195 protein-coding genes, 3 tRNA genes, 1 other RNA gene and 1 pseudogene (1 of these 200 only partly in view) are annotated in these 230,686 nt (G+C 49.6%); 79 read left to right on the forward strand and 121 right to left on the reverse strand.

Going from position 1 to position 230,686, the window contains the following annotated elements:
- Positions 1-422 precede the first annotated feature (422 nt).
- Positions 423-644, reverse strand: coding sequence for a DUF3820 family protein (locus ACJJJB_RS13830; RefSeq protein ID WP_282952683.1), 222 nt, complete (start codon positions 642-644; stop codon positions 423-425).
- Positions 645-795: 151 nt separating this feature from the next.
- Between ACJJJB_RS13830 and ACJJJB_RS13835 the strand changes: the two genes are divergently transcribed.
- On the forward strand, positions 796-1,065 hold the full coding sequence (locus ACJJJB_RS13835) for a YMGG-like glycine zipper-containing protein (protein ID WP_020412670.1): 270 nt from the start codon (positions 796-798) through the stop codon (positions 1,063-1,065).
- Between the two features lie 177 nt (positions 1,066-1,242).
- Here ACJJJB_RS13835 and ACJJJB_RS13840 read toward each other — a convergent pair whose 3' ends face one another.
- From ACJJJB_RS13840 to dcd, 22 genes are all read right to left on the reverse strand, one after another.
- A complete protein-coding gene (locus tag ACJJJB_RS13840) occupies positions 1,243-1,428 on the reverse strand; it encodes a hypothetical protein (RefSeq protein WP_020412669.1) in 186 nt (61 codons plus the stop codon).
- Positions 1,429-2,580: 1,152 nt separating this feature from the next.
- The gene (locus tag ACJJJB_RS13845) at positions 2,581-2,955 is read right to left on the reverse strand and encodes a VOC family protein (RefSeq protein ID WP_445365057.1); all 375 of its coding nucleotides are present in this window, start codon (positions 2,953-2,955) and stop codon (positions 2,581-2,583) included.
- 226 nt (positions 2,956-3,181) lie between these two features.
- Positions 3,182-5,230 carry a TonB-dependent receptor gene (locus ACJJJB_RS13850; RefSeq protein ID WP_445365058.1) on the reverse strand — a complete coding sequence of 683 codons (2,049 nt, stop codon included), beginning with the start codon at positions 5,228-5,230 and terminating at the stop codon, positions 3,182-3,184.
- Positions 5,231-5,428: 198 nt separating this feature from the next.
- The gene (locus ACJJJB_RS13855) at positions 5,429-6,817 is read right to left on the reverse strand and encodes an aldehyde dehydrogenase family protein (protein WP_445365059.1); all 1,389 of its coding nucleotides are present in this window, start codon (positions 6,815-6,817) and stop codon (positions 5,429-5,431) included.
- Positions 6,817-7,875, reverse strand: coding sequence for a phenylacetate--CoA ligase family protein (locus ACJJJB_RS13860; RefSeq protein WP_445365060.1), 1,059 nt, complete (start codon positions 7,873-7,875; stop codon positions 6,817-6,819). Before ACJJJB_RS13860 ends, ACJJJB_RS13855 begins: the two co-directional genes overlap by 1 nt.
- 27 nt (positions 7,876-7,902) lie before the next feature.
- The gene (locus ACJJJB_RS13865) at positions 7,903-8,535 is read right to left on the reverse strand and encodes a pyridoxal 5'-phosphate synthase (RefSeq protein WP_445365061.1); all 633 of its coding nucleotides are present in this window, start codon (positions 8,533-8,535) and stop codon (positions 7,903-7,905) included.
- A 9-nt stretch (positions 8,536-8,544) separates the two neighbouring features.
- Entirely contained in the window at positions 8,545-9,387 is an 843-nt protein-coding gene (locus ACJJJB_RS13870; RefSeq protein WP_445365062.1) for a PhzF family protein, read from the reverse strand.
- Positions 9,388-9,648: 261 nt separating this feature from the next.
- Complete coding sequence (locus tag ACJJJB_RS13875) at positions 9,649-9,942, reverse strand: hypothetical protein (RefSeq protein ID WP_020412660.1); 294 nt, start codon at positions 9,940-9,942, stop codon at positions 9,649-9,651.
- Complete coding sequence (locus ACJJJB_RS13880) at positions 9,927-11,828, reverse strand: anthranilate synthase family protein (RefSeq protein WP_445365063.1); 1,902 nt, start codon at positions 11,826-11,828, stop codon at positions 9,927-9,929. The genes ACJJJB_RS13875 and ACJJJB_RS13880 overlap by 16 nt, the downstream gene beginning before the upstream one ends.
- The gene (locus ACJJJB_RS13885) at positions 11,825-12,445 is read right to left on the reverse strand and encodes an isochorismatase family protein (protein WP_353376056.1); all 621 of its coding nucleotides are present in this window, start codon (positions 12,443-12,445) and stop codon (positions 11,825-11,827) included. Before ACJJJB_RS13885 ends, ACJJJB_RS13880 begins: the two co-directional genes overlap by 4 nt.
- Positions 12,446-12,548: 103 nt before the next feature.
- The gene (locus tag ACJJJB_RS13890) at positions 12,549-13,007 is read right to left on the reverse strand and encodes a PhzA/PhzB family protein (protein WP_020412657.1); all 459 of its coding nucleotides are present in this window, start codon (positions 13,005-13,007) and stop codon (positions 12,549-12,551) included.
- Positions 13,008-13,064: 57 nt separating this feature from the next.
- Positions 13,065-14,663: an MBL fold metallo-hydrolase gene (locus tag ACJJJB_RS13895; protein WP_444946282.1), complete on the reverse strand. Its 1,599-nt coding sequence runs from the start codon at positions 14,661-14,663 to the stop codon at positions 13,065-13,067.
- Positions 14,664-14,694: 31 nt separating this feature from the next.
- Complete coding sequence (locus tag ACJJJB_RS13900; protein WP_444946281.1) at positions 14,695-15,729, reverse strand: 3-oxoacyl-[acyl-carrier-protein] synthase III C-terminal domain-containing protein; 1,035 nt, start codon at positions 15,727-15,729, stop codon at positions 14,695-14,697.
- Entirely contained in the window at positions 15,726-16,013 is a 288-nt protein-coding gene (locus ACJJJB_RS13905) for a phosphopantetheine-binding protein (protein WP_353376052.1), read from the reverse strand. Before ACJJJB_RS13905 ends, ACJJJB_RS13900 begins: the two co-directional genes overlap by 4 nt.
- A complete protein-coding gene (locus ACJJJB_RS13910) occupies positions 15,994-17,550 on the reverse strand; it encodes an AMP-binding protein (protein ID WP_444946280.1) in 1,557 nt (518 codons plus the stop codon). Before ACJJJB_RS13910 ends, ACJJJB_RS13905 begins: the two co-directional genes overlap by 20 nt.
- 148 nt (positions 17,551-17,698) lie before the next feature.
- Complete coding sequence (locus ACJJJB_RS13915; RefSeq protein WP_020412652.1) at positions 17,699-18,895, reverse strand: acyl-CoA dehydrogenase family protein; 1,197 nt, start codon at positions 18,893-18,895, stop codon at positions 17,699-17,701.
- Positions 18,885-19,679 (reverse strand): SDR family NAD(P)-dependent oxidoreductase, encoded by a 795-nt coding sequence (locus tag ACJJJB_RS13920; protein ID WP_444946278.1) that lies wholly within the window; start codon positions 19,677-19,679, stop codon positions 18,885-18,887. Before ACJJJB_RS13920 ends, ACJJJB_RS13915 begins: the two co-directional genes overlap by 11 nt.
- Positions 19,676-21,115 carry an MFS transporter gene (locus ACJJJB_RS13925; protein WP_444946277.1) on the reverse strand — a complete coding sequence of 480 codons (1,440 nt, stop codon included), beginning with the start codon at positions 21,113-21,115 and terminating at the stop codon, positions 19,676-19,678. The genes ACJJJB_RS13920 and ACJJJB_RS13925 overlap by 4 nt, the downstream gene beginning before the upstream one ends.
- 26 nt (positions 21,116-21,141) lie before the next feature.
- On the reverse strand, positions 21,142-21,816 hold the full coding sequence (locus ACJJJB_RS13930) for a class I SAM-dependent methyltransferase (protein WP_020412649.1): 675 nt from the start codon (positions 21,814-21,816) through the stop codon (positions 21,142-21,144).
- A gap of 207 nt (positions 21,817-22,023) precedes the next feature.
- Complete coding sequence (locus tag ACJJJB_RS13935; protein WP_020412648.1) at positions 22,024-23,091, reverse strand: 3-deoxy-7-phosphoheptulonate synthase; 1,068 nt, start codon at positions 23,089-23,091, stop codon at positions 22,024-22,026.
- Between the two features lie 2,028 nt (positions 23,092-25,119).
- Positions 25,120-26,328 carry a BaiN/RdsA family NAD(P)/FAD-dependent oxidoreductase gene (locus ACJJJB_RS13940; protein ID WP_020412647.1) on the reverse strand — a complete coding sequence of 403 codons (1,209 nt, stop codon included), beginning with the start codon at positions 26,326-26,328 and terminating at the stop codon, positions 25,120-25,122.
- Positions 26,329-26,365: 37 nt separating this feature from the next.
- A complete protein-coding gene (gene dcd / locus ACJJJB_RS13945; RefSeq protein ID WP_020412646.1) occupies positions 26,366-26,935 on the reverse strand; it encodes a dCTP deaminase in 570 nt (189 codons plus the stop codon).
- A gap of 207 nt (positions 26,936-27,142) precedes the next feature.
- Here dcd and imuA point away from each other — a divergent pair, with 207 nt between their 5' ends.
- The 3 genes from imuA to ACJJJB_RS13960 all read left to right on the forward strand — a co-directional run bounded on the left by imuA (position 27,143) and on the right by ACJJJB_RS13960 (position 32,609).
- A complete protein-coding gene (gene imuA, locus ACJJJB_RS13950; protein WP_445365064.1) occupies positions 27,143-27,850 on the forward strand; it encodes a translesion DNA synthesis-associated protein ImuA in 708 nt (235 codons plus the stop codon).
- A 22-nt stretch (positions 27,851-27,872) separates the two neighbouring features.
- The gene (locus tag ACJJJB_RS13955) at positions 27,873-29,384 is read left to right on the forward strand and encodes a Y-family DNA polymerase (protein WP_353376045.1); all 1,512 of its coding nucleotides are present in this window, start codon (positions 27,873-27,875) and stop codon (positions 29,382-29,384) included.
- A gap of 102 nt (positions 29,385-29,486) precedes the next feature.
- Positions 29,487-32,609: an error-prone DNA polymerase gene (locus ACJJJB_RS13960; RefSeq protein WP_444946276.1), complete on the forward strand. Its 3,123-nt coding sequence runs from the start codon at positions 29,487-29,489 to the stop codon at positions 32,607-32,609.
- A gap of 128 nt (positions 32,610-32,737) precedes the next feature.
- Here the strand turns inward: ACJJJB_RS13960 and ACJJJB_RS13965 are convergent, their stop codons facing one another.
- A complete protein-coding gene (locus tag ACJJJB_RS13965) occupies positions 32,738-34,177 on the reverse strand; it encodes an O-antigen ligase family protein (protein WP_444946275.1) in 1,440 nt (479 codons plus the stop codon).
- 131 nt (positions 34,178-34,308) lie between these two features.
- Positions 34,309-34,743, reverse strand: coding sequence for a pilin (locus ACJJJB_RS13970; protein WP_444946274.1), 435 nt, complete (start codon positions 34,741-34,743; stop codon positions 34,309-34,311).
- A gap of 389 nt (positions 34,744-35,132) precedes the next feature.
- Between ACJJJB_RS13970 and pilB the strand changes: the two genes are divergently transcribed.
- The 5 genes from pilB to yacG all read left to right on the forward strand — a co-directional run bounded on the left by pilB (position 35,133) and on the right by yacG (position 40,182).
- The gene (gene pilB, locus ACJJJB_RS13975; RefSeq protein ID WP_020412639.1) at positions 35,133-36,845 is read left to right on the forward strand and encodes a type IV-A pilus assembly ATPase PilB; all 1,713 of its coding nucleotides are present in this window, start codon (positions 35,133-35,135) and stop codon (positions 36,843-36,845) included.
- A 264-nt stretch (positions 36,846-37,109) separates the two neighbouring features.
- A complete protein-coding gene (locus ACJJJB_RS13980; RefSeq protein WP_020412638.1) occupies positions 37,110-38,324 on the forward strand; it encodes a type II secretion system F family protein in 1,215 nt (404 codons plus the stop codon).
- Between the two features lie 11 nt (positions 38,325-38,335).
- Complete coding sequence (locus ACJJJB_RS13985) at positions 38,336-39,220, forward strand: prepilin peptidase (RefSeq protein ID WP_444946273.1); 885 nt, start codon at positions 38,336-38,338, stop codon at positions 39,218-39,220.
- Positions 39,221-39,332: 112 nt separating this feature from the next.
- Complete coding sequence (gene coaE, locus ACJJJB_RS13990) at positions 39,333-39,941, forward strand: dephospho-CoA kinase (RefSeq protein ID WP_444946272.1); 609 nt, start codon at positions 39,333-39,335, stop codon at positions 39,939-39,941.
- A gap of 22 nt (positions 39,942-39,963) precedes the next feature.
- Entirely contained in the window at positions 39,964-40,182 is a 219-nt protein-coding gene (yacG, locus tag ACJJJB_RS13995) for a DNA gyrase inhibitor YacG (RefSeq protein ID WP_020412635.1), read from the forward strand.
- 42 nt (positions 40,183-40,224) lie between these two features.
- On the opposite strand, the gene mutT is transcribed toward yacG, so the two are convergent.
- From mutT to rsmI, 21 genes are all read right to left on the reverse strand, one after another.
- Positions 40,225-40,629 (reverse strand): 8-oxo-dGTP diphosphatase MutT, encoded by a 405-nt coding sequence (gene mutT, locus ACJJJB_RS14000; protein ID WP_353376037.1) that lies wholly within the window; start codon positions 40,627-40,629, stop codon positions 40,225-40,227.
- Between the two features lie 10 nt (positions 40,630-40,639).
- Complete coding sequence (gene argJ, locus ACJJJB_RS14005; protein WP_444946271.1) at positions 40,640-41,842, reverse strand: bifunctional glutamate N-acetyltransferase/amino-acid acetyltransferase ArgJ; 1,203 nt, start codon at positions 41,840-41,842, stop codon at positions 40,640-40,642.
- 234 nt (positions 41,843-42,076) lie between these two features.
- The gene (gene secA / locus ACJJJB_RS14010; RefSeq protein WP_020412632.1) at positions 42,077-44,821 is read right to left on the reverse strand and encodes a preprotein translocase subunit SecA; all 2,745 of its coding nucleotides are present in this window, start codon (positions 44,819-44,821) and stop codon (positions 42,077-42,079) included.
- Between the two features lie 163 nt (positions 44,822-44,984).
- Positions 44,985-45,920, reverse strand: a complete 936-nt coding sequence (locus ACJJJB_RS14015; RefSeq protein WP_020412631.1) for a M23 family metallopeptidase — start codon at positions 45,918-45,920, stop codon at positions 44,985-44,987.
- Between the two features lie 191 nt (positions 45,921-46,111).
- The gene (lpxC, locus tag ACJJJB_RS14020; protein ID WP_020412630.1) at positions 46,112-47,023 is read right to left on the reverse strand and encodes a UDP-3-O-acyl-N-acetylglucosamine deacetylase; all 912 of its coding nucleotides are present in this window, start codon (positions 47,021-47,023) and stop codon (positions 46,112-46,114) included.
- Positions 47,024-47,415: 392 nt separating this feature from the next.
- Complete coding sequence (gene ftsZ / locus ACJJJB_RS14025) at positions 47,416-48,645, reverse strand: cell division protein FtsZ (RefSeq protein WP_020412629.1); 1,230 nt, start codon at positions 48,643-48,645, stop codon at positions 47,416-47,418.
- Positions 48,646-48,733: 88 nt separating this feature from the next.
- Positions 48,734-49,969 (reverse strand): cell division protein FtsA, encoded by a 1,236-nt coding sequence (gene ftsA / locus ACJJJB_RS14030; RefSeq protein WP_020412628.1) that lies wholly within the window; start codon positions 49,967-49,969, stop codon positions 48,734-48,736.
- Between the two features lie 111 nt (positions 49,970-50,080).
- Positions 50,081-50,890 (reverse strand): cell division protein FtsQ/DivIB, encoded by an 810-nt coding sequence (locus ACJJJB_RS14035; protein ID WP_444946269.1) that lies wholly within the window; start codon positions 50,888-50,890, stop codon positions 50,081-50,083.
- A gap of 6 nt (positions 50,891-50,896) precedes the next feature.
- On the reverse strand, positions 50,897-52,360 hold the full coding sequence (murC, locus tag ACJJJB_RS14040) for a UDP-N-acetylmuramate--L-alanine ligase (RefSeq protein WP_445365065.1): 1,464 nt from the start codon (positions 52,358-52,360) through the stop codon (positions 50,897-50,899).
- Positions 52,361-52,390: 30 nt separating this feature from the next.
- Positions 52,391-53,488 (reverse strand): undecaprenyldiphospho-muramoylpentapeptide beta-N-acetylglucosaminyltransferase, encoded by a 1,098-nt coding sequence (murG, locus tag ACJJJB_RS14045; protein WP_444901092.1) that lies wholly within the window; start codon positions 53,486-53,488, stop codon positions 52,391-52,393.
- On the reverse strand, positions 53,488-54,711 hold the full coding sequence (ftsW, locus tag ACJJJB_RS14050; protein WP_444946268.1) for a putative lipid II flippase FtsW: 1,224 nt from the start codon (positions 54,709-54,711) through the stop codon (positions 53,488-53,490). Before ftsW ends, murG begins: the two co-directional genes overlap by 1 nt.
- Positions 54,708-56,087 (reverse strand): UDP-N-acetylmuramoyl-L-alanine--D-glutamate ligase, encoded by a 1,380-nt coding sequence (gene murD, locus ACJJJB_RS14055; RefSeq protein WP_020412623.1) that lies wholly within the window; start codon positions 56,085-56,087, stop codon positions 54,708-54,710. Before murD ends, ftsW begins: the two co-directional genes overlap by 4 nt.
- Before the next feature lie 6 nt (positions 56,088-56,093).
- Positions 56,094-57,179, reverse strand: coding sequence for a phospho-N-acetylmuramoyl-pentapeptide-transferase (gene mraY / locus ACJJJB_RS14060; RefSeq protein WP_444946267.1), 1,086 nt, complete (start codon positions 57,177-57,179; stop codon positions 56,094-56,096).
- Positions 57,179-58,558, reverse strand: a complete 1,380-nt coding sequence (locus ACJJJB_RS14065) for a UDP-N-acetylmuramoyl-tripeptide--D-alanyl-D-alanine ligase (protein ID WP_353376033.1) — start codon at positions 58,556-58,558, stop codon at positions 57,179-57,181. Before ACJJJB_RS14065 ends, mraY begins: the two co-directional genes overlap by 1 nt.
- A complete protein-coding gene (locus ACJJJB_RS14070; RefSeq protein ID WP_020412620.1) occupies positions 58,555-60,084 on the reverse strand; it encodes a UDP-N-acetylmuramoyl-L-alanyl-D-glutamate--2,6-diaminopimelate ligase in 1,530 nt (509 codons plus the stop codon). The genes ACJJJB_RS14065 and ACJJJB_RS14070 overlap by 4 nt, the downstream gene beginning before the upstream one ends.
- Positions 60,081-61,841: a peptidoglycan D,D-transpeptidase FtsI family protein gene (locus ACJJJB_RS14075; RefSeq protein WP_282952652.1), complete on the reverse strand. Its 1,761-nt coding sequence runs from the start codon at positions 61,839-61,841 to the stop codon at positions 60,081-60,083. The genes ACJJJB_RS14070 and ACJJJB_RS14075 overlap by 4 nt, the downstream gene beginning before the upstream one ends.
- Positions 61,842-62,020: 179 nt before the next feature.
- Positions 62,021-62,296, reverse strand: a complete 276-nt coding sequence (ftsL, locus tag ACJJJB_RS14080) for a cell division protein FtsL (protein ID WP_020412618.1) — start codon at positions 62,294-62,296, stop codon at positions 62,021-62,023.
- 5 nt (positions 62,297-62,301) lie between these two features.
- Entirely contained in the window at positions 62,302-63,234 is a 933-nt protein-coding gene (gene rsmH / locus ACJJJB_RS14085) for a 16S rRNA (cytosine(1402)-N(4))-methyltransferase RsmH (RefSeq protein WP_020412617.1), read from the reverse strand.
- A 12-nt stretch (positions 63,235-63,246) separates the two neighbouring features.
- Entirely contained in the window at positions 63,247-63,690 is a 444-nt protein-coding gene (mraZ, locus tag ACJJJB_RS14090) for a division/cell wall cluster transcriptional repressor MraZ (protein WP_282953554.1), read from the reverse strand.
- 462 nt (positions 63,691-64,152) lie between these two features.
- Positions 64,153-64,506, reverse strand: an RNA gene (gene rnpB, locus ACJJJB_RS14095) — RNase P RNA component class A.
- 70 nt (positions 64,507-64,576) lie between these two features.
- Positions 64,577-65,419: a 16S rRNA (cytidine(1402)-2'-O)-methyltransferase gene (gene rsmI, locus ACJJJB_RS14100; protein WP_020412615.1), complete on the reverse strand. Its 843-nt coding sequence runs from the start codon at positions 65,417-65,419 to the stop codon at positions 64,577-64,579.
- Positions 65,420-65,458: 39 nt separating this feature from the next.
- Between rsmI and ACJJJB_RS14105 the strand changes: the two genes are divergently transcribed.
- The 4 genes from ACJJJB_RS14105 to ACJJJB_RS14120 all read left to right on the forward strand — a co-directional run bounded on the left by ACJJJB_RS14105 (position 65,459) and on the right by ACJJJB_RS14120 (position 68,970).
- On the forward strand, positions 65,459-67,372 hold the full coding sequence (locus tag ACJJJB_RS14105; protein WP_445365066.1) for a penicillin-binding protein activator: 1,914 nt from the start codon (positions 65,459-65,461) through the stop codon (positions 67,370-67,372).
- On the forward strand, positions 67,359-67,721 hold the full coding sequence (locus ACJJJB_RS14110; RefSeq protein ID WP_020412613.1) for a YraN family protein: 363 nt from the start codon (positions 67,359-67,361) through the stop codon (positions 67,719-67,721). Before ACJJJB_RS14105 ends, ACJJJB_RS14110 begins: the two co-directional genes overlap by 14 nt.
- Positions 67,722-67,785: 64 nt before the next feature.
- On the forward strand, positions 67,786-68,376 hold the full coding sequence (locus tag ACJJJB_RS14115; protein WP_020412612.1) for an SIS domain-containing protein: 591 nt from the start codon (positions 67,786-67,788) through the stop codon (positions 68,374-68,376).
- A 3-nt stretch (positions 68,377-68,379) separates the two neighbouring features.
- Positions 68,380-68,970 carry a BON domain-containing protein gene (locus tag ACJJJB_RS14120; protein WP_282952649.1) on the forward strand — a complete coding sequence of 197 codons (591 nt, stop codon included), beginning with the start codon at positions 68,380-68,382 and terminating at the stop codon, positions 68,968-68,970.
- A gap of 94 nt (positions 68,971-69,064) precedes the next feature.
- On the opposite strand, the gene ACJJJB_RS14125 is transcribed toward ACJJJB_RS14120, so the two are convergent.
- Complete coding sequence (locus ACJJJB_RS14125; protein ID WP_445365067.1) at positions 69,065-70,255, reverse strand: acetyl-CoA C-acyltransferase; 1,191 nt, start codon at positions 70,253-70,255, stop codon at positions 69,065-69,067.
- Between the two features lie 182 nt (positions 70,256-70,437).
- On the opposite strand from ACJJJB_RS14125, the gene ACJJJB_RS14130 reads away from it, so the two are divergent.
- The gene (locus tag ACJJJB_RS14130; protein WP_353376029.1) at positions 70,438-71,034 is read left to right on the forward strand and encodes a LemA family protein; all 597 of its coding nucleotides are present in this window, start codon (positions 70,438-70,440) and stop codon (positions 71,032-71,034) included.
- A 3-nt stretch (positions 71,035-71,037) separates the two neighbouring features.
- Positions 71,038-72,936 (forward strand): M48 family metallopeptidase, encoded by a 1,899-nt coding sequence (locus ACJJJB_RS14135; protein WP_445365068.1) that lies wholly within the window; start codon positions 71,038-71,040, stop codon positions 72,934-72,936.
- 53 nt (positions 72,937-72,989) lie between these two features.
- On the opposite strand, the gene ACJJJB_RS14140 is transcribed toward ACJJJB_RS14135, so the two are convergent.
- From ACJJJB_RS14140 to zapE, 9 genes are all read right to left on the reverse strand, one after another.
- Entirely contained in the window at positions 72,990-73,610 is a 621-nt protein-coding gene (locus ACJJJB_RS14140; RefSeq protein ID WP_020412607.1) for a Yip1 family protein, read from the reverse strand.
- A 106-nt stretch (positions 73,611-73,716) separates the two neighbouring features.
- A complete protein-coding gene (locus ACJJJB_RS14145; protein WP_445365069.1) occupies positions 73,717-74,901 on the reverse strand; it encodes a GGDEF domain-containing protein in 1,185 nt (394 codons plus the stop codon).
- Between the two features lie 151 nt (positions 74,902-75,052).
- Positions 75,053-75,448, reverse strand: a complete 396-nt coding sequence (locus ACJJJB_RS14150; RefSeq protein ID WP_020412605.1) for a ClpXP protease specificity-enhancing factor — start codon at positions 75,446-75,448, stop codon at positions 75,053-75,055.
- Positions 75,449-75,473: 25 nt separating this feature from the next.
- The gene (locus tag ACJJJB_RS14155) at positions 75,474-76,100 is read right to left on the reverse strand and encodes a glutathione S-transferase N-terminal domain-containing protein (RefSeq protein WP_020412604.1); all 627 of its coding nucleotides are present in this window, start codon (positions 76,098-76,100) and stop codon (positions 75,474-75,476) included.
- Between the two features lie 106 nt (positions 76,101-76,206).
- Positions 76,207-78,408 carry a ubiquinol-cytochrome c reductase gene (locus ACJJJB_RS14160; protein WP_020412603.1) on the reverse strand — a complete coding sequence of 734 codons (2,202 nt, stop codon included), beginning with the start codon at positions 78,406-78,408 and terminating at the stop codon, positions 76,207-76,209.
- The gene (gene petA, locus ACJJJB_RS14165; protein ID WP_020412602.1) at positions 78,405-79,004 is read right to left on the reverse strand and encodes a ubiquinol-cytochrome c reductase iron-sulfur subunit; all 600 of its coding nucleotides are present in this window, start codon (positions 79,002-79,004) and stop codon (positions 78,405-78,407) included. The genes ACJJJB_RS14160 and petA overlap by 4 nt, the downstream gene beginning before the upstream one ends.
- Before the next feature lie 302 nt (positions 79,005-79,306).
- A complete protein-coding gene (rpsI, locus tag ACJJJB_RS14170) occupies positions 79,307-79,699 on the reverse strand; it encodes a 30S ribosomal protein S9 (protein ID WP_020412600.1) in 393 nt (130 codons plus the stop codon).
- Positions 79,700-79,714: 15 nt separating this feature from the next.
- Positions 79,715-80,143, reverse strand: coding sequence for a 50S ribosomal protein L13 (gene rplM, locus ACJJJB_RS14175; protein WP_020412599.1), 429 nt, complete (start codon positions 80,141-80,143; stop codon positions 79,715-79,717).
- Between the two features lie 117 nt (positions 80,144-80,260).
- Positions 80,261-81,385, reverse strand: coding sequence for a cell division protein ZapE (zapE, locus tag ACJJJB_RS14180; RefSeq protein WP_026305001.1), 1,125 nt, complete (start codon positions 81,383-81,385; stop codon positions 80,261-80,263).
- Between the two features lie 344 nt (positions 81,386-81,729).
- Here zapE and ACJJJB_RS14185 point away from each other — a divergent pair, with 344 nt between their 5' ends.
- Entirely contained in the window at positions 81,730-82,170 is a 441-nt protein-coding gene (locus ACJJJB_RS14185) for a Z-ring associated ZapG family protein (RefSeq protein WP_026305000.1), read from the forward strand.
- An 88-nt stretch (positions 82,171-82,258) separates the two neighbouring features.
- Here ACJJJB_RS14185 and sat read toward each other — a convergent pair whose 3' ends face one another.
- Positions 82,259-83,449, reverse strand: a complete 1,191-nt coding sequence (gene sat / locus ACJJJB_RS14190; protein ID WP_020412596.1) for a sulfate adenylyltransferase — start codon at positions 83,447-83,449, stop codon at positions 82,259-82,261.
- 791 nt (positions 83,450-84,240) lie between these two features.
- Between sat and ACJJJB_RS14195 the strand changes: the two genes are divergently transcribed.
- Together ACJJJB_RS14195 and ACJJJB_RS14200 are read left to right on the forward strand one after the other, a co-directional pair.
- The gene (locus ACJJJB_RS14195; protein WP_020412595.1) at positions 84,241-85,383 is read left to right on the forward strand and encodes a S1C family serine protease; all 1,143 of its coding nucleotides are present in this window, start codon (positions 84,241-84,243) and stop codon (positions 85,381-85,383) included.
- Between the two features lie 18 nt (positions 85,384-85,401).
- Positions 85,402-85,830 (forward strand): nuclear transport factor 2 family protein, encoded by a 429-nt coding sequence (locus ACJJJB_RS14200; RefSeq protein ID WP_282952645.1) that lies wholly within the window; start codon positions 85,402-85,404, stop codon positions 85,828-85,830.
- Between the two features lie 47 nt (positions 85,831-85,877).
- Here ACJJJB_RS14200 and ACJJJB_RS14205 read toward each other — a convergent pair whose 3' ends face one another.
- The 6 genes from ACJJJB_RS14205 to ACJJJB_RS14230 all read right to left on the reverse strand — a co-directional run bounded on the left by ACJJJB_RS14205 (position 85,878) and on the right by ACJJJB_RS14230 (position 91,385).
- Positions 85,878-87,041, reverse strand: a complete 1,164-nt coding sequence (locus ACJJJB_RS14205) for a hypothetical protein (protein ID WP_020412593.1) — start codon at positions 87,039-87,041, stop codon at positions 85,878-85,880.
- 47 nt (positions 87,042-87,088) lie between these two features.
- On the reverse strand, positions 87,089-88,396 hold the full coding sequence (gene hisD / locus ACJJJB_RS14210) for a histidinol dehydrogenase (RefSeq protein WP_445365070.1): 1,308 nt from the start codon (positions 88,394-88,396) through the stop codon (positions 87,089-87,091).
- A 21-nt stretch (positions 88,397-88,417) separates the two neighbouring features.
- Complete coding sequence (hisG, locus tag ACJJJB_RS14215; RefSeq protein ID WP_282952644.1) at positions 88,418-89,047, reverse strand: ATP phosphoribosyltransferase; 630 nt, start codon at positions 89,045-89,047, stop codon at positions 88,418-88,420.
- A gap of 58 nt (positions 89,048-89,105) precedes the next feature.
- A complete protein-coding gene (gene murA / locus ACJJJB_RS14220) occupies positions 89,106-90,368 on the reverse strand; it encodes a UDP-N-acetylglucosamine 1-carboxyvinyltransferase (protein WP_020412590.1) in 1,263 nt (420 codons plus the stop codon).
- A 42-nt stretch (positions 90,369-90,410) separates the two neighbouring features.
- Positions 90,411-90,644, reverse strand: a complete 234-nt coding sequence (locus ACJJJB_RS14225; RefSeq protein WP_020412589.1) for a BolA family protein — start codon at positions 90,642-90,644, stop codon at positions 90,411-90,413.
- A gap of 87 nt (positions 90,645-90,731) precedes the next feature.
- Positions 90,732-91,385, reverse strand: coding sequence for an MlaC/ttg2D family ABC transporter substrate-binding protein (locus ACJJJB_RS14230; protein ID WP_353376024.1), 654 nt, complete (start codon positions 91,383-91,385; stop codon positions 90,732-90,734).
- 390 nt (positions 91,386-91,775) lie between these two features.
- On the opposite strand from ACJJJB_RS14230, the gene ACJJJB_RS14235 reads away from it, so the two are divergent.
- The 12 genes from ACJJJB_RS14235 (at position 91,776) to yjgA (ending at position 101,217) form a co-directional block, all read left to right on the forward strand.
- Positions 91,776-92,747: a KpsF/GutQ family sugar-phosphate isomerase gene (locus ACJJJB_RS14235; protein WP_020412587.1), complete on the forward strand. Its 972-nt coding sequence runs from the start codon at positions 91,776-91,778 to the stop codon at positions 92,745-92,747.
- A 60-nt stretch (positions 92,748-92,807) separates the two neighbouring features.
- Complete coding sequence (locus ACJJJB_RS14240) at positions 92,808-93,347, forward strand: KdsC family phosphatase (RefSeq protein WP_020412586.1); 540 nt, start codon at positions 92,808-92,810, stop codon at positions 93,345-93,347.
- The gene (lptC, locus tag ACJJJB_RS14245; protein ID WP_020412585.1) at positions 93,347-93,913 is read left to right on the forward strand and encodes an LPS export ABC transporter periplasmic protein LptC; all 567 of its coding nucleotides are present in this window, start codon (positions 93,347-93,349) and stop codon (positions 93,911-93,913) included. The genes ACJJJB_RS14240 and lptC overlap by 1 nt, the downstream gene beginning before the upstream one ends.
- 58 nt (positions 93,914-93,971) lie before the next feature.
- Positions 93,972-94,448 (forward strand): lipopolysaccharide transport periplasmic protein LptA, encoded by a 477-nt coding sequence (gene lptA, locus ACJJJB_RS14250; protein WP_245556673.1) that lies wholly within the window; start codon positions 93,972-93,974, stop codon positions 94,446-94,448.
- A gap of 99 nt (positions 94,449-94,547) precedes the next feature.
- Positions 94,548-95,273 carry an LPS export ABC transporter ATP-binding protein gene (lptB, locus tag ACJJJB_RS14255; RefSeq protein ID WP_026304998.1) on the forward strand — a complete coding sequence of 242 codons (726 nt, stop codon included), beginning with the start codon at positions 94,548-94,550 and terminating at the stop codon, positions 95,271-95,273.
- A gap of 191 nt (positions 95,274-95,464) precedes the next feature.
- Positions 95,465-96,922: an RNA polymerase factor sigma-54 gene (locus tag ACJJJB_RS14260; RefSeq protein WP_445365071.1), complete on the forward strand. Its 1,458-nt coding sequence runs from the start codon at positions 95,465-95,467 to the stop codon at positions 96,920-96,922.
- 187 nt (positions 96,923-97,109) lie between these two features.
- Complete coding sequence (gene hpf / locus ACJJJB_RS14265) at positions 97,110-97,400, forward strand: ribosome hibernation-promoting factor, HPF/YfiA family (RefSeq protein ID WP_020412581.1); 291 nt, start codon at positions 97,110-97,112, stop codon at positions 97,398-97,400.
- A gap of 3 nt (positions 97,401-97,403) precedes the next feature.
- The gene (gene ptsN / locus ACJJJB_RS14270; RefSeq protein ID WP_020412580.1) at positions 97,404-97,865 is read left to right on the forward strand and encodes a PTS IIA-like nitrogen regulatory protein PtsN; all 462 of its coding nucleotides are present in this window, start codon (positions 97,404-97,406) and stop codon (positions 97,863-97,865) included.
- A 133-nt stretch (positions 97,866-97,998) separates the two neighbouring features.
- Positions 97,999-98,856, forward strand: a complete 858-nt coding sequence (rapZ, locus tag ACJJJB_RS14275) for an RNase adapter RapZ (RefSeq protein WP_020412579.1) — start codon at positions 97,999-98,001, stop codon at positions 98,854-98,856.
- Between the two features lie 24 nt (positions 98,857-98,880).
- Positions 98,881-99,150: an HPr family phosphocarrier protein gene (locus ACJJJB_RS14280; RefSeq protein ID WP_020412578.1), complete on the forward strand. Its 270-nt coding sequence runs from the start codon at positions 98,881-98,883 to the stop codon at positions 99,148-99,150.
- 107 nt (positions 99,151-99,257) lie between these two features.
- Positions 99,258-100,625, forward strand: coding sequence for a magnesium transporter (gene mgtE / locus ACJJJB_RS14285; protein WP_020412577.1), 1,368 nt, complete (start codon positions 99,258-99,260; stop codon positions 100,623-100,625).
- Positions 100,626-100,704: 79 nt separating this feature from the next.
- A complete protein-coding gene (gene yjgA / locus ACJJJB_RS14290; RefSeq protein ID WP_020412576.1) occupies positions 100,705-101,217 on the forward strand; it encodes a ribosome biogenesis factor YjgA in 513 nt (170 codons plus the stop codon).
- Between the two features lie 100 nt (positions 101,218-101,317).
- Here yjgA and msrB read toward each other — a convergent pair whose 3' ends face one another.
- The 7 genes from msrB to ACJJJB_RS14325 all read right to left on the reverse strand — a co-directional run bounded on the left by msrB (position 101,318) and on the right by ACJJJB_RS14325 (position 110,908).
- Complete coding sequence (gene msrB / locus ACJJJB_RS14295) at positions 101,318-101,851, reverse strand: peptide-methionine (R)-S-oxide reductase MsrB (protein WP_445365072.1); 534 nt, start codon at positions 101,849-101,851, stop codon at positions 101,318-101,320.
- An 86-nt stretch (positions 101,852-101,937) separates the two neighbouring features.
- On the reverse strand, positions 101,938-106,170 hold the full coding sequence (locus ACJJJB_RS14300; protein ID WP_445365073.1) for a YhdP family protein: 4,233 nt from the start codon (positions 106,168-106,170) through the stop codon (positions 101,938-101,940).
- 81 nt (positions 106,171-106,251) lie between these two features.
- Positions 106,252-107,739 (reverse strand): ribonuclease G, encoded by a 1,488-nt coding sequence (gene rng, locus ACJJJB_RS14305; RefSeq protein ID WP_020412573.1) that lies wholly within the window; start codon positions 107,737-107,739, stop codon positions 106,252-106,254.
- Positions 107,736-108,338 carry a Maf family protein gene (locus tag ACJJJB_RS14310; protein ID WP_020412572.1) on the reverse strand — a complete coding sequence of 201 codons (603 nt, stop codon included), beginning with the start codon at positions 108,336-108,338 and terminating at the stop codon, positions 107,736-107,738. The genes rng and ACJJJB_RS14310 overlap by 4 nt, the downstream gene beginning before the upstream one ends.
- 96 nt (positions 108,339-108,434) lie before the next feature.
- Positions 108,435-108,914 carry a rod shape-determining protein MreD gene (gene mreD / locus ACJJJB_RS14315; RefSeq protein ID WP_020412571.1) on the reverse strand — a complete coding sequence of 160 codons (480 nt, stop codon included), beginning with the start codon at positions 108,912-108,914 and terminating at the stop codon, positions 108,435-108,437.
- Positions 108,901-109,743 carry a rod shape-determining protein MreC gene (gene mreC / locus ACJJJB_RS14320; protein ID WP_020412570.1) on the reverse strand — a complete coding sequence of 281 codons (843 nt, stop codon included), beginning with the start codon at positions 109,741-109,743 and terminating at the stop codon, positions 108,901-108,903. The genes mreD and mreC overlap by 14 nt, the downstream gene beginning before the upstream one ends.
- A gap of 130 nt (positions 109,744-109,873) precedes the next feature.
- Positions 109,874-110,908, reverse strand: coding sequence for a rod shape-determining protein (locus ACJJJB_RS14325; RefSeq protein WP_020412569.1), 1,035 nt, complete (start codon positions 110,906-110,908; stop codon positions 109,874-109,876).
- Between the two features lie 355 nt (positions 110,909-111,263).
- On the opposite strand from ACJJJB_RS14325, the gene gatC reads away from it, so the two are divergent.
- The 5 genes from gatC to cysZ all read left to right on the forward strand — a co-directional run bounded on the left by gatC (position 111,264) and on the right by cysZ (position 115,795).
- Positions 111,264-111,551, forward strand: coding sequence for an Asp-tRNA(Asn)/Glu-tRNA(Gln) amidotransferase subunit GatC (gene gatC, locus ACJJJB_RS14330; RefSeq protein ID WP_020412568.1), 288 nt, complete (start codon positions 111,264-111,266; stop codon positions 111,549-111,551).
- Between the two features lie 72 nt (positions 111,552-111,623).
- Positions 111,624-113,069: an Asp-tRNA(Asn)/Glu-tRNA(Gln) amidotransferase subunit GatA gene (gene gatA, locus ACJJJB_RS14335; RefSeq protein WP_020412567.1), complete on the forward strand. Its 1,446-nt coding sequence runs from the start codon at positions 111,624-111,626 to the stop codon at positions 113,067-113,069.
- A gap of 11 nt (positions 113,070-113,080) precedes the next feature.
- A complete protein-coding gene (gene gatB / locus ACJJJB_RS14340; protein WP_445365074.1) occupies positions 113,081-114,532 on the forward strand; it encodes an Asp-tRNA(Asn)/Glu-tRNA(Gln) amidotransferase subunit GatB in 1,452 nt (483 codons plus the stop codon).
- A 67-nt stretch (positions 114,533-114,599) separates the two neighbouring features.
- On the forward strand, positions 114,600-114,899 hold the full coding sequence (locus ACJJJB_RS14345; protein ID WP_020412565.1) for a PA4642 family protein: 300 nt from the start codon (positions 114,600-114,602) through the stop codon (positions 114,897-114,899).
- 32 nt (positions 114,900-114,931) lie between these two features.
- Complete coding sequence (gene cysZ, locus ACJJJB_RS14350; RefSeq protein WP_445365075.1) at positions 114,932-115,795, forward strand: sulfate transporter CysZ; 864 nt, start codon at positions 114,932-114,934, stop codon at positions 115,793-115,795.
- 860 nt (positions 115,796-116,655) lie between these two features.
- On the opposite strand, the gene ACJJJB_RS14355 is transcribed toward cysZ, so the two are convergent.
- Genes ACJJJB_RS14355 through ACJJJB_RS14365 form a run of 3 tightly spaced genes read right to left on the reverse strand, consistent with a single transcriptional unit; the run spans position 116,656 to position 120,913 of the window.
- The gene (locus ACJJJB_RS14355) at positions 116,656-118,656 is read right to left on the reverse strand and encodes an acyltransferase family protein (RefSeq protein ID WP_444946253.1); all 2,001 of its coding nucleotides are present in this window, start codon (positions 118,654-118,656) and stop codon (positions 116,656-116,658) included.
- Between the two features lie 60 nt (positions 118,657-118,716).
- The gene (gene rhlB / locus ACJJJB_RS14360) at positions 118,717-120,234 is read right to left on the reverse strand and encodes an ATP-dependent RNA helicase RhlB (protein WP_157533416.1); all 1,518 of its coding nucleotides are present in this window, start codon (positions 120,232-120,234) and stop codon (positions 118,717-118,719) included.
- Between the two features lie 49 nt (positions 120,235-120,283).
- Positions 120,284-120,913, reverse strand: a complete 630-nt coding sequence (locus tag ACJJJB_RS14365; protein WP_020412561.1) for an HvfX family Cu-binding RiPP maturation protein — start codon at positions 120,911-120,913, stop codon at positions 120,284-120,286.
- A gap of 122 nt (positions 120,914-121,035) precedes the next feature.
- Here ACJJJB_RS14365 and ACJJJB_RS14370 point away from each other — a divergent pair, with 122 nt between their 5' ends.
- The 3 genes from ACJJJB_RS14370 (at position 121,036) to ACJJJB_RS14380 (ending at position 124,948) form a co-directional block, all read left to right on the forward strand.
- Entirely contained in the window at positions 121,036-121,749 is a 714-nt protein-coding gene (locus tag ACJJJB_RS14370; RefSeq protein ID WP_445365076.1) for an alpha/beta fold hydrolase, read from the forward strand.
- Between the two features lie 218 nt (positions 121,750-121,967).
- The gene (locus ACJJJB_RS14375; RefSeq protein ID WP_353376018.1) at positions 121,968-123,323 is read left to right on the forward strand and encodes an MATE family efflux transporter; all 1,356 of its coding nucleotides are present in this window, start codon (positions 121,968-121,970) and stop codon (positions 123,321-123,323) included.
- Positions 123,324-123,454: 131 nt separating this feature from the next.
- Positions 123,455-124,948, forward strand: a complete 1,494-nt coding sequence (locus ACJJJB_RS14380) for a succinylglutamate desuccinylase/aspartoacylase family protein (RefSeq protein WP_444946250.1) — start codon at positions 123,455-123,457, stop codon at positions 124,946-124,948.
- Here ACJJJB_RS14380 and ACJJJB_RS14385 read toward each other — a convergent pair.
- The 4 genes from ACJJJB_RS14385 to hemA are packed head-to-tail and all read right to left on the reverse strand — an operon-like array spanning position 124,945 to position 129,121.
- Positions 124,945-125,847: a cation diffusion facilitator family transporter gene (locus ACJJJB_RS14385; protein ID WP_020412557.1), complete on the reverse strand. Its 903-nt coding sequence runs from the start codon at positions 125,845-125,847 to the stop codon at positions 124,945-124,947. The genes ACJJJB_RS14380 and ACJJJB_RS14385 overlap by 4 nt on opposite strands.
- A 51-nt stretch (positions 125,848-125,898) precedes the next feature.
- Entirely contained in the window at positions 125,899-126,726 is an 828-nt protein-coding gene (gene prmC, locus ACJJJB_RS14390; RefSeq protein ID WP_020412556.1) for a peptide chain release factor N(5)-glutamine methyltransferase, read from the reverse strand.
- Positions 126,727-126,764: 38 nt separating this feature from the next.
- Positions 126,765-127,847 carry a peptide chain release factor 1 gene (gene prfA, locus ACJJJB_RS14395; RefSeq protein WP_020412555.1) on the reverse strand — a complete coding sequence of 361 codons (1,083 nt, stop codon included), beginning with the start codon at positions 127,845-127,847 and terminating at the stop codon, positions 126,765-126,767.
- Positions 127,844-129,121 carry a glutamyl-tRNA reductase gene (gene hemA, locus ACJJJB_RS14400; protein WP_020412554.1) on the reverse strand — a complete coding sequence of 426 codons (1,278 nt, stop codon included), beginning with the start codon at positions 129,119-129,121 and terminating at the stop codon, positions 127,844-127,846. Before hemA ends, prfA begins: the two co-directional genes overlap by 4 nt.
- Positions 129,122-129,357: 236 nt before the next feature.
- Here hemA and ACJJJB_RS14405 point away from each other — a divergent pair, with 236 nt between their 5' ends.
- The 11 genes from ACJJJB_RS14405 (at position 129,358) to ACJJJB_RS14455 (ending at position 138,148) form a co-directional block, all read left to right on the forward strand.
- Positions 129,358-131,154, forward strand: a complete 1,797-nt coding sequence (locus ACJJJB_RS14405) for a tetratricopeptide repeat protein (protein WP_020412553.1) — start codon at positions 129,358-129,360, stop codon at positions 131,152-131,154.
- Positions 131,138-131,779 carry a lipoprotein insertase outer membrane protein LolB gene (gene lolB / locus ACJJJB_RS14410; RefSeq protein ID WP_282952621.1) on the forward strand — a complete coding sequence of 214 codons (642 nt, stop codon included), beginning with the start codon at positions 131,138-131,140 and terminating at the stop codon, positions 131,777-131,779. The genes ACJJJB_RS14405 and lolB overlap by 17 nt, the downstream gene beginning before the upstream one ends.
- A 64-nt stretch (positions 131,780-131,843) precedes the next feature.
- Positions 131,844-132,746, forward strand: a complete 903-nt coding sequence (ispE, locus tag ACJJJB_RS14415) for a 4-(cytidine 5'-diphospho)-2-C-methyl-D-erythritol kinase (RefSeq protein ID WP_444946245.1) — start codon at positions 131,844-131,846, stop codon at positions 132,744-132,746.
- Between the two features lie 10 nt (positions 132,747-132,756).
- Positions 132,757-132,831 (forward strand) — tRNA-Gln (locus tag ACJJJB_RS14420).
- A gap of 363 nt (positions 132,832-133,194) precedes the next feature.
- Complete coding sequence (locus tag ACJJJB_RS14425) at positions 133,195-134,124, forward strand: ribose-phosphate pyrophosphokinase (protein ID WP_040628500.1); 930 nt, start codon at positions 133,195-133,197, stop codon at positions 134,122-134,124.
- 201 nt (positions 134,125-134,325) lie between these two features.
- Complete coding sequence (locus ACJJJB_RS14430; protein WP_020412549.1) at positions 134,326-134,952, forward strand: 50S ribosomal protein L25/general stress protein Ctc; 627 nt, start codon at positions 134,326-134,328, stop codon at positions 134,950-134,952.
- 5 nt (positions 134,953-134,957) lie between these two features.
- Positions 134,958-135,554, forward strand: a complete 597-nt coding sequence (gene pth / locus ACJJJB_RS14435) for an aminoacyl-tRNA hydrolase (RefSeq protein ID WP_282952619.1) — start codon at positions 134,958-134,960, stop codon at positions 135,552-135,554.
- A gap of 205 nt (positions 135,555-135,759) precedes the next feature.
- The gene (gene ychF, locus ACJJJB_RS14440; protein WP_020412547.1) at positions 135,760-136,851 is read left to right on the forward strand and encodes a redox-regulated ATPase YchF; all 1,092 of its coding nucleotides are present in this window, start codon (positions 135,760-135,762) and stop codon (positions 136,849-136,851) included.
- Positions 136,852-136,911: 60 nt separating this feature from the next.
- A complete protein-coding gene (locus ACJJJB_RS14445; RefSeq protein ID WP_020412546.1) occupies positions 136,912-137,865 on the forward strand; it encodes a DMT family transporter in 954 nt (317 codons plus the stop codon).
- 92 nt (positions 137,866-137,957) lie between these two features.
- Positions 137,958-138,034, forward strand: a tRNA-Met gene (locus ACJJJB_RS14450).
- Positions 138,035-138,073: 39 nt separating this feature from the next.
- Positions 138,074-138,148: transfer RNA gene (locus ACJJJB_RS14455), tRNA-Gln, on the forward strand.
- A gap of 106 nt (positions 138,149-138,254) precedes the next feature.
- Here ACJJJB_RS14455 and ACJJJB_RS14460 read toward each other — a convergent pair.
- The 5 genes from ACJJJB_RS14460 to ACJJJB_RS14480 form a co-directional block, all read right to left on the reverse strand.
- A complete protein-coding gene (locus ACJJJB_RS14460) occupies positions 138,255-139,328 on the reverse strand; it encodes a sulfite exporter TauE/SafE family protein (RefSeq protein ID WP_353376012.1) in 1,074 nt (357 codons plus the stop codon).
- A gap of 152 nt (positions 139,329-139,480) precedes the next feature.
- The gene (locus ACJJJB_RS14465; protein WP_020412544.1) at positions 139,481-140,188 is read right to left on the reverse strand and encodes a SapC family protein; all 708 of its coding nucleotides are present in this window, start codon (positions 140,186-140,188) and stop codon (positions 139,481-139,483) included.
- A gap of 418 nt (positions 140,189-140,606) precedes the next feature.
- Positions 140,607-141,983 carry a S41 family peptidase gene (locus ACJJJB_RS14470; RefSeq protein ID WP_020412543.1) on the reverse strand — a complete coding sequence of 459 codons (1,377 nt, stop codon included), beginning with the start codon at positions 141,981-141,983 and terminating at the stop codon, positions 140,607-140,609.
- 141 nt (positions 141,984-142,124) lie between these two features.
- Positions 142,125-142,931: an alpha/beta fold hydrolase gene (locus ACJJJB_RS14475; RefSeq protein WP_020412542.1), complete on the reverse strand. Its 807-nt coding sequence runs from the start codon at positions 142,929-142,931 to the stop codon at positions 142,125-142,127.
- A 50-nt stretch (positions 142,932-142,981) separates the two neighbouring features.
- Positions 142,982-144,163: an MFS transporter gene (locus tag ACJJJB_RS14480; RefSeq protein ID WP_444946243.1), complete on the reverse strand. Its 1,182-nt coding sequence runs from the start codon at positions 144,161-144,163 to the stop codon at positions 142,982-142,984.
- Between the two features lie 404 nt (positions 144,164-144,567).
- On the opposite strand from ACJJJB_RS14480, the gene ACJJJB_RS14485 reads away from it, so the two are divergent.
- On the forward strand, positions 144,568-145,587 hold the full coding sequence (locus ACJJJB_RS14485) for a Vgb family protein (RefSeq protein ID WP_444946242.1): 1,020 nt from the start codon (positions 144,568-144,570) through the stop codon (positions 145,585-145,587).
- A gap of 153 nt (positions 145,588-145,740) precedes the next feature.
- A complete protein-coding gene (locus ACJJJB_RS14490) occupies positions 145,741-146,220 on the forward strand; it encodes a hypothetical protein (protein ID WP_444946241.1) in 480 nt (159 codons plus the stop codon).
- Between the two features lie 218 nt (positions 146,221-146,438).
- Here the strand turns inward: ACJJJB_RS14490 and ACJJJB_RS14495 are convergent, their stop codons facing one another.
- Positions 146,439-146,837, reverse strand: a complete 399-nt coding sequence (locus ACJJJB_RS14495) for a hypothetical protein (RefSeq protein WP_444946240.1) — start codon at positions 146,835-146,837, stop codon at positions 146,439-146,441.
- A gap of 42 nt (positions 146,838-146,879) precedes the next feature.
- Entirely contained in the window at positions 146,880-147,629 is a 750-nt protein-coding gene (locus ACJJJB_RS14500; protein ID WP_282952610.1) for a zinc metalloprotease, read from the reverse strand.
- A gap of 28 nt (positions 147,630-147,657) precedes the next feature.
- Between ACJJJB_RS14500 and ACJJJB_RS14505 the strand changes: the two genes are divergently transcribed.
- Positions 147,658-147,828, forward strand: coding sequence for a hypothetical protein (locus tag ACJJJB_RS14505; protein WP_282952609.1), 171 nt, complete (start codon positions 147,658-147,660; stop codon positions 147,826-147,828).
- 1,542 nt (positions 147,829-149,370) lie between these two features.
- Positions 149,371-149,553: pseudogene (gene csrA, locus ACJJJB_RS14510) on the forward strand (carbon storage regulator CsrA); the annotation flags it as partial.
- Positions 149,554-150,907: 1,354 nt separating this feature from the next.
- Here csrA and ACJJJB_RS14515 read toward each other — a convergent pair.
- From ACJJJB_RS14515 to edd, 8 genes are all read right to left on the reverse strand, one after another.
- Positions 150,908-151,303 carry an SMI1/KNR4 family protein gene (locus ACJJJB_RS14515; protein ID WP_020412535.1) on the reverse strand — a complete coding sequence of 132 codons (396 nt, stop codon included), beginning with the start codon at positions 151,301-151,303 and terminating at the stop codon, positions 150,908-150,910.
- Complete coding sequence (locus tag ACJJJB_RS14520) at positions 151,300-156,219, reverse strand: RHS repeat-associated core domain-containing protein (RefSeq protein ID WP_445365077.1); 4,920 nt, start codon at positions 156,217-156,219, stop codon at positions 151,300-151,302. Before ACJJJB_RS14520 ends, ACJJJB_RS14515 begins: the two co-directional genes overlap by 4 nt.
- 847 nt (positions 156,220-157,066) lie before the next feature.
- On the reverse strand, positions 157,067-158,503 hold the full coding sequence (pyk, locus tag ACJJJB_RS14525; protein ID WP_020412533.1) for a pyruvate kinase: 1,437 nt from the start codon (positions 158,501-158,503) through the stop codon (positions 157,067-157,069).
- A gap of 152 nt (positions 158,504-158,655) precedes the next feature.
- Positions 158,656-159,690: a type I glyceraldehyde-3-phosphate dehydrogenase gene (gene gap / locus ACJJJB_RS14530; RefSeq protein ID WP_020412532.1), complete on the reverse strand. Its 1,035-nt coding sequence runs from the start codon at positions 159,688-159,690 to the stop codon at positions 158,656-158,658.
- A 187-nt stretch (positions 159,691-159,877) separates the two neighbouring features.
- Positions 159,878-160,507 (reverse strand): bifunctional 4-hydroxy-2-oxoglutarate aldolase/2-dehydro-3-deoxy-phosphogluconate aldolase, encoded by a 630-nt coding sequence (locus ACJJJB_RS14535; protein ID WP_020412531.1) that lies wholly within the window; start codon positions 160,505-160,507, stop codon positions 159,878-159,880.
- Between the two features lie 20 nt (positions 160,508-160,527).
- Positions 160,528-161,238, reverse strand: a complete 711-nt coding sequence (pgl, locus tag ACJJJB_RS14540; RefSeq protein WP_020412530.1) for a 6-phosphogluconolactonase — start codon at positions 161,236-161,238, stop codon at positions 160,528-160,530.
- A 60-nt stretch (positions 161,239-161,298) separates the two neighbouring features.
- Positions 161,299-162,759 (reverse strand): glucose-6-phosphate dehydrogenase, encoded by a 1,461-nt coding sequence (gene zwf / locus ACJJJB_RS14545; RefSeq protein WP_445365078.1) that lies wholly within the window; start codon positions 162,757-162,759, stop codon positions 161,299-161,301.
- A 51-nt stretch (positions 162,760-162,810) separates the two neighbouring features.
- Complete coding sequence (edd, locus tag ACJJJB_RS14550) at positions 162,811-164,628, reverse strand: phosphogluconate dehydratase (RefSeq protein WP_020412528.1); 1,818 nt, start codon at positions 164,626-164,628, stop codon at positions 162,811-162,813.
- 819 nt (positions 164,629-165,447) lie between these two features.
- Between edd and ACJJJB_RS14555 the strand changes: the two genes are divergently transcribed.
- A complete protein-coding gene (locus tag ACJJJB_RS14555; protein WP_445365079.1) occupies positions 165,448-166,533 on the forward strand; it encodes a LacI family DNA-binding transcriptional regulator in 1,086 nt (361 codons plus the stop codon).
- A gap of 27 nt (positions 166,534-166,560) precedes the next feature.
- On the opposite strand, the gene nagA is transcribed toward ACJJJB_RS14555, so the two are convergent.
- Together nagA and nagB-II are read right to left on the reverse strand one after the other, a co-directional pair.
- Entirely contained in the window at positions 166,561-167,688 is a 1,128-nt protein-coding gene (nagA, locus tag ACJJJB_RS14560) for an N-acetylglucosamine-6-phosphate deacetylase (RefSeq protein WP_445365080.1), read from the reverse strand.
- A gap of 48 nt (positions 167,689-167,736) precedes the next feature.
- On the reverse strand, positions 167,737-168,735 hold the full coding sequence (gene nagB-II / locus ACJJJB_RS14565; RefSeq protein ID WP_445365081.1) for a glucosamine-6-phosphate deaminase NagB-II: 999 nt from the start codon (positions 168,733-168,735) through the stop codon (positions 167,737-167,739).
- Between the two features lie 275 nt (positions 168,736-169,010).
- Between nagB-II and ACJJJB_RS14570 the strand changes: the two genes are divergently transcribed.
- Positions 169,011-169,877, forward strand: coding sequence for a DUF6279 family lipoprotein (locus ACJJJB_RS14570; protein ID WP_020412524.1), 867 nt, complete (start codon positions 169,011-169,013; stop codon positions 169,875-169,877).
- Between the two features lie 143 nt (positions 169,878-170,020).
- Positions 170,021-171,298 (forward strand): aspartate aminotransferase type Ic, encoded by a 1,278-nt coding sequence (locus tag ACJJJB_RS14575; protein WP_353376002.1) that lies wholly within the window; start codon positions 170,021-170,023, stop codon positions 171,296-171,298.
- A 75-nt stretch (positions 171,299-171,373) separates the two neighbouring features.
- Here ACJJJB_RS14575 and olsF read toward each other — a convergent pair whose 3' ends face one another.
- The 3 genes from olsF to ACJJJB_RS14590 form a co-directional block, all read right to left on the reverse strand.
- The gene (gene olsF, locus ACJJJB_RS14580) at positions 171,374-173,047 is read right to left on the reverse strand and encodes a bifunctional ornithine lipid synthase OlsF (RefSeq protein WP_353376001.1); all 1,674 of its coding nucleotides are present in this window, start codon (positions 173,045-173,047) and stop codon (positions 171,374-171,376) included.
- On the reverse strand, positions 173,044-173,835 hold the full coding sequence (locus ACJJJB_RS14585) for a UDP-2,3-diacylglucosamine diphosphatase (protein WP_040628410.1): 792 nt from the start codon (positions 173,833-173,835) through the stop codon (positions 173,044-173,046). The genes olsF and ACJJJB_RS14585 overlap by 4 nt, the downstream gene beginning before the upstream one ends.
- Before the next feature lie 301 nt (positions 173,836-174,136).
- Positions 174,137-174,469 (reverse strand): DUF1820 family protein, encoded by a 333-nt coding sequence (locus tag ACJJJB_RS14590; protein ID WP_211214910.1) that lies wholly within the window; start codon positions 174,467-174,469, stop codon positions 174,137-174,139.
- Positions 174,470-174,650: 181 nt separating this feature from the next.
- On the opposite strand from ACJJJB_RS14590, the gene miaB reads away from it, so the two are divergent.
- From miaB to ACJJJB_RS14620, 6 genes are all read left to right on the forward strand, one after another.
- Positions 174,651-176,018 (forward strand): tRNA (N6-isopentenyl adenosine(37)-C2)-methylthiotransferase MiaB, encoded by a 1,368-nt coding sequence (gene miaB, locus ACJJJB_RS14595; RefSeq protein WP_020412518.1) that lies wholly within the window; start codon positions 174,651-174,653, stop codon positions 176,016-176,018.
- 208 nt (positions 176,019-176,226) lie between these two features.
- Complete coding sequence (locus ACJJJB_RS14600; RefSeq protein WP_026304992.1) at positions 176,227-177,255, forward strand: PhoH family protein; 1,029 nt, start codon at positions 176,227-176,229, stop codon at positions 177,253-177,255.
- 17 nt (positions 177,256-177,272) lie between these two features.
- The gene (gene ybeY / locus ACJJJB_RS14605; RefSeq protein WP_020412516.1) at positions 177,273-177,743 is read left to right on the forward strand and encodes an rRNA maturation RNase YbeY; all 471 of its coding nucleotides are present in this window, start codon (positions 177,273-177,275) and stop codon (positions 177,741-177,743) included.
- A gap of 69 nt (positions 177,744-177,812) precedes the next feature.
- On the forward strand, positions 177,813-178,706 hold the full coding sequence (locus tag ACJJJB_RS14610) for a CorC family transporter (RefSeq protein WP_020412515.1): 894 nt from the start codon (positions 177,813-177,815) through the stop codon (positions 178,704-178,706).
- Positions 178,707-178,831: 125 nt separating this feature from the next.
- Positions 178,832-180,400 carry an apolipoprotein N-acyltransferase gene (gene lnt / locus ACJJJB_RS14615; protein WP_445365082.1) on the forward strand — a complete coding sequence of 523 codons (1,569 nt, stop codon included), beginning with the start codon at positions 178,832-178,834 and terminating at the stop codon, positions 180,398-180,400.
- A 138-nt stretch (positions 180,401-180,538) separates the two neighbouring features.
- Positions 180,539-181,456 carry a TIGR01777 family oxidoreductase gene (locus ACJJJB_RS14620; protein ID WP_020412513.1) on the forward strand — a complete coding sequence of 306 codons (918 nt, stop codon included), beginning with the start codon at positions 180,539-180,541 and terminating at the stop codon, positions 181,454-181,456.
- Positions 181,457-181,465: 9 nt separating this feature from the next.
- On the opposite strand, the gene ACJJJB_RS14625 is transcribed toward ACJJJB_RS14620, so the two are convergent.
- From ACJJJB_RS14625 to ACJJJB_RS14635, 3 genes are all read right to left on the reverse strand, one after another.
- Entirely contained in the window at positions 181,466-181,879 is a 414-nt protein-coding gene (locus ACJJJB_RS14625) for a hypothetical protein (protein ID WP_020412512.1), read from the reverse strand.
- 158 nt (positions 181,880-182,037) lie between these two features.
- The gene (locus ACJJJB_RS14630; RefSeq protein ID WP_445365083.1) at positions 182,038-182,820 is read right to left on the reverse strand and encodes a YdcF family protein; all 783 of its coding nucleotides are present in this window, start codon (positions 182,818-182,820) and stop codon (positions 182,038-182,040) included.
- Positions 182,817-183,266, reverse strand: a complete 450-nt coding sequence (locus ACJJJB_RS14635; RefSeq protein ID WP_020412510.1) for a zinc ribbon-containing protein — start codon at positions 183,264-183,266, stop codon at positions 182,817-182,819. Before ACJJJB_RS14635 ends, ACJJJB_RS14630 begins: the two co-directional genes overlap by 4 nt.
- A gap of 163 nt (positions 183,267-183,429) precedes the next feature.
- Between ACJJJB_RS14635 and leuS the strand changes: the two genes are divergently transcribed.
- The 3 genes from leuS to holA all read left to right on the forward strand — a co-directional run bounded on the left by leuS (position 183,430) and on the right by holA (position 187,660).
- Complete coding sequence (gene leuS, locus ACJJJB_RS14640) at positions 183,430-186,027, forward strand: leucine--tRNA ligase (protein ID WP_445365084.1); 2,598 nt, start codon at positions 183,430-183,432, stop codon at positions 186,025-186,027.
- An 86-nt stretch (positions 186,028-186,113) separates the two neighbouring features.
- Positions 186,114-186,638 carry an LPS-assembly lipoprotein LptE gene (locus tag ACJJJB_RS14645; RefSeq protein WP_282952582.1) on the forward strand — a complete coding sequence of 175 codons (525 nt, stop codon included), beginning with the start codon at positions 186,114-186,116 and terminating at the stop codon, positions 186,636-186,638.
- A gap of 14 nt (positions 186,639-186,652) precedes the next feature.
- On the forward strand, positions 186,653-187,660 hold the full coding sequence (gene holA, locus ACJJJB_RS14650; RefSeq protein WP_444946233.1) for a DNA polymerase III subunit delta: 1,008 nt from the start codon (positions 186,653-186,655) through the stop codon (positions 187,658-187,660).
- 93 nt (positions 187,661-187,753) lie between these two features.
- Here holA and ACJJJB_RS14655 read toward each other — a convergent pair whose 3' ends face one another.
- The 6 genes from ACJJJB_RS14655 to ACJJJB_RS14680 form a co-directional block, all read right to left on the reverse strand.
- Positions 187,754-188,932 (reverse strand): hypothetical protein, encoded by a 1,179-nt coding sequence (locus tag ACJJJB_RS14655; protein ID WP_444946232.1) that lies wholly within the window; start codon positions 188,930-188,932, stop codon positions 187,754-187,756.
- A 55-nt stretch (positions 188,933-188,987) separates the two neighbouring features.
- The gene (locus ACJJJB_RS14660) at positions 188,988-189,467 is read right to left on the reverse strand and encodes a hypothetical protein (RefSeq protein ID WP_020412505.1); all 480 of its coding nucleotides are present in this window, start codon (positions 189,465-189,467) and stop codon (positions 188,988-188,990) included.
- Positions 189,468-189,808: 341 nt separating this feature from the next.
- On the reverse strand, positions 189,809-190,657 hold the full coding sequence (locus ACJJJB_RS14665; protein WP_282952578.1) for a CsgG/HfaB family protein: 849 nt from the start codon (positions 190,655-190,657) through the stop codon (positions 189,809-189,811).
- A 51-nt stretch (positions 190,658-190,708) separates the two neighbouring features.
- Entirely contained in the window at positions 190,709-191,119 is a 411-nt protein-coding gene (locus tag ACJJJB_RS14670; RefSeq protein ID WP_020412503.1) for a curli assembly protein CsgF, read from the reverse strand.
- Complete coding sequence (locus ACJJJB_RS14675; RefSeq protein ID WP_282952577.1) at positions 191,119-191,553, reverse strand: CsgE family curli-type amyloid fiber assembly protein; 435 nt, start codon at positions 191,551-191,553, stop codon at positions 191,119-191,121. Before ACJJJB_RS14675 ends, ACJJJB_RS14670 begins: the two co-directional genes overlap by 1 nt.
- Before the next feature lies 1 nt (position 191,554).
- Positions 191,555-192,238, reverse strand: a complete 684-nt coding sequence (locus tag ACJJJB_RS14680; RefSeq protein WP_020412501.1) for a helix-turn-helix transcriptional regulator — start codon at positions 192,236-192,238, stop codon at positions 191,555-191,557.
- Between the two features lie 693 nt (positions 192,239-192,931).
- Between ACJJJB_RS14680 and ACJJJB_RS14685 the strand changes: the two genes are divergently transcribed.
- The gene (locus tag ACJJJB_RS14685) at positions 192,932-194,590 is read left to right on the forward strand and encodes an acyl-CoA dehydrogenase family protein (protein ID WP_444946231.1); all 1,659 of its coding nucleotides are present in this window, start codon (positions 192,932-192,934) and stop codon (positions 194,588-194,590) included.
- Positions 194,591-194,664: 74 nt separating this feature from the next.
- On the opposite strand, the gene ACJJJB_RS14690 is transcribed toward ACJJJB_RS14685, so the two are convergent.
- Positions 194,665-197,250, reverse strand: coding sequence for a TonB-dependent receptor (locus ACJJJB_RS14690; protein WP_444946230.1), 2,586 nt, complete (start codon positions 197,248-197,250; stop codon positions 194,665-194,667).
- A 253-nt stretch (positions 197,251-197,503) separates the two neighbouring features.
- On the opposite strand from ACJJJB_RS14690, the gene ACJJJB_RS14695 reads away from it, so the two are divergent.
- From ACJJJB_RS14695 to ACJJJB_RS14720, 6 genes are all read left to right on the forward strand, one after another.
- Entirely contained in the window at positions 197,504-198,847 is a 1,344-nt protein-coding gene (locus ACJJJB_RS14695; RefSeq protein ID WP_444946229.1) for a DUF5690 family protein, read from the forward strand.
- A 19-nt stretch (positions 198,848-198,866) separates the two neighbouring features.
- Entirely contained in the window at positions 198,867-200,051 is a 1,185-nt protein-coding gene (locus tag ACJJJB_RS14700; protein ID WP_444946228.1) for a TIGR03364 family FAD-dependent oxidoreductase, read from the forward strand.
- Positions 200,041-200,595, forward strand: a complete 555-nt coding sequence (locus tag ACJJJB_RS14705) for an HD domain-containing protein (RefSeq protein ID WP_020412496.1) — start codon at positions 200,041-200,043, stop codon at positions 200,593-200,595. The genes ACJJJB_RS14700 and ACJJJB_RS14705 overlap by 11 nt, the downstream gene beginning before the upstream one ends.
- Before the next feature lie 49 nt (positions 200,596-200,644).
- Positions 200,645-201,454 (forward strand): phosphonoacetaldehyde hydrolase, encoded by an 810-nt coding sequence (gene phnX / locus ACJJJB_RS14710; RefSeq protein WP_020412495.1) that lies wholly within the window; start codon positions 200,645-200,647, stop codon positions 201,452-201,454.
- An 80-nt stretch (positions 201,455-201,534) separates the two neighbouring features.
- Positions 201,535-202,236, forward strand: coding sequence for a UTRA domain-containing protein (locus ACJJJB_RS14715; RefSeq protein ID WP_353375990.1), 702 nt, complete (start codon positions 201,535-201,537; stop codon positions 202,234-202,236).
- A 200-nt stretch (positions 202,237-202,436) separates the two neighbouring features.
- Positions 202,437-204,197 carry a hemopexin repeat-containing protein gene (locus ACJJJB_RS14720; protein WP_445365085.1) on the forward strand — a complete coding sequence of 587 codons (1,761 nt, stop codon included), beginning with the start codon at positions 202,437-202,439 and terminating at the stop codon, positions 204,195-204,197.
- 4 nt (positions 204,198-204,201) lie between these two features.
- Here ACJJJB_RS14720 and ACJJJB_RS14725 read toward each other — a convergent pair whose 3' ends face one another.
- The 5 genes from ACJJJB_RS14725 to ACJJJB_RS14745 all read right to left on the reverse strand — a co-directional run bounded on the left by ACJJJB_RS14725 (position 204,202) and on the right by ACJJJB_RS14745 (position 209,838).
- Positions 204,202-204,942 carry an SDR family NAD(P)-dependent oxidoreductase gene (locus tag ACJJJB_RS14725; protein ID WP_444901051.1) on the reverse strand — a complete coding sequence of 247 codons (741 nt, stop codon included), beginning with the start codon at positions 204,940-204,942 and terminating at the stop codon, positions 204,202-204,204.
- A gap of 32 nt (positions 204,943-204,974) precedes the next feature.
- Positions 204,975-207,032, reverse strand: a complete 2,058-nt coding sequence (locus tag ACJJJB_RS14730) for an aminotransferase class I/II-fold pyridoxal phosphate-dependent enzyme (protein ID WP_245556670.1) — start codon at positions 207,030-207,032, stop codon at positions 204,975-204,977.
- A gap of 234 nt (positions 207,033-207,266) precedes the next feature.
- Positions 207,267-207,671 carry an NUDIX hydrolase gene (locus ACJJJB_RS14735; RefSeq protein ID WP_020412490.1) on the reverse strand — a complete coding sequence of 135 codons (405 nt, stop codon included), beginning with the start codon at positions 207,669-207,671 and terminating at the stop codon, positions 207,267-207,269.
- A 28-nt stretch (positions 207,672-207,699) separates the two neighbouring features.
- Entirely contained in the window at positions 207,700-208,803 is a 1,104-nt protein-coding gene (locus tag ACJJJB_RS14740; RefSeq protein ID WP_353375985.1) for a phospholipase A, read from the reverse strand.
- 309 nt (positions 208,804-209,112) lie between these two features.
- Positions 209,113-209,838 (reverse strand): hypothetical protein, encoded by a 726-nt coding sequence (locus tag ACJJJB_RS14745; protein WP_020412488.1) that lies wholly within the window; start codon positions 209,836-209,838, stop codon positions 209,113-209,115.
- A gap of 620 nt (positions 209,839-210,458) precedes the next feature.
- Between ACJJJB_RS14745 and ACJJJB_RS14750 the strand changes: the two genes are divergently transcribed.
- On the forward strand, positions 210,459-211,397 hold the full coding sequence (locus tag ACJJJB_RS14750) for a hypothetical protein (protein WP_020412487.1): 939 nt from the start codon (positions 210,459-210,461) through the stop codon (positions 211,395-211,397).
- Between the two features lie 104 nt (positions 211,398-211,501).
- Here the strand turns inward: ACJJJB_RS14750 and ACJJJB_RS14755 are convergent, their stop codons facing one another.
- The 4 genes from ACJJJB_RS14755 to ACJJJB_RS14770 are packed head-to-tail and all read right to left on the reverse strand — an operon-like array spanning position 211,502 to position 217,515.
- A complete protein-coding gene (locus ACJJJB_RS14755) occupies positions 211,502-212,815 on the reverse strand; it encodes a lysine N(6)-hydroxylase/L-ornithine N(5)-oxygenase family protein (protein ID WP_445365086.1) in 1,314 nt (437 codons plus the stop codon).
- Positions 212,816-212,817: 2 nt separating this feature from the next.
- Entirely contained in the window at positions 212,818-214,638 is a 1,821-nt protein-coding gene (locus ACJJJB_RS14760; protein ID WP_353375983.1) for an IucA/IucC family protein, read from the reverse strand.
- Positions 214,635-215,615: a GNAT family N-acetyltransferase gene (locus tag ACJJJB_RS14765; protein WP_353375982.1), complete on the reverse strand. Its 981-nt coding sequence runs from the start codon at positions 215,613-215,615 to the stop codon at positions 214,635-214,637. The genes ACJJJB_RS14760 and ACJJJB_RS14765 overlap by 4 nt, the downstream gene beginning before the upstream one ends.
- Positions 215,616-215,649: 34 nt before the next feature.
- Entirely contained in the window at positions 215,650-217,515 is a 1,866-nt protein-coding gene (locus ACJJJB_RS14770) for an IucA/IucC family protein (protein ID WP_445365087.1), read from the reverse strand.
- A gap of 173 nt (positions 217,516-217,688) precedes the next feature.
- Here ACJJJB_RS14770 and ACJJJB_RS14775 point away from each other — a divergent pair, with 173 nt between their 5' ends.
- The gene (locus ACJJJB_RS14775) at positions 217,689-218,888 is read left to right on the forward strand and encodes an MFS transporter (RefSeq protein ID WP_282952557.1); all 1,200 of its coding nucleotides are present in this window, start codon (positions 217,689-217,691) and stop codon (positions 218,886-218,888) included.
- A 109-nt stretch (positions 218,889-218,997) separates the two neighbouring features.
- Here ACJJJB_RS14775 and ACJJJB_RS14780 read toward each other — a convergent pair whose 3' ends face one another.
- Positions 218,998-219,507 (reverse strand): GNAT family N-acetyltransferase, encoded by a 510-nt coding sequence (locus tag ACJJJB_RS14780; protein ID WP_020412481.1) that lies wholly within the window; start codon positions 219,505-219,507, stop codon positions 218,998-219,000.
- A 184-nt stretch (positions 219,508-219,691) separates the two neighbouring features.
- Complete coding sequence (locus tag ACJJJB_RS14785) at positions 219,692-219,907, reverse strand: hypothetical protein (RefSeq protein WP_353375979.1); 216 nt, start codon at positions 219,905-219,907, stop codon at positions 219,692-219,694.
- 158 nt (positions 219,908-220,065) lie between these two features.
- Between ACJJJB_RS14785 and can the strand changes: the two genes are divergently transcribed.
- From can to ACJJJB_RS14805, 4 genes are all read left to right on the forward strand, one after another.
- On the forward strand, positions 220,066-220,722 hold the full coding sequence (gene can / locus ACJJJB_RS14790) for a carbonate dehydratase (RefSeq protein WP_020412479.1): 657 nt from the start codon (positions 220,066-220,068) through the stop codon (positions 220,720-220,722).
- Between the two features lie 99 nt (positions 220,723-220,821).
- On the forward strand, positions 220,822-222,444 hold the full coding sequence (locus ACJJJB_RS14795) for an FAD-dependent oxidoreductase (protein ID WP_444946221.1): 1,623 nt from the start codon (positions 220,822-220,824) through the stop codon (positions 222,442-222,444).
- Between the two features lie 99 nt (positions 222,445-222,543).
- Complete coding sequence (locus ACJJJB_RS14800) at positions 222,544-223,056, forward strand: flavin reductase family protein (protein ID WP_020412477.1); 513 nt, start codon at positions 222,544-222,546, stop codon at positions 223,054-223,056.
- A 192-nt stretch (positions 223,057-223,248) separates the two neighbouring features.
- Positions 223,249-223,980: a glycerophosphodiester phosphodiesterase gene (locus ACJJJB_RS14805; RefSeq protein WP_020412476.1), complete on the forward strand. Its 732-nt coding sequence runs from the start codon at positions 223,249-223,251 to the stop codon at positions 223,978-223,980.
- A 139-nt stretch (positions 223,981-224,119) separates the two neighbouring features.
- Here the strand turns inward: ACJJJB_RS14805 and ACJJJB_RS14810 are convergent, their stop codons facing one another.
- Entirely contained in the window at positions 224,120-226,741 is a 2,622-nt protein-coding gene (locus ACJJJB_RS14810) for a TonB-dependent receptor plug domain-containing protein (RefSeq protein ID WP_445365088.1), read from the reverse strand.
- Positions 226,742-227,123: 382 nt separating this feature from the next.
- Positions 227,124-228,686, reverse strand: a complete 1,563-nt coding sequence (locus ACJJJB_RS14815) for a M28 family peptidase (RefSeq protein WP_444901044.1) — start codon at positions 228,684-228,686, stop codon at positions 227,124-227,126.
- A 908-nt stretch (positions 228,687-229,594) separates the two neighbouring features.
- Here ACJJJB_RS14815 and ACJJJB_RS14820 point away from each other — a divergent pair.
- On the forward strand, positions 229,595-230,218 hold the full coding sequence (locus ACJJJB_RS14820) for a DUF2799 domain-containing protein (protein ID WP_020412473.1): 624 nt from the start codon (positions 229,595-229,597) through the stop codon (positions 230,216-230,218).
- Positions 230,219-230,250: 32 nt separating this feature from the next.
- Here the strand turns inward: ACJJJB_RS14820 and ACJJJB_RS14825 are convergent, their stop codons facing one another.
- Positions 230,251-230,686 carry the 3' portion of an HD domain-containing protein gene (locus ACJJJB_RS14825; RefSeq protein WP_444946218.1) on the reverse strand. 173 nt of this gene lie beyond the right edge of the window, so the window shows 436 of its 609 coding nt (coding positions 174-609); its start codon lies beyond the right edge, outside the window — the gene reads right to left on this strand; it ends in the stop codon at positions 230,251-230,253.

The following is a 230,686-nucleotide window of genomic DNA, read 5'->3' on the forward strand; positions in this document are numbered from 1 at the left end:
GTCAAGCCCTACTTTATTTCTGATTTTTCGCACAATCTCCAACCAATCAAATTTTTTAGGAAAACTAAGCACCTAACTCATAAGAGTTGGGCGAATTGAGCGCTTTCGCGGACCGAGATCAGCAACTTAAATTTGAGCTGCTTACAATTAATTAGCGGCCGAAATCATTTCGACCGCTCCCTCTTTCAATTGACTGGCTCTACTCCCGCTGCAACCTCGCTGAAATCATTCAGACCAGTGGTCACCCGCTGTGGGCCTATTTCCGGGTAAGTCCAGTCTCCATTACGGACCGCTTATTGTTTCACTTCGCTCCGCGAAGCACACCTAGGCATTAATATATTAGTCACCCAAAGAGGGATATCAAAGAAGATACATATTGCACTTAAGAATTTGGACAAATAGGAAAAACTTATAAAAGCTTTTCAAGTGTTACTTTGCTTTAATGGGGTGATAAGCCCCTGCAACCCTTCAACTTTGATTTCCAAAGTCAACGCCATCAGTTGCCCCAGTCTACCCTCGGGAAATCCTTTTTGGGAGAACCAGAGCAAATACTCTTCAGGAAGATCAATAAGCGCTCGCCCCGTATATTTGCCAAAAGGCATCGGCGTCCGCGCTACCTCTATTAGGTACTGTTTTTCAAACATATCAAAATCCGACAAAACTTCACTTTTGTGCTATAGCAAGCTCTCGCCCTGGAAATTTGTTGCTGCTTTCTGCCCACCTTACACTGGCTCCGAAATTGTTCGGCCTAATCCGCCGTTCCTATACCTCAGGCAATTACTAACAGAGGTGCCTATGCGTATTAAAGCTATTAAATATCTCAGCCTGGCAGCTGTGCTCAGCGCTAGCCTGGGAGGCCAAGGCTGTGCCAATATGAGTGATACCGACCGCCGAATAGGCACCGGGGTTGGCATTGGGGCCGTTACCGGCGCCCTGATTAGCGGCGGACGTCCAGGCGGTACCGCTGCAGGGGCAGTTATTGGGGCTGGAGCCGGCTATCTCTACGACAGGGAGCGCAAACGTAGAGACTACTATCGTTATCGCGGTCGCTACTATCGCTACTAATTTACTGCTATCGATCCAGGACAGGAACAGACAGTCAGTAGATAATGGTCTACGGGTGGGTGCAGCTTAAAGCCGCCCCCACCCTTAATGTTAAGAAAAGACGCTTCCCCAACCATTAAAGGAGCTGTCTAATCACATTGATTCAACCTGGACAGAAATTACCGGTGGGAAACATCCTTAGAGTAACCGGGTCTTATTTTTTCCACAGCGCTCACAACGATACTCAGTGACCAGCTTTCCCTGTTTAACATCAAACTTACGCTCGGTGATCACCTTCCATTTATGGAAACCCTCTCTACACAGGGTTTTCCCCTTGTGTTTCTGCCAGGCAGTTTTCTTTTTAAAAGGGATTACATCTCCCATATATTTTCACACATCATATTTTGAATTCTAACTATCATTTGGAATAATAAAAACTGAACTCCAGTTAAAAAACTAGCAAATGTATGCTTCCGGAGCGGAGCCTAGGCCACGCTAAAATGAGACGTACTATAACTATTCATCGTTAATCTTGGCAAGCATATACAAGCTTTTATCATATGACTAAGAATCAATTGACCGAACAGTCAACTTCTATTCTTTCTTTAAAGCTAAGAGCCCCATAAACATACAAAGCCTACTTAATCTTAATATTCTAAAGCTAGTTAAATCTCTTGAATGAGAGGCTTATGAGCGAAGCTGGCAGAGAGGTTAACCTTGACTCCACCTATCAACTGAAGCATCAATAGTAAAGACTCTAATTGGCAGTCAGAAGCTTTACGATTTAATGAATAGAGCCCACCGTAAAATCAACTGACATTTTGAATATTAATTTTTACCAAAATACCTGTTTTCAACTTCTTTCTTAAGTGTAAAATTTAAATACCGGTGCATTAATGTAATTCTCTCTATGCCTTGGTAATAGCCGAGAATTTTTACTGGAAAGACCTAATAAACTATAACGCCCTATATATGTAGATTCATCAACCTTATCAATATGGATTAAGATTTTAATTTTGGATAATTGTTTGAGGATAACGTTAATAAAAACTTGCTTAGTGGTGTTACGAATAAAATTAACTAGACTCCGGGTATTCGGTATGGGTCCCATACTACCCAGAAAAACTCTCAAAAAAATGAGTAGTCTAACTTAAGAACCGCAATATTGCCTCTAATATCAATCAGCTTAACGGTAATCAATTGCATTCAAATAGTCATTTTCCTACTTCACATCTCACAACCACTTTCTCTAAACTTGTGATCTTGATCTTATTCGGAAATTGATTTTTATCAATCGACAATTCCAGTATTCACAAGGGAATTATTTGCCTACGAGAATCCTTCTGGCTAGGAGGTTGGAGTTTCTACCCACGCAGCCAATCATATTTTACAAATGCACTGCAATGGACAATCAATTACTCCAACTGCAGTGCAACTTGATTAAATACACATGAAATCGCTAAAAACCAAGCACCTTGTGAGAACTTCAATTAGACGAAGAAAACACAAAACTCGTCACAGAATATTATCTAGTACTTAATCTACAGGACATACTCGAATTATATGGCCATCTGGATCTTCAACAAGAAAAGTACGGCCAAAGACCTCATTGTAAGGTTCTTTCGCAAACTTGATTTCGGTATTCTCTCGCCAATTCTCATAAAGAGAATCTACATCTTCACTAGAAGGCAACATAATACCAATCTCAGAGAAACGAGGGATATCAGCATTTGGCTCTGCTCCCCCTGTCCAAAGGGCAAATAATGCTTCGCCATCCGCTGCAAATGCCACATAACGAGGACTGGAAAATATCGGATCTGAATTGAAAAGCATTTTGTAAAAGCCCGTTGAACGTTCAATATCAGACACGTAGATAAGTTGAAGATTAGGTTTGGGGGATACTTTAATCATATAACTTCACTTCCCTAAAGCAGGTTAAAAAATCCTGTACCAAATTAATTATACAAGGCCTAAAAATCAGCAGCAAGAATAGTTTTATCGCTGGATGCTGATATCTATAGAAAATAAATAAATAAATTTTAATAGCGTACAATCAACCAAAATCAATATATTTTAAACACTAAGGTCGCTGCTTACATTGCACAGTCAAAAATTCGAGCATTGGAAAATTACAACTCTAAATATTAACAACAAACTCCGTGCCGAAAATTCGTCCCTTATTTAAAATTGTAAATGTCGATTCCTGGCTATAAATTGGCATACTGGTATTAAGGCCTTCCGTTACTTCATTAAGAAGATTACGGCCATAAAGCGAAAACTTCCAGCCACCATCAGCTGGTTCTATCGAAAGGTTCACTTCGAGCATATCTGCCGCGCTCAGCACACCGCGATTGTTATCGTCATAGAATTGTCTGTCCCGGTGATTGAAAGCAACACTGCCACTGAAAATGCCAATAGAGCCAATATCTTGGGAATAGATTACCGAGGCACCATAACTCCAAGGAGCTAAACGCGGCAGGCTCAGCTTCTTATCAAAACTATTAATTTCCCCATCTTCATTAAGATCATAAAATATATGTGTATATTTATCATCCATATATCCGATATGACCAGTAAATGAAATTTTGTTCGATAGGTATACTTGACTTTCTAACTCAACACCCAATATCTGTGCATCCGCAGCATTAGTTATTGTTTGAAAAGTAACATTATCCTGTCCTATAAAGGAAATTTCCCTCTGAAGATCGTGAATCTCGTTATAGAAAGCCGATAAATTAACTCGTGTGGTATTTGAGAAATCTTTTTTGACACCAACCTCATAGGCATCCTGTTTTTCTGGATCGAATGGGCCAGGAATTGTGGTATCGTTATTACGGAAATTGTAGCCACCACTGCGAAATCCGCGAGTCCAAAAAGCGTAAACCTGAGTATCATCATCTGGTACCCATTGAAACCCAAATTTTGGAGTATAGGCTTTCCACTCTTCATTGTCATTGAACGTCACATTACAAATTTGTCTCATGAGGCTGCACCCACTAGGCACAAGATCTGCAAGGGCCGCTTCTTTTTCTTCGTGGGTAAAGCGAATACCTGCATTTAATAGCCAATTTTCGGATAAGTGCCAATCTGTTGAAGCAAAAAAGCCTAAAGTTTTATAGGTCTGATCCCCACCACCAGTTAAACGTAACGCTCCAGTATTCACCAACCGGTCTTCGATATAGTCAATATTCTGAGTAAAGTAATAGATACCCGCGGTCACATCTACTAAGTTAAAAGTACCCGAGTAACGCAGCTCATTACTGAATTGCTCCTGGTCAGTCCATGTTTCAGCATGAGCACCTATAATTGGAGAAGAATCAATATCCGATAAGGTACCGGCTTCGTACTGACGCCAGGCAAAAACGTTGGTGAGAACACCATCTCCAAGTGCAATATTGATATTGCTCTCCGATACTGCGCTTTTCCAATCAACATCGGAATACCCGGGCTCATCAATTTGAATGTCGAATTCGCCCAATGCCGCAATGTCCCTGTTTTGGTTGGCAGGACCATCTCCCTCCATTTGACCCAACTCCAACTTTAGGATCATTTGTAGTCCATCCAGAGGGTAAGCATTTAATGCATGACGAATAATTTTGGTCTCAGAGCGACCATGCCGGTCACCGGTGTGTGTGTTTTCAAACCACCCAGAATCGTCGGAGTAATAGGCGGCAATCTTAGCATTTAAAAGATCGTTGATTACCGGTCCAGACAGCACTCCACTAGTGATCTTTTTTGTTCCACTTTCAAGAGCAAAACGCCCATTAGCTTGTAATTCATCACCTGGGACTGTTGTATTTAATAGAATTGCACCGCCAGTAACGTTTCTACCGAACAAAAGTCCCTGAGGGCCACGCAATATTTCTATGCTCTGTAGATCAAAGTTGTCAAAAAGCACACCACCACTAATGCCTAGATACATACCATCGACAAAAACACCAACTGTTGGATCAATAGAAGGTATAGAGCTATTGATACCAAGTCCACGTATGGAGAAATTTGCATATCCAGGAAAAGTACCAATATCATCAAGGGATACATTCGGCACACTGTATCCCAAGTCACCCAAAGAAGTTACATGCCTATTTTCTAGTTGAACATTGTCAAATGCGGTGACAGCTGTAGGAACATCTTGAATACTAATCGCCGTCGTTTTCTTCATTGCCGTAACTACTACTTCGTCCATGACTGAGTTCATGTTGGCTGTCGCGCTATTGGTTATGGTTAGGATTAAACTTGATATTCCAATTACTCGACAAATCAATAAATTGGTACTCGATTTTACTATCATATCTTTCATCCTGAAAAAGTTTTAATATTCCTTCATCATCCCAAATTTCATTACCACTTCACATACAAGCTGTTAAATTTGCTTTCTATTCTGCTAACTGGATTTTAACCATTGAGTGTGAACCCGAAGTCCCCGATTACACATTAAGAAATCAGCTAAATAGCCATCGTGAGGTACCCGATAATCCATCCAGGTAGTGGGAATAATGCCAATATAAACATTGGAAATGGAAACATCCGATAGTACTCGGTGAATTAGTTCTTTCTCGCGGGATAAAAGCGTAACAACAAGAGAGCCAGATAATGCACTAAAATCTTCCTGCCGATTAAAAGGTGCAACAGTTATACAGGGAAATGGCAGTTCACGCTGGACCTTGGCATCGGTAGCACTCTTTACTAGGGTAACATGGGGTTTTAAGGGGTACCCATTAGTGGAAGTGTGATCATATAGCCATGGATTTTCTTCAGCTTGCAATAGATTCATATATGCATCAACCTCCCGCCTTCTACCCAGGGTAAGGGGTTGCAGTTTCGCGCGAACTTCTAGTTCAAGCCTTAGCCGATGAGCAAAGCCATAGGGGTCATCCTCCACCAATACTGCACTGGCGCAGACGCAGGCCGCACCACCTCGTGATAAAACAGACTCAGCAACAACAGTGACAGCCTCTTCATGATCAACATCCCTACCTACAACCATTTTCGATCGTCCCGGACCTTGGACTAGAACTTTAGGATTGCTTCCATACCGCGTAGTAACCTCTGGGCCACCATAAACTATTGCCAGATCACTTAGCTCAATCAGGCTATCTACCCCCCTGTGATCAGTCGGGATCAAAGCAACGTATTGTTCCAACCCCGCCAACTCAAGGGCGCAAATAAGTCTCTGTGCAGTGAAGGGTTCGCGGGATGAAGGTCTGACCATGGTTCGGTATCCCATAGCAATAGCCTGGGGCCAAAGGCCATGGACACCCGGACCGTTACCTGCCGCGATAATTGAAACAACATCCCCTCGACGTGACAACAAGCTACAACCGTTACTGGCGGCGGAGTCTCGGTAATCCCAAACAGCGCCGGCTGGGGTAGCGGCCTGCATAATCCCGAGCATATTATTAAGACTATGAGAAATGTGAGTCATAGACTCGGCCACCAGGGATTTCTGCAACCCCGTTACATTAGCAACCATCGAAATATAGGCGTCCGGTTCCAGGCCTGCTAAATTTGCTTCCTTATATATCTGGCCAGCCTTTGCTAATCGCTCATAGCGTTGCGAAAGTGTTAGTGATTCCCCTTTCCGCATCTGTACGATTTTATCTTGTATATAAACGGTAGGGACGATCGCACTTTCACCAACGATGCGATCAGATACATCCATTATCGGCTGCCGTCGCCTGGTATGATGAGAAGCACCTAGGCAACGTGCTTCCACCTGTAGTACCTGTTGCTCAAAAGGGGTTTTCCGGACATCACTAGTGAGCGCTGCCATTAATACACTCCTTCAATCACTGCTTTACCGGAGACCTGCGCAACGGGTTTTACATCACTGACAGAAGAACCGGGACAATTCCCTAAAGTGGGAAGTCGCACTGCCGTATCACGCTCAAAGATATTGGGGAGAAATGCAAAGCGACTCAGGTGATTCATCACCACCTGTCCTCGCCCATTGTACTCAACGGGTTTTCCACTTTCTGGGTCGACCACCTCCAAAATGACATAAGGTGCGTAGCTGTCAAAGATAGGGGATCCGTTATAGTCATGATTAATCCGCGCTTTGGTCTCCGAAAGAATCATAGTGCTTCCATAACTCGCTGTTATAGGGACATCAGGGAATACCATCGTTTTCAAATAATCTAGTGTGTCTACATCCATATGAGTTCCTCCCCAAGTGATCATCTCAAGGGTACTGTTGAGAGTTTCAGCTAAGGAGCGGCGACGCGCTATCGCCTCTAACAAAGGCGGTGTTGCAATAAGATATTTAATAGCTTGTGTAGCAATGATGGGTTCCGCCTGGTCAATAAGATGATCGGAGTAGTCCCTGGCACCTTCCATATTTCCTGCCTGGATTAATTTTTTTACCCAACGGGGATCTAAATCTACAGTGAAGCACTGCCCACCAAAAGCTCTGGCTCGACGACGGTTGATGGCTCCTACGATATGAGGGCCCGTCGGTATAATTGCCAACGTATTTTTCGGAGTCTTATCTGTTGAGGTTTCAAATCCCTCCAAACGCCAACTAACTACCTGCTCAAGCCACTCCTCATAAGCAACAACCCGCTTGGCCGTCCCCGTTGTCCCGCCACTTTCAAATATCCCGGCAAGCCTATAATCGGCCAGTCCCTTAGGTTGCAGATCTTCAATCGCTATCTCACGAAGCAACTGGCTGATATCAGGAAATAAAGACAGATCGGCCAATGATCGGACATCCATAACTGGATCAAAATCAAATTGACTGCGCATTGATAACCAAAATGGAGAGCCGGTATCCGGCGAAAAATGCCAGTTCAAAATGTCAGCCAAATGACGTTGGAAGTCAGGTGATTCCATAGGAATGTTCCTCCGTTGAATAGGTGACTAAGGCTGAAGTCGTATATGCTTCCACTCCGTTTGATCCCGTTCGAATCGCAATCTCTTGTGAAGCCGATTAGAACTCGACGACCAAAACTCGATTGCTTGAGGCTCGAGAACATACACTGAAAACCTCTCGGGACAAGGCAATGCGCCTACACGATCAAGCTCTTGCGCAGCAGCTAGCAGTTGATCATAGGAATCCAAAGGCTCACTTTGACGAGAAACCGTCGACATCGCGTGCAGAGGTATTGGGCGAGCGTCCCACTCTCTGACTGCCCGCTCTCGATCGAGCTGCCTAATTTTCCCACTTACGGAGAGCTGGCGACCAAGCTCGCGCCAGTAAAAATGTCCACAAGCAAAGGGGGTCTCTTCGGTATCTTTTATTTTACGGCTACAGCTGTGTGTGGCGAAGATGATACCAATGGTCGCAAAATCCAATATAGCCATGACTCGCGATGACAGAGCACCTGAGAGGTTCGCTGTCGCCATTACCATCGCCCGAGGTTCACGAACCTTGTTATCGATAGCCTCCTGGAGCCATTGTCGTGCAAGAGACATGGGGTCACTAGGAGGGGTATCGTATTCAGAAAAGCTTTGATCCACTTTCCCTGTCATGCTTTCAAAAGTACTGCTCATAATTCCTTCCTAGATAAAATATTGACCAGTAGCTACCTGAAACCCATAGCCACCAACTTTGAGGAAAGGGGAGTCATTTTTTATATTGGCCATAGCATTCATACGAGAAGGTCTCCCCATTTCCACCCCCTGTGTGATCTTTATTTCTGCACCGAACTTTACCAATCCATAACGCGAAAGATGCAGTGCCAATGGCCCCGCTGCAGAACCTGTGGCCGCATCCTCTGCAACACCATAGGCTGGAGAAAACATACGAAGTCGCCAGCTGTCTCCTATATCCGGGCTAAAACAGAGCGCTGCCATATTGTGGAAATCTGATAGTCTCCTCAGGTCTGGACTGATTTGGGCAAGCTCATCCTTATTATCCACCCCGACAAAGACGTGTCTGGGTCCCACATCATACATATCTACCGGCAATGTACTTCGCCTCACTCCAAGCGACTCAAGTAATGCCTCTTGATAATCAAAGGATGAAATTACCGGGCAGGGCTGCTCCATTTGTATGTAAGCCGAGAAAGGATTTTCTTTAACGGGTTGTACTGCAAAGTTAAAAAGGCCTTTTTTGGTTTCGATCTTTAATTCCGTAAGATCAGTTGCTTTCGATAAAGCCAATGCGGTGCCCAACAGCGGGTGCCCCGCAAAATCCAGTTCATTGACAGGCGTAAAAATCCTGACATTGACATCGCCACCTTTGCTCGGGGTTCCAATAAACGTTGTTTCTGAAAGGTTAAGTTCAGCCGCAATTCTCTGCATACTATTGCTGTCCAGGTCATCGCAATCAAAGAAAACGGCTACGGGATTACCAGTAAATGGTTCTCTACCAAAGGCGTTTACAACAGTGTATCTATGCATTTTATTATTCCATTAATCGAATACTGAAAACTCTAACCAAATTAAGGAGCCTCTGAACGACTCCGTGATGCCTCTGGCTTGCAGAGTGGTTCAAAATTAAGGCGCGGCTTCGCAGGAATATCTAGACCTTTCAAGAAGTCGCGATGCGGGTTGTGAATCGCTCCGCAAGCCCCGAAGGGTGGGCCTTAAAGGTCACGGTTACTGCGTTGCAGCTCCTGCAAAGGGCTAATGCCATTCTTTGATGCTATGCCCTATGAATTTCTATCCAGCTGGTTTGCTTTCAAAGCACACATCAAAGGCTATTCGATGATCAGGCGGTCTGTTAATAATTTCTGCTGAGATATTAGGTGGCATATCAGAGAGATTAGGTTTATCTCCACACCAGATCATTAAAGCACCCCAGCGGGGGGTGTCCTCTGAGACAAGCCAAAGCTTCGTTATCATATTAGGCACAAGCTCCCATTCCTTGAGAACTTCATCGGTTAAACAGCCCTTAAGCTCATCGGGCGCGGGATCATTATCATCAAGATCCCACCAGGCTAGTTCAATACGCATTCAACCCTCATTGATAAAACGGCATCCCTCAGAATTCGGAAGCCATCCATTGTCAATACTGATTCAGGATGGAATTGCATCGAGCAAAAGTTGGGCCCTTGTAACCCGTGAACCTGGTTTGACCCCGGATCACGATAAATACGTACTTTACCCACTGGACTTTCGATATAATCCGAGTCAGATATCGCAGTAAATGTGTTGTAAAAGCCGACTGTCTCTGTTTTTCCAAAGATAGAAATCTGCTTCTGCAGCCCCTGATTAGGCTGTTCAAGTGGTTTTATCGGTAAACCTAGAAGCGAGCATAAAATCTGGTGACCAAAACAGATAGAAACAAAAGGTAGATTATTTTCCCAAGCTTCAGTCATCACACGTCGACTGGCAACAACCCGTGGATCGTTGTGATTACATGGATCACCAGGACCTGGCCCTACAATAATAAGTTCGGAATCTGTAACTGAATTAATTAAGGTGTGGGGCACGACCTTAACCTTTAAACCTGCAGCACGCAGTTGGTACTCCATCATTGAAGTGAATGCATCTTCATTATCAAGAATCGCAACTGTAAGCCTCTCATCCTGCTCAAAAGTAGGATCGTTCATACCTGAAGTCCCACTCAACCAAAAACTGGATAGGCGTTTATTTCTATTAAGTAGAGACTGGCCAATGCACTCCTTCTTTGCCAGGGAATCCATTGCACTGACACCCATGGCAGCTTGAAGTGCAGCAGCTTTCGCCGCTGTTTCTTTAGTTTCCGAGTGAGGGTCAGAATCGCGTACCAAAGTAGCACCTACTCCTACTCTCATATCTCCACTCTTTAATATCTCAGCGGTACGGATAAGAATTGCCGAGTCTAGCAAAGTCCCACAATCATTATTTTCGATCATCGCTGCAAAACCACTGTAGTAGGAACGCCCACTGGTTTCATAGCGGGCTATCACCCTGGTAGCATTTTCAAGAGGACTGCCGGTTACTGTTGGTGCAAACATCGACCGCTTCAATATTTCAGAAAGTGGCAAATCCGTGGAACCTTCAATTCGGTAACCAACATGAGCTAATTGGGACATCTGAATAAGATAGGGACCCTTTGCAATGACTTCGGAAGAACATATATGAGTCATCATTTTCAGTTCTTCATCAAGAACCATTGATAACTCATCTTCCTCCTTGCCATTATTCAGAAATTCCAAAAGTCCTTCCTGGGTCGGACCCAAGGAAGGAAATCGGTAGGTACCACTGATAGGCGTCATGGAAAGCGATTTCGAATTAAGTTTTATATGCATTTCCGGGGAGGCGCCTACTAAAGTAAGATCGCCCATTCTGATAAAAAATAGCCAGTAAGCTCCCTTTTCCTGCTTTAACAAGTTGCGGAAAATCGTCAACCCAACGTGATCCTTGTAATCAGCTAGCTCTCCAGTAAAAGTACGCTTGATTACAAAATTTGCTCCTTCTCCCGTTCCAATTTCCTGTTCGATCACTGCCCTTACTATATTTTCATAACTTGCATCATCGGGTATAAAGTGAGCATCTCTGAGATTGACGGGGACATCCGGTAATTCAGACAGGCCTGTTTCGAGCGGTATTGTTCTATATTGATCAACGTCAAGTGCCCGAAAAGGCACTTGATCATCGATAACTGTAAAACCACGTTCTTCAATCTGACGATATGGGGTAACAACAAGTGTTCCCCAACGACATGTATTTTTCTGCTCTTCCTGAATGAGTTCCAGTTCAGCCAGATTTTCCAGTATGCGCTCGGTTCCCGTCAAAACCTCAAGTGTCGGTTGTTTATATCGCTCGGGTCGGTAAACCAATGCATAGGCATCATAATGACCATCAATAACATTTTGTAAAACATTCGATGCATTGGCGGCGCCATCAAAGGTCATTGGCATACTTCCTCTGTTGGCAATACTTTAGCGCAACATTCCGCCGCATAATTTAATGTTTGCAAATGGTCCTGCTTGGAAAAGTCAGCAATAGAATCCTGAACGAGAAAGACCTCTATATCTCTTGAATAAGCATCGACAGCACTAGCGAGAACCCCAATATGAGCGAAAACACCACAAATAATAATTTGATCACGGTGTGTATTATGGAAAATATCATCAAGGGAAGTGGCATGGAACGCGCTATAACGCCACTTGGCCAGCACCGAGTCTTCTTCCCTAGGTGCAATTTCCTCAGTAATAGCGGTATGCTCAGGACTATTGCTCATCCCCTTTCCCCAAATATCAAAAAGAAGCCCCCGCTGTTTCTCCGACATATCTCCGCATTGCGCCGTATAAACCACTGGTATGTTATGTTTTCTTGCGTACAAAACCAGCGTCTGACAATTTTCAATCAGTGCTCTACGTAGAGGGTTCGGAAACATCTTCAGAAAATATTGCTGCATGTCATGAACCAGCAAAATACTGCGACTATTTACTTTGCTCCAATTAACAATATTGTCTGCACTTAAATCCGACGCTTGAAGTGTGTAATTCTCGATTCTTGGAATGCTCATGCCCCGCCCCAAATTGCCGTAATCTCTTAATTATATATTTTCAAGAAGAAAATAATTCTGGCTTAGCTGCAAAATAAGCTGCTCGCCCTTGAAACAATCTAAATCAAGCCGGTATGCCTGCCCTAACAATCTGAGGTACCGCAATACCCAATGCCTCGAACTGCTTGCAGGGGTTCATAAATTCACGTTGAATTTTTATTTTACCGTTCTCAAATTCAAAGCTATGGATAAAATGATTTTCATAGAAACCTTCTGGATACCCTTCGAAACAGATACGGCCTTTGCCATCACACTCTACCCAAAAGAAATCCGGGTTCTGGCCATCAAATATTTTAATGTTGAACCAAAGCCAGTCAGGAAAGCACTTGAGAGACCATACAGCATGCTCCGCTAAAAGTTTTTTGCTGCGTATCATAATGGGCTCACCAGTATCGGTGGTCCAAAGACCTCCGCAGCCATCTTCAGTAAACAGTTCATGGCGCTTTAATCGATCTTGTCCCTGGGTATTCATATACTTTTCAACAATACGACGATTGTGTTGTCTTTGCTCATCTTGAGTCATGTAGTCATCTCCTATGAAGTAGAACAAATTTACGAAGGGAACACCGTTGATGCTCTATCAGTAAAAAGTAACGTTTTTTCCTACCAGTCGCTGGCAAGCTACTCCTTTATCGCTGCATAGCTTAATCATCTTGTCAGATTCAATAATTTGCTCTGAATTATCTTTATAATCCAGACCCATAAAATATTTGTACCAGGGTTCTAATCCCATGGCATAAAGAAAAACCTGCCGGGCGTTGAAGGTTTCAACCATATGATATGCCTGCTCAGCATTTGAGCCGTTTAAGCGGCGTGAATGACTGATATCTTTACTCACAGGCTTAGTGTTAAGCGCACCATAAATCCATGTATAAGGCGCCCCAACACATTCCATGCCAATAGCCAGAACATCAACATCCCCAACCAACTTATGAACATGGCGATACATTACTGGATCGCTATTAGTGGCATCGGCGCCAAATAAGAATTTCTTACCCATAAGCTCAATATACCAAACGGTTTTTGAACGTATATTAAGATCGCCGTGCTCTCCCAAAAAAGGTATCGCCTTTATTTTTCCATCAGGAACTTCAACTTCTTCAATGTCGCCCACCTCTATCACCTTAAAGCCTAGCTGTTGGGCGATTAGTTTCATGGAGGGGTCAATTATTGTTCCACCATTATTAACGGGTAGAATCAATTTATCTGTTTTATGGCGTAACTGTAGTAAAGTTTCCAGATTGAAATGATCGTGATGATTATGGGTAATACAGATATAGTTAATTGTCTCAGGTAGCTCAGAGTAACTGATAACATCATCGGCATAATGTTCACCTCTAACAGGAATTACCGGATCTATTAAAATATTGATCGAACGGGTTTCCAGCATAAATGAGGCATGACCGAGAAAAGTTAATTTTACTCCGACATCAGATATTGGCTTATGACGTCTTGTCGGCGGTTGCGAGGTAAACAATTCATTGTAATGTAGTCCGCCACGCACTTCGGTTCTTGAAAATATAGCTTCAACTACTTCCCGCACTATTCCTTCTGTACGTGATTTAACAATTAAGTCTACTTCTGGCGTGCAGAAATCGACCATCCATTGCATATGATTCTCATCGGCCAGACGGGGGGTAGAGAAACAGAATGGTCTTTCCCCCACCCTGGAAAGCAAACCAAAGTAAACGCTTTGTAGTGATTTTCGATAGTGATTTGAATGATAGAGTAAAGGTTCTATTAAACGATAACCTGGATTGTGGTTGATGTCCTGTACAATCTCAATGAACCCCCTAAGAGGCTCTGGAATTTTTTTATACAGGTATTCAATCGATTTTCCGTCACTATGGGCACGGGTTAATTTATCCAGTTCTTCAACCGCTTCAGAAAGTTCTAGTACATCGGTAAGTTGATTTTCCAGTTCAAGCAACAGTGATTTAATATCTTCCAACTGGTCAGCTCGGGCATTAAGAAATTCTCCACCCGTAAGAGCAGGCACCTGTGCTGCCATAATGTGAACTCTGGCATTTTCAACAAAAGAAGACATAATCCTTTTGTGCGTAATGGCCATGTAACGTGCGGCCTGAACCGGCGGAATTAAATAAGACCATGCAAACCAGTGATTAACTAAAGGTTCGAAATAGGCTTCTTCTTTCAGGTATATCAAGTCACTAGACATCCAACATCCCTATTTTGATCTAGTCAGATTTTTATTTATTGGGGGTTTCACATTCCAGTAAAAAACATCCCCACTTCATGCCACTTGAAATTGCGCTCAGCACAATCCGATCACCTGGGTGGATCTTTCCCTGCTTCCGCTTGATATCGAGAGAAATTAATTGCTCAGCGCTGCCCATATGGCCGATTTCCGCCACTAGATCTGCGTTGGTTTTATCCAATGGTATCCCTAGCCTTGATGCCAGACTCTCCATACTTTGCCGACCTTCTAATGTATGTAAGAGGGTAAATTCAGATTTTAAACTCCACCCCGCTTCAGCCATACAGGATTCAATCATTTGAAGAGTATTGTCAGCACGTAGTTTCAGAAAACCTTCGAGATCACTACCGGAAAAACGATAGAGATCCATTACCCTTTCACGACCGAGTTGGTCCTCGCGACTGTCATGATTGGGCAGTAGTACCGGATTTAGACCTCCACCCCGCTCGATTCGCATCATATCCACGAAGCGGGTTTCAGAGATATCACGACCTCCCCTATAGTAAAAACTACACCCTTTCGTCGGCGAATCAGATTTGCTCACAATGGCAGCCACAGCACCATCTGTGAGAATCGCATTCATTAATCCGAACCGGTCAAGGTGAGGCTCACTAACGCGTTGGGCATGCACAATCACACCCACTTGCCCCACTTCCAAACTGTCTATCAGGGCGCTAGCACTAATCCAGGCACTGATACTGGAGCCACAGCCTTCCACCAGGTTTAGGGTTTTTACTTGTAGGCCTCCCAACTCAGCACCAATCTGGCATGCGAAGTCGATACCAATGAAATCTGGTACATTGGATTGGCCACCAACTATAAAACCAATATCATCGACGCTATATCCTGACTCATCTAAAGCTTTGACGACAGCCTGAGCGCCGAACTCTCGGACACTGCCATTGTGCACCCAATATTTGTCATATCCGGCGTGTCGAATTGCCCTCAGATGCATTTCATTAGGATGGTCCAAATCCTCCAATCGATGAGGTTTAGCCAGGACATGGCCAAGTCCAATCATTCTCATTCCACGACCTCCACAGTAGTTTCTCCACAGATCGTTTGAATAGATTGAGTTTTGTCACGTTCTACATCAGTCGTTATCAAAACGCATTCCAGGGTATTACCTAACAGCCGAGCCACATCAACCTCAATATTGTCCCTGTCCTTCAAATTGATCGCGAGCTGAAGTGCCAGGAATGAGTTCCCACCCAGTTCAATAAAATTATCAGTTGGCCGAACGTCCGTTTCATTTAGGAGCTGCTCTACCTCGCGAATTAGCGCTTTTTGATCAGTACTCTTCCTGTTCATACATACTCCTCCTTAACGACATTCTGTCGGTTTTTCCTCTTTCGTTAATCGGCCATTGTTTATCATCAAACAATCTATATCGACTGGGCCTTAAGTAAGGCGGTAGCTTTGAGCAGGCCAGTCGTAGCTCCCGCGTTGATAGTTCAACATCTCTGCATCCCCTAACACAGGCCAATAACAGATCTCCTTGATTGCTGGTATTCTCGACCCAAACCACAGCCTCATCTACTTTCTCATGGGACTGTAAATACTCCTCAATTTCGTATGGCTCTACACGAAAACCGTTAATTTTTTGGTAACCACTGGATCGGCCGATAAAAACAAATCTGCCCTGTTCGTCGAGCCGGCATATATCCCCAGATTGATATCCATCGGTTAGAGGCTCTCCACCTTCATAGCCCGCAAATACTTGTGCACCACAAATTTTAAGCTCGCCGAATTCCAAATCCTGAACGTCAGCTCCATTAAGCTCCAAATTTTCGGCTTCCAGATCATTAGAATTCAGCAATTCAAATTTAATGCCGGGAAAAGGCTTGCCGATAGGTATCGACTCCAGAGCCAGGTCACCTTTGGTGACAACATGAGTTGCGCAAAACACCGTTGTCTCCGAAGGTCCGTAGGCGTTAATTAGCCTCACCTTCGCTTTGTCTAACTGGTTAAAGAAGGGTGAAAAAGTACTGGTTGAGAGCTTCTCTCCTGCAAATAGGATTTCCGTTAAAGGGTAGTCCTCCCAATTTACAGATCCTGCTTCACTGGAGAACAGGTAGCGGAATTCAGAGGGCGTCACCGACAATACATTTATTCCCGCTTTAGCCATCAACCTTTGTGTAGATCTGGCGTCACGCTTTTTATTTTCATCCAGAACTACCAGACACCCGCAATGCACCAAGCACCCAAAGGTTTCCCATATCGCGTAGTCAAAAGAGAGATCGTGAGTCCACAACCATTTAGCATACAGGTCAATTTTCAATGCTTTTTGGGAATTTTCCAAAAAGGAGGAGAGCTGGCCACGCATAATAGGTACAATTTTGGGTTCACCTGTTGTACCAGAGGTTCTCACGCAATAGACTTCATCACCGGCGATATCACTTCTTACCAGACCCCGGTTTGATTCGGGTAACTTCCAGAAGGTCCCAATTCCTCTTAATGAAAGGCCACCATTAAGTGGTAATTCAGTATCTGTCAGGATACCCACACAATTTGCTCTTTTAGCTTCCTGAATCTGTTCGGATTTATCGAAGCCCCGGGGTAATGACATAAAGGATACGCCCGCGATCAAACAGCCAAGCATCAACTCATATAGCGCTATGGATCGAGGTATATCCAAAGCCAGGCGCTCACCCGGTAAGATAGCCATCTCTGTTAATTGGGTAGCAATATTTTGTGCGGACTCACAGAGTTGGCGATATGATCTCACCTTATCGTTATGTATTACAGCAGGAGCCTCCGGGTTCTCCTCCAGGGCTTTATTTAATGCCTCAACTACAGGTTGTAGCCCAAAACCCAGCTTCATCACCGTTTCTCTATACGCTTCCATACTCTTTCTTCTGCTTAAACAGTTGTACTGTCACGGCTAGGCTCTACAGAACAGGACGACCTCTGACCTAAACAGTATTCCCAAGTACCCACTTAAATACGCGATATTCGTAGGACGGATTTTTAACTAAAGTTAATGAATAAACGGGTTAAAACATTCGCGTAAGCTCTTTAGGATCACGCTCAACTCTTGATAGACCAATGGCTTCTTCTGGTACAAATTTGGAAAATCCACCATGGCGGGCTCCCACATTAACGTCCCTCCAGATTCGTTCCAGAGGGCTACCTTTATCCAGTCCCGAAGCTCCATATATCCAAAGCAGGTCTTGAACAATCGACAAACAACCACGCATGATCTGTGTCGCACGTCCACGAATAGCAACCCGATCTTCAGTCGTTAATGTTATTTCTGGCTTTCGCGCAGCATGGTCAATGGTGTCAGCATTAAATTCCGCTGCCCGCTGGTAGATATCAAAACTGCTCCAAAGTCGCCCTATTTCAGACCTGATAGCCCCCGAATCGCTCATTGATGTATAGGTACTACCAAGAACAGGGTGTTTTCCGGCAGCGGCTGCAACATACTCCAAACCTGCTTCTGTCGCGCCGAGCATAGAACCCACCAGGCAATTCATCAGTACACCAGTGAAAAGACCTGCGTAGGATGCATGTTCTTCCCTGCCAGCTAATGCATTTAACCTACGATTCTCACCGGAGAGAATATGAGAATAGTTCTCCACATTACTATTGGGGATCTCAATATCCCTAGCCCGCACTGTGAGACTTTGCGTACCTCGCAAGCCAGCTGAGTTCCAACTTGCAGCTACATCCAGCTGCTCTGCGGGAACAGCGACCACTTGAATATCTTGGGTATCCGCACCTTCAACGGTCGCCAGACAGAAAAAATAACTGGCATAGGTAGATCCTGATGCGTATCGCCATTCACCATTTAGAAGCCATTGATTCGATGTGGGATTTTTTTTCAGCGACCCTGGTCGTCCAAGTACCATGGCCAGAATTTTATTCCGCTCCATGGAGTAGGGCTGTGCCTCTAGCGAATGAAAACAACCACGCATAGTCCACGCTGAATTGGATACACCGGCAATCCATGCTAGAGATGCATCGGTCTTCCCGAGAATTCGGCAAACACGAAGAACTTCACGTAATGACCCCGGGCCAGAATCTCTGTTTTCATCCAGGATTTTTACGATGTCAGAGGAACCAAGCACTTCTATCAAACCACTCGACAGCTCTTCCCGATCCCCCTCAGAAAAAGTACTAACTACTCTCTCAATTTCAATATCGTTGTCAGTACTTGACAGTGGTAAAGCATTCAATTTAATCGACATGCGCGGATCTCCAATCTCTAATTTTTTCCTGTGCCTCTTTTATGGCAAAATCAACAAACTCAGGCGATGTCGCCATACGTTTAGGCATCACTGACGAATCAAACATTTTCCAAAAGAAGGGCAGACTCGCTGCCGGATCATTAATGGTGTAACCACATGAGGATCGACTGACAAGATCTTGTTTATTATATTCGGACCGGGTTTCCTGGCGGCGGGCGTAAGTCGTCGCCCACCCGGTTTTATGGGGTCCGGGTTCAATACAACCCACTTGAATTCCAAAATCCTGTAGTTCAAGACGCAAGGTATCGGCTATAGCTTCAATAGCATATTTACTAATTTGATATGCACCTAGAAGAGGCCAGCAGGCCACACCACTCATACTCGAAACCAGTAATATTCGTGATGCTTCGCCCTCACGCATCATTGGTATTAGTGGCCGAATTACATTAAGCGTACCCTCAACATTCGTTTTAAACTGCTCCCTGATTTGCTCGCTGGACAAGTCCTCCAGTGTTCCAAATTGTGCGAAACCGGCAGCAGTGACTACCCGCGTTGGTTTTCCAACTTCCTTAACCGCTTCATGTAATTTTTCGCTTAGCGTGAATGAATCTCTGACATCTGCAATACACGGCACAAAGAGATCTTTGTATTCCTCCAACATTGCTATAGCAGCATTATCAGAGCGAGTAATACCAATAACCGGTTCACCACGATCCCTAATGATCGAATCTGTCCAGCAACGACCCAGCCCACTTGAACATCCACTTAGCACCCAAATATTCATGTATTTAGAACCTCCCTTTGTACTGAATCCTGCCTACTGCTTCGAGACAGATAGGCCGCAACTGATAAGCCCAGAGCAATCAATAGGAAGCACACCAACGTTGCTAATCCCGTGATACCCGGAGACTCCCGGAGATTGGTAGCAGTTATCTCGAGATCAATTCCTAATTTCAGCCGTACAATCCAGTCAAAAAGAATTGCCACTATAACTGCCCCCATAGCACTCAACGCCTGACGTATAGAGTTAAAAAATGCTGCGGCCCGCCCCAGAGCCTCAAAGCTAACCCTGCTAAGTGCCAAGTTGGCGAGCGGTGCAAAGGCCAGGCCGGTACCCGCCCCTCCGATCATCATGACCAGGAAAAGCGCTATAAAAGTGACTGTTCCTCCCGGCATAAGAACACCAATAAAACCCAGTAACCCATTGGCAAGAGCAAATAGCATCAAACCACTTCTAACTATTCCTTCAGGTTTTATACGATCGGATAGATGGCCAGCGTAGGGGCCCACCAGGGCGTTGGACAGGGCGATTGTCATCATTAGTACACTGATAGCCACTGGACCAAAGTTCATGCATATATCCAGGAGGAAAGCTAATGGTAAATAGAAGCTAGCGACCCCTAATCCCAGTAATCCCGAAATAAAACAGATCCTGAAAAAAGTACCGTCAAACCACAACTCAGGGGATAAAATGTAAGCACTTTTATTCTTCACTTCTTTGCGAATCAAAATAGCAATGACTGCAGCTCCGATTAATATCAAAGCTATACCTACTCCCCGTAATATCCCCGCGACACTGATATAGTGAATACCTATAATTACACCAGCCAGACAGAGCCCATAAACTGCACTGGCAAAGGTTTCCGTTAGTCGGATACCACTACCGGGATCACCGGGCAAACACCGCAGGGCGATAACTAAAGCGGCCAGCACAAAAGGAATATTAATCCACATTACCCAACGCCAATCCGCAGTCGTTAATAGTAATTGTGTAATCACCGGACCGGTAGCAGTTGCAATTCCTGCAACTGCACCCCAAATCCCTAACGCTGTCCCCCGTCCCCCTTTAGCAAAGAGGATAGAAATGTAGGCCATGCTTTGAGATGTCAAAAAGCCAGCGCCAATTCCCATCAATGCACGCCCAACAATAACCTCTACAAAGGTTTGTCCTGCCCCACTAATCGCAGCCCCCAAGCCCAAAACCAGAAGTGCACCTATTAATACAATTTTTCTATCTGTCGAATCTCCGAGCCGCCCCCCCAAAAGAAGAGATGCAGCATAAGTGATAAGATAAATATTATTGACCCAGGCAACCCTGGCTGGACTGACCGTGAATTCATCCATCAGAGTTGTGTACATCAATGGCACAGTGGTCATATCCATCATGACAATAAAAAAACCAAGGCATAGCCCAACAAAAGAAATGTGCTTATATTTCACTCTTCTTTTTCCTTGTTGGTGAATTTCTATACGGAAGCTTGAAGGGTTAAATGCCATGCGGGTAGTCTTGTCCTGCCATGACTATCCTTTTCAATCCTTAACCCTTTCTTTCTCTGGAAGTCTTCAATAGCGGCAGCATTCCCTTTGTATTCAACTCTGTCCACACACTTTATGCTCCAGCCACTGGCCTCAACACTAGCTGCAATCTCAGATAGTTCGTTAGCCAGGGGCTTGGGCATTCCTAGTCTCGAGGGTGCGAAAGTAATCAAATGAAAAACCGTTTCTTTTGTGGCCAGTCGGCGCATTTCCTCTAAATAGGCGATGCGCTTATCTGCAGGTATCGCATGATAAACTGCCGAATCCAAAATGAAGTTGAACCCCGACTGCAAACCCGTATTGCAAGCATCACGTACCTCAAACGATATGCCGGAATCAGGATATACTTCCCGGCATTTCTCAATCGCTGTAGAAGAAGTATCTATTGCTATCACTTGATAACCTCGATCAGCAGCTGCTTTTGCGTTTCGACCAAGACCACAGCCGATATCCAACAGGCGACCGGGATGAGCTCTATCAAGAATTTCGCAAACCGCGGGTTGCGGTACTCCGATTTCCCAGGGAACGCTCGTTATTTCTGCACTCCCGATTAATGATTTGCCTTCATACACACCATTGAAATCAGCATGATCATATTCGCTCATAAAATATCCTTAAATTCTATTTGGCCCGATATATTTTGAATAGAATATTTAATCTATATCGAAATATTCCTGTCCTGGCATTCATTTAACTTCAACCGAACCAACCTCGTATAGAACATCCAAACTTTAAGGCCAAATGGATATCAGCCCAACAGGTTAGCTCCAAATACCGGCTAGAGTTCAACTTGAGATAAATGGAAATATTTTTTACTGGCGCTGGATAAAAACGTCATTAACCTGGGAAATGATATCTATTGTCTCATCCCAACCAATACAGCCGTCGGTGACTGAAACACCGTATTTCATTATATCCTTTGGTAAATGAATGGCTTGCTTACCTTCATTAAGGTTACTTTCCAACATTAATCCGACAATTGAGCTATTACTGTGTTTTAGTTGTTGAATAAGGTTATCGACAACCACCCTCTGCTGCCTGAAATCGTAATTGGAATTTGCATGGCTGCAGTCAATTACCAAATTACTGGGCAGCCTTGCTTCGGATAGAGTGCGAGCTACCTCTTCGACTGCTCGTTTCTCGTAGTTGGGATTCTCCCCACCTCTTAAAACAATATGAGTATTCAGGTTTCCCAGGCTGTTGATCACTGAAATTCTTCCATCTGAGTCGATTCCAAGAAAACTGTGTTTTCCAGACGCAGACTTCATGGCATTCATGGCTACCTGAATATTTCCATCGGTATTATTCTTAAATCCAACCGGCATAGATAACCCACTAACCATTTCACGATGGGTCTGTGACTCAGTGGTTCTGGCACCGATGGCCGCCCAGCTTATTAAATCTCCCAGATACTGAGGTGTTACCGGGTCCAATACTTCCGTTGCTACGGGAATTTCAAGCTCCGCCAGGTTGATCAATAGTTTTCTGGCGGCGGTTAGACCAGCTTCCACATCAAAGGAGCTATCTAACTTAGGATCATTGATAAATCCTTTCCAGCCAACTGTCGTCCTTGGTTTTTCAAAATAGACCCGCATAACAATTAGTAGATTTTCACTGTAATTGTCACTCAGGGACTTGAGGCGACTCGCATATTCCTTGGCGGCATCGATATCATGAATTGAACAAGGCCCCACAATTACTAAAAATCGCGGGTCTTTCCCATGTAAAATCTCGGTTATTGATTGCCTGGAGCGCTGAATAAAATCAGCCACATCAACGCTAACAGGATAGGCGGACCAGAGTTTTCTCGGGCTTACGATGCGATTAGCTGAAACAAAATTCAGGTTATTGGTTTGACTTGGCACAAGAACATCGAGCATATCAACAATCCTTATTCAACAATAGAAACCAACTTTACAATCTATTAAATACCTTTAACCACTATGTGAAATTTAAAATACAAAGGAATCCCTACCAGAATGAAAATTCCAGATCAACAAAAAAGGAATCCTGTCAGTACAAAAAATTAAATCTTACATAATGTACTCTTGATTTAAATCAATTCACAACTAGAGTGTTTTCTGCACGAGAGTCACAGACAAGCGACTAGTTCTTCTTTATAAGAAAACTATCAGTTTTCACAATAAGAATATGCATTACACTCTTCCGTTTTATAAAAATAATTTTATATGGCCGACACTTAAAGCCATATTGACATTATTACTATATACCAACTCAGGCTTGGTAAATTGCAACACTTTAATATTTCACAGCATCCTGCAATGAATCGATAATAACCTTATTACTTTATAAAGAAACTATGCTCTAGCTAACTCAGATGAAATTATCATTCAAAATATACAGTTTCATTACAAAACACCGTCATATACTTTTTTTTCTGTGGAGAAATTTCACCCTTAACTATAAAAAGCAGGCACACATAACTCACTTAACGGTTATCATTTTGAGCAACTGCTTCACCTTTCTAGATATTCATAGAATTAAATCTTATAACGAAACATTGGTGCGAATTTCAAATTCCACCATGGCAAATACCTCCACCTGGCAAATAACGTCTTGATCTTTCAGCCATCCCCTTCACTGAGCACCCTCAGATGAACAACAAATATAGCATTCCCTCTACAGTTAAAATCTCAACTCTCGGCACTCATGCTTTATTTAATTGAATTTATTAACCGATCATCTGCAAGGTGATGGAAACTCTTTACACCTACAATTTTACATCTTTGGACTTCAGAATTTTTTCAAGCAAACATAGCAGTCAACTTAAAAACAGAGATTACAGAGGTGAAAAAAAAATAAAAGCCGCCAATGCAAAAATAAAACTTTCACGGCCAAAATAGATGACCATGTCACATTTTTTCTCATATAATTTTAAATTTCAAATTTGGTATAACCAATCAACATCGCATTAAAGTATTAAATGCTTGTTATTTTTTACAAAAAATTAAACTTAAGTTTACAAAGCCCTTACAGGAATCATATTTCTAAAATTTTCACGCGGCCAATTTTTAGTTGGAGTTTTATCCCTCATAGATCATTAGAGGTTGCCTTAAGCTTTACCTACTTAAAACGATGGTGTCACTTATTTTTAATTTGACCAAAAAATATCGATAGCAATACTTTTAAAGCGCTCTTGAAGTAATTTATTCATCGAACATTACAATGCATATTGTTTTACCAACCAGAGATATGAATTGATAAAAATCAATTTTTATCCCCACTTACCAAACAGCGGCGAGCTTTTATTTACCATCCGTGACAATTGGCTAGTGCAGAGATCTCTTATAAGAGTTTAAAAATAATAGAAAACTGTGATTGGTAAAAATAAATTTCATGAAGTGCAATGGCTCGTATAAGTAAAAATAGCTGCCAACTTATGCCTGACTTGGCAATAATTTTGGTCTTATGCCGAATTTTAATCGACCAACTTCACAGCGTGTAACAGTGATGCCTACAAAAAAAGACAGTATTTATTTCCACTGAAAAGGAAGGGAGTTGGGAACCTTTAGTCGTCCGGGTGAGTTCATCGGATAGTCGGGCTTTTCCAAACTTTCCGCCGATCGCTGTTTTCATTTCCCTGAGAACTGCCACAAATAGTTCATAGTCAGATAGATATAGCTCACTTAACAGCCGTCACACGGTCCTAGAGACTGTTGAAGCACAGAGGACACAGAGCTGAACCACTACGTCATTGGGCGTGGAAGCTATACTTTGAAATCTATTTGACAAGCTTCAAGAGACTTGTAAATTTGAATAGGTGACGGCGGCATCAATTCAATAAAAGCTTTTATAAACCAGCGGGTTACAGCCTCTAAATAATTTCAGTCACTTATTCAAAGATTATAGTGCTAGGAGTGTATACTCTTTACTGTTCCCAGACGCCATTAGACAACCTCCCCTGCAGCATGACCTGAAGCCCAAGCCCATTGGAAGTTAAAACCTCCCAACCATCCGGTCACATCAAGCACTTCCCCAATAAAGAAGAGCCCCGCCTGGGTTTTACATTCCATTGTGCGCGAAGAAATCTGTTCAGTATTCACCCCACCCAAGGTAACTTCGGCAGTGCGATACCCCTCGGTGCCCGCGGGTACCAGCTTCCAGATTTGCAGCTTGCTACCCATATCGCGAAGTTCACCGTCCCCAAATTGCTTCAAGGGGCGGCTGGAGAGGTTTTCTCGTTGCAGGAAATACTGCACCAGCTTTTTACTCCAGATCTCGGCCAATACGCTATGTAAATGGCTTTCCGGATTCTGTTGGCGACGCTGCTGTAGCCAGTCAGGCAGACTATGGTTAGGGGCAAGATTAATTACAACTTCCTTGCCTTCACTCCAGTGACTGGAAGCCTGTAAAACTGCTGGGCCGCTCACCCCCCGGTGAGTAAATAGCATTTGCTCTAGGAAACTGCCCTCGCCACAGGAGGCAGAGACTTCAAGAGCACTACCCGGCAGAGTGCTTTGCCGTTCCAGCTGGCGTTTGTGTTGGGTAAAAGGTACCAACGCTGGACGAGTGGGAACCAAGTCCAGGCCAAACTGCCTGGCAATTTCATAGCCAAACCCTGTAGCCCCCATAGTGGGAATCGAAAGACCACCTGTAGCCACTACCAAGGACTCACAGGTAACGGTGCCCAAACTGGTTTTCACCTGATAGCCCGCGGCTTGCGCCTTTATCGTGGATACAGAACAACGAGTGCGAATCTGTGCTTTGGCTGCACGACACTCAGCTAGCAGCAGGTCGACGATATCCTTGGACTTGTTATCGCAGAATAGCTGGCCGAGAGTTTTCTCGTGATAGGGAATCCCATATTTTTCAACCAGTGCAATAAATTCCCACTGGCTATAACGTGCCAAGGCGGATTTACAAAAGTGGGGATTACGACTGTAAAAATTTTCAGCGCTGGTATAGAGATTGGTGAAATTACAGCGACCACCACCGGACATCAGAATTTTTTTACCGACCTTATTCGCATGGTCCAGTACCAGCACACTGCGACCACGCTGCCCAGCTGTGGCAGCACACATTAATCCCGCTGCCCCGGCACCGATAATCAATACATCGACGCACTCAGGCAACTGGCTATTGGATATTTCAGACATGGAAAGATAGCTTATGCAGCTCAATCGCCCTTGGCGATCAGGTCCGGGGCAGGGTTACACCACGCTGCCCCTGGTATTTACCACCTCGATCTGCATAAGACACATCACAGACCTCATCAGATTCGAAAAACAGCATCTGTGCCACGCCTTCGTTGGCATAGATCTTCGCCGGCAGATTAGTAGTATTTGAGAACTCAAGGGTCACGTGCCCTTCCCACTCGGGTTCCAACGGAGTGACATTGACGATAATCCCACAGCGCGCGTAAGTGGATTTACCCAAGCAAATAGTCAGCACCGAGCGGGGAATACGGAAATACTCCACCGTACGTGCCAGGGCAAAGGAATTCGGCGGAATAATACAGTACTCACCTTCGACATCGACAAAGCTGTTCTCATCGAATGTCTTGGGATCCACGGTAGCAGAGTGCACATTGGTGAAGATCTTAAATTCACGGGCACAGCGCACATCATAACCATAACTAGAAGTGCCATAGGAGATGAGTCTGTCGCCATCATTGCCATGACGTACCTGGCCCGGCTCAAAAGGCTCAATCATGCCGTGCTGCTCAGCCATCCGGCGAATCCACTTATCGGACTTGATACTCACTCCGTCCCCCTAAAAAGAATAATCAGTACTCAACAAAAGAGGCGGAATCATAGCCGGTTTAGGCTGTGCAAAAAAGTGCCGATCAACCCCTCCCTCTCTTGTTGCCCTTAATCATTTACTGTATAAATTAACAGTAATACTGTACAAGCATACAGCTCTTTGCCAGCTTCAGGTTGGTAGGAGGGCCTGAATGGAGTGGCGGAATCCGTGAATAGCGCAGAAAACTTCTTTCAAAACAAGCAGTTAAAGCATCAGTCTGAGCGCCGAAATCTAGAGCAGATACTGGCGAGAACGGACATTTGGCAGGCAGCCAATGAGCAGCGGCGCCCTCTCAGCGGTATCCCCACTGGTTTCAGAAGCCTGGATGCCGTTCTCAGAGGCCACGGTTGGCCTCGCAATGCCACTACTGAACTTCTGCTCAATCAAACCGGTATTGGCGAAATGACCTTATTACTGCCAACTCTGGCCCAGCTGACTCAAGCAGGACAAATGGTAATACTGGTCAGTCCGCCTTTTATTCCCTACGCTCCGGCACTGGCTCAAAGTGGCATTCAACTGGAAAATTTATTGCTTATACACCCCCGGGGACATAAGGATACTCTCTGGGCGGTGGAGCAATCTCTACAATCCGGAAGCTGTGGTGCCTTATTGAGCTGGCAAGGGAATCATACTTTAGAGGATAAGGAACTGCGGCGTCTGCAACTGGCAGCTCGCAATGGGGAGTGCCTGCACTTTCATTTCCGCCCTATATCTGAATCCCAAAACCCCTCTCCCGCCAGCCTGCGCCTGCAGCTAGGCAGTGATGGGGAACAACTGGCTGTGAATTTATTAAAGCAACGGGGAGGCACTGGCGGCCAGTCTTTGCACTTGGCCCGAGGCGCCAATTTGATTCGTCGTGACAGGCCAATACATTGACCATCGCCCCGAGGTCCAGCTCATGCTTTGGCTTTGCATCCAATTTCCCAAGCTTCCTCTTGAAGCCCTCATCCGCGCCCAGGGTCGAGATACACAGCCAGGCGTTCTCGCCGTGGTCGAGAAGCAACTTGTTGTTCAGAGCAGTAAAACAGCCACTGATCTCGGTATTGAGCCAGGCCTCAGTATCGCTACCGCCTGCGCACTGAGCGCAGACCTTCAACTGTTAGAGCGGGATATACAGAGAGAGCAACTGCAACTCGAACGGCTGGCCCAGTGGGGCTACAGCTTTACCCCAGTCGTCTCCCCCAAGGCTGCCAACACTGTAGAAAACGGAAGCAGTGACCCAGCCTGCTTGAATCTTGAGCTCAGCGGATGCCTGAAAGCGAATGGTGGCCTCAGGGCCTTTCTGGATCAGTTACAGAATGAGCTGGGCCAAATGGGGATTAGCAGTGTTATGGGACTCGGACACAGCCCCAGTGCCGCACGGATGCTAAGCCAACTGAGAGAACATCGCCAGTGGCTGGCAGAAACTCGTGTAGCCCCCAGCCCACAACAGTGGAAACAATGGATTAGTTTTTCCCCGAGCAAGCTACTCGACTGCGACAATAAAACCATTACCAAACTATATGCCTGTGGTATTAAGCGAGTAAGCCAATTGCTTGCCATTCCCCTATCCGAAGTGGGCTCCCGTTTTGGTCGTCATTTTGTAGATTATTTGGCACGTTTAAATGGTAGCCGTCAGGACCCCGTACCCAACTTTAACCCTCCCGCCCGGTTCGATAGCGAATTATTTTTTCCCGATCCACTGGATAACAGTGAACAGTTGCTCTTCCCCGCCGGCCGCCTGATTAGAGAGCTATGCCAGCAGCTACAACGCCGCCAGCTTTATACCCAGCAATTACACTGGCAGCTGGATTATGGGCAGGGAAAAAACAAGGAACTCATCGTGGAAGTCTCACACCCACTGCTAGACCCACAGCGCTTAATAGCGCTTACCAAGCTGCAGTTTGAAAGAGTATCCCTGGAGTGCCCGGTACAAACACTGCGCTTGAGTAGCAAGCAACTACAGCCGTTAGTGGAAGAAGAGTTCGGAGAGGACTTCTTTGATGCAGGCAACCAAGGCGAGCGCAGCTCTCAACTTTTGGACAAACTCAAGGCCCGTCTTGGACACCAAGCGATCTCCGGTATTGCCCTGAAAGAGAGCTACCTTCCCGAGCAGGCCTGGCAGAGCGCCGATAGCTTGCTAATAAAAACCAGCTCAAAGAAAAAAACTCACCAATTGACACCAATAAAAGCACCGCGCCCCTCCTGGTTGCTTCCCCGCCCTACCAAATTACTCAGCCGCAATCAAAAACTATTTCATCATAGTGAATTACAGCTGCTACAGGGCCCTGAACGTATTGATGGCTACTGGTGGCAGCATGGCCGCCATGGACGAGACTACTATATAGCTAAAGACCAGGACGGCAGTCTTTGTTGGATATTCCAGGATCTGACAACTGAAGAGTGGTTTTTACACGGCATATTCTCTTAATTATTGACAATTCATATCTAACAAATTTTCAGAAAAGAAACTTAACCTTTTTAAAAAAAGAAGCTGAACATTCTTCAAGTTTAAATATCAAAGAGCATCAGCATGAGGTACGCAGAACTCTTTTGCCAAAGCAACTTTTCTTTTTTGCAGGGTGCATCACATCCCTGGGAATTGATACAGGAGGCTTACAATCTAGGTTATTCAGCACTAGCAATAACTGATGAGTGCTCCCTCTCCGGTATAGTTCGCGCTTATAAGGAACTTGAAAACATCAATCTTTCCCAAGAGAATTCAAAAGACAGAAAAAAACGGGAAACGCCCTTCAAACTTATTTGTGGAAGTTATTTTCGCCTTCAAGATGGCGGAAAGGCCGTTCTACTTGCCCCAAACAAAAGTGCCTATAGTGAACTCTGCCAACTTATCTCCACTTCTCGATTAAGAGCAGAGAAAGGCCAGTATAAAATTTTTCAGGAAGACTTACTTAAAATCTGCAGCGAGACTATTGCAATCTGGTTGCCAGAACCTGAAAAAGTCAGCATACCCGAGCCTATCAAGCAACACTTTGATGGCCGGCTATATATTGCTTACAGCAACCTTTTAAATGCAGATAGTAATAAACTGGCACAGGATCTTGCCCAGCTATCAAAGCAAGAGAACATTCCCCTTGTCGCCACCAATGCCATTTTGATGCACTGTCGCAGCAGAAAGCCCTTACAGGATGTACTCAATGCCAATTTTCACAACTGCACCCTGAATGAACTCGGATACCAACTCCAACAGAATGCTGAGCGCTACTTACGCAGTCTTGAAGATATTGAAAGGCTTTACCCTGAAGAGGCTATCTATAGAACTATAGCTATCGTAGAGCGGTGCAGCTTCTGTCTCAGTGAACTCCGCTATCAATACCCCTCTGAAGTTATCCCAAAAGATAAATCTCCAGCCAGCTATTTACGGGAACTGGTAAAGCTGGGCCGAAAATTTCGCTGGCCTAAAGGACCGGAAGAACGTATTGATATATTGATCGAAAAAGAGCTATCCATGATCGCCGAACTGGAGTATGAGCACTACTTCCTCACAATTTACGATATTGTCCAGTTCGCAAGAGATAAGAATATCCTCTATCAGGGGCGAGGATCTGCCGCTAATTCAGTTGTTTGCTACTGCCTTTTTATTACTGAAATTGACCCACATAAAATCGGCCTTTTGTTTGAACGTTTTATCTCTCGTGAGCGCAATGAGCCACCAGATATCGATGTAGACTTCGAACACGAAAGACGCGAGGAAGTCATCCAGTATATTTACCAAAAATACGGTCGAGACAGGGCCGGTCTTGCCGCCAGTAAGATTACTTACCGTTTTAAAAGTGCCCTTAGGGATATTGGTAAAGCGCTTGGTATAGGTTCTGCCACCATAGAACAACTTATTGCGGAGCGTGCCTGGTGGGACTCACTCGATGAATTCCCAAAACAGATGCAAAAGGTCGGCATAGACCCAAACAGCACCACTGGTAAAAACCTACCTCTGCTATTGCAGCAGATATATGGATTCCCGAGACACCTTTCCCAACACGTAGGAGGCTTCGTTATTACCGAGCAGCCACTTTATCAGCTGGTTCCTATTGAAAATGCTGCAATGGAAGACCGCACCCTGGTGCAGTGGGATAAAGAGGATATTGAAGACTTAAAATTGATGAAGGTAGATGTGCTCGCGTTGGGTATGCTGACCGCCCTGCGCAAATCCCTGAGCTATATTTCCCTCTATGGCCCCAAACTACGTTTGCAGGATATCCCGGCTGAAGATCCGCAAGTGTACGAAATGATATGCCGCGCAGATACCGTCGGGGTTTTTCAAATAGAATCCCGCGCGCAAATGAGTATGTTACCCAGGCTACAACCCTGCAGCTTCTATGAACTCACCATTGAAATCGCCATAGTTCGCCCAGGACCAATCCAGGGTGGCATGGTACACCCCTACCTGAAACGTAAGCAGGGTCTGGAAGCCGTCAGCTACCCCCATGAAAGCTTACGACCAGTATTAGAGCGCACCCTCGGCGTACCGATCTTCCAGGAACAGGTTATCCAGCTCTCCATGGTTGCTGCAGGCTTCAGCGGGGGCGAGGCAGATGAATTGCGCCGCGCTATGGCCAGCTGGGGAAAAAATGGAGATCTCTATAAATTTAAAGACAAGTTGGTTAAAGGTATGCTGGAGAATGGCTATAGGGCTGACTTTGCCGAACAGCTGTTTAACCAAATGAAAGGCTTCGGATCTTATGGCTTCCCCGAGTCACATTCCGCCAGCTTTGCCCTCTTGGCTTATTTTTCTGCCTGGATTAAGTTTCATCACCCAGCTGCTTTTTATTGCGGCCTGCTCAATAGCCAGCCTATGGGGTTTTATGCACCGGCACAGCTTGTTTACGATGCGCAAAGGCATGGAGTAAAGGTGCTGCCTATTGATGTACTTTACAGCTACTGGGATCATCACCTGGAACCTCGAGAGCAATCGAAATTTTTTCATAATAAACCAGACATTATTCACCCATCCCTTCGTTTGGGGATGCGCTTGATTAAGGGCCTGAAGAAAACCGCGGCAAAAGCTATTATCAAGCTTAGGGGAAAGCAAAGGCTGCACTCAATAATTCAGCTTAAACAATGTTACGAACTGGATAATGAACAAATCACCTTTTTGGCAAAAGCCAATGCTTTCCAAAGTTTTGCACAAAATCGTTTTCAAGATAGCTGGCTATCCCTGGGAGATGTACAAGATACTCACCGGGACAATTACCAGACACACTATATAGTAAAAGATGCCACCGATAGCGACTATACCAGCACAGGGCTGAGTTTAAATGAACATCCGATTGCCCAACTGCGTCGGAAGAAGCAATTTGAACACTGTATTCGCGCAAAAGATCTTACCCTTTGTAAAAACGAACAATATATCACTATCGTTGGTATGGTTACCTGCCGACAACGACCGGGAAGTGCCACAGGTATCATTTTTTTAACCTTAGAGGACGAGACAGGAAGCGCCAATATAATTATCCACAAACAGCAACAGGTACTGTATAAAAGAGAGGTTACGCGCGGGAATATTTTAGTGGTAAGCGGGAGGTTACAATTGGTCAAAGACCCTGACAACTTAAACTACCAAACCACTCATCTGATTGGCTATAGGCTTACCTGTCTCAGCTATAAATCCAGCCAGAAAACAAGAAACTTTCACTAAACCCCATTCTTGTGTACATGAGCATTCATGTCTGTATGATTATGTTCTGGGCAAGCACTCAACACTTAAATGAATAATTCACCAAGATTACATGCTGCCGATAAAATAAGACTAACTAAAGTTAGATCCTAGTAGTCCGACAAAATCAGTGGTGCTCCATTCCCCCAAAATCTTGGGCCGCGGACTTGATCCTGTTGTCCCGCCTGCTGAACAAGGTATTTTCCTGCAAGCTCTACAAACACAATTAAGCAAATAGCGCACAAGAATCGCAGAGCAACGCTGACCGACTGATTTACTCTCAGAACTTTATGGCCTTCTAGATTAGCCCCTCCTAAGAGCAGCCCCATAAACAAAAAGAACAGTACCTGAGGTGCAGGCATCACAAAAACCCCACTGAAAAGGGAATAAAAAGATGCCGCACACAAGGCATAAAGTAAGGCTGCCTGAATATCTTTTTTTGTACCATCGCCATCACCCTTAAGCTGCTGATAAGAAGTCCAACACACCCAAAGTATGGCAGCCACCGCCGAAAGCGTAGCAATAGCCCCCCATTCATATAAAAACTGCAGAATGCTATTATGGGGATGCCCAAAAAAATAAACAAAGTCACGGAATGTGTAAGCGCCCACCCCATTACCGAAAAAGATATTCAAAGTTGAAAGTTTGCTTAACAACTCCCACCAAATAGCTAGGCGTCCGGAGGTACTGGTACGGAAAATATGACCCACACTACCCAGCCATTCCAAAATCAGGAAGTACGCCATATAAGCAAAAGCGCATACAATCAAACCATATAGAATTTGACGGCGCCAAGGCTTGAGAAAAACAAACGACAGCAACCCAGTTACAATAATCGACAACAGCAACCCTCTGGCACCGCTAGCAAAGGCCAACAAAAAATTAGCAAATAAGAATAAATACGCCAGACTATAAAACTTTGTTCTTGAAGCAAATATCAGCAGAAGCGGAATAATAAAAATCTGCACCTGATTAAAAAAACGGATATTACCAAAAGAAGAAAATATCATTCCCGCACGCAATGACTCACTTACAAAAACTTCAAACCCAAAATCAAGTAGGCCTTTAAAGACTACCATTCCATGGATGAGCAAATAAATACCCAAAAGCCTTTGAGTTAGACCTGCCTTGGCGATATAAATGCCAACAAAAAAAACCGAGGGCAACATCAACCAGTGGAGCCCCTCTAAAATAGAATGGTATTTATTATCAGAAAAGACTGCGGAGCCAAATATAAAAAAGCAGGAAGCCAGCCAGGGCAGAACCAACCCTCTAAGATTGAGATTCTTGGTGACTCCAACCCTGTACTCTCTAAAAAAAAATAATAGAGTCACGACCCCTATCAATACTATCTGCACAAACCTCTTAAAATTGTAATAACCCGAACCGAGATCCAGTATCAACAGATGGAGAGGATTAATGGTTAGAAAAAACCATAATGAACAAATGGCAATACAAAACCAACCATATTTACTCTCACGATAGAAATCAGTTCCATGCAAGGTAGAACCTGAATCACGAGCAGGTAATATTTTATAAAGCTGTGCCATTATTATTTTTAATGCTATCTGCTATTGCAGAGTAGCCAAGAGCAATAAATTTAGCATTAATAGTAATTTTAAATAAAGATGGGCCACCAAAGTGGCCCATCTTCAATAAAGCAGTCAATCTTTACTGTGTATTAAGATGCATTGCGGCACTCAGAGGGAACGTATTTATGATTATCCGCTTTAACACCGCCGCAGGCCCAAGCTACATTACTAGAACCTGCAGTGGAACTGGGGGTAAGTGTTAAGGCAACACTGTTTGCGGCACTGCCCATAGTTATCGTGATTGCGCCTGATGCATCAACACACTCTAACTTTTCTACATTAGCTGTTCCGCCCGTGAAGGTACGCACACCCGAGCAAAGGTTACCGCCCGTTGTTACACCTCCAGCATTAGCTATATTCTCAGAAACTGTTGCTTTAGCGGCAGATGCCAAGCCGAGGCCTTCAGAAACACGTGCACGCACAGTGTAATCCTGGTAAGCCGGCAGTGCTACCGCCGCCAAAATACCAATGATCGCTACTACGATCATCAATTCAATCAGTGTAAAACCCTGTTGCTTTTTCATTGTAACCGTCTCCATACAGACTTTTAAATAAGGTGAATCCCGTGAGGAAGTCCCGGAACAAGATACAAGGACTGTGCCAAGTTTGGCAAGCTGTAAGGAGAATTAAGAGTTGTCAGTGAGTAACCCATCACTTCCCACTAGATAGTGCGTAGTGCTATAGCATTACCGCTGACAGCAGCTGCCCAGTTATGACAAAATTTGTCATCTTCTGTATGTGTATGTACTTATCAAGGCCTTGCATGATATTCATAGTGATGTTTGGCTCGCGCCCGGTAATTCGCTATATTTTACCTTCCTTCTTTTTATACGCCTGGGTTTACACAGGGCGGGCTATAAACAGGCCCATTCTCAATACTTGGCCCAAGGTAATTTTAGCGGCAGCGTAATCAATGACAACTTCCTCCCTTAGCGGCCTGGCCAAACGTCTGGTCGCAGATCAGGTTCTCGACGAATCGACGGCAACCTCTGCCATAAAAGCCGCGCGCAGGGAAAACCAGACCTTTGCCCAGCATGCCGTGGAGGCCAAGCTGGTCAAGAGCCGCGAGCTGGCCAATATCGCCTCCCAGGCCTTTGGTACCCCCTTGTTTGACCTGGGTGGCTATAACTTCGACCTGATCCCCAAGGATGTTGTCGATGAGAAATTAATCAGCAAGCACTTCGCACTGCCTCTATACAAACGCGGCAATCGCCTGTTTATCGCCGTGGCAGACCCCACCAACCTGGCCGGCCTGGATGAGATAAACTTCAATACCGGCCTAAGCACCGACGCGGTATTGGTTGAGGCGGATAAACTGGCCAAGGCCATTGAAAACTATCTGTCCGACAGCGGTGATATGGGTGCCGGCCTGGAGGGTATGGACGATGAAGAGCTGGATGCTCTGGATGTTGGTGGAGATGAGAAAAGCGAGGCCGATGATAACGACCCCGGCGGAGATGAGGCCCCTGTTGTGCGTTTTGTCAACAAGGTACTGCTCGACGCAATACGATCGGGTGCTTCAGATATCCATTTCGAACCCTATGAAAAATCCTACCGGGTCCGGTTCCGTACTGATGGCGTACTCCACGAGGTAGCCAAACCTCCTATCCAGCTCGCACCCCGCCTCTCAGCCCGCCTGAAAGTAATGTCCAAAATGGATATTTCCGAGCGGCGTATTCCACAGGATGGCCGTATCAAAATGAAGCTGTCCAAAACCAAGGCGATCGATTTCCGGGTTAACAGTTTGCCTACGCTTTGGGGAGAAAAAATCGTTCTGCGTATTCTGGACCCCTCTTCTGCCAAACTGGGAATTGATGCGCTCGGCTATGAAGATGAGCAAAAGCAAATCTATATGGACGCCCTGGCCCAGCCTCAGGGAATGATCTTAGTAACCGGCCCCACAGGTTCAGGGAAGACCGTGTCCCTTTATACTGGCCTTAACATCCTAAATACCGCAGAGCGCAATATATCCACGGCGGAAGATCCAGTGGAGATTAATCTGGAGGGCATCAACCAGGTCAATGTACACCCCAAGGTAGGGCTTAACTTTGCCGAGGCATTGCGATCTTTCCTAAGGCAAGACCCAGATATTGTTATGGTGGGGGAGATTCGGGACTTGGAAACCGCGGAAATTGCAATCAAGGCTGCGCAAACCGGTCATTTGGTGCTCTCCACGCTACATACCAACTCAGCTCCTGAAACCTTGACACGCCTCATGAACATGGGGGTTCCCACTTTTAACATCGCCACTTCTGTCAGTGTAATTATTGCACAGCGATTGGCACGACGTCTGTGTAATGAGTGCAAGAAACCGGTGACATTGCCATCAGAGGTCTTGGAGGCGGAAGGTTTCGCTACGGTTACAATTCCTAAAAGTGAGTGGGCGATTTTCCAGCCCGTTGGTTGCGAGCATTGCTCCAAGGGCTACAAAGGACGCGTTGGCGTGTATGAAGTGGTTCGCATCACCGATGGCATCTCCAGAATTATAATGGAGGGCGGCAATTCGATTCAGATTGCGGACCAGGCCCGCGAAGAGGGCTTTAATAATCTGAGGATATCGGCACTGCGCAAAGTTGTGATGGGGGTCACCAGCCTGGAAGAGGCAAACAGGGTGACCAAAGATTAGTCCTTTACGACTAGTGAAAACCTATTTGTCCTAAACAGCACAGCTCTGGAACCTGAATTTTATTTTGATCAAAATTAGTTCCAGTACCCGAGAATTAGCATCTATTTTCGAAAGAGACATTAGAGCAAGTTAATTAACATACACTACTTCAACTTTTCGGATCTTCGCCTAGTTGAAGCTCTACACTCACTCAAAATAGAGTTAAGAAGTACAAGAAATTTCAGGTTTTTCTGAGATAAGAGATAAAAAGCAGGAAAAGCAAATATGGCCAACGCTACAGCAGTTGCATACATCTACAAAGGAGTGGATAGTAAAGGGGCCAAGGTTCAAGGGGAAATAAATGGCACCAGCCCCGCACTGGTAAAAGCCCAATTACGCAAACAAGGTATTATAGCGAACCGGGTACAAAAAAAACCAAAGCCCCTGTTTGGCGCTGGCAAAAAGAAAGTAAAGCCTGCAGATATCGCTCTATTCACCCGGCAGATGGCCACTATGATGAAGGCCGGGGTTCCATTGGTGCAAAGCTTTGAAATCGTTGCCGATGGCCTGGATAACCAGGGGGTCAAAGAGCTTATTTTCAAACTCCGTGATGATGTGGCTTCGGGCACTGCATTTGCGGAGGCACTGCGTAAACACCCACTCTACTTTGACGATCTTTTTTGTAACTTGGTAGCCTCTGGTGAGCAATCCGGTGCACTGGAAACTATGCTGGATAGGATTGCTACTTACAAAGAGAAGACGGAATCGCTAAAAGCAAAGATCAAGAAGGCGATGACTTACCCCATTGCGGTAATGGTGGTAGCGATTGTAGTCACCTCAATTCTATTGATTAAAGTTGTACCTCAATTTGCAGAGACTTTTTCCAGCTTTGGGGCAGATCTTCCCGCCTTTACCCAGCTGGTAGTAGGCATGTCCGAATGGATGCAAGCCAATTGGTTTTTTGCGCTGCTCGCTGTAGTAATCAGCATCGGTGGCACTATCGAAGCCAAAAAGCGCAACAGAAAAGTGGCTGAGTTCTTCGACCGCCTAATATTGAAATTGCCCATTCTGGGAACAATCACCTATAACTCCATTTCGGCACGTTTTGCGCGTACCCTATCTACTACCTTTGCTGCCGGTGTCCCTCTTATTGATGCCTTAAAGTCTGTGGCTGGTGCTACGGGTAATAGCCTCTATGAGGAGGCAACGCTTAAGATCAGAGACTCTGTAGCTACTGGTATCCCCCTCAATGCGGCACTTCGCTCCTCTGGCCTATATCCGACCATGCTGGTACAAATGGCAGCCATTGGTGAGGAGTCCGGAGCTCTGGACGATATGCTGGGAAAGGCTGCCGACTATTACGAGGAGGCTGTCGACAATATGGTGGACAACCTTACAACTCTTATGGAACCAATGATCATGGCAGTTTTGGGTATTCTGGTTGGCGGCTTGATGATTGCCATGTATCTTCCTATCTTCCAGTTAGGTCAAGTAGTATAAGAAAGAATACGATGCTCGAAACGTTAGCTTCATACCCAGCGCTGCTCCTAAGCAGCGCTTTTATTTTGGGCCTACTTATAGGCAGTTTCCTCAATGTCGTTATTCTGCGCCTGCCAGTAATGATGGAGCGCGAATACAAGCGGGATTTTTACAGCTACTTTGACACAAAGCCTGACAAAGCCGAGCAAGAGGAGCTGAATAAACCGTTCAATCTGGTGTTGCCCCACTCCCATTGCCCCAAGTGCAAAACCGAAATCAAACCCTGGCAGAATGTACCGATAATCAGTTTCTTATTTCTACGCGGTAAATGCGGCTCCTGTGGCACAGCGATTTCCAGACGCTACCCCACGGTGGAACTGATCACAGGGATTCTCACCGCAGTAGTTGTGTGGCAACTGGGCTTTACCTGGCAGGCACTGGCTGGCTGTGTGTTTACCTGGGTTTTGATCGCTCTCACCGGCATAGACTTTGATAAACAGCTACTGCCTGACAACCTTACCCTGCCGTTACTCTGGGGGGGACTGTTCATCAACCTGTGGGGGGTATTTGCCCCCCTGCAAGACGCCGTGATCGGTGCAATTGCTGGCTACCTGTCACTGTGGCTTGTATTCCATATCTTTAAGCTGGTCACCGGCAAAGAGGGTATGGGAGCTGGGGATTTCAAGATACTCGCCGCTATCGGGGCATGGTTTGGCTGGCAGATATTACCATTGGTGGTAGTACTCTCTGCCGCAGTAGGCGCTATTGCAGGTATTGCTTGGAGCCTGGCCAAAGGGCGAGACCATAGACTACCAATCGCCTTTGGCCCCTATTTGGCTGGAGCGGGCTGGATTGCCATGTTATGGGGAGATCAGATCATCGGTTGGTATTTGAACTTTTCGGGGCTCGCAAACTGAAAACTCTTCTCAGTTAGCTCTAGCAGAGTAAGTGATTTAACATAAACCCGGCCCGGCATTGGCCGGGTTTCTTGTTTATAACCCCAGTTTTTTAGTTCAAGGAGGCAACATATTGTTCCAGGTAGGCTTAACTGGTGGTATTGGCAGTGGAAAATCTGCCGCCGCTGAGTGCTTTCGTGAGCTGGGCATCCATGTGGTAGATGCGGACTGGGCTGCCAGGGTAGTCGTACAGCCCGGCAAGCCGGCACTAGAGAAAATTGCCCAGCATTTCGGCGCTGGGATTTTACTTGAGAATGGCGAACTGAACCGAGCGCAGCTGCGCAGCCTGATTTTTGAGGATACTGAAGAGAGAGCCTGGCTGGAGGGCCTGCTACATCCTCTGATACGGGAGGAGATCCTCAGCTCCCTGGAACAAAGCCCAAGCCAGTATGCGATACTGGAATCGCCCCTTTTAATTGAATCCGGCCAGTACCAGCTGGTGGACAGGATTTGTGTGGTGGATCTGCCAGAGAACTTGCAGGTAGAAAGGGCCACTGCAAGGGATAACAATCACGAAGAGCAGATTCGCAAAATCATGGCGGCACAACTGGGCAGACAGGAACGACTGGATAAAGCCGATGATGTGCTGGACAATTCTGCCGGCCTGGCGGAGCTGCGCGGCCAAGTTGAATTACTGCATCAAAAGTACTTACAAATGGCGGCCACCACTAAACACAACTGAATTAGTAATACTCCAAGTTAATATGTCCAAAAGTAAAGAAACCCCAACCTTAAGCTGCCCCACCTGTAAAAAGCCTGTGGAGTGGAATGATAAGTTTCCATTTAAGCCTTTTTGCAGTGAACGCTGTAAGCTGATTGACTTGGGCGAATGGGCCAGCGAAGGGCATAAGATTCCAGGTGAATCTATTTATGATGACGTTCTAAGTGACGACCTGGACCCGACCAAGCAGCGCCGCAACTAAGTTTTGGGCCTAACTGGCCCGAGCTGATTTATTTGCTGACCTTTAAGAGAATGGCGCAGCGGTTTTAATCGCCTCAATAATCGCCTGGTTGGCATCGGGAAACTGAAAGTTATCCAACTCCTGAACGGCTACCCAGGCAGTCTCTTGCCCTTCCTGACCCATAGCCTCCCCGGTAAACGCCGTTACCTGCCAGGTATCCAGCAAGACTGTTTTTTCTGGATATTCGTGGCGAATTTCCACCAGAGGAACCAGTTCAGTTATCTCGATTGCCACTTCCTCACGCAGCTCGCGGGAGAGCGCCTGCTGCACACTCTCCCCTTCCTCCACCTTGCCACCGGGAAACTCCCAGCGCCCGCCCATATGCAAGTGGTCCGGGCGGCGGGCAATCAGGATTTTGCCATCATCACGAGATACAACCCCAACAGCAACATGAATAACACTGGTCACTACAACTTCCTCAGGTACGGTACTCGGCGTTGATGGTGACATACTCGTGGGAGAAGTCACAGGTCCAGACATGCTCACTACAGTTGCCACGGCCCAATTCTATTCGAATAGTAAATTCAGGCTTGGAAAATACCTGTTCACCCTGCTCTTCAAGATAATTTACTGAGCGCCCTCCGGCTTCCACCACCTGTACCTGATCCAGGTATATATTGACCTTGGTGGTATCCAGGCTTCCCGGGATTGCATTACCAATCGCCATCACCAGGCGCCCCCAATTGGGATCTGAGGCATAGAGCGCGGTTTTTACCAGGGGGGATTCGCCAACTTCAAAAGCAACACGCAATGCCTCTGCGCTACTCGCAGCACCCTCCACCTGTACAGTGACAAACTTGGTTGCACCTTCACCGTCTTTAACAACCGCCTTCGCCAGCTCTATATGCAGCTGGGTAATGGCCCCCATCAGCGCGGAATAAGCCCGATCTTCGCTGTTTTCAATCTGGCTGCCAGTCGCTCCTGTAGCAATAAGCACACAGGCATCATTAGTTGAGGTATCCCCATCCACACTGACCCTGTTAAAAGAAGCATTCACCGCTTCCTTAACCATCTTATCAAGCAGTGGCTGCGCAACATGCGCATCTGTAGCGACATAAGCCAACATAGTCGCCATATTTGGCTGGATCATGCCGGAGCCTTTGGCGATACCGACGACAGTAATCTCTTCGCCACCAATCTCCAGGGTTCGGCTCGCTGTTTTTGGGTGAGTGTCCGTGGTCATAATGGCCTTCGCAGCACCGTCCCATCCACTATCTGACAGCTGCTCGGCAGCACGGGGAATCGCATCCAGCAAACGCTGGAGCGGCAGATGTTCACCAATCACACCAGTACTGAATGGCAACACTTGCTCAGCACGCATATTGATCGCCCTGGCCACAGCCTCACAGCAGGCCTGGGCATCACTAAGCCCTCGACTCCCGGTGGCCGCATTGGCATTGCCCGCATTGATCAGCAAAGCGCGCACGTTTCCTTTGGAAATATGTTCCTTCGCCACAACCACAGGCGCTGCGCAGAAAGAGTTCTGGGTAAAAGTGGCTGAAACCGAGGCCTCTTTAGAGATTTCGATCAAAAGCAAATCGTCACGCTGCCAGTCCTTTATTCGGGCTGGAACACTGGCGAGGCGGACCCCTTTAACTGGGGGGAGTAATGGGCTAGACATAACAGTAAGACTTTTGCGCCAACTGGGAGCAAGCGCTCTCGGAGGCCAGTAGTGATTAAAAGAGCGTCATTATTAAAGCGTAACGAAGATTGGGCAAGATGAATTCAGGGCTTAATGCGGATTAAAAGTATCTAGCCGCAGAATATTTTGAAAAGAGATAAAAAAGACCCCACTCATGGCGGGGTCTTTGCGGGCTAAATGCCTCTATCTACGCGCTAAAACTCGTCCAAGACGTTAGCTTTGCGGAGAGGAAGCCAGCTTGCCGTGGCACTGCTTGTATTTCTTACCGGAACCACAGGGGCAAGGATCGTTACGGCCTACTTTTGGCCCGCGACGCTCAGGCACAGACGCTGCCTGTGGCTGTGGTTCGCTCTCGGGCAAGGCGGAAGCCGCGGCATGCTGCAAGTCCAGTTGTTGCTTGCGCTGCTCTTCCAGGCGCTGCTGCTCCAATTCATCCATTTGCTCGCGGGTCATCGGCTCTACATGGGCGAGGATTCGCACCACTTCGTGCTTGAGGTTTTCCAGCATGCTCTGGAACAGGTGGAAGGACTCACGCTTGAATTCCTGCTTGGGGTTCTTGTTGGCATACGCACGCAGACCGATGCCAGCCCTCAGGTGGTCCATGCTGGAGAGGTGCTCTTTCCACAGCTGGTCCAGCACCTGTAACATAATCTGACGCTCGACTGTCGGCATCAAATTTTCATCACCAGAGGATTCACTGATACGCGTGACCTTGGTTGCATAGGCTTCCTGGGCTGAAGCAATCACTTTCTCACGCAAGCTCTCCTCATGCAGAGTACGGTCTTCATCCAGCCACTGCTGTACCGGCAACTCGATACCCAGCTCCCCCGCCAGCTGTTTCTCCAGTGCAGGAATATCCCACTGCTCTTCAACACTCTGCGGGGGCACCGAGGCAGAAATGATTTCATTGACAACATCTTCACGAATCGCACCAATGGTGTCACTAATCTGGTCCGCCTCCAGCAACTCATTACGCTGACTGTAAATGACCTGGCGCTGGTCATTGGCCACATCATCGTATTCCAGCAACTGCTTGCGGATATCGAAGTTGCGACCTTCAACGCGACGCTGGGCCTTTTCGATAGCGTTGGAAACCATGCGATGCTCAATAGCCTCACCGCGCTCCATACCCAGCATCTGCATAAAGTTTTTCACCCGGTCAGAGGCGAAAATACGCATCAGATTATCTTCAAGAGACAGGTAGAAACGGGTTACACCCGGGTCACCTTGACGCCCGGCACGACCGCGCAACTGGTTATCGATACGACGGGATTCATGGCGCTCGGTACCGATAATATGTAAGCCACCGGCTTCGATTACCTGGTCATGACGCTTCTGCCAATTTTCTTTTACTGCAGCAATCTCATTCTCTGCCAGCTCACGGCCCTTCTCTTTAGCCTGTTCCGCAGCTTCGGCTTCCCAGTTCCCCCCCAGGACAATATCAGTACCACGACCGGCCATATTTGTGGCAATCGTAACTGCACCAGGGCGGCCAGCCTGGGCAATAATCTGCGCTTCGCGCTCATGGTATTTTGCGTTCAGGACCTGGTGCTGGATACCGGCCTTTTGCAGCATGCGGGACATTTCTTCAGAGGTTTCGATAGACGCTGTACCGACAAGGATCGGCGCCTGCTTTTCACGGCAGAACTTCACATCCTCAATGATCGCATCCATCTTCTCTTCTTTGCTCAGGTAGACCAAATCGTTGAGGTCTTCCCGCTGGATATCTTTGTTGGTAGGGATTACTACCACATCCAGACCGTAAATCTGCTGGAATTCGAAGGCTTCGGTATCGGCAGTACCGGTCATACCGGAAAGCTTTGGATAAAAGCGGAATAAATTCTGGAAAGTTGTAGAGGCCAGAGTTTGGCTCTCACTTTGGATCTGAACGTTTTCCTTCGCTTCCAACGCCTGGTGTAAACCTTCAGACAAACGACGGCCTGGCATGGTACGGCCAGTATGCTCATCAATCAGCACCACCTGGCCATTCTGCACGATGTAATCCACATCTTTATTAAACAGTACATGCGCACGCAGAGCCGCGTGAACATGATGCAGCAAACCCAGGTTACCGGGCGCATAGAGGGACTGATCTTCTTTCATCAGGCCACTGCGGGACAGTAACTCTTCGATCAGCAAATGGCCCTGTTCAGTCAACTCTACCTGGCGAGTCTTCTCGTCTACCGTGTAGTGACCTTCCCCCCCCTCTTCCGCACGCTCAAGCTGAGGAACCAGCTTGTTCATGGCCATATAAAGATGGGAGGAATCCTCCGCGGCACCGGAGATAATCAGCGGCGTACGCGCCTCGTCGATGAGGATCGAGTCTACCTCGTCGACAATCGCAAAGTTTTGCGGGCGCTGGGTGCGATCCTCTTTACGCAACACCATATTGTCACGCAGGTAATCGAATCCGAATTCATTATTGGTGCCGTAAGTAATGTCAGCCTGATATGCAGCTTTCTTATCATCCGGGTGCTGCTGGGAGACAATGACACCCACGCTCATGCCCAGGAATTCGAAGACAGGGCGCATCCAGTTGGCATCCCGGGATGCCAGGTAGTCGTTTACCGTAACAATATGCACACCCTTGCCTTCCAGTGCATTCAGGTAAGCTGGCAGGGTCGCTACCAGTGTCTTACCTTCACCGGTACGCATCTCTGCGATACGGCCTTCATGGAGAGTCATACCACCAATCATCTGCACATCAAAATGACGCATACTCAAGGTGCGACGGCCGGCCTCACGCACCGCAGCGAAAGCCTCCGGTAACAGCTGGTCCAGTGTTTCCCCATCCGCTATGCGCTTTTTAAATTCATCTGTTTTGGCGCGAAGGGCCGTGTCATCAAGCTTCTGGAAATCCTCTTCCAATGCATTGATCTTTTCCACGATCCGTCGCATACGCTTCAGCTCGCGGTCATTTTTTGAACCAAAGACCGATTTAATCAGTTTGCCAATCATTATCTAGAAACCACTTATCTTATGTGCGCTGTCGGCGCCAATTCTGGGCAGATTGTTGCACCGACACTCCTTTATGCGTGGGGTGCAAGTAAACAGGAAGGCGCAACCGCTGGCAACTCTTATGCCAAGCTGCCGGCAATTACGCGTAAAGGAAGAATAGTTGTTATCTGCCTGTGCGGCGGATGTAGCTGGCCGGGTCGACCGTGCGATTATTCTTAAAGATTTCGAAGTGAACATGTGGGCCGGTAGAGCGACCGCTAGAGCCCATCTGGGCAATAACCTGCCCTTTTTTTACCACATCACCGAGGCCAACCTTAAGCTCGCTATTATGGCCATAGCGGGTTGAATAACCATTGCCGTGATTTATTTCTACCAACTGGCCATAGCCATGGCGCTCATCTGCCCAAGTCACCACACCAGCAGCGACGGAAACCACATCGGAGCCCATCTTGCCAGCAAAATCAACACCCTTATGCCAAGTACGGCGCCCAGTGAATGGGTCGGTACGATACCCATAACGGGAAGACATCCAACCCTTGGTGATCGGACGTCCGGCAATAAACTGCTCGTCCTCAAGCTTCAGGTTGGCCATCAGGGACTCAAGGGTATTGAGCTGCATCTGGCGATCGTCAACCTGATGCGACAGATCACCAATGACATCGATAAATTCAGGGGGCTGATAGGGAAGTTCAGAAGCGCCAGCAATGCCCGGATCTTCAGGTCCACCTATAGCAGGCGCCGCGCTGAACTCGAACTCACCTTCATCGAGATTGGCGGCCGCAGTGAGTCGCTCACCGAGGGCATCCAGGCGGGTAAGGCGGGCCTGCAGCTCAGCCAGCTTCACCGTTAAGGCCACCAGCTGTTCACGTGCCTCCTGATCAGCCTCCGCAATCTCTTCCTGCTGCTTGCGCAGAGCGCGCTCCCAAGCTTTAGCAGTGCGCGCATCAAACAGGTCTGTTTTAGCCACAGGCAGGTTTGCACCGAGAAAAAAAGCACCTACCGGAAGGCCGAGCAGGCACAAGCTCAGTAGAGCTTTGCTCAGGCCACCGAAATTGAAACTGCGGGTTGCACCGCGCTCATTGACCAGGATTACTTTCATAGTAAGCGGAAGAAGTTCGACATATTCTAATTTTGATCACCACTGATATGAGACGTTATCTGTACGCTACACCTCATGCCAATCATCTGGCGACTTCAATTAACCCAAGGATACCAGAATTGCCAATAGCTTCTCTGTGAATCAGGCACGTAAAAAAGCCGGCAATGTCGTGCCGGCTTTTCGCGAGAGGATCATACTGCCAGTATTGGCTTTATGTAGGAGATAGGAGCCTCCTGCTCACCCTCAAAGGTCACCATTTCCCAGGCATCCTTCTGGGTCATCAGGTGGCGTAGGGACTTATTATTCAATGAGTGGCCAGATTTGAATGCCTTGAACTCACCAATCAGGCTGGTGCCCAACAGGTACAGATCACCAATAGCATCGAGAATTTTGTGTTTCACAAATTCGTCTTCGTATCGTAACCCACCCTCATTCAGAATACGGTACTGGTCGATCACAATAGCATTATCCACTGATCCACCCTGGACCAATCCTTTGGAACGCAGGTATTCAATTTCGTGCATAAAACCAAAAGTGCGTGCCCGGCTCACTTCTTTAACAAAAGAAGTGCTGGAAAAATCTACAGAAGACGTCAGGTTACGCCCCTGGAATACCGGGTGATCAAAGTCGATCGTAAAGGACACTTTGAAGCCGTCAAATGGCAGAAAGCTGGCAACTTTGTCGCCCTCTTCAACTGTAATTGGCTTCTTGATACGCAGGAATTTCTTCGGCGCGGACTGCTCCTGAATACCTGCGGACTGAATCAGAAATACAAACGGGCCTGCACTACCATCCATAATCGGCACTTCCTGGGCAGACAACTCAACAACCGCATTATCGATGCCGAGTCCAGCCATGGCCGAGAGAAGGTGCTCAACGGTAGCAATACGTACATCACCCTTTACCAGGGTAGTGGAAAGGAGGGTATCCCCAACATTCTCTGCACGGGCCTCTATTTCAACCACCGGGTCCAAGTCGGTTCTACGGAACACGATGCCGGTGTCTACGGGCGCTGGTTTAAGGGTTAGGACAACCTTTTTACCAGTGTGCAGACCTACGCCAGTGGCGCGAATAGCATTCTTAAGCGTGCGCTGTTTGATCATGAAACTATCTTTTCCCAGTCGGTGGTCTACGCCTAATGCGCAGCAAGCCGCCGATATTAGCATAATTGCGACGCCAATACCAATTATGAGGGGGTGGTCACTACAACATCCGCCACCTACCTTAAAGGATAGCTCAAGCAAAGATTGGAGCGCCACATCCTAGTCGCTAAGACAGCATTCTAAGATCTCAAACTCCATGAGCACTGTAAAAAATTGTTAATTATCTTATTTTTTTCGACCTGCCAGTCTAAAAGATTCCCAAGGAAGCCTTATTTAAAAAACTGCTTACACTAAAATCCGAGCAAACTCAGGGTGAGCCGCACCACAGAAGCGACACCCGATCCGGGAATCGGGCGGACATGAGCGGTGTACTGCCACTGTGGTGCCGACACTTAATCTGCCTGGCGGCGGAGGAAGGCTGGAATATCCAGGTACTCCATATCCGCATCAGCAGGATTCAGTGCAGGTGCTGGTCGCTTGGGACGCTCAACCTCTACACGGGGGCGAGGGTCAGTAGCTTCACGGGACACCAGACCAGCTGCGCCATGGCTCTCTCGCATATCGCGGGACTCACGAGGCTCACGCACCTCTCGCGCATCTGCGCGGCGAGCGTTGTCCACCACCTTAGCAGGGCGAACTGCCGGGGTACCCTCCCCCAAACCTGCTGCCACAACGGTTACTCGCATCTCGTCTCCGAGCTTGTCATCCACCGCGGTGCCGATCACAACAGTAGCTTCGTCGGAAGCGATTTCCTGAACAATCTCACCAACCTCTGAGTACTCACCCAGAGTCAGCTCCTGACAGCCGGCTTCTTCGCTGCCGGTAATAATATTCACCAGGATACCGCGGGCACCGGACAGGTTCACGTTATCCAGTAATGGGCTGCGCACAGCTTTTTCCGCTGCCTCTCGGGCACGGTTTTCACCGATAGCGGAACCGGAGCCCATCATCGCCATGCCCATCTCAGACATAACTGTGCGCACATCGGCAAAGTCCACGTTCATAATACCGGGGCGGATCATCAGATCAGCAATACCCTGTACCGCACCAAGTAAAACATTGTCAGCCTCTTTGTAGGCAGACTTCATAGTGATCTTGCTGCCCAATACTTCCAGCAAGCGATCATTAGGGATGGTAATCAGTGAGTCGACTTTATCGCGCAGTTCAAGAATACCTTCCTCGGCAACTACAGTGCGCTTACGCCCTTCAATTTTAAAGGGGCGGGTAACAACTGCGACGGTGAGAATACCTAATTCTTTTGCAATTTCAGCAACAATTGGGGCACCACCAGTACCAGTACCACCGCCCATACCTGCGGTGATAAATACCATATCTGCACCTGTCAGAACCTCAGCGATGCGATCGCGATCTTCCAGTGCTGACTGACGGCCAATATCGGGATTGGCTCCAGCACCCAAGCCGCGGGTAATGGTGTTGCCAAGCTGCAGGATTGTTTGCGCCTGAATATCTTTCAGTGCTTGGGCGTCAGTGTTTGCGCAGATAAAGTCCACACCCTCCACGTCGTTGGCCATCATATGCTTAACAGCATTGCCGCCACCGCCGCCGACCCCTATTACCTTGATGACAGGTTTATCCTGTACGCTATCAACTAGCTCGAACATCGCTGTTCCCCTTTCTTGCTCATGTCGAATTTTACAGCCACGCCTAAAAAAAATCCCTTATGGGACGGCTAATTCTGGTTGCACGCTATTACAAATTACCGCGAAACCAGTGCTTTACTTTATCCCACCACGGATTATCGTTACGCGCAGGCTGCATTCTGCCCTCTGCAGCCTCTTCCTGCTGCATCGCATACATCAATAATCCAACTCCAGTGGAGTAAATTGGATTGCTCACAATATCAGTCAATCCAGAAATTCCCTGAGGTACTGCAAGCCTCACCGGCATATGAAAAATTTCCTCAGCCAGCTCAACTGCACCCTCCATTTTTGAAGAGCCTCCAGTCAAAACTACACCTGCTGCGCACAGGTCCTCAAAACCACTGCGACGTAATTCTGCTTGAACCAAAGTAAACAGTTCGTCGTAACGCGGTTCAACGACTTCAGCCAACGCCTGCCGAGACAAATCCCTGGGCGCTCTATCCCCAACGCTCGGCACCTTGATGGTCTCACCTTCCCGCGCAAGCTTTGCCAGGGCGCAGGCATATTTAATTTTCAGATCTTCTGCATGCGGTGTCGGAGTACGTAAGGCCATAGCAATATCATTGGTGACCTGATCTCCCGCAATGGGAATGACACCCGTATGGCGAATCGAGCCACCGGTAAAGACTGCAATATCAGTGGTGCCACCACCGATATCCACCATGCACACTCCCAGCTCTTTTTCATCTTCAGTCAGTACGGCATAACTGGAGGCCAATTGCTCCAAAATGACATCCTCAACCTCAAGGCCACAGCGACGGATACATTTCTCAATATTTTGAGCCGCATTAACAGCACCGCTGACAAGATGTACTTTCGCTTCCAGTCGCACGCCAGACATACCCAGCGGCTCCTTCACTCCTTCCTGGTTATCAATCAGGTACTCCTGAGGCAGTGTATGTAGAATTTTCTGGTCAGCAGGAATAGCCACTGCCCGAGCCGCATCAATTACCCTATCGAGATCCTGCTGGGTTACTTCCCGGTCTTTAATGGCAACAATACCGTGGGAATTGAGACTGCGAATATGGCTGCCGGCAATCCCGGCATAAACTGAGTGAATCTCGCAACCAGCCATTAACTCTGCTTCTTCTACTGCGCGTTGAATGGACTGCACCGTTGACTCAATATTGACTACTACACCCTTTTTCATTCCGGTGGAACGGTGGGAGCCTATACCGACAATATTTAGTTCACCATTCGCCGAGACCTCACCGACAATGGCGACTACTTTAGATGTGCCGATATCCAGTCCTACAATCATGCGCTGATCGGATACTTGTGTCATTTTTGTTCCAACCTCGCTCGGCTGCGTCCAGGGTCTGTTTATTCATTCCACCTGGATACAAGCCTCGCCTTTAAACTTTACTTTCAACAGCAGCTCTCGCTGCATCCCTGTTTACTTTTCTTCGTTCTTCCACTGAACCGCAACCGCGTTACCATAACGGGTATCCACCCCCGCTATCTTATGTAAATGCGGCGCGAGCAAGCCACGACTCAGGAAAAGGAAGCGGTTAACCCGCTCCAGTAACGCATCATGCCCGAGTTTTAATTCAATTCCCGACACTAACTCCAGGTGCCAGCCGCCAAGGTCATCAAATGACAAGCGTTTTACTTCCATATCCCGCGTAGTTAAAAGACCCGCGAGAGCCTGGTATTGAGACATAATTTGTCCAACCAGCTCTTCGTCCCCAGCAAGTTCAGGTAATGCACCGAGACGCATATGCGCTGGGCGCGGTAGTAAAGCTCCACTAGCTACCAGTAAGTGCGCTTTACCCCAAACTGCTAATGGCTGAGCCTCTGCCACCTCAACCACAACACCCTTAGGCCAATGACGGCTAATCGACACCGAAGTAATCCAGGGATTGGCCATTATCGCAGAGCGCATCGCCCGAATATCTGCGGAAAAAAAACCAGCCTGGAGATAGGGCAACAAAATTTCTTTTAATTGCTCCTCAGGCACCGCATTAAAAGTGCCACGAACCTCAACCTGCTCCAGTGTATCCACTTCACTCAGCTGGATTGCTGGTAGGCGCTGCCATAACCACAATCCTCCACTGCCAAGCCCAATAACCAAGCCTGCCACCAGTAATAACAGCAACCAGGGACGCCAGTTAATTCTGCCTGTGCTGCCGTCGCCCCCCATGGGGCTAGCTCCGCGAATAGGCTTATCTTTCTTTCGCGTTAGCTTTTTTTTTGCAGACTTCACCGTACCTTAAGCCTCGGAAGTCTTCTCGCCCAGGCGCCACTGTGCCAACTTCTGGGACAAAGCTCCGACATTCCCGGCCCCCTGAGTCAAAACGATGTCTCCCGGCTCCAACAAATCCGCCAACACTGGTGGAACCTGATCGATGGTCTCAGCAAATATTGGATCAACTTGACCGCGATTGCGCAGGCTGCGTGCTAAGGTACGACCATCAGCACCTGGGATTGGCGATTCACCCGCGCTATATACATCCAACAAAATTAGTTTGTCCACCTCTGACAGAACCTGAACAAAGTCTTCGAAAAGATCCCGGGTCCGCGTATAGCGATGGGGCTGGTAGATCATTACCAGTCGCCGTTCAGGCCAACCATCACGCACAGTCTTGACCGTCGCAGCAACCTCTCGAGGGTGGTGGCCATAATCGTCCACCAGCATCACTTTTTCTGCGCTACCGTCGTCACTAACTGAGAAATTTCCGTAGATTTGGAAGCGACGCCCCACTCCCTGGAAACCATCCAGCCCTTTGCGGATAGCCTCATCACTGACACCCTCATCAGATGCAACGGCTATCGCTGCAGTAGCATTGAGTACATTATGGATACCTGGTGTATTGACTGATACCCGCAACAAGTCACCACCAGGGCGCTGGACAGTAAAGTGGCTTCTTAAGGGTTCCTGGTTTACCTCGACGATACGGAAGTCATTGCCCTCAGAAAAACCGTACGTGAGCACTGGGCGTGAAAACTTCGGTATCACTTCCTGCACGTTTGCATCGTCACCACAGACCACGGCAAGACCATAAAATGGCAGGTTGTGAACAAAATCGATAAAGATCTGCTTCACTTTTTCGAAGTCGCCGCCGTAAGTTTCCATATGATCCGCATCAATATTGGTAATTACGGTTACCATAGGCTGCAGGTGAATAAAGGAAGCATCGCTTTCATCCGCCTCAGCAATCAGGTATCGGCTTTCACCCAACGCCGCGTTAGCCCCAGCTGCATTGACCAAACCACCAATAACGAAGGTGGGGTCTTTTTTATCTGCGGCAAAAATCGCAGCAATCAAACTGGTTGTCGTAGTTTTGCCGTGAGTCCCAGCAACAGCAATCCCATAGCGATAGCGCATTAGCTCACCAAGCATCTCTGCCCGACGCACCACCGGAATACGCTTGTTATGGGCAGCAATCAATTCAGGGTTATCCCCATGTACTGCTGACGAATTCACTACAACGTCTACGCCCTGAATATTTGCCTCACTGTGCCCTATCTGCACTTCGACACCGAGTTTACGCAGCCTCTTTGTCACCGGTGACTCACGCAAATCAGAACCGGAAACCTCATAGCCCTGGTTCTGCAATACTTCTGCGATGCCGCTCATTCCAGCACCACCAACCCCAATAAAGTGGATACGGCGGATACGGCGCATCGCCGGAACAGCGTAACTTTTATCTGCGTTTGTACGCTCAGAAGACATTCTCTTAACCTTCGTCCACTTACTATTTAATTATCTGGCCAAAGCCAGTTCTTCACTGCAGGCAGTCACTACCTGCTCAGTCGCATCCGTTTTAGCTGCGCGCCGTGCGGCCTCAGCCATCTCCAGTAGTTTCTTTGGGCTCGAAAGAAGTTCCTGTAACAACATGGAAAGCGCCTGTACATCCATTGCGTTCTGTTGAACCACAATAGCCCCCCCCGCACTTTGCAACCACTCCCCATTACGTGTCTGGTGGTCATCAATAGCAAATGGGAAAGGAACCATAATTGCGCCTACTCCTGCGGCGGCAATTTCAGATACAGTTAAAGCACCTGCCCGGCAAATAATCAGATCCGCTGCGCTGTAAGCTTCAGCCATATCTGAAATAAAAGGTACAACCTCAGCTTCTATGCCTGCAGTGCGATACGCTTCCTGAGCCAAGTCCAAGTGGCGCTCGCCCGACTGATGTACTACTTGCGGCCGCAGAGAAATTGGTAATTGAGCTATCGCCCTGGGCACCAGCTCATTAATAGCCACTGCTCCCAGGCTGCCTCCCAGCACCAGCAAGCGCAAAGGTGACTCTGTACCTATACGCAACTGAGGCTCCGGTAAGGAGGCAATCTCACTGCGCACAGGGTTGCCGACCTGTACAGCACCGGGCAGGCCACTGGGAAAAGCTTCTAATACCCTGTTGGCAATTCGGGATAGTAAACGATTAGTAGTCCCCGCCACTGCGTTTTGCTCGTGGATAATCAGCGGAACCCCACAAACCCTTGAAGCCACACCACCAGGGCCTGTCGCGAACCCTCCAAAACCGAGCACCAAGTCTGGCTGTACTTTTTTAATCACTGCGCGCGCCTGAGAAACAGCGCGTATTATCTGTAATGGTGCCTTTAAGAGGGCCAGTTTACCTTTACCACGTACCCCCTCCACTCGAATAAAATGTAGCGGGATATCCGCCTCGGGAATCAAACGCGCTTCTATTCCGCGCTCGGTGCCTAACCATTCAACACTGGCACCCTGATCATGCAAGGCCTTAGCCACCGCCAAAGCGGGAAAGACATGCCCTCCGGTACCACCTGCCATTACCAAAAATTTCTTGCCGGGAAAAATCTTTTCGCTCTGGGACATTACACTGCCTCCCCATGGGTCATGGTGCCGCCGGAACGTGCCAGGCCGAACATTGGTAGCTGCCTGAAAAGACCGAGGGTTGCATTACCACCATCTGATTGCGCGTGCAATTCACTGCGAATTCTCAATGCCAATCCAAGTAGCGCACAGCAAATTATTAAACTGCTACCACCGGAACTGACGAAAGGTAAGGTCAGTCCCTTGGTTGGTAATAAACCCGAGGCCACCCCCATATTTACAAAAGCCTGTCCAGCCAACTGCACAGCCATACCAAAGGCCAATAGTGCTGCGAAGAATTTCTGCTGAGTCAAAGCCGTACGTACAAGACACAGTAGCGAGTAGGTCAATGCCACAAAAAGACCAACTACCACCAGGCCGCCAACCATGCCCCATTCCTCGGCAAGGATGGCGAAAATAAAGTCGGTGTGCGCCTCGGGAAGATAAAATAGTTTCTGCACACTATTACCAAGACCTACACCAAACCACTCTCCCCGACCAAAAGCGATTAACGACTGGGTCAACTGGTAGCCACTGGCAAACTGGTCGCCCCAAGGGTCTAAAAATGTCAGTAGTCGCTGCAAGCGGTAGGGACTCGTGAGAGCCATCAAGGCAAGTCCACAGGCCGCTGCCGCTACCAGCAGGAATGTGTGTGGCAACCGAGCCCCACCCAAAAAAACCATTGCAAGCACTGTACCGGAAAGCACTACCACAGAACCAAAGTCCGGCTGTAATAACAGCAATAGTGCAACAGTGCCTAAAATAACCACCGGAACCATAAAACTGCTCCAGTGATGCAACTGCTTGTTACGGCGAGTCAAAAAGCTCGCAAAAAATACCAGCATGCAAAACTTGGCCACTTCGGCAGGCTGGATGGTAATCCCGGCAAGAACCAACCAGCGACGACTACCATTTACTTCACGCCCAATACCCGGCACCAATACGACAATCAGTAACAGGCAGGAAAACAGTAAAAGCGGCCATGACAAGCGCGACCAAATAGCCAACGGAATCTGGCTCACAACCAGTGCCACCACAGCACCTATCGCCAGGAATGCCAAATGCCTCTTAAGGAAATACCAGGGATCCGCATAAATATCACTCGCAAACGCGATAGAAGCAGAAGCGACCATCACCACTCCGATACTGACCAGTGCCAGTACACTGAGCGGCAATAGGGCATCGAGGAAATCTCGCCTATTTGAAGGTGCCGGGAGTTCGTTCATCCAGCCCCCCCAGCTTCACAAAGTGCGAGAACCGAATTGCGGAAATCATCGCCTCGGGCTTCAAAATTACGATACATATCAAAACTGGCACAAGCCGGCGACAGCAATACGTAGTCACCATTATGCGCCAGCCTTCGAGCCTGAGCGACGGCATCCACCATAGATTCAGCCCGACAAATTTCACACTCGTCTGCAAAACTTTGAGCGACCTTATCGCCATCGGCACCAATAGAAACCATTGCACGCAGTGTATTTACACTGCTGCTCAATGCAGAAAAGTCAGCGCCCTTGCCATCGCCACCAGCAATCAATACTATTTTACGGCTTTCCGTTGCCAGGCCATCCAGCGCCGCCTGGGTTGCGCCCACATTCGTACCTTTGGAGTCATTGACATAAATAACCCCATCCAGGTCGGCCACCCGCTCACATCGATGTGGTAACCCTCGGAAGGTCTTCAGCACTCCAAGCATTGCCTGCATAGGCAATTCAACAGCATTACCCAGTGCGAGCGCTGCGAGAGCATTGGCAACATTGTGCTTGCCCACCATGGCCATTGCTTCTATCGGCAGCAGTCGCTCAGTACCCTGAACCAGCCAACCCTGCCCATCGACAATACGCACACCAAACTGATTAAGATCAGGCTGGTCCAGGCCAAAAGTCCACTCACGTCTCTCTCGTGACAAGGGCCCCTGAGTGAGGGGGTCAGCGCGATTGACAACAAATTGTTCAGCACCGCGATAAACCCGCTGCTTGGCCCGGTGGTACTCCACCATACTGGGGTAGCGGTCCATATGGTCCGCACTCATATTCAAAATCGTGGCGACAGTTGCCGCTAGCGAATAGGTCGTCTCCAATTGGAAACTGGAAAGCTCCAAAACGAACAATTGCGGCAAAGGCTTCTGAAGTAAATCCAATACCGGTACGCCAATATTTCCCCCCACACGCACATCGACACCTGCCGCCTCAGCCATCTTGCCAAGTAAGGTGGTTACCGTGCTTTTGCCATTGGAGCCGGTAATTGCCACTAGCTTTGCGGTAGACTTTTCACGTATAAGCGCTTGGGCAAATAACTCAATATCCCCAATCACGGGAATACCCTCGGCCACAGCTTGTTGCAACACAGGCTCAGCCAGGGCAACGCCTGGGCTGGCAATAATTAAGCTGGCTGCAAGCAGTGTGTCTGGACGTAACGCTCCGGTTTCCACCGGCACTTGCGGAAACTCTTTATAAAAAGCATCTAATCCCGACGGCTTTTCACGACTATCGACAACCACAGGTGTGTGACCGTGACGCAGCAGATAGCGCACCACCGATTTTCCGGTAGCGCCAAGACCAATTACCACTTTCTGTTGCGAAGAAGTCGCGATCAGGCTCATTTGTTTTTATCTAAGCTTGAGTGTTGCCAACCCGGCTAATACGAGGATCACAGTGATAATCCAAAACCGCACAATTACGCGTGGTTCCGGCCAACCTTTTAATTCAAAATGATGATGCAGCGGTGCCATGCGGAAAATACGCTTACCAGTCAGTTTGAATGACGCCACCTGCAGGATGACAGAAACTGTTTCCATTACAAAAACGCCACCCATAATGAACAGTACAATTTCATGCCGCGTAATTACCGCAATGATTCCCAGTGCCGCACCCAGTGCCAGCGCACCCACATCTCCCATAAATACCTGGGCGGGATAGGTGTTAAACCATAAAAAACCGAGCCCGGCGCCACACAGAGCTGCACAAAACACTGCCAACTCCCCAGCTCCGGCAATTGCGGGAATATGCAGATAATTGGCAAACTCAACGTGCCCAGATAAGTAAGCAATAATTCCCAGGGCTCCGCCTACCATTACCGTTGGCATAATGGCTAGACCATCCAGGCCATCGGTCAGGTTGACTGCGTTACTGGAGCCGACTACGACAAAGTAAGTCAGTACAATAAAGCTCACTGGCCCCAGGTTAATGGCAACATCCTTGAAAAAAGGCACAAAAAATTGAGTTTCCGCCGGGCTTGTTGCACTCATATAGAGATAAATCGCAGCGCCCAAGCCAGCAATGGATTGCCAGAAATATTTCCACCGGGCAATTAAGCCGCGCGGGTTCTTATGTACAACTTTTTTATAGTCATCGACAAAACCGACAGCACCAAATACAAAGGTAACCAACAGGGTTACCCATACATAGCGGTTACCCAAATCCGACCACAATAGTGCAGAGGAAAAAATAGAGGCAAGTATCAGTGTACCGCCCATAGTGGGTGTACCCGATTTACTTAAGTGGCTCTCAGGGCCATCGTCACGGATGGCTTGCCCAACCTGTAAATGATTGAGCCAGTTGATCATGCGCGGCCCAACAATCAGGGAAATTCCCAAGGCAGTAAGTGCTGCCAGAATTGCGCGCACAGTTAAATAATTGAACACCGCAAAGGTGCTCACATGTTGTTGTAATAATTCCGCCAGCCAAAGCAGCATTACATCTCCCCTCTGCTGTTGCCAAGCAGTGCCTGCGCTACCAGTTCCATTCGAGCGCTGCGAGAACCTTTCACCAGTACGGTAGTATTGTTGTCAAGCTCTTGAGTCACAGCCGCGATCAGCAGCTCTCTTTCCCGGTAATTGCGCAGAGACTCATGGCGCCCCTCGATAAAAGCCATACTGGCGGCAGTACCCAGCGGCCCAAAAGTAAATAGCGCATCAAGCCCCCGCTTGCGCGCTAGGGCACCGACACCACGGTGCATATCCTCGGCGTCAGGGCCCAATTCACCCATATCGCCCAATACCAAAATTTTCTTACCCGGCCGTTGCGCGAGCAGCTCTATAGCGGCCCCTACTGAACCCGGGTTTGCGTTGTAGCTATCATCAATCACCGTCGCTCCGGCGATGCCTGGCTGCTCCTGCAGACGCCCGGATACCCCGCTGATATTTGCCAGCCCCTGAACAATTTCCGCAGCCGGGATGCCTGCGGCAAAAGCGCAGCCGGCAGCAACAAGGGCATTGTGAACGTTATGCTCGCCCAGTAACTGCAACTTAACTGGGTGCGTAACACCCTCAATAACCAAGTCAAATGCGGCGCAGCCGGTTGCATCCAACTCAATATTCTCAGCGTACAGCGCACACTGATTGGAGAGACCTATCTCCAAAGTGCGCACACCTTCCGGCATGCGCTGCCGCCAGTAATCCGCATAGTTATCATCGGCATTGATAATTGCAGTACCACCAACTTCCAGACCTGAGTAAATCTGCCCTTTTGCCCTAGCAATGGCATCCACCGAACCAAAGCCTTCCACATGGGCAGGCATCACATTATTGACTGCGCTGACCAGAGGCTTGCCGATACCGCACAAATAACCGATGTCATCAGGCCCACTGGCCCCCATTTCCAGAATCAGTACATCGTGCTGATCAGAAAGGCCAAAGAGGGTCATTGGCAAGCCGAACTGATTGTTCAAATTCCCCCTGGTCACACAGGGAGTGTGGCGCTGGGAAAAAATAGCCGAGAGCATTTCCTTGACAGTGGTTTTGCCACAAGAGCCAGTGATAGCAATTACCGGTCCCGTAAACTGTTCGCGGCACATCAGGCCAATCTGTCCAAGGGCTACAGTAGTATCCTCCACCCTCCACTGCGGCAAGCTGCAACCGGGGACTTCGCGATCAACCACTAACCCCAATACCTGGCCATCCAACTCGCCTACAAAATCATGCGCATCGAAGTTCTCACCCACTAATGCCACGAACAAAGCTTGGGGATTGAGTTTCCGGGTATCAGTAAACACCTGCGAAAACTCCACGGAACCGTTAACCAGCTCACCGCCAAAACGGGCCTGTAAATCCTGCAGGGACAAAGACCTGATCACTGGGTTTCTCCCTCCATACCCTCAGCCTGCGCAGACTTGCCAGCGCGCAAACGCAGTGCTGCCGCAGCATGTTCTCGATCGCAGAAATGAATTTTTTCACTACCGATAATCTGGTAATCCTCGTGACCTTTGCCTGCAATAAGGACGATATCCCCCGGTTGTGCCGCTGCGACAGCTTGGGCGATAGCTTTGGCACGATCGATTTCCACTTCAATATTATTGGCGGCGCCTTCAAGAATATCGTCGATAATTTTTTGTGGTTCTTCACTGCGGGGGTTATCGCTGGTCACAATTGCACGATCGGCCATCTCTGAGGCAATGCGCCCCATGGATGCACGCTTGCCGCTATCCCGGTCGCCACCACAGCCAAACACGCAGAGTAAATTGCCTCGGCAGTATGGGCGGGCAGCAGCCAAGGCAGCGCGCAGAGCATCCGGGGTGTGGGCATAATCCACTAACACTCCCACTTCATCCGCCCCCTTTACCTGTACTCGCTCCATACGGCCAGGCACCGCTTTTATAGTGGGAAAAACGGCGAGAATTTCCTCAAACGGCATGCCTGCAGATGCCGCCGCTGCAACTACCGCGAGTGCATTGTAAATATTGAAATCCCCGATCAGGGGCGCGTTTAATTCACCACGCCCCCAGGGTGAATCGAGTTCAACAGAAAAGCCCTTTTCATGACGGCAAAGATCGGTCACATGCAGGTCACCAGCTTGCAGTCCGTAAGTCAGCACACGCAGGCCGCGCAATTTACAGCGCTCTGCCAGCTGGGCACCAAAAGGGTCATCCAAGTTGATAATGCCGCGTTTCAGCTTCGGTAGCCCGAACAGTTTTTCCTTGGCAGCACCATATGCAGCCATATTGCCGTGGTAATCCAAGTGGTCGCGGGAAAGGTTGGTGAAAATAGCCGTATCAAAAATCAGACCATGCACACGCCCCTGGGAAAGGGAGTGGGAGGAAACCTCCATTGCCGCAGCTCGTACTCCACGATCCCGAAAATTGGCAAAGTCTGCCTGCAGATACACAGGGTCTGGCGTTGTGAGCCCAGTTTCCTGTAACTCAATTTCCCCGTCATTCCAAATACCATTACCAATGGTGCCAATCACAGCGGCGTTGCCAAAATGATGGGCCAATAATTGAGAAGTCAGGTAGGCACAAGTAGTCTTACCATTAGTACCGGTCACCCCAACCAGATGCATTTCTCCACTGGGGTTTCCATGAAAACGCGAGGCAATCTCACCAACACGCTTGGCCAAACCCGGCACACTGACAATCTGAATGTCACCGCGGCTTTTACATTCCAGTGTATCGCCATCAGCTAGCACTGCTGCAGCGCCAGCCTCAATTGCAGAGTCAATATATTCTCGCCCATCAACGATAGAACCGCGCAGCGCCATAAATACATCGCCGGCTTTTACCTTGCGACTATCCAGGGCAACGCCACTAACGGCAATATCGGGGATACCCGCATAACCTGGCACTAATTCCTGTAGGGAAATAAATTGTTTTTCGCGCTGAGTCACGATTTTGAACCTCTCTCGCTTAACTGCGCGGCCAGCTGTCGTTCCGCGGGCTCCACTTGCTCTGGCGGTACCTGCAGCAGGCGCATAGCTCCAGCCATTACCGATCCGAATACCGGTGCCGCCACTTCACCACCGGAATACTTGTCATGGCTGAGATCATCAATAACTACAACCGCAGCCAGGCGGGGTTTGTCAGCAGGGATAAAGCCAGCAAATACCGAGCGGTAACGACTATCTTCATAACCTCTGCGGCCGACTTTGTGCACCGTGCCGGTCTTACCAGCAACACGATAACCGTCCACCTTGGCTCGACGCCCCGTACCACTAGCACCAATAACCGTCTCCAACATGGCGGTTACCTGCTGCGCCAGCGGCCCTTCAATCACCCGTTCGGGCTCAACATCGACTTTATCCCCAGATAACACTAGGGAGACTGGCCGCTTGAGCCCGGCATTGGCCAGCACGCTATAGGCCTGAGCCAACTGCACAGCATTTACTGTTAAACCGTAGCCGAAGGCAAAATTGGCCCGCTCGATTGGGTGCCAGCGACTACGGCTTGGCAGAATGCCCGGTGTCTCTCCAGGAAACCCACTGCCAACTGCCTCTCCCAGGCCCAGGCGGTAAAAGAGTTCCCGTAGCGAATTTGGTTCCAGATCCAAGGCAATTTTTGTGATACCAACCTGGCTCGACTTGGTGATAATGCGAGTGAGATCCAACTTGCCATAATTAACCGGGTCAACAAGGGTTTTGCCTGGCACACGTATATAGCCAGGACTGGTATCAATCTGGGTGTGAGGTTTGTAGCGCCCGGTTTCCAGAGCAGCTAACACAGTCAAGGGTTTTACCGTGGAACCGGGCTCAAACTGGTCGATTAGGGCGCGATTACGCATGGCTGAGGCCTTCACGCCTTTGCGGTTGTTGGGATTAAATGAGGGCTGGTTGGCCATCGCCAACACATCGCCACTATGGGTGTCGAGAATCACCATAAAACCCGAGGCAGCACCATTTTCAGCAACAGCTCGCTTTAACTCACGATAAGCCAGGTATTGCAGGCGCATATCGATGGACAGGCGCAAATCCTGGCCTGGCTGTGCTTCTCTCTGAATGGCCAGCTCCTGGACAGTGCGGCCTTTTAGATCCTTTACTACTTGCTGTGCACCAGGTTGGCCAGAAAGCCACTTATCGTAGGCCAGCTCCAGACCCTCCTGGCCACGATCATCAATATTGGTAAAACCCAAAAGTTGGGCAACCACCTCCCCAGCAGGGTAAAAGCGTCTGTATTCTTTCTTGCTATAAACCCCAGAAAGCCCGAGATCCAGTACCTTGCCGGCCTGTTCAGGGGTCAAGTGACGGCGCAAATACATAAACTCTTTATTGCGGTACTTTTCCAAGCGCGTGGCAAATTTAGATGGCTTTAACTCAAGGGCCCGGGCCAACTCATCAAGCTTTTTAATACCACTTTCTTTCAAAAGCTTGGGGTTTGCCCACAAACTATGCACCGGTGTGCTGACCGCTAGTAGTTCGCCGTTGCGGTCGACAATGGAGCCCCTATAAGCAGCGATTTCCTCCGTGCGAATAGTCCGCGCACGCCCCTGGTCCTGTAGAAACTGATAACCGCGTTCTGCAGCGGGCACAACCTGCAAGCGCGCCAGATGTAGCACCAAAGCCACTGCAAGCAGGCATAACAGAGCTGCCACCAGCACAAAACGCCAGCGGGCAATTCCCGGTTGAACTTGCTTTTTCTTGATTGCGCCCATATTTTTCCAGTTGGCGTTATTTTTTCACTTTGAAATCAAATTCCTTCAGGGCTCTCTTGAACAACCCGCCTAAAACCCTTTACGCTCAAAATTCTTATGCTTATTTTGGTGCCACTCTTCAAAGCACAAAGACATACAAACCACGGGGCCTAATCTATTAAGGCTTGTAGTTCTTAATATCAATCCACCGTTACCAGCACCTGATCAGATGGAGCTGGCACATGCATTTTTAATTCTTCGCGAGCTACCTTTTCCACGCGGCTGTAGGCAGACCAGGCTCCTCGCTCCAACAGCAAACGCTCCTGCTCATAGCGCAATTCATCCTGAGCTTTTTGTGCTCTACCCAATTCAGCGGTCAGTTCTCTGCTGCGCTGGGTTGAATAAACTACAGACAGGGCTGAAGCCATCGCGGCCAACCACAAACACCCGAGCCCGATCAAAAGTTTGCCCCGCATTGCTATCAGTTCCCTGACAGCTTTTCCGCAACCCGCATTACCGCACTGCGCGAGCGCAGATTCTCATCCACCTCAACTTCATTGGCTTTCACTGCCTTACCCAGAGAGCGCAGAGACCTGGCGATCTGACTATCCATTACCGGCAGCCCCCGGGGCAGTTGCGGGCCACGCTCCTTCTCGCGAATAAAGCGCTTGACCATGCGATCCTCCAGCGAATGGAAGCTGATAATGACCAACCGCCCTCCCGGAGCCAGCAGCTGCAGGGATTTATCCAACGCGCTCTGCAAATCATCCAACTCGCCATTAACATGGATACGAATTGCCTGAAAAACCCGGGTGGCGGGATGCTTGCCTTTCTCCCAGGCGGGATTGGCCGCTTTGACTACTTCCGCTAAATCTAAAGTTCGCTCAAAGAGCTTTTCCACCCGGCGGCGCACGATAGCGGCAGCCATACGGCGAGCGAAACGCTCCTCCCCATACTCTTTGAAGACCCTGGCCATTTCAGCCTCATCTTCGGTATTCACCCATTGGGCTGCGCTGAGACCACGACTGGTATCCATGCGCATATCCAGTGGCCCATCCTGCATAAAACTAAAACCGCGTTCAGCTTGATCCAGCTGCGGGGATGAGACGCCCAAATCCAATAAAATGCCGTTGACCCGCCCCGACTGCTCAGCCGCCGCACTGTCCATATCGGCAAAAGAGCCGTGCCAGATCGAAAAACGTGAATCAGACTGAAAGCGCTGATGGGCGTATTCAATCGCCTGTGGATCCTTATCAACGGCCAACAAACGTCCCTTGGGACCTAGCTGTTTCAAGATTGCGGCACTGTGGCCACCACGGCCAAAAGTCCCATCGATATAAAAGCCGTCTGGATCAGTAATCAGGGCGTCCACGGCCTCGCGCAGTAACACACTGCGATGCAATTCTTGAGACACCCCGTGTACTCCTTATAAAGAGAGGGATGCCATTTCCTCTGGCATTCCCTCCTCATCTTCACTGTCATCGAGCCAGGACATCCAGCGTTCCTCGCTCCAAAGTTCTAATTTTTTTCCCTGCCCTACCAGCATCAGCTTCTTTTCCAGCCCGGCGTATTCACGCAAGGTAGGTGGGATCAATACCCGGCCATTACCATCCACCTGCAATTCGCAGGCATAGCCAATTAAAAGACGCTGGGCGCGGCGCGCCACTTTATTAAAACTGGGTAGGGACTCTATCTTTGGTAAAATCTGCTGCCACTGGGGCGCAGGGTAAACCAGCAAGCAACGCTCCTCTGTATGCGCAGTAATCACCAAACAACCGGCGCAGTCATCCAGCAGCCGGTCGCGGACCCGCGCTGGTATCGCCAGACGCCCCTTGGCATCCATATTGATTGCATGGCTACCCAAATACACTTTGAGATTTTCACTCGCTATCAATTACGCCTATCGCAGCGAACTGCACCTTTGCAGGTTGCTAGCGGGAAAACCCAAACTTTATTCGCGCAATGTAAACACCCACTTACTGGCTGCGAATAAACCACAAAGTTCCACGATTTTCCACTTTTTCCCACCTTTGACACTATAAAACTGGGTATCGCAAAGTCAAGGAAATCGACCCCAAAGTCCCCATAAACCCCAGTAAACTCGCGGCTTACAGAATAGATTTGGCGAGTGGCGCCAATATCATCTTCACATATCAACAAATTAGTGCGAGTACTCACTCACAAAATGATCGATTATTTTAAACTAACAATTCAAGTCGTGTGACACACGCCACATAGTCGCACTGCAGCCTCGCCACATGAATTAAGCGTCAAAAACAGGGTTCCGGATTTATAGAAAAGAGAAAACCCGGCACTTGCCGGGCTTCGGGAATGGATGAGCTGGCCTATAAGCCGGGTTCTGTCGAGGACAATCATTCATCTGGGATGCCTGTCACCAGACACCTCAAGCGACCTACCCGCCCTCAGTGCGGGTCACACCTATAGAGGGCCTATTTGGTCTTGCTCCGAACGGGGTTTACCATGCCGCGGACTGTTACCAGCCGCGCGGTGCGCTCTTACCGCACCCTTTCACCCTTACCTGTGCTTCCGAAGAAGCCATCGGCGGTCTACTCTCTGCTGCACTTTCCGTAGGCTCACACCCCCCAGGCGTTACCTGGCGTTCCACCCTATGGAGCCCGGACTTTCCTCCATCACACAAGGTGACAGCGATTGCCCGGCCAGCTCGCGGCGAAGAGTAATGAGGCGACAGCGGGATTGCAACAGGCAAAGCTTAATTACAAAGAAAAGCCCGCGCCTTATTTCTGCTGCAAGCTCCAATTGTAAAGCTCTTTCTTGTTAACGCCGGTAATTTCCCCAGCGATAGCCGCAGCCTTCTTGGGCGGCAACTCCGCAAGGAGTAGCGACATCACTCTCTGCGCCTCCGCATCCAGCTCATTGACTAGGCGACGCTCGGCTCCGCGTACCAGCAGGACAATTTCGCCACGCCGCTGATTAGCATCCGAGCGCACCCAGCTGACCAGCTCACCGAGCGGCATAAGGCGGAAAGTCTCGAATGCCTTGCTAAGCTCACGAGCAATTACTGCTTCACGCCCAGCACCAAACACTTTTGCCATTGCTTCAAGGGTATCCGCAACTCGATGTGGCGCCTCGTAAAAAACCAGCGTGCGGGTAGCACCAGCTAACTCTTGCAAAGCCCGCTCACGGGCTCCGGCCTTGGCCGGCAGAAACCCCTCAAAACTGAAGCGATCACTAGGCAAGCCTGCAGCACTCAAAGCAGCTACAAAGGCGCAGGGCCCAGGTATCGGCACTACACGGATTCCCCGCTCACGCGCCTCTCGCACCAAACGATAACCTGGATCTGAAATAAGAGGGGTACCCGCATCAGAAATCAGCGCCACCGTCTGCCCCTGCTCAAGCCGCTGCAAAATCTGGCCAGTGCGCTTGTCATCAGAGTGGTCGTGATACGCCATCAAGGGCGTTTCAATATCGAAATGGGAAAAGAGTCTCTGACTGTGACGTGTGTCCTCCGCCGCAACCAGGTCGGCACATTGTAGAACTTCAACAGCTCGCGGTACCATATCGGCCAAATTACCAATAGGCGTAGCGACAATATAAAGCATCGCCTGATCCGGCCCCATAGTTGTTCACTCCAAATATAAATATTGCGGGAGAAGAATATGTCCGCCTCTTCCCGGCGCACGTCTACTGTGATCACCAGCATGGCTGCGGCAGCACTGGCACTGGCTTTAACCGCCTGCCAAACTCCAGCCTCCCGACCGGGGGCTTACCAGCCCACCTACCCGGCCAGCCACAAAGCCAGCCGCAGCGATGCCGTTCGCCTACTGCGTAGCGCCGAGACCTTGCCGGCTCCCGCGCGGGACCAGCAGCGCCTTCGGGCGGCCGCCATTCTATACGAGCTGGGAGAGAAAGAGTCAGCCAAAGAAGCTGTTGTGAAAATTATTCCCGAACAGCTGGATAACACCCTCTATGCCAGCTATGCACAGGTGTATGGCAGTTTACTTGCCGATGGCGATGACTTCTTCGAAGCCCTGGACTTAGCTACATCTCCACGCCTTGAGGGTGCTTGGGCGCAATTGCCACGGTCGACTGCGCTACCCTTACGCAACTTGCGCGCAGACCTTTGGGGCCTCCTTGGTAATCTCGACAGCGCCATTAGTGAGCGACGTGAGATTTCTTACCTTGTGAAGTCTGATGGCGCGATCGTTGAGAACAACAATGGCTTATGGCAACTACTTACCCAGCTACCTTCCAGTGAGTTAAAGAATCGCGCCAATAAAAGCAGCGACACCCAAATGCGCGGCTGGTATCAGCTGGCGCTACTGGGTCGAGATACTCAGACTGATATCAGCTCACAACTTACCGCCCTTAGCCGCTGGCGTGAGCGCTGGCCAGCGCATAGCGCCAACACACATCCACCACAAGCATTACAGCTGCTCGAACGGCTAGCGGCTCAACGCGCCGATAGCATCGCCCTGCTACTGCCTTTATCCGGCTCACTTGGCAGTGCCGGTCGCGCGATCCGCGATGGCTTTATGGCAGCACACTACACAGCCCTGAACGCCGGAGGAGCCACTCCCAGGGTCATGGTATACGATACCGGCACAGAGCAGCCCTTCGAGGAAATCTACCAGAATGCCGTGGATGCAGGCGCTCAGTTCATTATTGGCCCCCTGAACAAGAGCAAAGTCTCCAACCTACTGGCGACAGAGAAGCTGCCAGTACCCACCTTGGCGCTAAACTATGGTGACCAGGGACGACTCACCAATGACCTAGTGCAGTTTGGCCTCGCTGTTGAGGACGAAGCCCGTCAGATCGCCCAACATGCCTACCGTCAGGGCCACCGCCAGGCAATGGTACTCACCACCAATAGCAGCTGGGGTCAACGGGGGGCCGAAGCATTCCGGGAGGAATGGCAAAATCTCGGCGGCTCAGTCAGTATTGGCAAGACATTCTCCAATAACAGCAAGTTTGCCAACCTCGTTAGCGATGCTTTACTAATCCCAGCCAGCAAAGCGCGCAAAAAGGAACTGCAGGGCCGTTTGGCCGCGCCATTGGAGTTCACCCCACGGCGCCGCGATGATGTCGATATGGTGTTTGTAGCAGCCCTGCCCCAACAGGCCCGCCAACTCAATCCTATGCTGACCTACTACTACGCCGGCGACCTACCGGTTTATGCCACCTCCCATGTTTTTGGTGGTAGTGTCAATCCAAATCGTGACCGCGATATTAACGGCGTACGCTTTACCGCCCTGCCCTGGTTATTTGAGAATAACCAGACCAAGCAAGACATAGAGCAACAAGCCGCTCCGGCACCAGCATTTGCCCGTTTATACGCTCTGGGCGCCGATGCATTCCGCCTCTACCCACGCCTTCCCATGTTGCGCCAGTTTCCGCAACAGAAAGTACATGGTCTCACTGGGGCACTCAGTCTGAGTGCTGATGGCCGCATTGTGCGAGAACAGATGTGGGCACGAATCGAGAAGGGGGTGCCTGTGCCAATAACAACTGTAGAGCCGCTGTCGATACCTCAAGACAACGGCCAGCTGACAGGAAACAGTGAAGCTCTTTAAGCGTCCAGCCAGTACTGTCGGCGCACGCATGGAGGGTGCCGCAGCGCTTCACTTACAACGCGCGGGGCTCTCGGTGACTGAACGCAATTACCGCTGTCGTCACGGAGAGATAGACCTTATCGCCCGTGAAGGCGATACTGTCGTGTTTGTGGAGGTGCGCTTCCGCCGTAGCAGTCGCTTTGGCGGTGCCGGAGCCAGCGTGGATATTCGCAAGCAGCAAAAGCTGCTAGCCACCGCGCACAGCTATTTACAACAGCACAAACTGGACTGTCCCTGCCGCTTCGATGTCCTTGCCATAGACGGCGATGCGCAAAACATTCAGTGGATTAAGAACGCCTTCGAAGCCTAAGGCAAAACCGAGATTTACCTTGCCAAGTTACGGCGAACTGCGGTTCGCCTGAATTAAGGACACAATGGAACAGCGAGTCGTAACCCTTTTTCACCACAGTCTGGAAGCCACCATGAACGCCGGTGAGATACTGGCGCCCCTGATTGCGGAGGCCAGTGAGATGGTGGTGCACACACTGCTAGCAGAGAGCAAAATACTTCTTTGCGGCAATGGTGTCAGTGGCGCCCTGGCGCAGAGTTTCAGCTCGCAATTAACTGGCGGCTTCCAACGCGAGCGCCCCGGCCTGCCAGCAATGGCACTCAATAGTGACGGTGTCTCCATGGGCACCGTCGCACAAAATCATGGCAGTGCGGATACTTTCGCCCATCCAGTACGCGCTCTTGGCCAACCCGGCGACCTGCTGATAATAATTAGTAGCGATGGCGGGGACTCCAACTTGGTACAAGCTATGCGCGCCGCCCGAGACCGCGACATGGGAATCCTGGCCCTCACCGGTGGAGATGGTGGCGATTGCGCTGCCCTCTTGGATAACCACGATATTGAACTGCGCGTGCCTTCCGATGTCGCAGCAGAGGTACACCAAGTACACCTTCTGACTATTTTTTGCCTGTGCGACTTGATCGACAGCAGCCTGTTCGGTGGCTATGAGGACTGAACCATGAAAACAAAACTATCTTCTGTTGGAAAATGCCTTCTGGCCGCGCTCGCCATAGCCTCTCTGCTTGGCGGCTGCAGCACAGTTATGGAGGCCACTCACGATGGCCCCATCCAGCAAGACCCAGGGAAACGCTCGCTGGGAACTTATATCGATGATGAGAGAATCGAAACCATTGTCACAGTGAATATCAACAAAGCCCACCCCGACCTGAAAGCAGCAAATGTTGACGTAACCTCCTTCAATGGGGTGGTTTTGCTCACAGGCCAGGTACCCAACCAGGAACTTCGCATGCTTGCCGGCCGCACTGCTGAGCAGGTTCAGAACGTACGACAGGTGTACAACGAGACACAGGTACGCGGCAAAGTCACCTTTCTCGCCTCCACCAGTGATGCCTGGCTGACAACTAAAGTGAAAACCAATTTGCTTGCAGATAAGGAAATTGATGGGGCTCGCATCAAAGTGGTAACAGAAAATGGGGTGGTTTACTTGATGGGGCTTCTGACCCCGGCGGAAGCAGAACGCGCTGCGGGCGTAACCCGTTCAATTGGTGGAGTACAAAAGGTCGTAAAAGCCGTGGAGTACATCAATTGATACAGTGATGTTGTACCCCATTTAACAATTTGATATCCGAATAAAAAACGGAGGCTAAGCCTCCGTTTTTTATTGGTGAAGCTTTAAGCCAAAGTTACAGGCGCTCAATAGCTATCGCCGTGGCCTCACCACCACCGATGCAAAGGCTAGCAATGCCCTTCTTAACATCGCGCTTCTCCATAGCGGCCAACAGGGTGGTCAAGATTCGAGCACCGCTGGCACCCAATGGATGGCCTAGGGCACAAGCGCCACCGTTCACATTAACCTTATTCCAGGGGAGTTCCAGCTCACGCATGGCTGCCATGGTTACCACGGCGAAAGCCTCATTAATCTCAAACAGGTCAACATCGGCAGCAGACCAACCGGTGTTTTCCAGCAACTTATGCATGGCACCCACTGGGGCAATAGTGAACCACTCGGGCTCACGGGCAAACTGAGCTTGCCCTTTGATAACCGCTAATATTTTGAGTCCGCGCTTATCAGCCTCACTTTTTCGCATCAGTACCAATGCCGCAGCGCCATCGGAAATAGAACTGGAGTTGGCTGCAGTGACAGTGCCATCCTTGCGGAAAGCCGGTTTCAACTGCGGGATTTTGTCTGGACGAGCACTGCCTGGAGCCTCATCTACACTGACGACTACCTCTCCACGCCGGGAAGCAATGGTTACCGGGGTAACTTCACGGGCAAAATCACCACTTTCAATTGCTGCCTGGGCACGAGCCAGGGACTCCAGGGCAAACGCATCCTGCTCTTCACGAGAGAACCCATACTTATCCGCAGTACCCTCAGCAAAAGCACCCATCAATTTGCCGTCTTCGGCATTCTCAAGGCCATCGAGAAACATGGAGTCCTTAACCTCACCGTGCCCCAGGCGCATGCCGGAACGGGCTTTAGGCAAAAGGTAGGGGGCGTTGCTCATACTTTCCATACCACCGGCAACAATGACCTTGCCCTCCCCCAACAACAGCGCATCCCGGGCCATCATCACAGTCTTCATACCAGAACCACACACCTTATTGACGGTAGTACAGGGCGTGCTGTCTGGAATACCTGCTGCCAGCGAAGCTTGGCGCGCAGGCGCCTGTCCCACACCTGCTGGAAGCACACAACCCATCAGGACTTCATCGATATCTGCGGGGGCTACCCCTGCATCTTCCAGAGCCGCACGAATTGCCGCTGCGCCCAACTGTGGGGCACTCAAGGAGGATAAGCCACCCTGCATGGCACCCATCGGGGTCCTCGCCATTCCGACGATCACTACGGGGTCTGAAGTTACATCACTCATTCTGTCTGCTCCCAGTTCTACACCGCCCTCTCTGCTGTGGCGGCAATTGTGTTTTATAGTCGCCGCATTATAGCCGAAGCACTACCCTGCTCCGCCAGAGCCAGTTTCACTACTAGCGTCGCCCGGCAGATGGAGCGTGTTACTATCGGCGCCAATCATAAGAAAAAGTGGCGAGAGGACTTATGGAGTTATCGAGCATTATCGTGCTGGTGGTTATTGCTGCACTTTTGTTTTATGGAGTAGGGATTTATAACAGACTGGTTTCCCTAAAAAATCGCAATGAGAACGCCTTTGCACAGATAGAGGTACAACTGAAACGGCGCCACGACCTGATCCCCAACCTGGTGGAAACTGCTCGAGGTTACCTGAAACACGAGCGGGAAACCCTCGAAGCCGTAACTGTTGCGCGCAATACCGCCATCAGCGATCTCAAGGCAGCAGCCTCAAACCCGTCAAGTGCCACTGCCATCGGCAAACTTGGCCGTGCAGAGAGCACCCTGAATGGCGCCCTGGGACGCTTTACTGCAGTAATGGAGGCATACCCGGACCTGAAAGCCAACCAGAACATGATGCAACTCAACGAGGAGCTGAGCAGTACTGAGAATAAAGTTGCCTTTGCACGGCAGGCATTTAACGACTCGGTCACAAATTACAACATATACAAACAAAGCTTTCCGCCAGTATTGCTGGCTGGTTTTTTCGGGCATCGCGCCAATGCCCAACTGCTGGAATTTGCCGACTCAGATGCCGCTCAGGTAGCACCTCGTATCGAGTTTTAAGCGATGAATTTTTTTGAGTACCAGGATCGCGCCAGACGAAACAGCCTCCTGCTTGTAGGGCTTTTCGCTCTAGCCGTAGTTTTGCTGATCTCCCTGACCACTTTAGTCGCTGCCGCAGCGATAGCGCTCTCTCGCGGCCAGCCTTTTTCATTCAGTACTATCGAGCAATTACTGGGCTGGCAAACTGTGATATCCATCGCCCTGACGATTGCTGCCATTGTCGCCCTCGGCAGCCTATATAAACTGCACCAACTCAACGCCGGCGGCAGCGCAGTGGCCGAATCCCTCGGCGGACGCAAGCTCAATATTGCTCCACAGAATTCCAACGAACAACGCGCACTGAATGTTGTAGAGGAAATGGCAATCGCCTCAGGTACCCCTGTGCCGGATGTCTACCTGATTGAGGATGATGCGATCAATGCATTCGCCGCGGGCTCCAAACCCACCGATGCAGTGATCGGCCTCACTCGAGGCTGCGTTGAAAACCTTAATCGAGAGGAACTGCAAGGTGTAGTGGCACATGAGTTCAGCCATATCTTAAATGGCGATATGCGTTTGAATATCCGTATCGTAGGAATGCTGAACGGTATCCTGATTATTGGCCTTCTCGGCCATTGGCTGGTTCGCGGAATTTACCCTGGCAATCGAGAAAACCGAGGGCGTGCGGCTCTGTTTGGGCTCGGCGCAGCATTAATGGTTGTGGGCTATACAGGAACCTTCTTCGGCAACCTGGTTAAGTCTGCAGTTAGTCGCCAACGGGAGTTCCTTGCAGATGCCTCTGCAGTACAATTTACCCGGAACAATACAGGTATCGCTAGCGCACTAAAAAAGATTGGCAGTTACGGCTCAAAATCGACTCTGACCAGCGGCAGGGCAGCGGAATACAGCCATATGTTTTTTACCAATAGCATGAAGCGTTCGCTATTTAACCTCTTCGCCACACATCCGCCTCTGTCAGATCGTATCACCCGACTCGACCCCAGCTGGAATGGCCTTTACCCCGACAATACTAATAACGCCTCACAATCACAGCCCCCTGCATTTGTTGAGTCCGCGCAAGTATCCACTTTCGCAAAATCCGCACCCTTCCAGGCAGCGCTGGATGCTGTAGATAACAGCATTGCCAACCCGAGCGAACAACAGGTGCAATACGGACGCCAGCTGCTTCAATCTATTCCCTCTGGACTTCAGCAGGCAGCTCATGACCCCTTCGCCGCACGCGCGCTGATTTATCACCTGCTGTTACACAAGGACGGGGCAGAGCGGCAAGTACAACGCGAACTACTCAATAAAATTGCCCATCCAGCAGTGGTGCGGGAAATGCGACAACTGGAGACACAGCTGGAAAGCCTGCCCAATAGTGCACGCTTGGCCCTGTTGGATCTTTGTGTTCCCGCACTGAGAGCACTGGTCCCTCAGCAGTATCAAGTATTCAAGAGAAACCTGATCAAACTGCTGCACAGCGATGGGAAAATTGAGATTTGGGAGTGGGCCCTATATCGGGTACTGATGCACGCACTGGAGGGCTCTCCTGACCGACAGCGGCTTTCCAATAAAAAGGGAGCCAGCAAAGATGCCAACTGTTTCCTTCTCGCCGCTATCGCCCATTCGGGCAATAGTGAGTATCTACCTGCCAAAAGGGCTTATGAGCAAGGCCTCAAGGCTTTGGGTATAGAGGTCACACCACTGCCAAGTCACAAGGATATAAATTTACCGCGGCTCGACAAGGCCATCGCCATTGCAGGACAGATGAAAGCTCTGGATAAACCGGCATTGTTAAAGGCAATGGTACTAACCCTAAGCCATAACGGGGTGATCAAGGCAGAGGAAATCGAATTGCTCCGGGCCGTAGCAGATAGCTTGGACTGCCCAATGCCACCTCTGCTACCAGCGCAGCCATAAATCGGGTCGACTAACCAACAGGCCGGCATTGCCGGCTTGTTTCCACTTATTTATTAAACGTGATGCTGATAGACAGGGCCTATTCCTACGCTCCACAAAATTACCGAAGTAATTAAGACAGTAACCATCATGACAAGCGCCACAGTGAGCACCGCACAGGCATAAAGAAATGCCCGCTCTTTGTTCATCTTCATCAAAATTGGGATACCGGCAAATACCAGATAGATTGAGTACATCCCCGCAATGCCCACGGCGGCCATAGTAAGCCAAGGGTGGGGGAAAAGAACCACAATACTAGCGAGGAAAATTGGCGTAGTGATAAAGACCGCAAGCGCGGTGCCTTCATAATGGCGTGTAGGTTCATCACCCTCGACACCATAGGACCTCGCCATCCAGTTAATAAATTCCCCAAGGCAATAGACTCCGACCAGTAACGCAAAGTAGGTCACTATAGACAAAACTGCTGCACTCTCCGGAGTCAACTTGGCCAGATGCCCCCCTACCTCAAATCCCACCCGTGTGACACCAAAGTAGCCGGCAACTGTAGGGATCAGAGCCAGAAATGGAACATGGGTCACGAAAACCTGGAAAAAAGAATGTCTATCCGCTCGGATGGCTTTCCACTCTTTTTCAGGATTAGTAAGAATGCCGATTGTGTGACTGAGTAATCGCACGCTGAAACTCCCTTCAATACCCTGCATTGCAGTATCGGGGGACGGCGCGGAATTAACCAATGCGAATAAGAAATTAGGCGCCACTTTTAAATCAGGTTGATTTATATCAAGCGCGAACAGAGACGCGATTCCGGCCGCCCCGCTTTGCCTTGTAAAGGGCCTGGTCAGCGGCCTTAAGGACAGTATCAGGCCCTCTGAACTCCTTACCCCTCTGAGCGAGGCCAATACTAACGGTTACCTTAATCTGTTGATCTGAACGGCGTTCAGAACGCCACAATTTAGGACCGGAAATACGTCCTCCAGAGCGCAAGCGCATGGGATAGGCCGCTATTTTCTCCCGAATAAGCTCCAGCTGTCTTTCTGCGGCTGAAAGGTCACGACCAGAAATAATTAGCACAAACTCCTCCCCCCCATAGCGAAATAATTCCCCTGACGTATTTCGAGCAATCTGGGTAGCAACCATTCGCAGTACCTGATCACCGACCTGATGACCAAAGCGATCATTCAATTTCTTAAAGTAATCGATATCAATCATGGCAATAGAATAATGCCGGCCGGGAGTGAGCATCCGATACCTGAAAGCCCTCCGAGACCGGACTCCGGTCAACTCATCGCGGAAAGCCAGCTCATAGCTGCTACCCAGCAGCGAAAAGATAAGTAGGAAACCAGCTACTGACATTAAAGGAACCAGAGGCATCCCACTCCAGACTCCATACAACGTAAGCAAGATGCAGCTGAATAACCCCACAGCCGTGGGCCCGGGGTAAAGAGCCAGCAGTGCCAATGCGCCAAGTGAGGCCGCCATACAGGCCAAGAGTGGTAAAGGTGGGGAAAACCGGTCAAGAGCCAATAGCCAAGCAGGCAGATGCTGCAAAGAAAACATCTGAGCTAACGGCCCATAATATTTCTGCAACCAGAATAGGGCTATCCCCTGTGCACCCAGGATCAACAGCCAAGCGACCCCAAAATTACTCCATATGCCACGGTCGCGGCTGCAGCTAAATAACATCAAGTTGAGGGCGATCAACCCCAGATAGAGGGAAAAATCCTGCTTCAACAGTATTTCGAGACTGATCGTCCCATAGAAAAACATTAATAGTAATGCGGCCAGACCAACTCGGCTTGAGCGATAAAATAAACTGAGCAGCAGCGCTGTTACCAATAACAGAAAAGGCAGCTGGACATTGTTCAGGGACGCCAGATCGAGCCAGGGTAAATGTTGGGCAAGTGGCAAAATCAGGAGCAGTCCGGGCAACCAGCTAAAACGCAGCCACTGCAAATACGACGGCATGGTAAATTGGGAGCAAGAAATAACAGAGAATTATACGCACCTGATAACAGTAATTTCTTAGACTAGGCGCACAAAAGAGAAGACCGACGAAAACAAAAAGAAAAAATAAAAAAGGGGCAAAACTGCCCCTAGAAATTTTTTAAAGCCGAGCTTATTTCACAACGCGCAATGCGGGCTTCTTCACCGACTTTTTGCCCAAGCTGGTGGGCGGGGTAGGTTCGGGCGGTTCTGGGGTTTCTTCTGCCTCAAACACCATACCCTGGCCATTCTCACGAGCATAAATTCCAACTACCGCGCCAACCGGAACCTGGATATCAGTGGGAACCCCACCAAAACGCGCATTAAACCTGATCGCATAGTTATCCATGGTCAGCCTCGCAACAGCACTTTCAGAGATGTTTAGCACTATCTGCCCATCATCATTAACATGCTGTTGTGGCACCAGCACCCCGGAAAGGTGCGTATCGACAAGAATATAGGGAGTGCACCGGTTATCGGTAATCCACTCGTAAAATGCCCGCAAAATATATGGGCGATTGGAGGTCATGACCGGCTTACTCACCTAACTACCCTCAACGCATTTCCCGTTCGTACTCGGTAAGGCTCTGCTGGAACGCTTCACGGGCAAACAGGCGATCCATATAATCCAGCAGCGGCTTCACTTGCTTAGTCTTGGGCAAGCTGATTTCGAACTGCTCGAGACGCCAGAGCAGTGGAGCCATACAGCAATCCACCAGGGAAAATTCTTCATTGAAGAAGTACGGCAGCTCAGTAAACATCGGCGCAATGCCAACCAAGCTATCACGCAGCTCCTTACGGGCGGATGCAGCATCTTTGCCTCCTGCCAGAATTTTATCCACCAGCGGACACCAGTCGCGCTCAATGCGATGCATAATCTGGCGACTTTGAGCGCGCGCAACCGGGTAAACGGGCAGCAGCGGCGGGTGTGGGAAACGCTCGTCAAGATACTCCATCATAACCTTGGTTTCGAAGAGCACCAGATCGCGATCAACCAGAGTCGGCAGCGAATTGTAGGGGTTGAGGTCAGCGAGCTCGGCGGGCTTATCATCCGAGTCCACATCTATGATTTCTACGGACACCCCTTTCTCTGCCAGTACGATACGCACCCGATGGCTATAGTGACTGCGACCATCAGAGAAGAAGGTCATAGAGGAGCGCTTGTTGGTAGGCACACCCATGTTCAAACTACCTCAAACTTGTTGGCCGACAAACACCGGCCTTTATTCAAAATATAAAAGGGCGGCAGAGTATCTCCACCACCCATCAAAAAGAAACCTGCAAATCTTAGTGGTGTATGTCTTTCCAGTACTCGCGGTTCAGCAGCCAGGCAAAGATAAAGAATATAAAAATAAACGCCAGCACATAGAAACCAATGCGCTTGCGATCTTCTGCCATTGGCTCTGCAATGTACTCCATAAAGTTGACCAGGTCATACATAGCCTGATCAAACTCTTCCGGATTCATGGAACCCTTCACACTACCAACCTTGAGGCTGCCACAGTCGGCGTCCATGATCGGGTTACCCAGCTCATCGCGCACGATCTTACCATGGTCGCGCTTAGGACCAGGGGCACATTCCGGCAAGCCCTGCAGCTCCATCAATACATGCGGCATGGCGACACTGGGGAATACCAGATTATTCACACCGGTAGCACGACTGTCATCCTTGTAGAAACTGCGGAGATAAGTGTAGAGCCATTCCGGTGAGCGGGAGCGGGCAACCAGCGTCAGGTCCGGCGGCGTGGCGCCGAACCATACTTTGGAGTCATCCGGGCGCATGGAGATCTGCATCAGGTTACCGATCTTGTCGTTACCCAAGATCAGGTTCTCCATCATCAGCTCTTTGGGGATATCCAGATCTGTAGCAACACGCTCCCAGCGGGAATAGTTGGCACTGTGACACCCCATGCAATAGTTGACGAAGTACTTGGCTCCACGCTGCAAAGACGGCTTGTCCTGAAGGTCGATACTAATAGGGTCCAGCTCAACACTGGACTCAGCGCCTACCGCTTTGATTGGGATAAAGGTCAGCAGGCCAACAACCACAATACCGATAAACAGAATACCGAATGTTTTTGCTCCAGATGGGCTGGTTACACGCTCAGGCTCTGGGTATACCTCATCGCGGCTAGTAATCCAGGGCAGCAAGGCGAAGAAAGCTGCCAACAAAACAGTCACTACTCCCATAAAGGTATTTACCGAGAAGTTAGCCACTGCCATCCACAGGAACAGTACACCGAAGCCGATGCTTACAACCCAGGAACCCACTCCCTTGCGCTCCTTTGGATTCGTCCAGACCGGCATGGTCAGGAAGAACGCAAAATAGAACAAGGTCGCCACCTGAGACAGGAAGTTACGCTCTGGGGTCGGAGATTTAACCCCCAGGTAACCCAGGATAATAAATACCGCTGCGAACAAAAGGAGCAAACCTTTTGGCAGCCAACCTTTGTAACGGATGGAACGTACGGGGCTCTTATCGAGCCAAGGCAGTACAAACAGCACCGCAATGGCCGCACCCATAGCCACCAAACCAAGGAACTTGGCTGTAAGAGGACCAATATCCATAGTTACCGCACGCAAGATCGCGTAGAACGGCGTGAAGTACCAAACAGGTGCAATATGGGGAGGGGTCTTCAGTGGATTTGCTTCCTCGAAGTTAGCGTACTCCAGGAAGAAACCGCCCATCTCAGGGAAGAAAAACACAACAGTGGCGAAGATAAACAGGAATACCGCAATACCCACCAGGTCATGTACAGAATAGTAAGGGTGGAAAGGTACGCCGTCTTTGGGGATACCGTTCTCGTCCTTATTTTTCTTAATCTCGATACCATCAGGGTTGTTAGAACCCACTTCATGCAACGCCAGGATATGCAGGACTACCAGCAACACAAGAACCAACGGCAGTGCAATAACATGCAGGGAAAAGAAGCGAGTCAGCGTAATGCCTGAAATCAGATAATCACCGCGAATCCACTCAACCAGGCTATCGCCAATACCGGGTATTGCACCGAACAGGGATACAATTACCTGGGCACCCCAGTAAGACATCTGACCCCAGGGCAATACATAGCCCATAAAGGCTTCAGCCATCAGCACCAGGTAGATACACATACCAAAGATCCACACCAGCTCGCGGGGCGGCTTATAAGAGCCATACATCAATCCGCGGAACATATGCAGATACACAACCACAAAGAAAGCAGATGCACCCGTCGAATGAAGGTATCGAATCAGCCAGCCCCATTCCACATCGCGCATGATGTATTCAACAGAGGCGAAGGCACCTTCAGCCGAAGGATTAAAACTCATCACCAACCATATACCGGTCAGAAGCTGGTTAACCAGTACAAGCAGTGAGAATACGCCGAAGAAGTACCAAAGATTAAAGTTTTTGGGCGCATAGTACTTGCCCATATGCTTATCCCAGGCCTGGTAGATCGGCAGACGCTGATCTACCCAGTCACCGAAATCTGCTAGCCATTTCATGCAGTGCCCTCCTGGTCTACACCAATCACGATTACCTCATCGCTCTCATAGGAATAAGGCGGAACTTCCAGGTTGGTAGGTGCAGGAACACCGCTGTAAACACGGCCGGCCATATCGTATTTGGAACCATGGCAGGGGCAGAAAAAGCCGCCCATCCACTCATCACCACCCAAATCGGCGGCGCCCACTTCCGGGCGGTACATAGGTGCACAACCCAAGTGTGTACACAGGCCAACCAGAACCAACAACTTTGGTTTGATAGAACGATTTTCCGGATTTACATAATCTGGCTGGATAGATTCCTCAGAGTTGGGATCGCGCAACTGCGGCTCCACTTTCTCTAGATTTTGCAACACTTCATCGGTGCGGCGTACTACGTAGACCGGCTTGCCGCGCCACTCAACAGTAACCATCTGGCCCGGTTCAAGTTTGCTAATGTTGTATTTAACCGGAGCACCAGCAGCTTTTGCCTTGGCACTCGGATTCCAGGAAGCGACGAAGGGAACGGCAACCCCAACCGCTCCCGCACCACCAACAACTGAGGTGGCAGCGGTTAAGAAACGGCGCCGTCCTACATTTACACCGTCATCACTCATGACGTAGTTCTCCCATCACAGCGATCCCGGATACACCGGAGATGCGCTGGCCCAAACCCAAAAAGTCTTGAAAGAAGTCCCGCTCCGGCAGATTGCCCGCGCGAATAAACCCCACAAATCAAGCGGATACAAATCCGCGCAATGTTAAAGAAAATGCCATTTTGATACAAGGCAAAGACATAGGAACGTCGGGAATTACGCAGCGAAACAGCGAGAAATCGAGCAAAGCATCACAAGCACTGCTCAACACACCAAATGCCGGAGATAAAAAAGCCCGGCAGATGCCGGGCCCAAAAGAAAGCTTAACGCTTGGAGAATTGCGGCTTCTTACGCGCTTTGCGCAGACCGACTTTCTTACGCTCAACCTCACGAGCGTCGCGGGTAACATAACCTGCGGCGCGCAGCGGTTGACGCAGCGCTTCATCGTACTGCATCAGGGCGCGAGTCAGGCCGTGACGGATAGCACCCGCCTGACCAAAAGAACCGCCACCTTTTACAGTTACAGTAACATCGAATTTTTCAACCATATCGGCTCTTTCCAGCGGCTGACGCACGATCATGCGAGCCACCTGACGACCGAAGTATTCGTCCAGGGTACGACCGTTTACAGTGATCTTGCCCTCACCAGGCACGATAAATACACGAGCAGTAGAGGTCTTGCGGCGGCCGGTACCGTAGTATTGAGTAGTTGCCATCAGATTTATTCCCGTTTAGATCGCCAGTTCAGTCGGCTGTTGAGCCGTGTGAGGATGTTCACTACCGCTGTATACTTTCAGCTTCTTGAACATGGCGCGACCCAGAGGACCCTTCGGCAGCATGCCTTTTACGGCGCTCTGAATGGTGCGCTCGGGCGCTTTCTCGATCAGCTTCTCAAAACTGATGGACTTGAGACCACCGGGGTAGCCAGAGTGGCTGTGGTAGATCTTGTCTTTGGCCTTATTGCCGGTCACGCGAACCTTTTCTGCATTAATTACGATAATGTAATCGCCAGTGTCCACGTGGGGCGTATATTCAGGCTTGTGCTTGCCGCGCAGGCGGTGGGCGATCTCGGCAGAAATACGGCCGAGGGTCTTGTCCGCAGCGTCAACAATGTACCAGTCGCGTTTTACCGCTTCCGGCTTGGCACTGTATGTCTTCATGTTATAAACACCTGTAATATGACCCCCTGAATTAGGGGCCGTCCCACAAAAGAGCGCGGATAGTACAAAAGGAGTGCTCGCTTTTCAAGCGATATTTCGACGTGTCACGAGGCGTCATTAGTCGGGGCGATGCGCCCGCTCCAGGTACTCGCGGGACTGCATTTCCAGTAGGCGACTAACAGTGCGCTCAAACTCAAATCGCAGTTGTCGCCCACCATAAAGTTGATCGGCCGATACCTCCGCCGAGATCACCAATTTGACGCAACGGTCATAGAATTCATCAACCAGATTGATGAAACGTCGCGCCTGGGCATCCATCCTTTCATCAAATCTGGGCACCGCAGCGAGCAGCACAGTCTGAAACTCCCGCGCCAGTTCGATGTAGTCATTTTGTGAACGAGGCCCATCACAGAGGTCAGCAAAATCAAACCAGGCCACATCATCAGCTACTTTAAGTGCACGAATAGGCCTCCCCTCCACCTGTAAATCCACATCGCTTCGAACCTCACAGCCATCCACGCTCAACTGTGTAAAGCTGTGCGATAGATTTGCGATCGCAGCGTCATCCAAAGGCGCATGATAAAGCTCCAGTAATTCAAGGGTACGCAAGCGATAGTCGGTACCTCCATCAACATTAACCACTTTGGTATGACGTTGAAGGAGCGCAATCGCCGGCAAAAAGCGCGCCCTTTGCAAACCATCTTTATAGAGCCCCTCTGGCTCGATATTAGAGGTAGCCACAAGGGCCACCCCGCGACGAAATAAGGCCTCCAATAAACCTGCAAGGATCATGGCATCGGCAATATCGGACACAAAAAACTCATCAAAACACAGGACCTGGGCCCGGTTCGCGATCTTATCGGCCACCTTCTCCAGTGGGTTTTTCTCCCCAGCATACTGCTTTAAGCCCCCATGTACTTGGCGCATAAAACGGTGGAAGTGAGTCCGCTGCTTCCTGGGGAAAGGCAAGGACTCATAAAATGCATCCATCAAATAGGTCTTACCGCGTCCCACCCCACCCCAAAAGTAAAGCCCTCGCTCCGGACCGACATCCGCCCTGCGAAGGCGGGCAAACAGATTCCCAATAATGCCCCGCTCAGCCCTCTCGACCAGACGCCGATGCAAATCCTGCAACTCCTGCACCGCCGCTCGCTGCGAGGGGTCCTCAATAAAATCCGGGCGCTGCAGATCATTCTCATAACGCGCTATCGGGGAACAAAATGACGGGTTGGCAGGAGGCATAAAGGAAGATTCTTCAACAACTGTATTACTGGCGCGCACTCTATCAAATTCACTATAGCGCCGCCTAGATAGCAGAGAAGCCGCCATCAGCCCTAGGCCCACCCACTCAACCCAGTGCAATTCGCCAGGAGCCAGCGGCAATTCGGAACTGCAGGCTAACCTGCGTGTCGCAATTTACCAACAGTATTAATTGTCGGGTTAATAATCGCGTATACTGGGTCCGCTAACATGGGGTTGATAGTCACTTGAGGGGGACTACCCGAGGCGTGGGGCAGTGCCACTACCGCGCCGGCATCCATCACGGATCGCCAATGCCATATAAAAGCAAGTTGAGGAGGTAGTAAGTGCACTCTACATCGGTATTAATTCTAGTCGGCGTCCTGGGCATGACCTTGGGCGCCCTGCTGGCATTCCTCGCAGTCCGCGGACGCAGCAGCGTCGACCGCACTCAGGAACTCGAGCTACGCCTGCGGGAAGCCAATAATAAAATGGAGGACTTCCAGCTCCAGGTAAACGAGCACTTTGACCAGACATCCCAGCTCGTTCACAACTTAACCGAAAGCTACAAGGAAATTCACGAGTATTTATCCAACAGCGCTCTGCGCCTTTCCAGCCAGGATATCGGTCGACAAATGCTCGAAGCCGGGAGCGGCAAGCTGAAGGAGGATGACAAACAACTTCAGGATATGGAGCCCCCTAGAGACTGGGCTCCCAAGGAGCCCGGAGCCAAAGGTACCCTTGCGGAGGATTACGGCCTGGAAAAAGAGGCACACGCAGGAAGTTAGACTTAGCCATCAACTGTTACTTCGGCAGAGCTTTCAGTTGATAACCCAATTAAAAAGGCGGGATAACCCGCCTTTTTAATTGGAAACTTTACAAACTCTGATAGTAATCCATGAGAATTTGCGCCACCTCTGGGCGAGAGAACTCTGGGGGCGGAGCGATACCATTACCCAACATCTCACGCACCTTGGTACCAGATAATAGAATGAAGTCCTCTTTAGAGTGATCCGGCACATCACGCATCATCACGACCTTATTCAGCTTTTTTGAATAGGCGGTATGGTCAGCACGAAAGATTTCAATCTCCAATGCACCCTCGGGTACCCTTCCATCAAAAATAGTCTGGGCATCAAAAGCACCATAGTAGTCACCGACACCCGCGTGGTCGCGCCCAACGATCAAGTGGCTGCAGCCACAGTTTTGGCGGAAAACGGCATGCAGTACAGCTTCGCGAGGGCCCGCATACAACATATCGAAGCCATAGCCTGTAACCATTACAGTATTTGCCGGGAAGTAAACTTCCACCATCTTACGAATTGATGCATCCCGAACCGGCGCTGGAATGTCCCCTGGCTTTAGCTGGCCCAGCAACATATGAATCAGCACACCATCGGCTTCCACAGCCTCCAGCGCCATTTTGCATAATTCTTCATGGGCTCGATGCATCGGGTTGCGTGTTTGAAAGGCAACCACCTTATTCCAGCCCCGCTCGGTAAATTCATTGCGAATTTCCACAGCCGTGCGGAAAGTATCCGGGAAATCATTCTGGAAATAGCTGAAATTGAGCACTTCGATTGGGCCGGAAATTAACTTCCTCCCAGCTGACTTAAAGGTCGCAACGCCAGGATGTTTTTCATCGAGCGTGCCAAATACCTGCTCAGCCATGCTATTCATTTGTTCATCAGTAATGGTCTCAATGGCTTCTACATCCATTACCGCCAGCACTGGGTTGCCCTCAACATTGGGGTCACGTAATGCAATCCGGGAAGCACCTTCTATAGCACCGCAGTCCTCTACCACATTCAAGACAGGAACCGGCCAAAAGAGACCATCAACAGTGCGCAAGGTCTCAGCCACACTCAGCGCATCGGCCAGATTCATATAGCCGTGCAGCGGATTAAAGTAACCAGCCCCCAACATCACTGCATTGGCCGCCGCGGCAGAGCTGACCACAATCGAGGGCAGCGACTCCGCTTCATGCATCAGTTGGTGATGCCTTTCACTGTCGTACACAAAGCGCGGCTGCAGCTCAATACTGCCATGGGGGCGAACTAGGGACATGCTGGTCTCCAAATACAAATATTGCCGGTTAGTCTTAAATTTTCGACGGGCCATTATACGCACTTGCAGGATGCGACCAATGCCAGCCCATCACAGGAGACGGGATTATAGACCCTGCCAGTCCACTCTAATAATTACCCTCCAAAATCTGGTTAACCTCCCCCATGGGAAGGCGCAAGGGGAAAGTGCTATCCAAAAGCGACAAACATCAAAATTGAACAGTGATGGCAAAGGACTTAAAGGAGCATTTAGGAGGGGGGCTTCCATTCACAAAGCCAACTTAACTTGTAGTTTCCTATCAAGGAGGCACCACGTGAGTTGGGCCAACAAAATATAGCAGCGGCCTTTTAGGCTGCTTCTAGATACACGAGAGCACGATCTGAAAGTAGCCTTGAGAAGCTCTGTATACGGCAATTAACTGGGCATAAAGCCTTTGCTTTGAAAGCAAAATTTTACATTACAAATTTGATTTTTGAGATAGGCACGGAAACATATAATAACCCACGAACAGATTGGGCCATAAACGATAGAACAGCAGATAAACCTACAGATAAGAGGCAACAGCCAATAAAAGAGCTGTTTCCTTAGGCCAGCTGTGTATGGACCTTATATTGCCATCTCCACCCCAACACTTCGCATATCAACCTTAAAACCATGAGTAAAGGCCCATATCTACTGACATAAACAATCATAAATCTCCTTTGTCTCTCCTCGGCCAAAGACAGCAAAATGCCCCTCCCGGCGATTCCATTCCAAGACGTGTGTATAATCAGCGCAAAGAGGAGTCGAGAGTGTCCCAAAATCGCTTTTTACAAGACTGGGCTTTACCCATTCTGGTAGGCCTGGCCATGGCGGCCTTGCTGTTAGTTATATTCCCGCAATTGCGTGGCACTGCTCCAACCCCCAAAGGCGGAGATTGGCAGGGCCCCGTATCCTATGCCCATGCAGTCAATGTTGCAGGACCTGCTGTGGTTAACATTTACACCCGTATGGCCCTGCCCCAGCGACAGCACCCACTATTTAATGACCCCCTTTTTCGCCGTTTGTTCGACAATATGAACGTTCCCCAACGGGAAAGGATGCAATCAAACTTAGGATCAGGAGTTATCGTTAGCGACAACGGTTACATCCTTACCAATCACCACGTAGTGGATCAGGCAGACGCCATAGTCATTTTATTAGCCGACGGCCGCGAAGCCCAGGCCCGCATGGTCGGTAGCGATGCTGACTTTGACCTAGCAGTTTTGAAAATTGAACTCGACGGACTCACTTCTATCTCTGTTGGTGAGCCAGAGTCAGCCCAAGTGGGCGATGTCGTTCTGGCCATAGGCAACCCTTTCGGGGTCGGGCAGACGGTCACCCAGGGGATTATTAGTGCCAAAGGGCGTCACTTGGAGAACTCAGGAACCGGCAGCCATCTGCAAAACTTCCTGCAGACGGATGCCGCTGTCAATCCCGGCAACTCCGGTGGAGCACTGGTAGACTCCCGCGGTCGCCTGCTCGGGATTAACACCTCTATCCTCAATCAGTCCGGCTACTCCGGTGGCATTAGCTTTGCAATTCCCGCTAATATCGCCTTCAAAGTTATGCAGGATATTATCGCTTATGGTCGTGTGGTGCCGGGGTGGCTCGGTATCGAAGCCAGTGCCATCAGCCCACAGATGGCTCGCGAGTTCAAACTCTCTTCCTCAGGCGGAGTCATGATCACCGCAATTTACAACGAGAGCCCGGCTCATAGTGCAGGCCTCAAGCCAGGGGATGTGATTACCCATATTGATGGCCTGCCAATTGGCGATGGTAAGCAAGGTGAGGCAACTATGGCTACACTCCGCCCCGGAGATACCATCTCGATCACTTTTACCCGCGAAGGTGCCTCCCACACAGTGGAAGCAACAGTTTCTGTGAAACCAGAAACCACTACGACAACTGAGTAACCATTGGAAGGTGCAAATATGCGTGCAGCCATTCTGTTTATTTTTCTAGCCCTAGTTGCTGGGCAGACTCAGGCCGATGACCGCAAAGATTTACAGAAACTCCTAGACAACTTTATTGCTGGTGCCGCTAATAGTACAGAAGTCCATAAACGTTTTTGGGCCGAGGACCTGATCTACACAAGCTCATCGGGCAAACGCTTTGGTAAGAGCCAAATAATACAGGGGATGGAAAGCAGCTCAACTGAACCTGTAACAACAAGCTACGCTGCAGAGGATGTAGATATCCGCTTACTGGGTGACACTGCCGTCATTGCTTTTAAGCTGGTGGCCAATGATACCTCTAGCAAGGAAACCAGCCACTTCTTCAACACAGGCACTTTTGTGAAACGAAATGGCGAGTGGCAAGTGATCGCCTGGCAAGCCACTAAGATCCCGACTGAGAGCTAAATGCCATATGAGGCGGTCAAAAAGAAAACCGCCTCTTTCAATTCAGGTTAATTAACCACTTGCTTATCACGCCAATTCGCACGAACTTTTGCCATAAACTTGGATTCACTAGGAACACCTGCATTCGCAATTAACCCACGAGCAAATGCCTCCACCTCCGCCCTATTCCTCCCCACTCCGGCAAAAGAAGCACGAACCTTGATAAATTTATCCTTGCGCACAAACAGGTAAGTGTGTGTGTCAAAACGCTCCCCATCTGCTGCAAGGAAATGACCGGAAAGACGTGTTACCGGAGTCGCCTCTCCATGAACACTCCAGATCTCAGAAACCTCTTCACCGAGATCCAGGGATTGCCAACGCGCCTCCCTTTCAACTAGAGCCAATTCCCGCCGAATCCTTTCGACCTCTCGAATTTGCGCTGACTTTGGGTCTTCCCAATTCCAGTTAGGTATTGGATAAACGAAAACATCCACAGAGTCAAAGTGAAACTGACGGTGCACATAACGAGTTTGCGCACCATAAAGGGGATGATTAGCCAGAACTAAAGGATTGCTTACATACTCTCCTACTGACTCCGGTAAATTGAGAGTTTGGTGATAGTCACTGGCCTCTATCGTTTGGAAAAGTAACTCTGGGGCCATGACCTGATCTTGCTGCAAGCGAGATATCAACTCTGATGCAACTGCCTTTGCAAGATCCCGATCGGCCTTTCCGGCTGGGGTGAGTAGACTTATTCTTGATGTAAATGGAATTTCAAACTGATAGCGCCTTAATGGCAGGCCGTGCCAGGTGAGTGTTGCATCAATATGTATATCACGGCTCGTACTCAAGGGAGCCAGCATCATCGTTGCACCTGCGATTACGGCCCCACCGATATCCTCTGCTCCCTCCTCCAAATATCCAGCTGAAGTAATGAGCAGTTGGTACGGAACTTCATCTTCACCCAGCAGGACCAAATCAAAAATGCCCGAACTCTCGAGCTCCCTGTGCAACTCCTGATAATCAATCACATCGAACTGGCAGTGCTTAAGAAGAGATCCATTGGCAAACTCATCACAACGCCGCTCAAAGTCTGGCTCTGGTATTTTGGCAAACAAAGTGACAGGCGGCAGACTCTGTGGGTCCTGCATATAATCGGCAACTACGAAGTCATTGGTTGTCGCACAGGCGACAACCAGTAATGCGACAAAGCACAGAAGTGTTTTTTTCATCTTATGCCTTCCGACAAACTATTTGCACAAGAGGGCAAGCTGGCAACTTAACGCTTTACCCGATAGATGGCCGAGCGCGCATGGGCCTCAAGGCCTTCCCCACGAGCAAGAGTAGCGGCAACACGGCCGAGTTTATCGGCGCCCTCAGGAGAGCAATAAATAACAGAGCTGCGCTTTTGGAAATCATACACACCCAGTGGCGACGAAAAACGTGCAGTTCCACTGGTTGGCAGCACATGATTAGGACCCGCACAATAATCTCCCAAAGCTTCAGCAGTATAGCGCCCCAGGAAAATTGCACCGGCATTGCGAATTTGTGGGAGAAGGGACTCTGGATCTGCTACAGAAACCTCAAGATGTTCAGGAGCTATGCGATTGGAAATTTCCAATGCTTGCTTCACAGAGTCAACCAGTATCAAAGCCCCACGATCAGCGAGGGACTTAGCCGCAATTTCTGCTCTTGGCAGGTCGGTTAACTGGCGCTGCAGGGAGGCCTCCACTGCGTCCAGGAATGCCGCATTCGGGCACAACAAAATCGACTGGGCCTGCTCATCATGCTCAGCCTGAGATAGAAGGTCCATAGCGATCCAATCGGGATCGGTAGCACCATCACAAATCACCAATATCTCCGAAGGGCCCGCAATCATATCAATGGCTACATGACCAAACACCGCGCGTTTAGCAGCGGCAACGAAAACATTGCCGGGACCCACTATCTTATCCACAGCAGGAATTGTCTCAGTGCCATAAGCAAGAGCAGCTACAGCCTGAGCCCCACCAATGGTATACACCCTGTCAACACCTGCGATTGCCGCAGCTGCCAGAACCAGATCGTTAAGTACCCCCTCAGGAGCGGGCACTGCCATGATGACGGAATCGACGCCCGCAACCTTCGCCGGAATCGCATTCATTAATACGGACGACGGATAGCTGGCCTTACCACCGGGTACGTAGATACCAACCCTCTCCATCGGCATAATTTGTTGGCCAAGTACAGTCCCATCAGCCTCGGTATAACGCCAGGATTCCTGCCGCTGATGCTTGTGATATTCACGCACTCGCTGTGCGGCAGTCTCCAGAGCTTCACGCTCATCAGCACCAATACGCTCAAGTGCTGCAAATAAATCGGATGAGTCAAGTGCAAACTCTTCCGCCAAGGCTAACTCGCGACTGTCAAAACGATTGGTATATTCGATGACGGCAGCATCACCACAATTGCGTACTTGCTGGAGTATCTCCGCAACAGTCGCCTCAACGCTCTGACTAGCCACCGTCTCCCAGGACAGAAGCTGCTTCAACTCTGTATCAAAATTATCAGCGGTGGCATTCAGCCGGCGAATACTCTTCTTAGTCATGATTTCCTAGACTTTTTCACTTTATGCAACTGCCGCTGCCAGCTTCTCAATCAAGTCGCTGATAGGCTTGTACTTCATCTTCATGGCTGCCTTATTGACAATCAGACGGCTACTAATATGCGCAATAGTCTCACGAGCCTCCAGGCCATTGGCTTTCAAGGTATTTCCGCTATCGACAATATCTACAATCTCATCAGCCAGGTCCATTAGTGGAGCCAGCTCCATTGCACCATATAATTTGATGATATCTGCCTGACGCCCCTTGGCAGCGTAATGGCGCTTGGCGCTCTCCACAAACTTAGTTGCCACTTTAATCCGACCGCTAGGCAAAGTTGCACCCTTCACACCAGCAGCCATGAGGCGACAACGAGCAATTCCCAAATCCAGAGGCTCATAGATGCCATCTGAATGATGCTCGAGCAGGGTATCCTTACCAGCTACTCCCATATCCGCAGCGCCATGCTGCACATAGGTAGGCACATCGACACCTCGAAGAAGTAACAGGCGAATACCGTCACAGTTGGTTGGGAAAATCAATTTACGACTCTTGCCAAGGTCCTCCAGTGGCTCCAGCCCTGCAGCAGCGAGCAATGGTAGGGTTTCTTGCAAGATTCGCCCCTTGGTCAGAGCGATAGTGATTTGCATAGTCATGATAAGACCGGATTATTTTCTGGCAGCCGCCTCAAGAAAAGAGGCGGCGAGTTTCCCTTTAACCGGGTACGCGGCGAATATTCGCCCCCAGCTGCTGTAATTTTTCCTCAATACATTCATAGCCACGGTCAATATGGTAGATACGATCCACAGTAGTAGTACCCTCAGCCACCATACCCGCAATTACCAGACTGGCCGAGGCACGCAAATCAGAGGCCATTACAGGAGCCCCTTTAAGCTTCTCCACACCAGTAACAAAAGCAGTATTACCTTCCAGGGTAATATTGGCTCCCATGCGGTTTAACTCATGCACCTGGATCAAGCGATTCTCAAAAATGGTCTCAACCACTGCTCCTTTACCTTCAGCCACAGCATTCATCGCAGTAAACTGAGATTGCATATCTGTGGGAAATGCCGGATAAGGTGCCGTGCGAAAGCTAACAGCCTTGGGGCGATTCCCCTTCATATCCAGCTCAATCCAGTCATCCCCACAACTCAAGTGCGCACCAGCTTCCTCAAACTTAAGCAATACGGCATCAAGAATATCAGCACGAGTGTGCAATAAGCGTACTTTACCCCGTGCAGCTGCAGCAGCCGCCAGAAAGGTGCCTGTCTCAATGCGATCGGGCATGACAGTGAATGTACAGGGAGCTAACTTTGGAACTCCGTGAATACGTAAAGTATCAGTGCCTACACCCTCAATTTGCGCGCCCATGGCGATCAGGAATTCTGCCAAATCGACAATCTCGGGTTCCCTCGCCGCATTGTGCAGAACGGTTGTACCTTCCGCCAACACCGCGGCCATTAGCAAGTTCTCAGTGCCGCCCACAGTCACTTTTTCCATGACGATATTGGCACCTTTGAGGCGGCCGTTGGAACGCGCACGGATAAAACCACCGTCAATTGCGATTTCGGCGCCCATAGCCTCCAGCCCCTTGAGATGGATATCTACGGGACGGCTACCGATAGCGCATCCCCCGGGAAAAGACACGTTTGCCACCCCGTGGCGAGCTAATAATGGCCCCAACACGAGTATTGATGCCCGCATGGTTTTTACCAGTTCGTAGGGTGCTGTCAGGTCATTGACTGAACGGGGATCTATCTCTACACCTAGCTTTTCGTCAATTGTGACATCACAACCCATGCAGCGCAGTAGGGTGATCATAGTGGTGATGTCATTAAGGTGCGGCAGGTTGTGAATATGTACCGGGCCATCTGCCAACAGGGCAGCAGCCAAAATAGGCAGCGCAGAATTCTTCGCGCCGGAAATTCGCAATGTACCGGATACAGGGCTGCCGCCCTCTATTATTAACTTATCCATTCGGTCTCATATTTCGGGAGTCGCTGTTTTCACAGCGACAGGTTAACGACTGGCTTCTTCTGGAGTAAGTGTCTGCATCTGTACTGCATGAAGAGTACCATCGGCAATTTTTTCATTGAGCGCTGCATAAACAAGTTGCTGCTTTTTTAGGCGACTCAAACCTTCAAAGGCACTACTGACCACAGTTACCAGCAGGTGACTGCCTTCAAAAGTGACATCGACATTACTCTCGGGAATATGACCCTCAATCAGGGCTTTGATTTCATCTGGTTGCATAGGCGGGATTTGCGTTGAGTTAGAAAACAGCACGCAAGTGTACTTGAATCGGGGAAAGCGCGCAGCTGCGCGCCCCAAGTTCGCTAACTAGCTCACCTTATCGACAACATCTTCACCAGCAGACCAGTTGGATATGACCTTGTCGATATCACCGTAGGTCTGCATGGACTGGGCAAACTGGCTGCGAAAAGTTTTGCCCAGATTGACGCCATTCAGAATGACATTAATCAACTTCCACTGTCCCGCACGATTACGTACCAGGGTATAGGATACTTTGGTGATGCCTTCTTCACTGCGCACTTCCTGTAAAACATTAACCCGATTTCCAGAGGGAAGGGTTCCAGGATTGACAACTTTCACGTCCAAATTACCAAAATTTGCCACACCACGTGCGAAGGTTGCCACCAGGTCACGACGGAATGTACTGGTGAAGCGGGAGCGTTGCGTCGCCGTGGCCTGCTTGGCATAACGCCCCATAACACCACGCGCAATAAAATCAAAATCCACCACTGGGTCCAGAACGCCCTCAACCGCACTGTAGTATCTCTGGGGGTCAGAATTAGCGTACTGAGAATTTGTCTTAATTACACCCAGCAACTTTTGGGAAACCCCCTCGATCATGTTATAGGGGTTTTGGTTGGCGTGTGCCACAGGAGCCGCGACAGAAACCACTAACGCGAAGAGTAAAAAACTAAGCCACCGGGAGAAATCGTACCGACCAGCCCAAAATGATGTATTCACAAATAATCTCCAATTAGCAAATCATTCCTTGGACGCACATGGCTTTAATAAGTGCCATGACGATGCCACTGCCCTTAAGTCCCATAGGAACCCCTGAGGCCTTGTCGATCGTCCTTTGAGTGACAGAGCTGACAGCGGCGGCGGCAGACTATACCATGGCCGCGCCCGGAGTTGTGGCGGTGTGCGAGCGTGTCATTTAATGCCCTGAGCCAATTTCTGGACTCTTACAGAGCCAGCTACCCGCTAATAATATAGATTAGCACGACAACAGCCGTGACCTGGTCAAAGCCACCGGCGCCAGAGCCTGGCAAGTGAATTTAGGCGCCATAGGCGAAGAACTACTTTGACCAATATCCCCGACAAACAAAAGTGCTTAACCAGAGGTACTCAATGACCCAAGATTTAGTGTTACAAGCAGGACGGCGTACCGTTCGCATGGAGGTGGAAGCCGTTGCTGAACTGGAAAAAAGAATCAACGGTGAGTTTCAACGCGCCTGTGAAATGATTTTACAATGCCGTGGACGCGCTATTGTTACCGGCATGGGGAAATCCGGGCATATCGGCCGTAAAATGGCGGCCACACTGGCCAGCACAGGCACCCCTAGCTTTTTCGTTCACCCAGGCGAGGCCAGCCATGGGGACCTGGGAATGATAACCCGCGACGATCTGGTAATTGCCATCTCCAATTCAGGCTCATCCGCAGAGGTGCTGACTCTGCTTCCATTGCTGAAGCGACTCAGTATTCCAATGATCAGTATGACGGGTAAAAGAGACTCCCCCCTTGCCCAAGCGGCCGACGTCAACCTGGACATTGCTGTACAAACTGAAGCCTGCCCCCTGAATCTAGCCCCCACCTCCTCAACGACTGTCACATTGGTGATGGGCGATGCCTTGGCTGTAGCCTTATTAGAAGCCAGAGGCTTTACTGCAGAAGACTTTGCGTTCTCCCACCCAGGCGGTGCCCTGGGAAGACGCCTGCTATTAAAAGTAGAAGATGTAATGCATGCAGGTGATGAGTTGCCCCAGGTACATACTGATACTTTGTTATCCCAGGCCCTATTAGAGATGACCAGTAAAGGCTTCGGAATGACAACTATTGTCGACCCCAAAGGAGAACTTCTCGGAGTTTTCACTGATGGTGACCTACGCCGTGTTATTGACCAAAAAATAGAGTTGGACATAGCCACTATGGAACAGGTGATGAGCCGCCGACCTAAAACAGTCTCAGCTGATACCCTGGCTGCTGAAGCTTTGAGGATCATGGAAGACTACAAAATCACTGCACTGGTCGTAGAAGACGAAGCACACTTCCCAATCGGCGTATTACATATGCACGATATTCTCCGCGCCGGAGTAATCTGAGATAATCAAAAGTTACTGAGCGAAAAAATATCGCCCATCACAGCATGTAAGGAATACCCGGTGATTTCTGAAAAAGAATTGAATTCTGCACTTAAAAAGGTGCGCTGGTTGGTCTTGGATGTGGACGGAGTCCTAACCGATGGCAAACTATATTTTGACAATAGTGGTAATGAGCTCAAGACATTCAATACGCTGGATGGACATGGAATTAAAATGCTGCAGAACTCTGGAGTGAGAGTAGCCATCATCACAGGCAGGCGCAGCAGCGTAGTCGAACGCCGCGCTCATGACCTAGGTATTAAAAAGCTGATCCAAGGCCGGGAAGACAAATTTGCAGCACTAAAAGAGCTACTCGCTGATGAGCCCTGTCGCCTTGAAGATATTGCGTATATCGGCGATGACTACCCGGACCTGCTGGTGATGACGCATATTGGTTGCCCTATCGCACCCCCCAATGCTGCTCCTCCTGTGAAAGACCGCGCCTTGTGGATAACCAGTTCCCGAGGTGGCGAGGGCGCTGTCCGTGAAGTCTGTGATCGCATCATGCTGTCCCAGGGTACTTTTGACGCAGCCTTAGCACCTTATATCGGAGAGCAGTGATGCGCACCTGGTTGCCACTTTTATTTGTGGTAGCGCTCATCAGCGCAGGACTCTGGTTTTCCGAAAGCCCTCCGGAGCAGTTGCTGGGAATCCGTCCAACGCCTCAACAACAGGGCCGTGCTGCCGATTTGATAATCCGCGATGCCAAAACTCGTCATTTTAATGAGGAAGGAAATCTAGCCTACCGAGTTGATGCAGAACAAATTACCTATTACCAGTTCAAGCGCCGAGACAGGGCCGAACTCACCGAGCCTCGAATGCTTTTCTTCCAGGAAGACCAGCCGAAGTGGCGCACTGAGTCCAGGCAGGGAGCAGCATACAACCGTGGTGAGCGTGTTGTTTTAAGTGGTGATGTAGAAATTGATGAACTCCCTTCTCCTGGTGGTATCAAACTGGAGACATCAAGCATCACTATTTTGCCGGATAAGGAATTCGCCGAAACAGACAAAATTGTTACTATTAGCTCCGGTCCTAACCAGACTAAAGGAAAGGGAATGCGCGCATACCTGAATGAAGACCGGGTGGAAATCCTATCCGATGTAAAGAGTAACTATGATCCCAAGTAAACTTTGCCACTACCTAGTCAAGAGTTCCGCGTTCACCATGCTTCTGATTGCGACGTCAATGGCAAACGCACTCCCCGAAGACCGCCAACAGCGCATTAATATTAGCTCGGATGCGATGAATGCGGGTTTAAGCAGCAACCTAGTGGTTTATAACAATAACGTAGTGATAACCCAAGGCTCTTTAAAGATAGAGGCGGACCGAGTAGAGGTTTATTTCACCCCGGAAAAGGAAATCAGTCGTGTTATTGCCTTAGGCAAACCTGCACGCTTCCAACAGAAAATACTGGAAGGCGAGAACCCGATAAAAGCACGGGCTCAGCGCATCGAATATGCAGTCGCCTCTGAAGAGCTACAACTTACCGGGAAGGCCTACGTAGATCGTGACGGCAACACCTTAACCGCAGAGAAAATTGACTACGACCTAACTACCGAACAAATGAGCGCCCAGGGTCAAGCTGGCAAACGGATAGAGATGATCTGGCAGCCAGAGAAAAAAGATGGAAGCCAGACTCCAAGCAACGACGGCAGCCAGTAAAGACATTACCCAGAGCCGTAAAAAGTAAAGATTTCATCTATCACCCTCTTCACCGGCGAGCGTTTGTGCTCGCAACATGGACAGATTTCGGTAAATACTATGCCAACGCTGAAGGCGTTACACCTAGCCAAGCAATACAAGAAAAGAAAAGTCGTTCAGGACGTATCCGTCAGTGTCTCTAGCGGACAGGTCGTCGGTCTCCTTGGGCCTAACGGTGCAGGTAAAACCACATGCTTCTACATGATTGCTGGCCTGGTCCAGGCTGATGCTGGTCAGGTATTGATCGATGATGAGGATATAACCCGGCTATCCATGCATGGCCGCGCCAGAAAGGGAATTGGCTACCTCCCCCAAGAAGCCTCTGTTTTTCGCCGCCTATCCGTTCGGGATAATATCCTAGCCATTCTAGAAACCCGCAAAGACTTAACCCGCGCCGAGCGCCAACAGCAAGCACAGGAGCTACTCCAGGAGTTCAATATCACACATATTGAAAACAGTCTGGGAATGGCCCTCTCTGGCGGGGAGCGCCGTCGGGTAGAAATTGCCCGCGCCCTAGCAACAAACCCCAGCTTCGTACTGCTGGACGAACCTTTCGCTGGGGTGGACCCTATTTCCGTCAATGACATCAAGGAGATAATCCGCCATTTGCGAGATCGTGGAATCGGCGTCTTAATTACCGATCACAACGTGCGAGAGACGCTGGATATCTGCGAGACTGCCTATATCGTTAGTGAGGGTCATATTATTGCAGCGGGCACTCCAGATGAGGTGCTGGCCAACCAGCAGGTACGCGAAGTCTATTTGGGACATGAATTTACCATTTAGAGACAGATCGCTACATTTGTCACCAGACATCTTGAATATTGACAAAATTAATCGCCGAAAGAGCTACTTAACAATAAGGTAGCCAATCTAACCGGCATGCTTATTGCTTGTAATACTTTTTAGGCCGGGGTAGTCTGCGCCATCTGAGGTTATTTATACCTCCATGTGATCTCAGCCTGCAGCACCCCAATATGAAGCAGTCTCTTCAACTAAAGCTCGGTACCCAGCTGACCATGACACCTCAGTTGCAACAGGCAATACGCCTATTGCAGCTTTCGACTTTGGACTTACAACAGGAAGTCCAAGCCGCCCTGGATAGCAACCCGATGCTGGAGGCTGAAACTGACGAAATAGCTTCCAGCGCAGATATCTCAGAGCTACAAGCGGAGCCTATTAACGAACAGGCCACCTCCCCTACTGAGCATACCGTAGAGGAGCGGGATCTCATCGAGAGTGACTGGAGTCAAAGCATTCCTGAAGAGCTTCCCGTAGATTCACGCTGGGATGACGTATACACCAGCCACAGCGGTAGCACCGAGAACGAAGACCCCAGTTTTGAGCGCAATACCTCTACGGACGGTCTACAGGATCACCTGCGATGGCAGCTCAACCTGACCACCCTCTCCGAGCTGGACAAATCAATCGGAGAAAATCTGATAGATGGCATAGAACCTAATGGTTTGCTATGCACACCTCTTGATGAAATTGCATACTCCCTTTCTGTTGGGGAGGATGAGGTGCTTGCTGTGCTCAGGGCTATCCAGCAATTTGAGCCTGCTGGGTGCGGAGCGCGTAATTTACAAGAGTGCCTATTACTGCAGTTACAGCAGCTCCCTGGTGAGACTCCATGGTTAAAACAGGCCCAGTGTATTATCCAGCGCCACCTTGACCTTCTCGGCAAGCGGGATTTCCGTCAGTTAAGTCGGCGCACACGTCTAAATGAAGCCCAACTGGGCGAGGTCATCCGGCTGATCCAAACCCTGAATCCTAATCCAGGTGAGAGATTCGCTGAGCAGGAAGCCACCTATGTGACCCCGGATATTATTGTTTCACGTAGGGAGCTAGGCTGGCAGGCAAACTTAAATCCGGAGATCACCCCCAGAATTCGCGTTAACAGTCACTATGCCTCCATGGTTAAGCGGGCAGACAACTCCAGAGATAACAACTTCCTGCGCGACCACTTACAGGAGGCACGTTGGTTTTTAAAAAGCCTACAGAGCCGCCACGAGACTCTGCTCAAGGTCGCCAATTGCATCGTGGAAAAACAGCAGGGATTCTTTGAAGAGGGACCTGAGGCCATGCGCCCTATGGTACTGGCGGATGTAGCTGAAGCCATTGGCATGCACGAATCTACTATTTCCAGGGTAACCACTCAAAAGTACATGCTCACTCCTCGCGGAACTTTTGAGTTGAAATACTTTTTCTCCAGTCATGTAAGCACTGATTCTGGCGAAGACGCCTCTTCCACTGCTATTCGTGCATTAATTCGCAAACTTATAAATGCGGAAACGCCTCGCAAGCCCCTTTCAGATAACAAAATCACCCAGGAACTGGATCAGCAAGGCATTAAGGTAGCGCGACGCACTGTAGCAAAATACCGGGAATCCATGGGAATTCCCTCTTCCAGTGAGCGAAAACGCCTGGTCTGATCCACAAATATGACTTTTAGACCAACTTAAGAACCTGGGTCACAAACTCGTTGGCACCACACTTCACCCCTCTGCAACCAAACTCCAAACTTTGAGTGTATCCTTCCATTCTGGGCCACTTCCTAGTAGGGTTGCGACCCGAAAGGGAGACGTGCCGGTATGTGATGCACCCGATTAGGAGAAATCCATGCAGATCAACATTAGTGGTCACCACGTCGATGTTACCTCACCAATGCGCAGCTACTGCGAAAGCAAGCTGGAGAAGCTCTCTCGGCATTACGACAATATTACTAACGCTCAGGTTATCCTATCCGTCGAAAAATTGATCCAAAAAGCAGAGGCCAGAGTACATATAAATGGTCACGACCTCTGTGCCGGCTCGGAAGACAAGGATATGTACGCGGCCATTGACGCTCTGACTGATAAGCTGGACCGCCAACTGAAGAAGCACAAAGAGAAGTTGCAGAACCACCGCTGAACTATGACACTGGAAGCTTTACTCTCTCCCCGCCTGAGCCTTTGCCATCTGGCGGGGAGTAGCAAAAAAAAATTATTGCTCAATATTGCCCAGGCTATTGCCGAACAATACCCGCAACATGACTCCGATACCATCTTCAACCAATTGATTGCCCGAGAACGCTTGGGATCAACTGGAATTGGGGAGGGGGTTGCGATCCCCCACTGCCGTCTGCCTGGTTGTGAAGAACCAATTGGCGTTCTCTGTACCATTGAGCCTGCAATTGATTTTGACGCCATCGATCGCCAGCCTGTTGATTTGTTATTTGTTCTACTAGTCCCCGAGGATGCGGAACAGCAGCATTTAGAAACTCTGGCCGAGATAGCAGCGCTATTTTCCAATAGCGTAGTAAGAGATAAGTTACGCCAGGCCAAGACCAGCGACGAACTCTACGCACTTGCCATAGATAGCGCTGCAGCCGCGTGATCCAGGTAGTGAACCAGCCCATGGGTAAACTGAAGTTAAATGCTAATGTTGATGACAACCACTCTGTCACTATCAATCACAATGCAGTTATTTTAAAAATCAGTGATACACAGACCTTAGAAAGGGGACACCCATGCGCTTGGTTATTATCAGCGGCCGTTCTGGTTCCGGAAAAAGCTCTGCCCTTCAGTTATTAGAGGACGAAGGGTTTAACTGTATTGACAACCTACCGACCAGCCTGCTACCAGAACTGGTCAAAAGGGTTCACGAGCAACCGGCAGAAGGGGATACTCAGCTGGCTCTTGGCGTCGACGCCCGAAATCTTTGGCAGGATATCAAACAGGCCCCACGGGTAATTGAATCCCTGCGTGCAAACGGCGTAAAGTGCGATGTTATTTTCCTCGACGCCCGTGAACCAGTGTTAGTTCAGCGCTTCAGTGAAACCCGGCGGAAACACCCTCTTAGCAATGACTGCACCCACCTACTAGAAGCACTCAACCAGGAAAAGGAACTACTCACACCGATCTCTGCGATGGCGGACATGGTGATAGACACCAGCAATCTCAGTTTGCACGAGCTACGTGGACTCGTGAAAAACCGGGTAGTAGGTGAAAAGTCAGAGAGCATGGCAATCCTTTTCCAATCCTTTGGCTTTAAATACGGGGTTCCCGTAGATGCGGATCTGATATTTGACTTACGCTGCCTGCCAAACCCTTACTGGGAGACAAGCCTGAGACAGAAAACCGGCCTGGACCCCGAGGTTGCCGAATACCTACAAGGCCACCCTGAAACCGGTAAAATGCAGGCGGATATCACCAGCTTCCTGAATAACTGGTTGCCCTCCTACCAAAAAAGCAATCGCAGTTATACCTGCATCTCCATTGGATGCACTGGCGGTCGCCACCGCTCTGTATATATGGTGGAGCAGTTGGCCAAGATTTTTTCAAAACAGTTTAATAACGTTCAGATCCGGCATCGTGAGCAGAAGTAACATCCAGTTAACTTAGACGCACTTATGCAAAAACAGCGCCTCACCATTATCAACAAGCTCGGTCTACACGCCCGCGCAGCCAGTAAGTTCGCCCAGACCTCTGCGCGATTCTCTGCAGATGTCAAAGTACACTGCCAGGGCAAATCAGTCGACGGAAAGAGTGTAATGGCGCTTATGCTGCTAGCCGCTGGTAAGGGAACGGAGCTTGAATTGGAGATTGAAGGCCGTGACGAAGACGATGCGGTGAGCGCTATTAGTGATTTGGTATCAGAACGCTTTGGCGAAGCCGAGTAGTTTGCAAAAATAGCCCCCTCTAGATAGAGTCCCGCCATGGGCATAAAATCGCCACTTATCCCAAGCGACCTCAGCCCGCAATCACCGCTAAGTAGTAAGGATTAGTCGTGTCCAGCCCACCTCAAGCCGAAATTAAATTCCGAGCCCAAAATCAGCTCAGCGAGCTATTTGCCGCGCTCGATAGCGGCACTGGGCAGGAAGTCCGGCGCATGCTCAAAACCCTGACCCCCCAGAGCATTGCCCAGTTACTAGAAAGCTCCCCTCCCCGCATTCGCCAGGTACTTTGGAATTTAATTGAGCGAGATGTAGAAGGTGAGGTACTCCAAGAGCTGACAGATGAGGTACGCAGCCAGATCCTCGACACCATGGATACCGAGGAGATGGTGGAGATCATGGAGGGGCTGGATGCGGATGATATCGCTGATATCCTCCAGCAACTTCCCGAGCGTGTTGTCTCGGAAGTTCTCTCCTCTATGAGCGAGACCGACCGACTGCGAGTGGAAAGTGTTCTTGCCTACGATGAGAACACCGCCGGCGGCCTGATGGATACCAATACCATCTCTGTGCGCCCTAACCTTAGCCTAGACGTGGTTCTTCGTTACCTGCGTCGCCACGAGCAACTGCCAGAATCCACAGACAGCTTATTCGTAGTAAATCGTAAGGGACAGTACATAGGGTTACTGCCACTATCAAAGCTACTGACTACAGATCCATCAGTAACAGTTCGCGAGGTTGTAAATACCGACGTAGAACCTATCCCTGCAGATATGCGCGACACCGAAGTTGCCCGACTATTTGAGAAGTACGACTGGATCACCGCGCCAGTGGTCGATGAGGATAACCGCCTGTTGGGCCGCATCACAATTGACGATATTGTGGATGTAATTCGCGAAGATGCCGATCACTCACTGATGAGTCTGGCCGGCCTTGATGAAGAAGAGGACACCTTTGCCCCGGTAAGGCGTACTGCTCGAAGGAGAGCTTTGTGGCTGGGCATAAACCTCCTAACTGCCCTGCTCGCATCCTGGGTTATCAGCTTATTCCAAAATACCTTGGAAAAAGTGGTGGCACTTGCAGTGTTAATGCCGATCGTTGCCAGTATGGGGGGCGTTGCTGGCAGCCAAACTCTCACAGTAGTCATCCGGGGCATGGCACTCGGACAGATTGGTAAAAGTAACCTGAACTGGCTACTCTCCCGCGAGCTGGGCTCAGCTGCCCTGAATGCCTTACTCTGGTCACTGGTTATGGGGGTTATTGCCGCACTCTGGTTTAGCGATATCACTATCGCCATTATCATTGTCGCAGCTATGGTAATTAACCTGCTTACCGCCGCATCGGCGGGCGCAATATTACCTGTAGCCTTGCGAGCTATGCGTATTGACCCAGCGCTGGCAGGTGGCGTAGCCCTGACTACCATCACCGATGTTGTAGGGTTTATGTCTTTCCTCGGCCTTGCCACCTGGTATTTTGGCTGAGACGTGAAATATCCCAGTGGCACAATGCCTCTGGTTAGAGCAAAATCGGGAAAGCCCCGGTTAACGTGCGGAATTTGAGATGTACGAAAACGATGATTATGAGGATGACCTGCCAAAGAGTAAAACTCAGGTCAAACAGGAAATGCACCAATTACAGGAGTTGGGCAAACAACTGACTGAGCTATCTAAGGCCCAACTTGCTGAAGTACCACTGGATGAAGATCTGCGCGATGCCATAGATACCATGGCACGAATCAAATCTAACGAGGCCCGCCGCCGCCAGATGCAATTTATCGGCAAACTTATGCGCAGTAGCGATCATGAAGCTATTGAGGCAGTTTTGCTGAAATTCAAAGAGCGGGACCAACGTCACCTGCACTTCGATAAAATGGCAGAGGATTGGCGCAAGCGCCTGCTTGAAGGTGGGAACAGTGCCCAAGGTTCTTTTTTTGATCAGTATCCGCAAGTGGATCACCAACAGTTGCGTCAGTTGGTAAGGGACTCCCAAAGAGAGGTTAAAAACAATAAGCCCCCCACAAATCAGCGTAAATTGTTCCGCTACTTACGCGACTTTTTTATGCAGGATACCTGATACCCCAGAGTAGCTGCCCGGGGTGGTATTTCTCCCGCCCCGAGTCCCTCCCAGCTTACCAAGCCACCATCCCAGAAAGACCTTTAGCAACAATCGCTAATTATTGCTTGTTTAGAGTTGCTGGCTCAAAATCTAAGGCAAGGGAGTTCAGGCAATAACGCAGTTGTGTCGGTGCCGGACCATCCTTAAATACATGCCCCAAGTGCTCCCCACATTTTGACAGCACTTCTGTACGGCGCAGGCCCCAACTAAAATCGTCTTTTAAGACTATATTTTGCGGATATGCCACATCCCAGAAACTGGGCCAGCCGGTACCTGACTTATATTTGTGCTTTGAGCTGAACACCGGCAGGCGGCAACCAGCTGTTACATAAGTCCCCTCTTCCTCGTTGTAGAGTAACTTACCAGTAAAGGCTCGCTCAGTATCCTTTTTCCACAGGACCTTGTAACGATCCTCAGGCAGAATCTGTTTCCACACCGATTTGGGAATCTGTTCCAGCCCCTTACCTTCGGAGATCCTCTCCTTGGCCTCTCCTACGGTCATCGTCTGGATACGCTGGTCATCGGCCTCGGAGCATGCCGATAATGCCACGGCTACCACCAACAGGGGGCCGAGTATTTGAGATTTCGTCATTTGCAAAACTCCATTCTCTAGCGCGTTGCCGTTATCCTAAGATTAGAGCGCCTTGAAGTGGATGCAGTTCAGAAAAATCGTGACAGCTAGCTTCCTGCACCAGTACTTATTGGCGGCGTAGATGGCCCCCCCGAGCCCACCTCCTCCACAGCCTCAACTTTATCTTTTAATGAGGCAGCTCCCTGGCGCTCGGCACCACCGCCATCAAACAGCCTTTCAAAACGCATTTGTGGATCTGCCCAGTCGCCACTGATACGATAGCTAACACTGGCCACTTTTTTCACCTGCTTTTTGAAAGCCTTACTAATTAGATATACCCCTGCAGCAGCCGGAAGTCCTCCTGCCAGTGCAGCGACCAGAGCAAGGTTATTACTTACCGGTAAAGTTGCCACTAGGGTAAGATCTAGGTCCTCGCGCAACAGATTCACCCTGCCAGCCATCTGCAGCTCACTGGTTGGCCCTTCCACTTGAATAGGCACCGCAATCAACAGCTGTCCATCCCCTTCAAAAACCACTTCCCCGCGAACCCGATCAAAGGCCATACCGCTCTTGTAAAGATCAGAGAAATCCAAACGCAAACGACGCGCCCAGGTATCGAAATTAAAAAGAGATAACAGGCGCAACACCGTAGAGCCAGCCGTACCTGTAGAGCGAAGGAAACGCCCATCCCGGATATCAATCTTAAGCTCCCCAGAGAGCAAACTGCCTTTGACCAGGGCTGGAGATCCGTCCCAGCGCAAGGCGGTATCAAAGCTGGCGGACTTGCTCTCAATAAGAGGCTCATGTCCCATTGTACGCTGGATATCAGCGAGATCATCGGCCGCCAGGCGACCAATAAACTGGGAAGAACTCTTCCCCTCGGCATCGCGCATCCACATCAACTGCGCACCAAGAGTTTCCCCACCTTTGCCGCGCCCTTCAATACGGAAACCACGCACACTACCGCGAATATCACTGACAACCAAACGCTCTTTGGAGGGGCGTACATTAAAGGACCAGCGCCCCAGCTCCTCATCACCAAGCTGCAAGCTCTCAGTGCTAAAATCAATAGCCGGCAAGACCTGGAAATCGAAATCTGCCCATGGATCAGGGGCCTCCTCAGCGAAGGGTTCCAGAGAGAAGGGGTCCTGCTGAAGCTCACTCTTTTTCTCAAGGGCAGGCAAGCGTAAATGGGCCAATTGCAACTTCAGAGGTGTCTCTCCACCCAAAGTGCCTTTCAATTCGCCTGCAGCCATCTCACTATCGAAATCCAGCTTCCAATCAGCCCCCACACCATTGCCAGTAACATGAATATGCTCAATATCAACAGCCCCCAACTGCAAGCGGTCGGTACTGAGATCCAGGCTCACTGGTAAAACTTCGGCGGAAGCTGCTATTTGATCATCGAGATTTATGGTGGTAACCGGTTTGCCAGAGTCGAATACACTCGCCGCCTGCTCCTCCAGAACCTCAACTCCAGGTTTTAGAACACCATCTCCGGCAGAAGGGGGGGCTTCACGATATACACCCAGTAACTTCTCCCAGCGGGGTAGGTCGATATTGGAAATATCACCGGTGATGGACAACCCACGCTCGGCGGGGAGCTTAGCTTCGGCATTCAGGGCGATAGAGGCACGATCAAGTTCCCCTTGTACCAGCCAGAACTGCCCCTGGAGATGTTCACCGTAGTTCAGGTGGAATAAACTGCCCTGGTCACCAATCGGCGCCCGCAGAACAAAATTGGTCTTTACTTCAGCGGGTTTACCTAAAGGTTCAGGTAAGTTGACATTGATACCCGCCAGGTTGGAGGTAAGCTCAAAAACTGCTGCATAGGGGGCTTCCTTTGCTTTGGCAGGTATAGTGATCAGGGCTTGGTAGCCCATATCGCCATCCAGCCATTTCAGCTCGGGTCGCTGGCTCCAGGTAAAAATTGACTCAATGTCGGCATTACCATCCACTACAACCTGTGTGTCCCTGGAAGCTCCCTTACCAAAGTGACGGATATGTGCGCTGACAGGTCTGCCCCAAAGTGTGCCGCTGACCCGTGTACCTGCAAGCCCTCTCTCGCTATCATAAATCACACCCCCAGACAGCTCCTGTGTCTGCAGACGAAGGTTCTTAAGCTCAAGCTCCCCATCACTTAACTGCAAATCTACATGCTGGCTGCTATTCAGGTCAGCTCCCCCCAAGGCTTGAGTCAAATTCAGCTGGCCGGCAATATTTCCCGCCAAATGCCAATCATCAAACCCACTACCCAACTGCTGACGCAGAGGGGACTCCCTGAGAAGCCGGAGGCCATCAGCTGCAGGACCGGAAAGCTGGGCCTGCACATCCAAGCGCGATCCCTTCCCGGCAAGGGGGGCAACTGCAACGAAAATATCGCTGGCATCAATGTTCCAAAGTTTGGCCTTTACCGCACCAACAGAAACAGCTCCATCATTCAGTAACAAGCGCCCATCGACATTTTTAGCTGAAGGCCATTCCTCAGCATACTTCAAGCTAGCCTCGGTAAAATCCGCTGCTAACTGTATAGTTTGGCGATTACGATGAGCCCCAAGAACCTGCAGTGACTCCTCTTTTCCATCTGCTCGATAACTACTGCCTCGATAGATAAATGCAGCACTCTCCACTCGCCCGGAATTTTTTGCACCCAGTCCTTTATTGAGCCAGTCGCGTAGATCCTTACTAACAGTCGTTGGTACCAACTGTTCCTGGGTAGTAACGGCAGCATCATGTAAAGATAGAGCCAACACTAGATCTGTCGGTCGGCTCTGAGCTTTGACAGGCAGGGATAACATAAACTGGCCATTAACTTCCCCTAAAGCACCATCAAGCCGTAGAGGACCAGACAATATGCTGATCTCGTTTGCATCCCTGTCCAGGTTCCAAGCCACAGTGCCACTGGCCTGGTCAAATGAAAAAGTATTTCGATATAAATTTGGGAAGTGTGCGGTAAAAGCTGAGCCATCTAGCTCTACCCTGCCATTTGCACCCTCAAGCTCAAGGTAACCAGTCAAATTGGTAATCGCAGGAGCCCCCCGGAATGCCTTGGCTTGTACACCCTTCAGGTTGGCCTGCAAACTGACCGCCCCCTCCGGGCTGCGCAACAGCTGGACCCGGCGCAACTCACCTCCAGGCTCCAAGGCTCGCAACCAATCATCAGCAGCCCCTTCGAGCACATCCAGGTTTTTGAGAATATCGCTCCAGCCCGCCAGATCGACAACATCGGCACTCATAGATAATCCCTGCTGATCACTGCTGACCTGCAAATTGAGTGGCGGCATCTGCAGATCCTGCCAATCGATCTGGATGTCCTGTAAAGCCAGGCGCCAACGTTCACCGGGCAGCCAATGTCCAGATAGATCGCCGGAGAAAGCCCGCAGCGGCTTCATAACATGGTCATTTGCGATAGTGGCTTCTGCACTGTCATCTAGTACGCTGTCCAGCTTCTCGACTTGGGCGAGGTCTAATTGCCCCACCAGGCGATAGCCATTTTTGGCATCGCTGTGAAGCCACAAGCGACCATCTGCCCATTTGCGCCCATGCCAGTGAAAGCGATCTGGCAGTGGAGTCAGTTCATGCAGAAGGGTAACGATATCTTCATCCAGTAACAGCTCATTGAGCTGCATATAACCACGCAGGGAGAAGCGCTTTTTATCCCGAGGGTTACCGCGCCCCTCAAGAACTAATCGCAAGGTTTCAGAATGCGTATCCTCAATCTCTCCCTCACGGGAAATAAACGCACGGGCTACGAGGCGGTGAAAATCACCCTGGTTTTCAAGTAGTATCTGCGGCAGGTTAATCTCGGCCAGCTGGTCATCGGGGAGCCGAACCGTGATTGCAGCATCCTGAATTTGGATCTTGGGGCTGAGCTGGAACAATCGCGCAGGGTCCGCTGCCTTGGGGTCGGCAACCACCCTACCATCAGGCTTCAGGGAAATATCAGGAAAGCCATCCAGGCGCCACTCTCCCTGTGCATTCCGGCTGAGGCCGGCGGCGAAAGTGTGCATTTGAAGATCTTTCCACACCAATTCGCGATTCCAAAGGCTGGCGAGCAAGTCCAGCTGGAAAAGGCCGTGCCCCATTCGCAGCTCACCATTTTCCCCCAAGCGTAAACCATCTAGCTGCAGTGCTACCTCCAGGGCTTCCCAGCGCAGGGAAATCCGGTCCATTTGCACCGTTACCCCTAGCTGCTCTGACAGCCAGCTGCTGATCTGCGGTCTGTACTCTTCGACCTGAGGGGACAACAAGCGGCCGGTCTGAACCAGGATCGCCAGGGCAATAACCAGGCTAACCGATAGCAGCCAAAACTTGCGGGCGAGCCAGCGAATCACAACCATTACCACCCTCCCCTGAGCGCACGAAGACAATGAACACCGTTGCATTCATTGCCAGGTATCAGAGGAAAAACAACTGGTAACTCACACAAGAACAATGTCGTACTGCTCCTGGTTATAGATAGGCTCAACCTGAAACTGTATAGGACGGCGAATAAACTCCTCCAGGTCGGCAACATTAGCCGACTCCTCATCGAGTAAAAGGTCTATGACTACCTGACTTGCCAGCACCATAATTTTTTCGCTGTCGTAAGCGCGCGCCTCACGGATGATCTCACGAAAAATTTCAAAACAGACTGTTTCAGCACTTTTCAATGTGCCACGCCCCTCACATACTGGACAGGGCTCACAAAGTATCTGCCCGAGGGATTCACGCGTGCGTTTGCGCGTCATCTCAACCAAACCCAGCTCTGAGACACCGGTGATACTGGATTTGGCATGATCCCTCTCCAGTGCTTTTTCAAGTGTTCGCAATACCTGGCGTTGGTGCTCGGGGTCCTTCATATCGATAAAGTCGATAATGATGATGCCTCCTAGATTACGCAGTCTCAGCTGCCGGGCAATTGCGGTCGCCGCCTCCAGGTTGGTCTTGAAGATAGTTTCTTCCAGATTTCGATGGCCGACAAATGCGCCGGTATTCACATCAATAGTGCTCATCGCTTCCGTTTGCTCGACGATAAGATACCCACCTGACTTCAGAGTCACCTTATTTTGCAATGCGCGACGAATTTCCTCTTCCACACCATAGAGATCAAACAGTGGGCGCTCACCGGGATAGTGTTCCAGACGGCCAGCGATTTCCGGTGCATATTTGCCGGCAAACTCCGCGGCGCGACCATGTGCCTCGCGGGAGTCTATACGAATCTTCTCTGTATAGGGGCGCGCAAGATCACGCAATGCGCGCATAAACAGTGGTAAGTCTTCGTAGATTACCGAGGGGACAGGGCGCTCGTTGATTCGCTGATCCAGCTCGCCCCACAACTTATAAAGAAAGGGGATATCCCTGAGTAACTCCTCTTCACTCACTCCTTCAGCCACGGTGCGCAAAATAAACCCGCCATCTGCTGAAAGCCCGTCTTCGGCAAGACGAGATACAGCAGCTTCTACCAATTGGCGCAAACGCTCACGCTCACCCTCATCCTCAATACGATTGGAAATCCCAATATGGCGAGTCTGGGGCATATACACGAGATAGCGCGCAGATACTGACAAATGAGTGGTTAAGCGCGCACCTTTACTACTTATCGGGTCTTTGACCACTTGCACCACCAGGGACTGTCCCTCGCGTACCAAAGCGCGGATATCTGCCACTTCGGCATCCCGCGCTTCCATCCCCTCATCATCTAAAGGGGCTATATCTGAAGCGTGGATAAATCCAGCCCGCTCCAGCCCAATATCCACAAATGCCGCCTGCATACCTGGCAGAACCCGAATCACCTTGCCCTTGTAGATATTGCCAACTATTCCTCTTCGCGCGCTACGCTCGAGATAGACCTCCTGCAGTACGCCATTTTCCACCAGGGCAACGCGGGTCTCTGTAGGTGCAACATTGATTAAAAGCTCTTCACTCAAGACTGGTTCTCCTGCCAGTAAGGGATACCCGCATGCTCAAGCATGGGAACCAGTGCCTCCAGGGGCAACCCAACCACATTGCTATAACTACCGCTAATAGACTCAACCAGTGCGGCGCCCATTCCCTGGATACCATAGCCTCCGGCTTTATCTTCAGGCTCACCAGTACTCCAATAAGCTTCAATCTGCGCCTTCGACAAGTGACGAAAGCGCACCCGTGTTTCCACCACGCGGCTAAACTGACGCTCCCAACTACGCAGACAGATCGCACTCAATACCGAGTGTTCAGTACCGGACAAAGACAACATCATGGATTCAAAGTCAGCGTAATCCTTCGGTTTCTCCAGCACCTTGTCCCCGGCTAGTACCACCGTATCAGAGCCCAGGGCCCATACACCTTCCACGCCCCCCAGGCCAGCAGTAGCCTTATCGTGGGCCAATCGCTGAATATATTCCTGGGGAGTCTCAGCCAACTGCTTTTGCTCGGGAACAGCAGGTGTTAACTGGGAAAAAGAGACGCCTATCTGCGTCAAAAGCTCGGCGCGACGCGGGGAACCCGAGGCGAGCAGGAGACGGTTTGATGTGGTGGTATTTGTCACTGTACTACATATTCCCTGTGGGCCAGCGGCTGATTATAGCTATATCGATCGAAAAATGATCAATTTTTTACATTGATTTACAATCTGACGGTTCAGTCAGCGAATGTGAAGGCGATTACAAAGGCCTCGCAAAGGAGGGGTAACACAGGGCCACAATAATGCCGTAGTAAGTGCGGGCCATAGGAAGGTCAGTCCAGGCACTGTTTTTCCCTCCAACCCATGCACCCAGTTTCCTACTACCTGATTAATACCCACCAGGACAAAAACCCACAAGAGTTGTTGAGCCGGGTTGAAGACCCTTGTGCGCTGGTAGGTCAAAAGACTGAAATACGCCAATACAGCGAGGGCCAAAGCATGGGTACCGAGACTTGCTCCAGTTACCAGATCCTCCAGGATTCCCACCAGCCAAGCAAAACCCACACCGAGAGACTGGGGCATCCGCGAAACCCAAAATATGATAAGTAGGGCGGGAAATGCCGGGCGAAACCAGAGCCACTGTTGAGGCAAGGGCATTACTACCAGCAGCATTGACAGAAAAATGGTAGCGGCGATAAACCAGCGGCTACTCGCTTGCAAGGCCCTGCCCCCTGTCACTGATAACCGCAAGCACAAAACGACTGCGGTTCATGCGGCCGCGGGGCAACACTTCAGCCTCCGCAAAAGGCTTGCCCGGGTCACGAGTGACCGACATCACTTCTCCAACCGGGTAACCTGCCGGAAAGCGACCACCAAGGCCTGAGCTCAGTAGCAGGTCTCCCTCGCGAATATCACTGGTATTGGCCAGGTGACGCAGCTTAAGCCGATACAGATCCCCAGTACCTTCGGCTACGGTACGCATGCTGTTGCGCAACACCTGTACCGGGATGGCGTGGCTGGAATCTGTGATCAACAGAATCCGGCTAAATGAATTTCCGGCTTCAATCACCTGCCCGAGCAAGCCGCCTGCATCCATCACCGGTGTGCCCACATCGACACCGTCATCCCTGCCTTTATCAATAAGCAGGACATGCTCCAAGGGGTCAGGGGACACGCCGATAATCTGGGCGACCAGCACACGGTCATCAACCATCTCAGCCGAGTTCATCAGCTCCTTGAGCTGGGTATTTTCCGCCTTTACGGCTGCTAATAACTGGCTGCGTTGCTCCAGCAATAATACCTGGCGCTTGAGGCGGTCATTTTCTTCGAGCAATTCATCACGGGAGCGAAACTGCTCACCGGCCCAATCAGTCACTCTCTCAGGGGTACCGGTAATCCAATAAAGAGGGGCGACGGCATCGAATAGCCGCTCACGGATAGTGTGGAACCAGTCGGTAGAGTAGCTGATTACAAACAAGGCGATTGACAAAACAGCCAAAGTAATCAGGCGGGTCTCTTGGGAGGGGCCGCGGGTAAATAGCGGTTTCAAGGGCAGCCCCCTTTATAAAGATCAATGCTTATTGTTCTCACAATATATATCGGATGTCACTGAAACGTGAAACTAACTGCCAAGACGGCCCCGCTATTCTCATCGGAACACTGCCTCGACCTTACTTGACTTAGTTTGACATCAGATACAAACGGCTGCGATCCAGCATATCCAGGGCCTTACCGCCACCACGGGCCACACAGGTCAGAGGATCATCTGCAACAATTACCGGCAAACCGGACTCCTCCATCAGCAATCGGTCCAAATCGCGAAGCAAAGCACCGCCACCGGTCAACACCATACCGCGCTCAGCAATGTCCGAAGCAAGCTCGGGGGGCGATTGCTCCAGAGCGCTCTTCACTGCTTGTACAATACCAGTCAATGGCTCCTGCAGGGCTTCGAGAATTTCATCTGAATTGAGGGTGAAACTGCGGGGCACCCCTTCCGCCAGATTACGACCACGCACATCGATCTCACGTACCTCACTGCCCGCATAGGCACAGCCAATCTCTTCTTTGATGCGCTCGGCAGTGGCATCACCAATAACGCTGCCGTAGTTACGACGCACATAGTTGACGATGGCCTCATCAAAACGATCACCGCCAATACGCACTGAATCAGAGTAAACCACGCCGTTCAAGGAGATAATGGCAATCTCAGTGGTGCCACCACCGATATCTACCACCATGGAACCACTCGCCTCCTCCACATTCAGGCCGGCACCGATTGCTGCGGCCATAGGCTCTTCAATCAGGGACACCTCGCGGGCGCCAGCACCAAGCGCAGACTCGCGGATCGCACGGCGTTCCACTTCGGTAGACTGGCAGGGCACGCATACCAGCACACGCGGGCTTGGGCGCATCCAGCTGTTTTCATGCACTTTTTTAATAAAGTGCTGCAACATTTTTTCAGTTACCTGGAAGTCGGCGATAACACCATCCTTTAAGGGGCGGATAGCAGTGATATTACCGGGAGTTCGGCCGAGCATACGTTTGGCTTCTACACCGACGGCCTCAACGATTTTCTGGCCATTGTAATGACGAATAGCGACGACTGATGGCTCGTCGAGAACTACGCCGCGATCGCGAACGTAAATCAGCGTATTGGCGGTTCCCAGGTCAATGGAGAGATCACTGGAGAACATACCCCGCAAACGTTTAAACATGGAATTCGATTACCTTGTACTAATTGTCAGCCCCCAGGTCGGGCACTGCGGGCGCGGCTTATTTTATGGATATAAATCCTAATTAGTCCGCGCAAATAATTCTGAGTTCCGAGCCGCATTTCGAATCGGAATTTACGCAACACACCGGAGTCTCTCACCGCCCGGCAGGATTCGGCAAACTCTAACAATGGCGCCGGTTCAGAGCAAGGCTGAAGCTGGACTAATCGATTGCAATAATCCCGAGTTGCCAGGGCCGATGAGAATAACAGCATGTTGTGCTAAATTTGCCGGTTCTGCCCGGCATGCGTCTGGGTAAGCATTGATTCGCAACTCAAGCTGGAGGAGTTCCATCGCCATGGCCGTGGATACACAAACCGTAGAAAAGCTGGCCGAGCTAGCCCGCATCGCCATATCCAACGCAACCATAGAGGAAGTCAGCAGCCGCCTTGGTGACATTCTACAACTGGTAGACCAGCTGCAGGCCATCAACACCGATGGTGTAATCCCCATGGCACACCCCCTTGATGAGGTGCAAACCCTCCGTGCCGATGCGGTAACCGAAACCGACCAGCGAAATAGTTTCCTGTCTTTGGCCCCTCAGTCAGATGAGGGGCTCTATCTGGTACCCAAGGTGATTGACTGAGCCGGGACCCATCACTTCAAAGCCCACTCGAAAGCCAATCATCTGATCCCGCCAAAGCCTTAAGGGAATATCATGCATCAATTTACTATCGCCGAGATCATTCGCGGATTGCGGGGTAAAGAGTTCTCCAGTACTGAGCTTACCCAACATTTGCTCAAGCGTATCCAGCAGCTGGATAGCAACTACAACAGCTTTATCACTGTCACTGAAGAGCTCGCCCTCAACCAAGCTAAAGCGGCCGACGAGCGCCTCGCTGCCGGGGAAGCTCCTGCCTTGTGTGGCGTTCCTATCGCACACAAGGACATTGTCTGCACCAAGGGCATTCGCACCAGCTGCGCGTCAAAAATGCTGGACAATTTTATTCCGCCTTACAACGCCACAATCGTGGAAAACCTGAATTCGGCTGGCACCGTTACCCTGGGCAAAACCAATATGGATGAGTTTGCCATGGGCTCCTCCAACGAAAGCAGCTACTATGGCGCGGTAAAAAATCCCTGGGACACTAATTACGTACCCGGCGGTTCTTCAGGCGGCTCAGCAGCCGCAGTGGCAGCCCTCCTCGTCCCGGGAGCCACCGCTACCGATACCGGCGGCTCTATTCGCCAGCCAGCAGCATTGACCAATACGACCGGCTTGAAACCCACTTATGGCCGCGTATCCCGCTGGGGCATCGTCGCCTATGCCTCAAGCCTGGATCAAGCCGGTCCTATCGCGCGCAATGCAGAAGACGTAGCCTATTTGCTATCCGCTATGGCCAGCCATGATTCAAAAGATTCCACCAGCCTGGATCGCCCCCAAGCGGACTATACCGCGAGACTGAATGATTCCGTCACCGGGCTCAAAGTTGGTGTACCCAAGGAGTACTTCGGCGAGGGGCTCGATGGTGATACCGCTGTCCGGGTGCAGGATGCTCTCAAAGAATTTGAAAAACTCGGGGCTGAATTGGTCGATATCAGCCTGCCGCACACTGAGTTGGCAATTCCCGCTTATTACGTCATCGCACCGGCGGAAGCCTCTGCTAACCTGTCCCGCTTCGATGGTGTGCGCTATGGGCATCGCTGTGAACAGCCCTCCGATCTGCGTGATCTGTACATGCGCTCCCGGGGCGAAGGCTTCGGCGAAGAGGTCCAACGCCGAATCCTGGTGGGCACCTATGCCTTGTCAGCCGGCTATTACGATGCCTACTACAACAAGGCCCAGCAGGTACGCCGCCTGATCAAGCAGGACTTCATGCAGGCCTTTGAAAAAGTGGATGTTATAATGGGACCCACCACCCCCTCCCCCGCTTTCCAACTGGGTGCCAAGAGCGCCGACCCGGTTGCTATGTATCTGGAAGATATTTATACCATCGCCACTAACCTGGCAGGCCTCCCTGGAATGTCTATCCCCTGCGGGCTTGTAAATAATATGCCTGTAGGTCTGCAGATCACCGGAAATTACCTGGATGAGGCTCGCATGCTTAATATTGCGCACCAGTATCAGCAGGTAACAGACTGGCACAAAGCCAGCGCCGTATAAGGAGAAATATCGTGGAATGGGAAATCGTTATCGGGCTGGAAGTTCACGTCCAGCTCTCCACCGAATCAAAACTATTCTCCGGTGCGAGCACCCGTTTTGGCGCCGCCCCCAATACTCAAGCGTGTGCTGTAGATCTGGCCATGCCCGGTACCTTGCCAGTACCCAATGAACAAGCTTTTCGCTATGCGATAATGTTTGGCCTGGCAATGAATGCGGAAATTAGCAAACGATCCGTTTTCGAACGTAAGAATTATTTCTATCCAGATCTACCCAAAGGCTATCAAACTACCCAGCTGGAACAGCCCATCGTCGGAGCAGGGGAAGTGGAAATTCACCTGGAGGATGGAGGCAGCAAAAAAGTGCGCTTGCACCATGCTCATCTTGAAGAGGATGCAGGTAAATCCCTACACGAAGATTTCCATGGCATGTCTGGAATTGATCTCAACCGAGCCGGAACCCCGTTGATTGAAATTGTATCCGAACCCGATATGCGAAGTGCTGCCGAAGCAGTTGCTTACCTCAGGAAAATTCATAGCATCGTGACCTATTTGGGAATTTCTGATGGAGATATGTCCCAGGGCTCCCTACGCTGTGATGCCAATGTATCCGTGCGATTAAAAGGTGAGGAAAAACTGGGCACCCGCACCGAGCTAAAGAATATCAACTCTTTCCGCTTCGTTGAGCGGGCCATCAAAGTGGAAGCAGAGCGCCAGATCGATATCCTCGAAGACGGCGGCAGTATCGAGCAGGAAACCCGTCTCTACGACGCCGACAAAAATGAGACCCGCTCTATGCGCAGCAAGGAAGTTGCCAATGACTATCGCTACTTTCCCTGCCCGGACCTTCTGCCGGTAGTACTCACCGAAGAATATATTGAACAGCTGCGCAAGGAACTGCCGGAGCTGCCGGATACCAAAGCCGAGCGTTTCCAGTCCGAATTCAATCTATCTGCATATGATGCCGATCAACTGACCCAGGATCGCGACAGTGCGGAGTATTTCGAAACTGTATGTAAGTCCTGCGGCGAACCCAAGCTGGCCGCCAACTGGATAACCGGTGAGCTGGCTGCGCTGCTAAATCGCAAGGAAATCAGTATTGCCGAGTCCCCCATTTCCGCTACACAGCTGGCAGGCCTAATTACCCGTATAAAAGACAACACTATTTCAAGCAAGATTGCCAAGCAGGTGTTTGAGGCAATCTGTGAAGGTGAAGGCAGCGCTGATGACATCATTGAAAAACGCGGCCTGAAGCAAGTATCTGATACTGGCGCCATCGAAAAAATGGTGGATGAAGTTATCGCCGCAAGCGACGCTCAAGTGGATAATTACCGTAGAGCTGACGAATCCAAGCGTCCCAAAATGATGGGCTACTTTGTTGGCCAGATCATGAAAGCCTCCAAGGGTCAGGCAAACCCACAAATGATCAACAAAATTCTCAAGGAAAAGCTGGACGCCCTGCTTTAATTATTAACCCTTGAATACTTGAGCTGGGTAACATCCCGGCAGTAAAGACAGCAGTAAGGAAAAGATTTTGAGCCAGAAAAAAGACAAGCAAAAAGTTCTCGGGGAAGTTTTTGATACGGAGCGTATTGCCGGCTTCCTGATTGGAGAAGCCCCCAAGGGAGTAAACCTCGACTACCACCTGCTTGAGCGTGCTTACCGCAGTATGAAAGCAGAGAGCTTTGCCTCCTTTGTTCAACTATTTCTTGCCGAAGGGAAAGACCTCAACAGCCCTGGCCCCGATGGTAAAACCCTATTGAGCCGAATTAAAGAGCACCGCCAGGGTAAAGAGTACGGTGAAATACTGAAAGCCGCCGGCGCTGAACAATAAAGACTATCGCCGCACCGGTAAGAGGTAAATTTATGACTTCAAACCCCATCCACGGTATCGACGCGCTAGTGCGCGGTGTGCACCTGATAACCCGGCGCGAACTGCGCCCTTTTATCCTGGTTCCATTACTGATCAATCTGGTGCTGTTTATCATTATCAGTGGCATCATGATTTCGCAACTGGGAGGACTCAGCGACTATATTGGCAGCCTGCTATCTCACACCCCTGTCGATACCGCGAATATGTCCTGGTGGGAAGCAATCATGGCCAAAGGTGCCGCCTGGGCCGCCAGCATTTTTCGCTGGCTTGCCTGGATTATTTCATTCCTGGTGTTGTTTCTTTTTTTTCTTGTTTACGGTTATCTGTTTGCTGTAATTACCAATATTATTGCCGCACCCTTCAATGGTATTCTGGCTGAAAAGGTAGAGGAGCTTCTCACCGGAAAGACACCGCCGGCAGAGCCGTTACTGCAAATGATTTGGCGCACCCTTGGCCGAGAACTGCGTAAGCTGGGCTACTTTATATTCTGGGGGCTAATTATTTTATTGGTGGCTACGGTCACCAGTTGGACAATTATTATCCCAGCAGTATTAACTGCTGTCTGGGGTGCCTGGTCCATGGCCATCCAATATGTGGACTACCCCCTCGATAATCACCAACGGCCATTTGATGAGCTTAAAAGTGTCTTGCGCCGTCGTAAACTAACCAGTCTCACATTTGGTGGCACAGTGATGTTGGCAAAGATGGTGCCGATCCTGAATATCTTTGTAATGCCAGCAGCTGTAGCCGGTGGCACTGCACTGTGGATTGAACGCCTGCGACAAGAGGGTGATCCCGGTACAGATAGCTTCCCTACCCAACAGCAAAGCAACTCTTCAAGTAAAAGCATTACTTAAACTTTAGCCTCAGGGGCTCGATACCGAGCCCTGAATCAAACCTCTGCAGCATCCCTATTTACCTTTCTGAGCACTTTTTTCTTTGAGCTAAGCGATACTAGGTTTTTTGCATCCGGGCAATATGTGCTGTCTAAACACGTCAATGAGGCAACCCATCCAATTCTTCCAGGACAGGGACCATAAATTTCCAGCTAGCAGTGTCTGAATTCGGTTTACTAACAACGCATCGTATAAGCCCACGGGACCCTTAATGCCTGCCACAAATAGGTAAGGAGTCCCTGCCGAATACTTTTCTACACAGATTTAGCTCTGAAAAGTAGTCATAGTAAATCTCGATATTTTCATTGAGGTTGGGAAAGCGCACCCAGAATGCTCCAATAACTTACTGGAAGAGCTTAATTTTAAACCGAGGCGCTCAGCTGAGAAGATCTCAAGGCGCTGATTCAGGTAAAAGGTCAATCGGCCATTTTTTTGCACACGTCGATGTAGCCATAGAAGTTTCCTCTTTTCCCTAAGGATAGAAACTCGACTCCCTCACTCCTCAACTGCTGTAAATTCTGCTTGAGGATGTGCTGTAAAAGCTGGACTCAATTTTATGGATGAGGGGAGAGAGTCCGCATTCGCACTATAACAATTTCATGTAAGGGAGAAATTTTCGAATGCTGACACGCCCCAGGGTCAACTGCACCCTGTGTGTTATTGGAGCAACAGTATCCAATTTAATTCAAAAACAAACTTAAATGATTGAAGAGGGCTGAAGACGCACAGCTATTATCCCAATGCTAATCCTACCCGCCGATGAGACAGTATCTCTGTAGACTCATGACAGCAGTAACTTTATTACTAGCGGGCATCAAGGCCTAACCATTGGGGATACTATCCATCATCTGCGGGACCAAGCGTATTGAGCCAAAAGTGCTCAGGTGATCATCATCACGATACAGGGGCTCCCCATCAACCTGAATCTGGCATCGAGATGGACATAATTCTGGCACCAAGCTTACGCGCTCTATCTGGAACTCCTTTCCCAGACTATTAAAGATTCTTGTAACTCTCTTATTACGCTCTTCTACATCTCTCTTGGTCGGAGCGCCCTGCAGTTGTGCGCCGATAAATTCGGCGCTGGCGATGGCAAGCGGAACAGAAAAAGAAATTTCAGGGATTCCCTCCACAATTATTACCTCACGCCCACTCGCACGGATACGAGCAACAGTCTGATGGAGACCTTGGGCAACCAGCTCAAAATTATTCACAGAAGCTCCTCCAGAAGAGGGCTTTTCATATGCCGTCTTTGCCAACCCCATTACTGCCGGCGGGCCACTTTCACCGGCGGAACGACTCCCCTCCACTACCAGCGCCCACCGCGCCACTAAAACTACGGTCTTCACATCCTTTCGCTGTTCCAGCATCTCCATTATTTGGGCATTAAAAGTATCGCATCCATGCATAGCGCCCATCTCTAGACGAACAATACCAAGGAGTGGCGCACAGGCAGATTTTGCAGCCACAATACCGCGATAACCCTTTACTTTCAGCCAGTGCTCAAAACCAGGCAGAAACGCACCTGCATGGGAATCCCCCCAGAGCAGGTAATCCACTGAGGCTCCACTGCTCGCCTCACCCAATTCACAGAGCCCTTCTTCAGGTAAACGCTCCATACAACGACGCTCTTTAGACGTTCGTTCTTTGGCATTTTGATAGGTGGCAAATAATGGCTCGGGAAGACGGGAAGGCACACCCTTTTTGACATTGATTACCAGGGAGACAGAAACGATCAGCATCGCCATTACACCGAAAGTGTTTGCCAGGCCACGTTTTGATACCCCTCGCGCGGAGGGCTGGCGAAAAGGTGCTTCCACAAACTTCCAGCTCACCCAGGCAAGCCCCCCCGATACCAGGACTGCCTTTATGGCTATTTCAAATGGAAGCTCAGCCGAGCCATTTAAAAACCTAAACAAAACCAACACAGGCCAGTGCCAAAGGTATAGAGAGTAGGAAATCAAGCCTACCGAAACCAGAAGCCGCGACGATAGAAGAAAGCCGGCCACTGTTAGTCGCTGACTGCCGGCCCAGATCAGCGTGGCAGTGCCCACACAAGGCAATAAAGCGGCAACACCCGGGAAGGGAGTAGAGGCATCAAATAAAAACACGCTGGTGAGGATCATTAAGGTGCCGAGCGCCCCTGCCAGCTCCAGAAGCCAAGCCCGCTTCACATTCGGAAATGCTCCCAGTGCTACTAACGCTCCAATCCCCAACTCCCATATCCGAGTTGGAGTAAGGAAGTAATTAGCAAAAGGTTGTGCACTGGTGGCCCAGATTGAAAGGCCGAGAGAAAGCAGTGATATTCCCGCCACAACAAGCCACATCGGCCCGCGCCCTCGGGCAGCCAAGAGACATATTAAAAGAGGGAAACCCAGGTAAAATTGCTCTTCAACCGAGAGGGACCAGGTATGCAGGAGAGGCTGCCAATCTGCGCCAGCCCCAAAATAATCCTCTGTGCTCTGCCAAAACCATATATTCGAGACGAACAGGACTGTAGCGAGCACCGATTGAGCAAGCTCTTTCAGAGGCTCCGGTGGTAAAACAAACCACCCCACCGCAATCGTTGTTATTAAGACAGCAAAAAGGGCAGGTAGGATGCGACGGGCGCGCCGTTCGTAAAAATTTGCCAGGGAGAAGCTACCTGCCTCAACCTCTCTCACCAGGATACTGGTAATCAGGTAGCCAGATATCACAAAGAAAACATCGACACCGACGAATCCACCTGAAAACCCTTCTAGCCCTGCATGGGCAAAAACTACCGGCAGAACCGCTAAAGCGCGCAACCCGTCGATATCGCGTCGATAACCAATACTACTCAAAACCTTGGAACCACTAACTCTCAGTATCGATAGATATGCTTTGTATTGGGTTTTAACGCCTTAATGCCGGCGGTGGCGACGGTGGCCTCCGCTACTGCGGCTACCTCTATCCTCACGGCTTCGCTGAATTTTCACTCGCGGGGGCTCTACCAATAGTTCCTCCGGCGGCACTTCACATTTCAACTTTTGGCCCAACAGTTGCTCAATCGGCTCAAGGCGCATGGCATCATCTTCACAGGCAAAGCTGATAGAGGTACCTGTTTTGCCCGCCCGGCCTGTACGACCAATTCGGTGCACGTAATCTTCCGGCTCCTCCGGTAGAGTGAAATTCACCACATGACTGATACCATCGATATGGATACCACGTCCGGCAACATCTGTTGCCACAAGGACTTTGGTCTTGCCCGACTTAAAGTCGTCAAGGGTGCGCACACGTTTGTTCTGTGCGACTTCCCCTGAGAGCAAACCAGCAGCAATACCGTGGGCAAGGAGATGTTCGTGCAGTCGTCGGCACTGGTCGCGGCGGTTGGCGAATACAATCAGACTATCGACTTCCTCGCGCTGTAGGATGTTGTAAAGCAGCGCATATTTTTCCTCACTAGCGGCCAGGTATACATGCTGCTCCACACTGTCTGTGGCAACCCGCTCAGGCTCGATTTCCACAATTACCGGATCATCGGTCCACTGCTCAACCAGTGCATCCACCTCGGGCGTGAAAGTGGCAGAAAAAAACATCGTCTGGCGATGAGTTTTGCGGGGAGTTTGGCGCACGATTCTACGCACCTGGGGGATAAATCCCATATCCAGCATGCGATCCGCCTCATCGATTACCAGGACTTCTACCTGGTCCAGATAACAATCGCGATTACCGACAAAGTCCAGCAGGCGCCCAGGCGTGGCAACCAGGATATCCACCAAACGCTCATTCAGGTTGCGCTGCTGTTTGTCGTAATCCATACCACCAACCAGGGTATGGATTTCCAGGCCCGTGTACTTACACAGGGCCTTGGCGTCATCAGCGATCTGCATCACCAATTCACGCGTAGGTGCAATAATCAGTGAACGGGCCTCACCGGCATAGCGCTCGCCTTCGAAGGGGTGGCGAAGTAAGTCTTCAATGACAGTAATCAGAAAGGCCGCCGTTTTACCAGTACCCGTCTGCGCCTTACCGACTAAATCGTGACCATTCAGAGTATGCGGCAGGGAGCGCCCCTGGATAGGGGAGCAATACTGGAAGCCCAGGTCGTGAATTCCCCGCATCAGTTCCGGGGGCAAACCCAGATCGTGAAAGCGTACCTTGCCCTCTTGTTCAGGAACCTGGAAGTCATCCAGTGACCAAGGTGTCACCGCAATCTCCACCTTGGGTTTGCGACTGCGCTGGCGCCCCTTGTGGGAGGCTTTACCGCCGCTCCGGCGCGACCTACCCTCGCCCTGACCAGACTTGTCCCGAGCAGAATGGCCTTTTGAGGCGCGATCCGCTGGATTCTGGTCATCTTTGCGGCGCTTAGAGCGCTCATCTCCCTGGCGTGGGCTCTTATCCTCTTTAGAGGAGGAACGACGGAACAACTTTCCTATCAAGTGAAATACTCGCTCAAATGTTCAAATAATCGGCGAGTATACCATCACTCTAGACGGATTCCCGCCTGCTAAAATGGCGGCACAGCCAATAATCAAGGCTGGCAAAGCGCCCGGCCCCGCTGCAGAGCAGCGCCAACAACATAATGAAATAGGTTGCGGAGAATTCAATACCGTTCTTCAGGACAGTGATACTGCCCGCCTCGGATAACCATTGATAATTACCATGCTCCTTCAACAGCTCAACCGCCCTTTCCTTACGGGTAATGGCCTCATCAATCAAATCCTCGCGCCATTCCCAAGGAGCCACTAACGTCTTATCCGGCAGGGCCGACCAACCATTCTCCCAGTGCGCGGTGATCGCAGCCACTGCCATTACAAACATCAGTGGAATCGCCACCACGCGGGTAGCAAAGCCAAACAGAATGGCAATACCACCAAAGAATTCAATCAGCGCCGCTGCCCAAGCCATAAACATTGGCGCCGGCAGACCCAGGCCCCAGTCAGGATTGCCAAACCACGCAGCCACCTCATCAATACTGCCCATTTTGTTGAGCCCGGCCAAAATAAATATGGGTGCCAAGTAGATTCGTAACGCTAGAGGCCCAAGCCAGTCAATCTTGTGCACGAAATGCAAAAAGCAACCGTACCAGTTGCTCAGGGTATTCATCGCACCACTCATTATCATCACTCTCTTTGCTGTATTTGTTCACTTTAGTCGAGCGAATACGGCATCTCTTACAAGAGAGTCCCTGCCACAGCCAACTATGCTTGTTCCTTCAATGGCAATATGAGGACAGTTGGGTGAACACCTATGTACTTGTCCACGGTATGTTCCTCGGGGGCTGGTGCTGGGCCCGCGTAGTACAGCACCTGATAACCGCCGGGCACCGGGTTTTCACCCCCACGCAGACAGGTTTAGGTGAAAGACACCATTTGCTATCCCCATCCATAGGGATGGATACGTTTATCCAGGACCTGGTAAATGTGATTGAATTCGAGGATCTGGAACAGGTTATCCTGGTAGGCCACAGCTTTGGCGGCATGGCCGCTACTGGTGCCGCAGATGCCATGCCGCAACGTATTCGCCGCCTGGTCTACCTGGATGGCGCTATTCCACTACCCGGCCACGCTTTTGCTGAACAGCTGCCAGAAAAAATACGCTCCCGGCGGTTAGCCGCGGCAAAAGAGACTCAAGGTACTCGCTGCTTTATGCCGATGGACCCGAGGTTGATGGGGATTAAGAAGTCACAGGAGCTAAACTGGCTGCGTAGGCATATGACACCACACCCGGTAAAAACCTACCTGGACCCAATCCAACTGAGCCAAGCCCCGGCACAAGGGCCGCCTTGTACATATATTCGTTGCACCAAGCCTTATTACCCCCCTGCCAACATCAGTGGCGAACAGGCACGCAAAATCCCCGGGTGGCATTACCTTGAAATTGCCGAGAGCCATGGCTGTATCATCAATGCGGCGCAAACAGTCGCCAAACTATTGCAGAAAATCCCCTCCTAACCGCTGGGCGAAGAACAGATTTCACCGTAGAATAAGCGACCTTTTTGGCGACGGGTTACCTGTGCTGTACTTCCCTTTCAGCCCCCCACCTAGCCTTTAAGGCCATTTGGCAAAGCCGGTCAATTCGATAAAAACTGTATTGCCACAGTCTTCTGGTGGAATTGGCTGGTATCTCACAGTTATCCACAGGCACTATTCCAAGAAATCTGGTTCACCCATTGTTTAAGCTTTATCGACGCGCCATCTCCACCGAATTATCCCACCTGACTACGCTGGGGGGACCACTAGTGGTCAGTAACCTGGCGGTAGTGAGTATGGGGGTTGTGGATACTATTGTTGCCGGCCGCGCTGGTGAGGTGAACCTGGCGGGCTTGGCGCTCGGCTCCAGCATCTGGGCAGTATGCGCTGTAACCCTGATCGGTCTTCTTGCCGCAGTATCCCCAGCAGTTGCCCACCTACGCGGCGGAAGAGATGAAGAAGGCTGTGCCAAGCAACTGCACCAAGCCCTGTGGATTGCCCTTATTGGCGGGATACTCGTACTTCTCGCGCTGCTTGCGGTCCCAATATGGAGCCAGTGGATTGATACGGAAGAACCAGTTCGCCAAGTTTTAGAGGGCTATATTCTGGCTCTCACCGCCGGCACGCTACCATTTGCCCTGGGCACCGCACTGCGCGGTTACTGCGAGGGTATGGGGCAGGTGCGCCCGGTCATGCGCATCTATTTAGCTGCCGCCCTGCTTAATATTCCGCTGGATATCCTCTTTGTGTTTGGTGCTGGCCCCATTCCCGCCATGGGCGGTGCTGGTTGTGGTTGGGCCACCGCTGCAGTCAGCTGTCTTATTGCCCTGGCACTGTTCTGGCATGCAGGTAATGATCCGGTTTATCACTCCTTAAAGCTCAGGTTAATACCTGATAAACCCCATTGGCCAACCCTGCGTCATTTGCTCGCGGTAGGCCTGCCTGTGTGCGTGGGCGCTGCTGGCGAGGTAACATTCTTCGCAAGCTTGACAGTTTTACTGGCCCCCTATGGTGCAGCCATCGTAGCTGCCCACCAGATCAGCATGAATGTCGGCTCGATTTTTTACCTGGTGGCACTGGCACTAGCGCAAGCACTTAGCATTCGAACAGCGCATCTTCTCGGCCAGGACCGCCCAAAGCGGGCGATGTTTACTGGCAAAGTGGGCATCGGTACCGGTGTAATCTATGCCTTGGGGACCGGTTTGCTGTTAATTACTCTGCGCAGCCTGTTTGTACAAGCCTACACAGATAATGCGGAAATTATCGCTGTAGCCACAAACCTGCTGTTGCTCTGCGCCGCTTTCCAGTTGGTGGATGTCGCCCAAGCTATGACTTGGGGAGCACTTCGGGGTTACAAAGACACCAGGGTTCCCATGTATGTCCAACTGTTCTCCTACTGGTTGGTTGGCCTCCCCAGCGCCTACTGGCTGGGAGAAAATTTCTGGGGTGTTTACGGCTACTGGACCGGTGTGTGTATTGGCCTCGGAACCGCTTCAGTTTTACTGATACTACGATTTAGGCATACCAGCCGTGTAGCGATAGCACGCGCTAGATAGCCCCTGTAGTTGGCGATGTATCACATTCTCAGGGAACGCTTTGACTATACTGGCGCTCCAAGTCCCCAAGCGTGCTGAACACCAGCCAATAATCAGCACAGCCCGCCATACGAAGTTGACCGGAGTACCGAATGATTTTGCGCCTCTCCCTGACCAGGCCGCACCGCCTGCTTAGCCTCGCCCTATTTTTTACCTCGACCCAGGCCACAGCCCTGAGTGAGGGTGATAAGGGACAGGAGCAGGCCGTGCCCAAAGCGGAAAACTTACAGCTGGATCAGCCAGTTATCTCAGAGCTAGGCCCACCGACAGGAGCCAGTGATGACGACAACAGTACAGAAACTGTACCGGCAACTACAGGGAGTGAGAAAAGCGCGGAGCAGCAACCTCTGCCACAGGCAGAGAATCTGCAGCTGGATCAACCAATCGGCGAGCTCGAAGTTACCCCCACCACCAAGAAAGAGCCGGAAACCAACCCCTCTGCTCAGCCAGTATCCAAGGCAACCCCAAGCTCCCAGGGAAATATTTCCATAGAGGTAGAAAAGGCCAAACCCCTTCGCCTGCTCGGCGCCGAGGTACCTCCAGCCACCTCCACTCGCCTGGCTTGGTCACCCAGCCAGCATTTTGAGGGGGTTTACAGCCCTACTGCTGTACTCGTGGTCAATGGAGCAAAGCCCGGACCGGTACTCTGCCTTACCGCTGCGGTTCACGGAGATGAACTAAATGGTGTCGAAACAGTGCGCAGGGTTATGTATGACCTGGATGCTGAGCAGCTAAACGGTGCGGTTATTGGGGTACCTATTGTCAATTTACAGGGTTTCCACCGCAGCTCCCGCTATCTCACGGATCGCCGCGACCTCAACAGGCATTTTCCCGGTGATCCCAATGGCTCCTCCGCTTCTCGCATTGCAAATTCTTTTTTTCACGAAGTGATCACCCACTGTAATGCAGTGGTTGATCTGCACACAGGTTCCTTTTACCGCACCAACCTGCCCCAGTTACGCGGCGACCTGACCAATCCAAAAATTGTAAAAATGACCAAGGGCTTTGGCTCTACCGTGGTACTGCACAGTGCCGGGGCCAAGGGCACACTGCGCCGAGCAGCCGTGGAGGCGGGCATCCCCACAGTGACCCTGGAAGCCGGCGCACCCATGGTCCTGGATGAACGCTCTGTCAGCCACAGTGTGAAAGGCATTCGCACCCTGCTTAACCAGCTGGGAATGGTAAGTAAGTTCCGCCTGTGGGGGGATCCTGAGCCCGTGTATTACAACTCCACCTGGCAGCGGTCCTCCAATGGCGGCATTATTTTCAGTGAAGTTCAGCTGGGTGAGTTCGTACGCAAAGGAGACCTGCTAGGTACAGTCACCAACCCCATTACCAATGTGCGTACCGAGATACGTTCAGAGCACGACGGAAGAGTACTTGGTATGGCTCTGGACCAGGTAGTGCAGCCCGGATTCGCCGCCTACCATATCGGCATCCAGGCCCCTCAGGAGCAGATCAGCCAGCCTCAGGAAGTTGTCGCGGAAGGGCCTGCCAAGGAAAACACCCACAACAAAGCCAGCAAAGCTTCAGCAGCTGCCCCCTCTACTGAAAACCCAGCGAAGTTGCGGGGCGAAGAGGACTAAGCGCCGCTGACATTATCGATAATAGTGATACTTTCCTGCGCTATAGGCTCCGGCTGCAGGGTAATATGATCAATACCAAAGCGCTTGATCAGGGTCTCCCGCAAGCGCTCCAACACCGCCGGCCAAGCCTGCAGATCATCCACCACAATATGCGCCGAAAGAGAGATGGTACTGGAGTCCAGCCGCCAGATATGCAAGTCGTGTACTGAACGCACTCCGGTAACCTGCACGAGGGTCTCCCCCACTGTTGGCAGGCTCAGTTCACGCGGCACCCTTTCCATCAAAACATCTACAGCATCGCGCAGCAGGCGCACACATGAAATCAGAATCAGGAAGCAGATCAGCAGCGACAACAAAGGGTCAATCGGCACCCAGCCAGTGAAATAAATCACTGCCCCCGACGCTAAAGCTGCTATTGAGCCCAGCATATCTCCCATCACATGTAGCAGTGCGCCGCGAATATTGAGCGTGCGCTCCCCCCGTAACAATACCCAGGCCGCCAGGATATTGATCAATAGGCCTGCTGTAGCTATCAGCATCACGGTGCTACCGTGTACCGGCTGCGGGTTACGCAAGCGGTTGATGGCCATAAAGGAAATTCCCACGACAATCAGCAGCATAATCAGACCATTGGTCACTGCCGCCAGTACTTCCGCACGCCCCCAGCCAAAAGACAACTCACGGTCCGCAGGCTTCTTCGCCAGCACCGCGGCAATAGCTCCAAGCGCCAGGGCAAATGTATCTGTGAGCATGTGGGCGGCATCCCCGAGCAGAGCGAGGGAACCCGACAGCCATCCTCCGATGGCCTCAACAATTGAAAAGCTCAGTGTGAGAAGCAAGGCAATAACGAGTGGGCGCAATGCACCATTGCCGTTGCGGTGGTGGACGTGATCGTGCATAGACTCCCTCCCTATCAGTCCTCCAGACTATTTTTTAGTGCCGGGCCACAGCTACTTCCGACCCAACGTTATTCTCTCCCAGCCGGAATAATCCCTGCGACTTTCAACATCCCTATACCCCGCTGCAATAAAAATCTTCCGAACGGATTCCGCTTGCTGCCAACCATGCTCTACCAACAACCAGCCATCTTCATCCAGAAAATCTCCGGCTTGCTCAGCAATCAGCTCTATATCTGCCAGCCCCTCCCGTTTTGCCACCAGGGCCGAGCGCGGCTCAAAGCGTACATCCCCTTCTACTAAATGGGGGTCGGCGGCATCAATATATGGGGGATTGCTGACGATTAATGAAAAGTGCTGCGGTGGCAATTGTGCAAACCAATGACTCTCCAAAACCTGCACATTACCGAAGCCAAGCCGTTTACGATTACTCTCAGCCAGTGCCAGCGCCGCTGCAGATTTCTCCGCAGCCACAATTTGCCAGCCAGGTTTTTCAGAAGCTAACGCCAGTGCAATAGCTCCAGTACCGGTACCCAGGTCGAGCGCTCGCAGTGTGCTCTGAGGGCAAAGTGCCAGGGCTGTTTCCACCAGCAGCTCGGTATCAGGGCGGGGAATCAAGGTAGAGGCATCGACTTTTAAGGTGAGCGACCAGAACTCCCGCTCACCGGTTAAATGTGCAACCGGCTCGCCGTTTTTACGCCGCACAAGCAATACGTCAAACTCATACTGCTCGGCAGTAGTGAGTTCATATTCTGGCCATGTATAGAGCCAGGTGCGCTCACGGCCGAGAATATGTGCAAGCAGCACTTCTATATCGAGACGAGCCGACTCGCTATTAGTGAGTTCAACACTACGGGCGAGATTGCCCTTCACACTGCTCATAGGAAAACTCTACCCAATAACGTCACACTGAACTTCAACTACTGCCCCATAGCTGCCAGCTGGTCCGCCTGGTGCTCAGTGCGTAGCGGGCCAATCACCTCCTCCAGAGCACCCTGCATCACCTCATCGAGTTTGTATAAGGTCAGGCCAATACGGTGGTCAGTCACCCGCCCCTGGGGATAATTGTAAGTACGGATGCGTTCGGAGCGATCTCCGCTGCCAACCAGACTCCTGCGCGCATCAGAAATTTCCTGTGCGGCAGCGGCCTCTTGTTCACTGGAAAGCTTGGCCTGTAAAAGCGCCATCGCCTTGGCTTTGTTTTTATGCTGAGAGCGTTCGTCCTGGCACTCAACCACAATTCCGGTGGGCAAATGGGTCAGGCGCACAGCGGAGTCAGTTTTGTTTACATGCTGGCCACCGGCACCCGAGGCGCGATAGGTATCCACACGCAGGTCGGCCTTGTTTATTTCAATAGCATCGCGCTCATCGGGCTCAGGCATCACCGCCACTGTGCAGGCGGAGGTGTGAATACGCCCCTGGGATTCCGTTTCCGGAACTCGCTGCACACGGTGAGCACCGGACTCAAATTTCAGCTTGGCATACACATCTTCACCGGCCACTCTAGTGATAATCTCCTTGTAGCCTCCATGCTCGCCGGCATTCTCACTGACGATCTCAATACGCCAGCCCTGCTTCTCCGCGTAGCGCGAATACATGCGAAATAGATCACCAGAGAAAATTGCCGCCTCGTCGCCACCAGTGCCTGCACGAATTTCCAAAAAGACATTTTTGCGATCATTGGGGTCGCGGGGTAGCAGCAAAGTCTGCAACTCACGCTCCAGGGGTTCCACCTGGGCCTCGGCCTCGCGCAGCTCCTCCTGGGCCATTTCACGCATTTCCTGATCGCTCTCATCGAGCATCTCCTGCGCAGCTGCCATATCTTCTTTAAGCTGTTTATAGCGGCCATAACATTTGACCACTTCTTCCAGCTCGGAGTATTCCCGCGATAACTCGCGGAACTGATCCTGGTCGGAAATCACACTGGCATCACCTAGCAGCGCCGACACTTCCTCGTGACGTTCCTGCAAGTTTTCCAGTTTATTCAGTAGCGATTCTTTCATCTGTGTTTTTTCTCTGATTCGATATCGGCAAGGTCATCCAACCCAACCACTTCGCGGGCAATGCGCAGCCGCTCCAGGTCGCCTTCAGCTGTCGCTTTTTTGAGGCTGATCGTAGGCGCATGGATTAATTTATTTGTCAGTGAGCGGGCCAACTGCTCCATCAGGCGGCGAGGATCCTCACCCTTATCCAGTTGCAAGAGTACCCTTTCTAATTCAGTACCGCTGATTTGCTGTGCACGCTGTCGATAGCTGCGGATGGTATCCACTGCACCAAGCGCCCGACTCTCTTTAGAGAATTCTGCCGCGGCGACTTCAATAATTTCTCTCGCCGCCTCTGCCGCCCTCTCTCGAGAGCGCATGCCCTCATCAATCACTCCGCGCAAGTCATCTACGGTGTAGAGGTATACATCATCGAGTTCACCAACCTGGGGCTCTATATCCCGCGGTACCGCTATATCCACCATAAACATCGGGCTGTGACGACGCTTGCGCAAAGCCGACTCCACTGCTCCCTTACCCAAAATTGGCAGTTGGCTGGCAGTAGAGCTAATTACAATATCCGCGCGGGCAAGATGTTCGGGAATATCGGCAAGCAGAATCGCTTCAGCACCAAAATTCTCTGCCAGCAACTGCGCACGACTGAGGGTACGGTTGGCCACAATGAGTTGTTTGATGCCCTGATCCAGTAAATGACGCGCAACCAGCTCTACTGTCTCGCCCGCACCAATCAAAAGTGCGGTTTGCTTTTTCAGATCGGTAAAAATGCGTGAAGCGAGAGAAACGGCAGCATAGGCCACAGACACCGGGTTTTCGCCGATAGCCGTTTCGGTACGAACTTTCTTTGCCACAGTGAACACGCGCTGAAATACCCGGTGCAGCTCACTACCCACACTGCCAGACTCCCTCGCCACAGCATAAGCAGACTTGATCTGGCCAAGGATTTGCGGTTCGCCCAGAACTAGTGAGTCAAGGCCGCAGGCAACACTCATCATGTGGCGAACCGCCGCTTCCCCAGTGTGGGCATAGCTGCAGCCCCTCAGTTGTTCGAGCGGTATCTGGTGGTATTCTGCCAACCACCGCAACAGAGGCTCCGCCTCCAGGTTCCCGTAGATTTCGGTGCGGTTGCAAGTGGATAGAATCGCAAGCTCCCGGCAGTCGAGCGCTTTGCGCGCATCCCCCAGGGCACCGGGCATCACCTCGGGCGCAAAGGCGACCCGTTCGCGCACCTCTATCGGTGCACTATCGTGGTTGATCCCCAGGGTAAGAATTGGCATAGAGTTCCGTCGGCTATAAATCTAGGAGTACATCATCCGTATAGGGGGCGCATTTTCACGGGCCGCCGCTTTGCTTGCAAGGTCGGGAGACGGTTTAATTGCGCGCTGATTTGACTTAGCGGACCGGGACCCAGCGTCCAGAAGCGGATTCGCGACTAGAATTATATGGCGATAATCGTTTAAAACACGCCACTCGTATACAGCTTACGCGCCGCAGCAACGTATGGACACGATCTATGCTCCCACCCCGACAGCCCGATTCAAATCATAATGCCTCGGCCACCCTGCTTCTGACCATCTGCCTGCTGCTGGCAGCCTGTGTCCAGGTTCAGCCCCGAGAGGCAGCTACTGATGCCAAATCACCACCAGTGGCTCAGAACCTAAAAGAGGATGGCGCCGACGCCTCCCCAGAGAGCGAACCCCGTGCTTTTCCTATCGATACCTTCTACACACTTCTGGTGGCTGAAGTTGCCGGTATTCGTGAACAGTATGATGTAGCACTGGCCAACTACTACCACCAGGCAGAAGTTACCAAGGACGCCGGCGTCGCCGAACGAGCCACACGTATCGCCCGTTTCCTGAATGCCCGTCAGGCTGCCCTGCGCTCAGCACAGCTTTGGGTTGAGCTGGAACCAGACAATGCCGATGCCCAATTGGCGCTCACTGCTGAGCTAACTCTTGCAGGAGAACTCTCAGAGGCCATGGTCCACGCGGAGCAGGCTCTAAAATTGGGAGGCAAAGCACCGCTGCAATCCCTCGCCGCCACAGCCATTGGCCGTGAAAAGCTCGACGATCAGATACGCGCAGAATTTGCCAGGCTGGCGCGGGCGCACCCAAACAACGACGAAGTGGCACTGGCCCATGCAATGGTGCTACGCGCTACCGAGCAATACAACCAGGCACTAGTAGTAGTGCGCCGTATCCAGGAGAGTCATCCAGACCAACTGGATGCTCCACTGTTACAGAGCCATCTGCTGGTGGACCTGGGCAAGCGGCGTGAAGCCATTGAGCTCCTGGAAAAACTGGTCAGCGTGCACCCCAATGAGACTCGCCTGCGCCTCCAATATGCGCGCCTGCTAATACGCGAAGACCTTGCACTGGCGCGCCAGCAATTCGCCGAGCTGGTCAAACAACGACCTGAAGACGGCAACCTAATCTTGTCACTGGCCCTGATTCAATACGAAACCAATCAGCTGGATTTGGCCAAACCACTGCTCGATAAACTTCTGGAGCTGGAACAACACGAATCAGCAGCACATTTTTATCTTGGCGGCCTGGCCGAAAAGCGAGGAGAGATTGCCACTGCCGTGAAACACTTCCGCCAAGTGGAGCCCGGCAACGATTATGTGGAAGCCATTACCAAAGGCACAAAGCTGCTCGCAACCAGTGGCAAGCATGATGAAAATGAAAAGTGGTTTACCAAACTTCGCCAACAACACCCTCGACAGGAAGAACATTTTTTCCTGATGGAGGTCGAATTGTTGCGAAAAAATGATGAACCACTAAAAGCCCTGGAGCGGGTTGAGCAGGGTCTAAAAGTAATGAGTGGCAGTGGTCGTTTGATGTACACGCGTGCACTTCTCAACGACCAACTTGGCAATGCCACTGCCTTCGAGCATGACCTGCGCAACTTGCTGGAGCGCGACCCGGAAAATGCCACTGTACTCAATGCCCTGGGCTACAAACTGATTGATGATGATGCCCGCCTCCAGGAGGCTTTTGAGCTGATCAGTAAAGCGCTGAAACTGGAACCCGAAGATCCAGCCATTATCGACAGCATGGGTTGGGTCCAGTACCGTCTCGGTAATTTTTCTGCTGCGGAAAAGTATTTACGTCAGGCTATGGACAAACTACCCGATCACGAGATTGCTGCGCACCTGGGAGAAGTGCTCTGGGTACAGGGCGATCGTGAAGGAGCTTTAAAAATCTGGAGGGATGGAATGAAGCTCAACCCCCAGAGCAAAATTATTCCGGCCGCAATGAAGCGTTTACAAATTAAAGAAACACTGGAACAGCATGCATCTGACAACTGAAACCACCGTTACACGAAAGTTCTATTTTTTACTGGTGGCCACCCTCGCTCTATTGGTGTCAGCCTGTGCAGGGCAAAAAGCCAAGGAACAACCGGCAGCCGATACCCCACAAGAAACTGCAACACCCACATCGGTGGCACAGCTTAAGCAGTGGACGATTAAGGGCAAGCTCGGGGTGCGCTCGCCGGCCGATAATGGCAGCGCCAACCTGACATGGCAGCAAAGCGGTGCGCAAAACTTTCGTATTCACCTGAGTGGCCCGCTTGGTGCCGGCACTACAGTCATTTCCGGCTCCGCAGGCGGCGTCAGCTTGGTGCGCGGTGATGAGGCTCCGGTTGTCGCGCGCAACGCAGCCCAACTCACTGAGCAAACCCTGGGTTGGCCACTGCCCGCCAGTGAAATGTTTTACTGGGTACGAGGTCTGCCTGCTCCCGGGCCCAGGGGTGCAGAAAGACACAATGATCAGGGACTGTTGCAAAGCCTGCAGCAATCTGGCTGGACCCTCAGCTTTAGCGACTATCGTCAAAATGGGCCTTTCACCCTGCCCACCCGCATCAAGGCACAAACCAACGCCGCCGCCGGACCCGTGAATGTAACCCTGGTTATCAAGGACTGGGGTTTTTAAATGCCGAAACCTCAGCATGCGGGTATCATGGGCCAAACAAAGCTAACCGACCCAACCACCACGCATGCTGAAGTTACCCGCCCCCGCAAAACTGAACCTGACCCTGCGTATTCTTGGCCGACGTGCCGACGGCTATCACGAGTTGCAAACCCTTTTCCAATTACTCGACTACGGTGACGAACTGGAGTTTTCTGCACGCGCTGATGATGTCATCAGCGTAGATGCCGGTGAACTCGATGTAGCCGAGCGGGACAACCTGGTTTACCGGGCTGCCCTGCTTCTTCGAAAGGAAGCCAAGCTTGCCGGTGAAAAATTGCCTGGTGCACATATTCGTCTGATTAAAAAACTACCGCACGGTGGGGGTATCGGCGGGGGCAGTAGTGACGCAGCCACTACTTTATTGGGCCTTAATCATCTTTGGCGCTGCAACCTGCCTATGGATACCCTGGCCGAGTTGGGCCGCCAACTCGGTGCCGACATTCCACTTTTTGTCCGCGGACATACTGCCTGGGCCGAAGGCGTTGGGGAAAAATTAACTCCTGTTATCACTGAAAAACGCCACTACTTGGTGGTGTCTCCTGGTTGCGAAGTGAGCACTGCAAAAATTTTTCACGATTCGCGTTTGACAAGAGATTCTGTCGCAATTACATTAGCGGCCCTTCGCGAGGGGCAGCTCACAGAAACGCCGCTCAGCAGTGAAAAACTGGAAGCTTTTTCCGGTAATGACTGCCAGGCACTGGTTGAGAGTCTCTACCCTGAAGTTCGCGATGCCAGAGAGTGGCTAGAGCAATTTGCACCAGCTCAACTCACAGGCACTGGAAGCTGTGTCTTCACCGCCTTCCAAACTGAGCAAGCAGCCAAATCGGCACTTGCCAGGCTACCGCGAAAATGGCAGGGTTTTATAGCAAATGGTATCCAGGTTTCACCTGTACACCAGAAGCTCGCGAAATTAACCTCAAGAGATTGAGGAAAAATACTGGGGCGTAGCCAAGCGGTAAGGCAGCGGGTTTTGATCCCGTCATGCGAAGGTTCGAATCCTTCCGCCCCAGCCATTTTCTTTTGTATGCTGTGGCGCAAGCAAAAACCGGTTCCGACATGTCTCAGTCGACACTGACCCAGCCGGCCCGGGCCATCCGCATAGGGCTGAGAGCAGCCTCCCCCCAATTTTACAGAGATGTCACAGGCAAGCTTTTTGGCAAACACCTTTCGACAACCTGGAGGCTCCCCAAAGCTAAGAGCAATCACCTGGATGACCAGGGCAAGCCAGCAATCTACTCCAACTTTGCTTCGCTCCCCCCTGCATTCCCGAGTATAAAAATGATGCTATCGCATCCCAACTTCTAGCGGAAAATGCGGGCATCTACACTTCAATTCACATCAAGACAGAATCAAAGGAACTCGCAGTGGCTGACTTAATGGTCTTTACCGGCAACGCAAACCCGGAACTGGCACAGAAAATTGTCGACCATATGGCGATCCCCCTGGGCGAAGCTGCGGTTAAGCGCTTCTCCGACGGTGAGATTGCAGTTGAAATTACCGATAACGTACGCGGTCGCGACGTTTTCGTTGTGCAGTCCACCTGCCAACCCACCAACCGCAACCTGATGGAGCTGATCCTTCTGGTAGATGCCCTGCGCCGCGCCTCTGCTGGTCGCGTTACCGCCGTAGTACCTTACTTCGGATATGCCCGCCAGGATCGCCGCGTAAGATCCCAGCGTGTACCTATTTCCGCAAAAGTAGTTGCCGATATGATGGTGAGCGTGGGCATCGACCGCGTACTGACTGTCGACCTGCACGCTGAACAGATCCAGGGCTTCTTCGATGTGCCCGTAGATAACGTATATGGCTCTTCTGTACTGCTCGACGATATCGAGCGCCAGAAGTACCAGAACCTGGTAGTAGTATCCCCGGATATCGGCGGTGTGGTGCGCGCTCGCGCAGTAGCCAAGAGCCTCGACTGTGAGCTGGCTATCATCGACAAACGTCGCCCGGCTGCTAACGTCGCAGAAGTGATGAACATCATCGGTGAAGTCAGCGGCCGCACCTGCCTGCTGGTAGATGACATGGTCGATACCGCCGGCACCCTGTGCAATGCCGCCAACGCCCTGAAAGAACATGGTGCGGAGAAGGTAGTTGCCTACTGTACCCACCCGGTATTGTCCGGTAACGCCATCAGTAACCTGAACAACTCCGTACTGGACGAGCTGGTAGTGACCGACTCCATCCCCCTGGGGGACAAGATGGAGAAGGCCCCGAAGATTCGCCAGCTGACCCTGTCCGCAATGCTGGCCGAATCCATGCGTCGCATCAGCAATGAAGAATCCCTCTCCGCGATGTTCCGTTAAGACCGGAATGGGAATGCATACCAAATAAACACAGAGTGTCCCGCTATGCGGGGCACTTTGCCTTTGGCTCTGATTCCCGTAGAATACGCGCCCGCCCGGCACCGCCGGGCGATTACTTTTGGGCCCAACAGCCCAATTTACACAAACGCCAGAGCGGTCCGGTCGCAGGTCTCTCTGGACAGACAACCCGAGGTTTAACCCATGTCTGATATCAAACTGAACGCCATTGCCCGCAGCGATGAAGGGAAAGGTGCGAGCCGCCGCCTGCGTCGCCTGGAAGGCCGTGTACCCGGCATCGTTTACGGTGGTGAAGCTGAGCCGCAATCCGTATCCCTGCTGCAAAAAGACCTGTTCAAGGCCCTGGAAAATGAAGCATTCTTCTCTTCCATGCTGACCGTGGACATCGATGGTAAAGAAGAGAAAGTGATCCTGCGCGATCTGCAGCGCCACCCCGCCAAGCAGCTGCTTCTGCACATCGATTTCCAGCGCGTTTCTGCCAGCACCAAAGTACACGTTAAAGTGCCTCTGCACTTCCTTAACGAAGACACCAGCAAAGGCGTTAAAGCCGGCGGTATCGTTTCCCATACCCTGACCGAGCTGGAAGTGAATGCTCCTGCTGGCAAGCTGCCTGAGTTCATTGAGGTGGACCTGGCAGACCTGGAGCTGGATGGCATCCTGCATATCTCCGACCTGAAACTGCCAGAAGGCGTTGAGTCTGCAGACCTGAGCCACGGCGAAGACCACAACCTGGTTGTAGCGTCTATCCACAAGCCTCGCGGCGCCGTTGAAGCTGACGCTGAAGCCGAAGCTGGCGAAGGCGAAGAGTAATCGCCTTGGCTGCGGCACCGGATACCCCGATCCAGTTGATTGTCGGCCTGGGAAACCCCGGGCCGGAATACGATCGGACACGGCACAACGCCGGTGCTGATTTTGTTGTCGAGCTGGCCCGCCAACATGGCACCCAGCTCAGCCAGGACAGCAAATACCACGGCCTCACAGGCCGTGTGCGGATCGGCAGCCGGGAAATCCGGTTGCTGATCCCCACCACCTATATGAATCGCAGCGGCCAGTCTGTCGGCCCATTGGCGAACTTTTTCAAAATTCCCCCGGAAGCCATACTGGTCGCTCACGATGAGCTGGACCTCGCCCCCGGTATCGCGCGCCTGAAAGCCGGCGGCGGTCACGGCGGACACAATGGCCTGAGGGATATCATTGCCGCACTGGGCAACAACCGAAACTTTATGCGCTTGCGACTCGGCATCGGCCACCCTGGCAGTTCGAGCGAAGTGTCCCGGTTTGTACTCCAGCGAGCTCCCAGAGCGGAACAGGAAACACTGGCTGATGCCATCGATCGCTCGATCGACGTACTGCCCACCGCCGCCACTGGCGACTGGGGCTCAGCCATGAAAACGCTGCACACCGCCAAATAGATCCCCCCGGGTAGCTTGCCTTTTGCCCCGGAAATCTCGATAGTGTGCTGCGCCAAATTGCCGGTATTTTCCCGACTGGCCCGGATCATTCAGCGGCCGCGCTACCCAGCCTGCCCAGACTTCCGCCAGCGCAATCACTACCGGACTTCAAACGCAATTAGCAGAGTGCGCGCTTCGCGCCTCAGGCAAACGGAAAAATATCACCATGGGTTTTACTTGCGGTATAGTCGGCCTGCCTAACGTGGGCAAATCCACCTTATTTAACGCACTGACCAAGGCGGGCATCGATGCAGAGAACTTCCCTTTCTGTACCATCGAGCCCAATGCCGGCGTAGTGCCGGTACCAGACACCCGCCTCGACAAGCTGGCGGAAATCGTTAAGCCACAGAAAGTTATTCCGACCACGATGGAGTTCACGGACATCGCCGGGCTGGTTGCGGGCGCCTCCAAGGGCGAAGGCCTGGGCAATAAGTTTCTCGCCAATATCCGCGAGACCGATGCCATCGCCCACGTTGTACGCTGCTTTGAAGATGACAACGTAATCCACGTGGCCAATCAGGTGCACCCTGTTGCTGACATCGAGGTGATCAACACCGAACTGGCCCTCGCCGACCTGGATACCGTTGAAAAAGCTCTGCAGCGCTTTACCCGCGCGGCTAAAGGCCAGGACAAGCACGCTATCAAGATGAAAGCGCTGCTGGAGAAAATCCAGCCGCACCTGGATGAAGCCAAACCACTGCGCTCCTTCGGCCTTTCCGAGGATGAGCTGGCAGACCTGCGCGAGCTGAGCTTGCTCACCGTTAAGCCAACCATGTATATCGCCAACGTGCACGAAGACGGCTTCGAGAATAATCCACACCTGGATGCCGTTGCTGCCATCGCCGCCGAAGAGAATGCGGTACTGGTGCCAATCTGTAACAAGCTTGAAGCGGAAATTGCCGAGCTGGATGACGATGAGAGACAGGAATTCCTGGAAGAACTGGGTATGGAAGAACCCGGGCTGAACCGTGTTATCCGCGCCGGCTACCAACTGCTGGGCCTGCATACCTACTTCACCGCCGGTGTAAAAGAGGTGCGCGCCTGGACCATTCCGCTGGGAGCTACCGCGCCGAATGCGGCGGGCAAGATCCATACTGACTTCGAAAAGGGCTTTATCCGCGCGGAAGTGGTCAGCTATAGCGATTTTATCAACAACAATGGTGAGGCTGGCGCAAAGGAATCCGGCAAATGGAGACTGGAAGGCAAAGATTACATTGTTGCCGATGGTGACGTGATCCACTTCCGTTTTAACGTCTAATACCCTCTCCCTTTTTCGCCTCCCCCCAGAGGGGAGGCTTTTCCCATCAGCGTAGAAGCAATGGCGCAATCAAACTGGAAAGTGGGCCTGCCCCTGACCCTGGTCACCATATTTATGTGGGCGACGCTGCCCATCGCCCTCAAAGGGCTCCTCGGGCATATCAGCCCTGGTACCGCCACCTGGTATCGCTTTGCCGGTGCAGCTCTGCTCGCAGGGCTCTATTACGGCCAGGCGCGCGCACTAAACTTGCGACCACTATTTAGCCGCATACTCCTGCCATTCACACTGCTGGCTGTAATCGGCCTCCTGGTAAACTATCTCGCCTATGCCAGCGGGCTGAATTACATCACCCCTGGTGCCGCTCAGATGGTTATCCAATTGGCGCCCCTGCTTCTGCTTATCTCCAGCGTGCTCTGGCTGGGGGAAAGTTTTTCCCTTCGCCAATGGGGTGGTGTAGCTCTGGTGGTGATCGGCCTGCTACTGTTTTTCAACCAGCGCCTGGAAGAACTCACCAGTGGTGCGGGTGGAGACTATCTGCTCGGGCTTGGTTATATCCTGATTGCCGCTGTCACCTGGGCTGTGTACGGTTTCTTCCAGAAGAAAATCTTGAGCAGGGCAACACCTCAGGACCTACTGGTAGTGATTTATATCGCAGGCACCCTGTGCTTCCTGCCAATGGCCGATCCAATGAAGGTTTCCCACCTCGGCTGGCTGGAGTGGGCCCTGCTCGCCTTCCTTACTGCAAACACCCTGATCGCATACGGCGCCTTCAGTAAAGCCCTGGCAAATTGGGAGGCATCCAGTGTCAGCGCTACCTTGTCATTAGTGCCAGTGATCACCCTGTTGCTCAGTACGCTGATCAGTAGTATCTGGCCGGACTATATTGCTGTTGAGCCTCTGAACTGGATCAGCTGGGCTGGCGCCGTTGCCGTAGTAGCGGGTTCGGCATTTGCCGCTATCAGTTCCGGGCGCCACCCCAGCAAGCCCCTGGGTTCAGATAAAAAAAATCGCTAACTAACTGAAAAGAATACAAAAAAGGTGTTGACACACCCAGCCCATCGATTAATAATGCGCGCCCTCGGTAAGGCCGAGGCAACAAAAGAAATGGCAAGGTAGCTCAGCCGGTTAGAGCGCAGCACTCATAATGCTGAGGTCGGGAGTTCGAGTCTCCCCCTTGCTACCATTTCAAACCACAGAGACTATTCTTTGTGGGTCTTGAAACTGGGGCGTAGCCAAGCGGTAAGGCAGCGGGTTTTGATCCCGTCATGCGAAGGTTCGAATCCTTCCGCCCCAGCCATCTTCCAAAATTTATTCTTCAGGCCCAGTCCAGGGCAGTAACCCAAAAACTAGCGTGCTGATTTCAGAGTACAGCTCCATTCGCCTCTATCTAGCTAGAACAGTAACTACTTAAGACCCTGTACAAGCACTGGGTCGGTATCCACTGAACCACGCTCACCCACCAGATCCTGACAGCCAGCCGATAGCTGCCTGTTCTGTTCCCGGCGCAACCCCAGAGCCCGCAAACACTCAAAACCCGCCAGGCAGATCAGTAATGCCAACAGCACCAGCCAACCACCATAACCGCGCATAGCCTCTTCCTCAGACATACAGGTCCACCCAAGCTGTACCACACACAGGAAGGCCACAATCAGAAGCGTGGGCTTACGCCCAATCAGGCCAACCACAAAGACACCCAGGGGGGCGCCCAGAGCCACCACCGGCGCCGCTGCCAGCCAATTGCCAAATACACCCGGCTGCCAGTCTCCGACCAAAGACTTCACCAGTACCCCGAGCACAGAGCAAAACGCCATAATCACTACCGAAGTAGGGATAGCCACCTTGAGGTCTACGCGACTCAACAGCACCAGAGCTGCATAGACCAACATATCCACACCCACACCAGTGACTGCCACAACACTGAAACCTGCAAAGGCCCCCAATAACAAGCCCACCCGAAAATCTGTTGGGCACTGAGGGTCGCCCGCATGCTCACAGTCGGTGATCTCGCTAAGTCGGTACAAGTGAAATATTCCGAAACTGCCCCAAAGCACGGCGAAAGACAGTTTTACCCACAGCTCGGGAATCAGTGGTGCAAACAGCAGAATTCCTGCGGGTGTTGTCAGGAGTGCCCCCAATAGGGCTCCGCGCAACATGGACCATGCCAATTGCTGCTGCCGGCAAAGAATGAAGAGGCTCGCACTGACCATACCAATGGATTGCACAGCAAAGCTGAAATCACGACCGTGGCTGGCCGGCATATCAAACAGCAGCACCAAGACAGGAAACCCCACGGTACCGCCACCCATCGGCGTAGAGCCAGCCGCATAACTGCCAATCGCCATGGCCAATGCCATAGACCAGTTTTCCAGGGCCAATGTCAGATTGTCCCCTTGGACAATCAGAAACAGCCACACCCCGTAGAAAACCGCCAACCAAGCAAACCAGTAGCGGAGGGAAAGCCGCGCTAGGTATTTCATCTTATTATTCGCGAGCTAAAACGTCAGAGGGCGCTAATAGTGGTACGACAAGGAGAAGGGATCAAGGCGGGATACAGAATGCTGATAACTACATCCCGAAAATCTGACGACTATAGGCCGCCCGACAACCACAGCTGCCGGGCGGAACAGGATCAGTTCAGACGCTTCCGGCGAATCAGGCTTTGAACCTGCATGGAGGACATCATAGAAGCGTAGATAGCCGGCAAAGCACCGCGCTTACGCAACTCAAGGAAGTCCTCATCAGACAGATTGTTCAGCTTCTCCTCATCAACCACGAAGAAACCAGTCAGATCGTAAGGCTTATCATCTTCGCTCACACGCAAAGTCAGTTTTTTCTGGGTCAACAGGTCTTTAGACACCAGGAACTCAATAAACGACTCGGTAACCGCTACACGCTGGGCAGTTTCAATCACTGCCTGGGCACGGTTTTTCAGGTAGTCAGTCTGCTCACCTTCACCATCAAACAACGGCTCACCTTCAGACTCACTCAGCATATTGGAATCTTCATCGATACAGAGAACCGCCTGATCGGCATTTTCCGGATTTTTCACCAGCACGAACGGGTAGGTGCGAACCTGCAAAGGAACATAGCTGCCATTCCAACCTTCAGAGCCGGAGAACAGGTTCTCCCCCGGACGCAGACCAGTTAAGGCAACCACTTTAAACTGCTCAGTATTCTGATCTTTCACAAACAGGATCGGGTAGCTCTGGGCCGCCTGAACAATCTCTTGAACTACCAAAGGCAGAATGTGGTTGCCGCTGACATGGTCAAAAGTAATGTCTTGGGTGAGTTTCAGGTTGGCATGTGCCTTTTTATCCAAAGCTTTAATCTGTGCCATAAGTACAACTCCTAGCTACTTTTATAGTTACTTAATTTTCAGAGATACCCTAACGTACCACTTTATCGGCGCACTAACGATGACAAACGCTTTCCCGCCGTCGCCGGAAACCAAAGCCAGCATTAAACAGGTAAGCGAGCCAACAGGCAAACAAAGCCTGTTGTAAATGCCTTAAAGCAAAAACTAATCGATTATAGAGACTGTTTTCAAGACAGCAGTGCCAATAGTGGCTTCAGACCCCCATAGAAACGGGAAATAGCCAATAATGGCACCTTCTGATAAAAGCCCCTGTTGCAGGCACCTTCAAAATCTATGACGCACAGTATCCACAACAGCAAGGGGCTCCCTTAAATACATGGGAGGAACCTGACCGTCGAACGGAATCGATAATCGCGAGCCAGCTCATATCAGGGAGGAATTAAAGCTTAACCCTAAGCTCGTTCAGCGCTCTCTCGAGCACTTCGTCCTTATCAGAGCGCACCGTATCCAGCGTACTCTCAACCAGGATATCCGGCTTAATACCATAGCCAACAAACTCCCTGCCATCGGGGAAGGTATCCCGCTTGGTACACACCCTGAAAGTACCACCTCCTGGGAGGTCCACGAACATAGGTTGCCCCGTGCTGCCATAAGTTGGCTCACCCACAGTAGTAAAATGTTCGAGAGAATCTGCATATACCAGGAAGTCCTCAGCTGCTGAAACGGTATTTCGGCCGATCAACACATAGGTTGGCACTATGTGGTTACTATCCAATTTGGGCTCAACTATATCCCCGGAGTCTTCACCAAACTCCCATATAGTGCCTTCTGCATAGGGGCGATACTTCTCTAATTGCTCGAACTGATTGGCAAATGATCCCCAAGCTTTATAAGCCGCAATATGTTTGGGGGTTTTCCAAACAGAACCCTGTAAAATACGATCAGCCAAGTAAGAGATTATCTCTCCGGCATAAGCAGAGTTACCTCCATTATTAAAGCGCAGATCAATAATCAACCCTTTGGACTTAACAATCTCATCGTGGTGAGATTTAAACTGATCAACAACCTCCTGTTTCTCAAAAGTATTTAAAGCTACATAGGCTATATCATCATCAAGCCACTTAAGCTCAAATGGCTCGCCATTCGACTGAGGTTGTGTAATAGAGATGTAATCAATCTTCCTCCCACGCGCATCCCGTTTAACCTGAACCTCTTTCACTTTGCCGTCTGGAGTCTCAATAGTGAATTCTGCCGTGGTATCCGGTTTACCATCCAAGGCATCCCGAACCGCAGTACTCCAGAGAATATGCTGGGTCGAGCTGGCAATATAAGGCATTACCTGCTCCTTTAAATAGGTTTGAAGATCCTGCCCATTTACCGAAACGACAACAGAGCCAAGTGGAATCACGGACTCCACCCCCTTCTCGACCCCCGTAACTATTGCTTGATGGCCAGCTTCGGCCAAGCGAACAGCAGGCCAATCCAGGTACTTGGCTGACATACCTTTAGGGTAATAAATATTGGTATGGCCATCTTGCAGGAGTGCATTAAGCCGCTTTAGCTCACGATAATACTCATAAGTGTTTTCTGTAGCCAAAACCCGCGGAATAAATTCCTGATACCTTGCATCAAAGTCCAGTTCAGGAACCTGATCGAAGAAAGCGAAGTTATAGCTAACCTCTTTCCAGTAGAGAGATAAACCATACAGTTTTTCTGCATCGGATAAATTTTCTGTTACCTCATTAACGTTATCTGCGTATACAGAGCTGGTGGTGGTAACAGCAATTGAAAAGGCCAGAGCAATCTTTTTAAGCACAATAAAAACCCTAAATTTATTAGGGTTCCCATTTTATACATTTAGAAAAGTTGGTAAATGTAGACTAACTTAACAAGGCAACAATTTGTCGAAACCAGTGGTATGAAATGATCTTATTTGCCTCCTATTTATCCTTATCTGTTATTTATAACCTCTGGAAATCAGCGCTAGTACTTCTTTCACCACCATTTCGGGCTCATCATTTTGAGGATAGTGATAGCTCTTCTCAGTCAAAACAGCTTTACCCCGTGGAAACGCTTTGGCCCAATTTGAATGTAACTCCCCCCACCTATCCCGGGCCTCATCAGTAAAGAAAAGAAGAGGAGGGTTATCATACTTTTTAATGGAGGCAATTACTGTGACGGGTATATCGGGGATTTGTGGATAATCAGGTAAAGGGCGTTTAGACCAAAAGTCCAGGTACTGATTCGACATGCCGTTCTTCATATCATCCAGTTTTACCTGAGCAATTTGCTCTTCGGCCAACTCCAAATTCAGCGATCGCATAATATCCACATCATGCTCGGAAGAAGGCTCTATCAGCATCAACGCTGCCATTCTTTCAGGATACCGTGCGGCAAAAGTTCGGGCTACATGAGCACCATAGGAGTGCGCAATATAAGTAACTTTCTCTTTAACCCCCAAAGCCGCCAATAAAGCCCTGGCCCCTTGAGCATAATCCTCAGAGCTAAAATGCTTCTTAATGGCCGTTGATTTTCCGTTGCCCACACGAGAATAACGTATTACTCGTGCATGCTTCGCCAAGTCATCATAGATGGAATCCCAATCCTGCATCCCGGCCGAACCCCCGGCTTCGAGAAACAAGGTGGCCTCACCAGAGCCTTTGATCTCATATTCAATATGATATTCACCAACAGAGATTGTCTCTGAATTCACAAATGTACTTAGCGGCAGAGTAAATATCATTATTAAGAGAGCTACACGCATATAGAATTCCTATTTATTAAAATTCCCGACCTAGAATTAGTAGGGAGCTGCTAAGTTGCAGCCACCCCCTGCCCCAGGCGCGCTTCATTGCCTGGTCCAGGTTGCTCCGGCACTAGTTGGGCCAAACCAAGAGAGACCAGGGCCATCAAAGATCCGGCAAAGAACACCATAGCAGGAGAGGTCAGCCAGAGCAGGCCGAATAGAACCGGAATAATAACCGCTGCAACGTGATTAATAGTGAAACTAACACCCGCAGATGCGGCGATATCACGCTCATCCACAATCTTTTGGAAGTAAGTTTTGATTGCAATGGCCATAGAGAAGAACAGATGATCAATAATATAGAGCGCCGCAGCTACTATCGCACTCTCCACTAAAGCATAACCGGCAAAAACCAGTATCAAGCCGATATATTCCAAAGTAAGGATACGGCGCTCTCCAAACCTTACGATAAACTGACCGATTTTTGGCGCGATATATAAATTGAGCAGGTGGTTTACTGTATAGAGCGCAGCAATTTCGCCAACACTATAACCAAATTTTTCCACCATTAGAAAACCGGCAAAGACAATAAAGATTTGTCGTCGCGCGCCGCTCATCATCGTTAACGCATAATAAAGCCAGTAGCGCTTACGTAGCACTAATTGCTTGCGCTGACTATGGGGTTGAGGAAACTGCGGGAAAAGTACCCAGGCAGCCAAAGCAATAAGAACAGTGATGCCACCGCCGATCATATAAACCCACGAGTAGTCTAAACCGGCAAAATCCATCAGACACCAAACCAGACCATAGGCTAGAAGCGCTGCAAATGAACCTGCAGCGGCCATACGCCCCATCCAGATTGCCGAAGTCTTCTTTGGAAACCACTGCAAAGCCAGAGAGGTTTGCAGGGTTTCATAGAAATGAAAGCCGATCGACATCAATAATGTCGTGAGTAATAAACCTGTGAGAGATGGAAAAAAACCGGTCAGCATCACGCCAATCCCGGTCGCTACAAGTGAGAGAAGTGCTAAGCGCTGCTCCCGGATAAGTAGCAATACAAATATCACTGTAAACGCCAGGAACCCGGGTATTTCCCTGACACTCTGTAACAGGCCAATATCAGCTCCGGTAAATGAAGCCTTGGCTATCACAAAGTTATTAAGGAGAGTATTCCAGACAGAAAAAGACAGTGGCATTGAGGCTGCAAGGACTAACAGCAGAATTTCCGGTCGACGGAGGCATTGTAACATGGCGGGACTCCTACAATAAGGGCAGCAATATACGCTATACCACGTTGACGTGTAAATTGAGGGTAATATGACTGCCAGGTACCGAAAAACCGCCTGTTAATTCTACTCAGCTGTAAAGACAAGACTCCTCTCAATTGAGCCCCACAAACTCAACAAGAACTCGCCAAATGGAACTCTGGAACTTTAGTCTCTCCTCGTGAATATAATTGGGTGTACCGATTATATTCCTGACATCTAACTGGCTGTTTGAAACCGCTCTTCTGCGAAATATCGATTTTGTAAACCTTTATAAATGAGCACCAATTATCACCTATGCTTTGACCAGGACTCAGCTCACATATATTTCCATGCTAGGGTATAAACACATAAATTCTCCTTGACGGCTTAATCACTGGAACTGGCATATGAATATCTACCCAAAACTTCATACGCTGTCACTAAAAATCGCTATCTGCGCCATTTATTTCTTATCTACTCCATTAACTTCTGAGGTACAAGAAAATAAACTGCCAGACGGGCTCAAGTTAAATGAGTGGAAAGTACCCTGGCAGGGGCTGCCCAGAGACCCCCATGTGGATAACAAACAGCAAGTTTGGTTCTGTGGGCAGGCCGGCAACTATATCGGTCGATTTACCCCATCCGATCAGCAATTTAAAAAATTCGAGGTTCCTGAAGGAACACACCCTCATAATCTGATAGTGGATAAACAGGGTATGATCTGGTATGCAGGCAACCGCAATGCTCACATTGGGCGTATGAATGCAGAGACAGGTAAAATCACTCAATACGCAATGCCTAAAGGCGTAAATGATCCACATACACTGGTTTTCAACCATGATGGCAACATCTGGTTTACAGCCCAGCAGAGCAACCGCATAGGCATATTGGATGTCAATAGTGGAGAAGTGAAAATAGCCACACCTCAAACGGCCAACGCACGTCCTTACGGAATCAAGGTAGATTCACAAAATCGCCCCTGGGTTGCCCTATTTGGTACGAATAAATTAGCTTGGGTAGACCCTAAAACCATGGCGGTAAACGAAATCTCAATTCCCCGGCCGAACGCTCGGCCTCGTAGGCTGGAAATCGATACCTCCGACAATATCTGGTATGTAGACTATCCAGAAGGCTATCTTGGCAGATATACGCCCAGCACAAAAGAATTCAAGGAGTGGAAGCTCCCCACTGAAAACCCTCGCCCCTACGGAACCGCAATGGATAACAAAGGCCGGCTATGGGTAGCAGACACCGGCGATATTCCTAACATCATCTTTGCTTTTGATATAGAAACACAAAAATTTGTCAGCCAAACTACCGTACCCAGTGGGGGAAACATTCGATATATGTATTTCGACAACAAAGATGGAAGCTTTTGGTTTGGTGTCGATGCTGGGTTCTTGGATCAGGGAATACCAAAAAACTGAGCCAGTTCTAAGTTTAAAAAATATTAATCCCTTAACCAAGGGACCCTCTGTTGGTCAAAATAATTTTTTGAAAGTAGTTAAGCTCAAACTTTACTACCCTATCCAGTTATTTTATCTTCTTTCCAAATATAAAAATCACACAAGGAGATAAACATGCCAAACAATCCCATAGGAAACAAAATTTATCCAACTGGAGGAGCCTCGCCTTTAGTAGACGTTCTTATGAATAGAGGATTCGAAGGGGGAAACCCAATATATATTCACTACACAAGTCAAGCTGGATTTAATCAGATCTTAATGATAGACAAATTTATTAAAGGAACCCCAGACAGGACACGCCGGGGTCTGTCTGCTAAAACTGGAGTTTATTTAACGCCTTCAACACAGTGCTTTAGCCCAAGCGATGCCCACACCCTTCTTTTTTTCTCAGAAGATAGATATAAAAATAGTGCCACTCATATGTTTATTTTTATATTCAAGCAAGGCGTTGAACTTGAGGATTATGCCGTTAGCTCCAGCAGCCCATATCGAGAACTAATTTATAGGGGAGATGTTGATTTTCGTGCAAACGGAAATGCAAAAATGCTGTACGGTGGAAGAAATCGATTTATTGATGGGAATCCCTGGAATTGAATCTACCAAAAAAATCATAAGCTCCGAGAATATCTCTCGATACAGGGCCAGCTTTCCGAACCTTATCGAGGGATTACTTTTCAACGGCTTGCAACCTTTGATTTAAGAATTACTAATCATCATAAAAGGTTTCCGTGAATTAATTAAGGAGACACTAAAATTTTATTTAAATCTTAACTACACAAAAAGTAAACATCAAAAAGTAAACATGCAGGTGCCTACTCTGGTGGAGGTTGCCAATTGATCACAGCGGGATAGGCCTTATTCTCGCATAACCAAATCACAGCTCGAACCCCAGGCCTAAGTCCTGCTTGTGGATCAGTCACTTTTCCCCAGTCACTCGCCAGAAACTCTTTCCCTTGTAGGCGGAACTGCCCTAAAAGTGCTTTCCAGCCAGGCATTGTCAGCACTAATGATTCTTTAGTGTCGTAATCAGTGGAAATCCATACCTTAATACTGTTTCCTTCACGCACCAATTTTGTCACCTCTCCCTGCCAGGAAGTCAACTGATTTCTATCACAAGTGACATAACCTGGCACAGCGAGCCTCTGGGCAGTTACCTTAGACGTACTCACCAATATCAAGGCACATAGGATAAATAATCGGATGCTGTTCATAATTGTCAGTGTATCGGGGGGAATAATCCCCCCGAAAAATTATTATAGGCCGCGATAGGTACTGCTTTGCTCATCAGCGCGAGTGGCCTGCCCCTCTGTAAATTCGTACATGCAGCTATCGTCCGTGTAATCCATAAAATTTGTAATCGGATCAAGACCGGCTGCGTTCCGTCCCCTTGTACAGGAATCCCTGCCTACTGGGCACCCATAAGCCGGTGACCTTTCTGCAGGAGTATCAGAGACATAATCCCCATTTCCACCACAGCCGCCCTGGAAGGTATGATACAAACCTAACCAGTGGCCAACCTCGTGAGTAAGGGTATCGCCCTCATTGTAAGGCGCAGCATCGCCGCCAGGCACAGAACCGGTTAAAATAACTACCCCATCATCCAGTGGATCTGAGGAATAGCTGCTTGGGAAAGTTGCCCACCCAAGTAGGCCACCACCGATATCAGCCACATAGATATTCAGGTCTCCCGCATCACCAACACGCAATGAGCTTTTCATAGCGCGCTCTGCGGAGGAACCATAACCAACGTTATACCAAGAATTATTGGCCGTTACTGAAGTTGAAACCAGATTAAAAGTAAATGGTGTACTCGCATAAGCATCATTAAGCACCGCCATTTGCGAATTAATTACATTGCTGGGTAGCGAACCATTATTTGCGTTATCAGTAATAACATGAAAGTACACATCAATAGTTACAGAGCCAGCTGGACGTAGTGTATGACCTCCACTGCTTATATTACGAGACTGTCCACGCAGCGCAGTAAAATGCTGCTCTTTCAAAGCAGCCTCCTGAACAGAAGGATGATTAGTGCCACAACGTTTAAATTTAGCATTGTCATTAGCACGCTCAATCGAAGAATCACTCTCAGCAAAACCGACAGCAGGTGATATTAGCAAACACAAAGATAATGCAGTTTTTATTGAAGTTGAAAGATTAGCTTTTCTCATAACCGGAACCTTAATTTTTTTATTAAATTGATAACCCCAGACAGCCCGATCACCTTCCACTCTCAAACCAACTCATGTCAATAGTACCAAATCTCAAAAGCGTGATAATGACATCAATTTCTTTTATAGGGCGGCAAGTTCGACATAAAAAACCACCCCCCATAAAGCGGGAAAAAACCCAACCAACAAAGGAAAATAAAAAATACACCAATGACAGGAAAAATAGTTTCAAGAGAAATTATTTTCAAAGCAAAAATAAGGGACCTATTAAAATCGGCAAGCTATACCCAAAACAAATACAACCCTTGAATACAACACAAAATATTTAAACAACCATAGATATAAGAGCCACCGCAACTCCAACAAAAAGAGCAATTAAAAGGTGGGGCCAAATTCCAAACAAACAAAAATCTCAGCAATTATCATCACCTGCCCCTTTGCCGTATTTCTCGGCCCTACACCAATTAACCTTTTTTATTGATATAAATGCTATTGAAATTGGCATATATTCGAAAACCCAGATACGCATTATCATTAGTGCGGCTTTAATTTTAATCGTGAATCACAGCTTATTAATGACAACCACAGAGATAACCAGAGTAAAATTCAAGATGTACGCTACTCCGGAAGAATACTAAGAAAGTGGTCTCAGCCAGAAGGATACATCTGAACTAGCAATGCAGGAGCTAGAGAGAGACCATAATGCTCATCGTAATTTAACAGAAAATACTTACTCCTTTGCTGCCTTTGTATTGCCATTCATATTGGCTTTTCCTTCCATAATTGCCACCATTTCCTGGATTCGCCGTAGCCAGACCTGGTCATACTGACCTACCGTACAGGCAACAACAATTTGCGTGGCTTATTTATGAGTTAGTCTTTTAGTGATGTATGGAATGGCAAGTTATTTAATTATTGCCTGGACCGCTTAATATATTATTGGACCTGAAAGGTTTAGCAGTTATTTAGGCCATCACTTACACAGCCAACAATCCTAGGGCCGTTCAGCTTGTTGTGCTGGAGCGGTAGCGAGTTTTAGAAATTTTCTAATCGAGAGACGACATGAATAAAAATAGGCGCCCAAATAATCTTATTCAATTTTATTAAGTTTTTTTCAGCATCAAAACTACGTAAAATCAATAGAATTTGATCAGCAATATGGGCCGTACTCGAACAAGCCTCTATGAGTTCATACCCCCAAATACCTAAAGATACCTAAGATCTTTTTAAATGACCCATTTTCTCTAAGGAGAACGTTAGCGTGAAGTAAGTACAGATAAAAGGCGCTGACCCAAGGTGCTACCAACACCAGGGGCCAGCTAACCAAATTGATAATCAGACTATCAAAGTGGCTATATGCATAGTACGCTAGAAACCTGCTCGTCTTCAATAAAGGCGAACACATTCAGTAGCTTGGAGCGATTTTCCAAGCTCTGGGAGCGTAGCGTCCGCCTTTTCTTATTTCACGCCTACCGTTCTCGTGCCCCACCCTTCCTTTCCTGCCAGCATTACTTTCCAAGCCCTCTCATCCCGGAAGGTCTACCCATGGTTAGAGTTTAAATAGGAAACGAATATGTTGATCTTGAAGCGCAGGACCGGCGAAAACCTAAGGATTGGGGCTAATGTCTCAATCACAGTATTGGAGATTAGAGGTAACCAAGTGAAGATAGGAATACAAGCTCCCAAATCTTTACCTGTTCATCGCGAGGAAATTTACAAGCGTATCCAAAAAAAACTAGAACTGACCAATAGAAACCGTTTAATAAAAGAGTCTGCCAATAGGAAATGCTCAACCCAGACCGGATAACACTAAGCTATTCTAAGTTGATTATAGTTTTTGCATACTCTCTCTAAATATTACTAGAGTTCAACCATCAGGGAGCAGGACTGGACTACACCTTCACCAAATGAAGCTGAACATTATCCAGTCTTTTGTCCAAAACAATGATCCTGGTACCTTTTAGGGGTGGAATCGAAACTGCTAAATTTGTTTAGCCTTCAGTGTGTTTTACAATACTACTCAGAATTCTTATAGTCCAGCTGCCTCTGGTTTATACCCTCTTTCCTAGCTGTCACTAAAGATGCATATAGGTCGCACCTCACAATTGCCCCCTTTACGTTATAACTTTATTAAGCCTTAAACTAAAAAAAATGAGCACACATTAAATATATTTTTTCCAGAATCTGGATTGGCAACACTAACAGCACTTTTTTTATTTTAACTACCCTACCATGTTAATAGATATGAGGTTTTAGAAGAATAAAAAATAGTTAACCTAAAGATTTTGAGAAAGCACCAACCAAATAAACCTCCATTATGATCCTATATAAAAAATTCCAGCTTAAAGAATAATATTAAATTGCTCAGTCTTCTAGAATTTGAGCAAAAAACGTCATGGATGGAGAATAATCTAAACTGCATCTATCAAACTCTCAAAATACTGATTCACTTTTTTACGCCCATGAAAATACTCTCACCAAATCATAAACTCTAAAAAACCTCCGTAACCAGCATACATAGACTCAAAAATTTCACTTTCTTTATGTGCTCGACACAACCTCAATTCTGAGAATCTATTTTCCTAACAATAAAGCCAATTCCGTTTATCCAGTTCAATTCGCCTTCAGCAACCAAAACATCTCCTATTTTCGAGAAGAGCTACCAATCTCTGTAGCTTTTTATTCAAGGCTATTTCCCATCAATTGGAGATTCGGATACAACTTCAACTCCTCCAATATCCCAAGGAATCTGCATAAAAATTTTTGATTTATTCTGACCTCGCAAGTAAGGTACCTCTGATAACCTGTCAGCCCTTCATAGGGGAGGTATGCGTTTTTTGCGCGCCTGGAGAGGCATGGCTAGGAAAGGGCAATGGCGTCTGGCGTGGAGCTTGCACAGACTCCCGCCAAGCTACGCAGACTGTCAGCTCTTGTTCGAAGCTAAAACGAAAGCAAGGTGACAGCGCGTCATTTTTACCTGTGTAGGGCCTAGCGTCGAAGGTTGAGGGCGGACGCTCCTCCCAATCAATGGGTGTCCCGAATTACGTTTCTCTATCCTTACAATCATTGGGTGTCCCAAAATCGGCATGAATCGTACCTAATTTAATAAACTAACTTTCTGCCAACAATCCCCCAGCAGAAAGCCATTCAAACAGACTGTTCCCCAGTATCTCCATATCGTCCTCATCCATGCTTCCTTGATCAACTGAATACACCTTTCCATTTGACAGGCTAATTAAGATAGAAAGCCCTCCACTATCATCTCCAATAGCAAGATATCCTGGGGCATATTCGAACACCTCAAAAGTTTCGTTTCTCTCTACGAGATCTTCAGACCTATAAATAGTAAGACCATTACCAAGCGCAAATCCATCTGTCCTCCTCATTAGCGCCACATAATCATCAGGAAGTTTAATTTTCAAGTCATCTTCCAGTTTTTGAAGTTGCGTTTCAGACACACCAGAACCAAAAGATTCAAAATCATCTAGAGCATCTAGGTCTATCATTCAAAAGCTCCTAAAGAATCAAAATATTTATAACTGTCTTTAATTGCTTTTTGTGCCGTTTTTTCAGGCACTCCAGCATCAATCATCTCTCTATATCCGGTGCTGAACTCTTCACCAATAGAAGTTGAGTATGGATCTACACCATCTACTTTCATCGTTCTGCGACGTGCTCGCTGAGATGCAGATATTTTCGCATGTGGTTTGCCTGATGCCGATTCTAAAAGAACAGCAGGTGCATCATTTCTGTTGTAGCCTTCGACATTTTTTTGAGCCCATTTATCTTGTACTGGGTGATGCGACTGTACGAAATTATCATTTTTAGTGTTTTTATAGCCTTCAGCTCTATTTTTTCCTGGACTTAGGCGCCCATGCTGATCAACATCATTCGTAGAGTAGCCGTTAGGGTTATTTCCACAATCCTTAGCTTTTAGGCCATACGGGTCAATAAATATTATTGGGTTAGGCACATACTGATAATTATTAACCCCCCCCAACAACCCAATCGGATCCTGCTGAGTAAACTCCCCAACCTGTGGATCATAATACCTAAACCGGTTGTAGTGCAGCCCGGTCTCTTCATCGAAGTACTGCCCCTGGAAGCGGATTGGCTGCTCTATCTGATTTTCATGGGCCAGGGCAATATTGCCATAGCTCTTGTAGGCAACGCTCCAGACCACTTCACCTTCCTGACTGGTCAAGGTATCAGGCGTTCCCAGGTGATCCAGATGGTAGTGATAGACCTGCTCTTTATCTTGCTGACTTTCCTTTAAAGCAACCGGTTTAAAGGTGCCCGGTTCGAAGTAATAGGTGCGGGTACTGAGATCCTGTTTGGTTTGGTTGTCCGTTTTGCTTTCCTGCAGGAGAACATCGCTATCCCAGAGGAAGTCGGTTAGTTCGCTGTTCGTGACTTTGCCAATACGACGGCCCAGGGGGTCGTATTGGTAGTGGATCACCTGTTGGAACTGTTCTGTGCCCTTTTCTACCTTGAGCTTTTCTACACGTACCAGCTGCTGGCGGCTGTTGTAGTGGTAGCGGGTTTGCAGTTTTTGCCCTTTACCGCGTAGTTCGGCAATGCGATTGCCGTGGATATCGTAGCGGTAGTGGGTATCACCGCGGAAGGCTAAACGGTTGCCTTTGACCTGGGTGGCACTGGCCTGCTGTTTGGCTTCGTCTTTTGAGTTGGCGGCCGCGAGAATATTGTGTGCGGGGTCGTGCACAATATATTCAGGGTTGGGGCCGTCTACCTGGGTCAGGCGATCGAGGGCGTCGTAGTGGTAGCTGCGGGTTCCGCGCAGGCTGTCTTCGATTTTGGCGATCTGGCCGGCTTTGTTGTACTGGTAACTGCGTTCCAGAATTGAGTTTGTGCCCTGGGTGGGGTCGGACACCGGGCTCTGGTTTGCACTGCTGGTTTTGCCCAGGCGCAGCTTGTGCAGGCGGCCTTGTGGATCGTAGTCTCTTTGGCTTTCCAGTCCGTTGCCGTGTTGGCGCTGGCTTTCCCTGCCCTGTTCGTCGTGACTGATACTGGTAATCAGCTGATCGGTATCGCTGCCTAAGGGGCGGCGGTGCAGGCTTTGGAATTGACCGGCGGGGTTAAAGGCGAAGTTAAGCACCTCGCCATCGGGTAGTGTGGTGGCGATACGGTTGCCGGCGGCATCGTACTGGTGGCTCAGTTTATCTTTGCCCTGCCAGTCGGTGGTAACGCGGCCATTGGCATCGTATTCCCAGCGCAGTTTGCGGTGGGTATTTTCTGCTTCGATAAGTTGTCCGCTGCGATTGTAGCGGAAGTTGGTGATTCCGTCCGGGGTGGTTTCTTCCAATAGGCGGCCGAAGGGATCGCGCTCGAAGATGGTGTCGATGCCTTTGCCGCTGTCTGTGTCGGTTACGGCTCTGGAGCTTACCAGATGGCCGGCGCGGTTATAGGCGTAGCGGGTAACGCGGCCGTCGAAGCCAACTTCTTCAATCAGGCGTTCATTGAGGTCGTATTTAAGTTGGTAGCGCTCGCCATTTTCATTGGCTAGGCCAATTAAGTTGCGTTCGCCATCATAGTGATATTCCAGGCGGCTGCCGTCCGGGTTGGTGCGGCTCTTAACCTGGCTGAGGCCGTCGTAAGCGTAGCAGGTACTGCGGCCTTCAGAGTCAATGACTTCGGCAAGCAATCCTTGGGGGTTATAGCTGTATTGAGTCCGGGCACCGTCTGGAGTGGTCACTGCATGGATACGGTCCTGGGCATCGTATTCATAGCGGGTTATCTGGCCCGGAGCATGCTGCACTTCAGCCAGGCGACGAGCACCGTCGTAGCGGTAGTGCTGGGCACGGCCCATGGGATCTTTGATCGCTGCGAGATTGCCTTCGGGGTTCCAAAGGTAGCGGGTGGTATTGCCGAGAGGGTCGGTAACGCTGCCGATTAAGCCAACAGGGTTATAGCCGTATTGGGTGCTGTTGCCGAGGGGGTCTTTGCTGGCAACGATCTGGCCATTTTCGTTGTATTCCCGTTGCCAGCTATTACCGGCGGGGTCGGTAACTTTTGCGGGCAGGCCTTCACCGTTGTATTCGATACGGTGGTTGTTGCCAGCGGCATCGGTCTTTTGTATCAGGCGACCCTGATTATCGTACTGGTAAATTTCTTCGCGCAGGCTGCCATCGTCGCTGGGCAGCTGTACCCGGGTGACCTGACCCAGGTCGTTGTAGCTATAGAGAGTCTCTGCACCTTCCGGATCGCGGTGATAGATTGGTAGGGCACGGTCATTAAAGCGGTAGCGCTCTTTACCGCCGCGGGTGTCGGTAACGGTAACGCCCTTGCCATCATCATCCCAGGCAAACTGGTAATTGTAAGTATCCTGCCCATCGATAGGATCGCCCCACTGGCGCACACAGCGGGCGGAGGGGCCTTCGGCATCCCATTCAAAGTGGAAGCGGTAGCCGGTTTTTAGGGTGCGCTGCTTAATGACGTGCTGATGGTACTGGTACTGCTCGCTGTGTCCGTCGGCGTCGATGGCTTTGATCAGGTCCCCTTCACCACTGTACTCATAATTTGCGAGTACTTTAATACGGCCGTCGCGGGTTTCTTTTTTCAGCTCACCAATACGCTGGCTGTTTGGCTGCCCTGGCGGCGGGCTGATATGCAGGGCTTCACCGATGCTGCTTTCGATACAGATCAGACGTTCGTCGACATAGTGGAACAGGTAATAATTGCCGTAGCCATCGCGGATTTCTGCAAGCTTGAGGGAGCCTTTATCTCCGGTGGCTTTAAAGTGTTTTTGTACACCTTTGGGGGCACCGTAAGGAGTCACTATCCAGTGATCGTCATTAATGCGGGTGAGGCTTAACTGCTCCACTACGTTGTGACTGCGGCCGCTGTCTCCTGGAGCAGGCAGACTGATCACCCTGCCTTCGGCATCGTGGAACTGCACTGCTTTACCCGGGCGCCACACCAGCTTTTCACCCAGGGTGTGGGTCCAGCCGTGGCCCAGGCCGAAGTCTTTGGAATTACTGCTGCGGTAGGTGCGCGCCACGGTGAGTGGCAGTGGACCATCCAGTACGGCATCGACCAAAGTAAGGCGTTCTTCACCCGTTTTTAAGTTAATAGGTTCGCCGCCTTCGCAAGCCTTGCCATTACATTGGGAGCTATCTCCGTTATGGTTTTTCCCGGTTTGGCTATTGGTTTTATCCGCTTCGCTGGATTGGCTGGTCTTACTGCTATCGCTAGCCTGAGAATTATTGCTGTTATTACCAGAGCTATTTCCGCTTTGGTTACTGTTATTGGCACCAGAGCTGCTGGAGCTGCCACTGGAGCTCGAACTGCTCGAAGAGGGGCCACTCGAATTGGATGGGGCGGCTGCATCGGAAGAGCTCAGGTCGGAAAAGCTGGCTCCATTACCCTTGGCATTACCACCTCGCTTTTTGGAAAGCAGATTACGTTGCTTTTTCAGCTTGGCGAAGTCGAGCATCAAATCGCCAATACCGCGGAAAGCCTTCAGCAGACGGGCATTTTTAACCAGGGATGCCACAGCACCGGCACCACCTGTGACTGCAGCCAAGACGATAGTAAGAATAATCTCGAATGCACCACCACCGGCCATCTCGGTGATTTCGAGGCTGTGCTGGGCTTTCACATAATCCTGAGCAAAACGGAAAATCGTATCGCGCAGTGCCGGCTCGTCATAAATCACCTGGGCCACTTCGAGGGCCAGCTCCAGCTGCTGCTTGGTGATCTTGGATGGATCAAAGCCAAGCACATCAACGGCTTCCCGATGCACTGCAGAGAGGTACTCTTTGCCGGATTCCTCGAAGCTCTTATCGTACAAAAGGTAGTTTGCTGTTGCCGTGCTGAGTTCCCTGGCCTGGCGCATGGGATTAACTAGCGCAGCTACTTCCATCACGTCCTTGCCCCAAACCGCCAGGCCCCAAGCGGCATTGCCTAAGCCGGTAGCACCGCGATCAATATAGGCACCCACTTTCTCTAAGGTGGAGCGCTGCTCGTGACGCTGTTGGATCAGCGCTGCCTCAGCTCGTTCTTGGGCGATAATCTGCTGCAGCCCCATGCGAATCTTGGCAATCAACTCTGACTGCTTGTCAGCAAGCGCCGTGGCTGCAAACGGGGCTTCTTCAATAATCAGGCGATTTTGGATCAGGGCCAGGTAAATTTCCTGTTCTCGACTGGAAAGATGACCGGGCGCTTCACTCAGTGGCCCTAAGAAGACAGTGCCCGCCTGGCTTGATTGAATACTGACACTCAGCGCATTACAGGAGATACCATTCATGCCAAAGAAGTGTTCGTGAATCTCCTGGATTACAGCATCATCAAACATGGACAACAGCTGGCTGGCATTGACCTTCAGGGGAATGCCCATCTGGTATGCCCAACCAACTCTGACCATATAACGAACGCCTTGCCTGTTCTCGACACTTAGCTGCATGGATAATCCTTCAAACGCCGTAAGCCCGCTGTGCGCCAGCCTCTAGTTATCATTTCCTGACCCAATAAATCGTCTTGATTTATTTTTGGTCTCGGCATTGGGAATACCAGCTCAAAGAGCCGGATTCACCTTTGACTTGCTCAATTTGCAATCAAAAACCCTGTTTTCCGCACGGTTGAATACCCCTAGAAAACATATTGAATTAGGGTAATCGCAATTTGTGAAATCTTAAATAGTGAAAATCACCGCCTTTCTGGCTTATGGAAATTCTACTCGCCAATAGTTCTAATTCACCGGCACTAGGATGAGGTGAGGCCAAAGCTACTGGCAGGAGATACCTGAAATTGCGACCTGTTGAAGCAGGTTACCGCAAATAGGCTGGTTGGGATAGATAAGTGTTATTACACGAATAAGACAAACCAAGGAGTCAGTTTAACACCCAGGGAAAAAAGAAATAATCAAATAAAATAGTTTAATTGTTTTATTTCGGAGTTAACAACCGTAGATAATTTACAGAAAGAGCTCTATTGGAAAATATAATTCAGCAGCAAAGCCCTGCCGCAGAATTACCCATACACAAGATAAGTAGCCCTGAAAATGCTGTGGTTTTTTAATAGGCAATAAACATATTTATTTGCCTAGAACAGCAAAAAATCAATAAATAAGGAAACAATATGGAACTGTAGTCTTATATTTTTGCGCAAATAACAACCAAAATATAAGAAAAGAATAAAAAAGCGCAGGAAAATTTTTTGAGGTCACAGCCATTAAATTACATCAACAACTGCTGCACCATCACCAGCCCTCTTGGGTTCGGGGCAGGTGATGGCTTACACCGAATAATTGGTTACTCGATCTCTTTAATACGCATGGAGCTGGTATGCCCACCTACATTCAAGCGTTCACCTTGGGTGATCAAGACTCTCTGCCCTTTCTGTAGGTCAATACGCGAACTGAGCACTTCAATAATGGACTCGGTAAGATGCCCCAGTGGAACTGCCGCCGGATCAAAGCTGATGGGCTCAACACCACGTAACAATACCAATTGGCGCGCAACATTCGGGTGTCGTGTCATTGCATAAATAGGTAGGCGAGTATTGGCCCGTGACATCATCCGTGGTGTACGCCCTGATTCTGTCAGGGCAGCCACGGCACAGAGGTTCTCCACTCGAGAGGCGACATCAATCGCAGCCTGGGCAATGACCGTGTCAATACGGTCGGAGGCACCATGCTCCTCAGGGGTGTATGGGACACTGCCAAGATACTGTTCAGCACCCACAATCACCTCACTCATGGATTCCACTGCCGCCACCGGGTAATCACCCGCAGCGGTCTCAGCAGAGAGCATCACAGCATCTGTACCATCCAACACTGCATTGGCAACATCCATCACTTCTGCGCGGGTGGGGGTCGGGCTGGTGATCATGGACTCCATCATTTGAGTCGCAGTAATCACGCCACGATTGAGCGCATTAGCGCGATTGATCAATTTCTTTTGTACACCCACCAGGGCCGGATCGCCAATCTCAACCCCGAGGTCGCCTCGAGCGACCATGATGGCATCGGATGCAAGAATCAATGCATCCATCTCCGCATTGTCAGCAACTGCCTCAGCGCGCTCCACCTTGGCCACTATCGCTGCCTGGCTGCCAGCTGCCTGCATAGCCTTGCGAGCAGTTTCCAGATCTTCCGCACAGCGAGGGAAACTCACCGCGAGAAAATCTACCGCTAACTCAGCGGCCAGCTCAATATCCCGGTAATCTTTCTCTGTCAAAGCCGGTGCGGAAAGGCCACCCCCAAGAAGATTGATGCCTTTGTTGTTAGATAACTTGCCACCTTGCAATACCCGACAATAAAGCTTACTCGGTGTGGTACCAGTTACTTCAAGGCGGATCTTGCCATCGTCCAGAAGTAGGATATTGCCAGACTCACAATCACTAATCAGGCTAGGGTAATCAACTCCAACACGGTGCTCATCACCACCTTCGGGGGGACAGTCGAGATCCAAAGTAAATTCGTCATTATTTTCCAGGTCAACGCTACCGTTGGCAAAGCGCGCTATGCGTATTTTGGGTCCCTGCAAATCCCCCAGCACAGCCACAGTTTTACCCTGTGCTGTTGCGGCTTCGCGCACCTCTTCCACCCTGCGGCGGTGGTCTTCGGCGGAGCCGTGGGAAAAATTCAGGCGCACAATATTAACCCCGGCACGAATCATCTCCTCGATTACGTGGGGTTTGTCTGTGCCGGGTCCCAGGGTGGCGACAATTTTTGTATGGCGAATCATATGGTCCCGTCAGCTATTCAGTTTGAAAAAAGTTCTTTGGACTGGCCAACCTATTCCCTGATGGTTTTTACCAGCCCTTAAAGTACAAGACGAATTTATAGGTTATCCCGCACCTATATTCCGGCACTAAGCCGGCGTTCCGCTCAATCGAATCAGGCCGACTCGGCCACAGGCAAGTCCAATTGCAGTGCCGCGGCCATGGCCAAACTGGTATCCAGCATACGATGGGAGAAGCCCCACTCGTTGTCATACCAGGCCATCACTTTCACCAAATTGCCATTTACACGAGTGTGATTGGCATCGAAGTGGCTGGAAGCACTGGTGTGATTAAAGTCTACCGATACCAGTGGCTGGTCACAGTAAGTCAAGACGCCATTACTGGCTTCCGCTGCCTGCTGCATAATACGATTGATCTCCTCCACCGTAGTGTCGCGACCGGCAATAAACTGGCAGTCCACCAGGGAAACATTGCTTACCGGAACCCTTACAGCCATACCGTCCAGGCGCCCTTTCAATTCAGGTAGCACCAGGCCAACAGCGGCGGCTGCACCGGTCTTGGTAGGAATCATATTGTCAGCTGCAGCCCTCGCCCGATAAATATCAGCGTGGACAGCATCCTGGGTGTTCTGGTCATTGGTATAGGCGTGTACCGTAGTCATTACGCCGCGCTCTATACCGAGCTCGCGGTGCAACGCCTGGGCCACTGGCGCCAGACAGTTAGTAGTGCAGGATGCATTGGAAACCACGCGGTGATCTGCGGTCAGGTTGGCGTCATTAACTCCGTAAACAACAGTGAGGTCAGCATCCTTTGACGGCGCAGAGATGAGCACCGCAGAGGCGCCTGCTTCGAGGTGTGCAGAAGCGGAGGCTTTATCGGTGAAGCGGCCAGTACACTCCAGCACCAAATCCACTCCGAGTTTTTTCCAGGGCAACTTGGCCGGATCTCGCTCCTGGCACACCTGCACTCGATCACCACCAACTACCAGTGCATCACCATCTACTTTCACATCCGTGCCAAAGCGGCCGTGGATGGTATCAAATCGGGTCAGGTGCGCATTGGATGCCACCGGGGCGAGGTCGTTAATCGCAACCAGTTGAATACGATCACTATAATCGGACTCGTAGATGGCTCGGGTGACGTTGCGGCCGATACGGCCGTAACCATTGATGGCAATTTTAATTTTCATCTGGCTTTACCCTGTTTATTAGCTTCTGGTTTTCCATGCTGCACCCATCAACGGATGCACCTTACCGAGCGTTTGTGACAATTAACTCGGAAATGTAACAAGCCATCCATAACTTGCTGGACGATCACTCCTGCAAATAAAAAAATTATTTCTTCAGGAGCTAGCACCAGTCCAGGTCAGTGCTAGGTCAAGACTTCAATGTCGCAGCCTGCTTTGACAGGCGGGTAATCTCAGCCCAGTTCTTCTCGCGTACCAGGCTACTGGATGCCATCCAGGAACCACCCACACAAACCACATTATTCAGGGCCAGATAGTCCGCTGCATTATCCGGGCTAACTCCTCCGGTTGGGCAGAATCGGACTTCAGCCAGTGGCCCCGCGAGAGATTTCAACATGGGCACACCGCCGGCGGCCTGGGCCGGAAAAAATTTCTGGTACCTATAGCCGCGTTCAAAAAGGCGCATTACCTCGGATGCACTGGCTGCGCCAGGCAACAACGGCACATCGCTACCATCAGCCGCGGACAGCAATTGCTCTGTAGCTCCGGGGCTAACCATAAAACCGGCTCCGGCATCAGTGGATCGACGCAGGTCATCGCTATTTAATACAGTGCCTGTCCCCACATGTGCCTCTGGTAAATGCTTGGCAATTTGCTCCACAGCACCAAGCGCAGCCTCTGTGCGCAAAGTCACCTCAAGAACATTCAAACCACCTTCAAGCAGTGCCGTAGCTAAAGGTAGAGCATCTTCAACCTGTTCTATAACCAGCACTGGGACAACGCCAGCAGCCTGCAAAATGTCGGCGATATTCTTCTGCATCAATCAATTCCAATCGTTCGTTAAGGTGCCCAATAGACAGTGACTGGTTTCAGCCCCTGTTTGAGGATACTGCGCACCGGCATTTCCATCTCATCACTGCCTAGTAAAGCCTCACGATAAACTTTGAGTTTTTCTTCACCAGTAATTAGCAGTTTGATATTTTTAGCCTGTAAAATTGCGCTCAAAGTCAATGTCATGCGCTCGGTATTTGTACCGGTAACCTCACTCTGCTTAGCGGTAATTGCACTGCATAATTTTTCAGAATCTGGACTCAAAGCATCCTCAAGACCTTGTGCATGGGGAAATAGTGAGGCGGTATGACCATCACTACCCATTCCCAGAATGCAAATATCGAAAGGGCGCCACAGCTCGGCATAAGCGCGCTCGCAATCAGCCTCACCCTGAGCAGCAGTGGCATGTAGATTCTTCATGCCCAACAAAGTGGCTTCCGCCGCATTATTTTGAATTAAACTGTTTTCAATAAATGCCTGGTTACTACCACTGTGGGATTTATCTACCCAGCGTTCATCTACCAGGGCGGCGGTTATCTTTGACCAGGGCAAAGGGCGCTTGGAAAGCTCCCGATAAACCGGTTCAGGAGTACTACCACCAGAAACCAGAAATGTGGCCTGCCCTCGATCTTTTATACCTTTTTGCAGCTCACTGGCGCAGTCGTGAACCAGTGCCTGCACCAGGCGTTCTCGATCTGAGTAAAATTTTTCTTCAGCCATGGAGATTTCCATTTTTTAGAGGAGACATGCCCGCATTTAGCCAGTCATACCCCATAATCATTACTTGGCGTTAAACCAGTGACGGCCACTACGGGCCAGTAATTCACTAGATTCCTTCGGACCCCAGCTACCAGCGATATAATCTTTTGGCTGGTTATTAGTCTCTCGCCAGTGTTCAATAATTGGATCGACCCAAGCCCAGGCTGCTGCCACTTCATCACGGTGAATAAACAGAGCCGAATTATTCGCCGCTGCATCCAGCATCAAACGTTTGTAGGCATCACTGTGGAAGCTGTCGTAAGTATCCGAAAGAGTTAAATTCAGTTCCGCTGGCTGTAGTTCAGTAGTAAGGCTGTCCATTTTCTTGGCCATTAGCACCAACTTGATGCTCTCTTCGGGCTGCAGGCGAATAACCAGGCGATTGGGAATAACTTTGCCGGCGCTTTCGTCATAGACGTGGTGGGATACGTTTTTGTACTGCACCACAATTTCTGCACAACGTTTTTCCATACGCTTGCCAGTCCGCAAATAGAAAGGCACGCCAGCCCAACGCCAACTATCGATATGCGCCTGGATTGCGACAAATGTTTCCGTGGAACTGACACCGCCTTCCAGTTCATCCAGATATCCAGGCACTTGCTGTCCATCAATGTCACCAGCTATGTACTGTCCACGAACTACATTTTTGTCCACTTCCAATCCGGTAAGTGGGCGCAAGGCTTCCAGCACTTTAATTTTTTCCGCACGGATATTTTTCGCGGACATGGTATTAGGCGATTCCATTGCAATCAGGCACAACAACTGCAACAGGTGGTTTTGCACCATATCGCGTAAGGCTCCGGTTTCGTCATAAAAACCGGCGCGACCTTCGAGACCAACGGTTTCAGAAATACTAATCTGGATATGATCAATGCTCTTGGCATCCCACAAGTGCTCAAACAGTACATTGCTGAAACGCAGCGCCAGCAGGTTTTGTACAGTTTCCTTACCCAGGTAGTGGTCAATGCGGAAAATATTATTTTCCGGGAAGTAACTGGCAATCTTGCTATTAATTTCGTCAGAGGTCTGCGCGTTATAACCCAAGGGTTTCTCAACAACTACTCGGGAGTTTTTGCTAATCAATCCCTTGATAGAGAGGTTTTCACAGCAGGGACCAAATACCGCAGGAGGAATTGCCAGGTAAAAAATACGTACCCGCTCTGGATCTGTACCGAGAATATCTGCCAGATGCTCCCACTGCTCATTGGGAACAGCGATATCCAATGCTATTGGACGCAGCAGTTGGCTAAAGCCATCCCAACTGGAATCACTGTACTCACCTTCACGCAAGTACTGCTTTAGCGCTTGGTGAGCAGTCGTTAAATATTGATCGGCATCTTCCCGGCGGCGACATACGGGAAGAATACGGCAACCATTCACCAGGCTGCCCTCCCTGTATGCGCGGTACAGGGCTGGTATTAACTTGCGCAACGCAAGATCGCCACCGCCACCAAACAACACCATATCAAAAGGGTTAAGCATAAATTTCGCTCTAAGCTCGTATTTCTGCAGTGCCAATAAGCACCGCGTTAATTAGTAAAGAATACTGGCACCGCTCTCAGCACCACTGGCGATCGCGCGCATATTGGCAAAGAGTTCTCGACCCATGCCCCGTGCATTTTCAGACAGATCACACTGTGCAGCTTCACGTGCGGCAAATTCCGCTTCATCCACATGTACCTGCAGAACACCAGCCTCCGAATTCAGCTCGATAATATCGCCATCGCGTACCTTGGCGATGGGGCCACCTTCAACCGCTTCTGGTGACATATGAATAGCTGCAGGTACTTTCCCCGAAGCTCCTGACATGCGCCCATCGGTAACAAGTGCTACTTTAAAACCGCGGTCTTGCAACACCCCCAAGGTCGGAGTTAATTTGTGCAATTCCGGCATGCCATTAGCCTGAGGGCCCTGAAAGCGTACAACCGCAACAAAATCCCGTTCCAACTCACCTGCTTTGAACCTCTCCAACAGTTCATCCTGGTTATGCAGGACAATTGCGGGGGCTTTGACTTTGAGGTGCTGCGGCTTAATCGCCGATACCTTAATCACGCTGCGTCCCAGGTTACCCTCGAGCAACTGCAGGCCACCGTGGTGAGAGAAAGGATCACTAACCGGGCGAATAACGGAAGTATCGCCACTCTCTTCCGCAGTTGGACGCCATACCACACCATCACCCGCATCGTTAAAGAAGGGGTCATTGCAATAGGGTTTGAGTCCGGTGTCGCCCAGTACTGTGTGTACATCGCCGTGCAGGAGCCCCGCGGAGAGCAGCTCACGAATCAGGAATTGCATACCACCAGCCGCAGCAAAGTGGTTGATATCAGCACTGCCATTCGGATACACATGACACAGCAAGGGCACCACTTCAGAGAGATCTGCCATATCCTGCCAGGTCAGCTGAATACCTGCGGCGCGGGCCATAGCTACTAGGTGTAAGGTATGATTGGTAGAGCCGCCTGTAGCCAGAAGGCCAACTACACCATTTACAAAAGCCTTTTCGGTAAGAATTTTAGCGATTGGTGTGTGCTGACTGGGCTCAGTAATTTGGGCTAGCTGCGCCACCGCGGCTTCATTCAGGGCATCACGCAGACCAGTCCCCGGATTAACAAAAGAACTGCCTGGTAACTGCAGCCCCATAATTTCCACTAGCATCTGATTGCTGTTGGCGGTGCCATAGAAAGTACAAGTACCAGCACTGTGATAAGAGGCGCTCTCCGCTTCCAGTAATTCTTCACGACCAACCTTGCCCTCAGCATAGAGCTGACGCACTCGAACTTTTTCTGCATTGGAAAGCCCCGTAGGCATTGGGCCTGCAGGAATAAAAATGGATGGCAAGTGACCGAAGGCCAGGGCACCTATCACCAGGCCGGGCACAATCTTGTCACAAATGCCGAGGAACATAGCGCCCTCAAATACATCATGGGACAGGGCTACGGCTGTGGACATGGCAATCACATCGCGGGAAAAAAGGCTCAGCTCCATACCCGGGCGCCCCTGGGTGACACCATCACACATGGCGGGCACCCCCCCTGCTACCTGGGCAGTGGCACCATGACGAGCCGCTGCTTCTTTGAGGCGTGCGGGATAGGTACCGTAGGGCTGGTGCGCTGAAAGCATATCGTTATAGGCGGTTACAATCCCCAGATTAGGGCCTCGCCCTGAGGCGATAAGCTGCTTTTCCTTTTCTGGAGAGGCCGCAATTGCATGGGCCAAATTGCCACACGACAGGTGCGCAGCCGCCCGGCCCTCAATATGCGCTTTTTCAACCTGTGCCAAATATTGGGCACGGGTTTCCTCGCTCCGCCGGGTTATGCGATCGGTAACTGCCTGAACCTTGCTGTGAACCATGACTATTCCGTATTAATTTTGCTTTAACACCGACAAAGGCCCAATTAGCCCAGGTCGTACTCCGGCGATATTTCAACCACCGCTAAACATCCATCCTTGAATAGGCAGTCCAATTGAGGGAGTCCCATCCCAACTATTCGGTTGTAGTGCGGCTGCAGATCTATCACCCGGCAACAGCGCTAAAAGTAAAAAAATCTATTTGCGCCACTGCGATAAAGATTAAAAATTTATTTCATAAAAAAAATAGGTTTGTAACTAAGGGACCAGTTCCTAGCCTCTAAGAGCACCGTTTTACTGAAAACCATCCACTTTCCGACCAAAACTCCACAGCCTGCAATATTCAGCTTGGCCAGCTGGCATGTTAGTTGGGCTATGTGGCAGCCACCTCCTCCCCTGTTCCGGGGTAGAAGCTTTTAACGCCCAGCGAACCTCCAAAACCCACTTAAAGGCAGCCCAACCTTAATTTGCGCCAATTATGTAGTAAAACTACAAAAAAATTCAAGTACTCACACATAGAATTCAGGAGAAAGAGCTAAGTACATTAAAAATGGCGTCATACACCTCTAAAATACCAATCTTAAAGGGAGTAACGGCGAGTTAATCAAAGTCGCTACTATCGACACGGCAGTCAAACTGTAAGAAATTTACACAAACTAAAGGTATTCACAGAGTGAGCCAAAAAAGGCTCTGACACCTGAACGGTGAATGACGGTAAGGCACTGCTAGAATCTTTGCCTGGTGGAGGCAGAGGGCCAACTACTGCCAAACTAGTAACCAGGCAGTCTCAAGGGAGAGTTCCCGCAGGAAGGATCGATATCAATGAAAGTCACTATCAATGACGTGGCGGAGCGAGCCGGCGTATCGATAAAGACCGTCTCACGGGTCATAAACAATGAACCCTCAGTTCGCTCAAGCACCAGAGCGCGGGTTCTCGAGGTGGTGGAAGCACTGAATTACCGCCCCAACCTGGCTGCACGCAACCTGGCCGGAACACACTCTTACTCAATCGGTTTTATCTACGATAATCCCAACGCTTACTACGTCATCGATATGCAAAATGGCATACTCGATGCGTGTCGGGCACAGGGCTACGAATTGCTGATACACCCCAGCAATGCCCAATCCAGTACCATTCATGAGGAGTTGCGCCGCCTGGTGGACCAGAGCAGAGTCGCGGGACTGGTGCTAACCCCCCCATTTTCAGAAAGCCAGGAGGTAATCAATACGCTCAAAGCTATGGATGTAGAGTTTGTACGTATTGTCTCATCTCACGGCCACAAAGTGGCGGAAAGTAATTGCATCCTGATCGATGACACCGCCGCCGCTTTTGCAATCACGCAACACCTGCTGGATTTTGGGCACAAACGCGTTGCTTACCTAAGCGGGGGTACTGAGCACTTTTCCACCCAGGGACGCCTGGAGGGCTACAAGAAGGCCCTCCAAAATGCTGGATTACCTTTCGATGAGCAGCTAGTTGAACAGGGGGAATACTCTTTTGATTCCGGCGTAAAAAGTGCCACTAAGCTGTTGCAGTCTGGCGAACCGCCGACAGCAATTTTTGCCGGCAATGATGAGATTGCCGCTGGCGCACTGTTTGCGGCACGCATGCTCAATATTGACGTTCCAGAACAGCTGTCTATTGCCGGTTTTGAGGATAGCCCTTTTTCACGCCAAACATGGCCAAAACTCACCACCGCTCACCAGCCTAACGAGGAAATCGCCCAGCGCGCAGCGGAACTGGCCCTGGAGCGTATTCACTTCAAGAGCTGTGAGGAAAAGGGCATAAAAGAAAAGAATGGCGCAAAATCAACTAAGCAGAAAAGCAATACTGGCTGCTACTTCACCCCAAAGCTGGTCGTGCGTGAATCCACTGGAGCCGCTCCGCAAAAAAATGCCAGAAGATGACTCCTCCCAATTCAGCAAACACTGAGGTTACCTGGTAAAAACCTGGTAACCGCCAATCCAGGTTTTCTGTACCTGTATATCTTTATCAAGCAGGATCATGTCAGCTCTACTGCCAAGTGAGATTCTGCCCATATGCAGGCCCAGGAACTGCGCTGGGTAGAGGCTTGCCATGCGCAACCCCTCTTCAATCTTCAAATGACACCAGCGACAAATATTGCGTACTGCACCAATCATATCCAAGTGCGAGCCGGCCAGTTCCCCGGTACTGGAGGTCAGCTTATCTCTCTCCCGAGTCACCACCCGATCAAACAGTGGAAAACTAAGCGCATCACTGCCCACCAAAGGCATCGCATCAGTAACCAATATTAATTTGCCTCGGGGCTTGGCCTTTAAGGCAAGTTTCATTGCTTCGACACAAACGTGATGACCATCGGCGATCAAGCCACACCAGGCCTCATCCCTGATCAAGGCTGTGCCCACCATACCCGGTTCGCGTGAGTGCAGTGGCGACATGGCGTTATATAGGTGGGTAAACCCTGTCGCTCCGGCTTCCAGCGCAGCAAGCGCGGTTTTCCCATCCGAATTGGAGTGCCCCAGGCATACACAGACTCCCATAGATACCAGCCGATGGATATCCTCCACCGGTACGGTTTCCGGAGCCAGGGTAACAACTTTTATTCCCAGGTCGTCGCGTGCATATAGGGCCCATTCGGCATCACTCAGAGGGCGAATAAATGATTGCTCATGGGTGCCTTTTTTAGGCACACTCAGATGTGGCCCCTCAAAATGAATACCGATAACTCCAGGAATTTCCTGCCGAAGGGCCTCGCTGACTGCACTGGCAGCGAGCTGCATTACGTCGAGACGGTCAGTAATCAAGGTGGGGAGAAATGCACTGGTACCAAATTGCGCATGAGCTTTCCCTATTGTTCGCAGTGCCTCGACACTCGGCTCCTGATTAAACAGTACACCACCACCACCGTTAACCTGTATATCCACTAGACCCGGAGCTATCAAGCCGTGGACATACTGGGCGTGTGCTGGCGCAACACCTCCAAGAGAAACAATTCGCCCGTCATCACCGACAGCCAGTGCCACGTCCTCAAGGATCTCCTCACCATCAAATAATCGCTCTGCTACCAGGGCAAAACCCACGCTCCCCTCCTCACTTAATCTCCCCACGGCGGGTTTACGGGCAAATTATTACACGGTATGGGTAACTTTCTTCAGCCCCGCGGGTTCATCTGGATTAATACCCCGGCTCACCGCTACATGGGCAACATCAATATAAAAGCGCTGCAATAGTGCCAATGGCGCTACTCGCGGGTGCACACCTTTACTCGGCACATGCAAATTAATCAGGGCACCGCCCCGCCGGATAATGTCATCGATTTGTTCGCTATGGCATCTGAAAGATTCATCTTCAATGGGGACATTCACCACGGTCAATTTATCTTCAACCAAAGTGACAGGGCCATGTAAAAACTCGGCACTGGAGAAAGACTCTGCATGAATGTTGCACACTTCCTTTAGCTTAAGCGCCAATTCACGCGTGATTCCATAGCCGGGCCCCCTGCCGAGTACTACCAGATTTTGCACCGCAACCAAATCTTCAGGACGCAGCTGGATATCCGCGCGTACGGCAGCCTCCAGAGTATCAGGCAATTTCTCCAGAGCCTCTTTTAAAGCTTGATCTCCAGTCCAGAATGCCACCAACTGCAAAACAGCAGACAGAGTCGCCAGATAACTTTTGGTTGCCGCCACAGCCCTTTCCGGCCCTGCCTTTAAAGGGACCACCTGATCGACAATATCCCCAATCGGCGCCTCCTCATCATTCACCAATGCCACGGTAAAGGCGCCACACTCCTTTGCCATACGTGCCTGGGCAAGGATATCCGGGCTGCGACCCGATTGAGATATCACCAGCACAAGCGCGCCTTCCAACTTCAGCTTTCGCCCATAAACACTGGAAACAGAGGGTGCCGCAGCAAAGGTAGGCGTCCCCGTTTCAATTTCAATCAGATACTTAGCAAAAACGCCGGCATGATCGGAGGACCCGCGCCCCACAATCATGACAAAGCGCGGGGGCTGCGCGCGCAGGCGTTCACCGAGGTACGCCATAATCCCTGCATTATTCTGTAGCTGCTCAGCAATTCTTGCCGGAGCCTCCCGAGCCTCGACTTCCATTAAGGTGGTAGCCATGCCGAACTCCACTCGCGATGATATTTTTGCGCGGCTTTGCGCCTTGCACAGGACAAAAAAAACAGTGCTGCAACAACTAGTCTAAATGCTGGCCACACACAGGCCATACCTAATTAGCACTATGGTTTGCCATTAGCATATACCCCTGCCAGCAAGGTGCTGTATTCACTGTATGCACAATCTTTAAGGCGCCACATCACAGGCCAATAGTTCATCATCTATGCTTGGGATTGACCCATCGGCAGCGGCCGAACAATTTCCACAGGAAAGAGTCGATGGCAAAGCCAGCTGGTACGCCAACATTTGTTTTCTGGCGCAATGTCGCGCTAATTGTCACCCTTCTATTAATCAGTAGCTGCTCCAGTATTCAATTTGTCTACAACAACGTCGATTACTGGATACGCTGGAAGGCTAACGACTACGTTAATCTGGACAGGATACAGAAAGGCGAACTTCAAGCTGCATTACAAAGCTTCTTCCGGTGGCACCGGCAAACACAGCTACCCCGCTACGCCGATTTCCTCACCAATCTGGCAGACAGAGTTGATGAGGGCGGTTTGGAGAATCCTCAGTTGGAGCCTGTGGAGAAACAGGTTGAGCTGTTCCTAAATTCTGCCAGCGAAAATGCTTACAACTTACTATTGCCTATTGCCGCGCAGCTCAATGATGAGCAAGTTGATGAATTACAAGGCAATCTTCTGAAAGAAGATCAAAAAAAACTGAAGAAATGGCAGCAGTCCCCAGAAAAAATCCGACGTAAACGGGACAAGCAGATCCGCAAGGAAAGCGTCCGGTGGCTTGGCAGCCTGACAGAAGAACAAAAAAACCTGATTGCGGCTATGGTATCCAAGATGGAATACAACCCCATGCAACGCAGTGAGCAAAGGCTACTCTGGCAAGCAAAAGCCATGGAGTTATTGCGAACAAAGCCGACGGATTATCTGGACAAACTGCGTAGCCTACTCCTGAATCCAGAGCAGCTCTGGTCGCCACAATATCAACAGGCACAAGAGAAACGCAAACAGCAAGCACGTGAGTTGGCCAAGCAAATATTATTAAGTACCAGCCCAGCGCAAAGAAGTCATCTCAGCAATACATTGAGAGAATATGCACAAGACTTCCGCACCCTCGCCAGTCAATAGCATCCCCCCCTAATAACAGCCCCAATTCCTAGAACCAAAGTAGATTCAAAAGAAACTATTCATTCTGTGCCTAAACAGGGCTGACGAATCTGCATATAGGCTGCTAAGCTCGCCAACTCCAGTGACCTGCCAGGGGAAATTACGTGCATATTGAATCCGCTAATAGCGCCCAACTTACGGAATGGGAAAAGGAATTAAGCGCCCACTACGAACGCATTTGCCAACATGAACTGAACTTGGATATTACCCGGGGCAAACCTTCAGCGGAACAACTGAACTTATCCGATAAGCTTGATGGGATTCTCTCTGCCGATTATCGTGCCGCCGATGGCACTGACACTCGTAATTATGGTGGCCTGATTGGCCTCACCTGTGCGCGTGAGCTGGGTGCTGACATGTTGCAGGTACCCACAGAGGAGGTTATCGCCTGTGGTAACAGTTCCCTCACTCTGATGTATCACGCAGTTATGACCGGCTACCTATTCGGCTTTGCCGGCACCACTCCCTGGAGGGAATTAAAAGAGCCCAAATTTCTATGCCCAGTACCTGGCTACGATCGTCACTTTACAATTTGTGAGCAACTTGGCATTGGCATGATTAATATCCCCATGGGGGAGGGAGGGCCCGATATGGATGCCGTGGAAAAACATGTCAAGGAAGATGGCGATATAATCGGCATCTGGTGCGTTCCCAAGTACTCCAACCCCACAGGCATTACTTACAGCCCAGAAACCGTCGAGCGCTTGGCACAATTGGGACATATCGCAAACCCTGGTTTTCGTATTTTCTGGGACAATGCCTATTCAGTGCACGATTTCGGTCACTATGTGGGCCTCCCCAGCATCCGTTCTGCAACTCTGGAAAATGACACCGTAGATTCTGTATTGCAGTTTGCTTCCACCTCCAAAGTGACCCACGCGGGATCTGGGGTCGCGTTTGTCAGTGCGAGTAGCGCCAACCTGGATTCTTTAAAACAGCAGATGCAGGCTATGACCATCGGCCCAGACAAGGTAAATCAGCTACGCCACTCCCGATTTTTTGCCGAGCACACGACCTTAAAAGACCATATGCATAAACATGCTGATATTCTCAAACCTAAGTTTGAGTGTGTGCTGGAACACCTGCAAAATGGACTCGGCGATACCGACCTTGGTCGATGGGAAAAGCCCGAGGGTGGTTACTTTGTTTCTTTCAATACCCGCCCGGGTTGTGCAAAAGCGGTGGTAAAACTGGCTGCCGATGCCGGAGTCAAACTTACACCAGCAGGCGCCACCTTCCCCTACGGAAAGGATCCTGAAGACAGCAATATCCGTATTGCACCAAGCTTCCCCCCTCTGGACGAACTCGACACCGCCATGGCTGTATTTGTTCTCTGTGTAAAACTTGCGAGCATACGACAACAGTTGCAGAAACTGGCTTAACCCTTAAATACAGCTACGTAGAAAATACCAATAAAAAGGCGGCCAATAGGGCCGCCTTTTTATTGAAGAATTAAATCAGCTAGCCAAATATCGTTTAGCGAATTTCTCGTCAGCCAAATGAAGGTCCACCACCACAAGTCCATCAACAGAATCACAGAATTCCGGGTCAATATTGAAAGCGTGAAAACTGGTTCCGCCCGGTTTGGTCAAGGCAGCATATTTTTTAAAAAGAGGTGGCAAAACCACCCCCTCTTCACGTAGCACCTGCTTTAGCTGGCGCATGTCCAAAACAGAATCCCCCGAAAGATCAGGCAGGGGTTCACCAGCCTGTAAGAAAGGCAATCGAGCATCACCGAGAGGATTCTCTGGGGAAAAATAATGGGAAAAATAGCGCACAATTGCGGACTTGGCACGCACCGAAAATGTTCCCGGCATTGATACCGGTCCGAAAAGATAACGCACTTTACTGCGCAACACCCACTGGCCGATCGCGGTCCACAGTAAATCGAGGCCGCGCCCGCGCCAATATTGAGGTAGCAGAAAACTGCGTCCCAACTCTGCCGACCCAGGCAGGCATTGACTGGGTGGCAGAGGGTAATTGAACAGAGTGCTGCTATAAATTTCACTCTCGCCCAGAGACTCTGTACTTGCTATGCGATAGGCCCCTGCAATTACCTGATACTCATGGTCCCATAAAAGCAGATGATCGTAGTGAGCATCAAAGCAATCCCAATCCCGGCTTTGCCCCGTACCCTCACCCACGGAACGGAAAGCTACCTCACGCACCCTTGCCAACTCTCGCATCACTGGACAATCTGCCCTCTGCCGGTAAAGACGTACAGAAAACGCTCCCTGTTCGGCCAACACCTCACAGTTATCAATTACATGCGCCACCTCCGACTGAGATTCAGCCGGCGCAATCAATTCTGGACCAAGAGGTGCCGGCGAACTCTGCAGTTTGTAAACATGCTTTCGCCAAAGTGCCGCCTGGGCCCGAGGGGTCAGCGGCCAGCTGCGGAAATGCTCCGCCTCAAGCGGATGGCCAATCCGTATATCAATACCGCGTCTCTCCTGCTTAAACATCTCCCGGATCAACCAGAGTGTTGAAAGAGGTTTATTCAGCATGGACAGACCGTAAAACCACCAGGAATTTCTGCCGAGCACCTGTACAGGAAGAATTGGAGCATTGACTCTTTCTGCGAAGCGCACGAAGCCCGGATTCCACCGACCGTCACGCACCCCCTGCGGGCTAAAGCGCGATACTTCCCCGGCGGGAAAAATAATAATCGCCCCCCCTTCTTCCAGGTATTCATAAATTCCCTGCACATCTGCACGGCGGGTGCGTCCACGGAAATTATCCACAGGCAGGAAATAGGGGCGTAACGGTTTTATATTCCACAGCAACTGACTTGCCACCGCACGGACATCCTTGCGCACCCGGGCCACCATATCAATCAGAGCGAGCCCATCGAGACTGCCCAGCGGGTGGTTGGCTACGATAACCAGCGGTCCATTGACCGGAATCCTTTCCAGCTCAGAGGGATTCAGTTCATAGCGAAAATCCAATTCACTAAAGAGCTGCCGAATAAAATCAAGCCCTCCCAGATGTGGATAGTTTCGACCAAACTCCACAATCCGCTCTTCACAACAGATTTTTTTCAGAGTTGCGGAGACAATTTTACGGGTTGGTTTTTGCGGCGCAGCGCTATACCAAGCATTTTTTTGTAGGAGTGCTTCCAATTGGATCATGCTGCCACCACCTCCGTCATTATGCTGGCAATTTTTGGTGCCCTGTACCAGTGCAACAACTCCAAGCTACCGTCGTGCTGTTCAACCACCGCACTCATAGAGTCAACCCAGTCACCACAATTGGCATAAGTCACAATGCCCTCCCCGATCTTTTTTTCCCGTAGCGCGGGGCGATGGATATGTCCACAAATCACACCATCCACGCCACGATTTACCGCTGATATCGCGGCAATATCTTCGAAGTCGCTCATCATTTGCCTAGCCGCACCCACCCGGTTTTTTATCTGGCTGGCCAGGGACCACCAAGGCTTATCGAAGCGGCTGCGCCAGTAATTTATCCAACGATTAAAACGCAGCATCAGGTAATAACTGCGATCCCCAATGTGATAGCTCACCGGGTGCATTTTTATATGGTGTTCAAATTGATCCCCATGAGTGACCCAGTAACGGCGACCATTACAGGCCGTATGTACCCAGTCACGCTCTATACGGATATTGCCGAGACGCTTACCTGACCAGCTGCGCATGGGTGCATCGTGGTTTCCGGGGATATAAATCACTTCCGGAATCTCATTACTCAACTCAGAGAGCATCCCCAATAACATGCTGGATGCCTGACACCAGGTGCCTCGCCCTTGGGACAGGGCATGCATATCAAAAATATCACCCACCAGATAAACCGTTTCGGCTCGATTTTGCGCCAGGAAATCCGCCAAACGATGGGGCTCACTGTCTCTACTACCCAAATGGACATCGGATATCCACAGCGCGCGGTAGCGATTGCTCATAGAAAGGTTCCAGCATTTGACCAGTTATTAGCTGCGATCAATTGCCTCTACCAACAGAATGGGAGTGAACTTCAGCTCATTTCCACTCAGCCAGGATTGCAGGCGATAGTTCGCAAGCTGCGATCAAGCAATGGAAATAAGGTCGCTGATCGCCCTGGCAATCACTTTGCAGCGATTTGATGACAGTCACGAGGATTTTTATTGAAGCTTATATTGCAGTGAAACCCGCTAGACTGCGAGGGCTTTAGGCGCCCGAATCAGCCTGGCCCAAGGCCCGCTGACTCGGTAAAAGGAGGGAAGATTATTCGGTGTCCTGGGGATGACGAATGGGCGGCGCAAAGGGGAATTTTGCAACTTTATCGCCTTTAACCTCGACAATTTTACCAGTTCCCTCTTTCTCCACTTCATCGATACGCACAATACTGTGCATCGGGATATAGGAGCGAGTTACCGAAGCAAATTCTGTTTTCAGCTTTTCTTCACTGGGATCTACAACCAGCTGGGCCTTCTCCCCAAATACAAACTCTTCGACTTCGATAAAGCCGTACATATCACTCTGATAAATAGCCCGGGCATAGAGTTCATACACCTGGCTCTGGTTGTGGAAAATCACTTTATATATCGGGTTGGCCATAAGTTTCTCAGGATGGGGAATACCCCGAAGCTCGAAATTGTTCAGAAAGCGGGCAAAGCCCGAAAAAGCGCGCAAGAATAGCACAGGTTCTCAAGGGCTAATATAGCCATCTATGCAGTGCCTGGTCCTGTCGCTATAATGCCCCACCCGTTTAATTGACCAGTTTTTAATCAGGCACAATATGTCCGATACACCGGCTAAAAAGCTATACATCAAAACCCACGGCTGCCAAATGAATGAGTACGATTCCGCCAGGATGCGCGATCTGCTCGGCGAGTCACACGCCATGGTACCCACCGACGACCCTGAAGAGGCGGATGTGCTACTGGTCAATACCTGTTCTATTCGCGAGAAAGCCCAGGAAAAACTATTCCACCAGCTGGGTCGCTGGAGACGCCTCAAGGAAAAAAACCCCGAGCTGGTTATCGGCGTCGGAGGCTGTGTGGCCAGCCAGGAAGGCGAGGCAATCGCCAAGCGTGCGCCCTATGTCGACCTGATTTTCGGTCCGCAAACCCTGCATCGCCTGCCAGAGATGATGGAAACCAAAGAGCAGAAAAATGGCGTGGTCGTCGTAGATATCAGTTTCCCTGAAATCGAGAAATTTGACCGACTGCCCCAACCAGAAGCTGACGGCGCTACCGCCTTCGTCTCTATTATGGAAGGTTGTTCCAAGTACTGCACCTTCTGTGTGGTTCCCTATACCCGCGGAGAGGAAGTGAGCCGTCCAGTTACCGATGTACTGGAAGAGATTGCGCACCTGGCGGACCAGGGAGTACGCGAAGTCAACCTGCTGGGCCAGAATGTAAATGCCTATCGCGCCACTGGTGAAGACGGTCACGAGGTAGATTTTGCCGAGCTAATTACTTATGTAGCGGCAATCGATGGTATCGACCGTATTCGCTACACAACATCACACCCGGTTGAGTTCTCCGATGCCCTGATCGATGTGTATGCGCAGGTACCAGAACTGGTTAGCCACCTCCACCTTCCGGTGCAAAGTGGCTCAGACCGTATCCTGATGGCCATGAAACGCGGCCACACAGCTTTAGAATACAAGTCCAAGATCCGCCGCCTGAAAAAGATACGCCCGGATATCTGCCTGTCTTCTGACTTTATTGTCGGCTTCCCTGGTGAAACCGACAGGGACTTCGAAGCCACCATGAACCTGATCCAGGAGGTAGGCTTCGATATTTCCTTTAGCTTCATCTACTCTCCGCGCCCGGGTACGCCGGCAGCAGACTTGCCGGACGACACTCCAGAAGACCTGAAGAAAGAGCGCCTGCAGCTGCTGCAAAACCGTATCAACCAGCAAGCTGCAGCCATCGCCCGGCGTATGGTGGGCAATACTGAGCGGGTTCTGGTCACTGGCGTCTCCAAGAAAGACCCGGGACAATTGCAAGGGCGCACGGAAAATAACCGTGTAGTCAATTTCCGTGCCGATAACTTGGCATTGATCGGTAAGTTTGCCGATGTGGTAATCGAGGAGGCCTTGCCTAACTCATTACGTGGCACACTGGTCACTTCAGAATTGGAAGAGGCTCTGTTCTAAGCCACTACAGACAGCCTTACCATCGGCAAGATGCTTTTTAAAAACACATCTTGCCGCCAAACTGCCCCTTATAACCTGGCTAAATTACAAGACGTAATTAAAATCAGGTAAAGTTAGAACCTATTGGTAGCACTCAAGACTTTCCCATACGGGGAAAATGGGTATACCCTAGCAATGAACCCTACAGATTAAGGTGCCGGAAACCAATTTGGAAACTCATACCCTAGCTCACAGCATTACTCTCGAACCCAACGACGCCCGCCGTCTCGCAAATCTCTGCGGCCAATTTGACCAACATCTACGCCAAATTGAACAACGACTGGATATTGAGATCCGCAATCGTGGCAACCAATTTGCCATCTATGGCGAACCTAAGCCTGCCAAGGCTGCAGGTGAACTGCTGAGCTTTCTCTACAAGGAAACCGACTCCCAAAACCACCTTACGCCCGATGAGATTCACTTGGCCCTGCAGCAGGCAGGCGTCGAGGAACTGCTCAATAAAGGCGATGAGGAAGGTTCCTCAGAAGTCGACCAAGTAGTCTTAATTCGCACTAAGAAGTGTTCCGTGCGCCCGCGCGGGCTGAATCAACGCAAGTATGTGCATGCCGTTCAGTCCAATGATATCAATTTCGGCATAGGCCCAGCTGGCACCGGCAAGACCTACCTGGCAGTGGCCTGCGCAGTTGAGGCCCTGCTCAAGGACCAGGTAGAGCGCATTCTGCTGGTGCGCCCGGCGGTGGAAGCCGGGGAAAAACTGGGTTTTCTGCCTGGCGATTTAAGCCAGAAAGTAGACCCTTACTTGCGCCCCCTGTACGACGCTCTCTACGAGATGCTCGGCTTTGAGACGGTTGGCAAGCTTATCGAACGCAATGTGATCGAAGTAGCACCACTGGCCTATATGCGGGGACGCACCCTGAATAATGCCTTTGTCATTCTTGACGAAAGCCAGAACACCACTCGCGAGCAGATGAAGATGTTCCTGACGCGAATTGGTTTCGGTTCCACCGCAGTAATCACAGGGGACCCCAGCCAGGTAGACCTGCCCCGCGGTCAGGCATCGGGCCTGCGCCACGCTGTTGAAGTGCTCGGCAAAGTCAACGGTATCAGCTTTACTCATTTCGGCGCCAAAGACGTGGTACGCCACCCACTGGTTCAGCGTATTGTGGAAGCTTACGATATCCATGAGGCTGATCGGGAAATGGACGTCTCCAACAAGGCTGGCGAGAATGCCGCCTGAGGTTTCGTCGTACCCATATGATTGATTTAACTCTCGATGTACAGCGGGTCAGCCGCTGTACAGGCCTGCCCTCCGATGAAGATATTCGCGCCTGGATAATCACGGCACTGACCGACCACCGTGAAGAAGCGGAACTCGCTGTGCGTATTGTCGACGAAGAGGAGAGCCAGCAGCTCAACAGCCAGTATCGAGGTAAGGATAAACCGACCAACGTCTTATCCTTTCATACCGACTTTCCAGCGGAGCTGAATCTCCCCTTGTTGGGAGACCTTGTGATCTGTGCACCAGTTGTACAAATGGAAGCGGACCAACAAGGCAAATCGATCTCGGCGCACTGGGCACATATGCTGGTCCATGGCACACTGCACCTTCTGGGCTATGACCATATAGAAGACGCCGAGGCCGAGGTTATGGAACAGCTGGAGACAAAACTATTGACAGGGCTAGGCTATGCCGACCCCTATGCCCCTTTGGAAGAGGCGGGGTAACTACCCAGGCCCAGCCAAAGTTACCGATTAACTGTAATTAATTAGCAAGAGACGAGAGATACCCGGAGCATGGCCACTTCCATGACCACTGACGAGCCCCCAAGTAGTCACTCTTCAAACAAACCCCGATCGAGTGAAAAAAACTGGCTGGAAAAATTGTTCAGCGCATTTTCTGCTGAGCCAAAATCCCGCGATGAATTGCTGGATATTATTAAAGACGCAGCTGACAACCAGCTGGTCGATGCTGAGGCACTATCCATCATTGAGGGTGCCCTGGACGTTTCCAGCCAGCAGGTTCGGGAGATCATGATTCCCCGCTCGCAAATGGTGGTGGTGGGACTGGAGGACAAGCCTGAAACATTCTTGCCCAAAATTATTGAGTCAGGCCACTCCCGCTTCCCGGTTGTCGGTGAAAGCATTGACGATATCCGCGGAATTCTTCTGGCCAAGGACCTGCTGCCTTTACTCCTCAAAGGCGTCGGCGAATTCCAGCTCGAAGATATTATTCGCCCCGCCAATATTATTCCCGAAAGTAAACGCCTAAATATCCTGCTGCGCGAATTCCGCGAGAACCGGTACCATATGGCGGTCGTGATCGACGAATATGGCGGAGTCTCCGGCGTTGTCACGATTGAAGATATTCTTGAGGAAATTGTCGGTGAAATCGAAGATGAAACCGACGAAGAAGAAGCAGACAGCTTTATCCGTCGGGTTGGCGACAATGACTATATCGTTAAAGCGCTTACCCCTATTGAAGAGTTCAATGAATTTTTCGAATGCGAATTTAGCGATGAAGAATTCGATACGGTTGGCGGTTTGATTATGCAATCTTTCGGTCATTTACCTGGCCGCGATGAGGTCACCCGTTTAGGCGACTTTATGTTCCGGGTACTTTATGCAGACAGCCGACAGATCCACCTACTGCGCGTAGCGCATATGCGCAAACCACCAGAAGAGGACTGACCCAGGACGCGACTCCTCGCAGACCACCGCCGGGAGAGGGCCAAAGACTGCGCTCCCCGCTCTGTGTTGGGGGTAGAGAGATTCGATCCGCTGGCACTTGTGTCCGGCATCAGCTAAACGAATTTATGCGAAGAATACTTTTTCCTATCACCAGCGCCGCTGCCGGCGGCTTAATGACACTGTCGTTCGCCCCGTTTAATTACTGGGTATGCGGACTGCTGTCCCTGACCCTGCTTGCATGGGTTTACCTGCAAGCATCAGGGGGAAAGGTAATAAAGGGGCGTCGCGCCCTGTGGCTGGCGTTCTGTTTTGGCCTGGGGCTGTTTGCCAGCGGGGGCTCCTGGGTTTACGTTTCTATTACAAACTTCGGTAACGCCGCCCCCCCATTAGGAGCGGCCCTTACCGGTGGATTCGTTGCCCTGATGGCGGCATTGCTGGCCGCTCCCTTCTATTTGCTTGGCCGTTTTACCGATAACAAATTCAGCTTTGCCCTGGCCTTTGCCGCCCTCTGGTTTATCAGCGAGTGGTTCCGCAGCTGGATGTTCACCGGATTTCCCTGGTTATTCTCTGGTTATGCACATCTGGAAACCTGGTTGTCGGGCTGGGCCCCGGTACTGAGTGTTTACGGCGTCGGTTTAATACTCGCGTTCAGCGCAGCAGTACTCGCCCTGGCAGTCAGTGGTCGTTTGGTGCCTCTCAAACAACGCAGCCATATAGCATTGCTCGGTGCCGCGCTAATTACCTGGCCAATAGGTGCCACCCTGGCCAATGTAGAATGGACTCGCCCTGAAGGCGGAATTATCACAGTCGGCCTGGTGCAGGCGAATATTCCACAGGAAAAGAAGTGGTTGCCCGAGTTTCGCGGTGAAACCATCAGCCGCTATCAAGACGGCACCCGTGCCCTGAGTGACAAAGATGTGGATGTGATTATCTGGCCTGAAGCCGCACTGCCCATGCTCTATGGCCAAGCTCCAAATCTAATGCGGGCATTACAGCGCAATGCAGAAAAAACCGGAATCGACCTGATCAGTGGAATTCTCTTTGACAGACGCGACCCCGACCAGAGTGGCAATGTCATACACAACTCAGCTGCAGTATATGGCCGGAACCCCAGTGTCTACCATAAACGTCACTTGGTACCTTTTGGTGAGTATGTCCCCCTGGAAGATTTTATCCGGGGTACCATCGAGTTTTTTAATTTGCCCACTTCCTTCATTAGCTCAGGGCCTGATGAGCAAAGCCCACTGAATGCCGGAGGGGCCAGCTGGGCACCATTAATTTGCTATGAGATCGTTTACCCACGTCTGGTAGCCAGTAGCGCCCTTTCCGCTCAGGTGCTACTCACCATTAGCAACGACGCCTGGTTTGGTGATTCCATCGGCCCATTGCAGCATATGCAAATGGCACAGATGCGAGCCCTGGAAACTGGTCGCTATCTGGTACGCGGCACCAATACCGGAATGACGGCAATAGTGAACCCCCGCGGGCAGATCCTTGAGCAGTTGCCACAATTTGAGCAAGCCAATATGACCGGTGACATTCGTGCCATGCGCGGCTCCACCCCATTTATGCTGGCCGGGATCTCTATTGTATTTGCCCTGGCTTTGCCAATGTTGGCCTTGGCAATCATTCTACGTCGTAAGAAGGCCGTTAAGACCGGTAGCCCTATCACCGGTGAGGCCACTGACCAGTAAACCGACCCCAAATTCACTCTCTCAATCCCATGCCCAGATATTCTTCCTGGGCCAGGACCAACCCTACGGCCGCCAGCAGCACCGGACTGCTATGCTGCATTCAAATTACCGGTAAAAATTTGGCAGGGATGCCTTTGTATGCATTGTTTAATCAGTGGTGGCACAGGCCTGATAGGCAGACTTTTTTGCCAACGCTGGCTCGCCCGCGGCGACACAATCACAGTTCTTAGCCGCCAGCCAGATAAGGTGCGCACACTCTGCGGGGAGGCGGTCGAAGCAATTAGTGAACCCGAAGAGGTTAAACACGCAGTTGATGTGGTAGTAAATTTGGCGGGCGAACCAATCTCCCGCCGTTGGAGTGAGAGGCGCAGGACCGAAATTCGCAACTCCCGATTAAAAACCACAGAGAAGTTAGTGCGCTGGGCCCTAACTCAGAGGAAACGTCCAGATTACTTCCTTTCCGGGTCAGCAATTGGTTACTACGGGGACCGTGGTGGCGAACTTCTTAGGGAGGACAGTCCTCCCGGAGGAGGGTTTTCTGCTCAATTATGTCGCGACTGGGAGGAGGCAACACTTCCCCTGCAAAGAGCAGGAATCTGTGTCGGGATCATCCGCACTGCTATTGTACTCTCCACCCGTGGCGGAGCCCTGCCACAGATGTTACCAGCTTTCCGCCTTGGTCTTGGTGGGCCCATGGGTTCCGGGGAACACTGGATGAGCTGGATTCACGAGGAGGATGAGGTGGGGTTAATGCTACATGCGATTGACAAGCACCTGTGCACAACATTCAATGCCAGTGCTCCCGAAGCGGTAACCAATAACAGCTTTTCCAGATTGCTGGCCAAACAGCTGCATCGTCCATCCTTTATGCGTTCGCCTGCGTGGTTGCTTAAAACACTCTTCGGAGATATGGCAGAGGAGCTGCTACTGGCCAGTGAGCGGGTGGAGCCGCGCACCGCTCTGGACAACGGCTACAGTTTCCAGTTTCCCACTTTGGAACAGGCCCTTGCCGACCTTCTGAACGGCGGCAATGCAGCCAATAGAGCGCAGGCTTAGGGCACAGCTTCAGGCAGCCGCCATACTGCTCTCCAACGCCTCCGATAGGTAGCGACGACTGGATTCGCTAGTTACCAAATCCCCGTGGCACTCCATTGGTGCGGACCCTACCCACTGGGCGTGCCATCGATACCACTGGGATTCACCGGCTCTCTCGCGCAGCTCGATAAACTCCACCTCTGATGGGTTAAAGCGGTACTCGCGGACAATTTGCCCGGCGAAGGTTTCAAAATTCTTGCTGAGCTGAGCGCCACTCTCCGCGCCGGCACTAAGAAATAATAGAGTTCGCCCATCCTGTTCTACGCGCTTGAAGCCAACCCAAACCGCTCGATTCAAGCGGTTGTGTAATTGGATGGGAGTAAAAGAAACCGGGATGCCCTTCATCTTAAGGTTATCTCGTTTATTGTTATGTTTGTAATCCACAGTCGCCATTCCATGTTAAAAAATAATCAGTGGGTTAGTCCTGTGGCGCCAGTCATCCTAAATCCGGTGCAACTAGCATTCAAGAGTACTTTCTCTTGCTCGACGCCTGTTACCTCTTATCCTGTAGGCCTCTGAAATTCCTTTGATATAAAAGTTCCTCAACATTTCCTGGTTGGCGGCAATGGCCTAATGCTGTACCACGCCTGCCCCAGTAATTCCCGCCAGTAAGTCTGTGTTTGCAACAGGGCTGCCGCACTGGGAACCCAGCGTAGCAAACCCTCCTGTGCCCGCGGCAACAATTCTTCAGCGCTGCCAACAGGAAGCGGCTGTACTTCTAAGCCGGCTTTATAGAACACAGCTGCTGCACGGGGCATATGCCACCAGTGGGTGACCAGGACAATACGTTTCACACCCGCTGCACGCAATATCTCAGCGCTGTTTACTGCATTCTCTGCGGTAGTACGACTGCAATCATCACGCCAACTCACAGAGCGAGCCAATTTTCCCTCCAGTAGGGACTCCATCATTTGAGACTCAGCCGCTCGCTCATTTCGATAGACACGCCCTCCGGAAACCAAAATTGGCACCCCCCCTGGCGCCTGTTCAGCAGCCCACAGAACACGCTCCAGGCTAGCGGCCGACAGACGTTCACTGCCCGATTCCCCGTTTCTATAGCGCCCACCACCCAGGATTATGACTGCCTCAGGAGAAAAACCGGCAAGGTCCGGTGCAGCCCCCAGGCGCTTTCCCAGCCAATTCGAAAAAGCCGGAGTGGCACTCATCCAGAGCACAACAAATGAAACCAGTGCCAGCGGTAGGGAAACTTTCCCCAGCAGGGATCCTTCAGGCAGAAATCGTAGTAAAAACGCCAGCACTAACCCCAACATAGGTGCCAAAGGCGGCATTAGCAGGTTGGTCATAAACGTATGAAATTCAATCAATATTCAAGACCGCCCTCTATTTGTCGAAAGCAACCATAGCCACAGCGGTGGCACGGTGTGATCTGTGTATTCTCTGGTGGGAGAGCGCGGTAGCCACACCCCAAGCACTGCAGCTCCTCATCAGCACCCACATATTCGCCAGCCAGGGCCCAGGGTTTTCCCTCACGAATACAGCGCATCAGGTTGGGCCAGGCCGTTTCCGTCGGGTCTGCCGCATTCAGCAGCCAATCGCCACTGCGCTCTTCCAATGTACGCAACTCGCCGCCAAGGCCTTGGAGATAATCAGAAGCACGATGAAGGTCATCCTTTAACCAGGCACGCAGGAAGGCGACTTTATTCGCGGTTAGGTCTTCAACTGCCAGCTCACCCTCAACCAGATTCTCCAGATCCTCGCGAAACTCATCAGCTAGATCATCCTTCGGCGGCAACTTTGGTTCCTTCGTCACGGTATCCCTCCTATAATCTCGCGTTTACGCATCCTAATGGATGCCCTGGAGACAGCAATTGATCGCGATCAATCCTATGGATTGCAGATCATAAGCAGTCCCATCCAATATATGTAACGGTTTCCCCGCAAATTTTTGATCACAGAGTATAGGTCCCCAATCGATGGAAGAGCAGTACAACCCCTCCGCAGTCGAAGCTTCTGCCCAGGAATTCTGGGAGGCAGAGAAAAGCTTCGAGGTTAAGGAAGACACCGGCAGGGAAAAATTCTACTGCCTGTCCATGTTCCCCTACCCTAGCGGCAAGCTGCACATGGGCCATGTGCGAAATTACACCATCACTGACGTAATCACCCGCTACCAACGAATGCAGGGTAAGAACGTATTGCACCCTATGGGCTGGGATGCTTTTGGTCTGCCTGCAGAAAATGCAGCGATCCAGAATAAGACTGCACCGGCCAAATGGACCTATGCCAATATCGATTACATGAAGGGCCAGTTGAAAGCACTTGGCTTTGGCTTTGACTGGTCCCGTGAACTAGCTACTTGTCAGCCTTCCTATTACCGCTGGGAACAATGGTTCTTCACCCGCCTGTATGAAAAAGGCCTGGTCTACAAGAAGAACTCCGCAGTGAACTGGTGCCCCCATGACCAGACGGTACTTGCCAATGAGCAAGTGGAAGATGGGGCCTGCTGGCGTTGTGGCACTACCGTAGAACGCCGCGAGCTAGCCCAGTGGTTTATCAAGATTACCGACTATGCGGAAGAACTGCTCGAGGATCTCGACAAATTGCCCGATTGGCCCGAGCAGGTGCGCACTATGCAGCGCAACTGGATCGGCAAGAGCCGAGGTGTGGAGCTGAGCTTCGCCCTGCCTGCAACTGTAGCCGGCATGGATCACTTCGACGTCTATACCACCCGCCCGGACACCTTAATGGGAGTTACTTATGTATCTCTCGCTGCCGAGCATCCTATCGCCCTGGAGATGGCGGAAAGTAATCCGAAACTGAGAGAGTTTATTGCTGAGTGCAAAAGACAATCCCTGTCCGAAGCCGACATGGCCACAATGGACAAGAAAGGAATGGATACCGGGCTGAAAGCGATTCACCCCATCACTGGTGAAGAAGTCTCCGTCTGGGTCGCCAACTATGTATTGATGGATTACGGTTCTGGAGCCGTAATGGCAGTTCCGGCACACGACCAGCGCGACTGGGAATTTGCCCATAAGTACCAACTACCAATGGTACAGGTAATTGAAGCTTCCGATAGCCAGCCTATTGACCTGGATAAAGAAGCCTATACAGAGAAAGGCAAGCTGGTGAACTCCGGTAGCTTTGATGGACTGGATTTCGAGAGTGCTTTTACCGCAATCTCCGAAGCACTCGTCGCTACCGGCAAAGGCCGGGTCACCACTAACTATCGTCTGCGCGATTGGGGCGTCTCCCGCCAACGCTACTGGGGTGCACCTATTCCCATGTTCAATTTAGCTGACGGAGGGGAAATTCCGGTTCCTGCGGACAAACTGCCGATTCTATTACCGGAAGATGTGGAGCTAGATGGTGTTCAATCACCCATTAAAGCTGACCCAGAGTGGCGCAAGGACGAGTTCAACGGCACTACCGTAGAACGAGAAACCGATACCTTCGACACCTTCATGGAATCCAGCTGGTACTACGCGCGGTATACCTGCCCAGATTTTGAAGAGGGCATGTTGGATCCGGACCGCGCCAACTACTGGCTGCCTGTCGACCAGTATGTAGGCGGCATTGAGCACGCTATCCTGCACCTCCTCTACGCACGCTTCTTCCACAAGCTAATGCGCGATGAGGGGCTGGTAAACAGCGATGAACCTTTCAAGCAGTTGCTGTGTCAAGGTATGGTTTTAGCTGAGTCTTTTTATAAAGAGAAACACGGTCATAAAACCTGGATTAATCCAGCCGATGTGGATGTCGAGCGGGATGACAAGGGGAAACCCATCAAAGCCATTGAGCGTGCGACCGGCGAAGAGATTATTGCTGGTGGAGTAGTGAAAATGTCTAAGTCTAAGAACAATGGCATAGACCCGCACGCAGCAGTCGAGCAGTATGGCGCTGATACCGTACGTCTATTCACTATGTTCGCCGCTCCCCCTGAGCAGACCCTGGAATGGCATGACGCTGGAGTGGAGGGCGCCAGCCGCTTCCTGCGCAAGCTCTGGAAAACTGTTCACAGTCATGTCGCAGCGGGTTCAAGCGATGTAGAGATCGATCAACAATCTCTGAGTGACCAACAGCAGCAACTGCGCCGCAAGGCCCATGAAACCATCCAGAAAGTGGGTGATGACTACGGGCGCCGCCAAACTTTTAATACGGCTGTTGCCGCAGTTATGGAGCTGCTCAATGAAGTGGGTAAGTTAGCAGAACGGAATAATGAGCAGGGCCTCGCTGTAGAGCGGGAAGCACTACAAGCTGCCGTCTTACTGCTCGCACCAATTACCCCGCACATATGTCACCAATTGTGGCAAGTGCTGGGTAATTCCAGTGCATTGATTGATACGGCTTGGCCACAAGCGGATGAAAAGGCTCTTGTACGTTCAACCATTACACTGGTAGTCCAGGTCAATGGCAAAGTCCGTGCAAAACTGGATGCTCCGGCTGATGCGGATAAAGAGGGCTTGGAAAAAATGGCTCTGGAAAATGAAAACGTACAGAAGTTTATTGGTGATGCCACAGTACGCAAGGTCATTGTCGTACCAGGCAAACTGGTAAATATTGTTGCGAAATAGACTCGCAGCCCGAATGCCGGGAGCTATAAGCTCCCGGCTCACTCAGGCCGCACATACAGTTCAGGCCCGATTAAGCCAGGTAGTTTATGAAAAAAATCGCAAGACGAGTTATCTCCTTAATTGCCATTCTTGCCATTGCCAGTTGTGGCTGGCATTTACGCGGCACACCAAAGAACTTCCCTCCAGGCAGCACTATTTATATTTCCAGCGAAAACCCACGCAGTGATATTGCTGATGAACTCAGTCGCCTGCTCCACAACGGTGGTATTCCCGTTGCTGCAACTCCCATGGAAGCAGATTACGTAATGGTTATTAACAGGGAAATCGAACGCAAACTCACAGTTGCCGTAGACTCGGAGGGGCGCGCATCAGAATACGAACTGATCACCAGCGCTATCTATAGTGTTCGTACCGGTAGCGGTGAAGTCTTGCTAAACAAAGCCCAGGCAGATGTTTACCGTTCTCTTGAATGGGATGTATCTGAGATTGTGAGTAAGGGCGAAGAGGAACGCTTACTGCGTGCTGAAATGCGTCGCGAACTTATCAGCCGGATGATTGACCGACTGCGTCGAATTGATGTCAATGCCCCGCTGGAGGATAAAAGCTACTAAGTAGCTGTACAGTAATGCGTATCAACCCCCAGCAACTACTACAGAGTCTCAAAAAGGGGCTGGCCCCGGTTTATATTATTTCCGGAGATGAACCCCTGCTGGTCCAGGAGTGTTGTGACCAGGTTCGTAAGGCGGCGAAGAAGGTTGGCTTTGATGAGCGTGAGCTTCTCCATGCCGAGCACAACTTTGATTGGGGGCTTCTACTCGCCTCTGCTGGCAATATGTCGCTTTTTGCCGAGAAAAAGTTGATCGAAGTACGCGCACCTGGTGGAAAACCGGGGGACAAGGGCAGTAAGGCCCTTCAGGAATTCGCAGCCCTCGCCAGCCAGGACTTGGTTCTGCTTTTAATTCTACCCAAACTGGAAAGATCACAGCTCAACAGCAAGTGGGTAAAAGCACTGGAACAAGAAGGCGTACTAGTCCAGATCTGGCCAGTGCCTGCCCAGGAAATGCCACGTTGGATCAATCAGCGGCTTAGCGCTGCAGGACTGACTGCCGAACCCGAAGCAGTAAAAATTCTGGCAGAACGCGTGGAGGGCAACCTACTTGCCGCTAGCCAGGAGATAGAAAAGCTCAAGCTATTAAATAAGAGCGACACCACAATTACCGTCAGCTTACTGGAACATAGTGTTACCAGCTCCGCTCGCTATAGTGTATTTGACCTAATAGATAGAGCCTTGGCCAGTGAAGCCGATAAAGCAATAACAACTTTACAGGGATTACGCAGTGAAGGCATTGAAGCACCGGTAGTGCTTTGGGCCCTGGCACGGGAAATTCGCTCATTGCTGGAAATTGGGGAAAAGCTCAATCAGGGCCAACCACTGGCTCGCCTGGTGCGTATTCAAAAACGTCAGCCACTAATTCAATCCGCTCTTTCCCGGCTGGCGCCTCGCCAGCTTGAAACTCTGCTTTTACGCGCTCGCGCTATCGATACCGCCATCAAGGGTGGCACTGGACACCAATCACCCTGGACGGGCCTACTGGAGCTCACTTTAAACCTGAGTGGCCAGCGCAGCGTCTAGCTCTCGGTTTACCCTCACCTAACTACCAATCTATTTAATAAACAACCCCTGCCCCTAAAGGGGAGGGGTTGTTTAGGCGAACTAAAATCAGGGTTAGTTCTGAGTAATCGTAGCCATGTTGCTATCACCAATCTGATGAACACTGGCCATATTGAACTCGCTAGATTGAGTAACAAAAGTGGCGTTATTGTTACCAGACTGTCCCAAGTGGGCGCCATGCTCAAAGCCAGATTGAGACAGAACAATCATGTTGTCCCCGCCCATATCCTGGTGAACTTCTGCCAAGTTAAGCTCGCCAACCTGGTCAATATCAACCATGTTAGCTACGCCTTCACTGTAGCCGAAGGTAGAGTTAGCGCTACCAGACTGATCAATAGTCACCTGGTTCAAATCACCGGTCTGAGAAAACTCACTCCAGTTCATGTCACCATTTTGAACCAGGGCAGCAGTATTGCTGTTGCCGTATTGATACATGTCACCAATATTATTAGTGTCGTTCTGAGCGATAGTGGTTACGTTGTCATCGCCATACTGAGCTGCAACACTGGAGTTACCGATTCCATCCTGGGCAATGGTCGTAACGTTGTTAATACCCGCTTGGGACATATCCAGGTAGTTGTAATCTCCAGTTTGCACCAGATTTGCGGTATTTTCAGCACCGCTCTGGTAAGCGAAGCCCACGTTACCCTCACCAACTTGACCGCCCAGGAAGCCATCCGCCGATGGATACCAGGTGCTGCCCCAAACACTGTTTGAGTCGCCAACCTGGGTGCTCATAAACAGGTTGCCATCACCTTCCTGCTGCAAGAAAGCAGTATTGTCATTACCATCCTGTAAAGCATCCATGGTGTTATCATGGGAATTAGAGTACTGGTCCAGGTGCATTACGTTTTCACTGCCCATCTGGGTAGCAAATGCTGTGTTTCTGGCACCATCCCATTGGTGAATAACACCCTGGTTACCCTCTCCCTGCTGGAAAGTGTAGGCTTGTGAACCATCCTGGTTATTCTGGCTGGTAGTCGCATAGTTGCGATTTCCAACTTGGGTCTGGTCAATAAAGTTACTATCAGCAAATGACTGCTCGGTAGAAGCGAGATTGTCATTACCTTCCTGCCATTGATAAGCGGCATTATTGGTAGACTCGACTACCTGATAAATGTCAGCGGCATTATCGTTGCCAGCCTGCAGTTGATCACCGTAGTTACCATCAGCCATGGCCTGTCCAGCACCTACAAGCATTGCAATCGCGGCAGCAAGTGAAAGCTTTTTCATTTATGTTTCTCCCTCGGACTAAATAAACAAATACAAACAAAAAGAAAGCAGCGAGCTAGTCATACTGGACTACCTCCACCGCATGGTTGTCACCGAACTGCGCGACAAATCCAAATAGCCCATCACCGTTTTGAATGATGTTGGCTGAATTTCCATAACCAACTTGATTTATAAGGGCAATATTATCTATACCGTTCTGTATAGCAGTTGCTTGGTTGTAAGCCCCAGACTGTGAAATAGCCGCATAGTTATAGTCACCACTTTGGTGAACTACTGATTCATTGGACGAACCATCCTGAACCAGGAATACCTGGTTGTACTGACCTGTCTGTACTACTTCAGCTACGTTGTAGTCTCCTAACTGCGTTACTTCAGCCAGCTGTCCATTAATTGAATCATCCCGCTGAAGAAGTAGATCAAGTGCACCTTGCCCAGATAACAGTTCATCGTGACTATCGAGATCTCCAGCCCAGGACAATGTAATGGGCATTAAAACTAGAATCAGATAGAAAACAGCCGCCCTAATAGCAGTCACTCAGATTTCCTCAGTCAAATTAAATAAACTATATAAAGCTCATCTACTAAGGAAACTATAGGAATAATAAGAACAGGAATAAATCAGAAGAAAGCGTATTTTTCTATACAAAAATAAGCAGAAACGTAAAACTTTTGTATGATTAAGGAAAGATAAAAGCTATGAAACAGATAAAAATCTGCGAGAGCAACCAGGAGTCCCGTAAATTACACCAACTTACAGAAAAGTTCAACTCGCAAAAAAGCTGGCCACCTAACCACTTTTAATTCAGATAGATATTGCCAGCTTTTTGAATAATTAAATTATTATTAATCAACAATAATTACATTGTTTTCATGAGATCAGAGAATTTTCACCGGACTTTCAGAGTATTCATCCAAGATCGATGCAGGAAACTCACTACTATCCTGCAAAGCCCATAAATTTCCAGTAACCCCATTAGCAATAAGGTGAATCACGGCAGACTCGATAGCCGAAAGTACACAAAGCTGAGCAGGATCATTGGTCGTCATCCCAGCCTCAACCTCTAATAAACGTTTATATTCTACAAATGTGTAAATATCTCCTTGCACCTGCCGGGACAAAATCTTTTTACTGGTAAGCACGCTACTTAGTACACGACCCGTTCTTACATCGACAGCGCGCAAGTTTACTGTCACTTCATCAACACGGTACTGTGAAGAAAGGCCAATTCCAAAATACCTTGCCCCTGCTCCACCAGTTTTGATATTGGTGTCATAAGCGACAATCCCTCCTTCCAACATAATATTTGCTGACATCAAGGAGGGTAAATCAAAAGGAGGAACTGTATCTTCCTCTTTCAGTGCAGCACGAATTATCTTTCTCTCTGTCAGCAGGTTTTGCAGTCCTTCCCGCTCTAAAGTAACAAACCATCCTGATTCATTTAAGACCTGCACCAACATAGAAGCAGCGCCCTGAGTCACTGCAGTTGAAAACGAGCTTGATGGGGCCGGCCTGTACTGCCCTGTCTGGTCACTAAAACCATAAACTGCTACAACAATTTTCCCCCTGGGAGAGGGCAAATTGATCAAGTCGGCATAGGTGCTCATTCGATCTGTTAAAGTGGCCTTCTCATATCCTGGACCAAATAGAGCCTCACGGGTTTTCTGAAAAAAACTACAACCACTTATGAAAATAATAAATACTACAAGCAATATTCTAGGCAACATCACCACCACCCCTGAAATCCTCAAAAATGCCATCCAATGGCAGTATGGCTGTTAATTTCCCGGATCTAATCCTACTACGACAATCTCAGAAATTTCGCCGGTGACAGCATCTGTAATAGTTATTGTTAAAGTTCCATCCACATCAATTATATTTACAATAAAGTCATCGGTTACCAGAGTACCATCATTTCCATTACCTACATCGGTCAAGAGTTGAGACAACAATCTGGATTCCAAAGTATCAGTGAATCTATCTAGAGAGGAAGATTCTGAATAAGGTGACTTACCTGCTTTTGGATCTTTCTTACTATTCTGGGCACTCGCATTATTCAGTAGATAGTTACCATTTAATGGGTTGCCACCGAACGAGGGGTTAACCGGTGTGTAAATCAACTCAGTAGCATACCCTGCAAAAGGAATCATTAATATAAGCGTAAAGAGAGTAACTAAAAATCTTTTCATTAAATTTCATCCCCTGCCAAATCCAAATTTTGAGAGAACAACTCTTGCAGCCTCTGCTGTCGAATATTGTTATTTATTTGAGTTGCTGCTTGAGCAACAATCTCTCCAAAACGCCTTCGCCCAGGGTAGATCACAGTTCTAAAAACCTGTTTATTTTCATAGGTAACCCACACCACGCTACCCCACCTTGCTGAAGGTCGCTCATGAACGGTTAGGTTATAATCGAATTCCGTGAGGTTACTGGTGATATAAATAGAAAGAGAACGGGCAAATTCGTGACCAATACCGCTCACAGTACTGTCGATAACCAGCCCGGTAAGAAGGGAGTCCTCACCCTCTATTGACTCGAGCTCTTGCGACTGGACAAGTGGGGAGATTGAGATAAGCAGAATTAGGAGAGAAACTCTCTTAAAGCAGTAAAAATAGATACTCATTTTATAAGTTCTGGCTAGCCCAACTACTTGCTTCTAAGCGATTTTTACAGCCAATCTTTCTGTATATCTTATAAAGATGACTCTTAACCGTGTGCTCACTAACACATAAAACTTCTGCAATATTTGCATTGGTATGACACTCACATATCAACTGCAATATTTGCGTCTCACGCTGAGTGAGATTCGACGCTTTTTCCCGCCACTTTTTTGGCTTCCGGTGCTGACGTAAAAAATTATGCAGTACATCCCTGGGAAACCAGTATTCACCAGAAAAAATCCTGCCCAATCTTTCCATGATCACTTTGGGCTCACATTCCGAAGGCATCAAGCCAAGAACCTTCTCCCAGTGAAGAACAAAATCCAAATCAGTTGTATCCGCTACATTAATCAGAACAATACTGGGTGGATTGGAAATTGTATGAATGTCACGCAGAATCAGGTCCAGATCGGATGATGAGAGATCTGCGCAGTCCAGGAGAAGATATTCAGTGATAATTTCTTCAAGCGAAGAAATTGACAAACGCTGGAATATAGAACACTTAGTCCTAAACTCATCCTCTATACGCCCTGCAAAGATAGAGGATTGAAGATTAATAGAAGCCGTTAAAAAAGCTACTTCCGGCCCTTCGGATTCATGACCCGGAGTCACAACTTCAAGGCGTGCATAATCCTTATGCAAATTCATCTGGGTTCCCCCAACATGCGGTCCTTTTAAGATCTTACTTAATATCTGATTTGCTCTTATTTTCTATTTATTCTATGGCCGTCTTTCGCTGTGAGCTAAATCTATTCGATCAACTCCCTGCCTGCAACAAGAAGTGATCTAGATATCAAAATTTCAATCTTAAGTGTGCCAACATAAATTTAGAATGTCATTTTTACATACAAAGGTATTACATTTACAGCTGTAAACCACCTCATAGAACATCCTTTGGTATAGACTCAGGAGCCCACAAAAAATTCAACGAATATCGAGAAATTTGTACTGGTCCACAAAATTAATAGATTAATTTTGATAAAAAACAAATTTTTCTGATCTGAAGAATGTGAACAGTCACATATAATCCACGAAGCATCTTAAAATATAAATTAAATCGTTTAGTACTATTCAATTGATATTAAATAAAAGTCAAATGAGAAATAGAGCAAACGGTATTACTTTGAATAAAAGTCACAAAAAATATAAGTCTAAAAACACAGCCACAATTTTTTCTGAATTATCCGCAAACAGGTTCCGTATAAATAGTAATCAGTTTGAAGTTGATTTAACCTTAAATACAGACTTCCCAGTGTTAATAAAGCACTTGAAGCTGGGATGAATGTACCGATTAGACCAAGAAATAGGCTATATTCAGCCCAAACTGCATGGAATAAATTCATGAGCACCAGTATCCAACCCTCCGCACATGCATCCACTCATACAATCAATAATCAGGTTCCACCTCTTACGGGCCATAATTTATACGCGGGGGATCAAGCACTTAGAGAAGCAGTACATATCAATGGAGGACACTGGGCCGAGGAAGATTTACAGCGCTATGGAGAAGTATGTGGTCGCCCAGAAATGATTGAACGTGGTTACGCTGCCAATGAATTCAAGCCAATATTCGAAAGCCATGACCGTATCGGCAATCGTATAGATATAGTTCGTTACCATCCTTCATATCATCAATTAATGCAACTGGCACTCTCGGAAGGATTGCACTGTTCACCCTGGACGGATCCACGTCCGGGAGCGAACGTGGTAAGGGCAGCAAAGAACTATTTACAATGTCAGCTTGAAGCTGGTCATGGATGCCCAGTAACTATGACTTTTGCTTCTATACCGTCAATTCAACTCAACCCCATTGTTGCCGCTGAATGGGCCCCCAAAATATTAAGCAGAGGATATGACAACAGTAATCGCCCTTACTTTGAAAAGTCCTCTCTAACTATCGGGATGGGTATGACGGAAAAACAAGGCGGCTCTGATGTACGTGCTAATACCACGACCGCTATCCCTTTAGGGGATAACGTCTATGAGCTGCTCGGGCACAAGTGGTTTATGTCTGCTCCCATGTGCGACGGTTTTCTGATACTAGCCCAGGCACCCGGAGGGCTCTCCTGTTTTCTGGTACCCCGCTGGCGTCCAGATGGTAGTAAAAATCCCCTGGAAATCCAAAGGCTCAAAGTGAAAGCCGGTAATGTCTCCAATGCTTCTTCAGAAGTGGAGATGCGAGGTGCAATGGGTTGGTTGTTAGGAGAGGAAGGCCGAGGCGTAAACGCAATTATTAAGATGGTAGCCATCACTCGCTTCGATTGTATGGTCGGTTCTTCCGGAGGTCAGCGTCAAGCAGTTGTTCAGGCCATTTACCATGCCTCACAACGAAAAGCCTTTGGCCAAAAGTTGATTGACCACCCCCTAATGCGCAATGTGCTGGCGGACCTGCAATTAGAAGTTGAGGGATCCATTGCCTTAACTATGCGTATGGCAAGGGCTATGGATCAGGAGGACCAGGAGCACGAAAAAATGCTACTTCGTCTGGGAGCTGCGGTGGGAAAATACTGGATCTGCAAACGCAGTCCTCACCATGCCTATGAGGCTATGGAATGCCTGGGAGGAAATGGGGTCATCGAGAACTTTATTACTGCCCGCCTATACCGAGATGCTCCAATCAATGCTATCTGGGAAGGCTCTGGCAATATACAGGCTCTGGATGTCCTTCGGGCAATCACAAAAACACCCAGTGTAGTAAATCACTGGTTGGACGAAATGGCAGCCAGCACAGGTAAGAATAATTATTTTGATAAAGCACTAGATTCATTAAAGAAAGAATTGGCAGATTTAGATCAGTTTGAGTACCGAGCTCGCGCTATCGTAGATCAAATGGCAGTTACAATGCAGGCCCATCTACTTATTCAATCTGGTGATAAGGCAGTCAGTAGCGCTTTTATTCTATCAAGGTTGGAGGGCAAAGGCGGCCATAGCACTGGTAGCCTACCCAGGGGAGTCGATATAGAACAATTGCTCACACGCGGGAACCCACTTTCAGTATAAAAAATGAGCTATATATTAACTTAAACTGAAAACCCGGCATAACCGGGTTTTTTCTAATAAAAAATAAAGATCAGCTAAAAAAAACTATAGCGAAAGCCCAGTTGGCCACGAACCCCATAATACTCAACTTGCTTTGGCCTATCTTTATCACCAATATAATAAGTTAAAGGTTCATTCGTAAGGTTTAAGGCCTCAGCAAAAATAACTAAATTGTCCCCAATCGTATAATTTGCACTCATATCCAGGCTTGTGTAAGCACCGTAGTACTGGTCTTCATTTTTATTGCCACCATGCTCTTCAATATACTCTCCCTTATGGTTTTGAGCCAGGCGAATGGAGACAGTACCATCATCATAATAGATAGAGAGATTATGTAATAAATCAGCTTGACGGGAAATCGGCACCGCACCATCACGGCCCGGAATACGCATTTCTGAATCCAGCATAGTTAAATTTGTCGACAACCCGATATTTGAAAGAAATCCGGGAAGGAAATCCATTTTTCGCACCAGATTAAATTCCAATCCCCTCAGCCACGCATCTTCACCATTTTCCGGACTATAAATATCGACTCCTGACACTCCATTATATTCACCTTCTTTCACATCTTTAAAGATTGGATCTGTAATATCTTTATAAAATAAACCAGCAGATAAAATCCCCGAGTCATTAAAATAGTACTCATACATAAAGTCCAGATTCCAAGAGTAAGTAGGATCAAGATCTGGATTACCTCCTATAAACTCATTATCGTGCTCGGCATAGTACCCTCCCGGATTCAGATCACCAAAGTCCGGCCTGGCAAAGGTTCTGGTCAGCGCGAGCCTGATATTGCTATCCTCTGTGAGCGCATATTTTAGATGTGCCGATGGCAAAATGGATAAATACTCTTTATCACCATTAAACGGCACCAAATAGCCTTTATTAGCTTCATCGTTAACAAATACCTGGCTTTCCACCTTCGTTTGTGTCTGAGTGAGTCGTAATCCCATTACAAGAATGGCTCTATCTGAAAGCTCATAATTACCCATGCCATAAGCCGATAGGTGCCTCTCTGTTAGCTCAAAATTTCGCCCAAGAGCCCCTCCATTTTCAACTAGAGCTGATTCTTCGGGAATCAAAATGAATTTATCCCGGTTTTGGTTCCAAAAATTCTCCAATTGAGACATTGAAGCAACCTGAGAGAATTGGGAGTCATAGTTGATATCCAACTCTGATAGGAAATCATTTCTGCCAGGCTGATCAGACAAGGTAAAGTCAGAGAGAACTGGGGCAGGCCCATAGTTTTCCTCATCCCAAATGTAAAATGCATCGGAGAATTCAGACACCCGTTCCTTGTCCCGATATTTCATACCGAACTTTAACTCCAGCTCACTGGAAAACTGGGAAGAAAAGTCAAAAGTGGCTACCACTTTATCCTTTTCGTTGACATACACTTTATATAGTTCAACCCAAGATAGGCTGGACTGGGTTGGGTCCATTACAAAACCATCCGGGAGGTGAGTGGGTATATTTTCTGCTGGGTCAGTACCACCATCGATTTGGTTGTAAGCCAGCCCATCATCATCCAGGCCAACATAACCTACTTCCGTTTGATCAAAACGCATTACAAAATAAGAGCGATCATCTTTATTGGGTGTATTCCCATAGCGGAATTCATTATCATAGCTGGCTAAATTCCAATTCAGCTGCTTATCATCACCAAAAAAGTGCTCTCCACCAACTTCAACACCTTGCATACGAGTTATCAAAGTATTGTGGATATGCTGAAGTTCCATTCTATCTTTATCGAACCGCAACCTGTGCTTGTAATGTGTCTCCTCATCTTCTAATGTCCCATACAAACCACGAGCAAAAATCTTACCTCCTTCTTCCAATCGGTATTCAGTAGCAAGGTTTAACCCCAGGGTATCTCTGGTTCCGGTATAATCCCGCAGTTCCAATCGATATATTCCCTCCCCTTTACGGCGAGGCTCGTAGTTATCTGTTGCCCAATCCCTGCTCCAACCAGTTACATTGGCCAAAAATCCCCATTTACCACCTTCACTTCTATCCCCATAAAGAATGCTCATGGATTTAATATCACCGTCGGCTTTATCCGCATAGCCACCAGATAGGGATATATCCAAAGTGCGTTCTTCAGGGGCTGTACGAGTCACAAAATTAACATTGCCGCCAATAGAGTCACCTTCCTGATCCGCGGTAACAGCCTTAGAGACCTCAATACGTTCAATCAGCTCCGATGGAAAGAAATCAAATGCCGTAGCCCTGCTGGTAGTTTCCTCTTCTGCAGATGGCAAACGATGATCATTAAGGCTAGAAGAACTCCATTGGGACGGGAGGCCACGCACAGCGACAAACCGTCCTTCCCCCTGGTCACGCTCGATAGATACGCCTGCGACTCTTTGAACTGCCTCTGCGGCGTTACGATCCGGTAACTTTCCTATACCATCTGCCGATACCACATTAACAATCCGGTTGGATTCCCTCTGTAACTCCAGGGAACGTAACTCTGTCTCAAACATTCGTCCAAGCACAACAATCTCTTCTATTTCGCTATCATCCTGGACACTCTGCTTACTACTTTCTTGTGCATGAGCGTAATTTACTTGTCCCACCAGCAGAGTAATCGTTGCAGGCAATAATTTGACATAAATCATTTTACTTCCCCTGTATCAATCAAAAAATGATTGGCAAATTTTTATCGACACAAATTAACTTGCTCGATCATCAACATAAATCTGGACTAGACCAGAATCCTAAATTGCCGCTATGACGTTTGTATAACAGGTGTGTGAATATTCCCTGCGAATATATAAATGAAAAATTTTTACCATCTGGAATGGTTATTGAACTTAAAAAAGACTGTCACAAAAACGCAATCATAAGCACCTAAAATCTGGTCTAGACCAAATGGCAACTATCGATAAAATGGAAAAAACCAGTAAAAAACAGGAATCTGATTCCAGTGAAGATTTCAACAGTGAGCTTTTTTTGCTACTCTTTTCCGGAGTTGCTGCATTCTTCACTTATTTTTGTATGTATGCTTTCCGCAAGCCCTTTGCAGCAGCATCTTACGCCAACATTTCCGGCTGGGATTTCACTCTAGACTTTAAAACCGCACTTATAATTTCCCAAGTACTGGGTTATGCGTTTTCAAAAATTATCGGGATTAAGGTTGTCTCAGAGTTACGGCCATTGCAGCGGGGAAGAATACTGGTAATTCTAATTCTTTTCAGTCATCTGGCCTTGATAGCATTCGCATTGATCCCCGCTCCTTATAATGTTGTCATGCTTTTTTTTAATGGTCTCCCACTTGGAATGGTGTGGGGACTAGTATTCAGCTATTTAGAGGGGCGTCGTCTTACTGAAGCACTAGGCGCCATTTTATGTGTTAGCTTAATCGTCTCTTCAGGAGCCGTAAAAGCAGTAGCCGCATATCTAATGCTGGAATGGAAAGTCCCGGAAATCTGGATGCCTGCAACCGTGGGCTTATTATTTCTACCTGCACTGATTCTATCTACATTTACACTCAGTAGAATTCCCCAACCCAACAAAGCAGACATCCGTGCACGAAAACAAAGAGTACCAATGACGAATGAAATGCGTTGGACTTTCGTCAATGAAACGAATCTGGGATTGTTGGCTTTAATCATCGCTTATGTATTCCTAACGGCATTTCGTGACTTCTCTGATAATTTCGCTGCAGAGCTTTGGCAAGCTTTGGGTTATGGTCAAGCACCCCAGATCTTCCTTACCAGCACTCTACCCGTGGCACTGATAGTTTTAGCATCCCTGGCGCTACTTATTTTTGTACGTAACAACTATCGCGCATTGCAGCTAAACCAGCTATTAGTCGCGGCTGGGGGAGCAATCTGCATAACTTCAACTCTCGCATTTGAGTTAGATATTGTATCCGGGGCTGCCTGGATGATTGGGATCAATATCGGGCTCTATATAGGCTATGTTCCATTTAACTGTTTATTATTTGAACGTCTGGTCGCCTGCACCAAGAGCCTAGGTAACGCAGGATTTGTGATTTATCTGGCAGATAGTGCGGGTTATATCGGCAGCATTAGTGTCATGCTCTATAAGACTTTCGCGCAACCAAACCTAAACTGGTTACAGTTTACTCAGCAACTTTCCTATGCTACTGGTATTGCATGTATTTTGTTAATGCTGCTCTCACTTCTTTTCTTTCGCCGCTTGCACCGTAATTCTTCTTCACGGTTGAGGCTTATTACTTCTCCAGTGTAAAAAAGGCTATAGAGCAGTTATGAAATTTGATATTGCCATTGTCGGTGCCGGGATATTAGGCAGTTTTGCTGCTTACCATGCACTAAAATCCGGAAAAAAAGTGCTGTTAATTGAAGCCAGCACTAAGCCTCACGGAGCCACGGTACGCAATTTTGGCCAAGTAGTACCATCTGGTATGAATCTAAAACTATGGCGAAATCTGGGGCGACGATCGCTGGAACTTTATGGCGAGTTGGCGACAATAATGCCGGACGCACTCTGGCAGCATGGCTCTCTCTACGTGGCTTCTTCTTCAGAAGAGGCCAATCTACTAGAGGAAATGCATGAGATTAATCGTGAGACTAACTACGTTTCCAGGCTTCTTACCTCGACGCAGTGTCACAAGCAAATTAATTTACTAAAGCAGAGTTACTGCCATGGTGGCCTCTACTATCCACAGGAAATGAGTGCCGAAAGCTCCCTGCTAATGAAGTATTTTTGGAAACTACTTGAAGACACGAAAAATTTACATTTTAAAAAGGCATCTCCGGTAATAGCCGTAGAGGAAGTCAAAAATGGGGTCCAGCTTCGCTGCTCAACAGGTGAGTCTTTTATTTCAGAACAGGTAATGATTTGTTGTGGCCATCAACTTAGTCATTTATTTCCGCACTTATTACAAACAGAACAACTACGGCTTAGTAAATTGCAGATGTTGCGCACCCAACAAATCAAGGGAGTCAAAATACCAGGGAACCTGCTTACAGGTCTGACAATACGCCGCTATGAAGCATTTAAAAGTTGCCCTAATTATAAAAATCTACCGAAGCCCCATATTGATCCAAGCTATGGAAAATTTGGTATCCACCTTCTGTTTCGACAATCTGCCGATGGCAGCATCATCATTGGCGATTCTCATGAGTACTTTACTGCCCAGGACTCAGGCACTTTGAACTATGAAATATGTCAGGAAATCAACTCACTGATGGTAGCTGAAGCCAAGCGTATTCTTAATCTACCCCATTTAAATGTTGCCAGGATTTGGAATGGCTATTACAGCCAGGAAAGTAGCCAAGGCGTATTCCTAAAATCCGCAACAGAAAATATTCATTTAATAACCGGTATTGGAGGAAAAGGTATGACAACCGGACCAGCATTAATGGAACGGGTAGTGAAGGGTATTTTGGACAAGATCCCTCTAGATGAGTGCTTAATCGATGAGAGCTAATGTTGTCGATAAAATTAAACAGTTATTTTTGCAGTACGGGAATTTAACACTTGGAGAAAAATGCACGCAGCTACAGCATGCTACCCAGTGTGCCACCTTGGCGGAACTCTCTGGTATCTCCGATGAAATGACTGTTGCAGCGTTTCTTCATGATATCGGCCATCTCCACGCTATAAAGGAAAAAATACCCGGTACGGATACTGAAGGCTACAGTGCACATGACCTAATAGGTGCAGATTTACTCGAAAGGTGGGGTTTTTCCAATACAGTCACGAAGCCTATCGCCCTACATGTTCAAGCTAAAAGATTTTTAATGAGTACAGATAACATTTATGAGACACGGCTATCCGCAGCAAGCCACAAAACCCTAAAAAAACAAGGCAAAATAATGACAGATAAAGAAAAAGATAATTTTCTTAATACCCCCTTCGCCGAGGATGCTCTGCGTCTGCGCGAGTGGGATGATTCAGGAAAAGTGCCTGGTTTAGCCGTAGCTCCTTTGGATCACTGGCTAAAGATCTGCTCAAAGGTACTTAGTCGATAGATATTTTGCCGCTCAACTCCCTTATCAATTACCAAAAAGGAGATAATCCATGGAACCACTGCAACTTAAAGCTGCTATCCTCGACTGGGCCGGAACCTTAGTAGATTTTGGCTCCCGCGCCCCTTTACAAGCGTTTATGCAAATTTTTGCTGAGGCTGGAGTTACGGTCAGTGAAGAGCAAACCCGTATTCCAATGGGTACTGAGAAGAAAGAACATATTCGCCAGATGCTACAACAAAATTCCATTCAAACTGCCTGGCAAGTGGTTCATGGGCGCCCATCCCAGGAATCTGATATAGACGGACTATATCGCCGTCTGGCCCCGATACAGATTCAGGAAATCGATAGGCACAGCCAAATAATACCCGGAGCCGACAAACTATTTGTCCGCTTGCGTGAGCGTAATATACGTATTGGTAGCACCACAGGTTACAGTCGTATAATGATTGAGGGCATGCTGGCAAAAGCTCAACAACAAGGCCTAGAGCCCGACTGTGTTATTGCAGCAGATGAAGCTGTGGGCGCAAGACCAGGACCCGCAGCTGCATTAAAGAACGTCATTGAAATGGAAATCCCGTCTGTCAGCCAATGTGTCAAGATTGATGATACCGCCGCAGGCATTTATGAGGGGCGCAATGCCGGCATGTGGACAGTTGCAGTAGTACTTTCAGGAAATGCTTCGGGATTATCCCTGGGAAGTTGGCAAGCACTCTCGGAGGAAGAAAAAAGAAATCACAGTATTGGCGCTTATCAAAAACTTGAGAATTGCGGCGCTCATTATTTGATAGACGATATCAATAAGCTTGAACCCGTACTGGTCGATATCAATCGCCGACTGGCTCTTGGACAACGCCCCTGATAGGCTATCAAACTTCAGGAATACCAGTTTGGTAGCCCAGGCCTGAGACCGAGTTTTAGATCAAACCCAAGAGAAATACTGTGTCCTCCAGTTACGTAGAAATTAAATCACATATCCAACTGTTGATCGGTAATGGTCGCCTGGCCGCCAATCACAAGCTGCCCGCTGAGCGCGAGCTGGCGGAGCAGCTGCAAGTCACACGTATTACTTTACGAGATGGTTTAAACCGTCTTGAAGGTGAGGGACTGGTGTACCGACAAAATCGCAGAGGTTGGTTTGTTGCACCAGATCGATTTGTGATGAACCCGACACAAAAGGTAAATTTCAACTCCATGGCCCGACAACAGGGTTTTAGAGCAACCACCAAAGTACTTGGGGTCCGTAAGCTGACCGTAAGACACGATATTTATTCCGCCTTTAACGCCACTAAAAGTACCAGGTACTTTGAAATCCGAAGAGTCCGCTACCTGGACCAAAGGCCAGTCATGGTAGAAGAGAGTTATCTCTCATCAGAGTGTTTTCCTGAATTATCTGACTTCGATTTATCTGGATCTATTACCGAAATATTGCAAGATAATTATAGGGTAAATATCACTCACGAGCGTTGTAATATTCAGGTTGCGAACCTGGAGTTGCAATATGCAGAGCCATTGGGTATACCCGCTGGTGCTCCAGGCCTGAGAATCTTAAGACTTCGCTATGATTCTGCTGAATATCTGATTGATTATAATATTGAATACTGGCTACCCCACGCCATAGAAATGGAAGTAGCCACTAGATAGTACTTATTTTTTACCGCACCTAAAAAATTCCTTGCTCTTTAATTTTAATGAGGGAGATTGGTTAGTTGTTAGCTTTTAAATAGCTGTCTTTTCTTTGCAGTATCGCTGTAAAAATCCCTTCATTGGGATTTAATAGCTATCGTCTATTCTATCACCACTGGTCTAGACCAGAAAATCATTGAAAATACGGAATATTCGATATGAAGACACTTATCTCCTGCCTGTTGTTAATTTCGTTTGTTTCCAGTAACCAATTCGTTTTTGCCCAGAATAATAAAAAGGTACTTCTAATTGGCGTTGATGGGCTGCAGTACGAAAAGCTCAAGGATATAGACACCCCCAATTATGATCGATTAATTCTACACAGGGCTTATACCGGTGGTATCAGTGGCTCTCAAAGTCAACAGGACACTAAAAGTGGCCCCGGCTGGTCCACTATCCTTACAGGAGTTTGGGTTGACAAGCACCAAGTCACGTCCAATGACTCAGGCCTGGCAAATGCAGAATTCCCCAGTTTGTTCAAACGGATAAAGGAGGCTGATAATAGCCTTTGGGTGGGCAGCATATCCCATTGGAGCCCTATAAATACCAACTTTTTTACTAGCGACCTGGCACAGGCTAACCTGGTTTTAAGTGGCCTCTCCGATGCGGATGTCACCACACGCGGCGTGCAGGAAATATCCTCAGGTCATGTGGATTTCCTTTTCCTGCACCTGGATGACCCCGATGGTGTCGGCCACAGCTCCTGTTTTGGCAATCACTATAACGAAAGCATTCGCACAAGTGACACTCAGCTGGGCGCTCTGTTAGATGCCGTAGATACACGTATTGCAAAAGGTGAAGAATGGTTAGTGCTTGTAACTACAGACCACGGCCGTGATTCTCGCGGCTGCGGGCATGGGGCACAAACTGCCAGCGAGAAAACAATTTTTATTGGCAGTAATTTGCCGTTAAATGCTGAGCACAGCGAGTTTATTGGAGATATCCACAATGGAGATTTCAAGGGAATTTATGGCCATGCTGCCCAAACCTCCATTGCACCAACGGTGTTGCGTTTTATGGATATTGAGCTGCAAACGAATTGGAAGCTGGATGGTAACCCACTGATTGGCAGCCCTGGAATACGTAAAATGATGGCTGCTGACAATAAGACAATTAAATGGTATTCCACAGATGGCGGACCCGTGGAGATTCACCAGAATGACCAGTTCATTGATGTCGTCGACGCTAGCGCACAAAGCTGGACCGACTATACAGAAGCACAGGGAGTCCTGGACTATGTATTCGTACATAAAGATACCCCAGTTGCTTTGCGTAAATCGGCCCTGGAAATTACTGCTGGTCTGGACTGGAGCAGTGCACGTGCTTACTATTTTCGCGGTGACGATCAATATGTACGCTACAATAAAACCCTGGACAAAGCCTCTAGCGGTTATCCGCGCACGACCAATAACAGTACATGGCCTGGCTTGGGCGACTATGCCCACCTGATTGTTGCTGCATTTAAAGCCAACAGTGACAAAGGCTATTTCTTCTTAAATGACGGGCGTTACCTGCGCTATGACCTCAATGAAGATCGGGTCGATTCCGGCTATCCCAAATTGGTGGACAACAATACTTGGCCTGGATTGGCTACCTACGCGACAAAAATTCGCGCTGTCCTGAAATGGCCTAATAGCAAAGTTTATTTCTTTCTCAAAGACGGGAATTATTTACGCTATGACCTGGAAGAAGACCAACTTGACAGCGGCTACCCCCAACCTATCAATGACAGCAATTGGCCAGGACTCGGTCCTTATGCTACGGAGATTACCGCAGCCCACCAATGGAACACATTTCGTGCATATTTTTTCCTCAAAAACCAGCGCTATATACGCTACTCCATCACATCTGATCAAGCATACAGTGGGTATCCGAGAACAACAGATAATGAAACCTGGCCAGGCTTGATGACCCCCTGATTCACTACCAGGGCAAACGGCTACCATCCCAAAAAAACAGATTACCACTATCGGCGGGCGCCAGTTGTTGTAGTACATCCACAATACGCCCGGCACTCAGTGCCGGGCTGTATAATTTTCCCGGCGCCAGATTACCCTGGAAGGGTTTGGAAAGTGCTGTATCCGTAGTGCCCGGATGAATGGCCACCACACAACTGTTTTCCAATCGGCGCCCCCATTCAATAGACAGGTTTTTTACCAACATATTGAGTGACGCCTTGCTGATACGATAGCTATACCAGCCCCCCAACTCATTATCGCCGATACTACCCACCTTGGCAGACAGGGATACCCACAGCAGCGGCCGCTTGCGTTGTAATTTTCTATCCAGCGCCTGGGCCAGGTGCATATGAGTGAGGAGATTGATACGCATAGACTGTATCAACCAATCATCCTCACATTGCGCTAGAGATTTTTCCGGGCCATGAAATTCATCGTGCAACAATCCACAACAGTTAATTACCCAGTCAGGCGGAGAGGAAAATTCAGAAAGGAAGGTCTCGACAGCCCTGGTAGAGTGCTCGTCCGCGAGAGAGACTGTCAGGTGACGACGCTCGCCGGCGTGTCCAGGTACCCGATCTACTGTACCACGGCTCAAAGTCACCAAAGTAATATCGGGATAGCGCCGAACAATTTCGGCGCCGATCGCGCGAGCCAAACCGCCCGAGGCACCCGCCAGTAATACCATCCTTGGTTGATCAAACATACCGGCCTCCATGCCGGATAGCTCGTGTGGCTTTATTTTGCCTTTTTGCCGCCGGACTTTTTGTCTTTGTTTTCTGATTTCTCAGCGACTTCCTTGACTACACGCAGCATAGGTTCATCTGAGCGGAAAATCAGACCGTGAATCTCCGTAGTATTCTGCCCCTGCAACAACTGCTGCAAGTACTGCACTATCTGCTCAGAAATCTCCTGGCCAGGTACCAGAACAGGGATGCCCGGCGGATAAGGCACTATCTCATCGGCGCTGGTGCGACCGATAAGATTCTGTGTAGCGTCCACCCCATTGTCCATCAACGGCAACTCTTCCGTATCGGCAAAGTAGGCATCCGCCGGCAGACAGGTGAAGCGGGTAAACTCAGGCAGGCGGCGCGGAGTACCGACATGAATACGCTTGTGAGTATTCCCCGCCAGCTGCTTCAGTGCATGAATCAAGCGCAACAATTTACTCTCAGTACTGCCCAGAGTTACCAGTACTGTGATGGTATTGTAGGTGGTCTTTTCCACTTGAATACCGTATTGATCAAACAGCTTGATCTGCATCTCATTGCCCGAATAGCCGCTGCGGGAAATATCGATGGTTACCTTGGTGGGGTCCAGGCCGATATTGTCACCTGCTAGAGGCTCAGCAATCAGGTCATCGCGGGTGAGGGCTCGGAATACTCCGGTTTCATTGACTGCACGGCGAAGGGTTTCCACCATCTGCAGACACTGCTTGAGACGCCCATATCCCTCCATCGCCATCTGCTTACGGGCAACATCGAGGCTGGCAATCATGGCGTATTGCGGGCTGGTAGACGCATGCATGTTCAGGTTTTCGCGGAAGCGGAATTCGTCGAAGTCCGGGTCCTGCACATGAATCATGCTGGCCTGGGAGAAAGCCGACAACATCTTATGGGTACTCTGGGTCACATAGTCGGCGCCACACTCAAGCGCGGTCGGGCGCAGCTCTGGGTGGAAGAAACCGTGGGCAAACCAGGCCTCATCGACCAGCACCTTGACACCGCGCTCATGGGCGTAATCGATAATAGGTTTCAAATCGTAGCGCAGACCATCGTAGGTACAGGAAGTGATAACCAATAAGCGCGCATCGCTATGTTCATCAAGCGCCGCCTCGATATCCGAGCGCTTCACCGGGCCATAAATGCCGAATTCAGGGTGCAGTACCGACTTCAGATAAACCGGCTCACAGCGATTCATCACTATCGCATGGTGAACCGATTTGTGGCAGGCCTGGTCGACAATAATCTTGCCGCCGCCACCGAGTATCTGCTGAATCACGACCTTGTTGGCAGTGGAGGTGCCATTGGTCAGGAAAAAGGTATGGCGCGAACCAAACGCCTGGGCGGCAAGATCCTGTGCTTCCTGAATTACCGAGTGCGGTTCCAGCAGGCTGTCGAGTATCTGTACGGAAACAGACAAATCCGTATTGAATACATGCTCGCCCATAAAGCGGTAAAAGTCCCCAACCCAGGGGCTGTTGCGCAGGCTGTCACCACCGGAGTGACCAGGAGTATGCCAAGCGTCACGTGCGGAGAATACATATTCCTTCAGGGTATCGGCAAAAGGCGTGGAGGCGCGGCGGGCAATAAACGCCTGTACCAGGCGGAACATATGGTTGAAATTGCCCTCTCGGCGATCAAACAACTCGTCAAAGCGGCGACGCAGGTTGGCGAGGGATTCTGCCCCCGCCTCACCAATTGGCGAGGTAGCACCGGCAACATCACTGTGGGCCACCAGGAAGATATTGAGTTGAGAGCGCAGAGCATGGATGCGGTCGGCCAACTGGTCGGCCTCTTGCAGGCCTTTAGCATCATTGCCACCATCCACTATAACCGCTTGTAAGCGATCTTCATCGCGCCCCAGGCGCTCTACATCTGCGGGGGCTACCGCTTCAAAGTGCAGTCCGAAAGGATTTTCATGGCGAGCGGCGGTGCTGTTCAGGGCACTGATCCAGTCCCCCGCCAATTTGCTGTCTGCACTCACCAGAGCGATATGACATTCCAGCTTCTGCGCGCTGTCATTCAGGTTGCCCAATTCAGGCATTTTCAATTCCAAGCCCATATTCTTATCCATCAGCATAGCCAGCAACTTGTTGCAGGCTGCCGCCTTAATTATTTAACTATTTGATTTTATTAACTTTTCTTAAGTCCTCCAGCTATGGCGGAGGATCTGGAATTTCGCGGCTAAAAAGCCAGGGGGCAAATATTAATGGAGCAGGCGCGGGATTTCCGCGACAGGGAAGCATTTGGCGAAATTCGCCAAATGCATGGTGACCGACCAGATCTATTGCCAAGGAAAAGTGGAAAGTTAGAACTTTGCGCTGCGCACACTGCCATCGAACTCCAGGCAGTCCCTGACTCTCTGCCGCTGTACCTCGGAAAGCTGATCCAGAGGGAAATACGCCATTTCAGAGTGCTCGTTTGACAGGGTGATATGCCTCCTGTCGGTAAAGCGGGCCCGAAAGATAAAAACGTGGGAGTTATAGACCTTGTGGTAATAAATACCACTCAGATAATCAATATCTACATCCCGCCCCAACTCCTCGCGACACTCCCGTCGCAGGGCTTCGTGGACTGTTTCACCTGGGTCCAGAGCCCCACCGGGCAGCCCCCAGCTACGATTGGCGTAGGTTGCCAGCAGCTGCAGGACTTCGCCCACTTCATTGGTAATCACCGCATGCGCACTGAGTCGGTAGCTGTCTTCGAACCCCATCGATCCCGTCCCTGGCCGTTAGAGGCTGTTAGAACCCCTGAGCCAGAGTGAAACCAAAGCCCAGGGTCTGTACAGACTCATCGTAGTCGATCAGGCTCTCACCATAGCCATTGAAATAACGGATATAACCATCCACCCGCTTTCCCAGTGGGAATCCCCAGGTCAGCTCAACAGCGCCACGATTATCTGAGCGCAAATTGTTGCGCACCATAATCGCGATAGAGTGGTCACCATCCCGGTAGCGCCCACCCAATTCAAAATGACCGAGGTAGTGCTCAATATCCGGATTGTCATCATCCTCTCGCGCCTCCGGAATCCTATACCAGGGCTTAAGACCTATAGAAAAGTTATCCCGCTCAAAGATAAAGTTGGCATAAATTCGATTCCAACTGCGTGAGTAGGGCTCACTGCGTCCATTTGATTGATGATTAAAGGCAATCTGATTGGCGACGTTATGCCAGCCGAACAGGCTCCAGTCGTTGAGCCAGGTCAGGATTAACTCTGGCTCATGATTGGTCTCTCGGAATGGCGCCGAATCATCCGAGTTATAAGCCTGCCAAAAGCTGCGATTGGTGTAAGCCACACTCATGAAAGAGGCACTACCGAGAAAGCCACGCCAAACCGGTACCTGCACCGAGAGCTGGAACTGTACCTCGATATTATCCAGGTCGCGGTCCTCGTAATCGGTCACCCCCCCTGTCTCCGGGGAGGGATTGTAGGTGAAAGGCAAAATATAATTTGCCTTATGGGAGGCCAGGGTGAAAGGGTTACTGGCTGCATCTCGAATTGCCTGGGCCCGCCCTCCCAGCAGTACCTGATCGGTGGGAAGCTCCTCTGCATATTCCTCAACTACCGGATCTACCTCAAAGTAATCTTCCTCAATGCCCAACTGGGCACGCACTCTCTCGGCACAGAGTAGGCGTATTTCCCGTAGGGTGGTATCGGCAGAAGAGATAAGTAGCTGTTCTTGCAGGCACTGTTCATGCTCATGCTGCTGATCCAGCTCCTTAATCTCTACTTGGCGCTCCTCACCAATACTGGCCATGGCGGTATTCAATGGAAACTGGGCAACCACAAGCAGAGAGGCAAAAAATCTAACTCTATTGCGAGTGACGAATCTTAAAAAGGACAAAAGGCGCTCCCCCATTGGCACGCAGTAAAAGTGACGCAAGCTTACACTGGAGAACTGAAAAAATCCTGCCGCATTAGTTCCCGGATGCAAGTATAAAATCAGTATATTTTCCGATTTATTAATAACGGAAAGGAAATGTTAAGTCAGAAAATACCGGTAAAATAAGGAGTTGGGAGATGAATCAATATTAAGCACAGAAATAGGGCAAAAAGTTTACTCGGATACTTTATATGGATAGTCGCTATTCAAGCGACTGATAAAGCCATTCCATTCACCGCATGTTTCCGCAAACTCAGTCGGCGAAATTGCTCAACAAACCAGACTGGTCAGACATGGAGACCACTCGAGGTCTCTTAGGCGAACCTGCCATAGGCGACCCGTACTGGATGGCCAGTCGTAACCGACCAATAGACTGCGACTATCAACGTAGCAGTGCGCATCCCGCTCGGCTTCATCGCCCTGATAAATATAACCGCAAATATCTGGCCCCATATCCTGTGCACGCTGGCTGGCCAGATCTCCGGCCATAGTCCTAGCGCTGCGATGGCTGACCCTCGGTGACAGTAATTTCCCCCGCTGGGAAGGATCAACAATATCCGGAGAAACCACTTCCAAACCATCCTTGTGTTGTACAAGTGTCTTTAAGAGGGGCCCCATAAACACGCGCATCAGAGGAAATAACAGCCGAGACTCGCCCAGCAATTGGGCCTGCTGGGGGCCGTTAGGACCCTCCCAGGAAGCTTCAATCTCATCCCCTAAGCGAGGCGCATACCCCTGAGGACTGCTTAGACGATAATGAGCACTTACCTCATCCACCTCGTCGCGCCAGTGGACATGGCACTCACTTACCAGGCCGGCACAAAGTAGCGCTGAAACCTCTATTCCATAGCCCTGTTCACCTACCAGGCGTCGACTCACCAGGGTACGACGCCCCTCTGAATCGTGGCCCAATTGCCAGCTGTCCCGCACAGGCATTTCACGCCCGTCACAGCTGTAGTGATATCGACCTTGCGCAAGAGTAGAGTTCAAACGCATTGCAGATTTCCTCCCTGCTTACTGCAAGCACCAGACTGATAGTTCAGTACCCAAAAAGTATTGCACATGGAAGATTGACCACGAAGATTTTAGCGCCTGCTTGTGAGGGTTTCATCCTCTATAAAATAATAGCCCAGCGACCAAATATAAATTGGGCGACGTAATAACAAATAGTGAAACACCCACCTATAGGCTCCATAAGACAGTAAAACTGTATTCACAAGTGAAAACCGCAATTAATTTTAAGGGTAAAATTCACAACTCATGAATATCTTCAGGTTAACTGTGCATTACTATCACCTCTTTCTAACCCCCTTAAAAAACGGATAAGTATTCTGCATATAATTACAAAGCCTGAATAAGTAACTCCCTCCCTTTTCACTTCTTGTCCAATTCCGATTAATACAGGCCATTACAAACTGATCTCAATCGAATATTTGTAATGTAAATGTATTATTATGCTTTCATCGTCCCGAAGAGAGCAGTCAAATAATATTTGGCATATCTAAATGCAACGCCAGAATTAATTGACGAAGTAGAAAGCAAAAAAAGTTAGCTTAACGCTCAGCAATGTTATTAGAAATAAGACAAATTGTTTTGATTATAAGTGAGTTACTTCTATGCCAACTTTCGCCTATCAATCCATTAACTCAAACGCGAGTACCAATCATGGGGTTAGTGCCTCCAACAGCCAGCATTTCACCCGTATGACTCACAACCATCAAGCCGCCAACCAGGATCGCTGGCACCTAATTATGCCAACGGCTGACGGTTTGGACCCTCATGTTCCAATTCACGGCCCAGCTCAGCTGGTCGCACAAGCACCACACGGCTATATGGCTAAAGGCCAGCACAACAATGCACAATTTCTCAGTATGATTGAAGGTAAAGCTCGTCAGACTCACCAGCACCTGTATCGCTCACTGGGTCAGACCTGTGATCTTTTAGTGTATGGAGAAATGGACGGAGCCAATAGCGAATGGAGTTCCATGCAGCAACATGCTGGGGGGTTGGTGGGGTCGAGTTCTACAGGAAAGGCCTGTAACAGCTTCAGTGTTCACGCAGCCAATACCACTCAACATCAGATTCTCGGCTCTGGCATGGGCTGGATTGCAATCAGGAGCGGGAATGTGAATGCCGTGTTCGTGCATGTACCTAACAGTATTGCCAAGAAGGAAAGCGAATCAGTCATTTTCTATCGCAATATTAATAACCTTCTAATTCAGCAGGGTTATGGCGCTATTGACCTTGTTATGGGCGACACTAACCAGGGAAATGACAGTTTCACCCCCTGCGCACTTAGTGTGGCAACAGGCACACTATTTCGCGATGCACATACAGAGGACGAAGTAAATCCTTTTGATTCCTACCAGCGGAGTTTTACTGGTACCAACAGCACGGCCAGTAAAAAATATGACGTTGCCGCATACAATACCAAGACCATTCGAGTAATCAAGGTGGACTATATCTCACAGAGCACCCCGGTTAGCGTCAACGGTTCCGACATGGCAGCCGCGGTAACCGATCATATGGGAATTTTTATTGACGTTGCCAAGTGATAGTCAGAATAGATACCACAACGGGGAAAGAAAACTAAAACCAGGCTTATGATCGAATCTACCCTGCATTAAAAGATAGATTCGATCAAAAAAAACTCTATAAATTAAGCAACCGCAATCTGCTGGGCTTCAGGGGTAATCCACTTCATCAAATTGCCTGCTTGCTGATTGTCATACACCGCTTTGCCATGTAAGTCATTAACTACTTGTGCAGCTCGCCAGGCGGAAAGACTTAATTGCGGTTCCGCAATACCATGACTGGTACGGCCAGTGCCGAGGAAGTATAGGCGACGCTCACTATCATCCCCATTAAGCTTTGTTGCAAATGCATCATCAAGCAACAGGCGCCCTTCTACATCCCTAGGAATGCGCTCCTGTAGAGGAGCTAAACAGGCTGGAAGAGCCTCTCGTAAACCTGTGCACAAAATAACGATATCCGCATTTATCCACTCATTACCATCTGCATCACCCAGTAAGTGATTCTGTAATTGTAACTGGTAATCACCGCGACAGGACATATTCACTAATTCGCGATTGGGCATCAATGTCACTCGTTCGGAATCCTTCTCCAGATGCACGAGACGATAAAACAACTGATATAGCTCTTTGAGCGTGTCTGGAGAAATCCCATCGGATGCCAGTTTCTGTTCGGCAACAACCTCTTCACGGCGATGAGGGCTCAGCTGGCGGAATACCTCAACATATTCTGGGGTAAACCAATCATTTGTAAACGGTGTTTCATCCAGGGGCAGATAATTGCTGCGACGGGATACCCAAGTTACCTGCTGCGGGCGCCCCCAGTGTTTGCCAAGAAGATTTATTACCACTTCAGCACCAGTCTGACCACCACCAATCACTGCAACACGCTTGCCACTTACATCGGGGTTGCGCAAAGCTATTTCCAACGCATGGAAACAATTTTCAGAAAGGAATGGTCGGCTACACTCCGGGATATTTGGCTTTTTACCAGCCGCAACGCACAGATTCTTAGCAAGTATCTGTTCACGACCATTGGGCCCATGTACGTCCAGCTCAAAATAATCACCATTATCCACCACACTCTGAACACGGCTACTCATTTGGATACAATCCAGACGACGTGCAGCCCAAGCCAGGTAATCGGCAAATTCCCGGCGCATCACGGTACGTTGTTCTGCATGGAGAAAATCATAAAAGCGCTTGTTTTCCACTAAATATGCCAAAAAACTATAGGGGTTTGTAGGGTCAACCGGTGTTACCAGATCTTTTAAATAGGAAGTCTGCATCATGGCGCCCGGTAACATCAAACCCGGGTGCCAGGAAAATTCCGCTTTAGCGTCGAAGAAACGATGGCTCAGGAATTTATCCTGCATTAAAGCGGCAACAGCCAGGTTAAAAGGACCGGCCCCGATACCGGCAAGATCTAGGAAATTACTCATGATTAGGCCTCTAAAGCGGAAGCGGTTTCTGGTTGTGATTTGGGTTGTTGGGACTCTTGCTCAGCGAGCCAAAGAGGGTTGTGCAGGTCACCACCGACGATGGGGACCGGGCGCTCAGCGCTGTCATCATAGCCCTGCCGCAAGCGCACACGATTAATACAAACACGCTCGATGTGAGGGCGGAATAAATTAAACAGCTGGAAACGTTTCGCCATGTGAGCACTGTGCTGTTGCGCAGATTCCTGATAACGGCGCAGCACCCGAGCCAAAATTGCGTAGAATTCCAGCTCTTCCAATCCGATCTCTATCATTAATTGAGCGGACAGGTATCGCAATACTGTTACGAAGTGACCAGTGAACAGATCGTGAATAATGTAATTGGGTGGTAGCTGGTCGAGTGCTTGCACCGCTGCTTCCGGTAAATCTGCACGCTCAGGAAACTCCCCTTCGGCGAGACGCAGATCCCCTTGAAAATCCTTCAAGAGGACACGCACCACTTTATTATTACGCAACACCAACGTCAGGTTTTGCGAATGAGCCACCAAGCCTATGCCATAGCAACTCAGTAAATGATAAAGAGGCACTACCGTCGCCTCGAACAAATGCTCAAGCCATGCATGTGCAGAAAGACCGGAAGCTTTTATCAGAGCCACAGCTACAGATTTACCGCTGGCATCTCTCTGCAGCAAGGCAGCCATTAAAAGATGGCGCTCTCCCTCTGCACATAGTCCAGCTGGACTCTGCCGCCAGGTGGCCCCGAGCAACTCCTTGTAGCGATAAGGAGTTCCATCAATTAACTCATGATGAAAGTGCGGTACGTGCAACCCCGCCACTTCCTGTAAAACTCCTGTGCCACGAGATTGTAATTCGCCATCGCGTTCACAAAGCTGCTGCATCCATTCGGATAGCCCTGGACCGCAGCGCATAAATTTACCCGGAATTCCGCGGTAACAAGAAGTATTTAAAACCGTCAGTGGTAACTTTACATGCAGGGCTCGAGGGCGATCCAGATTCGACAGGGTACGCAGTGATACTTGTGGCAAGTACTGGTCACCAAATTCTCCAAGTAATACTAAATCGCCACGAAAAATCTGTTGTGCATAGTGTTGGCGAATATGATGTTGCCACTGCCAAGGGTGCACTGGTAGTGGCAAAAATGCTTGCCAATCGATACCCTGTTTGCGGCACACTTCAGACAGCTGCTTCAGTTGTATTTCATTAAGGCTCTCTGCCAATAAATCTGGCCAGTCCCAGGAATCATTATTTCCACTAACAACCAGCTCCCGCCGGACCGCAAGCCATAATAATCGAACACCCTGGGAAGCCTCTGTACCATAAGCATTAAACTCTTGTGCCCCCCAACCGATACGCCCTTTATTCACCATCGCTTTAGGATGACCATCCAGCAGGCATTGCAACTGTTCATCAGGCAATTTTGCCAGAGCTTGGGCATTTAATTTTTCGCGTTTTTGTAATAGAGCAACATCGGCAACCAGAGTGTTGGCAAGTTCTTGTAATAGATTACCCAGAGTACTGGACGAGGCCTCCAAATCCTGAGCGGCATCAATAAAAAATTGTGCCGCATCATCGGCTGGCTTCACTTCTGTATCCCGTATACGTTCAATGTCACATGGATCTATTAATAGCCAATCCCAGATGGTCAACTTGCCCTTGAAGCGATAAACAACCCCTGAGGAGAGGTGTACAGAATATCGACCATCTGTTTCTACTACAGCACTGAGCGCCTGCTCATAGCAAAGCTCAGCCAGTGACTTTACCAATAGAGCTGTATTTGCCAGCTTCCAGTGTTTGTCCCCGCTCATACTCCCCCCATGCTCCGAAAAAAATCTTTCCGCTTACACATCACCAACGCGGCGCGTTTGTGCGGAAAATCAAACTCTTTAATTTTTTTCCAGCTAAAAGTTCCGTTGATATATTTAAGCAACGCCCGGTTATCCGCCCGTGGTTCTCCAACCAAATTTTCAGTCCGTGTATCATCAAGGAACATAAAATGGGAAATACCATTAAACCAGGCATAGGCAAAACGCTTGCCTAAATAACGCAGGTCACCAACCAGCATATGTGCACCACGATCGAATGGCTGGCAATCGTAGTAGGGCGCAATACGATCTTCGAGGGCCCAATAAACTTCAAAATAGGCGAAGGGTTCATCATCAAAACAAGCGATCAAAGGGTATTTATGAGGATCCTCAATAACAGTATCGATAAACTGCCGCTGCTTGTCTGCATCACCCTCCTCTTCCCAAAATTGGGCTACACGTCTCTGGTTCATCCAGCCGGTAAAGCGCTCCAAATCTTTCTGAGGGTCTAAGTGGCGCAAGCTAAAATCCATTCCCAGGGAGTGGAAATAACGTCGATAGACTTCCCCTTTTGGTGGTACCGCACGGAGTGGATGGCGAACTCCCTGCTCATTCTTCACCCACTGCAGAGGAAATTTTCCAGCGTTATTTCCACAATACCAAAGCTCCGCACGCTGATAAAAACCACTGCGGGAAACCCGGCTTGCCACTGTATCTGTTTCAACGATATCTATGTTTTGTAATGCCGGGTTCAGTGCAAAGAGCCAATCAAACCATAGGTCTAATTCCACGAGCTGCGCATTACCGTGTGTTAAAATAATTCGTGCGCAATCCCGCCCTGGAATGTATTCAATTTGGAAGTAATCTTTCCCATTAAATTGACAACAATATCCACCAGGAGCAATTTGCCAAGAGCGTCCATCAGGAAGCTGACCATGCTCCCCCAGGGACTGTTCAGGCACAGCTGTTAAACTGGTCATAAATCTATCCTTGCAGTTTTTTTACACATATTAATCAGGCTTCTTCAGCTGTAAGCTTTACTGCCGATATCAGGGGATTCGCCATCTTGTGATAGATAGAAAGCGGGTCTTCGGTCGTGGTCTCATTCATCCCGATAACCGCACATTGGAAATTGCCCTTGGCCCAGATCTCAGGTGAATTGAGCAGGTACTCCAGGCAACTACTATCTCTTCGCTGACCTTCATGTAGCAATAGAAGGCGTTGACGCAACTGACGCAATAATTCCCGCTCAGTGATTAAGCCCGCAGCGGAAAGGGCGCAAATCAAACCGAAACAACTATTGACGATGAGATAGTAAACAAACAGTCGATTCGCCATTTGCTCATCAATTACATTTTCACTACCCTGCGCCAAATTGGGCAGATAAGGTTTAAGAAGTTGCTCCCCCAAACGGCTATAACCACTGCCCTGGCAATCTCTGAAATAACCAGCAACAGGCAGGGGACCTTCAAACGACAGGATCAAGTTTTGCTGGTGGGCACCAAACAAAATTCCGAAATCGGCCTGGGCAATCAATAAAGGTTCTATTACTGCATCGAGGAAGGCGTTAAACCAGCGTTTAGTGGCTGCCTCAATAGAAATACTCTCCTCATCGGCAAGACACTGAACTAATTGCGCGGCTCTGCAAGGAGATCCGTCTGGGTGATCCTGTGTCAAAGTAGCCAACAAGCAAGTATTTTCTGCTGATTCACCAAGGAAAGGATTTTCCCGGAACATAACCAGGCTTTCTATAATTTGCTTACCATCAATGTCGGCAAGCATCAGGTAGGCTGGCTCTGCCAATACCTGAAATCTCGGATAGCGGTTGGCAAATTCCTGTCCTACCGGTGTACCCCTTACCTTCAGCACTTCAAGTCCGCGAACCATTTCTTTCGGCTGCAGGGTGCGCACGGAGTTGGTTAACCGCAAACTGAGAGAGAATTTAAGCATATATGGGCTATTGCCACTGTAAATTGCGCGCAGAGAGGAAGTTGCTCGCCAGGATTCACTACCCTCACCCAGCTCTACAATTTTTCCAGCCTCAAGTAATTCCACAACACTCTGGACTTCACACAATTTTCGCCACTGCCAAGGATGTGCGGGAAAAGCGACAAACCCTTCGGGCGCTACGGGGCCACCATCTACTCCACGCACCAAGTCGGCGAACTGTACTTCACTAATTTCAGCGCCACTGGCCCCCTGCAAAAATTGAGGATCAACCCCCAGCCATACCAGGGCAAAGCGATTATTAAATTCCGGTGCGTAGCACTCGGCATCTTTATCGGTAAATGGGTCTCGGCTTTTCGGGGTTGGATGTATGGAGTGGCCACATAAAAGCGCCTGTTCTGCCTCGGCAAAACTGAGGGGTAAGGAAAATAACTTTTCTGTATCGGCACTACGTGCAACCAGTGCCTGGGTCATATTTTTTACACTGGACGCAACTCGGCGAGTAAATTGCGTTCGGGATCCCACAGTGGCGCCAGGAAAAAATGAGAAGTCCTGGGCGACCAACTCTGCAGCCTCGGCCATCTCAATCACCTTGCTGCTCCCATCATTCGCTCGCCATACTATGGGCAGAGCGAACTGGTGCCTACCACACTCACTGTGATAGGAAATGTTCAACCAAAGCTCGGCGCTAGATGCCGGCAGGGGAATACTTACTGCTGGAAGACCGATTCCATCCGGAAGTTGTTCACCCTCCTGCATGTGCCATGTGCCGCAACCCGTTTCTCTCAACAGCGCATTAAAGAAACAATTGGCTGACATTCGTTCAGCAAATGCATTGACCGGGCTGTATTGATCAGTCATAAATATCTCTTGAGTACCAACCATGCCAACAGTGCGGTCATACTGAACCGAACCGGGTTGGGGATCGTTCATAAATGGGGTTCTTAACTGAGAAAATACTAAATGCGAATGATTTGTATTTAGAAAATCATGCAGGTAAAATTTCCGTTATTCAAGCTTTTTCTTGAAAAAATGATTCGGATGAGAATTTCTGCACAGAAGCGGGCGTCCGTTTAGCTGTTTTCATTTAATCCGCGGAGTACCCAATGCGGCGATCCCCTCACCAGAAAAAAATCCACTGGATAGTAGCCAGCCAGGGAGCAGCTCAGGTCGTGCTGCTTACCCAAATCCCACTGATCGTTGAGCGTTGCGGCTTAAGTTTGGCCAGTATCGGTGGCCTTGTGGCACTGGGTACTCTGTGCCTGATGGTGGCCGGGCCACTATGGGGGGAACTCGGGGATAGGATTGGTCGCAAGCCCGTATTGCTCGCGGGACTGACTGGCGCCCTATTCGCTCAGTGCCTCTTTGTGGCACTGCTAATTGCACTGGCACAGGGGCTTATCAGCGAAGGTAGCGCATTGTTTGCTCTGGCGATTAGCCGGATCATTTACGGGTTAAATGCCGCCGCTATTTACCCATGCTGCCAAGCCTGGGCCGTTGAATTGGGGGAACCAGAAAAACGTTTGTCGATACTCTCAGGTTTAAGTGCGGCAGCGAACCTGGGGCGAGGGCTTGGGCCGCTACTGGCCTTACCCGCGCTGCTGGCAGGCGACTTGTGGCCCATGGCTTGGCTTGTTCTGCTACCTCTCACAGCTCTGTATTTGACCCTGAGCCTACCCCCCACCACAAATAAATCCCAACCTAGTTCCGGTGAGAAAGCAGCCTTGCCGCCGGGATCGCTGGCTTTATTTGCCACAGCATTACTCGGCACAGTCAGCGTCGGCCAGCTTCAGGTAATAATGGGGCCCGCGCTTAAAGATTTATACGGCCTGAGCGCCTTGGGAGCCTCCTCTGCTACCGCTGTGTTGTTGGCTACTGTGGCAATCTGCGGTTTTCTGGTTCAAGTGGGGTTAGTGCGCAGGCTCAAAGCACCACAGTTGAGCTTTATGCTGGGGGTCACATCGCTGTGCACTGGTAGTATTTTTCTCTCCTCCACCCTGGGGAGCCTTCTCGCAGTTTTTGGGTTACTTGCCTTTGTTGTCGGTATTGCTTTCCTGGTGCCGGGTTACAGCGCACTATTAAGTCAATCCCGGCAACGTGGAGGCAGGCTCTTTGGACTTTTAGCTCTAATGCACACCGGTGGATATACCATTGGGTTCGCGCTGGGAGGCTGGCTATATGAGGAGCACCCCCAACAACCTCTTTTAGGGATGCTCCTCAGTGTGGGGCTGATTGCTATGTGCGCGTTATTCGCACTTTTTCGTGCTAAAAAAGGAAAAGAAAAGCAAGCGAGTTTGGGTGTCTAGCCCATGATTTATCTTCAATAACACAACCAGCGCAAAATCAGTTCGGGCCTTATTGCCGCAGAGGCCTGAAAAGGAGGTAGGGGTTGATAGTAATACCAGCCCCAAAATGCTACAGGTATCTTTGCCAGAACTCTGCCTGACCGAACTCCTCATCTAACGTATAAGGTTTAAACCCCACCTTACGGTAGGCATTCTTGGCCGCAAGGTTTTTCTCTAGAACTTCCATTGTTAGCTTGCAGCATCCTCTTTTTTTTGCCTCTCTCACTACAAACTCCATCATAGCGGCACACACTCCGTAACCTCGAGCCTGCTCGCTGACGATAACATCGTGAATATTGATTAGGGGCTGGCAAGAAAAAGTGGAAAAACCAGTAAAGCAATTAATCAGGCCTAACGCTTTTTCATTGCTGTAGGCCAATACTGTAAAAGCTCCTGGAAACTCCGCCAGCTTGGGCAGCAGTTGATTGCGGCACTGTTCAGGCAGGGGTTCTCCTCCCCCAAAGGGGTGGCGGGAATACTCATCCATCAAAGCGAGAATATCTGCACCGTTGCGACTGTCTCTATAATCCGCCATCGCAACTCGCACGGATGCCTTTTCCTCAGATTTTACAAACTCCATTAATACTACTCTTTCAGCTCTCTGCGCAAAATTACACTTTACGCCATACCTTTAATATTCCCATAATAAAAACAGATTTTTAATAGTTTGGCGACTTGGTAAGTTTTCCACGGCTATTGACCAGCTCAAGTTCTGATGGCACTTGATAACACCTATAGCTTAAAAATGCGTTATCAAACTTCTTCTAGCAAGACTCCTCCTCAATCTCCTTAATACTGAAGCCCTCAGGAACAGGTTCCCGCTCGATCTCACCTCCATCAGTATGGCGGGATAAGGCGTTGCGTAGGCGGGCACGTCTAGCCTGTAACTGGCGCATTCTCAATCGGTGGCGATCCATAAATCCGGAACGCAGCGAGGAACCTCTCCGCCTGCCGGGTCCAGAACTTTTTTTTCTTGCCATTATTTATTCTCCCTTTTTCGACCTGGATCTAGAACACTTAGACCAAGCTCAAGATATTGGTCATAATCTAGGTTAGACCAACACCCCTTGGCCCGCGCGAACAAAGCCGCTATCCTGCAATCATAATGTCCACCTGGTCACATTAGGATACAACTGCATTGCACCCGCTTAATCATCTACTGAAAAATAACCAGCAATGGTCCGAGGCTACCCGTGAGGAAAATCCGGACTTCTTTCTCAAGCTATCGAAACAACAAACCCCAGAATATTTATGGATAGGCTGTGCTGACAGCCGCGTACCCGCAAATGAAATTGTGGGTTTATTACCTGGGGAGTTGTTTGTACATCGTAATGTCGCCAACGTGGTGGTGCATACAGACCTCAACTGCCTGTCAGTGTTGCAGTACGCGGTAGAAATCTTAAAGGTGAAGCATATTATTGTGTGCGGTCACTATGGCTGCGGTGGAGTCCAAGCCGCACTGCACAATGAGCAACTCGGCCTGATCGACAATTGGCTGCGCCATATCCAGGATGTACGCGACAAGCATCACACCCTGATTGACCTTTTCCAGCAGCAACAGCGCACAGACCTATTGTGTGAGCTCAATGTACTGGAGCAGGTAATCCATATCTGCCAGACCACCATAGTGAGAGATGCTTGGCGCGTAGGGCAGCAACTCTCCGTTAACGGGTGGGTTTATGGCCTGGAAGACGGCCTGGTACACGATCTCGGCGTCTCTATCAGCCACCCGGGGGAAATTGCCGACACCTACCAAAACGCCCTAGCCAAAATAGCCAAACGCAATAACGAATAGCAGCACTCCCTGCCGAACTCCCTTATATTTGCTCCTATAAAAAATTTCAGCCCCGGTGTCCTTCCATAGCCGGGGCCCAGGCTCGAGCAGGGAAGCGTTATGTCTGAATATCGCGTATGGGAATGCCAAAACTGTGGCTGGATCTATGATGAAGCTAAGGGCTGGCCCGAGGACAACATAGCGCCAGGCACACGCTGGGAGGAGATACCTGAAGACTGGTGCTGCCCGGAATGCGGTGCCAGCAAAAGCCAGTTTGCAATGCGCGAAGTCTCTACAGGTATCACCCGCCCTAGTAACATTTCACCATCAACATCTACAGCCACCTACCGTATCTGGGAGTGCATGGTATGTGGCTGGGTATACGATGAATCCAAGGGTTGTCCTGAAGAGGGAATCACCACCGGTACCCGCTGGGAGGATATTCCTGAAGACTGGAGCTGCCCCCAATGCGGGGTCAGTAAAGAAGAATTTGACATGGTGTTGGTCTCCTCTGTATCAGTGGAGACCAGCTCAGCAAAACCAATCACGAATACGGGAGAGCCTCTGGTAATCCTCGGCACAGGGCTTGCCGGATATAATTTGGCGCGGGAATTTCGCAAGCTGGACAACCACACTCCCATGCTGATGATTACTGCAGATGATGGCGCCTTCTACTCCAAGCCCCTTCTATCTGCCTCCCTATCTCACGGCAAAACCGCCCAGCAACTGAGCCAAATAAGCGCTGAGGAGATGGCCAGAGAACTAGATGCGGAAATTCTTGTGCACACCCGGGTTTCCGAAATCAACCCAAAAGACAAAACACTTACTCTCCACCAGGAGACTGGCGAGCATATATCAGAAATACACTATGACCGGCTGGTATTAGCCACCGGTGCCTGCTGCCCTCCTATTCCCCACATCGAAGGTGACGCCCAATCACACTTGTTCCGTATCAATAACCTGGGAGATTATCATCGTTTCCGCACAGCCTTGGTGGGCCATAGGCGGGTGATTCTTATCGGTGCTGGGCTAATCGGATGCGAATTTGCTAACGACTTGGTGCAGGCTGGCTTTGCCGTAGAGGTAGTAGAACCACTTAACTGGCCTCTTGGGAGACTGCTGCCGGAACAAGCTGGACGTGACCTGCAGAGGGCATTGGAAAAGCACGGGGTACGCTTCCACTTTGGCTCATCTGTTCAAGCCCTCAAGCGTACTTCCGGGGGGCTGGAAGCTCAACTCGTTAACGGCGAAACAATTCAGGGGGATATCGCCCTGGCGGCACTGGGCTTGAAGGCAAATATAAGATTGGCAGAAACCGCTGGACTCGCGGTCGAGCGCGGTATTAGCGTCAGTCGACACCTTCAGACCAGTAATAAATATATCTTTGCACTCGGTGATTGTGCCGAGGTGGACGGCCACCAACTTTTTTTTGTGGCACCTCTCATAGCCTGTGCCCGCGCCTTGGCAAAAACCTTGAGCGGCGAAGCGACTCCCGTGAACTACGGCGCCATTCCGGTTGCAGTAAAAACCACCTTGCACCCCACCACTGTGTGCCCTCCCCAACCCAATACTGAAGGCCGCTGGCAAGTTTTCGAAGACTCTGAAGGTGTGCGTGCCGAGTATCGTGATCCGTCAGGCAAGCTACGTGGTTTTGCTCTGACCGGCTCCTCAATCTCAGCGCGTGACCGCCTCTGTGAAGAATGCGTGCCAATCATGGACGGCCCTCCACACACAAACCATTAACCGAGCTTCTTTCGCTAGTATTGGAGGCAAAGCGCGCAATAAGTACGCTTTTGCCGTAAAATGGTCGGCTAGCACAGATTTTGTACAAGCAAGCTCCGTATGACGACAGAAAGAAGCCCCATCATCACCCCATCTACCCAACAAAGCCGCCTTTTGCGCGATACCTTGGGTCAATTCGCCACAGGTGTCACCGTCATCACTACCCAGGATATTAACGGCCAACCTGCTGGAATGACCGCAAACAGCTTTAATTCTGTCTCCCTGGATCCAGCGTTGGTACTCTGGAGCATTGACAAGCAATCTCTTGGCTATGAAGCATTTACCACTCGCGAACACTTTGCAGTGCATGTTTTACGTGCAGACCAGCAGCATGTCTCCAACCTGTTTGCTGGCCGCGGGGCCGACAAGTTCGGCCAGGTACACTGGTATGAAGGACCCAATGGCATTCCCCGTCTGGACGAGTGCGCAGCTTACTTCCACTGCCGCCGTGTGCAGTGTATCGAAGGTGGCGATCACACCATCCTTTTGGGCGAAGTTTTGGAGTTTTCCGCCCCCGGCGGCGAACCATTGGTTTTTCATCGCGGCCGCTATCGCGCCTTGGCTGGCGATTAATTATCCGTTTGCTTTTAGTTATCAAGGCACTTTCCGGAGAGCTACTTTGGCCTCTTTTCATACCTTGGCGCTATAAAAAATTTTTTTTTATACTTACAGGTCAATAGACTCGATAAACTTTGGTGGCGGCATAACCCCCTCGTAATAATTTAGTGGCAGGCTCTCAAAATTTACTGATTGGACTCAAAGGTAATGACTCCAGGCACTCTCTTCTGCTTTGCACACCGCGGTTACCAGCGGCGAGCCAGCGAGAATACCTTGCAGGCTATTGGCCACGCACTGGAAATGGCAGTCGGGGGTATTGAAATTGATATCTGGAATGTGGGTGGCCAACTTCTAGTAAAGCACGATCGGCGCCTGGGACGCCTAATCCCGGGCAGTGAGCTAATTACTGAGATGCGCCCAGAGGATTTGAGAGAAAGACCCCTCCCTTGTGGCAATACTATTCCATCACTTCAGGAAGTACTGGAACTGGTCGGCGGCAGCGCACAGTTAAATATTGAAATTAAAGGCCCCAATTGCGCTTCCTTACTGGCAAAGGAAATACGGCGTTTTGTCACTGAAAAAGGCACTACATTCGATCAATATATTATTTCCTCATTTGATCACAGACAGCTGTATGAATGCCTGCGCCTATTACCCGAAGTACGCCGTGGGGTGTTAATTAGTGGTGTACCCCTTGATTTAGCTGCCTGTACCGCGCCATTACAAGCATATTCGCTACACACCAACCTGGATTTTATTAGTGCAGATTTACTGGCTGATGCCGGACAGCGGGGACTCAAAAACTATGTCTTTACTGTTAATAACCCTAATGACCTGGCAATGCTGGCCGCACTAGGTGTAGACGGGGTTTTCACCGATGAACCGCAGATAGTACTGGATTTCAACACACGAGTTCTCGCCAGCAGCGCACTTTGCTAACAGAATATTTGGTATGCCGTTCATGTAATACCATACAAATAAACCCGGCAAAAGTGCCGGGTTTATTTCTTTCAATGGCCTCTTACGACGTATAGCTCTTAACAAAATAAAGTAGCCAAAGACTATTTACTTCCACTGTTTAGAACTCTGCACTAGCACGTAAATACCAGAAGCCGCCGTTGAAACCAAAAGGCGAGGTCAATGCCTGGTCTACGCCCAGAAACTGCAGGGTTCCATCCTGTTCGTCATCAGGCTGTACATCAAAGATATTCTCACCACCGATGGCAATTTTGTAATTCTCATAGAGCGTGAAGGTTGCCTCCAGGTCCACCAGTATCTCGCTGCCATAGCTATAGGTATCCGAAGCATCACCCGGCCCAAACAGCCCCCCTGTTGACTCCCAGCTGCTATAACGATTCAGACGTAAATAACCGCTGAATATATCTCCGGTATCAAAATCCAACGTTAGTGTGGTGCGATCACTGGGCACCTGGTTTTCCAGGTCAAAAACCCTGGAGGCATTGATGGTGTTTTCTGCAACATTACTCACTTCCTGCTGGTTATGATTATGGCGTAAATCTACCACTAACAAATTGCCAGCCACCTCAAAGTCACTGGTAACTGCCAAGTCGATACCCGAAATTTCAGAGTCATAAGCGTTGACAAAATAGTTCGCATTACTACCACTCAGAAGTGCCGCATTTTCAACTCCCGCACTCTGAAGGAGTTCAACTTCCGCATCACCAATCGCATTGTTGCGCAAGGCCAGCCGATCCTCAATATCGATGTTGTAGTAATCGACAGTAACGCTGGTGTTATCGAACGGTGAAAAAACCGCCCCCAAGGTAAAGCTGGTGGATTCCTCTGGACTTAACTCTGCAGCGCCCAATGCCATAGCAACCGGGTGACTCACCGGGTATGTTCCATTCGGAATCAGATTACCGCTGGAATCAGCAGTTGTCGTGACATTCAGGGTGTTTACCTGTCCGGGAGTAGGCGCGCGGAAACCAGTATTTACAGTACCCCTTAGGGCGAAACGCTCATTGATGTCATAGCGGGCTGAGATCTTCCAGTCAGAGGTAGACCCAAACTCATCATATTCTTCAAGGCGTAGTGCCGTACCTAGCGTCAGTGCATCAGTTACGTCCGCTTCAAGGTCAATATAAGCGGCAATACTCTCACTACTGTAACTGCCGACAGCCTCAGTGGGGAAACCCTGAAATCCATCCGAGCCGACGCCAAAATGGGCCGCAGTCGGGCCCACTTCAGTGGAAGCAGAATCACCTGCGCCAATTGAATAGGTTTCCTCTCTCCACTCAGCACCAAAGGCCACGTTAAGCGGCGAATCTAAAAAAGCCAAATCCACAGGTTTCACAAAATCCGCATTAAGGCTGGACTCTTCCTGGGTAAGAGTGCCCGGCTTGAAACTGGTGGGCGACAATAAACCGAGGCTAGGGTTTATAGAATCTTTCAGTACATATTCCACCTCATTCTCCGCAACCCGCGCGCGCAGGTCCCAGGTCAGTCCATTTTGCATTTCGCCTCGAGCACCTACCACGGCGGAAATATCATGAATTTCTGCACCGAACTGGGGGTTATAGCCGCCAGGGAACTGGGTGTAGATGGGGTTGCGCAACACATATCCACTGGGGCTGGAATTATCGGCTACCAAATAATCGGATGGGTTTAACCCCTGGCCGATAATGTAATCAATCAACGACTGTGGTGCCGGATCTGGCAAATAGTCGACACTTCCAGGGTCATTAGGATCACTGGGCATATCCACCTGTAAAGTACCGCGAGCGGTAAATTGATGTTCCGGGTCAAGTACTGGGCCACGATAGAAGAAGTCTGAAATAGTTTCGTTGGTTGAGTAACCAAAATTTCCGTACAGCTCGACATCATCATTAATATCCAGGCCGCTGTTTACAAAAAATTTCAATGTCTCCACATCTGGATCACCCCAGCGCTGGCCAAGCCCGTCGAGCGGCACCAGGTCCTCTCCAACCACAGATCCGACAAACTCGGCATCAGGACGAGCGACGCCGCGCCAGGTTTTATCGGCCTTGGAATATTCCACAGTGCCATTGACAAAGCCCTTATCCCAGAGATTAAAGCCTGCATTGGCCGCCAAGCTGTTACGAGCCCCATCTCCTTCAAAATACTCACCAGTTTGTGCAGAAAAGCCGAAACCTTCTGCATCATCCTTTAAGATAATATTCACTACTCCGGCAATAGCGTCAGAGCCATATTGGGCCGAGGCGCCATCACGCAGTACTTCTATCCTTTCTATGGCCATAGATGGCAGCGTAGAAAAATCCACAGCCTGAGCACCTTGGTTAACCGTTCCCAGCGGAGCAAGTTGTAAGTTTACAAGGGCTGAACGGTGTCTACGTGTACCGTTAACCAGCACCAGTGTCTGGTCCGGAGATAAGTTGCGCAGGGTCACCGGACGAATAAATGCTGTTCCATCCGCAATTGGGAAACGCTGGGTATTAAAGGAAGGGGCAATTTTTGCCAGAGACTCTGTCAGATCGAAACTGGCCTGATCAGCCAGTTTATCACCACCGACCACATCGACTGGGGACAGAGTTTCTGTGGGAGAGACACCCTCCTTGCGTGTACCGGTAGTAATCACCTCTTCCATCGCCCGGTCATCGACAGCCGGGGGCTGCTCGCTTTGCTCCTGGGCTAAGACGCCTGGAGCCGTAAGTACGACAGCGATTGCCAGCGACAAAGGTCTTAGCAAATAGGTTTGCATGTTGCCCGTCCTCTCTTTTCATTATTAATTTGGACAGCACACCACTGGATAACCTTGAATAGTGATGAGCAGTATTATTCTTGCGCGCACTGAGACCTACAGAGCACTTTTTTGCTATGGGAATATATCAGCCTACCCTTATCTCTGAAAATTTTCGCGTCAGTGCTAAAAGTCTCTCAATTTTTGACATTTTCCCTCGCCTGATTAGACAACAGTTACTCTGGAAACCAAAACTCATGGCGTTTAAATTTATTTATGTTAATAGTTGACACACCTGACTAATGGTCATTGCTGCCAGGTGTGTCAAATTTTCAATTTTCCAGTAAATATTATTGATAGGATTCACATACCCAGAGAAGAAACACTCCCAGGCCACTCGCCATTATTGCGGGGTATGGGTTACATTCAATTCAAAACTGGACGTTTGACGACTATAGCCTCGAACCATGATGTAAGCTTCGCTATCACCATTTGGCACCTGTAAAGTACAATTCTCATCAGAGCCATTTTCGTAGGGCCTGCAATCGTAATAACGCCAGGTGGGTGCAGCCCCAAAACGCACATATAAATCGGCATCATTTGTTCCCGTCATATCCGCAACAAAATTTGTGCCAGGCGTCACACTGAATGCCCCGTAGTGCTCCTCACCACCTCGCGACACGTTGCCCGAGAAGCTTTGGGTCTGCTCTTGGCCTGGATCGGGGTCGGGGTCAGGATCTGGATCGGGGTCAGGGCCAGGATCATTGCCAATGTACCCCTTGGCCAGTTCCGCCACATAGGCTGCCGCCAGTTTGCCAAATTTCACGGCATGATTGGCATCTCCACCACTATTAGCAAGAGTGTCATTTACAGTGTGGATATATGGGTTAGAACCATTAAAAGTCGCCTCAAAAGGGAAGGAAACCGCATACCCCTGATCGTGCCAGGAAGCGTGATCAGAACAAGCATAACCACAGTTAGTAGTGCCGACACTGAGGCCACCCTGATAGGTTTGCACCAGATCTTTAAGGAATGTGTTCTGGGCACCATTGGTGTAATCACCGATAATATAAATATCGCTATTCGAACCATAGTAATTGGTCATATCCAGCTGTAGCACACCAATCACGTTCTTATTCTGGTTCTTGTAATCTGTAGCTATATCATCGGAACCACGCAGCCCAACTTCTTCAGCCGCATACCCCATAAATGCCAGAGTTTTTGCCGGCTTATAGTCCGAAACTACTATTGCATTAATCACATCGGTCAAAGTTGCAATACCCGAAGCATCATCATCGGCACCCGGTGCTCGTGTACCCTCCCCGGTGCCAAACCCTACTGTTGAATCCAGGTGGGCCCCCAAAACCACTATCTCATCGGGATCTGTCTGTCCCTGAATGGTGAGAATAACTGAGGGCTGGGCCCAGCTGTGATTGTAAAGTTGCGCTGAAGCATCACTTCTTGAGCTGGTTAGATCCTGCCACTTATCCCGAATCCATTCGGCAGCATCCACCCCGGTTGTCGTTGTGTAATAGCGGTTGGTAAAGCTCGACAGGGTTTCAATAGTCGAGCGAATATTTGCCTCTGAGATTTTTCCTTGTAATGCACTGACCACATCCGCATTATCAATCGTATAACTGGCAACACTCTCTACCGTACTCACTAGCGGTGAAAGCTGCGCAGCCTGCGCCTCCTCCAGTGATTCATGTACCATAAAGCCACCACAGCGATTGTGGCTATTATGCATAATGGTAGAAATATCGGATAAATTACCCTCATCTACCTTTAATATCGTTATATCATTGTGCTCTCCTTGTGCAACCAGCGGCTGTTTTGACATTAATGCACTATTTTTTTTCAGGGTTTGATAGCCATCACTACCAATGGTTATCCACAACTCCTGCGCCAAGGCTATACCAGGCACTGCCAGGAACCCTATTAGCGATGTACGAATCATTTTTTTCATTATCTTCTCCACATTGATTTAGCCCCCTGCGCAAATCGGCAAAACCCAAGAAAACACAGACGGGCACCGTACACCCATGCAAAAATCTTGCACAAACAGCAATGCCGAAAACCAACAACATTCAAATAACATACAAATTATTGAATTTGGAGACGCAACCTGACTTAAAAGGAAATACTACAGGTCATCCAGATTTATTTTTATTATTCAAATTTTGAAAACGCGGAGGAGCCAAGTAAAACCAACTCGAATAGCTGGCAACTAAAACCGTAACACATACAAACAAATACTGAAATAATTTAGCAGTAATCACCAAAAAATAAATCATAAATTTTAAGAAAGATAAAAGATAAAAAAAATAAGAATATAAAAAACCCACTAATAGCAATTTGAACTAGGCATATCTCATAAAAAATATCATGAAATCTTTGCTGTAAAAAAATATACTCAATAAGCGAAAAGTAAAACTTCTTCGAATATAACGAGATTGGCAAGATAAAATGGGGACTTATTGTGACCTACTACTTTGAGACGAGGCATTCAATAGAGAGAAGTAAATTTAACGACTATTGAAATTGCATAAGCAACTCTTCTGCTACATTCCATTACCTGACAGTGAAGATGCACTCAAAGCATATTGACACTTATTAATTCCAGGACAATCGGCAACACCAATACGGACAATGGACTAACTCCGTAACAACCAACTTGAATAAACCCCTGACGCTACATCTCCGCTTGAAACCTGGAAGAACGATATAGGCGAGCTACCGCTCTACCCCACTCTTCTACTGAGACCACCAAGCCCACCCTTAAAATAATCTGCCAGAGGTTTTCTTCATATCTTCAGCCTACAGTCAGGTTCCAGTCAGTAAGCTCTATTAACAACCAGACAACAGGAAGCAACTGTGCAGTTAAGATATGGAATCCTTCTCGCCTCCCTCTCACTTCTGATTACGGGCTGCGCCACAATGAGTAAAGATGAGTGCCAAATGGCGGATTGGCAAGCAGTAGGCTTTGAGGACGGTGCAGCGGGCAAGGATTTAGGGTATATGGGCCGGCGTCGTGAAGCCTGCGCGAAACATGGTGTACAGCTTAATACCGGTGCCTATCGCAGTGGTCGCGATGAGGGGTTAGGGCTATTTTGCACAGAGCTGCGCGGCTTTGCCGAGGGGCGCTCTGGAGAAAACTACAATGGGGTATGCCCAGCCGACTTGGAAGGCTTGTTCCTGCGCGGTTACGAGGCCGGCCAGGATATATTCGTAGCGCACAACGCAGTAAAAGAGCTCGAAGCAACAATTCACGACCTGGAATTGGAGCGTGAGCACATCCTTGATGACATTACGGAGATGAGCGCTCTTATTGTGCTTGATGAAACCAGTCGGGATGAAAGGGTTATCTTGTTAGCAGATATTGCCCGACTAAAAATACGCCACACTGAGCTGGGGATTGAAATTAATGACCTGCTTTTTGCCTTAGGCCAGCGTCAAGCCGAGTACCAGGATGTTCTTGCAAGCTCACCTTACCACTAATAACTTGGTAATTTTCATTAGTGAAAGGCGTCTTATTTTAGGAAGCCTTTCTCTACTGCACTGTCTAGTTTCCCCTTTATTACTCCCCATAGCTCTTTACTACCCGCACCAATTCGGCTATTTAGGGAAAATACCTGGCTTTTACTTATTTCATATTCCTTCCACGTGTGCCCCTCATTATGGCAGTTTTGCAATAGTGGTGGCACCCTATCAATCGCCCGAGCAAACCGGGACTCTGCTGTTTCACCAGCCTCAAATTCTTGCCACAAATGCAGACACTCTGCCTTTAGGCCATCTGGCAACTTAGCCAATAAGCGTTCGATCCCCTGTTTCTCATTGGCTTTTTGCTTATCAGTCTCAGCAAAATAAATAATCTTATCGTCAGCATCTATTTCGCCCAGGTCATGAATCAGTAACATTTTGATAACTCGATCTATATCAACCTCCTCATTGGCATAGTCTTTTAAC

It is taken from the genome of Microbulbifer variabilis (genome assembly GCF_052468405.1).

Coding starts and splice junctions, on each gene's coding strand:
- ACJJJB_RS13830 (WP_282952683.1), bottom strand. CDS start 644: ATGTTTGAAAAACAGTACCTAATAGAGGTAGCGCGGACGCCGATGCCT.
- ACJJJB_RS13835 (WP_020412670.1), top strand. CDS start 796: ATGCGTATTAAAGCTATTAAATATCTCAGCCTGGCAGCTGTGCTCAGC.
- ACJJJB_RS13840 (WP_020412669.1), bottom strand. CDS start 1,428: ATGGGAGATGTAATCCCTTTTAAAAAGAAAACTGCCTGGCAGAAACAC.
- ACJJJB_RS13845 (WP_445365057.1), bottom strand. CDS start 2,955: ATGATTAAAGTATCCCCCAAACCTAATCTTCAACTTATCTACGTGTCT.
- ACJJJB_RS13850 (WP_445365058.1), bottom strand. CDS start 5,230: ATGGACGAAGTAGTAGTTACGGCAATGAAGAAAACGACGGCGATTAGT.
- ACJJJB_RS13855 (WP_445365059.1), bottom strand. CDS start 6,817: ATGGCAGCGCTCACTAGTGATGTCCGGAAAACCCCTTTTGAGCAACAG.
- ACJJJB_RS13860 (WP_445365060.1), bottom strand. CDS start 7,875: ATGGAATCACCTGACTTCCAACGTCATTTGGCTGACATTTTGAACTGG.
- ACJJJB_RS13865 (WP_445365061.1), bottom strand. CDS start 8,535: ATGAGCAGTACTTTTGAAAGCATGACAGGGAAAGTGGATCAAAGCTTT.
- ACJJJB_RS13870 (WP_445365062.1), bottom strand. CDS start 9,387: ATGCATAGATACACTGTTGTAAACGCCTTTGGTAGAGAACCATTTACT.
- ACJJJB_RS13875 (WP_020412660.1), bottom strand. CDS start 9,942: ATGCGTATTGAACTAGCCTGGTGGGATCTTGATGATAATGATCCCGCG.
- ACJJJB_RS13880 (WP_445365063.1), bottom strand. CDS start 11,828: ATGACCTTTGATGGCGCCGCCAATGCATCGAATGTTTTACAAAATGTT.
- ACJJJB_RS13885 (WP_353376056.1), bottom strand. CDS start 12,445: ATGAGCATTCCAAGAATCGAGAATTACACACTTCAAGCGTCGGATTTA.
- ACJJJB_RS13890 (WP_020412657.1), bottom strand. CDS start 13,007: ATGACTCAAGATGAGCAAAGACAACACAATCGTCGTATTGTTGAAAAG.
- ACJJJB_RS13895 (WP_444946282.1), bottom strand. CDS start 14,663: ATGTCTAGTGACTTGATATACCTGAAAGAAGAAGCCTATTTCGAACCT.
- ACJJJB_RS13900 (WP_444946281.1), bottom strand. CDS start 15,729: ATGAGAATGATTGGACTTGGCCATGTCCTGGCTAAACCTCATCGATTG.
- ACJJJB_RS13905 (WP_353376052.1), bottom strand. CDS start 16,013: ATGAACAGGAAGAGTACTGATCAAAAAGCGCTAATTCGCGAGGTAGAG.
- ACJJJB_RS13910 (WP_444946280.1), bottom strand. CDS start 17,550: ATGGAAGCGTATAGAGAAACGGTGATGAAGCTGGGTTTTGGGCTACAA.
- ACJJJB_RS13915 (WP_020412652.1), bottom strand. CDS start 18,895: ATGTCGATTAAATTGAATGCTTTACCACTGTCAAGTACTGACAACGAT.
- ACJJJB_RS13920 (WP_444946278.1), bottom strand. CDS start 19,679: ATGAATATTTGGGTGCTAAGTGGATGTTCAAGTGGGCTGGGTCGTTGC.
- ACJJJB_RS13930 (WP_020412649.1), bottom strand. CDS start 21,816: ATGAGCGAATATGATCATGCTGATTTCAATGGTGTGTATGAAGGCAAA.
- ACJJJB_RS13935 (WP_020412648.1), bottom strand. CDS start 23,091: ATGCTCGATGTTCTTGTGCCAAGTCAAACCAATAACCTGAATTTTGTT.
- ACJJJB_RS13940 (WP_020412647.1), bottom strand. CDS start 26,328: ATGTCTGAAATATCCAATAGCCAGTTGCCTGAGTGCGTCGATGTATTG.
- ACJJJB_RS13955 (WP_353376045.1), top strand. CDS start 27,873: ATGCTTTGGCTTTGCATCCAATTTCCCAAGCTTCCTCTTGAAGCCCTC.
- ACJJJB_RS13960 (WP_444946276.1), top strand. CDS start 29,487: ATGAGGTACGCAGAACTCTTTTGCCAAAGCAACTTTTCTTTTTTGCAG.
- ACJJJB_RS13965 (WP_444946275.1), bottom strand. CDS start 34,177: ATGGCACAGCTTTATAAAATATTACCTGCTCGTGATTCAGGTTCTACC.
- ACJJJB_RS13970 (WP_444946274.1), bottom strand. CDS start 34,743: ATGAAAAAGCAACAGGGTTTTACACTGATTGAATTGATGATCGTAGTA.
- pilB (WP_020412639.1), top strand. CDS start 35,133: ATGACAACTTCCTCCCTTAGCGGCCTGGCCAAACGTCTGGTCGCAGAT.
- ACJJJB_RS13980 (WP_020412638.1), top strand. CDS start 37,110: ATGGCCAACGCTACAGCAGTTGCATACATCTACAAAGGAGTGGATAGT.
- ACJJJB_RS13985 (WP_444946273.1), top strand. CDS start 38,336: ATGCTCGAAACGTTAGCTTCATACCCAGCGCTGCTCCTAAGCAGCGCT.
- yacG (WP_020412635.1), top strand. CDS start 39,964: ATGTCCAAAAGTAAAGAAACCCCAACCTTAAGCTGCCCCACCTGTAAA.
- argJ (WP_444946271.1), bottom strand. CDS start 41,842: ATGTCTAGCCCATTACTCCCCCCAGTTAAAGGGGTCCGCCTCGCCAGT.
- secA (WP_020412632.1), bottom strand. CDS start 44,821: ATGATTGGCAAACTGATTAAATCGGTCTTTGGTTCAAAAAATGACCGC.
- ACJJJB_RS14015 (WP_020412631.1), bottom strand. CDS start 45,920: ATGAAAGTAATCCTGGTCAATGAGCGCGGTGCAACCCGCAGTTTCAAT.
- lpxC (WP_020412630.1), bottom strand. CDS start 47,023: ATGATCAAACAGCGCACGCTTAAGAATGCTATTCGCGCCACTGGCGTA.
- ftsZ (WP_020412629.1), bottom strand. CDS start 48,645: ATGTTCGAGCTAGTTGATAGCGTACAGGATAAACCTGTCATCAAGGTA.
- ftsA (WP_020412628.1), bottom strand. CDS start 49,969: ATGACACAAGTATCCGATCAGCGCATGATTGTAGGACTGGATATCGGC.
- murC (WP_445365065.1), bottom strand. CDS start 52,360: ATGTCTTCTGAGCGTACAAACGCAGATAAAAGTTACGCTGTTCCGGCG.
- murG (WP_444901092.1), bottom strand. CDS start 53,488: ATGTCCCAGAGCGAAAAGATTTTTCCCGGCAAGAAATTTTTGGTAATG.
- ftsW (WP_444946268.1), bottom strand. CDS start 54,711: ATGAACGAACTCCCGGCACCTTCAAATAGGCGAGATTTCCTCGATGCC.
- murD (WP_020412623.1), bottom strand. CDS start 56,087: ATGAGCCTGATCGCGACTTCTTCGCAACAGAAAGTGGTAATTGGTCTT.
- mraY (WP_444946267.1), bottom strand. CDS start 57,179: ATGCTGCTTTGGCTGGCGGAATTATTACAACAACATGTGAGCACCTTT.
- ACJJJB_RS14075 (WP_282952652.1), bottom strand. CDS start 61,841: ATGGGCGCAATCAAGAAAAAGCAAGTTCAACCGGGAATTGCCCGCTGG.
- ftsL (WP_020412618.1), bottom strand. CDS start 62,296: ATGCGGGGCAAACTTTTGATCGGGCTCGGGTGTTTGTGGTTGGCCGCG.
- rsmI (WP_020412615.1), bottom strand. CDS start 65,419: ATGGGGCCGGATCAGGCGATGCTTTATATTGTCGCTACGCCTATTGGT.
- ACJJJB_RS14105 (WP_445365066.1), top strand. CDS start 65,459: ATGTCCGCCTCTTCCCGGCGCACGTCTACTGTGATCACCAGCATGGCT.
- ACJJJB_RS14115 (WP_020412612.1), top strand. CDS start 67,786: ATGGAACAGCGAGTCGTAACCCTTTTTCACCACAGTCTGGAAGCCACC.
- ACJJJB_RS14120 (WP_282952649.1), top strand. CDS start 68,380: ATGAAAACAAAACTATCTTCTGTTGGAAAATGCCTTCTGGCCGCGCTC.
- ACJJJB_RS14125 (WP_445365067.1), bottom strand. CDS start 70,255: ATGAGTGATGTAACTTCAGACCCCGTAGTGATCGTCGGAATGGCGAGG.
- ACJJJB_RS14130 (WP_353376029.1), top strand. CDS start 70,438: ATGGAGTTATCGAGCATTATCGTGCTGGTGGTTATTGCTGCACTTTTG.
- ACJJJB_RS14135 (WP_445365068.1), top strand. CDS start 71,038: ATGAATTTTTTTGAGTACCAGGATCGCGCCAGACGAAACAGCCTCCTG.
- ACJJJB_RS14145 (WP_445365069.1), bottom strand. CDS start 74,901: ATGCCGTCGTATTTGCAGTGGCTGCGTTTTAGCTGGTTGCCCGGACTG.
- ACJJJB_RS14150 (WP_020412605.1), bottom strand. CDS start 75,448: ATGACCTCCAATCGCCCATATATTTTGCGGGCATTTTACGAGTGGATT.
- ACJJJB_RS14155 (WP_020412604.1), bottom strand. CDS start 76,100: ATGGGTGTGCCTACCAACAAGCGCTCCTCTATGACCTTCTTCTCTGAT.
- ACJJJB_RS14160 (WP_020412603.1), bottom strand. CDS start 78,408: ATGAAATGGCTAGCAGATTTCGGTGACTGGGTAGATCAGCGTCTGCCG.
- petA (WP_020412602.1), bottom strand. CDS start 79,004: ATGAGTGATGACGGTGTAAATGTAGGACGGCGCCGTTTCTTAACCGCT.
- rpsI (WP_020412600.1), bottom strand. CDS start 79,699: ATGGCAACTACTCAATACTACGGTACCGGCCGCCGCAAGACCTCTACT.
- rplM (WP_020412599.1), bottom strand. CDS start 80,143: ATGAAGACATACAGTGCCAAGCCGGAAGCGGTAAAACGCGACTGGTAC.
- zapE (WP_026305001.1), bottom strand. CDS start 81,385: ATGCCTCCTGCCAACCCGTCATTTTGTTCCCCGATAGCGCGTTATGAG.
- sat (WP_020412596.1), bottom strand. CDS start 83,449: ATGTCCCTAGTTCGCCCCCATGGCAGTATTGAGCTGCAGCCGCGCTTT.
- ACJJJB_RS14200 (WP_282952645.1), top strand. CDS start 85,402: ATGCGTGCAGCCATTCTGTTTATTTTTCTAGCCCTAGTTGCTGGGCAG.
- ACJJJB_RS14205 (WP_020412593.1), bottom strand. CDS start 87,041: ATGAAAAAAACACTTCTGTGCTTTGTCGCATTACTGGTTGTCGCCTGT.
- hisD (WP_445365070.1), bottom strand. CDS start 88,396: ATGACTAAGAAGAGTATTCGCCGGCTGAATGCCACCGCTGATAATTTT.
- hisG (WP_282952644.1), bottom strand. CDS start 89,047: ATGACTATGCAAATCACTATCGCTCTGACCAAGGGGCGAATCTTGCAA.
- murA (WP_020412590.1), bottom strand. CDS start 90,368: ATGGATAAGTTAATAATAGAGGGCGGCAGCCCTGTATCCGGTACATTG.
- ACJJJB_RS14225 (WP_020412589.1), bottom strand. CDS start 90,644: ATGCAACCAGATGAAATCAAAGCCCTGATTGAGGGTCATATTCCCGAG.
- ACJJJB_RS14235 (WP_020412587.1), top strand. CDS start 91,776: ATGACCCAAGATTTAGTGTTACAAGCAGGACGGCGTACCGTTCGCATG.
- lptC (WP_020412585.1), top strand. CDS start 93,347: ATGCGCACCTGGTTGCCACTTTTATTTGTGGTAGCGCTCATCAGCGCA.
- lptA (WP_245556673.1), top strand. CDS start 93,972: ATGGCAAACGCACTCCCCGAAGACCGCCAACAGCGCATTAATATTAGC.
- lptB (WP_026304998.1), top strand. CDS start 94,548: ATGCCAACGCTGAAGGCGTTACACCTAGCCAAGCAATACAAGAAAAGA.
- ACJJJB_RS14260 (WP_445365071.1), top strand. CDS start 95,465: ATGAAGCAGTCTCTTCAACTAAAGCTCGGTACCCAGCTGACCATGACA.
- hpf (WP_020412581.1), top strand. CDS start 97,110: ATGCAGATCAACATTAGTGGTCACCACGTCGATGTTACCTCACCAATG.
- ptsN (WP_020412580.1), top strand. CDS start 97,404: ATGACACTGGAAGCTTTACTCTCTCCCCGCCTGAGCCTTTGCCATCTG.
- rapZ (WP_020412579.1), top strand. CDS start 97,999: ATGCGCTTGGTTATTATCAGCGGCCGTTCTGGTTCCGGAAAAAGCTCT.
- ACJJJB_RS14280 (WP_020412578.1), top strand. CDS start 98,881: ATGCAAAAACAGCGCCTCACCATTATCAACAAGCTCGGTCTACACGCC.
- yjgA (WP_020412576.1), top strand. CDS start 100,705: ATGTACGAAAACGATGATTATGAGGATGACCTGCCAAAGAGTAAAACT.
- msrB (WP_445365072.1), bottom strand. CDS start 101,851: ATGACGAAATCTCAAATACTCGGCCCCCTGTTGGTGGTAGCCGTGGCA.
- ACJJJB_RS14300 (WP_445365073.1), bottom strand. CDS start 106,170: ATGGTTGTGATTCGCTGGCTCGCCCGCAAGTTTTGGCTGCTATCGGTT.
- ACJJJB_RS14325 (WP_020412569.1), bottom strand. CDS start 110,908: ATGTTTAAACGTTTGCGGGGTATGTTCTCCAGTGATCTCTCCATTGAC.
- gatC (WP_020412568.1), top strand. CDS start 111,264: ATGGCCGTGGATACACAAACCGTAGAAAAGCTGGCCGAGCTAGCCCGC.
- gatA (WP_020412567.1), top strand. CDS start 111,624: ATGCATCAATTTACTATCGCCGAGATCATTCGCGGATTGCGGGGTAAA.
- cysZ (WP_445365075.1), top strand. CDS start 114,932: ATGACTTCAAACCCCATCCACGGTATCGACGCGCTAGTGCGCGGTGTG.
- ACJJJB_RS14365 (WP_020412561.1), bottom strand. CDS start 120,913: ATGAGTGGTGCGATGAATACCCTGAGCAACTGGTACGGTTGCTTTTTG.
- ACJJJB_RS14380 (WP_444946250.1), top strand. CDS start 123,455: ATGATTTTGCGCCTCTCCCTGACCAGGCCGCACCGCCTGCTTAGCCTC.
- ACJJJB_RS14385 (WP_020412557.1), bottom strand. CDS start 125,847: ATGCACGATCACGTCCACCACCGCAACGGCAATGGTGCATTGCGCCCA.
- prmC (WP_020412556.1), bottom strand. CDS start 126,726: ATGAGCAGTGTGAAGGGCAATCTCGCCCGTAGTGTTGAACTCACTAAT.
- prfA (WP_020412555.1), bottom strand. CDS start 127,847: ATGAAAGAATCGCTACTGAATAAACTGGAAAACTTGCAGGAACGTCAC.
- hemA (WP_020412554.1), bottom strand. CDS start 129,121: ATGCCAATTCTTACCCTGGGGATCAACCACGATAGTGCACCGATAGAG.
- ACJJJB_RS14405 (WP_020412553.1), top strand. CDS start 129,358: ATGCTCCCACCCCGACAGCCCGATTCAAATCATAATGCCTCGGCCACC.
- lolB (WP_282952621.1), top strand. CDS start 131,138: ATGCATCTGACAACTGAAACCACCGTTACACGAAAGTTCTATTTTTTA.
- ispE (WP_444946245.1), top strand. CDS start 131,844: ATGCTGAAGTTACCCGCCCCCGCAAAACTGAACCTGACCCTGCGTATT.
- ACJJJB_RS14425 (WP_040628500.1), top strand. CDS start 133,195: ATGGTCTTTACCGGCAACGCAAACCCGGAACTGGCACAGAAAATTGTC.
- ACJJJB_RS14430 (WP_020412549.1), top strand. CDS start 134,326: ATGTCTGATATCAAACTGAACGCCATTGCCCGCAGCGATGAAGGGAAA.
- ychF (WP_020412547.1), top strand. CDS start 135,760: ATGGGTTTTACTTGCGGTATAGTCGGCCTGCCTAACGTGGGCAAATCC.
- ACJJJB_RS14445 (WP_020412546.1), top strand. CDS start 136,912: ATGGCGCAATCAAACTGGAAAGTGGGCCTGCCCCTGACCCTGGTCACC.
- ACJJJB_RS14460 (WP_353376012.1), bottom strand. CDS start 139,328: ATGAAATACCTAGCGCGGCTTTCCCTCCGCTACTGGTTTGCTTGGTTG.
- ACJJJB_RS14465 (WP_020412544.1), bottom strand. CDS start 140,188: ATGGCACAGATTAAAGCTTTGGATAAAAAGGCACATGCCAACCTGAAA.
- ACJJJB_RS14475 (WP_020412542.1), bottom strand. CDS start 142,931: ATGCGTGTAGCTCTCTTAATAATGATATTTACTCTGCCGCTAAGTACA.
- ACJJJB_RS14480 (WP_444946243.1), bottom strand. CDS start 144,163: ATGTTACAATGCCTCCGTCGACCGGAAATTCTGCTGTTAGTCCTTGCA.
- ACJJJB_RS14485 (WP_444946242.1), top strand. CDS start 144,568: ATGAATATCTACCCAAAACTTCATACGCTGTCACTAAAAATCGCTATC.
- ACJJJB_RS14490 (WP_444946241.1), top strand. CDS start 145,741: ATGCCAAACAATCCCATAGGAAACAAAATTTATCCAACTGGAGGAGCC.
- ACJJJB_RS14495 (WP_444946240.1), bottom strand. CDS start 146,837: ATGAACAGCATCCGATTATTTATCCTATGTGCCTTGATATTGGTGAGT.
- ACJJJB_RS14515 (WP_020412535.1), bottom strand. CDS start 151,303: ATGATAGACCTAGATGCTCTAGATGATTTTGAATCTTTTGGTTCTGGT.
- ACJJJB_RS14520 (WP_445365077.1), bottom strand. CDS start 156,219: ATGCAGCTAAGTGTCGAGAACAGGCAAGGCGTTCGTTATATGGTCAGA.
- pyk (WP_020412533.1), bottom strand. CDS start 158,503: ATGATTCGCCATACAAAAATTGTCGCCACCCTGGGACCCGGCACAGAC.
- gap (WP_020412532.1), bottom strand. CDS start 159,690: ATGAAAATTAAAATTGCCATCAATGGTTACGGCCGTATCGGCCGCAAC.
- ACJJJB_RS14535 (WP_020412531.1), bottom strand. CDS start 160,507: ATGCAGAAGAATATCGCCGACATTTTGCAGGCTGCTGGCGTTGTCCCA.
- pgl (WP_020412530.1), bottom strand. CDS start 161,238: ATGGCTGAAGAAAAATTTTACTCAGATCGAGAACGCCTGGTGCAGGCA.
- zwf (WP_445365078.1), bottom strand. CDS start 162,759: ATGCTTAACCCTTTTGATATGGTGTTGTTTGGTGGCGGTGGCGATCTT.
- edd (WP_020412528.1), bottom strand. CDS start 164,628: ATGGTTCACAGCAAGGTTCAGGCAGTTACCGATCGCATAACCCGGCGG.
- ACJJJB_RS14555 (WP_445365079.1), top strand. CDS start 165,448: ATGAAAGTCACTATCAATGACGTGGCGGAGCGAGCCGGCGTATCGATA.
- nagB-II (WP_445365081.1), bottom strand. CDS start 168,735: ATGGCTACCACCTTAATGGAAGTCGAGGCTCGGGAGGCTCCGGCAAGA.
- ACJJJB_RS14570 (WP_020412524.1), top strand. CDS start 169,011: ATGGCAAAGCCAGCTGGTACGCCAACATTTGTTTTCTGGCGCAATGTC.
- olsF (WP_353376001.1), bottom strand. CDS start 173,047: ATGATCCAATTGGAAGCACTCCTACAAAAAAATGCTTGGTATAGCGCT.
- ACJJJB_RS14585 (WP_040628410.1), bottom strand. CDS start 173,835: ATGAGCAATCGCTACCGCGCGCTGTGGATATCCGATGTCCATTTGGGT.
- ACJJJB_RS14590 (WP_211214910.1), bottom strand. CDS start 174,469: ATGGCCAACCCGATATATAAAGTGATTTTCCACAACCAGAGCCAGGTG.
- miaB (WP_020412518.1), top strand. CDS start 174,651: ATGTCCGATACACCGGCTAAAAAGCTATACATCAAAACCCACGGCTGC.
- ybeY (WP_020412516.1), top strand. CDS start 177,273: ATGATTGATTTAACTCTCGATGTACAGCGGGTCAGCCGCTGTACAGGC.
- ACJJJB_RS14610 (WP_020412515.1), top strand. CDS start 177,813: ATGGCCACTTCCATGACCACTGACGAGCCCCCAAGTAGTCACTCTTCA.
- lnt (WP_445365082.1), top strand. CDS start 178,832: ATGCGAAGAATACTTTTTCCTATCACCAGCGCCGCTGCCGGCGGCTTA.
- ACJJJB_RS14620 (WP_020412513.1), top strand. CDS start 180,539: ATGCATTGTTTAATCAGTGGTGGCACAGGCCTGATAGGCAGACTTTTT.
- leuS (WP_445365084.1), top strand. CDS start 183,430: ATGGAAGAGCAGTACAACCCCTCCGCAGTCGAAGCTTCTGCCCAGGAA.
- ACJJJB_RS14645 (WP_282952582.1), top strand. CDS start 186,114: ATGAAAAAAATCGCAAGACGAGTTATCTCCTTAATTGCCATTCTTGCC.
- holA (WP_444946233.1), top strand. CDS start 186,653: ATGCGTATCAACCCCCAGCAACTACTACAGAGTCTCAAAAAGGGGCTG.
- ACJJJB_RS14655 (WP_444946232.1), bottom strand. CDS start 188,932: ATGAAAAAGCTTTCACTTGCTGCCGCGATTGCAATGCTTGTAGGTGCT.
- ACJJJB_RS14665 (WP_282952578.1), bottom strand. CDS start 190,657: ATGTTGCCTAGAATATTGCTTGTAGTATTTATTATTTTCATAAGTGGT.
- ACJJJB_RS14670 (WP_020412503.1), bottom strand. CDS start 191,119: ATGAAAAGATTTTTAGTTACTCTCTTTACGCTTATATTAATGATTCCT.
- ACJJJB_RS14675 (WP_282952577.1), bottom strand. CDS start 191,553: ATGAGTATCTATTTTTACTGCTTTAAGAGAGTTTCTCTCCTAATTCTG.
- ACJJJB_RS14680 (WP_020412501.1), bottom strand. CDS start 192,238: ATGAATTTGCATAAGGATTATGCACGCCTTGAAGTTGTGACTCCGGGT.
- ACJJJB_RS14685 (WP_444946231.1), top strand. CDS start 192,932: ATGAGCACCAGTATCCAACCCTCCGCACATGCATCCACTCATACAATC.
- ACJJJB_RS14690 (WP_444946230.1), bottom strand. CDS start 197,250: ATGATTTATGTCAAATTATTGCCTGCAACGATTACTCTGCTGGTGGGA.
- ACJJJB_RS14695 (WP_444946229.1), top strand. CDS start 197,504: ATGGCAACTATCGATAAAATGGAAAAAACCAGTAAAAAACAGGAATCT.
- ACJJJB_RS14700 (WP_444946228.1), top strand. CDS start 198,867: ATGAAATTTGATATTGCCATTGTCGGTGCCGGGATATTAGGCAGTTTT.
- ACJJJB_RS14705 (WP_020412496.1), top strand. CDS start 200,041: ATGAGAGCTAATGTTGTCGATAAAATTAAACAGTTATTTTTGCAGTAC.
- phnX (WP_020412495.1), top strand. CDS start 200,645: ATGGAACCACTGCAACTTAAAGCTGCTATCCTCGACTGGGCCGGAACC.
- ACJJJB_RS14720 (WP_445365085.1), top strand. CDS start 202,437: ATGAAGACACTTATCTCCTGCCTGTTGTTAATTTCGTTTGTTTCCAGT.
- ACJJJB_RS14725 (WP_444901051.1), bottom strand. CDS start 204,942: ATGTTTGATCAACCAAGGATGGTATTACTGGCGGGTGCCTCGGGCGGT.
- ACJJJB_RS14730 (WP_245556670.1), bottom strand. CDS start 207,032: ATGGATAAGAATATGGGCTTGGAATTGAAAATGCCTGAATTGGGCAAC.
- ACJJJB_RS14735 (WP_020412490.1), bottom strand. CDS start 207,671: ATGGGGTTCGAAGACAGCTACCGACTCAGTGCGCATGCGGTGATTACC.
- ACJJJB_RS14745 (WP_020412488.1), bottom strand. CDS start 209,838: ATGCGTTTGAACTCTACTCTTGCGCAAGGTCGATATCACTACAGCTGT.
- ACJJJB_RS14750 (WP_020412487.1), top strand. CDS start 210,459: ATGCCAACTTTCGCCTATCAATCCATTAACTCAAACGCGAGTACCAAT.
- ACJJJB_RS14755 (WP_445365086.1), bottom strand. CDS start 212,815: ATGAGTAATTTCCTAGATCTTGCCGGTATCGGGGCCGGTCCTTTTAAC.
- ACJJJB_RS14760 (WP_353375983.1), bottom strand. CDS start 214,638: ATGAGCGGGGACAAACACTGGAAGCTGGCAAATACAGCTCTATTGGTA.
- ACJJJB_RS14765 (WP_353375982.1), bottom strand. CDS start 215,615: ATGACCAGTTTAACAGCTGTGCCTGAACAGTCCCTGGGGGAGCATGGT.
- ACJJJB_RS14770 (WP_445365087.1), bottom strand. CDS start 217,515: ATGAACGATCCCCAACCCGGTTCGGTTCAGTATGACCGCACTGTTGGC.
- ACJJJB_RS14775 (WP_282952557.1), top strand. CDS start 217,689: ATGCGGCGATCCCCTCACCAGAAAAAAATCCACTGGATAGTAGCCAGC.
- ACJJJB_RS14780 (WP_020412481.1), bottom strand. CDS start 219,507: ATGGAGTTTGTAAAATCTGAGGAAAAGGCATCCGTGCGAGTTGCGATG.
- ACJJJB_RS14785 (WP_353375979.1), bottom strand. CDS start 219,907: ATGGCAAGAAAAAAAAGTTCTGGACCCGGCAGGCGGAGAGGTTCCTCG.
- ACJJJB_RS14795 (WP_444946221.1), top strand. CDS start 220,822: ATGTCTGAATATCGCGTATGGGAATGCCAAAACTGTGGCTGGATCTAT.
- ACJJJB_RS14800 (WP_020412477.1), top strand. CDS start 222,544: ATGACGACAGAAAGAAGCCCCATCATCACCCCATCTACCCAACAAAGC.
- ACJJJB_RS14805 (WP_020412476.1), top strand. CDS start 223,249: ATGACTCCAGGCACTCTCTTCTGCTTTGCACACCGCGGTTACCAGCGG.
- ACJJJB_RS14810 (WP_445365088.1), bottom strand. CDS start 226,741: ATGCAAACCTATTTGCTAAGACCTTTGTCGCTGGCAATCGCTGTCGTA.
- ACJJJB_RS14815 (WP_444901044.1), bottom strand. CDS start 228,686: ATGAAAAAAATGATTCGTACATCGCTAATAGGGTTCCTGGCAGTGCCT.